The sequence below is a fragment of the Paenibacillus sp. CFBP13512 genome (genome assembly GCF_005233705.1).
Classification (GTDB): Bacteria; Bacillota; Bacilli; order Paenibacillales; family Paenibacillaceae; genus Saccharibacillus; species Saccharibacillus nuruki.
In genome coordinates, this window is sequence record NZ_QGAD01000001.1 from 288,358 (window position 1) to 519,043 (window position 230,686).

Annotated in this window: 183 protein-coding genes, 4 tRNA genes, 1 other RNA gene, 1 pseudogene, 1 riboswitch and 3 other annotated features (2 of these 193 running past the window's edge); of the genes and pseudogenes, 22 read left to right on the forward strand and 167 right to left on the reverse strand. The window is 39.6% G+C overall.

The annotated features are described in order from the left end of the window. Positions 1-783, reverse strand: partial view of a diaminopimelate epimerase gene (gene dapF, locus PaeCFBP13512_RS01330; protein ID WP_137220711.1) — the 5' portion only. 54 nt of this gene lie to the left of the window's left edge; 783 of the gene's 837 nt are visible here — the first part of the coding sequence; it begins with the start codon at positions 781-783; its stop codon lies off the left edge, out of view. Positions 784-907: 124 nt separating this feature from the next. Here dapF and PaeCFBP13512_RS01335 point away from each other — a divergent pair, with 124 nt between their 5' ends. Continuing rightward, positions 908-2,668: an Rqc2 family fibronectin-binding protein gene (locus PaeCFBP13512_RS01335; protein WP_137220712.1), complete on the forward strand. Its 1,761-nt coding sequence runs from the start codon at positions 908-910 to the stop codon at positions 2,666-2,668. A 167-nt stretch (positions 2,669-2,835) separates the two neighbouring features. Here the strand turns inward: PaeCFBP13512_RS01335 and PaeCFBP13512_RS01340 are convergent, their stop codons facing one another. From PaeCFBP13512_RS01340 to PaeCFBP13512_RS01365, 6 genes are all read right to left on the reverse strand, one after another. Then, complete coding sequence (locus tag PaeCFBP13512_RS01340; protein WP_137220713.1) at positions 2,836-3,723, reverse strand: PHP domain-containing protein; 888 nt, start codon at positions 3,721-3,723, stop codon at positions 2,836-2,838. Between the two features lie 51 nt (positions 3,724-3,774). Continuing rightward, positions 3,775-4,677, reverse strand: a complete 903-nt coding sequence (locus tag PaeCFBP13512_RS01345; RefSeq protein WP_069329030.1) for a selenium metabolism-associated LysR family transcriptional regulator — start codon at positions 4,675-4,677, stop codon at positions 3,775-3,777. Between the two features lie 207 nt (positions 4,678-4,884). Further along, positions 4,885-5,322 (reverse strand): hypothetical protein, encoded by a 438-nt coding sequence (locus tag PaeCFBP13512_RS01350; RefSeq protein WP_069329029.1) that lies wholly within the window; start codon positions 5,320-5,322, stop codon positions 4,885-4,887. A 393-nt stretch (positions 5,323-5,715) separates the two neighbouring features. Continuing rightward, a complete protein-coding gene (locus PaeCFBP13512_RS01355; RefSeq protein ID WP_069329121.1) occupies positions 5,716-5,964 on the reverse strand; it encodes a YlbG family protein in 249 nt (82 codons plus the stop codon). 82 nt (positions 5,965-6,046) lie between these two features. Beyond that, complete coding sequence (locus PaeCFBP13512_RS01360) at positions 6,047-6,487, reverse strand: YlbF family regulator (protein ID WP_069329028.1); 441 nt, start codon at positions 6,485-6,487, stop codon at positions 6,047-6,049. An 82-nt stretch (positions 6,488-6,569) separates the two neighbouring features. After that, complete coding sequence (locus tag PaeCFBP13512_RS01365) at positions 6,570-7,769, reverse strand: M20 metallopeptidase family protein (protein WP_137220714.1); 1,200 nt, start codon at positions 7,767-7,769, stop codon at positions 6,570-6,572. 503 nt (positions 7,770-8,272) lie between these two features. On the opposite strand from PaeCFBP13512_RS01365, the gene ftsW reads away from it, so the two are divergent. Continuing rightward, the gene (gene ftsW / locus PaeCFBP13512_RS01370; RefSeq protein WP_069329120.1) at positions 8,273-9,445 is read left to right on the forward strand and encodes a putative lipid II flippase FtsW; all 1,173 of its coding nucleotides are present in this window, start codon (positions 8,273-8,275) and stop codon (positions 9,443-9,445) included. A gap of 78 nt (positions 9,446-9,523) precedes the next feature. Here ftsW and PaeCFBP13512_RS01375 read toward each other — a convergent pair whose 3' ends face one another. After that, the gene (locus tag PaeCFBP13512_RS01375; protein WP_069329026.1) at positions 9,524-9,886 is read right to left on the reverse strand and encodes an Asp23/Gls24 family envelope stress response protein; all 363 of its coding nucleotides are present in this window, start codon (positions 9,884-9,886) and stop codon (positions 9,524-9,526) included. A gap of 192 nt (positions 9,887-10,078) precedes the next feature. Here PaeCFBP13512_RS01375 and cax point away from each other — a divergent pair, with 192 nt between their 5' ends. Next, the gene (gene cax / locus PaeCFBP13512_RS01380; RefSeq protein ID WP_137220716.1) at positions 10,079-11,143 is read left to right on the forward strand and encodes a calcium/proton exchanger; all 1,065 of its coding nucleotides are present in this window, start codon (positions 10,079-10,081) and stop codon (positions 11,141-11,143) included. A 72-nt stretch (positions 11,144-11,215) separates the two neighbouring features. Here cax and PaeCFBP13512_RS01385 read toward each other — a convergent pair whose 3' ends face one another. From PaeCFBP13512_RS01385 to PaeCFBP13512_RS01400, 4 genes are all read right to left on the reverse strand, one after another. Then, a complete protein-coding gene (locus PaeCFBP13512_RS01385) occupies positions 11,216-11,515 on the reverse strand; it encodes a YlaN family protein (RefSeq protein WP_069329024.1) in 300 nt (99 codons plus the stop codon). A gap of 195 nt (positions 11,516-11,710) precedes the next feature. Then, positions 11,711-11,968, reverse strand: a complete 258-nt coding sequence (locus PaeCFBP13512_RS01390) for an HPr family phosphocarrier protein (RefSeq protein ID WP_069329023.1) — start codon at positions 11,966-11,968, stop codon at positions 11,711-11,713. A gap of 213 nt (positions 11,969-12,181) precedes the next feature. Continuing rightward, positions 12,182-13,297, reverse strand: a complete 1,116-nt coding sequence (locus PaeCFBP13512_RS01395) for an aminopeptidase (protein WP_137220717.1) — start codon at positions 13,295-13,297, stop codon at positions 12,182-12,184. Positions 13,298-13,473: 176 nt separating this feature from the next. After that, positions 13,474-15,447 (reverse strand): sensor domain-containing diguanylate cyclase, encoded by a 1,974-nt coding sequence (locus tag PaeCFBP13512_RS01400; protein WP_069329021.1) that lies wholly within the window; start codon positions 15,445-15,447, stop codon positions 13,474-13,476. Between the two features lie 400 nt (positions 15,448-15,847). Between PaeCFBP13512_RS01400 and rpsD the strand changes: the two genes are divergently transcribed. Beyond that, complete coding sequence (rpsD, locus tag PaeCFBP13512_RS01405) at positions 15,848-16,447, forward strand: 30S ribosomal protein S4 (protein WP_069329019.1); 600 nt, start codon at positions 15,848-15,850, stop codon at positions 16,445-16,447. Positions 16,448-16,589: 142 nt separating this feature from the next. Here rpsD and PaeCFBP13512_RS01410 read toward each other — a convergent pair whose 3' ends face one another. Together PaeCFBP13512_RS01410 and tyrS are read right to left on the reverse strand one after the other, a co-directional pair. Beyond that, complete coding sequence (locus tag PaeCFBP13512_RS01410) at positions 16,590-18,647, reverse strand: methyl-accepting chemotaxis protein (protein ID WP_137220718.1); 2,058 nt, start codon at positions 18,645-18,647, stop codon at positions 16,590-16,592. Positions 18,648-18,863: 216 nt separating this feature from the next. Continuing rightward, positions 18,864-20,117, reverse strand: coding sequence for a tyrosine--tRNA ligase (gene tyrS, locus PaeCFBP13512_RS01415; protein ID WP_137220719.1), 1,254 nt, complete (start codon positions 20,115-20,117; stop codon positions 18,864-18,866). 93 nt (positions 20,118-20,210) lie between these two features. After that, positions 20,211-20,478, reverse strand: a binding site (T-box leader). A 173-nt stretch (positions 20,479-20,651) separates the two neighbouring features. On the opposite strand from tyrS, the gene PaeCFBP13512_RS01420 reads away from it, so the two are divergent. Next, entirely contained in the window at positions 20,652-23,801 is a 3,150-nt protein-coding gene (locus PaeCFBP13512_RS01420) for a transglycosylase domain-containing protein (RefSeq protein WP_137220720.1), read from the forward strand. Between the two features lie 200 nt (positions 23,802-24,001). Here the strand turns inward: PaeCFBP13512_RS01420 and ccpA are convergent, their stop codons facing one another. Both ccpA and ytxJ read right to left on the reverse strand, forming a co-directional pair. Next, entirely contained in the window at positions 24,002-25,009 is a 1,008-nt protein-coding gene (gene ccpA, locus PaeCFBP13512_RS01425) for a catabolite control protein A (RefSeq protein WP_069329015.1), read from the reverse strand. A gap of 114 nt (positions 25,010-25,123) precedes the next feature. Further along, positions 25,124-25,465 (reverse strand): bacillithiol system redox-active protein YtxJ, encoded by a 342-nt coding sequence (ytxJ, locus tag PaeCFBP13512_RS01430; protein ID WP_069329014.1) that lies wholly within the window; start codon positions 25,463-25,465, stop codon positions 25,124-25,126. A gap of 300 nt (positions 25,466-25,765) precedes the next feature. Between ytxJ and PaeCFBP13512_RS01435 the strand changes: the two genes are divergently transcribed. Further along, a complete protein-coding gene (locus PaeCFBP13512_RS01435) occupies positions 25,766-26,293 on the forward strand; it encodes a type 1 glutamine amidotransferase domain-containing protein (RefSeq protein WP_069329013.1) in 528 nt (175 codons plus the stop codon). Between the two features lie 131 nt (positions 26,294-26,424). Here the strand turns inward: PaeCFBP13512_RS01435 and ptsP are convergent, their stop codons facing one another. The 4 genes from ptsP to aroA form a co-directional block, all read right to left on the reverse strand. Then, entirely contained in the window at positions 26,425-28,182 is a 1,758-nt protein-coding gene (gene ptsP, locus PaeCFBP13512_RS01440) for a phosphoenolpyruvate--protein phosphotransferase (protein ID WP_069329012.1), read from the reverse strand. Between the two features lie 2 nt (positions 28,183-28,184). Beyond that, a complete protein-coding gene (locus PaeCFBP13512_RS01445) occupies positions 28,185-30,059 on the reverse strand; it encodes a glucose PTS transporter subunit IIA (protein ID WP_069329011.1) in 1,875 nt (624 codons plus the stop codon). A gap of 264 nt (positions 30,060-30,323) precedes the next feature. Next, positions 30,324-30,755 carry a CoA-binding protein gene (locus PaeCFBP13512_RS01450; RefSeq protein WP_137220721.1) on the reverse strand — a complete coding sequence of 144 codons (432 nt, stop codon included), beginning with the start codon at positions 30,753-30,755 and terminating at the stop codon, positions 30,324-30,326. A 75-nt stretch (positions 30,756-30,830) separates the two neighbouring features. Beyond that, positions 30,831-32,126, reverse strand: a complete 1,296-nt coding sequence (aroA, locus tag PaeCFBP13512_RS01455; RefSeq protein ID WP_137220722.1) for a 3-phosphoshikimate 1-carboxyvinyltransferase — start codon at positions 32,124-32,126, stop codon at positions 30,831-30,833. Positions 32,127-32,289: 163 nt separating this feature from the next. On the opposite strand from aroA, the gene PaeCFBP13512_RS01460 reads away from it, so the two are divergent. Continuing rightward, a complete protein-coding gene (locus PaeCFBP13512_RS01460) occupies positions 32,290-32,598 on the forward strand; it encodes a rhodanese-like domain-containing protein (protein WP_069329008.1) in 309 nt (102 codons plus the stop codon). A gap of 72 nt (positions 32,599-32,670) precedes the next feature. Here PaeCFBP13512_RS01460 and PaeCFBP13512_RS01465 read toward each other — a convergent pair whose 3' ends face one another. The 3 genes from PaeCFBP13512_RS01465 to PaeCFBP13512_RS01475 all read right to left on the reverse strand — a co-directional run bounded on the left by PaeCFBP13512_RS01465 (position 32,671) and on the right by PaeCFBP13512_RS01475 (position 35,612). Next, positions 32,671-33,204, reverse strand: a complete 534-nt coding sequence (locus tag PaeCFBP13512_RS01465; RefSeq protein ID WP_241669243.1) for a shikimate kinase — start codon at positions 33,202-33,204, stop codon at positions 32,671-32,673. A 196-nt stretch (positions 33,205-33,400) separates the two neighbouring features. After that, a complete protein-coding gene (gene gndA / locus PaeCFBP13512_RS01470) occupies positions 33,401-34,813 on the reverse strand; it encodes an NADP-dependent phosphogluconate dehydrogenase (RefSeq protein ID WP_069329007.1) in 1,413 nt (470 codons plus the stop codon). Positions 34,814-35,015: 202 nt separating this feature from the next. Then, positions 35,016-35,612, reverse strand: coding sequence for a hypothetical protein (locus tag PaeCFBP13512_RS01475; protein ID WP_137220723.1), 597 nt, complete (start codon positions 35,610-35,612; stop codon positions 35,016-35,018). 332 nt (positions 35,613-35,944) lie between these two features. On the opposite strand from PaeCFBP13512_RS01475, the gene PaeCFBP13512_RS01480 reads away from it, so the two are divergent. Further along, a complete protein-coding gene (locus PaeCFBP13512_RS01480; protein WP_137220724.1) occupies positions 35,945-36,577 on the forward strand; it encodes a YktB family protein in 633 nt (210 codons plus the stop codon). A gap of 72 nt (positions 36,578-36,649) precedes the next feature. On the opposite strand, the gene PaeCFBP13512_RS01485 is transcribed toward PaeCFBP13512_RS01480, so the two are convergent. Continuing rightward, entirely contained in the window at positions 36,650-37,933 is a 1,284-nt protein-coding gene (locus tag PaeCFBP13512_RS01485) for an MFS transporter (RefSeq protein ID WP_137220725.1), read from the reverse strand. A gap of 190 nt (positions 37,934-38,123) precedes the next feature. Between PaeCFBP13512_RS01485 and PaeCFBP13512_RS01490 the strand changes: the two genes are divergently transcribed. Then, positions 38,124-39,608: an aminotransferase class I/II-fold pyridoxal phosphate-dependent enzyme gene (locus tag PaeCFBP13512_RS01490; protein ID WP_069329003.1), complete on the forward strand. Its 1,485-nt coding sequence runs from the start codon at positions 38,124-38,126 to the stop codon at positions 39,606-39,608. Positions 39,609-39,708: 100 nt separating this feature from the next. Here the strand turns inward: PaeCFBP13512_RS01490 and PaeCFBP13512_RS01495 are convergent, their stop codons facing one another. Together PaeCFBP13512_RS01495 and PaeCFBP13512_RS01500 are read right to left on the reverse strand one after the other, a co-directional pair. Then, entirely contained in the window at positions 39,709-40,017 is a 309-nt protein-coding gene (locus PaeCFBP13512_RS01495; RefSeq protein WP_069329002.1) for a DUF1292 domain-containing protein, read from the reverse strand. A gap of 175 nt (positions 40,018-40,192) precedes the next feature. Next, positions 40,193-40,747, reverse strand: a complete 555-nt coding sequence (locus tag PaeCFBP13512_RS01500) for a copper amine oxidase (protein ID WP_069329001.1) — start codon at positions 40,745-40,747, stop codon at positions 40,193-40,195. Positions 40,748-41,101: 354 nt separating this feature from the next. Here PaeCFBP13512_RS01500 and PaeCFBP13512_RS01505 point away from each other — a divergent pair, with 354 nt between their 5' ends. Continuing rightward, entirely contained in the window at positions 41,102-41,842 is a 741-nt protein-coding gene (locus PaeCFBP13512_RS01505; RefSeq protein ID WP_069329000.1) for an MBL fold metallo-hydrolase, read from the forward strand. 96 nt (positions 41,843-41,938) lie between these two features. Here PaeCFBP13512_RS01505 and PaeCFBP13512_RS01510 read toward each other — a convergent pair whose 3' ends face one another. Continuing rightward, complete coding sequence (locus PaeCFBP13512_RS01510; RefSeq protein ID WP_069328999.1) at positions 41,939-42,400, reverse strand: GNAT family N-acetyltransferase; 462 nt, start codon at positions 42,398-42,400, stop codon at positions 41,939-41,941. A 56-nt stretch (positions 42,401-42,456) separates the two neighbouring features. Between PaeCFBP13512_RS01510 and PaeCFBP13512_RS23555 the strand changes: the two genes are divergently transcribed. Continuing rightward, on the forward strand, positions 42,457-42,588 hold the full coding sequence (locus tag PaeCFBP13512_RS23555; protein WP_275094473.1) for a hypothetical protein: 132 nt from the start codon (positions 42,457-42,459) through the stop codon (positions 42,586-42,588). Here the strand turns inward: PaeCFBP13512_RS23555 and PaeCFBP13512_RS01515 are convergent. Next, a complete protein-coding gene (locus PaeCFBP13512_RS01515) occupies positions 42,585-44,861 on the reverse strand; it encodes a glycoside hydrolase family 3 C-terminal domain-containing protein (RefSeq protein ID WP_137220726.1) in 2,277 nt (758 codons plus the stop codon). The genes PaeCFBP13512_RS23555 and PaeCFBP13512_RS01515 overlap by 4 nt on opposite strands. A 224-nt stretch (positions 44,862-45,085) precedes the next feature. Between PaeCFBP13512_RS01515 and PaeCFBP13512_RS01520 the strand changes: the two genes are divergently transcribed. Next, the gene (locus tag PaeCFBP13512_RS01520) at positions 45,086-45,517 is read left to right on the forward strand and encodes a WYL domain-containing protein (RefSeq protein ID WP_137220727.1); all 432 of its coding nucleotides are present in this window, start codon (positions 45,086-45,088) and stop codon (positions 45,515-45,517) included. Between the two features lie 158 nt (positions 45,518-45,675). Here PaeCFBP13512_RS01520 and murI read toward each other — a convergent pair whose 3' ends face one another. The 9 genes from murI to PaeCFBP13512_RS01560 all read right to left on the reverse strand — a co-directional run bounded on the left by murI (position 45,676) and on the right by PaeCFBP13512_RS01560 (position 53,028). Next, positions 45,676-46,470, reverse strand: a complete 795-nt coding sequence (gene murI / locus PaeCFBP13512_RS01525; protein ID WP_137220868.1) for a glutamate racemase — start codon at positions 46,468-46,470, stop codon at positions 45,676-45,678. 141 nt (positions 46,471-46,611) lie between these two features. Continuing rightward, positions 46,612-47,607, reverse strand: a complete 996-nt coding sequence (locus tag PaeCFBP13512_RS01530; RefSeq protein ID WP_161594181.1) for an alpha/beta hydrolase — start codon at positions 47,605-47,607, stop codon at positions 46,612-46,614. Between the two features lie 106 nt (positions 47,608-47,713). Next, positions 47,714-48,469, reverse strand: a complete 756-nt coding sequence (locus PaeCFBP13512_RS01535) for an SDR family NAD(P)-dependent oxidoreductase (protein WP_069328994.1) — start codon at positions 48,467-48,469, stop codon at positions 47,714-47,716. A 108-nt stretch (positions 48,470-48,577) separates the two neighbouring features. Further along, positions 48,578-49,324 (reverse strand): amino acid ABC transporter ATP-binding protein, encoded by a 747-nt coding sequence (locus PaeCFBP13512_RS01540; RefSeq protein WP_069328993.1) that lies wholly within the window; start codon positions 49,322-49,324, stop codon positions 48,578-48,580. A gap of 15 nt (positions 49,325-49,339) precedes the next feature. Continuing rightward, entirely contained in the window at positions 49,340-49,999 is a 660-nt protein-coding gene (locus PaeCFBP13512_RS01545; protein WP_137220729.1) for an amino acid ABC transporter permease, read from the reverse strand. Between the two features lie 151 nt (positions 50,000-50,150). Beyond that, on the reverse strand, positions 50,151-50,930 hold the full coding sequence (locus PaeCFBP13512_RS01550; RefSeq protein ID WP_069328991.1) for an amino acid ABC transporter substrate-binding protein: 780 nt from the start codon (positions 50,928-50,930) through the stop codon (positions 50,151-50,153). Between the two features lie 224 nt (positions 50,931-51,154). Then, complete coding sequence (locus PaeCFBP13512_RS01555; RefSeq protein WP_069328990.1) at positions 51,155-51,769, reverse strand: hypothetical protein; 615 nt, start codon at positions 51,767-51,769, stop codon at positions 51,155-51,157. A gap of 551 nt (positions 51,770-52,320) precedes the next feature. Next, positions 52,321-52,488 (reverse strand): hypothetical protein, encoded by a 168-nt coding sequence (locus PaeCFBP13512_RS23145; protein WP_161594182.1) that lies wholly within the window; start codon positions 52,486-52,488, stop codon positions 52,321-52,323. Between the two features lie 231 nt (positions 52,489-52,719). Then, positions 52,720-53,028, reverse strand: coding sequence for a hypothetical protein (locus PaeCFBP13512_RS01560; RefSeq protein ID WP_137220730.1), 309 nt, complete (start codon positions 53,026-53,028; stop codon positions 52,720-52,722). Positions 53,029-53,363: 335 nt separating this feature from the next. On the opposite strand from PaeCFBP13512_RS01560, the gene PaeCFBP13512_RS01565 reads away from it, so the two are divergent. Together PaeCFBP13512_RS01565 and PaeCFBP13512_RS01570 are read left to right on the forward strand one after the other, a co-directional pair. Continuing rightward, positions 53,364-53,777: a MerR family transcriptional regulator gene (locus PaeCFBP13512_RS01565; RefSeq protein ID WP_137220731.1), complete on the forward strand. Its 414-nt coding sequence runs from the start codon at positions 53,364-53,366 to the stop codon at positions 53,775-53,777. Beyond that, positions 53,749-54,732 (forward strand): aldo/keto reductase, encoded by a 984-nt coding sequence (locus PaeCFBP13512_RS01570; RefSeq protein ID WP_137220732.1) that lies wholly within the window; start codon positions 53,749-53,751, stop codon positions 54,730-54,732. The genes PaeCFBP13512_RS01565 and PaeCFBP13512_RS01570 overlap by 29 nt, the downstream gene beginning before the upstream one ends. 40 nt (positions 54,733-54,772) lie before the next feature. Here the strand turns inward: PaeCFBP13512_RS01570 and PaeCFBP13512_RS01575 are convergent. The 21 genes from PaeCFBP13512_RS01575 to PaeCFBP13512_RS01675 all read right to left on the reverse strand — a co-directional run bounded on the left by PaeCFBP13512_RS01575 (position 54,773) and on the right by PaeCFBP13512_RS01675 (position 83,527). Further along, a tRNA-Val gene (locus PaeCFBP13512_RS01575) sits at positions 54,773-54,844 on the reverse strand. Positions 54,845-54,937: 93 nt separating this feature from the next. Continuing rightward, positions 54,938-55,204, reverse strand: coding sequence for a hypothetical protein (locus tag PaeCFBP13512_RS01580; protein WP_069328986.1), 267 nt, complete (start codon positions 55,202-55,204; stop codon positions 54,938-54,940). A gap of 173 nt (positions 55,205-55,377) precedes the next feature. After that, positions 55,378-57,276 (reverse strand): Ig-like domain-containing protein, encoded by a 1,899-nt coding sequence (locus PaeCFBP13512_RS01585; RefSeq protein ID WP_161594183.1) that lies wholly within the window; start codon positions 57,274-57,276, stop codon positions 55,378-55,380. A 168-nt stretch (positions 57,277-57,444) separates the two neighbouring features. After that, a complete protein-coding gene (locus PaeCFBP13512_RS01590) occupies positions 57,445-57,861 on the reverse strand; it encodes a hypothetical protein (protein WP_069328984.1) in 417 nt (138 codons plus the stop codon). A gap of 27 nt (positions 57,862-57,888) precedes the next feature. After that, entirely contained in the window at positions 57,889-58,560 is a 672-nt protein-coding gene (locus PaeCFBP13512_RS01595; protein ID WP_137220734.1) for a uracil-DNA glycosylase, read from the reverse strand. Positions 58,561-58,834: 274 nt separating this feature from the next. Continuing rightward, the gene (locus tag PaeCFBP13512_RS01600) at positions 58,835-62,800 is read right to left on the reverse strand and encodes a GH32 C-terminal domain-containing protein (RefSeq protein ID WP_137220735.1); all 3,966 of its coding nucleotides are present in this window, start codon (positions 62,798-62,800) and stop codon (positions 58,835-58,837) included. 31 nt (positions 62,801-62,831) lie between these two features. Then, positions 62,832-65,108 carry a GH32 C-terminal domain-containing protein gene (locus PaeCFBP13512_RS01605; protein ID WP_137220736.1) on the reverse strand — a complete coding sequence of 759 codons (2,277 nt, stop codon included), beginning with the start codon at positions 65,106-65,108 and terminating at the stop codon, positions 62,832-62,834. Beyond that, positions 65,105-67,558 carry a PfkB family carbohydrate kinase gene (locus PaeCFBP13512_RS01610; protein ID WP_137220737.1) on the reverse strand — a complete coding sequence of 818 codons (2,454 nt, stop codon included), beginning with the start codon at positions 67,556-67,558 and terminating at the stop codon, positions 65,105-65,107. The genes PaeCFBP13512_RS01605 and PaeCFBP13512_RS01610 overlap by 4 nt, the downstream gene beginning before the upstream one ends. A 20-nt stretch (positions 67,559-67,578) precedes the next feature. Further along, positions 67,579-69,171, reverse strand: a complete 1,593-nt coding sequence (locus tag PaeCFBP13512_RS01615) for an ABC transporter substrate-binding protein (protein WP_137220872.1) — start codon at positions 69,169-69,171, stop codon at positions 67,579-67,581. 135 nt (positions 69,172-69,306) lie between these two features. Beyond that, positions 69,307-70,203: a carbohydrate ABC transporter permease gene (locus PaeCFBP13512_RS01620; RefSeq protein WP_137220738.1), complete on the reverse strand. Its 897-nt coding sequence runs from the start codon at positions 70,201-70,203 to the stop codon at positions 69,307-69,309. Positions 70,204-70,216: 13 nt separating this feature from the next. Beyond that, a complete protein-coding gene (locus PaeCFBP13512_RS01625; protein WP_193555929.1) occupies positions 70,217-71,170 on the reverse strand; it encodes an ABC transporter permease in 954 nt (317 codons plus the stop codon). A gap of 173 nt (positions 71,171-71,343) precedes the next feature. Continuing rightward, positions 71,344-72,312 carry a LacI family DNA-binding transcriptional regulator gene (locus PaeCFBP13512_RS01630; RefSeq protein ID WP_137220740.1) on the reverse strand — a complete coding sequence of 323 codons (969 nt, stop codon included), beginning with the start codon at positions 72,310-72,312 and terminating at the stop codon, positions 71,344-71,346. Positions 72,313-72,475: 163 nt separating this feature from the next. Next, positions 72,476-75,154, reverse strand: a complete 2,679-nt coding sequence (locus tag PaeCFBP13512_RS01635) for a glycoside hydrolase family 2 protein (protein WP_161594184.1) — start codon at positions 75,152-75,154, stop codon at positions 72,476-72,478. Between the two features lie 37 nt (positions 75,155-75,191). Next, positions 75,192-76,019 (reverse strand): carbohydrate ABC transporter permease, encoded by an 828-nt coding sequence (locus tag PaeCFBP13512_RS01640; RefSeq protein ID WP_137220742.1) that lies wholly within the window; start codon positions 76,017-76,019, stop codon positions 75,192-75,194. 6 nt (positions 76,020-76,025) lie between these two features. After that, positions 76,026-76,910: a carbohydrate ABC transporter permease gene (locus PaeCFBP13512_RS01645; protein WP_137220743.1), complete on the reverse strand. Its 885-nt coding sequence runs from the start codon at positions 76,908-76,910 to the stop codon at positions 76,026-76,028. A 104-nt stretch (positions 76,911-77,014) separates the two neighbouring features. Next, complete coding sequence (locus tag PaeCFBP13512_RS01650) at positions 77,015-78,265, reverse strand: ABC transporter substrate-binding protein (RefSeq protein ID WP_137220744.1); 1,251 nt, start codon at positions 78,263-78,265, stop codon at positions 77,015-77,017. A gap of 210 nt (positions 78,266-78,475) precedes the next feature. Further along, positions 78,476-79,531 (reverse strand): LacI family DNA-binding transcriptional regulator, encoded by a 1,056-nt coding sequence (locus PaeCFBP13512_RS01655; protein ID WP_069328972.1) that lies wholly within the window; start codon positions 79,529-79,531, stop codon positions 78,476-78,478. A 239-nt stretch (positions 79,532-79,770) separates the two neighbouring features. Next, complete coding sequence (locus PaeCFBP13512_RS01660; protein ID WP_206665590.1) at positions 79,771-81,165, reverse strand: glycosyl hydrolase; 1,395 nt, start codon at positions 81,163-81,165, stop codon at positions 79,771-79,773. Between the two features lie 687 nt (positions 81,166-81,852). Further along, positions 81,853-81,938 (reverse strand) — tRNA-Leu (locus PaeCFBP13512_RS01665). Positions 81,939-82,023: 85 nt separating this feature from the next. Continuing rightward, positions 82,024-82,109, reverse strand: a tRNA-Leu gene (locus tag PaeCFBP13512_RS01670). A 152-nt stretch (positions 82,110-82,261) separates the two neighbouring features. Continuing rightward, positions 82,262-83,527, reverse strand: coding sequence for a GAF domain-containing sensor histidine kinase (locus PaeCFBP13512_RS01675; RefSeq protein ID WP_161594185.1), 1,266 nt, complete (start codon positions 83,525-83,527; stop codon positions 82,262-82,264). Positions 83,528-83,818: 291 nt separating this feature from the next. Between PaeCFBP13512_RS01675 and PaeCFBP13512_RS01680 the strand changes: the two genes are divergently transcribed. Then, positions 83,819-84,019, forward strand: coding sequence for a hypothetical protein (locus tag PaeCFBP13512_RS01680; RefSeq protein ID WP_137220746.1), 201 nt, complete (start codon positions 83,819-83,821; stop codon positions 84,017-84,019). A 183-nt stretch (positions 84,020-84,202) separates the two neighbouring features. Here PaeCFBP13512_RS01680 and PaeCFBP13512_RS01685 read toward each other — a convergent pair. The 38 genes and pseudogenes from PaeCFBP13512_RS01685 to PaeCFBP13512_RS01870 form a co-directional block, all read right to left on the reverse strand. After that, a tRNA-Ile gene (locus tag PaeCFBP13512_RS01685) sits at positions 84,203-84,276 on the reverse strand. 267 nt (positions 84,277-84,543) lie between these two features. Next, positions 84,544-85,185, reverse strand: coding sequence for an orotate phosphoribosyltransferase (gene pyrE, locus PaeCFBP13512_RS01690; protein WP_137220747.1), 642 nt, complete (start codon positions 85,183-85,185; stop codon positions 84,544-84,546). Then, positions 85,172-85,921, reverse strand: coding sequence for an orotidine-5'-phosphate decarboxylase (pyrF, locus tag PaeCFBP13512_RS01695; RefSeq protein ID WP_275094474.1), 750 nt, complete (start codon positions 85,919-85,921; stop codon positions 85,172-85,174). The genes pyrE and pyrF overlap by 14 nt, the downstream gene beginning before the upstream one ends. Positions 85,922-86,053: 132 nt before the next feature. Beyond that, entirely contained in the window at positions 86,054-89,353 is a 3,300-nt protein-coding gene (carB, locus tag PaeCFBP13512_RS01700; protein WP_069328967.1) for a carbamoyl-phosphate synthase large subunit, read from the reverse strand. A gap of 1 nt (position 89,354) precedes the next feature. Next, on the reverse strand, positions 89,355-90,485 hold the full coding sequence (carA, locus tag PaeCFBP13512_RS01705) for a glutamine-hydrolyzing carbamoyl-phosphate synthase small subunit (protein WP_137220748.1): 1,131 nt from the start codon (positions 90,483-90,485) through the stop codon (positions 89,355-89,357). Between the two features lie 73 nt (positions 90,486-90,558). Next, positions 90,559-91,884, reverse strand: a complete 1,326-nt coding sequence (locus PaeCFBP13512_RS01710) for a dihydroorotase (RefSeq protein WP_137220749.1) — start codon at positions 91,882-91,884, stop codon at positions 90,559-90,561. A gap of 39 nt (positions 91,885-91,923) precedes the next feature. Beyond that, the gene (locus PaeCFBP13512_RS01715; RefSeq protein WP_137220750.1) at positions 91,924-92,835 is read right to left on the reverse strand and encodes an aspartate carbamoyltransferase catalytic subunit; all 912 of its coding nucleotides are present in this window, start codon (positions 92,833-92,835) and stop codon (positions 91,924-91,926) included. After that, positions 92,832-93,395 carry a bifunctional pyr operon transcriptional regulator/uracil phosphoribosyltransferase PyrR gene (gene pyrR / locus PaeCFBP13512_RS01720; RefSeq protein ID WP_069328963.1) on the reverse strand — a complete coding sequence of 188 codons (564 nt, stop codon included), beginning with the start codon at positions 93,393-93,395 and terminating at the stop codon, positions 92,832-92,834. Before pyrR ends, PaeCFBP13512_RS01715 begins: the two co-directional genes overlap by 4 nt. A gap of 591 nt (positions 93,396-93,986) precedes the next feature. Further along, positions 93,987-94,901: an RluA family pseudouridine synthase gene (locus PaeCFBP13512_RS01725; protein ID WP_371748222.1), complete on the reverse strand. Its 915-nt coding sequence runs from the start codon at positions 94,899-94,901 to the stop codon at positions 93,987-93,989. 125 nt (positions 94,902-95,026) lie between these two features. Then, entirely contained in the window at positions 95,027-95,518 is a 492-nt protein-coding gene (lspA, locus tag PaeCFBP13512_RS01730) for a signal peptidase II (RefSeq protein ID WP_137220751.1), read from the reverse strand. A 216-nt stretch (positions 95,519-95,734) separates the two neighbouring features. Continuing rightward, complete coding sequence (ileS, locus tag PaeCFBP13512_RS01735) at positions 95,735-98,830, reverse strand: isoleucine--tRNA ligase (RefSeq protein ID WP_137220752.1); 3,096 nt, start codon at positions 98,828-98,830, stop codon at positions 95,735-95,737. 81 nt (positions 98,831-98,911) lie between these two features. After that, positions 98,912-99,214 (reverse strand) — a binding site (T-box leader). A gap of 199 nt (positions 99,215-99,413) precedes the next feature. Next, a pseudogene (locus tag PaeCFBP13512_RS01740) lies at positions 99,414-99,917 on the reverse strand (DivIVA domain-containing protein); the annotation flags it as partial. A 159-nt stretch (positions 99,918-100,076) separates the two neighbouring features. Further along, on the reverse strand, positions 100,077-100,859 hold the full coding sequence (locus tag PaeCFBP13512_RS01745; protein WP_069328959.1) for a YlmH family RNA-binding protein: 783 nt from the start codon (positions 100,857-100,859) through the stop codon (positions 100,077-100,079). 62 nt (positions 100,860-100,921) lie between these two features. Then, positions 100,922-101,194, reverse strand: coding sequence for a YggT family protein (locus PaeCFBP13512_RS01750; RefSeq protein ID WP_371748221.1), 273 nt, complete (start codon positions 101,192-101,194; stop codon positions 100,922-100,924). Positions 101,195-101,198: 4 nt separating this feature from the next. Then, positions 101,199-101,648, reverse strand: coding sequence for a cell division protein SepF (locus PaeCFBP13512_RS01755; protein ID WP_069328958.1), 450 nt, complete (start codon positions 101,646-101,648; stop codon positions 101,199-101,201). A gap of 2 nt (positions 101,649-101,650) precedes the next feature. Then, complete coding sequence (locus PaeCFBP13512_RS01760) at positions 101,651-102,340, reverse strand: YggS family pyridoxal phosphate-dependent enzyme (RefSeq protein WP_137220880.1); 690 nt, start codon at positions 102,338-102,340, stop codon at positions 101,651-101,653. Positions 102,341-102,347: 7 nt separating this feature from the next. Then, complete coding sequence (gene pgeF / locus PaeCFBP13512_RS01765) at positions 102,348-103,193, reverse strand: peptidoglycan editing factor PgeF (RefSeq protein WP_137220753.1); 846 nt, start codon at positions 103,191-103,193, stop codon at positions 102,348-102,350. A gap of 164 nt (positions 103,194-103,357) precedes the next feature. Next, positions 103,358-104,512: a cell division protein FtsZ gene (gene ftsZ / locus PaeCFBP13512_RS01770; protein ID WP_069328956.1), complete on the reverse strand. Its 1,155-nt coding sequence runs from the start codon at positions 104,510-104,512 to the stop codon at positions 103,358-103,360. A 63-nt stretch (positions 104,513-104,575) separates the two neighbouring features. Continuing rightward, positions 104,576-105,832 (reverse strand): cell division protein FtsA, encoded by a 1,257-nt coding sequence (gene ftsA / locus PaeCFBP13512_RS01775; protein ID WP_137220754.1) that lies wholly within the window; start codon positions 105,830-105,832, stop codon positions 104,576-104,578. Positions 105,833-106,198: 366 nt separating this feature from the next. Continuing rightward, positions 106,199-106,984, reverse strand: a complete 786-nt coding sequence (locus PaeCFBP13512_RS01780; RefSeq protein ID WP_137220755.1) for a cell division protein FtsQ/DivIB — start codon at positions 106,982-106,984, stop codon at positions 106,199-106,201. Between the two features lie 112 nt (positions 106,985-107,096). Next, positions 107,097-108,002 carry a UDP-N-acetylmuramate dehydrogenase gene (murB, locus tag PaeCFBP13512_RS01785; protein ID WP_137220756.1) on the reverse strand — a complete coding sequence of 302 codons (906 nt, stop codon included), beginning with the start codon at positions 108,000-108,002 and terminating at the stop codon, positions 107,097-107,099. Between the two features lie 18 nt (positions 108,003-108,020). Next, on the reverse strand, positions 108,021-109,142 hold the full coding sequence (gene murG / locus PaeCFBP13512_RS01790) for an undecaprenyldiphospho-muramoylpentapeptide beta-N-acetylglucosaminyltransferase (RefSeq protein WP_137220757.1): 1,122 nt from the start codon (positions 109,140-109,142) through the stop codon (positions 108,021-108,023). A 110-nt stretch (positions 109,143-109,252) separates the two neighbouring features. Further along, entirely contained in the window at positions 109,253-110,728 is a 1,476-nt protein-coding gene (gene murD / locus PaeCFBP13512_RS01795; RefSeq protein ID WP_137220758.1) for a UDP-N-acetylmuramoyl-L-alanine--D-glutamate ligase, read from the reverse strand. Positions 110,729-110,731: 3 nt separating this feature from the next. Further along, positions 110,732-111,700 carry a phospho-N-acetylmuramoyl-pentapeptide-transferase gene (gene mraY, locus PaeCFBP13512_RS01800; RefSeq protein WP_137220759.1) on the reverse strand — a complete coding sequence of 323 codons (969 nt, stop codon included), beginning with the start codon at positions 111,698-111,700 and terminating at the stop codon, positions 110,732-110,734. A gap of 6 nt (positions 111,701-111,706) precedes the next feature. After that, a complete protein-coding gene (locus PaeCFBP13512_RS01805) occupies positions 111,707-113,113 on the reverse strand; it encodes a UDP-N-acetylmuramoyl-tripeptide--D-alanyl-D-alanine ligase (RefSeq protein WP_137220882.1) in 1,407 nt (468 codons plus the stop codon). Then, the gene (locus tag PaeCFBP13512_RS01810; RefSeq protein ID WP_137220760.1) at positions 113,113-114,600 is read right to left on the reverse strand and encodes a UDP-N-acetylmuramoyl-L-alanyl-D-glutamate--2,6-diaminopimelate ligase; all 1,488 of its coding nucleotides are present in this window, start codon (positions 114,598-114,600) and stop codon (positions 113,113-113,115) included. The genes PaeCFBP13512_RS01805 and PaeCFBP13512_RS01810 overlap by 1 nt, the downstream gene beginning before the upstream one ends. A gap of 111 nt (positions 114,601-114,711) precedes the next feature. Further along, positions 114,712-117,183: a penicillin-binding transpeptidase domain-containing protein gene (locus PaeCFBP13512_RS01815; protein WP_137220761.1), complete on the reverse strand. Its 2,472-nt coding sequence runs from the start codon at positions 117,181-117,183 to the stop codon at positions 114,712-114,714. Between the two features lie 15 nt (positions 117,184-117,198). Continuing rightward, positions 117,199-117,615 carry a hypothetical protein gene (locus PaeCFBP13512_RS01820; protein WP_069328947.1) on the reverse strand — a complete coding sequence of 139 codons (417 nt, stop codon included), beginning with the start codon at positions 117,613-117,615 and terminating at the stop codon, positions 117,199-117,201. 18 nt (positions 117,616-117,633) lie between these two features. After that, positions 117,634-118,599 (reverse strand): 16S rRNA (cytosine(1402)-N(4))-methyltransferase RsmH, encoded by a 966-nt coding sequence (rsmH, locus tag PaeCFBP13512_RS01825; protein WP_137220762.1) that lies wholly within the window; start codon positions 118,597-118,599, stop codon positions 117,634-117,636. 20 nt (positions 118,600-118,619) lie between these two features. Next, complete coding sequence (gene mraZ, locus PaeCFBP13512_RS01830; protein WP_137220763.1) at positions 118,620-119,057, reverse strand: division/cell wall cluster transcriptional repressor MraZ; 438 nt, start codon at positions 119,055-119,057, stop codon at positions 118,620-118,622. 278 nt (positions 119,058-119,335) lie between these two features. After that, positions 119,336-120,595 carry an adenosylhomocysteinase gene (locus PaeCFBP13512_RS01835; protein ID WP_069329344.1) on the reverse strand — a complete coding sequence of 420 codons (1,260 nt, stop codon included), beginning with the start codon at positions 120,593-120,595 and terminating at the stop codon, positions 119,336-119,338. 45 nt (positions 120,596-120,640) lie between these two features. Continuing rightward, positions 120,641-122,287, reverse strand: a complete 1,647-nt coding sequence (gene bshC, locus PaeCFBP13512_RS01840) for a bacillithiol biosynthesis cysteine-adding enzyme BshC (RefSeq protein ID WP_137220764.1) — start codon at positions 122,285-122,287, stop codon at positions 120,641-120,643. Between the two features lie 183 nt (positions 122,288-122,470). Continuing rightward, the gene (locus tag PaeCFBP13512_RS01845) at positions 122,471-124,243 is read right to left on the reverse strand and encodes an ABC transporter ATP-binding protein (RefSeq protein ID WP_069329342.1); all 1,773 of its coding nucleotides are present in this window, start codon (positions 124,241-124,243) and stop codon (positions 122,471-122,473) included. Between the two features lie 21 nt (positions 124,244-124,264). Further along, positions 124,265-125,140 (reverse strand): ABC transporter permease, encoded by an 876-nt coding sequence (locus PaeCFBP13512_RS01850; RefSeq protein WP_241669252.1) that lies wholly within the window; start codon positions 125,138-125,140, stop codon positions 124,265-124,267. A gap of 48 nt (positions 125,141-125,188) precedes the next feature. Beyond that, a complete protein-coding gene (locus PaeCFBP13512_RS01855; protein ID WP_137220766.1) occupies positions 125,189-126,121 on the reverse strand; it encodes an ABC transporter permease in 933 nt (310 codons plus the stop codon). 246 nt (positions 126,122-126,367) lie between these two features. Continuing rightward, positions 126,368-128,032, reverse strand: coding sequence for a peptide ABC transporter substrate-binding protein (locus tag PaeCFBP13512_RS01860; protein WP_137220767.1), 1,665 nt, complete (start codon positions 128,030-128,032; stop codon positions 126,368-126,370). 199 nt (positions 128,033-128,231) lie between these two features. After that, positions 128,232-128,624 (reverse strand): DUF3397 domain-containing protein, encoded by a 393-nt coding sequence (locus PaeCFBP13512_RS01865; protein ID WP_137220768.1) that lies wholly within the window; start codon positions 128,622-128,624, stop codon positions 128,232-128,234. Continuing rightward, on the reverse strand, positions 128,624-129,628 hold the full coding sequence (locus tag PaeCFBP13512_RS01870; RefSeq protein ID WP_161594186.1) for a ketopantoate reductase family protein: 1,005 nt from the start codon (positions 129,626-129,628) through the stop codon (positions 128,624-128,626). The genes PaeCFBP13512_RS01865 and PaeCFBP13512_RS01870 overlap by 1 nt, the downstream gene beginning before the upstream one ends. A gap of 206 nt (positions 129,629-129,834) precedes the next feature. On the opposite strand from PaeCFBP13512_RS01870, the gene PaeCFBP13512_RS01875 reads away from it, so the two are divergent. Together PaeCFBP13512_RS01875 and PaeCFBP13512_RS01880 are read left to right on the forward strand one after the other, a co-directional pair. Continuing rightward, a complete protein-coding gene (locus tag PaeCFBP13512_RS01875; protein WP_137220770.1) occupies positions 129,835-130,941 on the forward strand; it encodes a hypothetical protein in 1,107 nt (368 codons plus the stop codon). Positions 130,942-130,988: 47 nt separating this feature from the next. After that, positions 130,989-131,462, forward strand: a complete 474-nt coding sequence (locus PaeCFBP13512_RS01880; RefSeq protein WP_161594187.1) for a hypothetical protein — start codon at positions 130,989-130,991, stop codon at positions 131,460-131,462. Positions 131,463-131,554: 92 nt separating this feature from the next. Here PaeCFBP13512_RS01880 and PaeCFBP13512_RS01885 read toward each other — a convergent pair whose 3' ends face one another. From PaeCFBP13512_RS01885 to lepA, 46 genes are all read right to left on the reverse strand, one after another. Then, complete coding sequence (locus PaeCFBP13512_RS01885) at positions 131,555-132,898, reverse strand: PhoH family protein (RefSeq protein WP_137220772.1); 1,344 nt, start codon at positions 132,896-132,898, stop codon at positions 131,555-131,557. Positions 132,899-133,366: 468 nt separating this feature from the next. Further along, positions 133,367-134,497 (reverse strand): LCP family protein, encoded by a 1,131-nt coding sequence (locus tag PaeCFBP13512_RS01890; protein ID WP_069329335.1) that lies wholly within the window; start codon positions 134,495-134,497, stop codon positions 133,367-133,369. 212 nt (positions 134,498-134,709) lie between these two features. After that, on the reverse strand, positions 134,710-136,548 hold the full coding sequence (gene typA / locus PaeCFBP13512_RS01895) for a translational GTPase TypA (protein WP_069329334.1): 1,839 nt from the start codon (positions 136,546-136,548) through the stop codon (positions 134,710-134,712). 155 nt (positions 136,549-136,703) lie between these two features. Further along, complete coding sequence (locus tag PaeCFBP13512_RS01900) at positions 136,704-137,201, reverse strand: hypothetical protein (RefSeq protein WP_069329333.1); 498 nt, start codon at positions 137,199-137,201, stop codon at positions 136,704-136,706. An 89-nt stretch (positions 137,202-137,290) separates the two neighbouring features. Further along, positions 137,291-138,514: a tRNA uracil 4-sulfurtransferase ThiI gene (thiI, locus tag PaeCFBP13512_RS01905; protein WP_137220773.1), complete on the reverse strand. Its 1,224-nt coding sequence runs from the start codon at positions 138,512-138,514 to the stop codon at positions 137,291-137,293. 2 nt (positions 138,515-138,516) lie between these two features. Continuing rightward, positions 138,517-139,668: a cysteine desulfurase family protein gene (locus tag PaeCFBP13512_RS01910; RefSeq protein ID WP_137220774.1), complete on the reverse strand. Its 1,152-nt coding sequence runs from the start codon at positions 139,666-139,668 to the stop codon at positions 138,517-138,519. Between the two features lie 199 nt (positions 139,669-139,867). Continuing rightward, positions 139,868-140,725, reverse strand: a complete 858-nt coding sequence (locus PaeCFBP13512_RS01915; protein ID WP_137220775.1) for a lytic transglycosylase domain-containing protein — start codon at positions 140,723-140,725, stop codon at positions 139,868-139,870. Positions 140,726-140,878: 153 nt separating this feature from the next. Then, a complete protein-coding gene (locus PaeCFBP13512_RS01920) occupies positions 140,879-141,697 on the reverse strand; it encodes a GNAT family N-acetyltransferase (protein ID WP_161594188.1) in 819 nt (272 codons plus the stop codon). A gap of 118 nt (positions 141,698-141,815) precedes the next feature. Beyond that, positions 141,816-142,316, reverse strand: a complete 501-nt coding sequence (locus PaeCFBP13512_RS01925; protein ID WP_069329818.1) for a YpuI family protein — start codon at positions 142,314-142,316, stop codon at positions 141,816-141,818. Between the two features lie 448 nt (positions 142,317-142,764). Then, positions 142,765-143,178, reverse strand: an RNA gene (gene rnpB / locus PaeCFBP13512_RS01930) — RNase P RNA component class A. Between the two features lie 229 nt (positions 143,179-143,407). Next, the gene (locus tag PaeCFBP13512_RS01935) at positions 143,408-144,523 is read right to left on the reverse strand and encodes a Nif3-like dinuclear metal center hexameric protein (protein ID WP_137220777.1); all 1,116 of its coding nucleotides are present in this window, start codon (positions 144,521-144,523) and stop codon (positions 143,408-143,410) included. Further along, on the reverse strand, positions 144,499-145,281 hold the full coding sequence (locus PaeCFBP13512_RS01940; RefSeq protein ID WP_137220778.1) for a tRNA (adenine(22)-N(1))-methyltransferase: 783 nt from the start codon (positions 145,279-145,281) through the stop codon (positions 144,499-144,501). Before PaeCFBP13512_RS01940 ends, PaeCFBP13512_RS01935 begins: the two co-directional genes overlap by 25 nt. Then, the gene (locus tag PaeCFBP13512_RS01945) at positions 145,278-146,102 is read right to left on the reverse strand and encodes a hypothetical protein (protein ID WP_069329821.1); all 825 of its coding nucleotides are present in this window, start codon (positions 146,100-146,102) and stop codon (positions 145,278-145,280) included. Before PaeCFBP13512_RS01945 ends, PaeCFBP13512_RS01940 begins: the two co-directional genes overlap by 4 nt. 271 nt (positions 146,103-146,373) lie before the next feature. Then, positions 146,374-147,501, reverse strand: coding sequence for an RNA polymerase sigma factor RpoD (gene rpoD, locus PaeCFBP13512_RS01950; RefSeq protein WP_069329822.1), 1,128 nt, complete (start codon positions 147,499-147,501; stop codon positions 146,374-146,376). A gap of 41 nt (positions 147,502-147,542) precedes the next feature. After that, positions 147,543-149,363 (reverse strand): DNA primase, encoded by a 1,821-nt coding sequence (dnaG, locus tag PaeCFBP13512_RS01955; RefSeq protein WP_069329823.1) that lies wholly within the window; start codon positions 149,361-149,363, stop codon positions 147,543-147,545. Between the two features lie 46 nt (positions 149,364-149,409). Further along, the gene (locus PaeCFBP13512_RS01960) at positions 149,410-149,889 is read right to left on the reverse strand and encodes a YaiI/YqxD family protein (RefSeq protein ID WP_069329824.1); all 480 of its coding nucleotides are present in this window, start codon (positions 149,887-149,889) and stop codon (positions 149,410-149,412) included. A 153-nt stretch (positions 149,890-150,042) separates the two neighbouring features. Beyond that, positions 150,043-152,118, reverse strand: a complete 2,076-nt coding sequence (glyS, locus tag PaeCFBP13512_RS01965; RefSeq protein ID WP_069329825.1) for a glycine--tRNA ligase subunit beta — start codon at positions 152,116-152,118, stop codon at positions 150,043-150,045. Positions 152,119-152,120: 2 nt separating this feature from the next. Continuing rightward, positions 152,121-152,999 (reverse strand): glycine--tRNA ligase subunit alpha, encoded by an 879-nt coding sequence (gene glyQ, locus PaeCFBP13512_RS01970; RefSeq protein ID WP_069329826.1) that lies wholly within the window; start codon positions 152,997-152,999, stop codon positions 152,121-152,123. Between the two features lie 340 nt (positions 153,000-153,339). Next, entirely contained in the window at positions 153,340-154,113 is a 774-nt protein-coding gene (gene recO / locus PaeCFBP13512_RS01975; protein WP_069329827.1) for a DNA repair protein RecO, read from the reverse strand. A 138-nt stretch (positions 154,114-154,251) separates the two neighbouring features. Continuing rightward, complete coding sequence (gene era / locus PaeCFBP13512_RS01980; RefSeq protein ID WP_069329828.1) at positions 154,252-155,154, reverse strand: GTPase Era; 903 nt, start codon at positions 155,152-155,154, stop codon at positions 154,252-154,254. A 103-nt stretch (positions 155,155-155,257) separates the two neighbouring features. Beyond that, entirely contained in the window at positions 155,258-155,662 is a 405-nt protein-coding gene (cdd, locus tag PaeCFBP13512_RS01985) for a cytidine deaminase (protein ID WP_069329829.1), read from the reverse strand. A gap of 199 nt (positions 155,663-155,861) precedes the next feature. After that, on the reverse strand, positions 155,862-156,230 hold the full coding sequence (locus PaeCFBP13512_RS01990) for a diacylglycerol kinase family protein (RefSeq protein WP_069329830.1): 369 nt from the start codon (positions 156,228-156,230) through the stop codon (positions 155,862-155,864). Then, positions 156,230-156,730: an rRNA maturation RNase YbeY gene (gene ybeY, locus PaeCFBP13512_RS01995; protein ID WP_069329831.1), complete on the reverse strand. Its 501-nt coding sequence runs from the start codon at positions 156,728-156,730 to the stop codon at positions 156,230-156,232. The genes PaeCFBP13512_RS01990 and ybeY overlap by 1 nt, the downstream gene beginning before the upstream one ends. Beyond that, the gene (locus PaeCFBP13512_RS02000) at positions 156,727-158,973 is read right to left on the reverse strand and encodes an HD family phosphohydrolase (protein WP_069329832.1); all 2,247 of its coding nucleotides are present in this window, start codon (positions 158,971-158,973) and stop codon (positions 156,727-156,729) included. The genes ybeY and PaeCFBP13512_RS02000 overlap by 4 nt, the downstream gene beginning before the upstream one ends. A 66-nt stretch (positions 158,974-159,039) precedes the next feature. Then, positions 159,040-160,011 carry a PhoH family protein gene (locus tag PaeCFBP13512_RS02005; protein WP_069329833.1) on the reverse strand — a complete coding sequence of 324 codons (972 nt, stop codon included), beginning with the start codon at positions 160,009-160,011 and terminating at the stop codon, positions 159,040-159,042. A 225-nt stretch (positions 160,012-160,236) separates the two neighbouring features. Further along, positions 160,237-160,800, reverse strand: a complete 564-nt coding sequence (locus tag PaeCFBP13512_RS02010) for a hypothetical protein (protein ID WP_137220779.1) — start codon at positions 160,798-160,800, stop codon at positions 160,237-160,239. A gap of 31 nt (positions 160,801-160,831) precedes the next feature. Further along, on the reverse strand, positions 160,832-161,833 hold the full coding sequence (gene floA, locus PaeCFBP13512_RS02015) for a flotillin-like protein FloA (RefSeq protein ID WP_069329835.1): 1,002 nt from the start codon (positions 161,831-161,833) through the stop codon (positions 160,832-160,834). Between the two features lie 250 nt (positions 161,834-162,083). Further along, positions 162,084-163,508, reverse strand: a complete 1,425-nt coding sequence (locus tag PaeCFBP13512_RS02020) for an NfeD family protein (RefSeq protein WP_069329836.1) — start codon at positions 163,506-163,508, stop codon at positions 162,084-162,086. Positions 163,509-163,717: 209 nt separating this feature from the next. Next, positions 163,718-164,161: a GatB/YqeY domain-containing protein gene (locus PaeCFBP13512_RS02025; RefSeq protein ID WP_069329837.1), complete on the reverse strand. Its 444-nt coding sequence runs from the start codon at positions 164,159-164,161 to the stop codon at positions 163,718-163,720. A 15-nt stretch (positions 164,162-164,176) separates the two neighbouring features. Then, positions 164,177-164,350 (reverse strand): 30S ribosomal protein S21, encoded by a 174-nt coding sequence (gene rpsU / locus PaeCFBP13512_RS02030; RefSeq protein WP_005547957.1) that lies wholly within the window; start codon positions 164,348-164,350, stop codon positions 164,177-164,179. A gap of 195 nt (positions 164,351-164,545) precedes the next feature. Beyond that, entirely contained in the window at positions 164,546-164,914 is a 369-nt protein-coding gene (locus PaeCFBP13512_RS02035; RefSeq protein ID WP_137220780.1) for a histidine triad nucleotide-binding protein, read from the reverse strand. 63 nt (positions 164,915-164,977) lie between these two features. Then, positions 164,978-168,391 carry an AAA family ATPase gene (locus PaeCFBP13512_RS02040; protein ID WP_137220781.1) on the reverse strand — a complete coding sequence of 1,138 codons (3,414 nt, stop codon included), beginning with the start codon at positions 168,389-168,391 and terminating at the stop codon, positions 164,978-164,980. After that, positions 168,388-169,563, reverse strand: coding sequence for an exonuclease SbcCD subunit D (locus PaeCFBP13512_RS02045; protein ID WP_069329840.1), 1,176 nt, complete (start codon positions 169,561-169,563; stop codon positions 168,388-168,390). The genes PaeCFBP13512_RS02040 and PaeCFBP13512_RS02045 overlap by 4 nt, the downstream gene beginning before the upstream one ends. A gap of 180 nt (positions 169,564-169,743) precedes the next feature. Beyond that, entirely contained in the window at positions 169,744-173,913 is a 4,170-nt protein-coding gene (gene addA / locus PaeCFBP13512_RS02050) for a helicase-exonuclease AddAB subunit AddA (protein ID WP_137220782.1), read from the reverse strand. After that, positions 173,910-177,461 (reverse strand): helicase-exonuclease AddAB subunit AddB, encoded by a 3,552-nt coding sequence (gene addB, locus PaeCFBP13512_RS02055; protein WP_137220783.1) that lies wholly within the window; start codon positions 177,459-177,461, stop codon positions 173,910-173,912. The genes addA and addB overlap by 4 nt, the downstream gene beginning before the upstream one ends. 394 nt (positions 177,462-177,855) lie before the next feature. Continuing rightward, positions 177,856-179,226, reverse strand: coding sequence for a class I SAM-dependent rRNA methyltransferase (locus tag PaeCFBP13512_RS02060; protein WP_137220784.1), 1,371 nt, complete (start codon positions 179,224-179,226; stop codon positions 177,856-177,858). Positions 179,227-179,271: 45 nt separating this feature from the next. Then, positions 179,272-180,060, reverse strand: a complete 789-nt coding sequence (locus PaeCFBP13512_RS02065) for a 16S rRNA (uracil(1498)-N(3))-methyltransferase (protein ID WP_137220785.1) — start codon at positions 180,058-180,060, stop codon at positions 179,272-179,274. Between the two features lie 149 nt (positions 180,061-180,209). Then, positions 180,210-180,893 (reverse strand): site-2 protease family protein, encoded by a 684-nt coding sequence (locus tag PaeCFBP13512_RS02070; RefSeq protein ID WP_137220786.1) that lies wholly within the window; start codon positions 180,891-180,893, stop codon positions 180,210-180,212. Positions 180,894-180,896: 3 nt separating this feature from the next. After that, complete coding sequence (prmA, locus tag PaeCFBP13512_RS02075; protein WP_069329846.1) at positions 180,897-181,865, reverse strand: 50S ribosomal protein L11 methyltransferase; 969 nt, start codon at positions 181,863-181,865, stop codon at positions 180,897-180,899. Between the two features lie 152 nt (positions 181,866-182,017). After that, on the reverse strand, positions 182,018-183,139 hold the full coding sequence (gene dnaJ, locus PaeCFBP13512_RS02080; protein ID WP_069329847.1) for a molecular chaperone DnaJ: 1,122 nt from the start codon (positions 183,137-183,139) through the stop codon (positions 182,018-182,020). A gap of 214 nt (positions 183,140-183,353) precedes the next feature. After that, positions 183,354-185,198: a molecular chaperone DnaK gene (gene dnaK / locus PaeCFBP13512_RS02085; RefSeq protein ID WP_069329848.1), complete on the reverse strand. Its 1,845-nt coding sequence runs from the start codon at positions 185,196-185,198 to the stop codon at positions 183,354-183,356. A 93-nt stretch (positions 185,199-185,291) separates the two neighbouring features. After that, positions 185,292-185,897, reverse strand: coding sequence for a nucleotide exchange factor GrpE (gene grpE, locus PaeCFBP13512_RS02090; protein ID WP_137220787.1), 606 nt, complete (start codon positions 185,895-185,897; stop codon positions 185,292-185,294). A gap of 61 nt (positions 185,898-185,958) precedes the next feature. Continuing rightward, positions 185,959-186,990, reverse strand: a complete 1,032-nt coding sequence (gene hrcA, locus PaeCFBP13512_RS02095; protein ID WP_069329850.1) for a heat-inducible transcriptional repressor HrcA — start codon at positions 186,988-186,990, stop codon at positions 185,959-185,961. A gap of 187 nt (positions 186,991-187,177) precedes the next feature. Next, entirely contained in the window at positions 187,178-187,648 is a 471-nt protein-coding gene (locus tag PaeCFBP13512_RS02100) for an N-acetyltransferase (RefSeq protein ID WP_069329851.1), read from the reverse strand. Between the two features lie 586 nt (positions 187,649-188,234). After that, positions 188,235-189,425, reverse strand: coding sequence for a radical SAM family heme chaperone HemW (gene hemW, locus PaeCFBP13512_RS02105; RefSeq protein ID WP_069329852.1), 1,191 nt, complete (start codon positions 189,423-189,425; stop codon positions 188,235-188,237). Between the two features lie 210 nt (positions 189,426-189,635). Further along, positions 189,636-191,450 carry a translation elongation factor 4 gene (gene lepA, locus PaeCFBP13512_RS02115; protein WP_069329853.1) on the reverse strand — a complete coding sequence of 605 codons (1,815 nt, stop codon included), beginning with the start codon at positions 191,448-191,450 and terminating at the stop codon, positions 189,636-189,638. 221 nt (positions 191,451-191,671) lie between these two features. On the opposite strand from lepA, the gene rpsT reads away from it, so the two are divergent. Beyond that, the gene (gene rpsT / locus PaeCFBP13512_RS02120; protein ID WP_069329854.1) at positions 191,672-191,944 is read left to right on the forward strand and encodes a 30S ribosomal protein S20; all 273 of its coding nucleotides are present in this window, start codon (positions 191,672-191,674) and stop codon (positions 191,942-191,944) included. Positions 191,945-192,211: 267 nt separating this feature from the next. Here rpsT and holA read toward each other — a convergent pair whose 3' ends face one another. The 10 genes from holA to PaeCFBP13512_RS02170 form a co-directional block, all read right to left on the reverse strand. Continuing rightward, on the reverse strand, positions 192,212-193,231 hold the full coding sequence (gene holA, locus PaeCFBP13512_RS02125; RefSeq protein ID WP_137220789.1) for a DNA polymerase III subunit delta: 1,020 nt from the start codon (positions 193,229-193,231) through the stop codon (positions 192,212-192,214). Between the two features lie 118 nt (positions 193,232-193,349). After that, positions 193,350-194,753 (reverse strand): anti-sigma factor family protein, encoded by a 1,404-nt coding sequence (locus PaeCFBP13512_RS02130; protein WP_137220790.1) that lies wholly within the window; start codon positions 194,751-194,753, stop codon positions 193,350-193,352. Next, on the reverse strand, positions 194,750-195,298 hold the full coding sequence (locus tag PaeCFBP13512_RS02135; RefSeq protein ID WP_069329857.1) for an RNA polymerase sigma factor: 549 nt from the start codon (positions 195,296-195,298) through the stop codon (positions 194,750-194,752). The genes PaeCFBP13512_RS02130 and PaeCFBP13512_RS02135 overlap by 4 nt, the downstream gene beginning before the upstream one ends. Positions 195,299-195,606: 308 nt before the next feature. Then, positions 195,607-198,273: a DNA internalization-related competence protein ComEC/Rec2 gene (locus PaeCFBP13512_RS02140; protein ID WP_161594189.1), complete on the reverse strand. Its 2,667-nt coding sequence runs from the start codon at positions 198,271-198,273 to the stop codon at positions 195,607-195,609. Positions 198,274-198,471: 198 nt separating this feature from the next. Then, positions 198,472-198,975, reverse strand: coding sequence for a deoxycytidylate deaminase (locus PaeCFBP13512_RS02145; RefSeq protein ID WP_275094475.1), 504 nt, complete (start codon positions 198,973-198,975; stop codon positions 198,472-198,474). A 21-nt stretch (positions 198,976-198,996) separates the two neighbouring features. Continuing rightward, the gene (locus PaeCFBP13512_RS23445; protein WP_241669245.1) at positions 198,997-199,680 is read right to left on the reverse strand and encodes a ComEA family DNA-binding protein; all 684 of its coding nucleotides are present in this window, start codon (positions 199,678-199,680) and stop codon (positions 198,997-198,999) included. 69 nt (positions 199,681-199,749) lie between these two features. Then, a complete protein-coding gene (leuS, locus tag PaeCFBP13512_RS02155) occupies positions 199,750-202,191 on the reverse strand; it encodes a leucine--tRNA ligase (RefSeq protein WP_137220792.1) in 2,442 nt (813 codons plus the stop codon). Positions 202,192-202,306: 115 nt separating this feature from the next. Continuing rightward, positions 202,307-202,588: a binding site (T-box leader), on the reverse strand. A gap of 57 nt (positions 202,589-202,645) precedes the next feature. Further along, positions 202,646-203,899, reverse strand: a complete 1,254-nt coding sequence (locus tag PaeCFBP13512_RS02160; RefSeq protein WP_137220888.1) for an MFS transporter — start codon at positions 203,897-203,899, stop codon at positions 202,646-202,648. 70 nt (positions 203,900-203,969) lie between these two features. Continuing rightward, on the reverse strand, positions 203,970-205,442 hold the full coding sequence (locus PaeCFBP13512_RS02165; protein WP_137220793.1) for an FGGY-family carbohydrate kinase: 1,473 nt from the start codon (positions 205,440-205,442) through the stop codon (positions 203,970-203,972). After that, positions 205,414-206,442 (reverse strand): 2-hydroxyacid dehydrogenase, encoded by a 1,029-nt coding sequence (locus tag PaeCFBP13512_RS02170; protein WP_137220794.1) that lies wholly within the window; start codon positions 206,440-206,442, stop codon positions 205,414-205,416. The genes PaeCFBP13512_RS02165 and PaeCFBP13512_RS02170 overlap by 29 nt, the downstream gene beginning before the upstream one ends. A 245-nt stretch (positions 206,443-206,687) precedes the next feature. After that, positions 206,688-206,779, reverse strand: a riboswitch (SAM riboswitch). Between the two features lie 222 nt (positions 206,780-207,001). Between PaeCFBP13512_RS02170 and PaeCFBP13512_RS02175 the strand changes: the two genes are divergently transcribed. Beyond that, entirely contained in the window at positions 207,002-209,053 is a 2,052-nt protein-coding gene (locus PaeCFBP13512_RS02175) for a molybdopterin oxidoreductase family protein (RefSeq protein ID WP_137220795.1), read from the forward strand. Positions 209,054-209,087: 34 nt separating this feature from the next. Here the strand turns inward: PaeCFBP13512_RS02175 and PaeCFBP13512_RS02180 are convergent, their stop codons facing one another. From PaeCFBP13512_RS02180 to PaeCFBP13512_RS02250, 15 genes are all read right to left on the reverse strand, one after another. After that, entirely contained in the window at positions 209,088-210,065 is a 978-nt protein-coding gene (locus PaeCFBP13512_RS02180) for a LacI family DNA-binding transcriptional regulator (protein WP_069329863.1), read from the reverse strand. Between the two features lie 150 nt (positions 210,066-210,215). Further along, positions 210,216-211,652, reverse strand: a complete 1,437-nt coding sequence (locus tag PaeCFBP13512_RS02185; protein ID WP_069329864.1) for a glycoside hydrolase family 1 protein — start codon at positions 211,650-211,652, stop codon at positions 210,216-210,218. 71 nt (positions 211,653-211,723) lie between these two features. Next, positions 211,724-212,821, reverse strand: a complete 1,098-nt coding sequence (locus PaeCFBP13512_RS02190; RefSeq protein WP_161594190.1) for a GGDEF domain-containing protein — start codon at positions 212,819-212,821, stop codon at positions 211,724-211,726. A 106-nt stretch (positions 212,822-212,927) separates the two neighbouring features. Continuing rightward, positions 212,928-213,722, reverse strand: coding sequence for a class I SAM-dependent DNA methyltransferase (locus tag PaeCFBP13512_RS02195; protein ID WP_137220797.1), 795 nt, complete (start codon positions 213,720-213,722; stop codon positions 212,928-212,930). Positions 213,723-213,769: 47 nt separating this feature from the next. Continuing rightward, a complete protein-coding gene (locus PaeCFBP13512_RS02200) occupies positions 213,770-214,693 on the reverse strand; it encodes a CvfB family protein (RefSeq protein WP_069329866.1) in 924 nt (307 codons plus the stop codon). Continuing rightward, on the reverse strand, positions 214,690-215,037 hold the full coding sequence (gene rsfS / locus PaeCFBP13512_RS02205) for a ribosome silencing factor (RefSeq protein WP_069329867.1): 348 nt from the start codon (positions 215,035-215,037) through the stop codon (positions 214,690-214,692). The genes PaeCFBP13512_RS02200 and rsfS overlap by 4 nt, the downstream gene beginning before the upstream one ends. Then, a complete protein-coding gene (gene yqeK, locus PaeCFBP13512_RS02210; RefSeq protein ID WP_137220798.1) occupies positions 215,037-215,621 on the reverse strand; it encodes a bis(5'-nucleosyl)-tetraphosphatase (symmetrical) YqeK in 585 nt (194 codons plus the stop codon). The genes rsfS and yqeK overlap by 1 nt, the downstream gene beginning before the upstream one ends. Beyond that, complete coding sequence (gene nadD, locus PaeCFBP13512_RS02215) at positions 215,602-216,195, reverse strand: nicotinate-nucleotide adenylyltransferase (RefSeq protein ID WP_069329868.1); 594 nt, start codon at positions 216,193-216,195, stop codon at positions 215,602-215,604. The genes yqeK and nadD overlap by 20 nt, the downstream gene beginning before the upstream one ends. 43 nt (positions 216,196-216,238) lie before the next feature. After that, positions 216,239-216,535 (reverse strand): ribosome assembly RNA-binding protein YhbY, encoded by a 297-nt coding sequence (gene yhbY / locus PaeCFBP13512_RS02220; protein WP_069329869.1) that lies wholly within the window; start codon positions 216,533-216,535, stop codon positions 216,239-216,241. A gap of 18 nt (positions 216,536-216,553) precedes the next feature. Next, positions 216,554-217,429 (reverse strand): shikimate dehydrogenase, encoded by an 876-nt coding sequence (gene aroE / locus PaeCFBP13512_RS02225; RefSeq protein ID WP_137220799.1) that lies wholly within the window; start codon positions 217,427-217,429, stop codon positions 216,554-216,556. Positions 217,430-217,465: 36 nt separating this feature from the next. Next, positions 217,466-218,593 carry a ribosome biogenesis GTPase YqeH gene (gene yqeH / locus PaeCFBP13512_RS02230; protein ID WP_069329871.1) on the reverse strand — a complete coding sequence of 376 codons (1,128 nt, stop codon included), beginning with the start codon at positions 218,591-218,593 and terminating at the stop codon, positions 217,466-217,468. Continuing rightward, positions 218,590-219,117: a YqeG family HAD IIIA-type phosphatase gene (locus PaeCFBP13512_RS02235; protein ID WP_069329872.1), complete on the reverse strand. Its 528-nt coding sequence runs from the start codon at positions 219,115-219,117 to the stop codon at positions 218,590-218,592. Before PaeCFBP13512_RS02235 ends, yqeH begins: the two co-directional genes overlap by 4 nt. Positions 219,118-219,266: 149 nt before the next feature. Then, positions 219,267-221,483, reverse strand: coding sequence for a DUF4129 domain-containing transglutaminase family protein (locus PaeCFBP13512_RS02240; protein WP_069329873.1), 2,217 nt, complete (start codon positions 221,481-221,483; stop codon positions 219,267-219,269). Then, entirely contained in the window at positions 221,480-222,745 is a 1,266-nt protein-coding gene (locus PaeCFBP13512_RS02245) for a DUF58 domain-containing protein (RefSeq protein ID WP_137220800.1), read from the reverse strand. The genes PaeCFBP13512_RS02240 and PaeCFBP13512_RS02245 overlap by 4 nt, the downstream gene beginning before the upstream one ends. A gap of 2 nt (positions 222,746-222,747) precedes the next feature. After that, the gene (locus PaeCFBP13512_RS02250; RefSeq protein WP_069329875.1) at positions 222,748-223,704 is read right to left on the reverse strand and encodes an AAA family ATPase; all 957 of its coding nucleotides are present in this window, start codon (positions 223,702-223,704) and stop codon (positions 222,748-222,750) included. A gap of 221 nt (positions 223,705-223,925) precedes the next feature. Between PaeCFBP13512_RS02250 and PaeCFBP13512_RS02255 the strand changes: the two genes are divergently transcribed. From PaeCFBP13512_RS02255 to PaeCFBP13512_RS02265, 3 genes are all read left to right on the forward strand, one after another. Further along, complete coding sequence (locus tag PaeCFBP13512_RS02255; RefSeq protein ID WP_137220801.1) at positions 223,926-224,999, forward strand: M42 family metallopeptidase; 1,074 nt, start codon at positions 223,926-223,928, stop codon at positions 224,997-224,999. A 308-nt stretch (positions 225,000-225,307) separates the two neighbouring features. Further along, positions 225,308-227,758, forward strand: coding sequence for a right-handed parallel beta-helix repeat-containing protein (locus PaeCFBP13512_RS02260; protein WP_137220802.1), 2,451 nt, complete (start codon positions 225,308-225,310; stop codon positions 227,756-227,758). A 546-nt stretch (positions 227,759-228,304) separates the two neighbouring features. Next, positions 228,305-230,686: the 5' portion of a right-handed parallel beta-helix repeat-containing protein gene (locus PaeCFBP13512_RS02265; protein ID WP_137220804.1), read on the forward strand. The gene runs 72 nt beyond the window's last position; only the first 2,382 of its 2,454 coding nucleotides appear in the window; the start codon lies at positions 228,305-228,307; its stop codon lies beyond the right edge, outside the window.

The following is a 230,686-nucleotide window of genomic DNA, read 5'->3' on the forward strand; positions in this document are numbered from 1 at the left end:
TTTGTTACTGGACTCATCCCACTCGATATATAAGTCTCCACCTTTAAGAGATACATATCCACTACGATCTGAATATCCATTGAGCACCGAAGAAACCAATGTTGCACAAGCACCTGTTCCACAAGCCAGTGTTGGCCCTGCTCCACGTTCCCATACACGCATATCCATACGATCACGACTTTGTACAGTTGTAAATTCTACATTGACTTTGCGTGGAAATAACGGATGATTTTCAAGCAGTGGCCCCCATTTATTCAGATCAATATTGACTGCATCATCAACATAAATAACACAGTGAGGATTACCCATTGATACCGCTGTAAAATGGAAAATCTGTCCTGCTATTTCAATCTCTTGATTCATCACAGGATTACCTTCTACTGCCACTGGAATTAAAGTGCTATCCAGAATGGGTGCTCCCATATCGACACGAACGGTATGAGCAACGCCATCTTCGGCTTGTACGGTTACCGACTGAACACCTGCACCCATCGTTTCTATTGTAATTTCAGTATGCGGCGTTAGACCACGATCATATACATATTTGGCAACACAACGAATTGCATTTCCACATTGTTCTGCTTCTGATCCATCTGAATTAATAATACGCATCATAAAGTCTGCATTGGCGGACGGCAAAATATAGACTAAACCATCTGCACCGATACCAAAGTAACGATTGCAATGCTTAATCGCCAATTCTGCTACATTTGCTGGCAATGATGGCTCTCCATAAACAACGATAAAATCGTTGCCCAGACCATTCATTTTGGTAAATTCCATCTCAATCCTCTCCTCCGAAAAACACATTCTATTGGGTAAGCATACATGATGGCACTATAAATTGCTATGGGTTTGTGGCATGATAGAAGATGATTATGATAGTAAGAATAGGAGAATATTAGATATGGCATTAGATGGCATTGTTACCCGTGCGATTGTTCATGAGCTTCAGTCTCTACAAGGCGCACGTATTAATAAAATTCACCAACCGACAGGTAATGATATTGTTTTTCAGATTCGTGTACAACGTGGGAATCGCAAATTAATTCTAAGTGTGAACCCTACTTATCCACGTGTTCAATTTACCGAACAATCATTTATGAATCCGCAAGAAGCACCGATGTTCTGTATGTTACTCCGCAAACATTGTGAAGGCGCAATTATAGAATCCATTGAGCAAGTAGGTATGGAACGTGTCATTCATTTCAATGTGCGTCAACGTGATGAATTAGGCGATGTTTCATTCAAACGGTTAATTATCGAAATCATGGGTCGTCATAGTAATATGATTGTAATCGATCCGGCAACCAATACGATATTAGACGGAATTCATCATATTACACCCGCTATTAGTAGCTACCGTGTGATCATGCCTGGATTCAGCTATGTAGAACCGCCAGATCAGCACAAATTGAATCCGTTAGAAACAGGCAAACAACAGTTTATGGAACTGCATCGTGAAAATATTGATCCGCCTGCTCGTTTTATTTTGAATACGTTTAGTGGTCTGAGCCCTTTGATCGCTGAAGAAATTGTATATCGTGCTCAGCAAGCTGATGTGAGTGCTAATGGAGCAAATGAAAATCCGTATCCAGATGTACAGTATATCTGGCAAGCTTTTTCTACTTTAATGGAGCAAGTATCCAAAGGAGAATTCGCTCCTGTCAGTGGTCTGAATGCTCAAGGTAAAATCGTATTTTCAGCAGTGCCGTTGACTCTGATTCAAGAGGAAGAAAAGCATTACGATTCGATCAGTCAATGTATCGAAGCTTATTATGGTGACAAAGCAGAACGTGATACCGTAAAACAGAAAACAAGTGATCTATTACGTTTTCTTCAAAATGAGCGCAGTAAAAATATTAAAAAGTTAGACAATCTACAAAAAGATATTCAAGAAGCTGAAGGTGCTGAAAAATTCCGTATCCAAGGTGAATTGTTATTCGCTTCACTACATGAACTAAAACGTGGCGATAAACAGATCGAATTGATTAACTTCTATGATGAAGAACAGCGTCCAATTACAATCACTCTTGATCCGCAATTGACACCTTCTGATAATGCACAGCGTTATTTCAAACGGTATAACAAATACAAAAACAGTCTAGCGGTTATCGATCAACAATTAATCAAAACACATGCTGAAATTCAGTATTTGGATTCGTTGCTACAACAATTAGGCAGTGCTTCTTTGCAAGATATTGACGAGATTCGTGAAGAATTGGCGGAGCAAGGATATGTACGTAATCGTAATAAACGTGCCAAAAAGAAACGTAAAGACAATCGTCCGACTCTTCATGTCTATACGTCTAGTGAAGGTATCGAAATGTATGTAGGTAAAAACAATTTACAAAATGATTATATTACCAACAAATTAGCTCATTCCAATGACACATGGTTGCATACCAAAGATATTCCTGGTTCTCATGTGGTTATCCGTAGTCAACAATTTGGTGAAGCTACATTAGCAGAAGCTGCACAGCTTGCCGCTTATTTTAGTCAGGCTAAAGAATCCAGTAGTGTGCCTGTCGATTACACATTGATTCGTCATGTGCGTAAGCCCAGCGGAGCGAAGCCTGGATTTGTCATCTATGAGCAACAGACTACTTTGTTTATCACACCTGAAGAAGATGTCGTTAAAGGTTTGGAAAGTTCGATCAAATCTTAATCCGTATGTTTTAATGATATTTTAGAACTATCTAATATTGCTTTTGCGATGATGATTTACAAATAAAGAACGGCTTGAAACACCTTTGTTACAGGTGATCTTCAAGCCGTTCTTTTTCTTATCATTTTTCTTATGATGCAGAAATATTCCATTTGATTACGTTGTGATTATTCTGCTGTAATGCCTGTCTCGATCGCTGTCTGTAATTGACGCAATTGAACTAATGTAGACATCGGTACATTTTTACCGCCTAATGGGCCATGAAATACTTTGCCTTGGCGCTCCCCATGATAATCAGATCCACCTGTGACAATCAGATCACGACGTTGTGCGATTTCCAAATAGCGTTGTTCATCTTCAGGTGAATGATCGGAATGATATACTTCCAAGCCTGCTATCGAACTGTGATCCAGAATATGCTCCACTAATGTATCATCACCATAAATACCCGGATGAGCCATTACAGGAACTCCATTGGCTTCACGAATCCATACTGCCGCATCAGCAGCAGTAATACGTGGTGGTGAAACATAAGCGGCTGCACCTTCTGCTAAGTACTTGTTAAACGCATCTTTCATATCGGTTGCATATCCTTTGGCAACTAATACATCAGCCATGTGCGGACGACCGATACTTTCGTCAGGCATTAATTCTCTGCCTAACTGTTCAATCACTTCTTCCATTGTAATCTCTACGCCAAGATCACGTAAGTTTTGCAAAATCTGTACATTACGATGATCACGAACTTCACGCAATTGTTGCAGACGTTCTAATAATATAGGATCTTCTGTATTCAGATAATATCCTAGAATATGAATATCTTTGTTATCTTCTCTTGTACTAATTTCCACACCGGCAATCACTTCAATATCATATGGCTTGCCTGCTTCGATTGCTTCAGCTACACCTGCAACAGTATCATGATCTGTGACAGCAATCGCACCTAGTCCTGCTTCTACAGCCAATTTCACATTTTGCGATGGGGTATTCATCCCATCAGATGCCTGACTATGTGTATGCAAATCTGCATAACGTTCTTCTGAAGACATATCCATATCTTATTCACTCCTCTTCTATTCCTTTATATATTGATTACACTTTCTTATTCAGACCCACTCATACTCTTGCACAAATTGTAAAAAAGTCACTGCTGGAATGGTTAGCAATGTCGATTTGAGATGAATCGAGTAAAATTGCCGTTGAAAGGAGACCCCTTCAATCGTTAGTACTTTCAGTAACCCTAATGCTACTTCATGCTTTACGGATGATGGGGATAAAATTGTAATACCTAATCCTGCTTCTACAGCAGATTTAACAGCGCCTGTACTTCCAAGTTCCATGACAGTCTGAATTTGAGAGAGATCGACATGATGTCTAATCAATTCTTCTTCCATTACCTGTCGTGTACCTGATCCTTTTTCCCGTAATACAAAAGGATACGTTAGCATATCGGATAACTGTACTATCTCCTGCGTGGCTAAAGGATGATTACCTGGCACAATAAGCTTTAGTTCATCTTGCATCACAGGCTTAATCGTCATATCAGGATGTTCAACAGGAGCTTCGATTAGACCAAAATCCAATTGATTACGACTGATCTCATCTAAAATCTGAGTCGTATTCATCACTTTAAGCATCACTTTCATATGTGGATATCGTTGACCTAGTGGACCTAATAGACGTGGTAATACATATTCGCCAATCGTATTGCTTGCCCCCAATACCAATCGCCCTGCTAATGTATCTGTAAAGCGTGACATGACCGCATCTGTTTCTCGCATCAAATGGATACCTTGAGAAGCAAATGGCATCAAAGCATGTCCTGCTTCAGACAATTCAATTTTTTTAGTTGTACGGTGAAACAATTTCGTGCCAAAATGATCTTCCAACGACTGAACTTGCATCGTTACCGCAGGCTGAGTCATATGAAGCGCTTGGGCTGCTGCTGAAAAACTTCCTCGTTCAGCAACTGTATAAAAAATATGCAATTGATGAAAATTAAATGCCACTACCGTTTCCCCTCCTTGCTATGTATATAGTGTACCATTTTCAAATAAGCATACAAAAAAGAAGCTTGCTTGAATAGCAGCTTCTTCTCAAAGTATACAGACTCTATCTATAGTGGATTGGATATTCATTGCATGATTGTGCAAATGGCTATAATGGGTTCATAACATCCATTAAGGTAGGTTTATCATGAATGAAGCTTATCATCCTTATTTACGTTTACGACTGTTTTTGATCAATGTCATACGGCGAGAGTGTCTTAACCAGGAATAGTAAGATTTAAGATCGCGCAGTTCAATCGTTTCGGACATTTTACCCAAAAATGTAACGATAATCATTTTGTGCAGTGGATTACCTGTAAGATCGTATTCACCCGGCAGATCAGCAAATTCAGCGACAACAACAAGGTCTTCATCGATCAAATATACATCTTCTTCTTTACGGTAATAAGATATAATCCGATTTTGTTTAAGTGTTTCCCACATGAAGGAAGCGATCTCTTCTGGCTTGGTTTGAGCTTTGGCAATACGGTCATTATAACGACTGATCGCATGATTCGTGATTACGATATCAGCTACCTTTTTCTCGCCCAATTCTACGTGAAAAGGTTCGTACGTGCTCCAGCGTTCCATTACTTTATCTCTCATTAACTATTCACTCCCCATTCTGTATGGGTCTTTCCGTCTAAGTATTTATACCTATTAAGATATATATATCGTTCGCCCTACACAAGACGAAAAAGCTACCATTTTTAACGTTTTTTACTAAATATTTGACATTTTTAAAGTCATTTCATGTTATTAATTTATTTGTCTTTGTTATCTTACAGTTCTGTAGTCCCACTAAATATTATATCGACAGCTAGTCACGTTTCTTTAACCCATAAATGATAATTCTTCAAAATTATCGTAAATAATACTTATTAAATACCTTTAACCACTCATAAATGAAACCGTTTGCTGCAAATTAAATATAAAAAAGCGACCGTTTAAGGTCGCTTTTTGTTTATTGCTAAAGGTAATCATTCCCGAAGGGATTAATTAAATACCGTAAAATTGAGTCTGATCCGGTACTGCTTTGGTGTATTCGGTCTTAATTTCGTTACGATAAGAACGTTCAACTTTACGTACATAAGAAAGACGACGGATATTTTTGAGTGTTTCTTCGGCTTTTTCAGTGTACAGATACATAACCACATAATGCATGCGACGTGAAATATAATGAACACAGCCATATTTTTCAAGATTGCGCGCTGCTTTGACATCGTTGACCCAGATAATATAACCGATACGTTCAGGTAGAGCTAACCCTTGTTCCTCTTGTTCTGGAACTTGTTCTTGCTGGACTTGAACTTGTTCTTGTTGCTCATTCTCAACTGCATCCACATGATCCTCCACTACCACATCCGCCTCCTTTCGGTAAAGGGTTGTTACTTGGAACTTTAATACTTTCAGAAACGGAATGTGCAATCAGTTCTGACATTTCGTATAACATTTGATCCAAATTATTTTCAGCGTCTTTGAAGCGCCATACTGCTTCAATTTGTTCCATTTCCCGTTGAACCGCTTCCACCTGTTCTTTGGCTTCATGGAAGTTTGGATGGAAATGACCGAACCGCTGTGTTTCTTCAAATAATTCTTTTTTACTGTTGAGCTTGTGCATCAAGCTTATAACGTCCGGGTGAGCCAGCATACGCTCTTCCCAATATAGGTAATTCGCGACTTCGATAGAATTGTTGATCATATCGCCTAATTCATAGGCGTTTGTCAAGACTTCGGCCATATCGACCGTCCTAATCTCGGTTACGCTCATGAAATTCATCTCGTTTCTGTATATAAAGTGGACAACTATCTTCTTAGTTGTCTCTATTATCATAGCATAAGCCTAGAACAGATTAGAAGTGCTTTTCCAAAAATGGTATTTCATCCTGCTGTTCCAGATAATTTTCAGCCATAGAGACTAAGATTTGGGCTGCATTCAGCATCGCTGCTTCATCAATATCGAATCTAGGATGATGATGAGGATAAGTAATCCCTTTATCTTCATTACCAGCACCTACAAAAATAAAACAGCCCGGCACTTGTTGAACATAGTAAGAGAAATCTTCAGCAGGCATCATCGGTGGTGTCACCTGAACTTGTTCTTCTCCAAATACGGCTTTAGCTACTTGGAAAAAGCGTTCTGTCTCTCCGGCATGATTCACAAGCGGTGGATATCCCATCATATAATCAATTTCTACTGTTGCTCCATTCATAGCGCAAGTATGCTGAGTCACTTCTTCGAACCGTTTGCGAATAACAGCACGGGTTTCTTCATCAAACGTCCGCACTGTCCCTGTAATCCGGCACGTTTCGGCAATAATATTTTTGGCTGTTCCACTATTGATCGTTCCGATCGTTAACACAGCAGGTTGAAGAGGATTCACATTGCGACTGACAATCGATTGTAACTGTACTACCAATTGCGCGCCTGTTAATACACTATCCACGGTCACATGAGGAATACCGCCATGACCACCTTTACCTGTAATATCGATCACAAAGTCATCTACAGATGCCATGATCGGCCCTGCTGCACTTGCTAACGTGTGTACTGGCAAAGGAGACCATAAATGAACACCGTAGATGACATCGACTCCTTCAAGCGCACCTGCCGCAATCATTTTTAACGCTCCACCCGGACAGACTTCTTCTCCCGGTTGGAAAATAAGACGAATTTCGCCTTTCAAAGTATCTCTATTTTCACTGAAATAACGAGCTACTGCTAATAATCCTGCGGTATGACCATCATGTCCACAAGCATGCATGACACCTTCAACTTGTGAAGCATACTCACATTCTTTTTCGTCTTGAATCGGTAATGCATCAATATCAGCACGTAGCGCTACTGTTTTGCCGGGCAGACTTCCTTTAATTGTACCTATCACTCCGGTATCGCCAACACCGGACTGTGTGTCAATACCAAAGGCTATTAATTGGTCTGCTATAAATTTCATTGTATTGTGTTCTTGATAAGATAACTCAGGGTTACGATGAAGATGCCTGCGCCATTCTACCATATCTGGAAATAAAGCTTCCCAATTATAATTCCCCATCTGCTCTTCATCCTTTCAATGTGATTCTCGTTATTTCATTATACACATATTGGTAAGTTTCAATACCTGTGTGTTGGTTAAATAATAGTTTATATGACCAATTTCTGTTTAACCGTAACATATTTGCTTGATAAGTGCGTCAATACAGCTTTTCAAAGCTTGCGCCTACCTACAAAACGTACTATCATGAAAAGTGAACTTAACCATAATTTTATATGATAATACAACATATATACGTTTTTTATTACAAAAGGAGGATTTGTGCATGAAAATTAGCAGTTTGTTAACTGCCTCTATGAATGATGACCTGTACATATCCGTTCTATCCTTGGAGACTCGTTATGAATAAAATCAGACATACTTCGCAACGAACACTAAACAACCAGACTACAGCCAATCGCTATCGGAATACAAATACCCAATCAAGTTCCAATGTGCGTAATATACAGCAACCTGCGCAGACAATCACCAAAAAAGGGGCTCCTGATTTTCAATTGTTAATCATGACCGTCATTTTGGTCTGTTTCGGTATTATTATGGTCTTTAGTGCAAGTTCAAGCATCGCATGGACGAACAAAAACTATAACTTCGACTCCTTGTATTTTACGAAAAAACATATTTTATACGCCGTTATTGGTTTGGTCGGTATGTTTTTTGCTATGAAAGCTCACTATAGTAAATATAAAAAATGGTTTGCGCCCTTTTTTCTGATTACTTTAGCGCTATTGGTTATCGTTCTTATGGTAGGTAAAGAGTTGAACGGTGCTCGAAGCTGGTTGAATATTTTTGGATTTTCGCTTCAGCCTTCTGAATTTGCCAAATTAGCTGTTATTTTGTATTTAGCGGCTCTGATCTCCAAAAAAGGAGATAAACTTAGAGATTTACGCAGTGGTTATATTCCAGTTATGGTTGTTGTAGGCTTAATTGCTGGCTTAATCTTTTTACAAAATGACTTGGGTTCTTGTATGATTTTGGTCGCAACAGCAGGTTTAATTATTTTTGCTGGTGGCGCTAGTGTCAAACATATTATGGCTTCTGTTCTTTTACTGGTTCTGGGAGCATCACTTGTACTCGGTATAGGTGCCCTCTTTAATCATGATGATAACAGCAGTAATGAAAGTAGCTACAAAGCAGGACGGATTGAAGCGTTTCTTGATCCCATGGCTGATGAAAAAGGAAGTTCTTATAACCTTGTTCAATCGCTAACTGCTATTGGAGTGGGTGGATTTACAGGTTCAGGTTTTGGTCAAAGTATTCAGAAGCTTCACTATCTTCCTAACCCTTACAATGACTTTATTTTTGCAGTCATTGGTGAAGAATTCGGATTTATAGGCACCAGCTTATTCTTATTGTTATACGGGTACTTTATCTGGCGAGGCTTGTTTATCGCTTTGCGATGTCCCGATATCTTTGGAACACTCGTTGGAGTCGGTATTATGAGTCTGATCGCTATTCAAGCGTTTATTAATATCGGTGGTGTTACGAATACGATTCCTATTACAGGGGTTACATTACCATTTATCAGTTATGGAGGTACATCATTAATTATGATGATGACCAGTATGGGGATCATGTTAAGTATTTCTCGCGAAACCAATCGGGTAGCTAGTGAAAAAGCACAAACAACAAATTCACGCATAAGTAGTCGTTCTTCAGTCTCTATGCGCATGAAATAATAAAATAACTGCATACAAAGTAAAAAAAACGACGGAGATCATATCCGTCGTTTTTTTATATGGTTAGACTTGAGATTTCTACAAAATATCGTCTTTAAAAGCGACGCCTTCTACTTTTACATTCACTTCAACCACTTTAAGTCCGGTTAAATTTTCTACAGCTTCACGTACATTTTGTTGAAGCATGCGGCATACTTCATGAATCGGAGTTTCGTAGAGAACAATAATACGCAGATCAATCGCTGCTTCCAATTGTCCAACTTCTACAGTCACACCTCTTTGTACATTTTTACCACTTAGACGTTTGGCAAATCCATCGGATAATCCTCCAGACATAGCAGCAATACCTGGCGTTTCTAACGCGGCCATGCCCGCTACTTTTGCTACGACGTCATCGGCAATTTTGATACTACCCATTTCCAATTGTAATGATTCGGTCATGTCCCATCCTCCTCTAAAGCTTAAAACGTCATCTGTCTAAATAACTTCATATCGAGCTGATGTTTTCTTCTCTATTGTATCAGCATTCGAGCAAAATCTAAACTTTATCCGATACAATCGGTTTAAATACCCTACTGTTTTGGTTATAATGTTAAAGAATTTACATAAAATATATAGAAAAAGGGGTGCACAATGAAGAAACATTTATCTACTATTTTATTAGCCATCTTTTTTGTGTTTAGTGCTATTGCTCATTATGCACATTTGAATCCTATTCTACAATTTGTAGTATCGGCTATTGCAGTTATCTTAGTCGCAGGATTTCTAGGACGTGCTACGGAAAGTGTAGCTCATTATGCAGGACAACGTTTGGGTGGATTTCTGAATGCTACATTTGGTAATGCCGCTGAGCTTATTATCGCTATTATGTTGTTGCGTGAAGGATTATACGATATGGTCAAAGCCAGCTTAACTGGTTCGATTATCGGTAACCTATTGCTGGTATTGGGTCTTAGTATTTTTGCAGGTGGAGTCAAACATAAAGTACAGAACTTTAATGTGGCATTAGCTAATATGAATGGTTCATTGATGATCGTAGCTGTGATTGCATTATTTGTTCCTGCTTTATTTTTAAATACTCATTCTATTACGCCTCAAGAAGTTGATACACTTAGCTTAATTGTCGCAGGATTGTTGGTTGCTGCTTATATTGCATGGTTGATCTTCTCGATGGTGACACACAAAAAGTATCTGGAAGATGTCAAAGATCCCAAAGCACCTGAAGATCATGAGCAACCAAAATGGTCTAAAAACAAATCAATCTTGTTTTTAGTGGTGGCTACAGTAATGACTGCATTTGTCAGTGAATGGCTTGTCGGTACACTTGAGACATTTACGACAGACTTTGGATTCAGTGAACTATTTGTCGGTGCGTTCGTTGTTGCCATTATTGGTAATGCGGCTGAACATAGTGCAGCTATTATGTTAGCGATGAAAAACAAAATTGGTGCATCGGTTGAAATTGCAGTAGGTAGTAGTCTACAAATTGCTCTGTTTGTTGCTCCTGTACTGATTTTTGTTAGCTTTTTCTTAGGCAATACGATGGATATTGTATTTACGACACTTGAACTGGTCGCTATTATGGTGTCTGTATTTATCGCCAAATCCATTATTCAAGATGGTTCGACCAACTGGTATGAAGGATTACTATTATTAGTCACTTATATTATTCTGGGTGTATCGTTCTATCTCGTCTAAATAATATTCCAAACCAAAAAACGCCTGTACCCTCAGATGAAGGTACAGGCGTTTCTATGTAACGAAAGTCTGCTACTCAGCAGACTGTTGTTTATTATTCATAGCTTCGTACAACACAGATAAATTACGTTCCAAGTTGCTGATTAACTGTTTGCCTACAGGCTCAGAAACAAATCCGGCACGAATCGCAAAATCTACTTCTTTGGAAAAGCCGTATACTTGAGTATCCAGAACTTCCTCGTACAGAGGACAGTAACGAGTATCCAAATTCTCCATCTGTATTTCAATTAATTTTTCAATTTTATTTGCATCTTCTTGTAGAAGATTCAATGCTTTTATATTCAACTGTTCTTGTAAATCAGATGAAGTCATGCTCTTCCCCCCCATGTTCGAGAATCGTCAGTCACTACTACTCTTAATATTAGACGAAATTGGAGGCTAATACAAGAACCCCTAACGAAATTAAAGGAATTTACCTTAGATTTTAACAATTGATTCGTGAATCTATTTAAGATCGATTCCAACAAAAAATGCTGACAATCCACAAGGGATCATCAGCACTCTTAATCATTGACCTTCTGCAAGTTTTACAGCAAGTCCATGTTTTTCAAAAGCAGCAACGACTGCTTTTTTAGCTTCTTCTTCGTCTGGTCCATGTACATGAAGCTCATAATCTTGGTTTTTTACAAGTGTTGTAAATAGTCCCAAAATACTTTTAACATCAATAAATTTAGATTCATGTTGTAAAACAATAGAAGAAGTGAACTGACCTGCTGTCTGTGCGATTTCAACTACTGCGGCATTATTCGTATTACTTGTTGCCATTTGAGAACCCTCCTACTCCGACTAAAATTTTTCAACAATTCAGGTTTTCCATTTACATCATAATTGAATACGCTTTCTTATGCAACCCATTTCTTACTTCTGGTAAGAGTGATAAATAGAGGTTATCTTATCGGGTTAGCACATAAGATGCTCACACCAATATATAACCTCTTTTACCATTTTCAATCTTTTACTGTAGATTCAATCCAAATATTATTTTAAGTTCTCTGGATTAAGAGCTTCCAATTCTGGTAAAACAAAGATTCCATCTTTACGAATCAATACATCGTCAAAATAAATCTCACCGCCACCGTATTCTGGACGTTGAATAAATACAAGATCCCAGTGAATCGAAGAACGATTACCGTTATCTGTTTCTTCATACGCTTGTCCTGGTGTGAAGTGGAAGCTACCTGCGATTTTCTCGTCAAACAAAATATCGTTCATTGGATGCAAAATGTGTGGATGGAATCCAATCGCAAATTCTCCGATATGACGAGCACCATCATCTGAATCCAAAATGCTATTTAATTTCTCTGTATCATTACTTGTTGCTTCAACAATTTTACCATTTTCAAAACGGAATGTGATGCCTTCAAACGTCGTTCCGTTATATACAGTTGGGGTGTTGTAGCTAATAACGCCGTTAACTGAATCACGAACCGGCGCGCTGAATACTTCACCATCAGGAATATTACGTTGACCAGAACATTTTTTAGCGCCGATATTTTTGATAGAGAAGCTCAAATCTGTATTTTTACCGACTAGGCGTACTTTATCTGTACGAGTCATCAATTGTTCCAAAGCATCTTGAGCTTTATCCATTTTAGCGTAATCTAGATTACATACATCAAAATAGAAATCTTCAAATGCTTCTGTGCTCATACCTGCGAGTTGCGCCATACTTGCATTTGGATAACGAAGAACGACCCATTTAGTATGTTTAACACGTTGCTCACTATGAACCGCATGTTGGTAAATGCTGTTATATAGCTTTTGTTTGTCATCAGGAACATCGGATAGATCATTAATATTCTCACCTGCACGAATACCGATATACCCTTGCATCTGCTTCATACGTTCCAGATCAAGTGCAGCCCATGTATTCATACTTGCTTCTGTTGCATTCATCAACATAGCACGTTGTACTTTGCGATCTGTTAATTGAACAAAAACATTACCGCCTCTTTCGCCAATCGCATGAATCACTGCGTTCAGTAGATCACGCTCTGTACCGATCATTTCGACCAATACATTTTCGCCTGGTTGTACATCAATTGAATATTCAACCAAATTTTTGGCTAATACTTTTACTCTAGGATCTTGCATAGTATATCTTCCCCTCTTGATGTTTTTTTCAAAACATTTTTTTGAACAACGGTTAATTATTCAAAAAATATTGTATCATGATGTTAAGTTTCTTGTCTTCATCTGCCCTTATAAAATAAAAAAGTAGCTCTATGATCTATAGCTATTCGCCATATACCGTTAGAACTACCCTTTGGTTATTCTCTTGGACTCTCATCAATACATATACGATTACGCCCGCTTTTTTTCGCTTGATACAGTGCCATATCTGCACGATAGAACAAAGATTCTACACTGACTTTTTGATCTTCTCGATCCCACGCAGCAATTCCGCAAGAAACGGTTACGGTTGGATGAGTTTCATTTTCGATTTTTTCACGAATACGTTCAGCGATCACTTCTGTCTTCTCTGCATCAATCTGTGGGAAATACACGGCTAACTCTTCTCCGCCCCATCTTGCCGCAATATCACCTTCACGAATAGAAGACTGAATGATTAAGCTCACCTGTTTGAGAATCTCATCACCGATCTGGTGACCGTACGTATCATTTACCTGTTTAAATTTATCAATATCTACCATTAGCAAAGCACCGCTATCCTCTTTACTTTGATAGCTTTGAATCTTTTCATCCAGATAGCGACGTAGATACAACCCTGTAAGCGCGTCACGGCTTGCCATACGTCTTACTTCATCATGTAGGGTTGCATTATCAACCGCGAGCCCAATATGCGTTGTAATGACTTGTAGCAGCTTAAAATTGCCATATGAAAAATAATGACTTTTCCGGTGGCCCAAAAAGATCGATCCTTTGACTTCGCCACCACCGATTAAAGGAGAAGCAATCATTGAGCAAGAACCCGATGCATTCATAAATAAAGATTCCAGACTGGGATTGTTACAATAATCTGATAAAATCACCGGTTCTTTGGTACGGTAAAGTAAACCGGTATATCCATGATCTTTGCCTACTGACTTACCTTCCATACTTGGAACGTTGCCTGTTACGACTTCGAACTGTTCGGTTTCTGGATTCAGATGGAGTACAGCCACCGTTTCTGCTTTGAATACGTCTAATAACTCTTTGCCTGCGATATCAAAAATTTCATTCAATTGCAGACTTTGATTTAACCTTCTAGTGATTTCATTGATCAAACGTAGATCTTCATTGAGCAATTGCGATTGTTCGTATAATTTAGCATTTTCAAATGTACGTCCAGCCGCTTCTGCCATAATGCGCATCAGTTCAATATCTTCTTCTTCTAAAGGATAATCAGACAACAAATGAAAAACGCCATAGATCGCTTGCTTGCCACTTAAAGGAATCGCTACTTCCATTCGATCAGACAGCCCTGAAGATTCTGAATGCACTTCAATCAAGGGCTGACCTGCTGTAAAAGCACGTACACACATATCCTCTTTAGGATTTTGCAATAGTAAAGGTTTGACCTTGGGATTGTTACTCTTATTGTCCTGAGATACCAGCAATTCAAATTCGACTTGCGGATACATCTGACCCACAATAGCAAACAGTTCTGTAATCAACGCATCCACTTCAAATTTGTCGTGCATACGTTGGATGACTTGGAATAATACGGAACGGCGCTGAGCTTCACGTTCTGCCAGCGTTTTGGAATGAAGCATATCGGCTATAAATGTATATTCAAACCGCCGATAAAATAAACTTTTATAATGTAAAACAAGCATGTTAATTTCTTCTTTAGATAACAACTGGGATTGATTACATAATTGAATACAACCCATCATTGCAAATGGTTTTTGATGATGACGTGTATAAATAGGAACAATCGTAAACTGATACTGTTCCTGTTGATATTCAATAAGATGCTCATTAGAGATTGAACGATCTAAGACTGCTATATCTATCTGTGGTATCAAGTGATCACTTGTCTGATCTCCGCCTATATATTTATGCATATGGTTAAATAAAAACCAATGTGCATTACCTATCCGTGTTTGAGAACTATTCTGTTGTTGCCAATCACTAAGGCTTTCTTGCAACAACGGTTCGATATACGGAAAATCTTCAGGACTAATATCCAGATTTTGAAGCCAGAATGTGTTATCAGTAGTTGATACGACCGGATAGGAGGCATGTCCTTGTTCGGTACGCCAGGCTTGCACCGGATAATTCCATTGATTGTCTGACATATAAAATGCCTCCTCTCACAACGAATCTAAGTCACTAAATGTCTTAACATTAATACACCCATTCTACAATTTTATACTATAGTTTGCACTCAATATTTAAATTCAATACTACCTCCATAAAATTTTACATAAACAATATCAACAAACCTATTGACGACAGATGATTGTTTCCTATATAATTTATTATTGATGAAGACTGGATAGACTTTAATTTGGGGTAACGTTGTTTCACCCTCACGCTTTTTGTTGCTAGCAAGACTGCGGCTGAACATTTTTGCTAGTAGTACGCTTCCTATCCAAGCCTACGACAAACAAAACGCGGCAACATGAATCACAGACCCAAAGCCCCGGAATGTTTATTTTCAAAATAAAACTTTAATTACGAAGGAGCTTATTATAAATGTCACGTTACACTGGTCCTAAATTTAAATTAAGTCGTCGTCTTGGTATTTCCCTAAGCGGCAATGGTAAAGATTTGAAACGTCCTTTCCCTCCAGGTCAACACGGAGCGAACCAACGTCGTAAAATGAGTAACTATGGTATGCAATTACAAGAAAAACAAAAATTGCGTCACATGTATGGTTTGGGCGAAAAACAATTCCGTACTTTGTTCTCTAAAGCTCAAAAAATTCAAGGTATTGCTGGTGAAAACTTCATGTTCTTGCTAGAAAGCCGCTTGGATAACTTGGCTTACCGTATTGGTTTTGCTAACAGCCGCGCTGGAGCACGTCAATTGGTATCCCATGGTCATATCACTGTTAACGGTAAAAAAGTAGATATCGCTTCTTACTCCGTAAAACCAGGTGATGTTATTGGTCTTCGTGAAAGAAGTCGTAGCTTGTCTTCTGTTAAAGAAGCTATCGAAAACCGTTCACACTTGCCTGCTTATGTTGAGTACAACGAAAACGCTGTTGAAGGTAAATATATCCGTTTGCCAGAGCGTTCTGAATTGTCTCAAGAAATCGACGAAAAACAAATCGTTGAGTTCTACAACCGTTAAGATTTAAATCCAAAGCTATCAGAGTTCGCTCTGATAGCTTTTTTATTTGTCTATATACGTGAACATAGCAAAACCCCCATCAGTAATCACCGATGGGGGTTTGTATTTCTTTTATTATATGATCTCAACCTATTAAATGTTATTAAGTGCGGAACTTAGAAATCAGTTCGTTTAAAGAATCCGAGACTGCATCTAATGATTGCGCAGAAGCTTCAAGTTTCTGTAACGATTGCGATTGTTGTGTAGAACGTTCTGTTGCACTGGCTGCTCGTACTGCTGAAGATTTAGCAATATCAGCTAGATTATTGAGAGAAGCAGTAACTTCTTCTGCTCCAGCTGACATCTGCTCGGATGCAGAAGATACTTCTTGAATCTCACCCGCTACACTTTCGATATCCTCACTGATCGAAGCAAACATCTGCTTCGTATCTTCGAGCATCGTAATTCCTTCTGTGACTTGTAAAGATCCGTCTTTCATCCCACTGACTACCGCAGACGTCTCTGCTTGCATAGAAACGATCTGCTCTGTAATCAACTTGGCAGAGTCTCCAACATTATTAGCTAAATTACTGATCTCTGAGGCTACTACAGCGAACCCTCGACCTGCTTCTCCTGCTCGCGCCGCTTCAATAGAAGCATTTAACGCCAGCAATGTAGTCTGCTTGTTAATCGATTGAATCATATCAATAATACTGCTGATTTGTTGAGAGCGTTCATTAAGCGAAGCTGCCATACGTCCTGCTTCATCCATTACTTCTTTGGCTCTATCAATCTGCTCTACTGCTTTGTTCAGACGATTATTCCCTTGTTCAGCTTTCTGTTCAATCACAACTGTAGCTTCCGATACTTCTTGTACCGATTCAGCGATCCGTTGTACGCCAATAGCCATTTCTTCCATTGCGACTGTACTTTCATCTGCTGCTTTCAACTGCAAGTCGGCTCCATTTTCCATCTCATGCAATTCTTTTACATTATGCCCTGCATCGGTTGCCGCCATAGCTGAATCTTGAGCAATCTGAGCTGCGGCATTTTGAACCATAGTGGATTGTTGATTAAGATGCGCCATGATCCCACTTGTCGATTCCAATACTTTATTAAATTCGGTAGCCATTTGTCCAAATTCATCGGCTCGTTGATTAGACAAGCGTTCAGAATAATCGCCTACAGCCATTTTACGACTTACGTCTACTACTTTACGTGTTTCACGAATCAGTCCTATATTATTCCACAAAATAGCAGCACTAATTACAATAATACCTATGGCTCCTACAATCAGTAGAATATGTAACAATTCTTGAGTTGGCTGTTTAATTTCAGAATCCGGTAAAATAACAGCGATTTTCCAACCTGTCTCTGCAACAGTTGCATAGAAAATCGTATTCAACTCTCCTTGAATATTTAATACGGTATTGCCTGTTTGATTTTTGTTCATCAAATTAGCTACGGTTTGAATACCATCTATTTTTTCATCTTGTAACGGGGTATCTTCTACAATCTCTTTTCTTCCACTTGCAAGTACTTCACCTTTACTACTGATTAAGAACGCACGACCTGCTGTGCCTATTTTGAGATTGTTAATATAATCTTTAATATTATTCATACTCACATCGGCGGCTACTATTCCTAATACTTGCCCATCATTATTACGAATCGTTTTCCCTGCTGTGATCATCTTCATTTTGCTCACAGAATCGGTAAAAGGTTCTGTATAATAAATCTTATCAAAATTGTTCAGTGTACCTGTATAGTAAGGCTGTGTTAAATAATCATAAGCTGGATCATCATATTCTGTAGTGGTATTAATTTTGTCTCCATCTCGTACCGCATATATCGAACGATACTTTACGCCTTGTTCATACGCATTCTCAGCAAAGAAAATACCAGTTCCATACGTAAATGAACTTAACATTTGCCAGCGTTCTGCTAGCTTGAAATAATCGGGAACGCTAATTGTATTCCCTAACTCTCCAGTAGCGGCGGCGAGTGATGATACAATCATCGAATTCTGTTTTAACTGACTGTTTAAATTTTCGTTCAAGCCTGTTAATGTTGTTGCAGCATTAGTGTTGATTTCGGTATTGAGTTTTTGTTTGGCAAATTGATACGATAGCGCACTAATGAGCACAAGAGCAATAATAACAATCGGGAGTAGCGTTAACAGTGTGCGAGCTTGGATGCTTTTAAACTTAAATCTACGCAATGTAATTACCTATCCTCTCTATATCTATAATAAAATCCACATTCTACTTATATCGACAAATTGATACATAAAGTTAACAGTTTCATTTTGAGATATTGAACGAACAATAGATAAAATAAGGAGTATATGCTCAAAAATCTATAAACAAGTACAACAAAAAAACCTTTATCATCACCGAAGCGATCATAAAGGTTTTTGTTTTTGAATTAAGCTGGATTAAGCTTTTTTGATTTTAGCAAATTTACGTTTACCTACTTGAACAATATCACCATCAGCTAGTTCAATACTTGCATTTACATCATCATGCTTTTGTTCGTTGATTTTGAGTGCACCTTGTTGAATACTGCGTCTAGCCTCACTCGTAGATGTTGCAAATCCAAGCGTCATTACCAGTTTGATCAGCCCGATTTGTCCATTTTCTAGTACACTCTCGTCCAATACTACTTCTTGAATATCATCAGGTAATGCACGTTGCTGGAATACAGTTACAAAGTGATTTTTTGCAGCTACTCCTGCTTCTTCATTATGGAACATACGTACATAATTTTGTGCCAGATTCATTTTGGCATCACGTGGATGTACAGAACCATCTGCAAGCCCTGCTTTGAGTGTAGCCAAATCTTCATTCGAAATATCTGTTGTTAACTCATAGTACTTAAGCATCAATTCATCCGGTACACTCATTGATTTACCAAAGATTTCGTTCGGCTCTTCATCAATGCCAATGTAGTTCCCCAGACTTTTACTCATTTTTTGAACACCATCTAGACCTTCGATAATAGGTAAAGTAATCGCAACTTGAGTAGCTTTACCATATTCTTTTTGCAGTGTACGTCCCATCAATAAGTTAAACTTCTGATCGGTACCCCCAATTTCAATATCACTTTCAAGAGCTACCGAATCCATCCCTTGCATTAGTGGGTAGAAAAATTCGTGAATACTGATCGGCTGACCGCCCTGGTAACGCTTCGTAAAATCATCACGCTCTAGCATACGGGCTACTGTAACTTTGGCTGCCAAATTTACCACATCGGCAAAATTCATCGGACTTAGCCATTCCGAGTTAAAGTATACTTTCATTTTACTTGGATCAAGGATTTTGGTGATCTGTTCTTTGTATGTCTCTGCATTGTGTTTAACCTGTTCTTCTGTTAATTGCTTACGTGTCTCTGACTTCCCTGTAGGATCACCAATACGTCCTGTAAAGTCACCGATAATTAATTGAACATGATGTCCCAATTCTTGAAATTGACGTAATTTCTGCAAAACAACAGTATGACCGATATGAATATCCGGTGCAGATGGATCTAGACCTAATTTGACTGTTAATGGCTTGCCTGTTGCTACAGACTTGATCACTTTCTGACGTAATGCATCTTCAGGAATAATCTCTGCTGTTCCTCGCTGAATCACACTTAATTGCTTTTCGACTTCTGCTTGTTGCGCTGACGTTAATTCTTCCCATTTCATTATTCATTTGCTCCCTTATTCGATAGTATACGGATCACTTCCGCTAGAGTGCCTGCTTGAAAATGCGCATCAAAAAAGACCTACCCATCCCCATAAAGGGACGAGCAGGCCTCGCGTTACCACCCTAATTAGAAGACTGATCCTATACCTATATTGATAAAATCATAAGATATATTCAGCTTCTCACTTCATTGTATATAACGGAATCTTCATTCCGGCTTGATATTATCAATAGAACTACTAATATCAAACGACTCCAGACCTGTAATTCAAAGGAAGTCCGCTTGCCGATTTGCACCAACCATCGGTTCTCTGAGAACGGTAATCTCCACTTCTACTGGGTGTCTTTCTTCGTCTTTGTGTTATGTAATTGTAGATTTCTTCAACGTATCACTTTTATAACATACCTTTTACAAACAAGTCAATGCTTGTTCACATCCGACTTTGTGCCCATCCTGCTTTTATCGGTCATAAGAAACTGATTATAGCGTAATTTTTATGATATAATAGTGGCTGGTAAAAGGGGGAAGTTACATGGCTGAAAAGAAGGACAAGCGTCCAACAAATAAGTCCACTAGCAAGCATGCTAGATTCCGCAAATTACTCACTATTTTGAAATGGGTAGTTATTGCTGGGTTTGCCATTTGCCTGTTTGGTGGAGGTATTTTGATGGGCTACGTTTCTTCGATTGTAAAAGACGAACCGGTGCGTTCGCGTGAAGAAATAGTCAAAAAAATCAACGAAAATGCAGTGACCGGTTTTGCTTATTTTAATGACGGTTCCCCGATCGGACAACTTCGTACAGAAGAAGATCGTCGATTGGTGACTTATGAACAGATTCCTCAACCTGTCATCGACGCCATTATTTCCATAGAAGATAATCATTTTTATGAACATAAAGGTGTTGACATGAATGGTACGCTGCGTGCTGTCAAACAGCGTGTACTGAATGAATCCGTCCAAACCGGAGGTAGTACACTTACACAGCAATTGTCGAGACGGGTCTTTTTGAACTTGGACAAAACAGATGATCGCAAAATTAAAGAAATGTTGCTTTCTCTTCGGATCGAGCGCTTTATGACCAAAAATGAAATTTTGACTGCTTATTTGAACAAAATGCCTTTTGGTAAAGGTTCAAGCGGATACAATATTTTTGGGATCAAAGCAGCAGCTAAAGGTATTTTTGCTGTAAACGATCTCAGTAAAATCAATATCGCGGAAGCCGCTTATATTGCAGGTCTACCTCAATTGCCAACCGCTTACTCTGCTTTTGATAGTAGCGGTAAATTCAATGAAAAAGGATTTAAACGTGCAGTCGGCAGACAACAACTGGTTCTTGAACGGATGAAAGAACTAGGTAAAATTACAGCCAGTGAATATAATGAAGCGATTAACTTCGATCTCAAAAGTTCACTTGCCAAACCAACAGCCAAAGCGTATTCTCAATATCCTTACTTAATGATGGAAATTGAACGACAAGGCGCGCAAACGATTGTAAAAATGGAAAATCCAGATTTGGATATGTCCACTCTATCTTCTGAAGAACGAAATCAACTGTTTGAAGATGCACGTCAGAAATTGTTAACTGGTGGTTATCGTGTCTATACAACGATTAACAAAACAGTCTATAACACGATGCATGAAGTCGCTGAAGATAGTAGTAATTTCTCACCAGATAGTAATACCAAAGGCAAAGAGCAAACTGCGGCTATGATGATTAATCATAAGACAGGTGCTATTCTTGGTATGATTGAAGGTCGTAGCTTCCAGGAAGAACAGATGAACTATGCTACTCAGATGACACGGCAACCGGGTTCTACAATGAAACCGATCGCTGCTTATCTGCCTGCTCTAGACGCAGGTCTGGTGCAACCGGCAAGTATTCTGGATGATGCACCAATTATTTTGAAAGACGGCGGTAAAGGCTATCATATCCCTGCAAATGCGAACGGACGCTATCAAGGTCTAGTCACTGCTCGGACTGCATTAGATGAATCGCTCAATATACCTGCCCTTAAATTATTTAATCAAAAAGTAGGTATTGATAAAGCTTGGGCATTTTCCAAAAAGTTAGGTATCACTACGATTCAAGATACCGATTACTCTGCTCAAACCGGAGTACTGGGCGGTCTTAAATATGGAGTGACTGTAGAAGAATTAACCAATGCCTATGGCTCCATTCCGAATCAAGGGATATTTAATGATGCTTATATGATCGATAAAATTGTTGATCCGTATAACAAAATCGTTTACAAACACAAAGCTGATCCACAACGAGTCTTTTCGAAGCAAACCGCTTATCTTATGACCGATATGCTTCGCAGTGTTATCACAGATTCTCGTGGTACAGGGAGAACGATGCAGACCTTATTTAATAAATACGGAAAAATACCGATTGTCGGTAAAACCGGTTCTACTCAGAACTATGCTGATGTCTGGTTTATGGGCTTCACACCGGATATTACACTTGGTGTATGGGCAGGTTATCGTGAGCCTGTAAATACCTTGTCCGAGGATGGTAAAAAGCGTGCTCGTACCTTATGGGCAACGATTATGAACAAAGTTACTGATAGTGATCCCGAGTTGTTCAAAACCGATGCTTTTAAAAAGCCAGATGGTATTGTCACACAGACAGTGTCTGGATTTAGTGGTAAATTACCAACATCGGCTACACGACAATCCGGTAATCTAGTGACCGATATTTTCAATGCTAAATATGTACCTAAAGACTTTGATGATGGTGTAGCTTATGCGAAATATATTACGTACAATGGCGTAAATTATATTCCTCAAGATAGCACACCAGATGATATGGTCAATCAACGTACAGTTGTTAAACGGGAAATGCCTATTTCAGAATTAATCAAAGATCTGCAACATGCTCTAGCTAATATGTCAGGTCCTAAATATGCGCTATGGCGTTATCTTCCTGAAGATGCAGGTGCAGATGCTCCAACACGGATCGATCCAAGGCAAGATGATGGTGGGTCACCAAATCCACCAACTAATGTGCGCTTATCGACCAGTGGTAGCGATGCACGAATTACCTTTAACTCAGGTGGTTCAGGAGATGTGGTAGGTTACCGTCTGTACCGTTCATCCGGTGATGGTTCTTATCAATATCAGAAGTCTGCACAGCTAGGTAGTAGTCAATTTAATTCATTTGTATCTGCAAATGGTAACTTCTCTTTCTATGTAACAGCCGTTGATGTCGGCGGACATGAATCGAGTCCAAGTAATACGGCAGATTACAGTGCAGCACCAGTACCGGTAGAAGAGCCAGATGAAGGCACCTTATTACCAGATGGAACGACTGAAGAACCTGCAACGGATGGCACAACGCCACCAGCAGAAGGCGAATCGACTGAGCCTGCTACAACTACCGAAGAAGCGGCTCCTGCTAAAGCAAAAGCAGCGCCTTCGGCTCCGTCTTCACTTAGCGCTAAAGGCGCAGGTAAAAGTGCAGTCGTGATCTCTTGGGGCGCTCCATCGCAGACTGCCACTAATTACAAAGTATACTTTAGCAAAACAAGTGGGGGTCCGTATAATCTAGCTGGATCAACACCGGATACCAAGTTCCAATATAATTCCAGTCGCAAAATTGATGGTTGGTTTTATGTAGTAGCTGTTAATGAAAGTGGTTCTTCTTCTCCATCATCACCTGTTCAGTATAAAGGGAAATAAACTAAAAATAGATTGATTGAACAGCGAGTACCGATTTAATATTTATCGGTACTCGCTGTTTTTCTTTTATTAAAAATTGTAATCAACCATTAATATCTATCAAGTTAGTTCCGTTGGGTAGGTATAGTCTAAAGATATAACAAAAAAAGCATCTTCTCCTTAAAGGAAAAGATGCTTTTGATTATTGCGGATATTCAATATTAGTTTAATTGATTGACAGACAAGCGTAGGATGGTTTCGTGTGGCAAAATAACACGAGTGTTCTCTACGTTTTCTTTTTTCATCAACTTCGTTAACAAACGCATAGCTACAGCACCTAGATCATACATCGGTTGAGCTACAGTCGTTAACTGTGGACGTACCATCGAAGCTAGACGAATATTATCTACAGAAATAATAGAGAAATCGTCTGGTACTTTCAAGCCTTCATCTTGAATGCTGTGAATCGCACCAATCGCCATTTCATCTGTTGCTGCAAAAATAGCCGTTGGGCGCTTTTTCAGACCGATAAAATATTTCATAGCTTCTACGCCAGATTCGTAACGATAATTACCGATACGTACCCAGTCTTCTTTGTATTCAATATTTGCTGCTTCTAATGCTTTTTTGTATCCTTGGAAACGAGAATATCCATTTGCAGGATCTTGCAATGTACCACTGATCATTGCAATTTCACGATGTCCATGACGAATCAATGTATTCACAGCATCAAAAGCAGCTGCTTCATGATCGATATCTACAGATGGAATCAATCCATTCTCATCACGAGTGGCACACAAAACGATAGGTACAGCTGAAGATTGGAATGCTTGCAAATGATCTTCTGTAACGGTTCCGCCCATAAATAACAGACCATCTACTTGCTTCTCTAGCAATGTGTTCACTACACGAATTTCTTTTTCTTTTTTCTTATCTGCATTACAAAGAATAATATTGTAATGATACATATTTGCGATATCTTCTATCCCGCGTGCAATTTCTGCAAATATAGAATTTGAGATATCCGGGATAACAACGCCTACTGTTGTTGTTTTCTTACTAGCAAGTCCACGTGCTACTGCGTTAGGGCGATAACCCAGACGCTCGATCGCTTCATAAACTTTTTTGCGCGTTTGCGGCTTCACGTTGGGATTATTATTCACTACACGAGATACTGTAGCCATAGATACTCCAGCTTCACGTGCCACATCGTAAATGGTTACTGTCACGGTCCTTCTCTCCATTACCAATAAATTTTCTTCATGTTTTCAAGAATTTGCTTCATTTTTCATTTAGATTCATGATACGCTAAAATACTATGACTTGCAATCATTGGTTATCGCTTAAGATAGCGCTTCACGTAGCGAACTGACTGTAATCTTAGAATGAGAGGTGTTCCAGATCGGCTCGCCATTTTTAACCAAAATCACTTGAGGTGATTCGTGCTTCAATTGCAGACTTTCTGCTACAGCGTTAGATACATCGCGATTCTCCACTACATAGACCAAACCATAATCAACATCTTCGCTTGGATTACTTTCCAAATACGATTTAAATTCATTATAAGCGCCAGCGCTAATCGGACAACGAGTACTATGTTTAAAAACAAGCAGTGGTTTTTGTGTTGTATGATTCAATGCTTCTTGTAACTGATCGGTTGTAGTCATCTGAGTTACACTTGCCATTATGCACACATCCCCTTTTGCTATTAATTAATGTAAGAACGTTTTCATGAATAACTATCATAAGTATCTTAACAAATAACAGTGTAAAAATCCATTTTTTTGTCATTGTTAACGTTTTTTTAGCTGAATTTAATGAAATGTAATTTTCATAATCACTTTCTTTTCATAGTTATACCATTGCTTTTCATTTGACCTCTTTTGATCCATGTTCATTATTTTGATACAATGAACCCGAATAAACGCAGTTGAGCTATCGGTATGATGATCATTAATCAATATAATTCTGAAAGGAATGAGAATATGAGATTAGCAGGTAAAAAAGTGATTGCTTTGGTCGATGAGGAATTTGAAGATTTGGAACTATGGGTTCCTGTATACCGTGTACGTGAAGAAGGTGCTGAAGTTCATCTAGCAGGTGCAGATCGTGGTAAAAAGTATATGGGTAAATATGGAGTTCCTGCTGAAGCAGAATATAGCTTTGACGAATTAGACAGTGCAGATTATGATGGCATTCTTGTTCCCGGAGGATGGGCGCCAGATAAATTACGCCGTTATCCTAAAGTATTAGAATTGGTACGAGAAATGCATGAAGCTCGCAAGCCAATCGGTCAAATCTGTCATGCAGGTTGGGTACTAATCTCCGCAGGTATTCTGCAAGGAGTGACAGTTACTTCTACACCAGGTATTCGTGATGATATGGAAAATGCCGGTGCTACTTGGAAAGATGAAGCTGTTGTTGTCGATGGTCATATTATCTCAGCTCGTCGTCCGCCAGATCTTCCTCCGTACGGTAAAGCATTTTGTGATGCTCTAGCAGCAAAAGTGTAACTACAAATTCTCTTTTGGAACAAGCATATTAAATTGGAATAAACCATACACTCTAAAGTGATATACAAAAAAGAAGCAGACCTTAAACTACATGGTCTGCTTCTTTTTGTATCATTTGATATGGTACTTATTTAGGAAGTTGAAGAAGCAAATGAAGCATCCGAATCTGTTAATGTATTCATATAGTGTTGAATGCCTTCTTCGATCGCTTGCGATGTTTTTAATTTCATCCATGACAATGCTTGATGAGAAGCTTGCTTGGAATCGGTATTCAATATGCTCTGTTTGACCCGCAATAACGATTGAGGTGACATGCTTAGATGATCGACACCCATCTGTAACCAAAATGGAATCGAACGTTCATCTCCAGCCATTTCTCCGCATACACTTACAGGTATACCTTCTGCATGAGCAGCTTGAATCGTACTCCGAAGCATTCGTAGCACAGCAGGATGATACGGATTATACATATGGGCAATATGTTCATTCATACGGTCAACAGCCAGTACATACTGAACTAGATCATTGGTACCGATACTGAAAAAGTCACATTCTTCAGCCAGCAGATCAGCAATAGCAACAGCCGCAGGAATTTCGATCATAATACCGACTTGAATATCACGGTTATATGGCATTCCACGTTGATCCAATTCATCCATTGCTTCACGAAGAATTACATTCGCTTGTTGTACTTCTTCTACCGAAGAAATCATCGGATACATAATTTTGACTGCACCATAAGCACTTGCACGTAATATCGCCAGTAATTGCGTTTTGAACAAGTCCGTATGTTCCAGACAGATTCGAATCGCTCGATAACCGAGGAAAGGATTTTCTTCTTCAGGTAATGGGAAATAATCCAGTTCTTTATCTCCACCAATATCGAGTGTGCGAATAACGACTGCTTGCCCTTTGGCTTTTTCAGCAACTAACCGATACACTTCGAATTGCTCACGTTCACTTGGAAAAGAAGTGCGATCCATATACATAAATTCAGTGCGGAATAATCCCACACCTTTGGCTCCGTTTTTCAAAGCAATATCCAGTTCTTTAATCGAGCTGATATTCGCTGAGAGACGCATAGGAACGCCATCTCTAGTAACTGAATCTACCGTAGACAACATCTCTAACTGCCGTTTACGACGATCCTGAGCGGTTCTAATTAGCTTATAGTGTTCGATTGTTTTTGGATCAGGATGAACAATGATTTTACCATTATCTCCATCGACAATAATCATTTCACCGGTCTGAATTGGTGGATCTAATTGACTTTCCAATCCAGAGACAAGCGGAATCCCGATCGCTCTTGCCATAATAGCCGAATGAGATGTTTTTCCACCTAGAATGGTAGCAATACCGAGTACATTATGTGGATTCAAATGCACCAATTGCGAAGGTGACAATTCTTTAGCTACCAGAATATAAGGTTGTGTATCTGTAGGTAACGTCACTTCAGGCGCACCTAGTAGATGTTTGAGTAGGCGGTTACCTACATCTTTGATATCAGCAGCACGTTCTTTCATATATTCATCATCCAGTAAATCAAACATCGTTACAAAATGGTTAATCGCTTCTTGTACAGCCACTTCTGCCGCTTTGTATTGACGTTCAATAATACCGCGAATCTCATTCATAAATTCAGGATCTTCCAAAATAGCTAAATGAGCATCGAAAATGCTTGATTCTTCGGGGCCTGCGATTTCCTCGAATTCATTTTTCATCAGCTCTATTTCCGTTTTGGATGTACGAATCCCTTCATATAAACGCTCAAATTCTTGCGCAAGGTCTGTTGGATCTAGACACTGATCCGGCACATCCCATTCCCAAGTTGGTAATACAAATGCTTTTCCTATCGCTACTCCACCAGCAGCTGCAATTCCTTTGATCATGTTTAGTCCCCCCCACCGCTCTTATCATGCAATACTACCGACATTACAGCCCCTTGTCCTTTTTTCACATTTTTAAATGGAGCATAACTCCATGATCTGACACGATCAGGGTTAGTAATAACCATCGGAGTCGCAAGTGACGGTGCGTTTTTTTGCAATGTTTCCAAATCAAATTTGATCAATAACTGTCCGGCTTCGACAACATCTCCAGCAGCAACAACCGCTTCAAAACAGCCTTTTTGCTGAGAGGTATCAATACCGATATGAAGCAATATTTCAACACCTTCGGTTGTGCCAATACCTATCGCATGCATTGTAGGATACAAATGCATAATCGTTCCGGCTACTGGTGATACCAATTCACCACTTTCAGGTAAAAAGGCTACACCTTCACCGACTAATTTCCCTGCGAAAATCTGATCAGGCACTTCAGATAAAGCAATCATTTTACCTTGTACAGGTGCGCAAAATTGAACATGTGTCAGATCGCGATCCATCAACTTCCGAATCTCTTCACGAATCAATTCAGAATACGTGCCGAATACGATTTGTACATTACCGCCACCTAATTTGATCAGTCCGGCTGAACCTAACGACTTCAGCGCACGACTATCTATCGCACGGTCATTGACTACCGTTAATCGCAATCTTGTAATACAAGCTTCCACTCTGACAATATTTTCTTTGCCACCTAATGCTTGCAAGATAAGCGGGGTCTGATAAGGTATATTACCCACCCAATCGCCTAATGTAGAAGCTTCTTCACGACCAGGTGTTGGAATCCTGAATCGCCGAATCGCAAAGCGGAAAATAAAGTAATATGCCAGTCCATAGGCTATTCCAATCGGAATCAACATCCATGCATTGCTAGACAAATGATAATTCAGCACATAGTCGATCGCTCCTGCTGAATAGGAGAAACCATGATGAATGTCTAATGCATAGGTGATCCACATCGCTAGTCCAGATAACACAATGTGAATACCGAATAACCATGGCGAAGCAAATAAAAAAGCAAACTCAATCTGCTCGGATACCCCTGTCAAAAAACAAACGAGCGCCGCCCGCATAAATGTTTTACGCACTTTGGGCTTCAAATCTTCACGTGCTTCTTGAATAATAGCAAGAGCTGTCGCTGGTAATGCAAACATCATCACAGGATATAAGCCTGCCATATAGATACCTGCTGTCGGATCCCCACTGAAAAACCGTGGCAAATCACCCTGAACAATATCTCCATGCGTCTCATAAGACCCAATTTGGAACCAGACAATATTATTTAATAAGTGATGTAATCCAAAAGCGGAAAGAATACGGTATAACGCTCCATATAAAAATAACCCGAACCCGCCCATCGTAGACAATCCCCAGGTAAGTCCATTTAAAAGATGTTGTAATATCGGGGCGAACCATAACATGCCATAAGCAAATACAGAAGAAAATAACCCCATAAACAGCAAAACAAAACGCGATCCGCCAAAAAACTGGATCGCTTCGGGAAGACGTACATTTTTGAATCGCCTGTACACTGCCCCGGCTATGATACCCATCATGATTCCAATCAATGTGGAAGGCTGTATCAAATCACTGCTAAAATGCTTGGTCACCTGATCATATAATGCCATTCCGGCAAAAGCGGCAAGTCCTGCGGTTCCGGCTTGATTAGCCAGTCCTAAGGCAACACCTATCGCAAAAATAAACGGTAAATAATGAAAAATACTTTGACCTGCTATCGTAGCTACCTCAGAAACGACAGGTAAGCCCCATGCTCCCCATGGAAGGCCTCCTACACTGAGCAAAATAGCCGCTGCCGGAAGTACCATGGTAGGAAGCATAATTGCTCTTCCGAACTGTTGCAGGGAACCTAGCCAATTCAACGCGCCCTCCCCCTTCCTATACCTGATGGTACGCTGTAGGCCATGTTTTGTCAAAGCGTCTCCATATGATAGGAATGCCATGATTTCCTCATTTTTATATATAACATACACCTAATTGTTCATCTATTCTATATCTATTATGCAAAAGATATCGAAAAGACAAAAAAATATAGAAAAGCCTGAGATTGGATCAACCGGCTTTTCTATATTTTGATGGAGTGCTTCATTTTTATCGTATATTTCAAGACACTTATCTATAATTGATTAAGCTCGTATAGGACGTACAATCGCTTCTTCTACTTTGATACAGCGATCCATAATCATCTGGATACCCTGTTCTTCTGCTATTTGTGCGGCTTCGTTATTCACTACACCTAATTGTAACCAGATCGTCTGAGCATTGACCTCTACCGCTTCTCTAGCGATGTCTGCGCAATACTCACTACGGCGGAATACATTGACCATATCAATCGGTTCAGGCACATCTTTAAGGCTCGCATAGCAGGTTTCGCCTAGAATCTTCTGCCCTGCTGCTTGTGGATTAACAGGAATAATACGATAGCCTCGATTTTGCATCGCTGCGGATACCATATACGATGTACGATCCATTTTGTCAGATAATCCAACCACTGCGATATTGCCTACGTTTTCCAAAATCGTTTTAATTTCTTCTCGTGAAGGATTAGTAAAAGCCATCTTCATCTTCCTCCTTGATCTGTATTTAATAGAGAACAGTACGCTGATTAATTCAAGCTATACCTATTGCTTATATTAACCTTGTACCCATTCTATATTAGCGCCAAGCGCTTGGATGTGATCAAAGTACTGCGGATACGACTTCGCTACATGATGAGCATCACGAATAACGATCGGTTGTTTGGCACGTAAGCCTACAATAGACAGTGCCATAATAACACGATGATCATAATGAGCATCAATCGTAACGCCACCTTCTACTCCTTCAGGACGACCATGCACGATGATCTCTGCTTGACGCTCTTCTACATTAGCACCTGCTTTGCGAAGTTCTGTTAAATAGTCTGTGATCCGGTCGCACTCTTTATAACGCAAATTTTCTACATTATAGAAGCGTGAAGTGCCTTCTGCAAATACAGCCGCTGCTACCATCGCAAGTACAGCATCTGTAGCCGCATCACCATCAAATTCAACTGCTTTAAGTATGCCTGTTCCTTTGACATGTACAACATCATTTTCATGGGTTAATGGAACTTGCATCATTTGTAATACATCTACGACTGCTTTTTCCCCTTGCTTACTTTCTACAGGTAAGCGATGAATAATCACATCAGACTTGGTGACTGCCGCTGCTGCAAGTACAGCTGCTGATCCCGGATAATCGCCTTGCACGGTGTAGGATTGAGCTACATATTTTTGACGACCTGGTACTTTGTAAGTCATCAAGTCTTCACTTGCTTCAATCGTAATACCAGCTTGCGCTAATACTTCAAGTGTCTGCCCTACAACGACTTTGGACTTGAGATCATGTAGTACTGTAATTTCACTATCTTCTTCTAATAAAGGAGTCAAAAATAACAATGCACTCAAATACTGTGAGCTGACACTACCCGATACAGTAATCTTGCCCCCACGCGGCTGACCTCCACGTATCGTAATCGGTAGTCTTCCGTTCTGGTGTTCTACTTCGACACCTAATTGACCCAAAGATGTAATCAGATCATCATGTGGACGTTTCCCTAGTGAATCTGGATATGTATTCACAAACGTCACTTCAGGGCATAATGCAGCAATCGCCATCAAAAAGCGTAATACCGCTCCAGCATTGCCTACATTTAACTCTTTCACATCTACAGGCTTGCTCCCGAATCCAGTAATCACTATTTTCTCATCATCTTCTTCTAAAATAGCTCCCAAATCACGAATACAACGACGCATTGCATCACTATCTTCACTATGTGCAGGGAAATGAATCGTACTTGTTCCTTCTGCTAAAGCAGCCACTAGCAAATAACGTGTAGTATAATTTTTAGAAGATAACGCTCCAATTTCTCCTTTGAGTTCAGGGGTAGCGGTAACAATAACATCCATAGTTTTCTGCTCCTTTAAATAAAATAATATTGGTCATTATAGTTATACTTCTTTTGTTTAACTCATTTTCTGTGCTATGCTGTCACTTCAATTGACAGTAAAGATCACGCTTCGGTATGATAAAGATGTTAAAAACACATTCAGAAATGAGGGTATAACCTATATGTCTAATCCTACTCAGATCGACACGGATGAACTGCGCGAACGCTTGGCGGCAGGAGAGAAATTGCAATTAATTGATGTACGTGAAGATGAAGAAGTGAACCAGGGTATGATCGATGGTGCCAAACATATTCCTTTGGGTCAAATTCCTGATCGTCTGAATGAAATCGATAAAACAATACCGACTGTTTTAATTTGTCGTAGCGGATACCGTAGCGAACGTGCGCGTGAATATCTACAACAATTAGGTTACGATCATTGCTTAAATATGTCTGGTGGTATGATTGATTGGGTTGAAAATCAATCTTAATTGAATATTCTTTATCTGTATCAAAGACTTGTTGACTTCATGTAACAGGTCTTTTGCTTTCGCACCTAAACATTAAAAAGCTTGAACGCGGTAACGTGTTAAAACATGTGTAGCCACTTCATCTGGATTCAAAAGCGATGTATCTACAGTGACATGGGCAAATTCATAAGCGTGTTTACGCTGCTCCATAATACTACTGACTCGCTCATATGTGTCTCCTGCTAGTAATGGACGGTTATCGTCTCCACCTACACGTTGTACAATATGATCAATATCAGCGGTCAAACATACCACAAGCCCTTTATTGGTCATGAGCTGGCAATTGGTATCCCGCAACACTGAACCTCCGCCTGTCGACACGATTTGCCCTTTTTGCTCCAACACTTTGGCAAGCATTTGGCTTTCAAGTTCACGGAAGTACAATTCTCCTTTGGAAGCGAAAATATCCTGTACACTCATACCTTCTGATTCTGCAATCACTGCATCAATATCAACTAATGGATATTGCAGTAAGTCAGCTAATAATGTACCTACGGTTGTTTTGCCTGTACCCATCATTCCAACCAGAATAATATTGGAATGCAACAAATCTTTTGGTTGATGCACTATGTCTACACCTCTTTCAACAACTATGCTATTCCACCCATCATATCATAGAGGTAAAACATAAGACAATCATTCGTTTCTTCGATGTAATCCCTTTAGAAGCAGACAAAGTAGACATCAAAAAAGCGCACTGGCTTTTCCTATCTGTATAGGAGTTCCAGTGCGCTTTAAAATAATGATTATCAGATATTGTAGACTATTCTTGCATCCATTCGTGATGGAATGTACCTTCTTTATCCAAACGTTTGAACGTATGTGCACCGAAGTAGTCACGTTGAGCTTGTAACAAGTTTGCTGGCAATCTTTCTGTACGGTAGCTATCGAAGTAAGCCAATGCACTAGAGAATCCAGGAACCGGAATACCGTATTTCACAGCGATAGATACAACTTCACGCCATGCATCTTGATATTCTTCAACTACACCTTTGAAGTAATCATCAAGCAATAGGTTTTTTAGACCGGAGTCTTTGTCATAAGCATCTTTGATGTTTTGCAAGAAACGAGAACGGATAATACAACCGCCACGGAAAATCATAGCGATATTACCGTATTTCAAATCCCAACCGTATTCGTCAGAAGCTGCACGCATTTGTGCGAAACCTTGAGCGTAAGATACGATTTTGGAAGCAAACAATGCTCTGCGAACTGCTTCAATAAATTCAGCTTTGTCGCCTGTGAAAGCATCTGTTTTAGGTCCGTTTAGAATTTTACTTGCTGCTACACGTTCTTCTTTCATTGCAGACAAGAAGCGTGCAAATACAGATTCAGTGATCATAGACAATGGAACGCCTAGATCCAATGAACTTTGACTTGTCCATTTACCTGTACCTTTTTGTCCAGCAGAGTCAAGAATAACGTCAACCATAGGTTTGCCAGTTTCTTTATCATATTTAGAGAAGATATCAGCTGTAATTTCGATCAAGTAGCTATCTAGTTCGCCTTTGTTCCACTCGCTGAAAATAGATTGTAATTCTTCAGCAGAAGTTCCTAGAACAGAAGTTAACAAGTTATATGCTTCACCAATCAACTGCATATCGCCATACTCGATACCGTTATGCACCATTTTTACATAGTGTCCAGCACCGTCTGGTCCGATATATGTACAGCAAGGATCGCCATCAACTTTAGCAGAAATTGCTGTAAGAATAGGTTCTACCAATTTATAAGCACTTTCTTGTCCACCTGGCATAATAGCAGGTCCTTTAAGTGCGCCTTCTTCACCACCGGATACACCTGTACCGATAAAGCGGAATCCTTGAGCTTCCAAGTCTTTGCTACGACGTTGCGTATCTGGGAAGTAAGCATTACCACCATCAATAATGATGTCACCTTCAGCTAAGAAAGGAATCAATTGTTCAATCGTAGAATCTGTTGCAGATCCTGCTTGAACCATAATTAGAATTTTGCGTGGAACTTCCAAAGAATTAACAAACTCTTCGATAGAAAATGTTCCTGTTAGGTTTTTGCCTTTTGCTTCTTCAAGCAAATCGTTCGTTTTTTGCGGAGAACGATTGAATACAGATACTGTAAAGCCTCTGCTTTCAATATTTAAAGCTAAGTTCTTACCCATAACGGCAAGACCGATTACACCAATTTGTTGTTTAGACATTTCTGGTTCTCCATCCTTTGCTTCAATATTTTGTATTCATGATTTTGCATAAAATAAGTAGGTTCAATTCATCATTTTACAGGTTTTAATGTCATAAGGAAAGTCTCAAAACGTGATCTGACCAAAATTCATAGAATTGTTGAAAGAATTGTGAATATTTTGGCTATCTCAACAAATTATTTTGGAGATCACGTTTTAAGGTTTACTTTTCCAAACGAATAAGTTCAAAACGAAGATTTTCCAACACTTTTTTACATTCATCAATTTTTTCAGTATCGCCTGTTTTGATTGCTTCATTCAATAGATCTAGCGACTCATCAATTTGCGTCTCTATATTTTCCAATCTCTGTTCACCTTCCGTCGATAAAAAAAGTGTGTGTAATGCTTCATGCGTTAACGTCGATTCTTTTTGATACAATACACGCTGTTCGAAACCCGATATTTCGACCATACGAATCACTTCACCAAACAATATGTTTTCAACAAGAATCTGTTGATCTTTAAATCGTTTGACGATTGCATGTCCACGTGTATCGCCGATTAACTTCTCCATCCATTCAGACAAACGCGAATCATGGATACGATAATCTCCGATCAATTTGTATCCTTCTTGTGTTTGTTGAAAACGTAATTTGGTCATATGATCATCTGTACGGATCGATACGATAAATGAATCCTCGGTTTCTCTCCAATACAGTGAATATCCTTCTTTGATCAAATCACGAATCAAATTTTGAATATCACGCCGCTCAAAACGCAATTCCAAGTTACAATATTCCACTTCATAACTTTTATTCATCATAATCCCTCCTTTTCAAACAATTGGTTGATCTGTATGTCATTCTATATATCTTTCTAGCTGTTCTGTGATTAATTGATAAAATATACAAAAAAAAGTATAAATAACGAATGCTATTTTGGAAATAAGCACTATAAAGAGTATTGTTGTATATGCAAACTTTAGTACAATGTATACTTATTATAATTTTACCCCTTTACAAGGTTGTCTAAGCACTAAAGCATACAGATACATGTAATCTTCATGAAATAATCGTATGCTCTTATGCTATAATAAACGCGGCTTATCGGTACACTTATATGGATGGATTTGGAAAGAGGGGCATTTTAAATATGAATAATGTTGAATTTAAAGGATTTGATTCGAAAGACTTTGATGTATTTACTATCGATGGTTTGGAGCCACGTATGGATGCGTTGATTCAGACGATTCGACCTAAACTCACAACAATCGGTGAACAGATACAGCCTTATCTGGCTACACTATGTGGTGAAGAAATGTATGTACATGTTGCCAAACACGCTCGTCGTACGGTGAATCCACCTAAAGATACATGGGTAGCATGGGCATCGAATAAACGTGGATACAAAGCATTACCTCACTTTGAAGTAGGTATGTTTGGCAGTCATGTCTTTATTGTATTTGCAATTATCTATGAAAGTCCACGTAAAGTAGATTTTGGTAAAGCATTACAAACCAATTGGAGAAAAGTAAAACAAATGATCCCTGATGAATTCTACTGGTCTACAGATCATATGTCACCACAAGCCAATATTCAGGGTGAATTAGATGACCAGTACTGGTTGGATACCGCAGAACGATTACAGCATGTCAAAAAATCCGAGATCGTATGTGGATTACGTATCGAAAAAGATGATCCATTGCTTCAAGATGGCAAAGCTTTTATCGAAAAAGTAGAACAAACTTTCGAACAATTACTTCCGTTGTACCGAATGGCATTTTAATATCGACCTTCATATGAATCTATAAAAAAACACCTTATCTGCGATGTAAGCACATAAGGTGTTTTGGTATGTTTATCTAAGATTAGGTCGATGACGTATCATGATCCAATGAATACAAAACAAAATAAACATTGAACTAGCACTGACAAAAAAAGGAGCTTGTGGACTAATACTATCCCATAACTTTCCAGAGACTAGAGGTCCAATCACAAGCCCTGATCCTTGTAACGTCAAAAACAACCCCCAGATCATACCTCGTTCTTTCGTAGGCACAAGCTTGGCGAGTAACGAATTCCAAGCGGGTAAAATCATCGCATAACTCAAACCTATACCCACTACAAATATCCATATCCAAAATAAAATTCTAGTAGAAGCCATTCCGACTAATGCCGTACCTGCAAGTAAAAACCCAATATGCAGAAAAAAGCGACTGCCAAAACGATCGATCAGGCGACCTGCTGGAATCAGACCCAGTGCTGTCACACCGCCACCTACAATTAATAAGCCGTTAAAATACGCAGGCGTTAATTCGAGTTGGCTGACCACATACAACGTGATAATAGGTGTAAGAATACCTAATGCAAAAGATTGTAGAAATAATGCCGGATATAATAAAGGATGGATATGTAGCGAACGAATCAACGATACATATTGCTTTATCCGTTGCTTACCTGTAATTCGAGAAGTTGATCGGTGCTGTAGCTGTTCATCCGATTCAGGATCAGCTTCTAGAGCATAGACTTCTTTTTTACGACCCGGTAAGCATAAAGCAATTCCTAGCACTACAGTCATACAGACTAACATCATCCAAAGTGTTGATTGATACGATGTGCCACTAATCCAATTGACAGTTACGGGTCCAAGCCCGGCGCCTCCAAGAGAAGCTATTTCTATAATGCTCATCGATGTTCCATATTTGCCATCAGCCTGTGAAAGACTGGTAATCTGCGACATCACACAAGGCCATAGAGGAGCACTTCCTATCCCCATCACTGCACAAGCAAAGATTAGCCAGCCTGTACTTTTTTCGGTTGCCATAATAAAAACAGCACCCAGTACAAGAATCATACCGATCGACATAATCATTCGGAAGCCCAATCGTTCTGCTAACCAGCCAGCAGGACCTCGAAGTGCATTGTCCCCTACATATTGCAATGCAAAAGCAATACCGATTGCAAACGCAGGTAATCCAAGTACATGGCCCATATATACAGGCAGTAAAGTGACTAATAATCCACCTTTAACAAATTCCACTAAAAAAATAAGGAGCCATAGGCATACAAATACAAAAATATGACGTTGACGCTTTTTTGCTTGATTCTGCTGGTCTGTGATAGAATTCGAAATCGATACCATTAATGAAGATGACTCCCTTCAAGTCTAACCCTGAATGTATACCTCTTTATAGATCATGCATTTTATCTTATCATAATAACTATTGCATTCCCTCCACGTTTTGCTATACTCATTTTGTTTGGCAAAATGTTGTATAAGCATTTTAGCCTATGAATCATTATTTGACATCAGAAAGGTTGTGACAGCTTTAATGGATCATCAGCAAACGCCGCTTTTTACCGCTCTTCGAGAACATGCGGCAAGCAATCCCGTCCAATTCCATATTCCAGGGCACAAAAAAGGAATCGGAAGTGATCAGGAATTTCGAGAGTTCGTGGGTGACAATACCCTTTCTATAGATCTGATCAATATCGCACCACTGGATGATTTACACCAACCTATGGGTGTGATCGAGCAAGCACAAAAATTAGCTGCTGATGCTTTTGGCGCTGATTATACGTATTTCTCAGTTCAAGGAACAAGTGGTGCTATTATGACTATGATTTTGTCGGTCTGCTCACCCGGTGACAAAATTATTGTTCCTCGTAATGTACACAAATCAATCATGTCTGCGATTATTTTTGCAGGAGCGAAACCTGTATTCGTGTCTCCAGCACGTGATGAGAACTTGGGGATTGATCATGGCATTACGACTTCATCGGTACGTCGTGCTCTAGATCGTCACCCTGATGCCAAAGCTGTTCTTGTGATTAACCCGACTTACTTTGGTGTGTGTGCAGATTTGAAAGAAATCGTGGATCTTTCGCATAGCCGCGGTGTTCCCGTATTGGTTGATGAAGCGCATGGTGTATTGATTCATTTCCACAAGGACTTACCGGTCTCTGCGATGGAAGCCGGTGCAGATATGGCTGCTACCAGTGTACATAAGCTAGGTGGCTCGATGACTCAAAGTTCTGTCTTGAATCTAAATGTAAAAAATGGTCATGTGAATCCTCACCGCGTACAGACCATTATTAGCATGCTGACTACAACATCTACTTCATACATCCTACTCGCTTCTTTAGACACGTCACGTCGTAATCTAGCGCTACACGGACATGATATGGCAGAGCGCACGATCAATCTGGCACAAGAAACACGTCAGAAGATCAATGATATTCCTGGATTATACTGCTTTGGTAAAGAATTGCTTGGTGGTGAAGCTACCTTCAATTACGATCCGACGAAGCTGACGATTCATATCCGTCATTTAGGAATAACAGGCTATGATGCAGAGAACTGGTTGCGTGAGCATTACAATCTAGAGATTGAACTTAGTGATATGTATAACATTTTGTGTCTGGTGACTCCAGGGGATACACAGGATAGTGTAGATATTCTGGTACGTTCGTTAACGGATATGGCTTCTCAATATTACAGCACAGACGGTTCCAAAGAAATTCATGAACTGGTGGTCAAAATTCCAGAGATTCCGCAATTGTCACTGATTCCGCGTGATGCTTTTTACGGGGATACAGAAGTGGTTCCTTTCAAAGAATCGGCAGGACGCATTATTGCTGAATTTATTTATGTATATCCGCCGGGTATTCCGATTTTGCTACCAGGTGAAGTCATTTCACAAGAAAATATCGATTATATTACCGATCATGTAGAAGTCGGTCTGCCTGTTAAAGGCCCTGAAGATCGTACGGTTCATCATGTCAAAGTGATTGTCGAGACAGACGCTATTTTCTAAACATTCAATTACCTTTCTATAACATACAAAAAAAGCCGGAGCGAATACTGTATAGAAATATACAATATCCATTCCGGCTTTTTTTATAAGGTGATGAATCTTATTCTGATTCTTCAATAAGCTCGCCGTATGCTTTCTCTACAGCTGCCCATTCTTTTTCGTCTTCGATATTTTGCAATTCGAATCCGTCTTCTTCTTCCTCAAGACGCATGATATAACCATCCGCTTCAGGGTTGCCACGCTCTAGTAGAAGTGCATACAATTTCTCGCCCACATCAAATGTTTCAACAAGAACCATTTCTACATCATTACCTTCATCGTCAGTCAATGTTAATACATATTCTTCCGCTTCGTGGTCATGGTCGTGATCATGATTGCAATTTTCATCATGTACATGTTTATCGCTCATTAGGATAACCTACTTTCAGTATAAAATTGAATGTCATTTAGGTTCATAAATAGGTACAATACCTTGGATTCATGAAATAATACTTGTGTATCTTACCACTTTCCCCTAGACAGGTCAATTGAGAGTCATACCTTGAACAGATCCTAATCGATGAGAGACTAATCAGATATCATGATTATTGATTGAGCGCCGTAATTACCTTTTGGGATACCAGTACATAATCGCTAGCTTTGGACTTTTTCATATAAAATCCGACTGTATACTTGCCTGCGCTATTAAAGTCGTATGTGAAATCATATGTGCGGAACCAGAAGTTATCTTTTTGTTGTGTAATATCCTGACTTTGGATATCTTTTTGATTCCCTGAAGGATCGATAATCGCTACTTTCACAGCTACAATATCCGTTTGTAAATTGTCGACTTGACTAAATACGTTGAATTTGAGCTTTCCTTTACTGACGTTGCCAAACGCCGTATCATTTTTGAATAAAAAGATATGTACGTTAGGTTTGGTAAGTTTGACCGTTTTGGCATCATTATCATAATCGACAATGCCTTGAATTTCACGCAAAGGCACATAAGTTTTGCCATCGATCATGTACGCTCCATCACTAACCTCACTTCCATTGATCCAGACTTTAATCTTTTGACTTACAGCATCTGCAAATAGCACTGAACTGCTCATTAAGAAAAAGGCTAATGCACAGACTGCAACTCTTTTCCATATCACGTAAGAACCCCTCCTTTTATATTTAGAAAAAGCTTATCGACTCCAATTCTTTCTGTATTATAAAAGCATTGTATCTCTATGCTGATCTTCTTATACATATATACTCCATTAGTCCCGTTCAGTTGCGGTGAAAAAATTGTAACCTTTTGACATATGGTCACTCTTCTGCATTTTCACTTTTAACTCTTATTAAACCAATGAATTAAAGTTGTATCTCCGTGGGTTGGCTATAACAGGATTATATTCATCATTTCCCTTCTTGGTTCTATTCATGGTACATTGAGAAGGAAGAATGTCTAATGATCATACAAGACATATCTAGATCATACGTACAATACAGACAGGAGGAATACTGTGTCTATTGAACTACAAATGCTAGGAACAGGTAATGCTTTTGCCAAAAATTATCATAATAACAACGCCCTTCTTCATGTAGGCGACTATACGTTGATGGTGGATTGCGGTATTACAGCTCCACTGGCTTTACATCAATTGGGTAAAACGGTCAATGAAATAGATGCGATTCTAGTGACTCATATTCATGGAGATCATGTTGGAGGACTGGAAGAGCTAGGCTTTCAAATGAAATTTATCTATAATCGTAAACCGGTTCTATATATTGCAAGTACATTGGTTCGTCCACTATGGGAGCACACGTTATCTGGTGGAATGACACAAGAAGGAATAGAACGAATCGAAGATGTGTTTGATGTGAGACCGATTGTGGCTGAACAACCAATTACTTTAACCGAAGGACTGGATATTGAATTGATTCAGACTCCGCATATCGATGGTAAGAATAGCTATTCCTTTTTACTGAATGAGACTATTTTTTATAGCGGAGATATGAAATTCCAACCTCATCTGCTGGAACATTTGGTATATGAGCGAGGGGTGCAGACCATTCTGCATGATTGCCAATTACATCCTCCGGGTATTGTTCATGCCACGTTAGATGAATTGCTGTCTTTACCAGAACAAGTACGTTCGACTATTCTGTTGATGCATTATAACGACGATAAAGATGATTTTGTAGGCAAAACAAAAGAAATGACATTTTTAGAACAACACAAAATTTACACGTTAGGATCATAACCCTCCTATCGACAGATCAACAAAACAAAAAACCGTGCCCTATGCAACTGGCGCGGTTTTACTACGTTCATTCATATCTATACATAGGTGAAAAGATTAGATCGTGACAACAAGTTGCTTTTTCATACTGACATGAGCAATACCTGCATCATCAAAAGGCTCTTCAGAAATCGTGATATATCCCATTTTATTGTAAAATCCTTCAGCTTGACATTGAGAATCAAGTAAAGCTTTTTCAAATCCATTTTGACGCGCATAATTTTCCATACCCAAAAGAATAGATTTGCCATATCCACCTCTACGATAACCAGGCAACACAGCAATACGTTGCATTTTAGCTGCTCCATTTTCATAACGAATCATACGGCCTGCGGCAATACTTTCACCATCTTTTTGCAATAAAAAGTGGTAAGCTACACCATCATTAGGCAAATGATCGTACTGATCTATTTCTCGACTCTCAGGAACTTTCTGCTCTACAACAAATACTTGTTTCCGGATTTTTAAACATTCTTCCAGTTGTTGTTGAGTTTGAACGCGTATCACTTCTATCGCCATTTTGTTTTGCTCCTTCGATCTTTCCATTGTGGACTCTTTATAATTGTATCATATAAATGGAAGATATAGACGGCTATTGTTGGGATATGGTGGATAAATTCTATTTCTATGCTGATCCAAAACAGCTTGATGACAGCAAAAAACAGCCCTTTTCCATAGCGAAAAAGGCTGTTTTATCTACAAATTAACGTTGATTATTTACAAATGCTTGATTCAATATTTCGATATCTTTAGCTAACATTTCTTCTGTATATTTACCCTGTCCAAAGTTCACCATAGCACGTAAAGGCATTCCTTTGACCATAGCAGACATCATATCATCACTAGGATCAAATAATTCGCCCATTCCTGAACGTTCTAACAATTCTTTAGCCAGTTGTTGAGTCGTTGGGTGTGTTGTAATATCACCCATCGTTGTATTACGGTCAATCGTAATAGGAAGTTCTACTGTCGATTGTATCTCTACTGATTGTTGCACACGAATATCACGAGAAGAAGAACCGATTAGAATCTCAAATGTTCCTGATTCTACATGCCAGTCCGCAATATCTACATTGTAATAAGCGAAAGCACGTTTATCGAGGGTAAACTGTACTGTCTGACTTTCCCCTGCTTGTAGATGAACTTTAGCGAATCCTTTCAATTCTTTTTGCGGACGTATCACTGTACTCTCATGATCGCTTACATACAATTGTACAATTTCTTTACCTGCTGTTTTGCCTGTATTGGTAATCGTCACACTCACTTTTACTTTATCTTGGTCGCTGTATTGCTGACGATCTAACTGTAGATCACTATATTCAAATGACGTATAACTGAGTCCGTAACCAAATGGGAACAAAGGCTCTACCTGCTTGGTATCATAATAACGATAACCTACAAAAATACCTTCACGATATTCGACCCGATCTTTTTCCCCCGGGAAATATAAAAATGATGGATTATCACTTAAATGCATAGGGAACGTTTCTGCTAATTTACCGCTTGGACTTACTTCACCAAAGAGTAGATCCGCAACTGCACCTCCAAATGCTTGTCCACCCAGATATCCTTCTAATACAGCTTTGGCGTGGTTGATCCACGGCATTTCTACAGGTGAGCCGTTACTAAGAACAATAATAAGATTAGGCTGTACTTTAGCAATTTCTTCGATTAATTGTTGATGATTTTGCGGAATATTGAGATGAGTTCGATCATATCCTTCAGATTCATACCGATCAGGTAAGCCAGTAAACAAAATAGCCACATCTGCTTCTGCTGCTTGTTGTACCGCTTCTTGGACTAATGTGGTTTGGACATCATCGCTATCGAGATCATATCCAGCTGTATACGATACCTGACCTTGATCACCTACTAATTGAGTAATTTCGTCAAATGCTTTATCCAGTTGAGTTGGATTCACATGGGAACTGCCGCCGCCTTGATAACGAGGATTTTGTGCAAATTCACCGATCACCGCAATTTTTCCTTTTTTAGCAAGAGGTAAAAGGTGATCTTCATTTTTGAGTAAAACCATACTTTCTTGTCCTATTTTACGCGCTAGTGCATGATGTTCATCTGCATTATACGTAGCATCTGCTTGACGTTGCTCGACCGCTTTGAAAATAAATTCCAAAATCTTGGTAACGGCTTGATCTAATACCTCTGCATCCAATTGTCCTTCTCGAACAGCTTTGACAATTTTGGCATCACCAATACCATTATTAGCAGGCATTTCAAGTTCTAATCCTGCACGAAGTCCGTCTACACGTTCGTTCACAGCGCCCCAATCGGAGACTACAAACCCTTCAAATCCCCATTCTTCACGTAATACTTTGGTTAACAGAAATTTATTTTCTCCTGTATATGTTCCATTTAATTTATTGTAAGAACACATAACGCTCCAAGGTTGAGATTTCTTAACCGCTCCTTCAAAGCTAGCTAGATAAATCTCACGCAATGTACGCTCATCGACAATCGCATCTACACTCATACGACGTTCTTCTTGATTGTTAGCAGCAAAATGCTTGAGTGATGTACCGACACCCTGACTTTGTACCCCTTGAATATGATGAGCAGCTAATTCCGCAGAAAGATAGGGATCTTCAGAAAAGTATTCAAAGTTGCGTCCACATAACGGCGAACGTTTGATGTTGGTTCCAGGTCCAAGCAATACAGCTACATCTTCTGCTTGTGATTCTTGACCTAGTGCTTCCCCTACTTGACGGATAAGATCACGGTTCCATGAAGAAGCCATGCCTGCCGCTGAAGGGAAACAAGTCGCAGGTACACTATCGTTTAACCCTAGATGATCAGCTTCTTTCCCTTGCTTACGTAATCCATGCGGCCCATCGGTCATCATGACAGACGGAATATTTAAACGTTCGATCGGTTGTGTTTTCCAGAAATCAAGACCTGAGCAAAGACTCGCCTTTTCTTCAAGCGTCATTTGAGATAATAATTGTGGAATATTAGTTTTCATTATGTCCTCCTTGAATAACTGTACTTATCCATAAATCGTTATCACTTCACTTACCCAATATAAGCATAGACTGAAATCAATAGTTCGTATGGTACGATCCATATGTAATTGGTACTTATCTGAATGATTATAAATAAGGTTTAAATAACACTTGAAAAAGAAACGTATGTTCGTATATAATAAGAATATAAATAAGAACAAATGTTCGGATAGGAGAATACGATATGTTATCTAAATATAGAGGCGAAATTGTAGAAATTGTGTATATGGATCGTTCGAATCAATTGACTCAACGACGTATAGAGATTAAGCATATTCGTAAAGGTCTGGTATATGCAGACTGTCTACGTACAGGAAGTCCACGTACATTTCGTGAAGATCAGATTTTGGCATGGCAACCTGCGAAGTCCAAGCTGAAGCCTACGATTAAGCCTGTTCAACCGCTTCATCCTCGTCTAACAGGATACACTGCTTCTCCGACGAGAGCAGAAGTTATTCCTCAGACGTTCACTAACTCATCCTCTCATGCTGTCAATACATCTGTGGTTAGACCTCCTGCAACCAAACGTAAATCTATGTCGATCAAAGCTACCCGTTCCCTTCGTCATTCTACACCGTCTGCTCTTGCTTCTACTTCTCCTACTCAGGTTTCTTAACCAAAGCTGTGGAAAGTGTACTCCATTTTTAGAATACTGCTTATCCAAAAAATATTTGCTGATGTACACTACATCTTTTGCTGATTTGTATAGCAAAAAGCGCAGCTTATCATGATAGGCTGCGCTTTACTTGGTATATATGAGGATAGAATCATTTTTTAGGATGAGCGAAATGGGGATGGGGACGATAATCTGACTAACAATTGATGATAAGCTTCTAACTGCTCTGCCTCATGAATAACTTTGCCAGATTCTACATACATTATCTTACCTGTTCCTTCACCAATTGAAGAATGTTGTTGTAATATACGATATAAATTTCGTGCTGTGCCTTCTCCACCATCAATAATATCTACTTCTTCTGGAAAGAAATGATGCAAGTGTTCTCTAAAATAAGGAAAATGAGTGCATCCTAAGACGATAGTTCCGTATTGATTGGGATCAAGTCCAGATAGCGCTTGTTCCAAATAAGACTGCACTTCTTCCTCTGCGAATTGACGCTTTTCAGCTAATTGTACCAACCCTGGCAAAGCCAAACTTTCTACAATATCAGCAGTATCAATAGAACGGACTAAATTTTGAAATTTTTCTTCTTGTAATGTTAATGTGGTTGCGAAGACCAATACCTTTTTGCGCTTAATCATACTGTTCTGAACCGCAGGCTTCACCGCTGGTTCTATACCTAGAATAGGAAAGTCATAAGCTTGACGTAGATCATTGACTGCTATACTGGTAGCTGTATTACAAGCAATCACCAGCGCTTTAATATCTTGCGCAGCTAAATAATCTACCGCTTCAAAAATATACTGACGCACTTCGTCTTTAGGCTTTTCACCATAAGGCACATGCTGAGTATCTGCATAAAAAATATAGTCTTCCTCTGGCAATACCTTTAACATCTCATGTAAAACAGTTAATCCACCAATCCCCGAGTCCAACACACCAATTTTCAATTTATTCACTCTTCTTTCAAGACGGCAACTTGTTGTCTTTGTAATAAAGTCGTTCTTTCATTATAACTTTTCTTGTTTGTTTTTTAAAATCAAACCTTATTTAATAGATAATGCTCACTGTTCGACTTTATTCCTTAATATTCATTCTTCTTGGTTTTGGTCTTGGTCTTGTTCTGTCGATTGAATATAAGTTACCGATTCGTGTAATAACTGAGCGAAAGATTCAGGATAATCATGATCCAGTTCAGGAAGCTCAATATATTGGTAATCTACATGCGCTTCTTGTAGAGCTTCGATCAATTCCATCGTACCCGGCAGACAATCATCGTCCCATTCTCCACACATAATCGAAAGTTTAACACCAGCTTCCTGTAATCCCGCTAGCCCTTTCTCCCATTCTGAAGCTTCTGGTAACCACGGTGCGACCAGAATCAAGCCACTGAACGCTGTAGGGTCTTGAATCGCAGTATATAGAGACACTCTTGCTCCTGCTGAGAATCCACCTACAATCGGCTTCAAGGATGTAGTTGAAGGGCTTAGAGCATCTTCGGTCATAATATCACTAAGATGCCATTTCAATTCTTCTATACCTTGCTCTACATCTTCCCACTCATACGCATCGGTGAACAGAATTTGTGAAGATTGAGGTAAAGCTAGACGATAATGATGATCTAACAGACTGATCCAATAAGGTTCTGCAATTTCGATATTTTCCTGATCACCATGTAGAGCAATAATCGTCTGTTGTATTGTATGATCTTCTTGATCATTCGGGTACAGAATTTTCAATTCAGGTGTAGACTCTTCGCGTGCTAATGTTTCTCGTTCTACACATAATTCGACTAATTTTTGAAATTCATCTTGATCACGTAAAGACTTCAAATCCTCTTCTTCCAGTAAGTATGTAGAAGAATACCAGTATCCTTTTTCCAAAATAGCTTCTTGTAGTAGTTGTAATGCTTCTGTATTCATACCTGAAGCAGCCGCTAAAGAATAACGGAAATTATACACTTGTGCATCGTTACCTTTTACTTCATTCGCATGTTCAGTTATATAAGTATAAGCTTCTTGACTGCTCTGCTCTGCCAAAATTTCAAGTGTTCGGTTAATAAGACGTGTGTATGTTAGTGTAGTCATGTCTTCAGCTCCTATAATGTCAAAATAAGAAAAACCCTTGAAATGATGATTCAAGGGTTCTTGCATACGTATTGTACCAAATTCTGATACGATAACCTATTCTATCTTATTGCGCGGTTACAGCTCCATCAATGGCATAGACAGCACCATTGATATAAGGTGCTTCATCTCCTAATAAGAAAGATACTAGATTCGCAATTTCTTCGGGTTTGCCTAATCGTCCCGAAGGAATACTATCAACGGTTGCTTTCATTGTCTCTGGATTCTGTCTTCCGAATTCAGCTACCATCGGTGTCTCGATTGTACCGGGTGCAATTGCATTCACACGAATATTGTTTTGACCGTATTCAATCGCAGCGGTACGTGTCAAACCGATAATTCCATGCTTGGTAGCGGCGTAAGGAGCTACTGTCTGTACACCGACTACACCTGCGGTAGAAGCTGTATTGACGATAGACCCGCCACCTATTTTAAGCATTTCAGGAATAACATATTTCATCCCGTAAAATGCTCCACGTAAATTAATATTAATAATCTGATCAAATTGCTCAATACTATGATCAGCTAATTTGAGTCCAGGACCGGAAATCCCTGCATTATTAAAAAACATATCGATTCGTCCAAATGTAGCTACTGTTTGCTGAACAAAATGCTCTACTTGTGGTGCTTGGCTAACATCAGCAGCAATAAAAAGCGCTGTGCCTCCTTTGGCTTCGATCATCGATACCGTTTCTTGCCCAGCTGTTTCCGAGATATCTACCACGACGACCGTAATGCCGTTACCGCTTAATTTGAGAGCGGTAGCTTGACCCAGTCCACTTCCTGCACCTGTAATAATAGCTACTTTTGATTGTGTATTCATCGTACGCCTCCATCAGATCAGTCTTTATGATTACGATATGATCTTAGATGAACCTACTCTGTTCCGCAATCCTCAATTAGCCTGCTATCTATTACTGGCTCATTAGACTTACTTTTCTACTCGACTTAAAAAAGCTTTGGTACGATCTAACTGTGGGTTGCCAAAGATTTGAGCAGGTGTACCTGATTCTGCAATTTCACCTTTGTCCATAAATATAACTCGATCAGCTACATCTCTAGCAAAATTCATCTCATGTGTGACCACAACCATAGTAATCTTTTCTTGCGCCAATTGCTGCATCACTCGTAACACTTCACCTGTCAATTCTGGATCAAGTGCTGAAGTCGGTTCATCAAAAAGCAAAATATCTGGATTTAGCATCAATGCTCTTGCGATCGCTACCCGTTGTTTTTGCCCGCCAGATAGATTAGCTGGTAGTACATTCGCTTTATCCAACAATCCTACTTTATTCAAAATCACTTCACTGCGCTTACGGATATCTGCGACACTTTCTTTTTTCACCGCTTTGGGCGCTAATTCCAAGTTCTGTTGTACCGTTAGATGAGGGAATAGATTAAAGTGCTGGAATACCATCCCCATACGTGATGTTATTTTTTTGATCGTGTTTGCATTGGCATATTTGCCGTTCTCGACTAAAGCTTGACCTTGAAATAAAATACTACCGCTGTTCACTTCTTCCAGATGGATCAGACTCCGTAACATCGTACTTTTACCTGAACCAGAAGGTCCGATAATCGCAACGACTTCACCCGGTTCCACTGTAAAATTCACACCTTTTAATACTTCGAGATCGCCAAAACTTTTTTTGAGTTGTTGTACTTCAATCATTGTCATAGATAGACATTCCTTTTATTCAAATTTAAATCGACGTTCTAATCCTTTGAATAGCAACGTCAATACTAAAGTCATTAATAGATAAATAATACCTGCTAGTACAAATGGAGTGATCGTAAAATCACGATTGACTGCTGTTTGTGCAAAGTGAAGCAGTTCTGGTACCGCTACAGCATAGAGTAAGGCAGTATCTTTGACCAGTGTAATCGACTCATTAGCAAGTGAAGGTAACGCCACCCGAATCATCTGTGGAACAATCACTTTGGTCATCGTTTGCCATTTGCTGAGTCCCAGTACTTGCGCTGCTTCATGTTGCCCTTTATCAATCGACAATAATCCGCCTCTGAAGATCTCTGCGAAATAAGCTGCATAATTCAGTACAAATGCAAGCCCTGCCGCTACAAAACGATCAAACACCAGATAATCACCTATAATCGGCAACATTGGTAATCCAAAGCAGAAAAAGAGTAATTGTAACAGTAATGGGGTTCCACGAGTAATATAAATAAACGTATGCGCTAACCATGATAACAATTTGATACTGCTATTGGCTAACAATGTAATTCCAAATCCTAAAGGAATAGATAACACAATTGCAATCAAAAACAGAAGAATTGTGTTTTTAGCTCCCTCTAGCATGGGTCCTATAATTTGTAATAAGTAATCTACACTCATCGTATTCGACTCCTACATCTCAACATTTTTAATTTACATCTAATTATTTACAAAAGAAAACCGGGTTGTATCACTCAACCGGTTTTCTAATGACTTTTATATGGGTGTACTCTTGTATGCTTTGCAAAACATGTATACATCATCTTGATGATTATTTAAGAACTTTGTCTTCACCAAACCATGTAGTTGAAATTTTGCTAGCTGTACCATCGCTATTTAATTCATCTAATGCTTTTTGCAGACTATTAAGCAATTCTTCATTACCTTGCTTCACACCAATACCATATTCTTCAGGCGATAATGATTCATCCAATAATTTAAACGTATTCGGTTCTTTGGACATATAGTAACGAGCAACCACTTCATCAATAACGACAGCATCCAAGCGACCATTTTTCAAATCACTTAACGCCAGTACGTTATCCGGGAACTCACTTACTTCTTTCAGCTGTGCTTTGATCGGATTAGCTGCTAAAGCATCTGAAGCAGAAGATAGCGACTGTAGACCGACCGTTTTACCAGCTAGATCATTGAATGTAGTGATTGGCGAGTTAGCAAGCACAGCAACTACTTGACTATTCGCTAGATAAGGTTTGGTGAATAGTACTTTTTGCTTGCGTTCATCTGTGATTGTATATCCGTTCCAGATCAGATCAATTCGACCACTATTTAATTCAGATTCTTTGGCAGACCAATCAATCGGTTGAAATTCGACTTGCTTACCCATTTTAGCTGCGGCAGCTTTGGCATAATCAATATCAAATCCAACAATATTATTTTGTTCATCACGGAATCCCATCGGTGCAAATTTATCATCAATTCCGATGACTAGCTTGTTATCATCTTTGTTAGCTCCACTAGAACATCCTGCTAATACCAATAAAACCACACTAAATATCAATAATAATCCTGCTATTTTTCTCTGTTTCATATGATCGCTCCCCTTACAATTTACCGAACGCTTTAGTTCGTTACCACGTTATCAGAACCACTATAATAACATAGCATGGAATTGAAGTCGAGCGCTAGAGTAGAGAACAAAAAGATATTTGGTGATTTTACGATTTATAGTATGTATTCAAAAGTTAGTAGAAGGTCTAAAGATTAAAATGGCATATAAAAAGCACCCATTTCAGGGTGCTCATCACATCAATATTATACAGCTTCCAATGCGTTCATAAAACGTTGGATATAATAAGTAGGAATATTTTGTTCCATCCAGTCTGTAATATCTTGATACACCAAGCTATATTTTGTATTTAAATATTGAGGATGTGGTAACACTTCAACTTCCTCAAAATAATTTTTAACTTTGCGACGCAAATTACGCAGAACTTGCTGTTTGGATTCTACATCTTCGCGATCTTCGATTAACAAATGATCTTCTAATTGATTACCATCATTCATCATAATTTCGCGACTATACATATAACGTTCGCCTACACTTAACTCGCTTTCATAAAAGTTAGCATATACTTTATTGTCTACAATAATACGTCTACTATAGATACGTTTCAATTCGCCCATGACACGATCGAATTTTCTATATTTTTCGACTCCGATGGTATCAATCAATTCACAGATTGTTTTTACCGCTTGTTGGTGATTTTCTTCTTTACTATCAAATAACTCAAAGATATCTACTTTTTTATAACGAAAACGGATATACGATTTGGATAACTTACCATACATATAAAAAACAATACTAACATCAAGAATCTGGTCATTGTACTGCACATCCATATTGACATATCGGTGCTGTTGACGCATAAGATTCTACCCCTTTTCTTGTTGAATTGATTGGGCTAGTAAATCGTTTATTCGACAAGGTGGATACCTTTAAAATAAATGTACTAAGCTACCATCGTATCCAAATAAATGTAATCTATACAAAGATTTAACCTTTAAATTACAATTCAAATCAAATGAAGCACAGTTATTAACAAATATATTTACAACAAGCCAAAATTTAAAACCTTTTTTTCTTCGATTATGTGGATATTATCTGTTATTTTGTTGGAGTATCTAGGGATATCAAGGTTTTTTTCATCTTTTTCTAGATAAGACATTGTCGTATTTGAAAAGATCATTCTTATCATGTAAACACCTAATGTAAAAGAGTGTCATGATCTATTGTCTGCTTGTGATCAAATCCATCTGGTATGAGATGAAGAAATAAGGTATGTAATTTACTACTATACACAAGTGAATCATTGTGTAATATATCTGTACACATGAAAAAACAGGCGAACAGTGAAGTTCAGCCTGTCTTTATATAGGGTACGATTTTATAGTTATAATTAAGTCGTATAATATGAAGTTTAGTTAGTAGTGGATGTATATCTGCTTACCAATTCACTAATTTTACCTCTAACGGCTAAGTCGGAATTCTGACGGTTTTTCAAAATAGCATGTACTTGATCGACAAAACTATTTTCTGTATCTTTTGTTTCCATTAAAGGTGTTGTTGCCATAGATTCTAAGTTCATCATTATTCCTCCACATCAATTAATACGTTCTCGAATGATACGCTTATTTAATATGACCCCGATTACAGACGTTTAAAACACATTTTGATTAAATTATTGGAAATACTTAGCAACTCTTTCGATACATAAATTGATTGTAATCGTTATCAATTTTGTTCAATCGCTTGTTTAACGAATATTTTGGTAACAAAAAAAGTCCCAAAATAATATTGGGACTTTCTGTTGAATACATTAACCTTCTGCTATATCTGCTCGTAATGCACTAGCCACTTCGATCATTTTCGGGATCACAGCTTCATTCGTGCCTGAGACGTACAGATCGCCTTCATAATGACGGAAAGGAATCAAAGCTGTACCAATATCCCACAAAAAGAAGTCTCCGTCTATCGACATCGTCGCTTCTCCTTTGACTGTGAACACAGGAGTATACGTAAAATCCGGTTGTAGTGCAAAATAAGTCTTGCACTCTTCCAAAGTAATCGGATCTATTTCACCTTCGGGTTGTTGCATCTCTCTTGTAATACGGTAACGCTGAATCATATGATGTCGCTCCTTTTATTAAAAACTACTTTTAATGCATGATCACTATTTTCAATCATTACGATTTTTAGTTATTTATTTAGTAATTAATTAATAAGGTTTTAAAATAACAAAAAAAGCCTTAAATATCAAGATTTTTGCTAACAATTATTTTAAAATATGTCTATTGTAATATATAGAAATGATATTGTTCTAGAAAATAAGTAAAATGTTATCACGTAAATAGCTTAAATATTCTTTGTTGACTTGATGTGCACTTCAAGTAGTAGAATGAGGACATCCTAAGCGCGGGATTCATTAACTTTCACCCTTTCTAGAAAGTAGGGAATCAAAATATGAGTACAGAAATAGTTTATTGTATAGGTGAATTAGGCGAGAAAACAGGGCTTAAAACCGAGACTATTCGATTTTACGAGAAGTTAGAATTGATGCCTGTACCTAATAAAAAAATGAATGGACATCGCATATACAAACAAAGAGATTTAGATCGTCTTCTATTTATTGTGAAATTAAAAAAAACAAGTATGACTCTTCAAGACATCAAACAATATCTCAGTTATTCTGATGCCGGACAATATGAAGAATGTTATAACATTCTTCAATATCAACAAAAAGAAGTAGAAAATGAATTAAAAAGCATACAATCTACCTATGATTTATTAAGTTATAAAATAGGTAATTTCAAAACATTAATTGAAACTACTCGAGGAGTGAAATTGAATGAACACCAAAATATTAGGACAGAGTAATATTGAAATATCTTTATTAGGACTAGGTTGTATGGGAATGTCAGAATATTATAGTGGACGAGATGATGCAGAATCGATTCGTACTTTACATCGAGCTATTGAATTAGGTATTAATTTTTTAGATACAGCAGATACCTATGGAGTCGGAGCTAATGAAGAACTGATTGGACAAGCATTCAAGGGAAGACGTTCTGAAATTGTATTAGCCACTAAGTTCGGCTCAATGCGCGGAGAACATGGCTCATTTTTAGGGGTTAACGGACATCCAGACTATGTAAAATCTTCTTGTGAATCGAGCCTTAGACGTCTAGGAACAGATCATATTGACCTTTATTACCAACATCGTGTTGACCCTAACATTCCAATAGAAGAAACTGTTGGAGCTATGGCAAAGTTAGTAGAAGAAGGTAAAGTACGTTGTTTGGGTCTATCTGAAGCTTCTGCCAATCAAATTAAACGTGCTCATAACGTTCATCCTATTACTGCTTTACAGACTGAGTATTCACTATGGAGTCGTGAAGCCGAAGATGATTTATTTCCACTATGTAAAGAATTAGGAATCGAGTTTGTTGCTTACAGCCCTTTAGGACGTGGTTTTCTTACTGGTCAGATTAAACGTTATGAAGATCTAGCAGAGGATGATGCTCGTCGCAACCTTCCCCGTTTCATTGGAGATAATTTTCAACGAAATGTTGATCTAGTAAAACATATTGAAGCACTCGCTCAACAAAAAAATGTATCTACTTCACAACTAGCATTAGCTTGGATGATCGCACAAGGTGTTACGCCTATACCTGGTACAAAAAGAGTAAAATATTTAGAAGAAAATGTTGGTTCTGTTCATATCGAATTAAGCAAAAATGAACTTGAAAGTATTAATGAAATTTCACCTAAAGGTATAGCATCTGGTGGTCGTAACGTAGAAAGCCAAATTCCAGATTGGTCTGCTGAATAAAAAACAAAAAAAGCCCTTGATAGACAAGGACTTTCGGTTATGACCTGTAGTGGGATCGAACCACTGACCCCTACCCTGTCAAGATAGTGCTCTCCCGCTGAGCTAACAGGTCAAAATAAGTATGACAACTTCCATATAATATCAAGAATTTATAACGTTGTCAATCACTTGCTTGGGTTCGTGTATGCGCTCGATATGTAATCTTCTAATACTGTGTCCAATACGATTCTGGAAGAGGAAGTACGGTCTTTTCTTTGCGCTCCCAACCCTGAATCATGACGACACTATTCACTTCAAGTTTGTTATCCCAGTATATGTATTGTTTATGTTCGAGTGATAATAAAATCTGACTCAACTCTTGAGTCGTCTTGCCTGTTTTGAAAGATAATTCTCTCCATTCTGGCATACGACGGTACAACGAAAAAAAGTTATACAAAATACGCAACAACTTACGTTCATTATCTTCTAACATGATGTATCTCTCCTTCTGATCACAAATCCAATAGGCATGTAATTATATACGAACTTTTGTTCTTATTTTAAATGAAGTACTGCCTTTTGGCAAGTTTAGTTAACAAAAAGACTCTACCTCATGAGGTAGAGTCTTCCTATTAGCTAGATCACATCAAGTGAATACATTGATTATTATTGTTTAGCAGCAACAACTTCTTTTACGTTCACAGTAGTCGACAATTTTTTATCGCCGTATTCTACTTTAATTGTTGTTGTCCCTTTAGCAAGTGCTGTAATTTTACCTTCAGTAACTGTAGCGATATTGGCTTTGGTACTTGTCCATGATGCTTCTTTCGTTACATCCACTTTCAGACCTGTATCATATTCAGCTACGACCTGAACCGATTTAGCATCGCCAACAGTCAATTTCAAAGCTTTCTCAGAAAACGTTAATTTTTTCAACTTCGCTGTTACATTGACTTTAACTGTCGATGTTAAGCCCTGGTATGATCCTGTTAACGTTGCTGTTCCTAGATTTACTGCTTTGATGCTTGATCCTTTAACTGTCGCTACAGAAGGATTAGAAGACACCCAATTCATTTTGGTAGATAGGTTTACAGATTTACCTGTTGCCGCATATGTTCCTACCGCTTTAATAGATTTGCTCTTTTTGATATTCAATTCAACCACTTCTGGCGTAACTGTGATTGATTTAATTTTTGGTTCCATCGTTACTGAAACTTTAACGATTTTGTTAAGGTAAGTTCCTTTAAGCGTAGCTTTACCATTTAGCAATGCTTTTGCTGTAGAACCTGTTAACAATAAGCTTTCAGAAGAAGAAGTCCAGTCGATATCTTTACTTACATCAATCGTAGAACCTTCTACTGTCATTGCTTCTACTTTAGGCAAGCTTGAAGATTCACCAACAACAATACTTAAAGTCGTTACATCTGGTGTTAATACAAGCAATTTCGTCTGAACGGATACCGGTACAGTTACTTTAAGGTCACCAATCGTACCCACTAGATTGACCTTACCTTCGCTTTCAGCTTCTACTTTAGTACTTGTAACTGAAGCAATACTTCCGTCACCTGCACTCCATTCTACAAGCTTAGATAAGTCTACTGTTGTTCCATCTACTGCTGTACCTGTTACTTTAGGAAGTGTAGCACTATCTCCTGTAACCAAGTCGATTGAATCTACACTAGCTTCTACTTTTTTCATAGTTTTGTAGACTGTAACTTTGAAGCTCTTTGTATAATCTTCATACTCTGCTTTGATCGTAGAAGTACCTTCTACCCATGGAATAAGCAAACCTTTATCTGCTGTTACGTTGATTGCATTAGATGAAGTCCATTTCACATCACTCGTTACATCTGTATTTACGCGAGTGGCGTCAGCTACTTCTGCTTTGATTTGTTTAGGCGTATCACCGATAAACATCACTTGATCTTCTTCAGGTGTTAGCAACAATCCTTGGAAAGAAGAACGTACATAGATCGTTTGTGTATCTGCCAATCCTGCATATCTAGCAGTTACTGTTGTTGTTCCTTGTTTGATTCCTTTTACCGTACCCAGAGATACAGTGGCTACTGCTGCACTGTATGTAGACCATGTTACTGAAGAAGTGACATTTTCTGAACTACCATCTGTTTTGGTAGCTGTTGCTGTAAATGTGTAAGGCTGTCCGATCGTTACATTTGCTGCTGCATCTGGTGAAATTTTTAATGCTGTATAGGGTGAGTTCACTGTTACTTTTTTAGTAGCAGATAGATCGCCATACTTAGCAGTGATTGTCGTTGTTCCTGTGCCAACCGGCGTAATACTTCCTGCTTTAACTGTTGCTACTGTAGATGCTGAAGAAGTCCATTTCGCTTCGTCAGATACATCTTCCGTATTGCCTGCTCCGTCTACTGTGGATACTGTCAAGTCAGTAGCATCATCATCTAAAGATAAAGTTAATGCATTATCGTCGGCGAATTTGAGTGATACGGCAGTCGTATTTGCTGCGAAAACTCCGGCTGGAAATAGTGTGCTTGCCACGATTACAATTGCAAGCATCCATTTTGCCATTTTTGCAGTATGTGTCATTAATTTCTCCCCTTGTGTACAATATTTGTGTTCAGCTCTGTCCATTCCTGTATTAATATCGGTTGGAATACTATATTTTTGAAGATAAATGATCCAAAATAAGGCTATAGTCCTGTAAATTCTCTTCTTTTTCTGGAAAATCAAGGGGTATTTTCATCACTATGTAGTTCAGCATCCACGTAGAGAACGTACAATAAATCGATAATCGGATTTACGCAAAATACGTCCATTTCCCAAAACAACTTGTTGATGATCGTGTCTGACGATCTGCGCTTGAAGTTCAACCAGTCGATCCCCTTGCCAGATCATAACTTGGGAGCCGAAAAGAATAGCATTATCGAATTGCACAGGTAATTTCATAATATACCCGATATGATTCAGTTCTGCTGCGGAAGACTCTAGCTCTTGTGGTAACTGTTCTAGTTCTTTAATGTACAAAATATCATTGAGCAGAACATTGATCGCACCCGGTTGCAGAATCAATCTATTTTTACTTTCATCCCAGTACTGGATCGTACCGTACAAGCGAGAAGAATATTCATCATCTCGGGTGACTACTACTTTTTTACCTTCCCAATGCTTCATCTTTTCACCTCCCTGAATGATTAGTCTTTATGTGATATTAGGAATACGCCAGTCGATTGGACGTTCACCGTGCTCCTCAAGAAATTGATTGGTACGTGAAAAAGGTTTGCTTCCAAAAAATCCTTTGCGAGCAGCAAAAGGACTTGGATGTGCTGAACGAATCACTAGATGACGCTCTTGATCGATAAAAGCTTCTTTTTCACCAGCATGATTGCCCCACAGTAAAAATACCATTGGCTCTTTTCTGTTATTAAGCGCATGAATAACAGCATCTGTGAATTGTTCCCATCCTTTGCCTCGATGAGAAGCAGGCTTCGATTCTTTGACTGTTAATGCAGTGTTGAGCAAAAGAACACCTTCTTTGCCCCATTGTACAAGGGAACCGTGATTGGGTGTCGGTACATCGATATCTTCTTTTAACTCTATGTAGATATTACGTAAAGAAGGTGGTACTCTTACCCCTGGCATCACTGAAAAGCTTAATCCTTCCGCTTGTCCTGCACCATGATAAGGATCTTGTCCCAAAATTACAGCTTTGACTTCTGCATAGGGGGTCAGACGAAAAGCTTGAAAAAGCAAGTCACGTGGAGGATAGACGACCTCTTCTGCATACTCTTGATCTAGCCATGTCATCAACTGTTGAAAGTAAGGCTTTTCGATTTCTTCTTTTAATACTTCATCCCAATCATTACCGAACATATTCAACACCCTTTCTTCATTATTGATCTGTGATCTGACAAAAAAAGGACCGACCCATTATTCATGAGTCAGTCCTTTGTACAATAGGTGTACTTATGATAACCACGTATACCTACTTGAATGCTAAGGATCTCACCGTTCACCTATGAGCAACATTTATAATAGAAAGTAAACTATGCTATGCGTCTGTATTATAGCGTATTCTAGGTTCTAAAGGCAAGAATCTAGAGGATCTATTATCGTGAATGAATGGATGCTATTCTTTATATTTTTTCTATTTGCGAGCAGGTACATTAAAGTCATCGACATTAATATGTCCGAACCCTCCAGTTGATTGATCCACTACTTTAATGTAGAGTTCTTCGCCTAAATACGCAGATGCATCCCAAATTTTTCTTTGATACTCTTCATAGTTAGTCGCTGTTTCTTTAAATAACTCTTTGCCGTCTGATGCTCGAACCAGTGCTACATATAATTTATCGATATCACGACCACCACTGAGTAAGAAATTGATACGTCCATTTCCTCCCAGAATAAAACGTTGTGATTGTAGTGTACCGGTTAAGCTATCTCCTCCAGCTTGTTCATTGAATCCCCATAAATGGTACCCACCCGGGATTTTTTGAGAAGGATTGAAATAAATCGTATCCCAGAAAAACTTTTGATTGGTGACATGTACATTTTGGAAAGCATTCCCTTCGCTAATCCATCCTGTAAGATCCCCTGTAGCAAAATCATGATTAGGCAAGTCTTTAATATTGGTGTATTTGGTATTATCCCAATCCTCTGGTACATCTACAGGTGGAGCAGGTTCACCTGTCAAAGCATTCATATTCCATACTTCCATCGACTTCACTTGGATATCCTGATCTGCCCAGACTTGTAAACCAAGCGAATCGTATCTACCCACATAGACGCGAGTGGTCAATTTTTTCTTATCGTTGGCAAAAGCTTCAACAACCGAACGATCCAAGAAAATATGCAATTTCAGATTTTCTCCATCAAGGTCTACATATCCGCCTTGGATGCCATCGACACGTACATCAGGATCTACACTGCTTTTATTACGATCGACGTTAAAGGTTTTATTGGTTTTATCATAATAGATTAATGTTTCCTCTTCACCCTTGTCAGAGCGTCTGACTTTCAGTCCAAACTTCTGGGATTGTTTAGGATCGATTTCCATTACAATTTCTAACGTATCGCCTTTGACCGATTGAATAGCTTGATTAGCAGCTTGTAGATTTTTATCTTTGAAATTGACTACTTTCGCACCCCGTAGACTCTGTAATTCTTCTATCGGTTTAATCTGTAATTGATCCTTACTATCCAGACTCAGCGAAATCGGCAATGCCAAATTATGAGCCCAGCCTGCCTGATATTCAGCTTGCGGTGTTCTTACATTTTGCACCATCGAATAAATGACTGTTCTACCGTCAGGTGTGACCATTCCACTTTCAGCGGTTAAATAGCCGTCGCCTACATCTAACTTAGAAGGCGCTTCTTGATCCGGAATAAATTTGAAATGTTCTCGATCCCATGTGCCTATCCAGTAAAAGACTTCAACATCTCTTTGCACATCGTTAGCTGGAGCAACATGCTCTGGTTTTTCATGCGGATTGATAATAAAAATATGTTTTTCTTTGCCTGCACTATTTTTACCTAATGGTAACAATACAGGCAATTCCCATACTGTACCGAGTTCAGGATAGCGAGTTCGATCACTTTCATATAGTGGACCTTTGTACTCCCAGTTATCCATATCATCCGATACATAGACCAGAGCTGTACCACTGCTAAAATCTTTGATACCGGACGTGACTAACTGATACCACTTGTCAGTTTCTTTGTCATACCATACAAAAGGATCGCGGAATTCATTCGGAATTCCTTTACCGTTCTGTTCAGTCACTGGTGTAGGATGTTTCACCCATTTCTCCAAATTAGGATCAGCCAAATTCGCAGGTTTGGCTAGAGCTGTACGTTGATTAGGAGATAATGCATCATTTCCAGCTGTATAAAATAACACAGGATTGCCTTCGCGATCATAGGCTGCACTGCCTGACCATGCACCATCAGGATCCAGACTGCCTGCTTCTGGAGCAAGTGCAGGTCGTACATTTTCCCAATGTACCATATCATCACTCACCCAATGACCCCAATGAATCTGATGCCAGAAAGGTCCTTGCGGATTATGTTGATAAAACAAATGATATTTTCCGTTAAAATAAATCGGTGCATGTGCTTCATTCATCCAATTTTGTGGAGGCATTGCATGATATTGTGGACGATGTTGATCCCCATCAAAAACAGCAGGATCTTCATCAATATCACCATTTGGAATAGTTGGAATGTTGCCACCATGCAGAGTCTTCACACTCTCATATTCAGCTAAAATCTCTTGAGAAGTTAGTGCTTTGTTGTATAGTTTTAATTCATCAATCAGTCCGCTAAACATATTAAATGAAAATAAACCTGCTAGCTCGACTGGATTGTTATTTTTCCCAATCACTAAATCTGCTGAAGAAGGAGTAATCGGAACGTTCGCAGGTGTTGCCTGAGAGGCTACTTGCTTACCGTTCAAGTATAACTTGATAATACCTTCTGTTTTGTCAAAAGTGGCAGTGACATAATTCCATTTGTATTTCTCAAGCGGGTGATCTTTAACCCATACTTGAACCCACTGACCGCCGATTCCTAACTGCATCGACCATGTGCCGTGTCGATACATTCCAAGTGCAAAACCTTCTGCTTTATCGGGGTTAGACTGATTGACAATCGTAGATAACTTATTGCCATCTCCCCATTCATAGCTACGTGGAGCTACCCAAGCTTCGATTGTTAATGCATCATTGACAGCAACAGTATCTTTGGCTTGAATCTGAATATCATTCGAATAGCCATCAAATAGTAAGGCTCCACCTTTCACTCCACGTGAAGTCCATCTAGGATCTTTGGAATCCATATATCTAGCGTTGTTAAATACATAATTCACATCGTGTTCGATATTGGTAACTTTTTCTAATGCTTTCTTTCCTGTACCTTCGTCAAAATTCATATCAAAAATAGTACCTACATTGTTAGCTCGAAAAGCATCAACAGCAATACTAGCTTGATCAGATGAATCGACAATCTTCAGATACAGTTGCTTATTGTAATATTTCTGGAGTTGCCATGAGATCTTCTGATTGGCACTGACAGTCTCTGTCTTTTTCAGTAGCACGTCTGTCTGTGCATCATATAGGGCAACATAAGCATCCTCTGGATGAACAATATCCAAAATAGTAAAGTTTATCATGCCTGTTCCTTGAAGTTTGAAAGTACTGGAAGTTAATGAACCGATTCCTTCCAGAGAAGACTTGGCATAATACTGTCCTTCTTTGCCCGCTTTAGATTCATCGGTTACTTGAAAAGGAGTCCCTTCTACTGTCCAACCTTCAACATTCCCTGTCTCAAAGCTAGGATTTTTTATTTCACCGGGAATAGTAGCCACTGGAACCCTATTTTCTGCTAATACGCCTTCTTGAGGAGCCGTTTTATACAATGTTTGGAAATCATCTGCGAAGATCAGTCCCCAATCGGAGGTTGCATGATCCACAATCTCAATATACAGTTTTTTACCTACATACTTAGACAAATCTGCTTTATACTTTTCCATATTTGCAAGTCTTAATCCTTGATTGGGATTGGGGAATCCAGATTCATTAAAAGCAGAATTTCCGTATTTGGCTACAGAATTTCCTGTATCTGCATCAATAATGTTCACATAGGCTTCATTATTATGCTTACCTCCGCCCAATCTAAACGTAATCCAACCTGTCCCACCAAGCTTGAACGTACTCGAACGAAGTGTACCTGTAGCCGATTCATCATATTTCCAACCGTTTAGATGATAAGATCCTTCTTGATTGTATGGAATTTTTTCAGCCCACCATGTCGTTTCATTGGATACACTGTTCGGGCCGAATGCATTACCTTCAACCACCGTCCAGCCCGTAAGATCTCCTGTCTCAAAACCTGGATTGGTAATCCCATAGACTGCTTGTGTAGCTGATAATGCAGGATTTTGATAAACTGCATCTGTCACTGATGATTGGATGTCTTTCTGTGAAATCGAAATATCGCTTATCGTAGATTCAGGTGCTGCTGCCGCTGATATTTCAGGAGCGATACATTGAAGAATCATAATCGGAATAATCAATTTGGAAATCCAAGATTGTCTACTCTTGATATTTTTCATTAAATAGCCTCCTTCATCGTATAAAGCGCTTCTACCAAATCGATTGCATATCCCATACTTCCATCGAGATCACTTCTAACTCTCCATCACTCCAAAGTTCCATTTCCAAAGCATCCGCTCGACTAGGATAGACTCGAGTCGTTAAGCTTTTCAATCCATTTGCATAGACTTCGATCATAGAACCATCCAGATAGATATGAAGCTTCAACGAATCATCATGAATGTCTAACGTACCCCCCTGAATGCCTGTAGAGACCTCTTGAGGATTCAGTGTTGATTTGGTACGATCAACCAACAATTGAGCAGCCTTTCTATCGTAATATAGCAACGTTTCTTCTGCTCGATCCGGTGTACACCGAACTTTAATCCCTATGTTTTGAGCTGTACTGGATTGCAGTTCGACCTGAATCTCTAATCGGTCACCTCGAACATGCTTCAGAAGGTCATTAGCTTCTTGTAACGACTTTTCTTGAAACGATACATGCTTCTTCCCACGCAGGGATTGAAGCTCTTGAATAGGTTCTATGCCTAATCGTCCATCTTCCCTCAAATAGATGCTTAGCGGCAACCCAGCATTGTGAGCCCAACCTGCCTGATATTCAAGTTCCGAAGTACGATTACCCTGTGCAATGGTGAAAATAATTTTTCGATTGGTTTTGGGATCTATCATTCCGCTCGGGCCTGTAAAATGAAAATCTCCTACATCAATTAATTGAGGTTCTTCTTGATCTGGTATAAATGACATTTGTTGTTCATCCCATTGCCCGATCCAATAGAACACTTCAACATCTGCGCCCTCTCCTACAGGGCTAACTAACAAAATATGCTTATGCTGACCCTGCTGATCGATTCCTAATGGAAGAAAGACAGGCAACTCCCAAATCGGCCCAAGATAAGGATATTTCTGTAGATCCGCTTGATAAAAGATACCTTTGTACGTCCAATTCAGCATATCTTCTGAAGAGAAGGCAAGTGCTACTCCGCCTACATCTTCAATACCTGATCCTACTAAAGCTAACCAGCGATCACCTTCTTTCCATACAAAAGGGTCTCTAAAATCTCCAAACGCACCTATTCCATGGGGTTGCACCATCAGAGAATCTGAATATTTAGTCCATTGCACAAGATCTGGATTGTGATCTTGCAAATAAGTGCTTTGTGCAAGGGCTACACTTTGATTGGGAGAAAGATTATCATTGGCTGCTGTAAAGAACAAAACAGGTAGCCCGTTGGCATCATAAGTAGCGCTTCCAGACCAAATGCCATCAGGTGAAAGGTCATCATGTTCAGGAGCTAGCGCTACCGGGAGATCACGCCAGTGTACAAGATCTTTACTCACCCAGTGCCCCCAATGAATATGATAAAAGAACGGGCCCAAAGGGTTGTGTTGATAAAATAAATGATATTGCCCGTCAAAATAAATCGGTGCATGGGGTTCATTCATCCAATGAGCAGGCGGACTCGCATGATACTGTGGTCGATGCCGATCTTGTAATAATGGTGTTCGATCTAGCTTGATCTCGTCATATTCTAGCTGTGGATGCGTACCTTCAGACGTACTGTCTAAAACATGTTGATACGCAGAAGCAATCTGCTCTGTATTCAGTGCTTGATTGTATATTTTGAGTTCATCGAGGATGCCACTGAACATTTGAAGATGGAATACATCAGCCAGTACACTGCTATGATTGTTTCTACCAATAAGCAGATCGGTATCGTCAGCTTGAACAAGTCGAGCGCCCATAGGTACATCAGTACAAGCTATTTCGCTACCATTCAAATACAATTTAAGTTCTCCACGATCACTGTCAAATACAGCATGGATACAAGACCATGTATTTTTGGGAAGTTCATATCCAGCAGGTGCCCATACTTCTTTCCATTGCCCGGTATCCAGCCCTACTTGAAAAGACCATGATCCATGTCGTGACATTCCTAGTAGATAGCCTTGTTTTTGCTCTATATCATGACGATTCACAATAGCTGTTAGCTTGCCTTCGTTGCCCCAATCATAAGAACGTGGTGCTATCCAGACTCCTATCGTAAGTGCAGAGAAAGAGACAGCTTCATGCTCTATACCTGTCTTATCCAATGAATGAGCAATATACGTTGAATATCCATCGAAGCACAGCCCACTTCCGACAACGCCTTTTCTCCACTGTGGATCATGCTGATGCAACTCTGATGAATGAAAAACATAATGGATCGAATCTTGGACTTGAGAGATATTCTCTACCGTGCTTGATCCTTTACCTTCATCAAAGTCCCAATACATTATCAATCCACGATCTTCTGCCAGGTGACTCATGCATCTGCCCCCCATGCAATAGCATCTTGCATTGCCACCGATTTCAGGGTATGCAATTGAAGAGAAGTTAGCGTCGTTTGACCTGATTTTGTACTGATCTCGATAGATTCAAGTGGATCAGGGAAAATCTGATCGGTGATAGCGACAATACCCTGATTGGCATACACTTCTATCGAATTGCGATCTACCCAAATATGCAGATGTAATCGCCCTTCTTTTATCGCTAGAGGAGCGCCATGTTTGACAGCAAATGAAGGATGAAAATCCGTTATTCCTGAACGAGAACGATCAATAAATAACCACTGTTGCACAGGATCGTAACCGACAATCACTTCACTTTGTTGCAAAGATTGAAGACGGATATGAACTTCATCTTGTGAGCGGACATCTAGCTCTACTTCTATTTCGATGAGATCGTTACGGGTATGCTCTACAAAAGGAGTTGCAGGTGTAATCAAAATATTTTCCCAATGTCGAGATTCTTCACGTAACTGTTGTACTTCTTGTACAGGCATTTGCTTGAGTATTGTATGTCCGTTGTTAGAAGTTAGAGATAAGACACGTGGTAGCGTCATAGCACCACGCCACAAATCAGTAGGGGTGTCATTAGCATATTTCCAATTACTCATCCAACCGATAATCACCCGGCGTCCATCTTGTTCAGGTATATCTGACCAAGTCACACCTGCATAATTATCTCTACCATAATCCAACCACATGACATGATCTTTAGGGTTATCATTGCTGAAGGTATGACCGTCAAAATCTCCAACAAAATATTGTGTTCGAGACCCTTCAGGGTATTCAGGATGATCTCCTATACTTATTATCAGCACCCATTTGGAATACCCTGTATCATCTATAGGTAATTCAAATAGATCAGGACATTCCCATACCCCATCATGTGAGCCTTGACCTTCGCCAAATGTGCTGGTTAACGACCATTCCAATAAGTTTTTGGATGTATAGAATCGTGCATGATCGCCTGCAACAATCACCATAATCCAGTGAGCACTTTGCGAATGCCAGAACACTTTAGGATCTCTGAAATCGATCAAGTCTTTTTCCGTAATCACAGGATTTCCAGCGTATTTGTGCCAGGTATGCCCTTGATCACTACTATAAGCTAGACTCTGACGTTGACGGGGTTGATCGGTGTCTGGATGGGTATCTGCATGGGTAAATATAGCGATTAATCCATGAGTATCTTCAAATAATCCGCTACTATTATTCCAATCTACAACACAGCAACCCGAAAAAATCGCTCCATGTTCATCCGGAAATAAAGCAACCGGCATATGTTGCCACTGAATAAGATCTTCACTGACAGCATGCCCCCAGTGCATCGGTCCCCATTTCGTACTGTACGGATGATATTGATAAAAAAGGTGATACATGCCTTCGTAATACACTAATCCATTCGGATCGTTCGCCCAGTTAGCGGCAGGTGCAAAATGAAAACCGGGTCTGAATACATCTGTAGTATGCTGTTGATTTAACTTCATAAATTGCTCAATCTCATCTATTGTTGGCATCGCTTCAAGAGCCCCTTTTCGTGTAGTCACTAATGCTCCTCCAGCGTTCGCAAAAGTAAGCATACTTATCATTTGTTGCGTTGTTACATGTTCCAAAGCACTATCACTCTTCAGAATGTGATATAACAAGCAACCTAGAAAAGCATCACCAGCGCCTGTAGTATCAATAGTGTCAACTTGGAAACCCTTTACATATCCCTCCAGATGAGATAAACGGTAATAACAACCTTTTTCAGCTAAAGTTACTACGATCAAGGGAATGTTGAATTGACGTTGTAACTCTAACGAACCTTTTTCAATATCAGTGGTGTTGCAAATAAAACAAAGCTCTTCTTCCGATATTTTCAAAACACTGGCATGGTTCATTCCCCACCATATCTGTTGCTTAGCTTCTTCTTCACTTTCCCATAAAGACATACGCAGATTCGGATCAAAGGAAAGAAGTACGCCTGCTTCTTTGGCTTGCATCACCGCAGTCTGAGTCGCACTACGTGCAGGTTCATGACTCAACGATACCGAACCAAAATGCAGCACTTTACAATGTTGAATCCGCTCGAGTGAAATGTCTTCTGATTTCAGAAAAGTGTCAGCCCCTGGCTTGCGAAAAAAACTAAACGATCGATCGCCTTGATCATCTAAATGAACAAAAGCCAAGGTTGTACTCGCTTCGTCTGTAAAAGACACTTCAGATACATCCACTCCAGCATTTAACAATCGTTGATGTAGTAACGAACCAAATGGATCACCTCCTACCTTACTGATTAATGCCGTACTCGCTCCTAGACGAGACAATGCAGTCACTACATTAGCAGGTGCCCCTCCAGGATTGCACTCAAACAATTGATGATGTTCAGCTGTATGTCCAGCCGGGGTAAAATCCACTAGCAATTCTCCAATAGCAATAACATCAAGCACAGTTGTTCTCCACCTATTCTCTATTTATTTGTAAGATTAGCGTTGTAACGATCAAGTCCGGTCTGATAGATGCCCATCAATTCATTCAGACCCATTTTCTCCAATGTTTTTAAATAATCCTTCCACTCTTCATCGGTCACACCGTCCACAATAAATTGTCCTCTTTTGGTGTTGACATATCTCATTAATTCAGGCTCAATTCTGTTGATCTTATCCAATTCTTCTGCTGCAAAAAAGATATTTGGGTACTTCTCTTTTTCCATATAAGGAACATAGTATTTGGCTAAATCTTTAGCACGATTCTGAGCACGAGGCTCCATATCTACAACTTTCCCAAAATCAGCAGCCGTAATGACGCCCGGTCCACCTGATCCTGGTGTTACTTTTTGGCGATACTCTCCTGCGGATGCTCCTTCTGGAAGTGGCAGATTGACTAATTTACCATTTTTGTCTTTTTTAAATATGATATCTAACGGACCCCAGTGAATTTGGGCAGCCATATACGGTTCATATTGTTGATCAATCCAACGCATCGTCAATTCGGGATTACTGTTGACGCTAGTAATAGCAAAAGCTCCGCGCCCTGGGCCTCCACCGTTAGCACGTCCAATCAATTGATCTCCTTGCGGTCCTTTTAGTGGAGATAGAAGAACATAATCTTTAGCACGCTCTGTTCCAACCACTTCTTCAGCTTCCCACCAGATATACGATCCAAGCGTCTCATCAATCGTTTTACCTTTAGATAAATACTGCGCGGCATCTTGAGTAAATGATTCTGGATCAATCAGACCTTGCTTGTACCATTTCTCATGGAAATACGTTAATGCTTCCTTGTATTGAGGCTGGGTAGCGGTAAAGATCACTTGTCCATTGCGAACCACTCTGTGCTCCAAATTGTCAGGAAGCCCAAAAGCTCCAAAAAGTCCTGCAATATCCATACACCATTGCATATGCATAAAGCTTAATGGGATTTCATCAGGCTTGCCGTTTCCATTAGGATCTTGTGTTTTGAAAGCAAGTAAAGCTGCTGTATATTCATCTAACGTTTGCGGAACAGGAAGCCCTAATTGATCCAGCCATGATTTATTAATCACATGAAAGAACGGGTTGATTTCAAGATTGTTTTCTTCCCAAGAAGGTAATCCATAGATATGCCCATCTGTTGCTGTAATGGCTAACTTGATATCAGGACGACGTTTAAGCAGTGCTTTCAAGTTAGGCGCATATTGATCAATCAAATCTTCCAACGGAATAATCGTGCCATCTTTTCCATAATTGATTAACTCGTAATCGGTAAATCCTGCTGCATAAAAAGCATCTGGTAAATCTCCACTAGCAATCAGCAAATTTTTCTTTTCTGTATAATCAGTATCGGGGATATTCTCCCAATTGATTTTGACATGTGTCTTCTTTTCCAGACGTTTGAAGATTTCCATTTCTGAAAATTCTGGAGCTAAAGCAGACTTTGGAGATACCATTCTTAACGTTATTGATTCATCTACAATAGGAAGACCTGTTTGATGAAAAGCTACTTTTTTACTGGGATCACTACTTTGATTGTTTGAACCATTATTGTTTGAACATCCGCCCAGTATTAACGCTCCACTCACCATCAAAATGACGGTACTTTTGAATACAGATTTCACAATTTCTAACCTCCTTATACTTTCCACAAGCTACAATCTGGTATCACATGTTATGAAAATAGATCTCTTTGCGATCATCATTTCTGTGTAACTTTATTTCACTTATCCTTTGATCGATCCGATCATGACTCCTTTAACAAAGTACTTCTGCAAAAATGGATACAACATCAGTAAAGGTAGACTGGATACCATAATCACGCCGTATTTAATCAATTCAGTCACACGCATTTTCGCTGCATACGATTCGACATCAATCATCATGCCCGAGTTAACCTGATTCTGAATTAGAATATTGCGAAGGACTAATTGTAGTGGATACTTCTTATCGTCACTCAAATAAATCAAAGCATCGAAGAATCCATTCCAAAAGCCGACTACATGATAAAGCACCATAACCGCTAAAATAGATTTGGATAAAGGTAGAACGATACTCCAGAAAAATCGAGTATTGGAACAACCATCGATAGAAGCGGCTTCCCACATTTCATCTGGAATCGATGATTGAAAAAACGTTCTGACGATAATAACGTTAAATACGCCACCTGCTCCAGGAAGAATAAGCGCCCAAATGGTATTTAATAAATGCAGATCCTTTATTAGCAAATAGGTAGGAATCAACCCTCCACTAAAAAACATAGTGATTAGCAAAAACCACATAATAAAAGACTTTCCAGCTAGATTTTTACGAGCTAAAGGATAAGCTGCAAATACCGTAACTGCAACTCCGATCAGTGTTCCGAGTGTGGCATACAAAATCGAATTCGCATATCCAATCCATATCGAAGAATCATTAAAAATCCGTTCATACCCGTCTAAAGTAAACCCTTTAGGAAATAACCAAATCTCACCCGAATAGATATAATTAGGATCACTGAATGAGGCAACCAATACAAAATACAATGGATATAATACAAGCAACATAATAAAGGTCAATAGAGCATAATTAATAATGTCAAACCACATATCTCCTCGACTTTTACGCTTCAGCAATGAATTCAAAGTAAACTCCTCCCTACCAGAGACTGGTTTCTGTCATTTTTTTGGCAATTCGGTTGACTGTAACAATCAGAACAATATTGATCAGTGAGTTGAACAAACCTACTGCTGTCGAAAAGCTATATTGTGCTTTCTGAATTCCCATCTCATACACATAAGTTGGAATAATATTAGAGGTCGCATAATTCAGATCACTTTGCATTAAGAATGCTTTTTCAAAACCTATGCTCATGATATTACCGAGAGCGAGAATCAGTAAGATCACAATCGTTGGCAAAATACTTGGAATATCGACGTACAATACACGTTTCCATTTGCTTGCACCATCCATTGTTGCCGCTTCATGAAGTTCAGGGTTAACTCCCGCCAGTGCAGCCAGATAAATGATCGTGGCAAACCCTGTTTCTTGCCAGATCCCTGATAAGATATACAGTGGTCGGAACCATCCTTCATCCGCCATAAAGAGAATCGGTTCTCCGCCAAACATCGTAATGATATGATTGATCATTCCACTATTCGGAGATAGAAAAACGTTCAGCATACCGATCAGTACTACTGTAGATATAAAATGTGGTGCATAAATCACAGTCTGTACAAATTTTTTGTATGTTTTCCCTAGCATTTGATTGAGCATAATGGCAATAATAATCGGAGCAGGGAATCCAAATAATAAAGACAAAAAGCTAAGTGAGAGCGTATTCATAATAACTGTCCAGAAATTATAGGAATTAAAAAAATCGATAAAGTGTTGAAATCCTACCCATTCACTTCCCCATATTCCTCGACTTGGTGAGAAATCTTTAAAAGCAATCTGTACGCCATACATAGGATAGTACTTAAATAGAAGATAAATAATAATGATCGGTAGTAAAAATAAATACAATTCATAGTCTCGTTTGAAGCGACTCCATCTTTTTTGTTTGGTTTTGGTCGGTTGTTTGACCTGACTGGTTATCGAATCCACTCTCATTCTCCCTTTCATTTCTATCCTTTTTGAAACGTTTCCAACTTGGTCTAAATAAAATATTCACGTTTCATTTTATGGGATTGATTATTTTTGAAACGTTTCCAATTTTAAATAAAAAACAGCAAGTACTCCTTATTACGCAGTATGTACTGAAGTTTTTTTGATCTAAACAAAGATCATGTCGTTTCACCTTGTTTGAACATTACTGGAATACGGTATACTTGCTGCTCCAAAGAGACACCTTCCATTTTGCTATACAGGAGTCTAATACTCGTGCGCGCCATTTCTTCTACTGGTTGTCTGATTGTGGATAATATAGGATGAAAATAAGGACTATCTTGAATCCCATCGTATCCAATCACTTTTACATCTTCTGGAACTGAGATCCCCTGTTTAGTTGCTCTGTCGATATAATTCGCTGCCAACATATCTGTAATTGCAAATACACCATCAATATCAGGATATGTACCAAAAAACTCATCAAAATACGCTTGATCATCTACGATCGGATCTGCCTTTTCGTAAATAACATAATCGATTCCTAGTGCTTCTGCTTCATCAATAAATCCTTTTCTTCGATTCATCGTTTCGCTAAATACAGAAGTGATACTCCCCATAAAAGCTGGCTTTTGAGATCCGGCTTTAACCAGTTCTCTTAGAGCTAAGCGCCCTCCTTCATAATTGTCTGAAGTGACACAGGTGATCTTCTTATTAAAGTGTCGATCAATACTTACAATCGGAATATCATTACTGACACTACTTTCGATATCGTTATACGTTATGCCTACAATACCAGCGACTTTGTTTTGTCGTAGCATATCCAGATAGTACAGTTCTTTTTCAGGTTTCCCTCCACTATTGCATAACATTAACTTAAATCCTTCTTGATCCAATTCATCTTCAATATAATAAGCTAATTCAGAAAAGAAAGGATTCCAAATACTCGGAAGCAATAAGGCTACCATTTTAGATTTTTGCATTTTGAAATTACGAGCGACTTCATTCGGGAAATAATTAAGCTCTTGGATAGCTTCTTCTACTTTTCGACGTGTGATTGGTTTGACAGCTCCAGAGTTGTTAATAACTCTAGAAACGGTTCCTACAGCAACGCCAGCTAGCATAGCTACATCTTTAATGCTGGTCATTTAACACCTCCGACCTTTCTTATGGAATTTATAATAGCACCAAATTGGAAACGTTTCAATACTTTTTTGGAAACGTTTCATTTTAAATAAAAATCGAACAAAAAGGACTTACTCTTCCTTCTCGAGTCAGCCCTCTTCTACTACAAATATAACGGTTATCTAGCTAGCTATTTAATTCAGTTTGTCGTTCGTTAATACCAGCATGTTGTTGAAATGCGCTAAATACGATCTCAGGGAATCTCTCTCCATCTATTAGAGAGTGATCCGTATTCTCTACCGATAATGGCTCTGTTGAAAATAATTCAGCTTCTTGACGACAGCAAGTCACGGTAATGCGTTTGGATTCACCCGGGAAAAGAGTAAAATAAGCTTCACTTGCTGTGATCCAATAACGGTCACTGGATTCATAAGGATAGATATGCAAAGCTACACTTTCCCCTTGATTGATTACTTTATAATCTCTTGTCCATAATGTATAAGCGATACTATCAGATACAGAAGTACTCCACTCTTGATCGGCTTCTACCTGTAAATAAGAATTGCCTTTTTGAAGCGCAGGTGCATAGATAGACTGCTGCTTCGTTGAAAAAGTATACATATTATCTGCAATCGATTTCTCTCCACATGTAGACTGCAAGCGAATATAGAATAACTGATCTTCAGTCTGTGGAATCGTACAGCGGAACAAAGCAGGCGTTACCGCATGATTGGAATTAGTTGTTCCGACAATATGACGTTCTTGCAATATCTGACCTTTGCTGTTCAGCAATTGGATATTCACTTTAAACGGTTGGTCGTGATCATGACTAACAATACGCATAGGAAATGCGACAATCTGTCCTGCTTGATAATGTAGACTACGATAATCGATACTTGCTCGAAAAGGAGCAAACGCTTCTTTCACCCAATAATAAGCCATCTTCGTTTCATAATAATAATCTACTAGATTTGTACAGCTCACATTAGGCCACGGTTCATTCAATTGCCAGACCAGACTACCACTATTGTTAAACTGCCGGCTTCGATTGGAATCCAAAATAAAGCGTAACCCTTCAGCTTGAATCCATTGGCTACAATCAACAAACGTTTCTAATGTCTCTAAAGAGCCAAATAAGTCAAGATCCCGACTATACGTATCCCACCATTCTCCATGATGCCGCCAGACCAGACTCTTTTCCATCGAAGTCGGTTGCCGATAAGACTCACTTAGAAATTTATGTAGACTGCGAACAGGACTCATCCCGTCTACGCCAAACTCACTATGAAATAAATGATCTGCTTCTCCATACAATACATAATGTTGCGGATTACCTTCATATTTCCAGTGACCGTGTACATCATGGCTGACACCTTTTTCATGGGTAATATATTGCACAGGTCCTGAAGCAGATGTTGGTAAAAACAACCGCTGTGCATCATATTGCTGAACAAGTTGCTTGAGCATCGCTAGATTAAGATCATCATATGTCGAAGGAATATTAGGTGCACTCATTAATTCATTACCACCACTCCAGATCGTAAGGCTGGTATGATTGCGACGACGCTTTAGTGCAGAGATCGCATTGGTTTGTAATAAAGTCAAGAACTCTGGCTGTTGAGAAGGCCTATTATCTATTCCAGAACTAGACTGGATAAATTCTTGCCAGATCATAATACCGTGCATATCACATAGCTCATATAAAATACTTTTTTCTATAATACCGCCACCCCAGATGCGAAGCATATTCATATTCGCTTCTTTAGCAAAGTGAATAAGCCATTCATAACGACCATCCGTAATATTGCCGTACAGATGATCCAGTGGAGTGATATTTGCCCCGCGAATATAGATTTTACGCCCGTTAATTTTGACAGTGTAAGGTAAAGCATCGGCTGGGCTTTCTTCATTCGCTACATATTCCAAGCGCCGAATCCCTGTACGACATGTATACAGATCACATTTCATATCCTGCTGAAGCAATATAACCTCTACAGTATACAAAGGCTGATCTCCATATCCATTGGGATACCATAACTGCGGAGAATCAATAACACTTTGAATGTTAAATGCAGACTCATGCTCTGTAAGTGACTGTTGTAATTGAACAACCGAATTTCCTGCTGAATCCAAAATAGACACTTGCACTAGCGTAGACTTTTTACTCTCCCCATGTTGCTTGATCTCTCCAGCAATCTGAATAAGCCCTTGATGTTGCTCGTTTAGATCTGTCTGTACTTGAATATCCTGTAATGAACAATTTTGATAGGACTTAAGCACAAGATCATCCCAGATCCCAATATTGATCAGACGGGTTGAAAAGTCCCATTTGTAATTGAATCGACTTTTCTGAGTAAAGGTTGTAGAAGTTTTGCCGATTTGCCCCATTTCATCAGGAGGATGTTTGAGTACAATTAGTAATTCAACAGTCTGACTTTGCTTCAGACAGGCGGTGATATCCAATACAGCCGGTTCATACATCCCGATATGTTCTCCTAGAAATTGCCCATTCCAATAAATAAGGGCTTCGTAATCAAGCCCTTTGCAGATCAGTTCAGTTCCAATAGATTCTGGGTTTACACCCCATACATCTGTCCAGTCAAAACATGTCCGATACACCCACCAGCGATTCTCCACCCATTCACATTGAAGACTGTTCATATCACGATATGGATTCTCTATCCAACCTGCACGATAAAGATCATAATGAACACCACCAGGTACAGTTGCTGGCATCCATTCAGTCACACCCATTAATTCATTCCCAATCTCCATACTTGTTCCTTTGATCGGAACCCAGGGCCAGAATCCTTTCAGTTCCCATGTCAACTGACGTAATGAATATTCTTGAGCTGATGTATACATACTTGCCAATAGAATCATGTCCTCTCTTACCGTATGATTATCCTTTTACTGCACCACTGGTCACACCTGAAAAGATATATTTTTGCAGAAATAAATATAATAAAACCGTTGGAATCATAATAATCAGAATCGCCGCGCAGATATTGGTCCATTGAGCTTGATTGTTTCCTGCAAACCGCATAATAGCTGTAGAGACCACCACTAAGTCTTGCTTGGGCATATACAGAAATGGAATATACAATTCATTGTAAATATTGATTGTTTTTAAAATAATTAACGTAGCTGTTGCAGGCCCTAGTAACGGTAAAATAATACTGCGATAAATCCGCAATAGACTGGCTCCATCCATCATGGCACTTTCATCTAATTCATACGGAATATTTTTGATAAATTGCAAATAGATATAGATCTGGATCACATCGGCTCCTACAAAAAGCAAAATAGGTGCATACAGCGTATTATAGATCCCCATCGCTTGAATAATAGAAAAGGTAACCACCTGAGTCGTAATCGTCGGGATAATCGTAGCAATCAAAAACGCCCCAATTACGAGTTTCTTCCCTCTAAATTCGATTCGTCCTACAGCATAAGCCACCATCGTACCGAGTATAATATTGCCGATTAACGCGACCATAATAATCAAAAATGTATTGAAGAAAGCATGCATAATATCTGCACGATCGATTACATTTGCAAAATTGTCAAAGTTCAAAAAACTAGCAGGTAACGAAAAAGGGTTACTGCCTTCATCTTCATTTTTAAATGCATTTACAAATACAACATACAGTGGAAACAGTACGGTACATGTACCCACAATCAAAATGACATATTTGAGCATATGCACAAGATCAAATTTTCGACTCATTAATGATCAGTCCCCTTTCCGATTAATGACTAGATTTTGAACTAACAAAATAATCGCTGTAAATAGAAGTAATACCACACTCATCGCTGAAGCTAACCCATAATTGTTAAATTGGAAAGCAGTCTCGATCGTTTTGAATAAGAACGTTTCACTCGCTCCAGCAGGGCCGCCTTTGGTTAAAACAAACGGTAAATCGAACACAGCCAACGCACCACTAAGCGTTAGGAACATATTTAACGAGATGATAGGGGTTAGATTAGGAATAGTTAGTGACCATAACATCTGAAAACGACTGGCTCCATCAATTTTAGCGGCTTCATACATATCACCCGGAATCGATTGTAAAGCTCCTAGATAAATGACCATATTGTAGCCCATAAAGCGCCAGAAGCCGATCGAAGCCAGTGCATAGTTAACTAGCGAAGCATTACCGAGCCAACTTTGTTGCCATGACTTTAATCCAACAAGCCCTAGCAATCCATTCAACGATCCATTAGTGGTATCGAAGACATACTGGAACATAAATGCAACTGCAACGGCATTCATAATAAAAGGAAGAAACAACATCACTCTAAAAAAATTACGTCCCCGCAATTTGGAATTCAAAATAACAGCAAATACAATCGCTACGATATTTTGAATAATACCAATCAGTACATATGGAATCTGATGTAGAAAAACACCAAACAAATCTGGATTGGTAAAAATCTCAATATAGTTCCCTAGCCCAAGCCACTCTTTAACCGGACTAATACCATCCCAACTGGTAAAGCTCAAGTACACTAATCGCATCGCTGGATAATACGTAAATAGCGCTAACAATGCCAAAGGGATCAACAAAAACGATATTAAAATGAATTTGCGTTGTAACGGATATGAAATATGACTCATCGTTCCACTTCATTCCCTTTCTATAACAGCTTCATAGAGCAAAGTAGACTCGTTTACAGATCGATGCTACTTTGCTTCTATTTAGTTCAACTTTTAATTTGGATTTAGTTACCTAGTGATTTTTTGGCATTTGCCCAGGCTGCGTTGTATTTATCAATAATCGTTTGTGGGTCTGAAGCTAGCACAAATTCTTGTACAAAAGCTTCTTTGGTGATCTGCGCTTTATTCACAATTGCTGTCACTTTAGGATCATCAGATACAGCTTCAAGATACTTCGGTTTGAAGCTATTAAATTCTGTTAATTGAGTAACCGCCGGCTTTTTATCTTTGAGAACTGGAATAAATCCTGCAAAATCATCAAATCCTGAATCTTCCAACATCCATTTTACAAAAGCTTTAGCTGTTGCCGGATGCTCACTGTTTTTGTTTACTCCATAAGCCCAGTCTGGTGCTAATGTCACATTGTGTTTACCAGAATTATCATAAGGGAATGGGAAGTATCCGATGTTAGCTGAATCGGTTCCACTTTCAATGACTTGCGGAATCGCCCAGTTGCCGATTACATACATCGCAAATTTACCACTGGCAATATCTTTTTTGGATTGCTCCCAATTGGTCGAATTAATATCCGGTTCAAGATAGCCTTTCTCATACATATTGCGAATAATGCCCATCGATTGACCATAAGGATTATCCAATTGATAAGGTGCATCACTTTGAAGACGATTGTTATTGAGGTTAGCATCTCCTGCGATAGCAGTCGGAATCTCTGAAGACCACGGATATAATGTCCATTGATCTTTAAAATTAGAAGCAAGTGCTACTTTACCAGCTGCTTTCAGCTTATCTGCTGCTGCATAAAATTCATCTAACGTTTGTGGCACTGTAGTAATCCCTGCATCGGCAAAAGCATTTTTGTTGTACAAAATACCTGTTGTCGTAGCACCAACTGAAATGCCATAGACTTTGTTTTCAAATGACTTGTAATCTTTAAAATAGATACGATCATTCAATCCTAGATCATCTAACGGTGCGAAATATTTAGGAAGATCAGAATTAGGGATGGTCGGAATTAACACTACATCTGGAAATTCACCTGAACCTACACGAATCTTAGTCGTTTTATCCAAATCGGTAACCGCTTCAAATTCGACATGAGCATCTGGATACTTTTCATTAAAGCGTTTAGCATAATCATCGTATTTCTCACCGATCATATCTGTACGATTCGTTAAAAAAGTGATCGTGCCACTAATCTCATTTTTGTCGGCGGATTGACTTTCTGTTTTACCACAAGCGGTGATGAATACAGATAATATGACAAGGAGTACAACAGGTAAGTATACTTTTTTCACTTTGAATCCCCCTAATATTGATATCGCTTACATCCAAACATTAACATATTTAAATTTTTATTTCAACAAAATAATTATATTTAATTCAAATTTATAAAAATTGTTGAAATAATTCAATTGTAAACATAGCAAAAAGACACCTTCTACACATCATGTGCTGGATAGGTGTCTTTAACAGGTAGCTATTCAATGGGTGATAATGATATCCAATTATTCTTTTGATTGCTTTGGTGCTGTAATTGATGCTCGTTCAATCAATTGAGTAGACATTAGTATATGTTCAGGAGTCACATCAGGATTCTCAATACGTCGCATCAACATTTGTACCGCTCGCATTCCAATATCATTTTTAGGTACACGAATTGTAGTTAGCTTAGGATTCATCAGCTCGGTTAATGTCAAATCATCAAACCCGATAATAGATACATCTTCCGGGCAACGAATATCCCATTTTGATAACAAACTAAGTGTCTCTAACGCTACCACATCATTTCCACAAAATAGTGCTGTTAATGCCTGATCAGATGTTGTGTGCGTTTTCAAATGTTCTGAGAATTCACCAGTGATATACATCCCTGTACCACTTACACCGATCCCAGCAATAAACGTTGCTTGTATATCGTCAGTATTCTTTTCGTTAAAATCACGAATGGCTTCACGAAATCCCCGGCTACGTTCACGAAAGCTCCATGAAGCATCAGGATCACCAACAAACCCTATGTTACGATGACCTTGTGCAAATAAATGATTGGTCGCTTGATAGGCACCCAAAAAATTATTCGCCAGAATATGATCAATCGAAGGATCTAACAAATTCGCATCTAACATCACAAAAGGAAAATGGATCGAACGTAACATTTCAATATAATTATCCGGTAAATGCCCCATTACGATAGCACCATCCGCTTTGCGATCATAGATGCTTGACGGCAATCCTTCTTTGGGAAACAAACTAATATCTATCGTCGATAAAATCATACTAAACTGATGATTGGTCAACTCAGCTTCGACGCCTTGCATCACTTTACCCCAGTATTCAATATCATCAAGATACGCTCTAGGCATTAACACTACAATATTACCTGTTTGAGCATCTCCAACTTTTTTGCGAACAGGCTTGATCCGATAACCCATTTCTTCTGCGGTCTGCCATATCTTTTCCCGTGTGCCTTCATTAACAGCCGGATCATTAGATAACGCTTTGGAGACAAGCGCTTTAGATACTTTTAATTCATCTGCAATCACTTGCAGTGTAATTTTTTTCATGGAGCTTATAATCCCCCTTTATGTATCGTTTATCTGTGTTATGGATTCACTTGCTTTAACAATAAAGCTTTATTCAACAAATTTCAACTCTATTCCTATACGATGTAAGAACAAAAAATCCAAACAATAGCTAAGAAATCTCTCTTAGTCTACAGTTTGGATTTTTCTTCTTGAGTGTGTTAGTTACGCCTTACCGGATCATAATCCTGAATCTTACTTAGCAAGCCTAGTACCTTATGTTACTTTAACTTCGGTAATTCATCACGTGTGATCACATTAGAAGCATTATAGACGGTTTGAATTTGTGCATTTGTATTTTTTTCAAAGGTGAGTTCTGCCCAGCTCATCGCAAATGCCCACTTAGGCTGAGCCGCTAACTGGCTCGGAGTCGGTAATACATCACATTCACCAATAGCAATAGGTTTGCCATTGGCTACACTCAAAGCGGTATTGTATTTCTGCGTTGTAAATCCATCTGGATTGTATACATCTAACGCAAAGATATCCCAATAAGCACTACCCGGGTTATATACATTCCAATTCAGATCCAAATCTTGCATATCCCATACCCAGACCAGATTAGTCAATCCTTTAGTTTTAACTAGATAATCATGTGTTAAGCGATACAATTCAGCTGTACCTGTACTTCCCGGACGACCTGCCCACCAGAATACTCCTTGATTCATTTCGTGAAATGGACGGAATAAGACAGTCACGTTATTATCTTCTAAATATTGAAGGTATTGAGCATAGTTATCTAAGCGAGCTTTCCACGCTTTGTTTAACGTACCTCCATTAGTCGTTAAGTCTTTCCACTGTGTATCACTAAGATGACTGACTACGCCACCTTCCCAATTGCCTGCATCTGCTTGTGTAGGAGGTGTAACATGCATCATCACCTGAACGATTGCTCCGTTATCCCATTGCTTTTTGGCTTCATAGATCATATTCCAACGGTTATTGACATCATTTGCTGAAAATAATAAATCACCACTCCACAGCCCTGGATATTTACCTGTAATGCTTTTTATTTTCTCAGTTTGTACAGCAGGCGTAGCATTCGGTTCACGATTGTGCATGCCGATCACTGTCTGCTTGCCACTGATACTTTTAATATAATCAAGGACTCCGGTAGAAGCTTGTGTACCACTACCGTATATTTCAAATTCATATAAAGAGTATCCATACGTTGTAGCTCGTTGAAAAGCATACATTTTCACATATCTAGCTGTAGTCGATGGAAAAGTAATCGTGTTGGTTCCACCAGTGTTACTATAATTCGAATAGACCGTATTCCAGTTTATATTATCGGTAGATGTCTGAATTTGGAATTGCTTCGCATACGCAGCTTCCCACCGTAAAATAACACTTGATACCGATTGAGCCGATCCCAGATCAACAATATAATATTGTTGGTCTGCGTTGGTAGATGCCCAGCGTGTAGAAGTATTACCATCTACAGCATTAGAGGCTATATTGCCACTGGCTTCAGTCGAAGAAACCGTCACTTGTTTTCCTCGTGCCAGATTCACACCTGCCGCTTCCACCTTAGATGACGAAGAAAACGATACACTTCCAAACACCAAACTGAACATCACTAGAACGATTAACAAAGTACGACTCTTTTTCACCATCATATTGCCTCCTCTATCAAGTTCAGTGTTTTCTATCTACTCCTACCCTGTAATTCATCTTGTATAGCATACATTTACAATTGTGTACGGTGCTAAAAAGCATTTTATAGAGTAGTCTATCACCTCCTTCAATATTTCAAATAATATAATTATACTTTTATTTAAATTTTAAATTTTGTTTAGTATACATATATTACATAATTTGAAAATAAAAATATATAGCTTTTCACAAATTAAAAAAAAGAATTATAAACAAAACAGACTATCCTTGATCATGGATAGTCTTCTTCGCACATATATTCAGCTATTTTAAATGCTGTATAAGCAACAACAAGGCATTGATCACTTTGATAAAAGTAACTTGAGGTAGAAGGTTCAATCTTTCTGTATTTCTGTATTTCTGTATTTCTGTATTTCTGTATTTCTATTTTTATATACTTCTCATTTTTAATCTTCACCATCTTTTTTAAACAGCTCAAGAAGCGCTAGGAATGCTTTTATAGACGATTCAATTATAAATACGATTACTTATACAAAACGTGTACAAACATAACTAAAAACCGATTCTAGAAGCTCTAACGAAGACTGCGGTATGACTGGATTGAACCTGATTATGTCTATAAAACAAAAAGAGCACTTCTACCGTTATATAACGGTGAAGCGCTCTTTTATCTGTACATCTCATAATGCCGAGAACCGGAATCGAACCGGTACGGTAGTCACCTACCGCAGGATTTTAAGTCCTGTGCGTCTGCCAGTTCCGCCACCCCGGCACATTAACCCTTGACGGGTTATACATGTGCTGCTCTTCTTTATGTACTACGTGTATGGCTTTTACTTATATCAAAAATATAAGTATGCCGAGGACCGGAATCGAACCGGTACGGTAGTCACCTACCGCAGGATTTTAAGTCCTGTGCGTCTGCCAGTTCCGCCACCCCGGCAAATGATGAGATGAATAAATTCACCTTCATACTCATTGCCTCAATCACTAGCAGTGATTGTTTCGCCAACATTTAAGATCATACCATGCTAAATATATAACTGTCAACACTTTAGATTGGATTTTATTTTCAGCTGATCAAATCGTCGATTTTCAAGAGACAATATCTATATTTTCCAAAGAAATAAATTGAGATAATCGTAAGTTAAAGCGGATCGAAGTGCCTTGCTCTCCACTATTGATTTCAAATTCACCTTTGAGTAAATGGATCAATTTTCTACTTATTGCAAGGTTAAGCCCTATACTACCGTACTGCTGATACCATGACATATCGTTAACTTCATTCAGCGAATCAAATAATTGCTCTAATGTTTTGTTATCCATAATCATGCGCGAATTATGAATAGAAACATCCAAAAATACACTGTTATCTAAATCATGAATCACAGTAGAGATAGATAATGTTAATTGTCCTACAGAGTTGTAACGTAAAGCATTAAGTGTATTAATCAAAGTTTGTCTTAATCGTAAAGCATCGCCATAGATTAACGGCAATATATTCTCAGCCGTATCGACTTTTACAATAATAGGATTCTTTTCTAAAGGGGTCTCTAGTGACGTAACCACTTCATGAATGGTATGCATCAGATCAAAAGGTTCTTGATCAATCTCTGTTGCTCCTTCTTCCATATGACTAAAGCTTAAAATGTCTTCTACTAATGTCAGCATCGATTGATTACTGGATTCAATAATATCCATATATACCTGTTGTTGTGGATCGATTTCCGAGTCCATCATCAGATCCGCTACGCCTACAATATTTGTCATTGGTGTACGAATTTCATGCCCCATGATCGCTAGAAGATTACGATTAACTTGTGCAGACTTTTCCGCTTTGAGGCGTGCTTGCTCAAGTTCTATTTCTTTGTGCTTTAGATCTGTAACTGTTCGTTCCAACTCTACGACGTATGCCAAGAAAATAGTCATCGTTTCTAACGTTTGGATATCTGCTTCACTAAATTTATACGTATCACGGTCTAGCGCACAGATCGTTCCATAAATACTACCATCTCGCAAACGTACCGGTAATCCTATAAAAGAACCTCCACCAATAGAACTTGTTACTTCCATATTGCGTGTCAATTCGTCTTCATTGGTATTTTCGATAATTAAAGGCATTGTCTTATTCTCATTATTGATCACAAGACTGCAATAACTTAATTCTAAAGGAAGTACACTACCCTGTTCTACTAATTGTTCATCACGATTATAAGCTCTCATAATGACATTGTTTAAGCCATCATTACTGGCAATAAAAATAGTATTGATATGGATAAGTCCACCGATTATTTTAATAATGTGGTCTGCTGCATCGCCCACATTTTGATATAAAATGGTATTGATTGAAGAGGTATTCATTGTGAAATTCACCATCTTTCATTAAGAAAATTGCAAGTATAGTTCTATATACCCAATTTATACTTAAGTTTATTATATATTAAATTTTAAATAAAGTATTGTGAATTTTTGTACTTTTTTAGCATAAGACATATGTTTTAATAAACATATAAAGATAGAGAGAATCTAAAGATGTGATTCATCTTGCTCTACAATGGTTTATTTCGATAACATAGCCTTTATATTGATGTGAAAATATATTGCATATCTGTTATGTCGAAAATAGCAAGATAGACGAAAGGGTGACTTCTAATGAGTAAACCAGATGAGTATAAAAACCATGAGGAACGCGGCGCAGGTGTAGATCCTATACCAGATCCAGATTCTAATAAAAATCATTCTGCAGAAAATTTGCTTGAGGAAGCAGTGAGTGAATCTGTAGATAAAGTGAAAGAAGATTTCAGTAAAGATTCCAAAAAAGATTCTTCTACTGATCATTCTGATCATAAATAAAAATAATTCTGATTCTTTTGAACTACTTGGTCAGGGATACAGCTTGGAGGTTATACGCTATGAAATTTATTCTAATTGTTGTTATTGTTGTACTTTTAGTGATGCTGTTTATGCGACGTAGAAAACGGTAAATATAGCTACTTATACAAAAAGACCCTTACATCTGTAAGGGTCTTTTTCTAATGGGCCCAGAGGGACTCGAACCCCCGACCAACCGGTTATGAGCCGGTAGCTCTAACCAACTGAGCTATAGGCCCGCATCTCCAAAAGAACGATTTCTATTGGAAAGTAATATAAACAGCGACTCAATTAATATACCGTATTTCACCATTTCACGTCAAGTGAATTTTCTGGATACTGTATACATCCATGTCATATACCTTATCATTATCACGTTCTTATTTTACAAAATATGTAGCATGTGTATTAAAGATCAGGGCATACATCATGATGTATACCCTGATACTCACCAATTCATTAATGAATTATATTTAGCATTAAGTTACCTATCGATTAAGACTAACTTATTTGCCAAAAGCAGATGGATCTTCACGCCATGAACGTAGCAATTCCAAATCTTCTGCTGGAATTTTGCCTAATTCTACTGCTTTGTCGATCAAGGCTGTATAGTTGGAAAGCGTTTGTAATGGAAGATTCGCTTCTGCAAAAGCATGTGTAGCTTTATCCAACTGGTAACTAAAGATAGCCAGTACTGCTAATGGATCTGCCCCTGCTTCGCGTACTGCTTCAGCAGCTTTAATTGAACTACCTCCTGTTGAAATCAAATCTTCGATAACAATCACTTTCTGACCTGATTGAATTAATCCTTCGATCTGATTGTGTTTGCCATGTCCTTTGGCTTTGTCCCGAATATAAGCCATCGGCAAATCTAACTTCTGTGCTACCCATGCTGCATGAGGAATACCTGCTGTAGCTGTTCCTGCAATCACTTCAGTATCTGGATATTGTTCACGAATGATCATAGCAAACGCATCTGCAATCTGATCGCGTATGTATGGATATGACATCGTCAGACGATTATCACAATAGATAGGTGATTGGATGCCTGATGTCCATGTAAAAGGCTCCTGTGGACTTAAAGCGACCGCTTCAATCTGTAATAATGCAGATGCAATGTGTGCTGGAATCTCTTCAATGGTTAACATGTACACTCATCTCCTCTATAATCTGTTGTGTAGCTTCTCTAGGATCATTTGCTCCTGTAATCGGACGACCGACTACCAAGTAATGACTACCGCCTGCTATCGCTTCTCCTGGCGTCAATATACGCTTCTGATCACCTAGATCACTGCCTGCTGGACGCACACCTGGCGTGACTGTAGCAAATGATGTCCCACATGCTTGTTGAATCATAGACACTTCTAATGGAGAGCATACTACCCCGCCTAATCCACTTTGCTGTGCTAAGCGTGCATAATGAACTACAGCTTCTTCTACCGTTCCTTGAATACCTATTTCTTGATTCATCACTTGCTGGGATGTACTGGTTAACTGGGTCACAGCGATCAGTAAAGGGCGTACTAAGTTAGAATCTGTAGCTAACGCAGATTCCATGCCTTCTACTGCTGCTTTCATCATCTGTACACCACCTGCTGCATGCACATTAAATATATCTACACCCAGTCTGGTGATGCTGTTTGCTCCACCTTTAACAGTATTCGGAATATCATGCATTTTCAAATCCAGAAATACAGAATATCCTTTTGTTTTGAGTTCACGTACAAAATCAGGACCTGCACTATAAAATAATTGCATCCCTACTTTGATCGTACATGGAATGCCTTGAAGATGTTCGATCAATACTCGTGCTTCTTCTACATTAGGATAATCGAGCGCTACAATCAAGCGCTTCGCAATTGCTTGAGATATGGAATGTGTCAACTGGCTATACCTCCTTGATGATCGAATTCTTTATTTCATATCCGTACCTAAAGTTCAATTATACGCACACAAATGACGGCGGACACGAGAATGCTCCGCCGTACTTTAATTGTGTGATCGGGGTCGCTGGTATTAGCTTAAAATCGTTTCTTGATCTTCTAATTGACCAACAACAACATTGTTAATGACTTCATCTTTTTTGCCTGCATGTACAGTGTTAGTCAATGACGGCATCGCGTACGAAGAGAAGTTGATCGTATCTAGCATCGTGAGTAGTGCTTCAACAGTATCCAGTGAGGTCATACATACCACACCATTTTCAACCGCTTCACGGCGGATACGGAATCCGTCACGAGCAGGTGTTTTCCCTTTAGTAAAGGTATTTACAACGAAGTGTGCTTGTCCACTGCGGATAAGATCCAGAATGTTCGGCACGCCTTCTGTTAGCTTATGAATAACAGTAACTTTGATCCCTGCTTCTTCTAGTGCTTTTGCTGTACCACTTGTCGCAATAATTTTATAGCCTAGACGATAGAATCCTTTAAGCAAACGAACCGCTTCTGGCTTGTCTTTGTCTGCTACTGTAGCAATCAAAGCACCAGTGGCTGGTATTTTCATACCTGCTCCGATCAATCCTTTATACAGAGCTTTCGCATAAAGTAGATCGCGTCCCATAACTTCACCTGTTGATTTCATTTCAGGGCCTAATGTAGGTTCTACACGACGTAATTTGGCAAAAGAGAACACCGGTACTTTTACCGAGATATATTCGCTTTCTTTCCACAATCCTTCGCTATATCCCAAGTCTTTAAGCTTAATGCCTAGAATTGCTTGTGTCGCAATTTTCGCCATCGGAATATCAGTTACTTTACTCAAGAATGGCACTGTGCGTGAAGAACGTGGATTCACTTCAATCACGTAGACTTCATTTTTGAAAATAACGAATTGGATATTCACCAAGCCGACTGTTTTAAGCTCTTTGGCTGTACGAATAGTGATATCGACCACTTTCTGCTTTAGTTCTTCAGACAGATGTTGCGGAGGATAAACAGCGATTGAGTCACCGGAGTGAACTCCTGCACGCTCGATATGTTCCATGATTCCCGGTACAACAACGGTTTCTCCATCACAGATCGCATCGACTTCAACTTCTTTACCTAGCATGTAACGGTCAATCAATACCGGATGTTCTGGATTCACTTTGACTGCTTCTGCCATATACAGTAATAGCTCTTCATCAGAGTAGACAATTTCCATTGCACGTCCACCCAGTACATAAGAAGGACGAACCAAGACTGGATAGCCTAATTTCTGTGCTGTTTCTACTGCTTCATCTATCGATAACACGGTGCTACCTTCAGGTTGAGCAATATTCAAGCGAGAAAGTAAAGCTTCGAACTTTTTACGATCTTCTGCTTCATCAATACTTTCTAAGCTTGTTCCTAGAATTTTAACGCCTGCTTTGCTTAATGGTGCTGCAAGGTTAATCGCTGTTTGTCCACCGAACTGTACGATAACCCCGATTGGATTTTCCTGTTCGATAACATTCATGACATCTTCAAAGAATAATGGCTCAAAGTACAGTCGATCTGAAGTGTTGAAATCTGTTGAAACGGTCTCTGGATTATTGTTGATAATAACCGCTTCATAACCAGATTCTTGAATTGCCCAGACAGCATGTACAGTTGAATAATCGAACTCTATCCCTTGACCGATACGGATCGGACCGGAACCTAGAACAACGATTTTTTCTTTCGCACTTGGAATCACTTCATTTTCAGTCTCAAATGTTGAGTAGTAGTATGGTGTAGTCGCTTCAAATTCTGCTGCACAAGTATCTACCATTTTGAACACTGGCATCATGTTATTTTCTTTACGATATGCACGAATACTATGCTCGTTATTCATAGGATCTTCTGGATGATTGATATTGCGTAGTTCAGCAATCGAGCGATCTGTAAATCCAAGACGTTTCGCCATATATAATGTATCATCGCTTAGTGTATCTTCTGAAGAAATTACAGATTCATAAGCGACAATACGTTCGATTTTATCTAAGAACCACCAGTCAATATTGGTGAGTTGTTGAATTTGTTCTAAGCTATAACCACGACGGAATGCTTCTGCGACTAAGAAAAGACGCTCATCATCTGCTTTGGCTAGACGTTCATCTAATACGCTATCTTCGATATGTTCTGCATCTTTTAAGTGAATACGATGAACACCGATTTCAAGTGAACGGACTGCTTTGTGAATCGCTTCTTCAAATGTACGTCCAATTGCCATCACTTCGCCTGTTGCTTTCATCTGTGTACCTAGCTTACGGTTAGCACTGATAAATTTATCGAAAGGCCAGCGTGGAATTTTAGCTACAATATAATCTAATGTTGGTTCGAAGCAAGCATACGTTTGTCCTGTTACAGGATTCACGATTTCATCTAATGTGTATCCCATTGCGATCTTCGCTGCCATTTTCGCAATCGGATAGCCTGTTGCTTTGGAAGCAAGTGCAGATGAACGACTTACCCGTGGATTTACTTCGATGACATAGTATTGATAACTTTGTGGATCAAGAGCGAACTGTACGTTACATCCACCTTCAATATTCAGTGCACGGATAATTTTGAGAGAAGCAGAGCGTAGCATCTGATATTCACGATCAGAAAGCGTCTGGCTCGGTGCAACAACGATACTATCGCCTGTATGCACACCTACTGGATCAAAGTTCTCCATGTTGCAGACAACGATACAGTTATCATTAGCATCACGCATAACTTCATACTCGACTTCTTTCATACCTGCAATACTTTTCTCTACCAGACATTGTCCGATCGGGCTATAACGAATACCAGCTTGTACCGTTTCGCGTAATTCTTCTTCATCAACACAGATACCACCACCTGTACCGCCCAATGTATAAGCAGGACGTACAATGATTGGATATCCGATCTCATTTGCAAATACTAGCGACTCTTCAAGGGTGGTTACAATAACACTTTCAGGAACCGGTTGATCTAATTCGCGCATCAAGTCGCGGAACAGATCACGATCTTCCGCTTTTTCGATCGATTCTAATTGCGTACCTAGTAATTTAACATTTTCGCTTTCTAGTACACCTGCACGTGCTAATTCTACAGCCATATTCAAGCCTGTTTGTCCACCCAGTGTAGGGAGTAGGCCATCAGGACGTTCTTGACGGATAATTTGAGTGACAAATTCAAGCGTGATTGGCTCGATGTATACTTTATCTGCCATATTTGTATCTGTCATGATCGTTGCAGGATTACTGTTGATGAGTACAACCTCTACCCCTTCTTCTTTCAGTGCCTGACAAGCTTGTGTACCTGCATAGTCAAATTCAGCAGCTTGACCGATAACAATAGGTCCGGAACCAATCACAAGTATTTTTTTGAGTTCATTATTTTTGGGCATATCAGTTAGCTCCTTTCACAGCAGCCATCATTTCGGCTTGACGCGTTTTTTGAGGGTGTTGTTCTTTATATTCACGAATCATCGTTAGAAATTGATCGAATAGATAGCCGTTATCAAAAGGCCCTGGTGCTGCTTCTGGATGATACTGTACTGAAAATGCTGGATACGTCTTATGCTTTAATCCTTCAATCGTTTTATCATTGTTATTGATATGAGTCACTTCAAGTTCTGTTCCTTCAATAGAAGTTTCTTTCACCGTATAACCATGATTTTGCGATGTAATGTAGCAACGACCTGTTTGCAAATCTTTGACAGGATGGTTACCACCACGATGTCCAAATTTCAATTTGTCTGTGTCTGCTCCGCAAGCCAAAGCAAACAATTGATGCCCTAAGCAAATACCGAAGATTGGATATTCGCCAAGTAATTCTTCAATCACTTTAACCGCAGCCGGTACATCTTTCGGATCTCCTGGACCGTTAGATAATTGAATACCATCTGGATGCAGACGGCGAATCTGTTCTGCTGTTGTATCTTGCGGTACAACCACAACATCACAACCACGCTGAGACAGTTCACGTACAATCCCTGTTTTTGCGCCGTAATCGATCAGTACAATACGTTCTTTCGGTCCTGGACTTGTATAAATATGAGAAGTTGAAGTGTGACTTACTTGGTTCGTAGCCGATACACTACTGTTCAGACGCTCCATCAATTCTTCTGTTGATAATGATCCGCTTGTCAAAATGCCTCGCATTGTTCCTTGATGGCGGATACGACGTGTTAACATGCGTGTATCAATATCACTTATTCCGATAATGCCATGTTCGCGTAGCAACTCATCAATCGTGTATTGAGCACGCCAGTTACTAGGTACAGGCTCATGTCTACGAACAACGAATCCATTAATGTACGGACGAACCGATTCAAAGTCATCACGGTTAATACCATAGTTGCCGATCAGTGGATACGTCATCGTGACGATCTGTCCACAATATGAAGGGTCAGATAGCACCTCTTGGTAACCGGTAATTCCGGTATTGAATACAACTTCTCCAGTTGTTTCGCCTTCTGCTCCGAAACTACGGCCTGTAAATAATGTTCCATCTTCTAATAACAATTTTGCCTGCATCCCGTTTCACTCCTCTATCTATCTTAAAAGTTTGTTATGTTCAAATGAATATTTATATCATTTTTTAGTATATTTATGCTTTAAAAGCCGTAGCTTCCTGCGACCACACGACTTGACCGTCTACGATCGTTGTCTGTGGCCAACCTTGTAATGTCCAGTTGGTAAATGGTGTATTTTTTCCTTTTGTAGCAAATGTAGTTGGATCAACCACTTGCTCTGTTTCCAGATCAATCACGGTTAGATCAGCAGGAGCCCCTTGCTCTAAGCGTCCTGTTGGTAAGCGGAATACTTTAGCTGGATCAGATGTCATGCGATCTACAAGCATTTGTAATGACCAGCGTCCTGTTTTTACAAATTTGGTATATAACAATGGAAATGCGGTCTCGAATCCGACGATACCGAAAGGTGCTAATTCCATTCCTTTTGCTTTTTCTTCTTCACTATGAGGAGCATGGTCTGTCACGATAATATCAATCGTGCCATCTTCTAACGCTTGAATACAAGCTTCTACATCGCGTGGTGTACGTAGAGGCGGATTCATTTTCCAGTTCGCATCCATACCCGGAATATCTTCATCCGATAAGATCAAATGATGCGGACATACCTCAGCAGTCACTTTGATACCGATCGATTTGGCTAAGCGGATCAAGCGAATTGATTGCTCTGTACTGACATGACACACATGATAATGAACACCTGTAGCTTCAGCCAGTAAAATGTCGCGTCCTACATGGATAGCTTCAGACTCATTTGGAATCCCTTTAAGACCATGTTTACGAGCAAATTCTCCTTCACTGACTGATGCTCCAACGACCAGTGAATCATCTTCACAGTGAGCAATGACTGGCATATCCATCGAAGCGGCAAGTGCCATCGCATTTTTCATCATTTGTGCATTTTGTACACCTACACCATCATCGGTGAATCCGATAGCCCCTGCTGCTTTGAGTGCGGCAAAGTCTGTTAATTCTTTGCCTAGCTCATTTAAAGTAATCGCTGCATAAGGAAGTACTTTGACACTGCCTGCTTCTGCTGCTTTGTCCAGTACAAGCTTCACCGTATCCGCATTGTCTGTCACCGGGCGTGTATTAGGCATACAAGCAATCGTTGTAAATCCACCTTTTGCCGCTGATGCTGTACCTGTTGCAATTGTTTCTTTGTGTTCAAAACCAGGTTCACGTAAATGAACATGCATATCAATTAATCCTGGTGTAACTAGCTTACCGGATGCATCAATTTCTGTTACTTCTTTGCCTGCTCCATATTGGACAAGCAATTCTGCTGCTTTTTGATCGCCTGTAAATAAGTGTTCAATACTATTATTTTCGATCCATATATGTTTGATTTCCAGTTCGTTATTTCCGTTCAATACATTTGCGTTTTTGATAAAAAGTGTCATTGTTAACCTCCGAAGTTGTATTGTTGATCATCGTAGTGCTTAGTTACGTAAGGCTCTTTCAATCACAGCCATCCGAATTGGTACACCATTTTGCATTTGTGGGAAAATTTTTGATTTAGGACTTTCCACCAGTGCATCATCGATCTCAACATTACGATTGACTGGAGCCGGGTGCATAATAATCGCATGCTTTTTCATCCGGGCAGCTCTTTCTTCGGTCAATCCATATTGTAGGCGATATTCTTCTGCTGACTTGAGCATGCCTACTGCATGGCGTTCAAGTTGCACTCTCAACATCATCACTACATCTGCTTGCAATGCTTCTTCCATACTGATATAAGAAACATCTCCCATATCATCGGCACGCATATTGTTCGGTGCGCAGAAGCTTACTTTGGCACCCATTGTCTGCAATGCCCATAGATTCGAGCGAGCGACACGGCTGTGTAAAATATCTCCAACAATTGCTACATGCAGACCCTTTAATTCGCCAAACTCTTGTCGCATAGTATACAGATCAAGCAATCCTTGTGTTGGATGCTCATTGTTACCATCGCCTGCATTAATAAGCGGTACATTTACTTTCTCTGCTAATTCTTGCAACACTCCTGAAGGTTTCAATCGAATAATTCCTGCATCGATACCCATACTCTCAAGTGTGCGAACTGTATCGTAGATAGATTCACCTTTTTCAACACTGGAGACTGCCGAAGTAAAGTTAAGTACTTCTGCACCAAGCCTTTTCTCAGCCATTTCGAAAGAGAATCGTGTACGTGTACTATTTTCAAAAAACATATTTGCGACAAAGCGTGATTGCAAAACAGATACTTGTTTCTCTGTATGTGCATCCCAATACGCAGCACGATCAAGTATAGACACTAACTCCGGTTGACTCATACCTTTGAGACCGAGTAGACTGCGTTGTTTCACTGTAGTGTTAGTCATAATCATGCAGTCACCTCACGGTGTTGCATAATATTCACTTGATCACTACCATCGATTTCGCTAAGTCGTACTTCAATCTCTTCTAATTTAGAAGTCGGTACATTTTTGCCAATGTAATCCGGGCGAATCGGAAGTTCACGATGTCCACGATCTGCCAGTACAGCCAGTTGAATCATTTCAGGTCGTCCACAATCCATTAGTGCATCCATTGCCGCTCTAATTGTTCTACCTGTGTAAAGTACATCATCGAACAAAATAATTTTTTTGTTGCGAATGCTTAGATTCGCTGGTGTAAGCATCGTGCTACTATTGATATCTGTAGGACGTCCATTGTCTTGGTCATCACGATATCCTGTAATATCTAGCTCTCCACAAGGAACAGGTTTGCCTTCAATTTCTTGAATACGCTCTGCAATCCGTTGTGCCAGATAAATACCACGTGTACGAATACCGACCAGAATACAATCTTCAATCCCTTTATTTTTCTCCAAAATCTCATGCGCAATACGTGTAAGTGCGCGGCGGATTGCTGTCTCATCCATGATAATGCGAGTCTCTGTATTCATTATCGTTAGCCTCCTCAGGTTTTGTACACCCTGGGCCCCGTGGTCAACATCATAACGCGTGTCTGGTCATACTTGATTTCCTGACTAGATTGCACGTTCTAAGACAGGGTATAAAAAAGACTCCCTGCCCTAAAACGGCAAGGAGTCTTTAGTCATAGACACACGTCATGACAGTCATACTCAGACGCACTGTAGTATGCACCACTCCACACAGAGGGTGTCCTACAGTGAACATCGTTCACGTTACCTTGCCAGTCTCACGGGACTGAATTAAAGGTGCTTATTCATCTGAAATGAATTATGACAGAAACTTGAGTCACTGTCAACCGCACAACTTACCGTGGGATGATGAAGAAATCATTATATAGTTGTAAAAGGATTCTCACACTTCGTTTTAATAATCATAATTATACAATATATACGAATAAATATCCACAATTATAAGTAAAAATATCATTTTAATCGATTTTTATTCATTATTTATTCATGATGATCCATTACAATGTTCTATTGAATTAGTTGTCGATAGGATATAGACATAAAAAAGAAGCCATTCTAGTGATAGAATGACTTCTTTGACTTATTCATGGCTTAACGATTACGTAGTGAAAACAACACTTGTTCAAGATCATCAGGGATCGGTGCTTGGAATTCTAAATATTCACCTGTTGTAGGATGAACAAACCCAAGTACTGCTGCATGTAATGCTTGCCCATCCAGTGTGGATGTCTTGGCTCTTACACGTCCATACATCGGATCTGCCACTAGCGGATGATCGATAAATTTCATATGCACGCGAATTTGATGTGTACGTCCTGTCTCAAGGCGAAGTTCGACTAATGTAAAATCACCAAAACGCTCTGTCACTACAAAATGGGTCACTGCATGCTTGCTGTTCTTCTCCGTAACCGTAAACATTTTACGATTCTGTGGAGAACGACCGATCGGTGCATCTATTGTTCCTTGATCATGATCTACATTACCATGAACAAGCGCTATATATTTGCGGGTAACCGTATGATTTTTGAGCTGTTCTGATAATGAAGCATGAGCTTTATCATTTTTGGCAGCCATCAATAATCCTGTTGTATCTTTATCAATACGATGTACGATACCCGGACGCACTTCGCCATTGATCCCTGATAAGTCTTTGCAATGATACATCAAAGCATTAACCAGTGTATCGGAAGAATGACCGACAGCAGGATGGACAACCATACCACGAGGCTTATTAATCACGATTACATCTGAATCTTCATAGACGATCTCAAGCGGAATATCTTGTGCTTCGATTTCTACAGTAGATAGACTTGGAAGTTGAACGATAACCTGTTCATTTTCTATCAATTTATGATTCGCTTTAATAACTTTGCCATCTACAGTCACTAAGCCATCTGTGATCCACTGTTGTACTTGAGAACGTGAGAAACCTTCTGGCAATAAGTCTGTAATGTATTTATCAATACGAGTTTTGGCATCTTCAGCATCGATTGTCCATTCCATCATTTGTCCAGTGTTTACTTCTGCCTCATCATCACCAATTTCTTCAACATGTTCCAGATCAGGCATATCCTGCTCTACCGACTGTGTATCTTGAACCTCATTTAACTCTGATTTGTCTTGCTTACTCACTAAACATTCTCCTCTTCATGACCGGCAGCTTGTTTCTTCTGACGGCTCATATCCAGCAGTGCGTCTATAATAATCAATGCCACCCCAACCACAATACAAGAATCGGCTACATTGAAAATCGGAAACGTATAACTACCGAAGTTAAATTGTAAAAAGTCTACGACTTCTCCCATACGTGCACGATCAATAAAGTTACCAATTGCTCCACCTAAAACAAGTGACAAAGCAACAGGCAATAATTTATCCGGTTGTGATTTTACTTTTTGGATATACCATATAATCGCAACAACGACTATTAAAGTAACAACGACAAAAAACCAGCGTTGATTTTGCAAAATACCAAAAGCAGCACCTTGATTACGGTGGGAAGTAATCAAAAAGAAATTGCCGATCACTGAAATCTGATCTCCTCGTTCCATCCCAGTAGCGATCCAGTATTTGGTTAACTGATCTACAATAATCGCTATAATTGCAATCACATAATATATCACAATAATCCTCCACCCTATTGATATCTTATCCATGTGCTTCGTCCAATACTACCACTAAACACAGCTTTGTTTATTGTAGCACAGCCTAGAATCAGTCGTCTATTGAGAAGCCTGATAATAAAAAGCATGAGTATCATTTCACTACTTTAAAAGTAGATTAATGATGCTCATGCGTATTGAATATATAACCTAGCATGTGATTCGTATAGCCGTTATTTAAGAAATACGGATACCTACATTTTGACCCATTAATTCAACTTGTTCCATGCCTTCTTCTCTAGCAAACGATACATCATTAACCAATACATTTTCACGAAGGACATGATCAAATGTTTGGATCGCTTGACGAAGATCATCATTCACAGACAATGTTAAATTGACATATTTCTCTATAGGTAAATCTAATTTTTTACGATAGTCTTGGACAGCACGTACAATCTCACGTACCCATCCTTCTTGCTCTAGTTCAGGTGTTACATCTGTATTGAGTGCCACTGTTAGACCATAACCAGATGCAGAAGCAAAACCAGACTTCGCTTTTTTCTCAACTAATAGTTCTTCGTTCGTCACTTGTAATTCTTCGCCTTCTGGAGAAAGAATATGCAAGAAGCCATCTTCAACTACTTTACGCGTTTCTTCTACAGCCATGCCTTTGAAGAAGTTTTGCAAGAAACCTACGTTTTTACCGTATTTCTTACCAGCAACTTTAAGATTTAATTTAAGAGTGAAGTCAACAAATCCAGAATCATCGGTCTCCGTATGAATACCTTTGACATTGATCTCATCTTTGATGATCTCTTCATAACTATTCAAATCAAAATCTTTGTCCAATGAAACGATCAGCTCAGATAGCGGTTGACGTGTTTTAAGCCCTGTTTCGTTACGTACATTACGTGCTAATTCAACAATACGACGAGCTGTTTCCATATCACGTTCTAGCTCAAGGTCGATCAGATCTTCATTGGCAACAGGATAATCATCCATATGCACACTTTCACCACTGCTTAGGTTTAGATAGATATCTTCAGCTAGCATAGGTGTAAATGGTGCAATCAATTTGGCTGTTGTTAATAATACTTCTGTTAATGTGCGATAAGCATCTAATTTATCTTCAGTTAGACCACTACCCCAGAAACGATCACGCGAACGACGGATATACCAATTACTGAGTTCATCAACAAAAGCTTCGATCGCTTTGGAAGCATTTAAGAAGTCGTTAACAGCTAATCCTTTTTCTACTTGTTTGATTAAACTGTTCAGACGAGATAGAATCCAACGATCCAATTTATGTGCTGATGGTTGGAAAGGATGTTCTGCTGGATCGAATCCATCAATCGTTGCATACAATGTCATAAAGGCATGTGTATTCACAAGAGTATCGACCATTTTAGATTTGGCTTCGCCGACAATACCTTTAGAGAAACGTTTGCTATTCCATGGTGCACTATCGGATAACAATGCCCAACGGAACGCATCTGTTCCATACTCATCAATAACTTCCCACGGATCAATAACATTACCTTTAGACTTGGACATTTTTTGTCCTTGTTCATCCAAGACATGACCTGTCGCCATAACAGCTTTGTAAGGTGCTTTGCCTGTGATTAACGTAGACACTGCTAATAGACTGTAGAACCAACCACGAGTTTGATCGATACCTTCACAGATCATATCTGCCGGGAACTGTTCTTGGAACGTATCTTGATTTTCAAAAGGATAATGTTGTTGAGCAAAAGGCATGGAACCACTATCGAACCATACGTCGATCACTTCAGGTGTACGAATCATTTCATATTGACCACATGAACTGCGTACTTTGATATCATCTACATACGGTTTGTGTAGTTCAATATTTTCAGGCACATCACCAATCGCACGCGCGCGAAGTTCAGCGATACTATGTGGCGCAAATTGTTCACCTGTCTCTGCACAGACCCATACGTTAAGCGGTGTACCCCAGTAACGATCACGACTGATATTCCAGTCTACTAAGTCTTCCAAAAATTTACCAAAGCGTCCATCACGTATATGCCCTGGATACCAATCCACTTCTTTATTGTTAGCGATCAGTTGTTCTTTGACTGCTGTCGTTTGGATAAACCAGCTGTCCATTGCATAGTATAGAAGTGGTGTATCACAACGCCAGCAGAATGGATACGTATGCTCATATTTTTCTTTGCTGAACAAACGATCTTTTTCAGACAACAAACGCACGATATCAATATCACAATCTTTAACAAAACGACCTGCAAAATCAGTTACTTCTGCTACAAATTTACCTTCTAAATCCACCATATTCACAAAGCTGATTCCATTTTCACGGCAGACACGATAATCATCTTCACCATGAGCAGGCGCCATATGAACAATACCTGTACCACTTGCATCGGTAACAAAATCTGCACCTAAAATGATATTAGCTTTTTCTGCTGTAAAATAGTTAAAAGGCGGCGCATAGGTTTTGCCTACTAATTCTGCACCTTTTAATGTACTAAGCACTTTATATTCGCCTTTACCATCTTTCATCACATCGTCTACCAGATTTTTGGCAACGATATAGACGCTTCCATCTTGACTCACACGTACATAATCCATATCTGGATTAACAGCTAATGCTACGTGAGAAGGTAATGTCCAAGGTGTAGTTGTCCAAGCTAGAACATATTCACCACTATCATCTAATTTGAATTTTGCGGTTGCGCTCAAATCTTTGACATCTTTATATCCTTGAGCCACTTCATGAGAACTTAGTGTCGTCTGACAATCAGGACAATATGGACTTACACGGTGCCCACGATACAATAGACCTTTGTCATGAATCGTCGCTAGATTGTTCCATACACTTTCGATATAGTTATTTTCAAGCGTTACGTATGGATGATCTAGATCTGTCCAGTACCCAATAGCAGATGTAAGATCACGCCATTGTTGCTCATATTCAAATACACTTGCTTTACACTCTTGGATAAATTTCTCTACACCATACTCTTCGATCTCCGGTTTGTGAGAGATACCTAATTTTTTCTGTACACCAAGTTCTACAGGAAGACCATGTGTATCCCAACCTGCTTTACGAACAACACGGTATCCTTTCATCGTCTGGTAACGACCTACAAAATCTTTGATGACACGTCCAAGAACGTGACCGATATGAGGCTTACCGTTAGCTGTTGGTGGACCTTCATAAAAAACAAAGTTAGGTTTGCCTTCGCGATTCTGAATAGAACGTTGGAATGTATTTTCCTCATTCCATTTATTTAAAATCCGTAAATCACGTGTACGTGCTTTTTCTTTGACATCTACTCTTTGCATGATTTTATCATCCTTCCCCATATACAGATATTCATTACGTTATAACTATTCATTGTGAAAACATCAAAAAACCCCATCCCAGAAAGGGACGAGGTTGCTCGCGTTACCACCCTTGTTTCACTTCAATCCTTCATCGTACCTACTCAAACGAAAACCAGTTATAGATACTGTTTTCCTTTAGGTACAAGGCGAAGTGACACCTTAGATCCGCACAAATGATGCGGTGCCTCTGTAACGGTTGGCAATCCGGCTCGGCTTACTGCATTATGGTTCAGCCTCGCTTCTCCAGGGGGATATTCTATCATACGATGTTCATTGGCTTGCACCAACCGCCAACTCTCTGTGAACACATGTATGATGTACTGACCCTATCAACGAATGGTGATGTTCATATTTATATTCGTCTACACGAACAAATCGAAATAAGTTATAAAATATTTATAGCGCTTTAGGCTTTAAATGTCAACTTACAACATTAATCTTAATACAAATCGCCTGAACTGTGCTGTTCTTCATTATCGCGATCTCGTTCACGATCTCTGTCTCTATCGCGGTCACGGTCGCGATCTTCTAGACGATCTCTTTCACGATCACGTTCATTGCTTGTACGTTGCAGTTCACGCGTTTGATTTTCCAAAGCATCCCATCCATCTTGACTAAGTAGCTCTAATTGAGCTTCTACCAATGTACGGAAACGTGTGCGGTAAATAGAAGCTTGTTTTTTGAGCTCTTCTACTTCCATCGACACTTTGCGTGATTTGGATAATGACTCATTGATAATACGATCCGCATTTTTCTCGGATTCTTTAATAATCAATTGAGCTTCTTTTTTCGCATTATTACGAACTTCATCGGCAGCTTCTTGAGCAACGATAATCGTTTTACTCAATGTATCTTCCAGATTCGCAAAATGATCAAGACGTTCCTGAATAGACATTAACTGACTTTGCAGTTCTTTGTTTTCACGGATCGCTCCCTCATAATCCTTGATCACCTGATCTAGGAATTCATTTACTTCGTCTTCATCATAACCACGCAAACGACGCGAGAATTCCTTATTATGTATATCAAGCGGGGTTAATGGCATGTTGGACACCTCCTGTAATGTTTAGGCCGTTGAATTGCCTCGTTATTGCTATGATACTTCATTTCGACGCATAAGGATATATCCCTGCCAAAGACACTACAAAATAAATAAATTTGCTGTATAAAGAATACATTTAATCCCGGTGTGTTCTATTCTTTATCAAACAAATTTACCTACTTTGACTCGGTATCTTCCTTTTTTTGTAATTCCATCCATCTCTAATACTTTAAAACGACCTAATCCTTGAATAGAAATCATATCGCCTTGTTGCAAAGCATACGAAGGATTTTCTTCCACTTTCCAATTGACACGACAACGTCCTGCTTTGATCGGGACTAGAATTTTACTACGACTCATCCGATAGACATCGCTTGCTATCCCATCCAAACGTAGAGAAGCTACGGTTAGCTCCATCGACTGCAATTCTGGAGTAGCCACTTGCAAATCGGTAATCGGTAAAATCTCAGTCATCACATGAAGACGATGCACTTGGGTTAAATTTAGATGCAAATAAGAAGCAATCTCAGACGACACCACTGTATGACAACCATCCGCCAATGCGTGGATATCTCCAATCTTACCTCGTTTCATACCCAGTCCTAAAATAGAACCCATATAATCGCCATGCTCCAGATCAGCGAACTTGCGTCCTTCTGGTGTGATCGATAATACTGATAAATTCATATCTTCGTTGTCTAAATCCATATAATCCGGTCCAATAAGAGCACGCTTCCGTTCAGAATGTTCTGATCCTCCATCCAATCGGATATGCACATCTAGATTACGAGCAGCAAGAATATGGAGAATATAAGCCTGACGTGGATCCAAAAAATCGGTCAGCTTTAGCTCATGATAACGGGCTGCGTTATCGATCCACTCCGCAGCCCGTTCCACAAACTCTCGCTCATCTGGATGAAAATGATGATAAATATTGCTTTGCATGATGTTGTTCATACCTTTCATATTTAGAGCAAGTGTAATTTTTTTGTTACATCATTATTAAATTAGTAGATAAGACTTCTTAATAAAAATATTAATCCACTAAATGCTAATTGTAGTACGAATAATGCTACAATCGGAGATATATCAATGGCTCCCATAATTGGTGGTATAAAGCGACGGAAAGGAGCAAGATAAGGTTCTACTAATCGTGCTAGAATTTGCCCGAAAGAACTTTCACGCGCGCTAGGCAACCAAGAAAGTAAAATATAAATAATGATCATATACGTATAAATTCGATATAAAGCATTTAACACTGCAAAAGCTGTTTCCAAAATTGCGTCACCTCGTCTTGTTATATTCGTAATCTTCGCCTAAGATTTCAGCGATAGTGCCTTCAATTTCGACGGTATCCGGTGTACACAGAAAAATGTTGCCCCCGATTTTTGAAATACTGCCTCCAAGTGCATAAACGGTTCCGCTCATAAAATCAATAATACGTGTCGCTTGATCGATACGAACACGTTGTAAATTGACAATAACTGAACGATGAGAACGTAAATGGTCTGCAATATCTTGAGCTTCATCATAACTACGAGGCTCATTCAAAATCACTTTCACATTTTTCTGAGAATGAATACTAACGACATTACTGGCTCTATTGTTCTTACGTAATTCTGTGCCAGAGGTTTCACGAGGTTCTTCATCATCATCCATAATCTGTTCGCGCTCAACAATTTCCTCTTCTTCTTGAAGTCCTAAGAAGTTCATAAAGCGATTCATTACACCCATCGTTAATCCTCCTCTTTACCTACTAATATGGAGCCAAGTCGCACAAATGTGGCGCCTTCTTCAATCGCAATTTCAAAATCACCCGACATGCCCATAGATAAATGTGTAAGTGGATTTTTCGTTAATCCACGATTATTAATATCATCTCTTAATTCACGAAGTCCTCGGAATACAGGACGTGTCATTTCGGCATGATCTACTTCTGGAGCCATCGTCATCAAACCTACTACTTCTAGATTAGAGAAGGCAGATATTTGTTCAAAAAAGGAATCTACTTGTTCTGGTGGCAATCCGTATTTGGATTCTTCACCAGAGATATTTACTTGTACCAATACTTTAACACGAATATCCATTGAACTCGCTTTTTTTTGTATTTCTTTTGCTAACGACAAGCGATCCAGTGAATGAATATATTCAAATTTGCCAATCACATCTTTGACTTTATTCGTTTGCAAATGACCGATAAAATGCCATACGCCACGTTCGTGTAATTGATTCCATTTATCTTCAGCATTTTGCCAGCGATTTTCGCCTAGATGCAAAAGCCCTGCATCTAACACTTGAGCCGTTTTGGCAACAGAGACATATTTAGTGACTGCTACAAGTTGAATCTCTTCACGCTTGCGTCCACTTCGTTTACATACTTCTTCAATACGCTGTTCTACATGCTCTATTCGATCTTGTAATCCCAACTGCATTTCACTCCGTTTCTATACCTATCCAACTCGCCATTCTGCCGGTTATTCCTCCGTCAGCACGATACGAGAAAAATAGATCGTGGTTACGGTAAGTACACCAATTACTCATTTCGATATGTTCAGCAGGTATTCCTGCAAAAATCATGAATTGTCGATTTAATTGTTTGAGGTCTAGCCAAGTTTTACCATTATCGCCCGGACGGGCATAAAGAGGTTGTTCACCATTACCCATTAACTTGCTTTCCCAAACGTTTACGGCATCCATGACTTTATGATCGACTTCATAACTTTCTCCACCGATTGAAGGACCAATAGCGGTATGGATATCGGATATAACACTTCCATACTGCGTTCTCATCGTTTCAATCATTTCGCCTGCAATGTTAGCTACTGTTCCTTTCCAACCTGCATGAGCAAGCCCTACAACTTGTCGAACAGGATCTATAAAATACAGCGGTACACAATCTGCATAAAAGGAAGTTAACAAGATACCTGGTACGTTAGTGATTAATCCATCTGTATTTTGAAAAGCACTCTCACGATCAAGCCAGCCTTTACCTGCATGTTCTGCTGTAACGATCTCTATATGATTACTATGTACCTGTTCTCCCGATACCCAGTGAGTATACTCAAACTTTAATTCATCGCATAACAACTTCCGATTTTGCAACACATCTTCTGGTTGATCATTCACATGATAAGCCAGATTAAATGAATCATAAGGCGCTTGACTGACTCCACCTTTACGTCCTGTAAATCCTGCTGTAATTCCATGACTATATGCAGAAGTATCTAACTCAAATAATTCAGGTCCGCTACTTATCGTACGGCTTACAAACTTCTCCATGTATACACCTCATATTAAACAAAATATTTTAAAGGTATTTGACTATACCTATACCTTTATCTTACTTAGATCATACCATTATTCAACTCAATATATAATCAAATGAAAAAGACCTGTTTTCCGTAGAAAACAAGCCCCTCGCATAATCATTATATTGCTAGCACCTAATCGTTTTTGTGACGAGAACGATTACGTAGGAATGTTGGAATATCCAACTGATCTCCACTAGGTTGTGTAGTATTTGTGTTGTTGTACGGACGCGATGTCGGCGCTTTGTCTTTGTCTTCTACATTGTTGGTTGGTGCTGGTGTAGATTCATCGACAGGCTGAGACGGACGACGTACTGGTGGCAATGGTTGTGCCGGTTTGTGTTCAAATCCTGTTGCGATAACAGTGACTTTGATCTCTTCTTTCAGATCTTCATCAATAATCGCACCAAAGATCATATTCACTTCTGGATCTGATGCTGAAATTACGATTTCTGCTGCTTCGTTAACTTCATACAATGAAAGGTTATTACCGCCTGTAATGTTCATAATCACACCACGTGCACCTTCAATGGAAGTTTCAAGTAACGGACTCATAATCGCTTTACGTGCTGCTTCTGCTGCACGGTTCTCCCCTGTTGCTTCACCAATACCCATCAATGCTGAACCACGCTCAGTCATGATTGTTTTTACATCGGCAAAGTCAAGGTTGATGAGTCCTGGTACTGCGATCAGATCAGAAATACCTTGTACAGCTTGACGCAATACATTATCAGCTTCACGGAACGCTTCTAACATAGGTGTCTTTTTGTCAACAATTTCAAGCAAGCGATCATTAGGGATAACGATCAATGTATCTACTTTTTCTTTCAATCCTTCAATACCTAGCTCTGCTTGTGAAAAACGCTTGCGTCCTTCAAAAGTAAATGGACGAGTGACTACACCGACTGTCAATGCGCCACATTCTCTAGCGATCTCAGCAATAACAGGTGCAGCACCTGTTCCTGTTCCGCCACCCATACCTGCGGTAACGAATACCATATCAGCACCTTTAAGAGTGCTCATGATCAGGTCACGAGATTCTTCAGCTGCTTTTTTACCTACATCTGGATTAGCTCCTGCACCCAAACCGCGCGTCAATTTATCACCGATTTGCAATTTGTGTTCAGATTTAGCTAAATGCAATGCTTGAGCATCTGTATTAACCGTTATAAATTCCACGCCTTGAACACCATTCTCAATCATACGGTTAACAGCATTGCTTCCGCCGCCACCTACACCGATGACTTTGATCTGGGCTAGGCTTTCCATTTCGAAATCAAATTCTAACATACTTTCCCATCTCCCCCTCGTTGTCCATGAATAGCTTGTTCCCATTTAAAATAGAACGTTAGCTTATATAAACTCACTGAACATATTTTTTAACCGTTCAATCAAGCCCGGCTTGGCACTGCTTTCCGGGGTCGAGGTTGTTTTGTTACGTGCTGGTGCTTTTTTGTTAGTCCCAGCCGTGCTTCCACCACCACGGATATTGCGGATGACATTATACAAAATGCCTACCCCGCTTGTATAAGCAGGATCACGTACACCAATATAATCAGGAACTGCTATTCTTACAGAAGCTGCCAGTTCTTCGCGAGCGACTTCTAAAACGCCCGGCATTGAAACTGTACCTCCTGTGAGTATATAACCACCAGCAAGCTCTTGATAACCGAGTCTTGTGACTTCTTGACGAATCAGTTGAAAAATTTCTTCAACACGAGGCTCAATAATAGCTGCTAAATCTTGTTGTGTGAATTCTTTGTCTACGTTACTGCCAATACGCATCACTTTGAATACCACATCAGAAGCAGCATCATCTATCAAAGCACAGCCATACTTCAGCTTCACTTTCTCAGCATGTTCTGTTAGGGTACGTAGTCCATAAGCAATATCATTAGTGACAAACTCTCCCCCGATTGGCAAAGTCGATGTCGCTTTAAGCGAACCTTCTTCAAAAATCGCAATCGTGGATGAACCTGCACCGATATCCACTAGAATCGAACCCATTGATTTTTCATCTTTAGACAAAGCCAATTGACCTGCACCTAAAGAGATTAATACAAGATCCTTAATACGAAGATCTGCTTTTTCTACACAACGAAGAAGATTATGAATAGAAGTTTTGGCTCCTGTAATGATCGTAGCTTCTACTTCTAGACGAACACCAATCATTCCGCGCGGGTCCTGAATTCCTTCTAACCCATCAACCACGTACTGTTTAGCGACAACGTCAATAATTTCCCGTTCTGGTGGCAGAGCGATTACTTCTGCCGCTTTTAATACACGTTCGATATCTTCTTCACCAATCTCACGATCTTCATTGGATACGGCAACTACTCCGTGGCTCGTTTGAAGTCCGATATGATTGCCTGAAATACCAACGATAACTTCAGATATCTGAATGCCGACCATACGCTCGGCATGATCAACAGCACTACGGATGGATTGTACAGTTTGATCAATATCTACGATCGCACCTTTACGAATTCCTTCCGAGTCGGCAGATCCAACTCCAATAATATTAAAGGTTCCATTGTTGATTTCCCCGATAATAGCACGAACTTTGGATGTACCGATGTCCAAACTAACAATGATGTCATTGTTGCTCAAGCCCTAGGCACCTCCCGCTATCCTGTAATAAAAATGATGTATCTAAATCCTTAAGAATAACACCATTATGTGTTGGAAATTGAATTTCCGAAATAAATTGGTTCCCAAAATTGCTCTCTACATTAATATTCAACATTACCTATGCTTTCCCTCTTTTTTCTCCAAACTTTTTGAACACTGGTTTGCATTATAAAAAGGTTGAAGAAAAAAGGATCAGGTCAGCTATTTTCGTCATAAATTTTTAAAAGTTTACAAAACTTTAATATCTACAACTTTCATTCTAGCATCTTTCGGTCATTGCAGAAAGTATTGTATCGATATGATTTTACAAAACGTTCGTATTTATGAGTTACAAACGGTCAAATCCTAAGGTGCAACTTCCTGCTCTGCTACGTCTTCTGGATTAAAAGGAGTATATGCATCGGCTTCAAGCATCGTAATCACACCTGGTGGTTGAGTCTCGATAACCTGATTTAAATACTCTACTTTATCAGCCAAAAGTGACACACTTGTGATCACTTCAAAGCGAGAACGTGTATAGATTTTGATTCGGTCTGGAAAAGAAGGCGTTGGTGATGGACTAATCTCAGAAATATCAGAAGACAACTCGTTAGGAATCGTCCCTAATACTTTGCACAATTGTACTTTCTGCGCTTCGAAATCATTCCAACCTGTAAGCACTGGCTTCTCCACAGCAACTCCGCGTGTATCGGCTCGTACTAAAGCTCCACTTTGCAAGATAGCTGTTAGTTCTCCGGAATCTTGTAGTTCATATGCCACTACAGGATACTCTTTGATTGTAATATCAATTTGACCTGGAAAATGCTTAATGACTTCTGCATCTTCAATCGAACGAATCGTTAACAGCTTTTTCTCGATTGTTATTGCCGATGTGCCAAAAAAGGCATTTCCTTTCGCCAATCCACTTACATTCAATAAATCTGTTTTGGCTGTGAATGTATTTCCTTTAAACGTGATTTGCGATATTTTACCAATAGGCGAAAACCAGAATACAATTCCGATGACGATTATCAGTATAAGCGATAATAGAATAATCAATCGCGTTTTGCGAGTCATTTTTGGGTTAAAGGAAGGTCTGCGATTGCCAGTCGATTTGTTATTCGGAATAACAGTTAATTTTTGCTTTACCATAGCGATCTCCACAAATCTTTTTTAGGTTCTATTCATTAAAGTCATTGTCATTATATCATGCAGAATGCTGAATACCTAAATGTGCTTTAGCTATCGCTGTATACGGCTCTATTTACTTTTCACCCATCAGATAAACTTCCGGTTGAAGCTCTATACCGAACTGCTTCACAACTTCTTGTTGCACATGCGAGATTAACTCTAATACATCAGCCGCAGTACTTTGTCCCACATTGACAATAAAGTTAGCATGTTGAGTCGATATTTCTGCTCCACCGATTCGATATCCTTTAAGACCTGCTGCTTCGATCAAGCGAGCCGAGTGATCTCCAGGTGGATTACGGAAAACACTCCCTGCTGAAGGTTGCTGCAATGGTTGTGTAAGACGTCTGCGATCTTTATGTGTATTCATTTCAGCCATAATCGTAGTACGGTCGCCTAATTTCATTTGAAAAGAAGCTTCCACTACGATTCCAGGTTGCTCTTGCAGGATAGAATGACGATACGCATATTGCATGTCTTCTACACTGTATGTCACGATTTGACCATCATGAAGAACAATACGAGCAGACTGCAAAATTTTAGAGGTATCTGATCCATGAGCTCCTGCATTCATATAGACAGCACCGCCTACAGAACCTGGAATACCGCCGGCAAATTCAAGACCAGACAATCCTTTTTTCGCTGCTAAAATACAAAGCTTAACTACGGAATGAGCAGCACCTGCGATAATACGATCTTCTTCAAACGTAGCATAATCAAAACCTTCGCCTAATTTGATGACGACTCCACGAATGCCTTTATCAGCGACTAACAGATTGGAGCCACGTCCTAGCTGTGTCCATGAGATCTGATGTTCTTTGAGAACAGTCATCAGTGTACTTAGCTCTTCTTGATTGCTAGGTATAACCAGTACATCAGCAGGTCCACCAATTCTCCATGTTGTATATTTTGCTAACGGTTCATTGACAAGTACTTGACCGACAGCATGCTGGGATAACAGATTCATCCACTGCTGCATTTCGTTAACTTCCCCCTTCTAGCGGGACAGAACACCTGACAAACGCTTCATTTCTTCAACAATCAAAAATGCAGATTGAGGTGTACCCAAGCTGGTTGCTGCTTTGGACATGTTCTGTCTAACCTCTTCATCACTCATAACTTTGTCTATTCGAGCTAACAACGATTCTCCTGTTAACTCACGTTCTAGTAATACTTCAGCCGCACCTGCTTTTTGTAGTGCCCAAGCATTGGCTTCTTGATGATTATTGGTAACATTAGGTGACGGTATCAATATAGATGGTGTACCTAGTGATGTAACCTCAGCCAGCGAAGAAGCTCCTGCACGTCCTACTAATAGCGAAGTAGCCGCTAGCACTTCTGGCATATTCGGAATATAAGGAAGTACGTGAAGATAATAAGGAAATGATCCTACCGCATCCCGAATCCGTTCGCGAATTTCTTCATAATAGATCTCACCGGTTACAAATACGTAGTGCATCGATGAATTGTTTTGCTTGAGTAAAGGAGCAATCTGAACCATGGCTTCAACCAATGCTCTAGCACCTCGACTACCTCCAACGACTAATACAATCTGTGCATCAGCAGGTAGACCCAATGAAGCAAGTCCACGTTCACGATTGGCATTTTGCACCATCGTAGCTCTTGGATTCCCTGTAAACATCACATGTTTTGAACGTGGAAATCGATTTACTGAATCTTGAAAACTGACAGCTACTGTACTTGCATATCCACTCAAAAATTGATTCGTTAATCCTGGAATCGCATTTTGTTCATGTACAATCGTTGGGATTTTAAGCTTAGCTGCTGCATAAACTACTGGCCCACATACATAACCACCTGTTCCAATAACAACATCAGGCTTAAATTTTTTAAGCAGCTGTTTTGAAGTTTTCACACCCTGAATGAAGCGATTTATCGTTTTAATATTTTCTAATGAAAATAACTTACGTCTAAAACCGGTAATATCAATACTTTCAAAAGGGATTTTTTCTTCAGGCACAATCTTATTTTCCAATCCTCTTTTGCCACCGATATACAAAAATTCCGCATCTAATCCTTCGGTCTCACATTGCTGAGCAATCGCAAGTGCTGGATAGATATGACCACCTGTACCTCCGCCGGTCAATACGACCCGCATGATAAATCACCTCCTTGATTCAAATTTCATTATTTAAGTTCGTAAGTTAATTTACTGAATGACCTATTGTAAAGGAGAAGCCTTATTTAAGCTAGTCTATACAATCCATTCTATAATTGATGTACTGCTTTTTTAAACGCATTTCCACGTTCTTCATACGAAGAGAACATATCCCAACTTGCACAGGCAGGAGACAATAAGACAATATCCTCTGCTTCAGCAAGCGCTGCTGCTTGTTCTACAGCTTGCTTGATAGCTAAGTTAGCTTGCTCTGATTCTTCGATAATCTTCACTTGGCTAATACCTGCCAGTTCTGCAACTTTAGCTAATTTGTGGCGAGTCTGTCCTAACACCACTAATGCTTTAACTTGTTGCTGAAATACAGGTAGCAAATCCATATAATCAGAACCACGATCCAGTCCACCCGCAATTAAGACAATACCTTTATCTTGAAACGCAGATAATGCCATCATGGTCGCTTTTGCATTGGTTGCTTTGGAATTATTATAATACTGTACCTGATTGTGATCCTGTACATATTCTAAGCGATGTTCCACGCCACGAAAATCACGTAGTGAATCTGCAAGATTTTGCGGTAGACAACCCGCAGCAATTGCTATTGCACAAGCAGCTAACGCATTTTCGATATTATAACGACCTTTGATACCCAGTTCACTAACAGGCAAGATAGCTACTTCTCCATCTTGATCACAATACATCATCGTACGTGGTAAATCATCTTCCATTTCTGGAATATAAGCAGGAGATACATACAATCCTGCTGTTAATGCTGAATCCGTTGATGATTTCTGTTTTGCTGCTGTTATATAATTCCCCAGATTCTCTGTAATGGAAAATGGAATCAAAGTACCTGCTTGAATATAAGGCACAAGACTACGACAGTAACTGTCATCCCAGTTAATGATGGCTGTATCGTCTTTGCCTTGATTTGCAAAAATCTTACGTTTAGAAGACACATAATCATCCATTGAACCATGATAATCCAAATGCGTCTCAGCTACATTCAACAAACAAGCAATTTTGGGATTGAAATCAGTCGTTCCTTTTAATTGAAAGCTACTTAATTCGGCTACGATCCAGTTCTCTGGCTGAGCTTCACTTACAGCTTCACATAAAGGAATTCCAATATTCCCACCTACAATAGGATGTAATTGATTATCTTCAAGCATTTTACCGACCCATGTTGTTGTCGTTGTTTTGCCGTTTGAGCCTGTAATCCCAATCATAGGCACATCCGAAATACGATAAGCTAATTCCACTTCGGTAATCACTTCTATGCCTAGATCTAGCGCTTGCTTGATCGGAGGAGCTGTATACGGAATCCCTGGATTTTTGACCATTAAAGTGATACCCGAATGAATCAATCCTTCTGGATGTCCTCCACAAATCACTTGAATATTCAACGCTTCTAATTCTGCTGCTTCTGGTGATTGTTCTCTTGGTTTCAAATCATTAACAGTTACGATCGCTCCTAAACGATGCAAAGCTTTGGCTGCTTCTACACCGCTTCTCGCTAATCCGATAACGATGACTTCTTGTCCACGATATGTCTCAGGATCATTCATATATTACAACCCCTTGCTCAAGTAGATGCCGATTACAGCTAATACTAGACTAACCGCCCAGAATGTAGTCACGACGCGCCATTCTGACCAACCTGACAATTCAAAATGATGATGAATAGGCGCCATTTTAAAGACTCGCTTACCGTTTCTTGTTTTGTAGGATACCACTTGTATCACAACAGATAGCAGTTCAATAACAAAAACAGCTCCGATAATTAAAAATAGCAATTCGCTTTTAGTTACAATCGCTATACCACCAATAGCTCCACCGATTCCTAAAGAACCCATATCACCCATAAATACTTTAGCCGGATGCATATTAAAAATTAGGAATCCAATTACAGCACCGATCATGGCTGCTGCACATACAGCCGCCGCAGGTGAAGTTGCTTGAACAGCTACCACTGCATATGCAGCAAATGCGATTGCACTTACACCTGATAACAATCCGTCCAATCCATCCGTAAAGTTAACTGCATTACTAATTGCCAGCAACATAATAACGATAAATGGATAGTAGAACCAAGGACCCCAATCAAATGAGAACGATGTCGCTGGAATACCTAATGCTGTACTGTGTCCGCTTTGGATCAAAATATAACAAACAATTGCAGAAAATAACAACTGTCCAAACAACTTCTGCTTCGCTGTTAATCCAAGTGAACGCTCCAAGCCGATTTTGATAAAATCATCCAAAAATCCAACTAATCCGAATCCGAGTGTGGCTACCAATAACACCCAAAAGTTCGTATCCACTACAGAAAATTTCACGTACGCTAATGTAAAAGCAATCATAATAATAATACCGCCCATAGTCGGCGTGCCTGCTTTTTTCAAATGACTCTGTGGCCCGTCATCACGTACTTGCTGTCCAAACTTCATACGGCGTAATACCGGAATCAGAAGCGGTGCAGCAATAACTGCTAATACAAATGAAACTCCTGCTGTTAAAAATAATATTCGAAAATCCATGTCGTTTTACTCCTCCAGCGCCTTTGCGTTACTTGTTGAATCAGGCATCAGCGCCTGTACGACCTCTTCTAACTTCATGCCACGAGATGCTTTGAACAAAATAGCATCTTTGTCCTGTGCTATTTGTAATAAATCGTTGATCAGTTCTTGCTTGGACAGATAAGAATGAATCTGAGAAGCTTCTAATACTTTAGCTGCTCCTTCGGCAATCTGTTGTCCAAGCTCACCATACGTAAACAAAATATCTGCTTGTCCATCAATATATTGACCTACTTCTTGATGATAGATCGCTTCGTCTTCGCCTAACTCTAACATATCTCCAAGTACTGCAATTTTACGCTGATACCCTTTAAGATTGCCCAGTACATCGATTGCAGCTTTCATTGAAGTCGGGCTAGCGTTATAAGCATCGTTTAACAATGTTATACCATTACGTCCCTGAATGATTTCAATTCTCATCCCTGTCAGTTGTAGCTTGGATAAGCCTTGACGAATCTGTTCAGGAGTGACTTGATAATGTTGAGCTACAGTGATTGCAGCTAAAGCATTGATCACATTATGCATGCCTAGTAAAGGTAATGTCCATGCTTCATCAGATTCACTATTTGTTGTGAAAACAGTACTTTTCCCCTGAAACATGACACCTGTTGGATATACATTATTAGTATGATCCAGTCCAAATGTTATTTTGTTCATTTCTTTTTGCTCAAATGCTGATTCTGACAGAATTTGTTTGAGTAAAGGTTCATCACCCAAATACACAAGCAGTCCGTCTGCACGTAGTCCACTGACAATCTCTAATTTAGCACGAGCGATTTCTTCTCGACTTCCTAACTGTTGAAGATGCGATTCACCGATATTGGTAATAATCGTTGTCTCTGGATGAGCGATATTCGATAGCAACTCAATCTCGCCACGTCCACTCATACCCATTTCCAAAATTAAGATTTCGGTATCTTTAGGCATAGCTAGTATAGTTAAAGGGAGTCCAATATGATTATTGAAATTTCCTTCTGTTTTATGAACACGGTATGCTTCTGCAAGCAAAGCATAAACGATATCTTTAGTGGTTGTTTTGCCATTAGATCCAGTAATACCTACTACTTTAACACCTGTTTGTTGTACGTAAGCTTCTGCAAGCTGTTGTAGTGCTTGTAGCGTGTCTTTCACGATCACAATATTTCCAGACGGTGGAGTGCCATGATCTTCTTGCCATAATGAACCTAATGCTCCTTCTGTCAACGCAGATGTCACAAATTCATGTCCATCAAATTTTTCACCGACAATAGGAACAAATAATCCGCCTTGAACCAACTGACGGGAGTTAATACTAACGCCTTCTAAACAGGTATCTGATGAACCTTGAAGTTGTCCACCACATATATCGGCTATTTGACCGAGTGTTGTATTTATCACTTGTTAAGACCCCTTATCGCTTCTTTGGCTACCAGGCGATCATCAAAATCTAATGTTTGTTGACCGATAATCTGGTATGTCTCATGACCTTTGCCCGCAATCAATACTACATCTCCTGGCATCGCCATTTCAACCGCTTTTTCTATCGCTTGCTTGCGATCAATCATACATTCATATTTTTCTGTAGCCACATGATGTTCTTGTAGTCCTTTTTGAATATCTTCAAGAATTGCTGCTGGATCTTCTGTACGAGGATTGTCTGAAGTGATCCATACATAATCACTATATTTAGCGGCAATCTGTCCCATCAAAGGACGTTTGGTACGATCACGATCACCACCACAACCAAAGACAGTAATAATCTTACCTTCTGCAAATTCATTGATAGTACGCAACACATTTTCTAATCCATCCGGTGTATGAGCGTAATCTACGATCACTGCGAAAGGCTGACCTTCATCTACAGACTCTACACGTCCATCTACACCGGCAATCTGTTCTAGACTCAGCTTAATCTGTTCTAACGATATATCTTCGATCAGAGCGGCTGTGATCGCAGCTAGAGCATTATAGACATTGAATTTACCGACCATTTTCAGAGTCATCTCTGTATTGCCTTTAAATGTATCCAATTGGAACGTCGTACCTTGAGAGGTAATTCGGATCTCTGACGCATGTACATCTGCAGGATGATCGACCCCATATGTAATCACATCTGCTGCTGTAATTTTACGGAAATACTCAGCGGCAGGATCATCGTTATTCAACACCGCATATTTACGCTTTGCAGGATCTATTTCATAACGGTTCCCCAAACGTGCAAAAAACAGCCCTTTGGCTGCAATGTACTCTTCCATCGTCTCATGATAATCCAGATGGTCTTGACTTATATTGGTAAAAATAGCTGTACGGTAATCTGTACCTTTGACTCTACCTTGCTCTAGAGCGTGAGAAGATACTTCCATTACACAACTTTTCACATCTGATTGCACCATTTCATGTAACAAACGTTGCAATTCTAATGCTTCTGGCGTTGTACGAGGCATAGGTGTAGCTTTGCCGTTATAACGCATTTCTATCGTTCCAATTAACCCTGTATTGATATGAGCATCATTCATAATACGCTCAATCAGATAAGAAGTTGTGGTTTTGCCATTAGTCCCTGTAATTCCTATCATCGTTAGTGCTCTACTTGGATGATTATAAAAATGGTCGGATAATACAACCATAGCATGACGACAACTACTGACTAGCAATTGAGGAATGTCCAGTTCCAGTCGACGTTCTACGACTAGAGCAATAGCCCCTTTTTGAATCGCTTGAGCTGCATAATCATGTCCATCGACTGTAAAACCAGGCAGACAGATAAACAGATCACCTGACTTCACTTTGCGAGAATCAATCTCCATACCGGATATTTTTGTGTGAACATCACCTAGCACCTGAGACGTGATCAGCAGATGTGCTGCTTCTGACAAAAGCATAGTTTTACCTCTTTTCTAAATATTAATAACGATACCCGACAAATAGCAGACAAAAGATAGAGCCACTTGCACTCTATCTTTTCTGATTATGCCGGGTGATCGTAGATTACATTAATTCGTAGGCGCACCTGTAGGCTCTGGAATTTCTAGACTGCTTGCAGGATTTTGATTAGCACTACTTTCAGATGTACTACTTCCGGTTTTACCCTCTGTAGTACTTGAATCTGTTTGAGTATCCGAAGTTGTTGGATCTTTGGAGTCAGTAGCCTTCGGATCAGTAGAAGTTTCTTTATCTGTTGACGATCCTTCTGAAGTTGCTTTGCCATCGGTTTCTCCGTCTTTCGGCGTTGTTGCTTCTTCCGAAGTTGCTGGATCTTCTTCTGTATCATCTACACCTGTTACTGTTGCTCGCGCAGATTTAAGAGTAAGCGTCACAGATCGTCTCCCCCCACTAGAAGCCTCTACTTGTTCAGATACATACCCTTCGCCTGTCGCTGTGACTTCTACTTTCATCAGCGATAGAATTTGTAATGCATCACGCAGTGATTCTCCTTTTAGATCAGGAATACTCATTTTGGTGGGATCTTCTGTCATCAAATAAATAGTTTGTCCACCTGTCATTGCTACTCCACTGGCAGGATATTGTTTGACTACTTTCGTTCCTGAACCGACAGTTGTATATGAAATACCATCAGCAAGCAATTTTTTCTTCGCATCTGTAAGCATTTTACCTGTTAGTGTAGGAGCCGTATATGAAGCCATGAGTTTTTTAGAAGCAACTTCTGCTTTAGGTTTGGTTTCACCATCATCAAACACTTTGGAAATACCCATATAAGGTAATACTTGGCTCACTATTTTTTTAAATACAGGAGCCGCTGCTGTACCTCCGCCTAGCTTCGAATCTGACGGTTGGTCAATCACCACGATCATAGCGATCTTAGGATCATTAGCAGGTGCAAACCCTACAAAAGATACCACTTGCTTCGTATAATCATATTTACCATTGATAACTTTAACAGCTGTACCTGTTTTACCTGCAACACGATAACCGTCAATATAAGCATGACGACCTGTTCCGATGTCTTGATCCGAAACCACTTGTTCCAAATAACCACGTACTTTTTCAGAAGTTGCCGAGTCAATCACTTGACGAACGACTTTAGTCTGTGTATTTTCAGTAACACCTGTATTGGGATCTGTAATCGATTTGACTAAATGCGGTGTTAATAATTTCCCGCCATTCGCTACTGCTGAGATCGCTGCTAACTGTTGAATAGGTGTAACTTGCACCAACCCATGACCGTAAGCTGCTGTTGCTACTTCTGTCGGGATATTAGGATGGAAATTGATAGCCCCTTTAGCTTCACCAGGCGTTTCTATTCCTGTCTGTTCTCCGAATCCAAAAGCATCAATATATTTACGCAAACGTTCTGCACCAAGCATCTTATAACCAAGATTAACAAAAGCTACATTACTTGAACGTTTTAGACCTTCTAAGTAACTAATCGTTCCCCAGCCACTATGATTCAAGTCATGCAGTGTGGTGCGTCCTACTTGAATAGAACCGGATTGATACGTAGCATTAGGATTAAACAGATTTTCTTGTACTGCTCCTGAGAGCGTAACAATTTTAAATGTTGAACCTGGTTCATAGATCGCTTTGACAGCCAAATTACGGAAATCTTTAGGATCAGTCACTTCATTAAACTTATTAGGATTAAAAGTTGGCATATTTGCCATACCTAGAATTTCCATCGTATTAGGATCTGCTGCAATCACAGTGATACTTTCAGGTTTCAATTGTTCATAAGCATCTTTCATAGCTTGTTCAATATAATACTGAATCGTCTCATCAATCGTTAACGTTAGATTATCTCCATTTTTAGCAGGAGTATAGACATCTTTGGAATCAGGTAATTTATCTCCTTGTTTATCACGAAGATATTGAATATGACCGTCTGTACCTTTAAGCTTTTCATCGTAATAAGCTTCAATTCCTGCAACTGCATTACCATCTTTATTCGTATAACCAATAACATGAGCTGCTAATTCATTTTTAGGATAATACCGTTTGGAATCAGCACTTAAATAAACGCCTACATCCCATTTTTGTCCCGTTTTTTCTTTCAACTGCTTAATAAAAGCGTTAATTTGATCTGCTTTTTCTTGATCGATTAGACGACCACCTGAATTAAGTTCACGCCACGTACGAAGTTGACCTATTTCATCTCCACTGGTTAATACAGAAGTGGCTTGCTTTTCAATTTCTGTTTCATCTGTGCCAAGTATAGCGTGAAGTTGACTTACAACATCGCCTTTAATCCCATACTTATCAATAACTCTAGGATTAAGGGCAACATTATAAGCTGGAGCATCCATTGCCAGATCATTACCATTACGGTCTGTAATCGTACCACGCTTAGCCGAAATATTACTGTTGGCTGTCCACTGGTTAATTGCTTTATCCGTCCAATCACCTGATTGAACAACTTGTAGCCAAAATACTTTAGTAATCAGTACAGCAAAAAAGAGGGTAATACATCCCCCTATAAATAAAGTACGAAGTTTTATTCTCTTATTCACTGTTGGTTCCCCCGTTTACTTGCCTTGTGTCTCATCCGTCGTCGAGGTTGTTGCTTCTGTTCCCTTTACCCGGGATACTTGAATTGGAGCTGTATCCGTAGGCTCTATGTAACCTAGAGCAGTGGCACGTTCAACAATTTGATCTTGTAACGAATATTTGCGAATTTCATTTTGTGTTGTTTGCTTTTCAATACTTGCCGTTTCACTATCCATACTTTGAATATTTTTGTTCACTTCATAGATATGTGCATATTGAAAAACAATTACACTTGCTACTGTCGCACAAAAAATAATAGTCATCAAATAAAGCAGCTTTTCTTTCGTTGGAAGCGCGCTACGACGTACAACTACTTTGGTCGTTTCACGATATCGTCGAGCCGCTTTTTCAGCCGATTGTTCTTTGACAGCTAGATTGCCGCGCGTATAAGCCATTGATCCGTCTCCTCTAAATTAAGTTTTCGTTGGTTTTTCCACCTTTTCGGCAACACGCAGTTTGGCCGACTTTGCACGCGAATTCTCTTCCAATTCTTCTTCCGAAGGAAGGATTGGTTTGCGATTGATCAATTTTAGTTCTCCACCAGTACTGACATAGACCGGAAAACCAGGTGGTGAGACGTTTTTCTCCACGTATTCTGCAAAAATTTGTTTGCAAATACGATCTTCTAAAGAATGGAACGTGATAACCGCCGCTCTTCCTCCTGGCGTTAGACAACGTATTGCTTGATGAAGAGCTTCTTCAAAAGCGCCCAATTCATCATTGACAGCAATACGAAGTGCTTGAAAACTCCGTTTCGCAGGATGTCCCCCTGTTCGTCTTGTTGCCGCTGGAATGCCTTCTTTGACAAGCTCAGCCAGTTCCCCCGTTGTTTCAATCGGCTGGATACTTCGCTTGGCAACGATCACTTTAGCAATCCGTCTTGAAAATTTTTCTTCCCCATATCGATATAAAATGCGGGCGATTTCTTCTTCCGGCCAGGTATTCACTATAGTTTTGGCTGTGAGTTCGGCAGATTGATCCATTCTCATATCCAAAGTTGCATCATGGTTATAGCTGAATCCTCTGTCACCGTCGTCAAATTGAGGTGAAGAAACACCAAGATCGAATAAAATGCCATCTACTTGCGGAACTCCATCTTTGACCGGTACTCCTGCTGCCAATAGCGACTCTTCCAATTGACGGAAATTGCTTTTGATCAACGTTACACGATCTTCATAAGGTGCAAGTACTATTTTCGCATTGGCAAGTGCCGTATCGTCTTGATCAAAAGCGATCAGTCTTCCGCCTGCTCCTAATTCAGCAGCAATGACTGAACTATGACCAGCTCCCCCGAGTGTGCAGTCAACGTAAATACCATCAGGCTTAACCTGAAGTGCTTTTGTGGCTTCTTCTTTTAATACTGTGATGTGATGAAACAAGATGTAAACCTCCCGGACGATTACAGGTCGAAATCAAAATCAACCAGCTTTTCTGCAATTTCATTAAAAGATTGTTCAGAATGATCACAATATTCTGACCATGTTTCTTTACTCCAAATCTCTACCCGATTCGAGACGCCAATAATAACACACTCTTTTTCGAGCTTGGCGTACTGCCGTAAATTTCCTGGCAGATTGATTCTGCCCTGCTTGTCCCATTCGACTTCGGTTGCACCGGAGAAGAAAAAACGACTAAATGCACGGGCATCCGCTTTCATCAGCGGTAGAGATTTGAGCTTTTGCTCAAGGAGGGACCACTCCTCCATAGGATAGACGAATAGACAATGATCCAATCCGCGGGTGACTACAAATGAAGTTCCGAGTAATTCGCGAAATTTGGCTGGAATAATAATCCGACCTTTTTCATCAATGCTATGTTGAAATTCTCCCATAAACATTGACGTTTCACTCCTCTAAACCATAGTCTCCCACTTTGTCCCACTATCCACCACTACCATAAGCATAATAGATTCGACGCAGAAAATCAAAATCCTTTTTTTATATCATTATTTTTTAGAAAAATACTGAAAAAATTTGTTTTATGTAAATCAGCCATTTCATTTGCAAAAATAGGCGCAAAAAAGGACTGATTTCTCTTTATCGGAAAAATCAGCCCTTTTTATTATGCATGAGTAACTTTTATTTTAATTTTAAAGCACTAAGCTAAATCGAATTATTATGACCAGCTATCTAGATACAATTTTTGTTCTTCAGTTAATGTATCGATATGAATACCTAGACTTTCTAATTTGAAACGCGCTACTTGCTCATCCAGTTCATAAGGAACACTAATAACGCCTGCTTCCAGTTGTTCATAGTTTTCACTTACATAACGAAGACCTACTGCTTGTAGAGCAAAAGTCATATCCATAATTTCAACAGGATGACCATCTGCTGCTCCCAAGTTAACTAAACGACCTTCTGCTAATAAATAAATGCGGCGTCCATCTGTTAATTTGTATTCTTCGATATTTTTACGAACTGTACGAATCGATTGGGAACGAGCTGCCAAATCAGGTTTGTTAGCTTCAACGTCAAAATGCCCAGCGTTCGCAATGACTGCGCCATCTTTCATTACATCGTAATGTTCGCCAGCAATAACGCTTTTATTTCCGGTTACTGTGATAAAGAAGTCACCATGCTTAGCCGCTTCATTCATCGGCATCACACCAAAGCCGTCCATATGTGCTTCTACTGCCTTGATTGGGTCAACCTCGGTAACGATAACATTTGCACCCAAACCCTTAGCACGCATCGCTATACCTTTACCACACCAGCCATAACCTACTACCACGACTGTTTTACCTGCAATAATCAAATTGGTTGTACGAATAATGCCGTCAAATGCTGATTGACCTGTTCCATAACGGTTATCGAATAGATGTTTACAGTACGCATCATTAACAGCAACCATCGGAATTTTCAATGTTCCTTCTTTTTGTAATGCTTTTAGACGAATAATCCCTGTTGTTGTTTCTTCTGCGCCACCACGGATCGTCGATAACAAATCAGGACGTTCTCCATATAAGAAAGTAATCAGGTCGCCACCATCATCGATAATCAGATCTGGCTTCGCTTCTAATGCTTTTAAGTTCAAACTTTTATATTCTTCTACACCTGGATTATATTTCGCAAATACGGTAATACCGTCTTCCACCAAAGCTGCACATACATCATCTTGTGTAGACAAGGGATTGCTACCTGTAATGGTTACATTAGCTCCACCGGCCTGAATAACTTTAGCTAAGTATGCTGTTTTAGCCTCTAAGTGTAAACAGATCGTTACATTCAATCCTTTGAAAGGCAAATCTCTTTCAAATTCTGCTCGAATACGATTCAATACCGGCATATGGGAAGATGCCCAATCAATTTTAAGATGTCCCTCAGGAGCAAGTGCCATATCGGCAACAATACTTGCTTGAATAGATGATGTCATTGTACAGTTCTCCTTTGTTGGTTGAAATAGATATCCAGCGTTATTTTATAAATAAACAAGGCGATGTGAACCATTAAAATCAGGTTCAAGTGTTAACAATTGATCAATCCAGCGCTCTCCGTAACGTCCTAGATAGTAATAGCTGTTGATCGTACGTTCTTGTGGCTTACCAAACGGATATAAAGCATAAGCAATACGATCTAGACGCTGTAATCCAGTCTGATGTTGACGTGCTATTGCATTCTGACTTTTGCGATACAAATAATCAATTTGCAAATCAATTTTATGTTGAGTAGTTTCTCCTAGATGCGGTAATGAAGGATCGATCTCACGTAAAGAATCTACAAAAGGTGCATACAATTGTTGAAATTGCTCACGGAATGTAGTGAATCGTTTTTCCAAATGATAATCTTCTTGCTCACTTAACCACGTCTGACGAATATCATCAAACCGTTGTCTTACATCATCAAAAGTTAACTGATACTGTTGCATCAAAATTTTAACCTTTTCTTCCACCATTGTAAATAACATCCTAGGAACGATCGGAGGCATTTGCATATTTAATACAGGAAATGCTTGTTTGGTTAAAGCCCAGTATGCAATCTCGCCTGTTCCCAAAATGGTACTAAGTACAGGGAATAATGAATCTTGCATCAAAGGACGTGTTAACACATTATTACTGAATCGTTCAGGGTGTTGTTCCAATAATGTTAACAACTCTTGTTTGGTAAATACAACTAATCCTTTGCGATCAGTAAATAAACCATTTCGCTTAAATAATAATAATCGTTCATTGGTATACACTTCATCACTATGGATATAGAACAAATTAGCACTTTCTTCATCGACAGTAGCTTGTTCTTCATAGCCATACTGCCTTACTTGCTCAGCAGCAGCGACATATGCTTGAGTCAATGCATCATTATGTTCTATCAATTGACGAAATACAGGGATTTCTAGACGACGAATAGCTGCATCATCGGAATCCATTAACACTAATCCGAAACGTCCAAATAATTGACCCAATTGCTGAGCAAAAGCACTACTCAGATCAGTCGCTTGTTCCATAATATTTCGTAATGTCTGTGTCCACTGATTTTTATTTGCAGTATCTGGCAACAGACTCTCAAATTGATTCAAAATATGTTCGGTATTGAGCTCATTGATAAATGTACGGCTTACTGGTGAATGTCCACCACGTTCATGATCCAAACGAATTTTGACAGCTGCTCCGTCTTGATCAGGTAGATACGTATGATTGACTTCATCCCAGTCATGATCTTCACCTGCAATCCAAAATACAGGAACAATTGGACGTTGTAGGCGATTTGAAGCTTCACGCGCAGACGTTAACAATGTGATCACTTTGTAAATGACCAATAAAGGTCCTGTAAATAGACCACTTTGTTGTCCACCTACCATCACAAGTGCTTCTTCTGTCCGTAAGGCTTCTAAAGACTGCTGTACCGCTTCATGATTATTATACTGACGGTTATATATGGTTAGGCAGTCAACTAAGGCTCCACGTTCGATCCGGGAGTGCTTACTCTGATCTAGCCATTCTGCGCGTTTGATCCATGTTTGTGGATCAGAGACATTCATATTATACAAACTGCTTACCGATGCAAAATCATTGATGTACCGCTCAGCGAGCGGCTGATTCGCGGGTAGGCTCTCCGGAATCACATTCATGGGGTGAAGTCCTCCTCATCGCTATTGCTTTTGATTGTTACTAATCGTAACTTATTAAATCTTATTTGATTGTAACGAAGTTAGTACTGTTTAGTCAAAAGCTATTCTTAAAATATTTAAATATTTTTAGTAACAACCAAAAAACCGCCAATAAATGGCGGTTTACAGGTTCGAACACATGGATTAAGCAGAAGGTTGAGATACCCAGTGACCTTCAGACACTTCGATCAACTGAGAATTTTCCAAATTAAACGGATCTTTAGCTGCCAAAGTGGCTGCTGCTTCTTGAGAAGCTGCAAGATGTTCTTCAGGCAATAAGATTCTACGTTTATTTGCTTCCACTTCAGGATCAGGAATTGGAATCGCAGATAGCAATGTTTTGGTGTAAGGATGTAGAGGATTTGCATAAAGTTCTTCACTTTCAGCCAATTCTACAATTTTACCCATATACATAACAGCTACACGGTCACTGATATGTTTTACCATTGATAAATCATGCGCAATAAACAAATACGTCAAACCAAGACGTTGTTGCAATTCTTCCAACAATTTAACAATCTGTGCTTGAATCGATACGTCCAAAGCAGACAATGGCTCATCACAAATAATAAATTTAGGATCTACAGCCAATGCACGTGCAATCCCGATACGTTGTCTTTGACCACCAGAGAATTCATGCGGATAACGAAGCGCATGACTTGGATTCAAGCCTACCATATCGAGCAATTCTTCTACACGTTTTTTACGTTCAGCACGGCTATTCACCAGACCATGAATGTCTAGAGACTCACCGATGATGTCCATAATATTAAAACGCGGGTTCAATGAAGCATACGGATCTTGGAAAATCATTTGCATATCTTTACGCATGTTTTTCATTTTGCGTGGAGACAGATCATAAATGTCTGTTCCGTTAAACTTCACACTACCACCTGTTGGTTCATACAGACGAAGAATCGTACGTCCTGTTGTTGACTTACCACAACCGGATTCTCCTACTACGCCTAATGTCTCACCTTCGTAGATGTTGAAGCTAATATCGTTAACCGCTTTAAGAATATTACCTTTACCTAAATTGAAATGCTGTTTCAATCCTTTCACTTCAACCAACGGTTTACGTGGATCAAGATTAAGTTTAGCAGAAGCTAATTTAGGTTTTTTAGGCTCATCCAAGCGTGGCAAAGCATTTAGCAAACGTTGTGTATATGGATGTTGAGGGTTTTTGAAAATTTCAGCTGTTGTTCCTGTTTCAACAACATCGCCTTCTTTCATAACAACCACGCGATCACACATACCTGCTACTACACCAAGGTCATGGGTAATCAAAATGATCGAAGTACCCAATTTTTGTTGCATATCTTTCATCAGATCAAGGATCTGAGCTTGAATCGTTACGTCTAGTGCTGTTGTAGGCTCATCCGCAATTAGCAAAGATGGACGACAAGCTAGAGCGATTGCAATCATCGCACGTTGGCGCATACCACCAGAGAATTGGTGAGGATATTGATTAAAACGAACATCAGAATTTTTGATACCTACCAGTCGTAACATTTCAAGCGCACTTTCTTTTGCTTGAGAAGAAGACATGTTTTGATGTTTACGCAATACTTCAGTAATTTGTTTACCCACTTTAATGGTTGGATTCAAGGAAGTCATCGGATCCTGGAAAATCATTCCGATATCTTTACCACGAATAGCTTCCATTTGCTTATCGGTTTTAGCAAGTAGACTTTGACCTAGGAATTCAATCTCTCCACTTTTGATCTTAGAAGGCGGAGAAGGAATCAGACGCATAATGGTTTGAGCTGTTACACTCTTACCACTACCGGATTCCCCAACAATACCTAGCGTTTCGCCTTTGCCAATTTCAAAATTGACATCTTTTACCGCATCAAATTCACCAGCACGCGTTTGAAAGGATACGCTTAAATTCTTTACTGTTAAGATTTTCTCCACTTGTTCCACCTCCTATAGATTTTATTTTCTCAATTTTGGATCCAAAGCGTCTCTAAGACCGTCGCCTAGCAAGTTAAATGCAAGCATTGTCAAACAGATTAGAGAAGCTGGGAACCACATACGCCAAGGATACAAGTTCCATCCTGTTAATGCATCATTGATCATTGAACCCAATGAAGCGACAGGAGCCTGTACACCTAGACCCAAGAAACTCAAAAATGCTTCAGAGAAGATAGCACTTGGTACAGAAAGAGTTACAGTAACGATAATAGGACCCAAAGCATTAGGCAAAAGATGTTTGAACAATTGACGTCCAGCACTTGCACCCATAGAACGTGCTGCTAGTACAAAGTCTCTACTTTTCAGCTGCATAATTTCACCACGGACGATCCAGGACATTGTAATCCAACCTGTTACCGTCAAAGCAACGATAATTGTTCCCAAACCTGGCTCAAATACAACCAATAATAGAATAACAACTAGCAAGTAAGGAATAGAATAAAGAATCTCTGAGAATTTATTCATGATAGTATCTACACGGCCACCAAAGTAACCCATGATCCCACCATAAATAATACCGATGATTAAGTCAATTGCTGCTGCTGCCAAACCTACAATAAGAGAGATTCGTGCACCCATCCAGGTACGAACCCACATATCACGTCCAAGGTTATCTGTACCGAACCAGTGAACACTAGAAGGCGCTTTATTCGTATTCATCAAATCATTAGAGTAATAGTTAAAAGCAGAGATCATTGGTCCAACGATTGAAGCCAAAATGATAACGATCAATGTTCCTAAGCTAAACATAGCTACTTTGTTACCTTTTAAACGAATCCAAGCATCCTGCCATAAAGAGATACTTTCCTGTTGCAGTGCGATTGGTTCGCCGACCACATCTGTAGTCGCATTTTTATTGTTATTGTTTCCGCTAGCTGACAACGTTTAGCTCCCCTTCCGACCTGATAATTTGATCCGTGGATCTACCAGTACATATAAGATATCTGTAACAAAACGAGCAAGCATCAACAACACACCATAGAAAATAGTTACTCCCATAATCATTGTATAGTCACGGTTAGTGATACTGTCTACGAATACTCTACCAATACCACCGATACCGAATATTTGCTCGATAACAACGGAACCCGTTACGATGTTTGCAGTCATAGGACCTACATACGTAACTACCGGAAGAATACCATTACGTACAACGTGTCTAATCATAATGGTAAATCCATTTAGACCTTTAGCTTTAGCTGTTTTGATATAATCTGCATTTAACACTTCTAGCATACTAGAACGAGTTAACCTCGCTATAAATGCAATCGGTTGAACAGCAAGTGCTATAACCGGAAGTACAAAGTCACTTGGCTCATTAAAGCCCATAACATCAAACCAACCTAATTTTAAAGCAAAAATATACTGGATCAATGTTGCCAATACAAAGCTGGGAACAGCTATACCTAATACAGCAATAATCATAGCTACATTATCAATCAATTTACGATGGTAAAGTGCAGCGATTAGACCTAATACAATACCGACAACAATCGAAATAACAATAGCGAAAATACCAATTTGTAAAGATGGAGAGAATGTATCAGCAATACGCTGAGAAACCTCTTGATTTTGGTATTTCATAGAAATTCCCAAATCACCTTTAACTAAATTTCCTAGGTACTGCAAATACTGTTCAGCAATTGGTTTATTTAATCCATACTGCTCCATTAGACGTTCTTTAATTTGAGGCTGCACATTTTTTTCTGACATAAACGGATTACCCGGTATAGCTTTCATCAGGAAAAATGTAGCTGAAGCCAAAATGAACAAGGATAACAGCATATACAAAAATTTACTGGCGATATAACGAACCATTTCCCCAAGAACCTCCTTTATCACATTTTGTAGTTTATTGAACATGGTCAAAAACAGCTCGTCATTATTCAACAACTTTTTCATTTTAAAACTTCATCTAATAGATAACAAGTAGAACTTGAAATTATCATGTTTAGAATAGCAATATATGGAAAAACGATAAACACGCAAAAACGGGATATATATGGATGGAGAATCCACACATACATATCCCGCTGCAATCATTAAACCGAAATCTATACTTAATTATTGGAAATAAGCACGAGTAAAGTCAATTGCACCACTAAAGTCTACAACGATACCTTTAAGATTTGGTTTAACCAGTGAAACGCTAGTGTAGTAATAAATTGGCATCATAGCCATATCATCTTGCACTAAGATTTTTTCTGCTTTAGACATATCTTCCATGCGTTTAGCGTTGTCTTGAGTTGCTTGCGCATCTTTCAACAATGCATCGTATTCAGCATTATCATATTTAGCGTCGTTGTTGCCATTACCTTTCATCCACATATCCAAGAAAGTCATAGGATCATTATAATCCGCTGTCCAACCTGCACGTGCGATTTGGTAGTTACCACTTTGACGATTATCTAAGAACACGCTCCACTCTTGGTTTTGTGTTTTAACACTTACACCAAGATTGTTTTTCCACATATCAGCAATTGCCAAAGCAATTTTTTGATGAGCTTCACTAGAGTTGTAGATCAAAGTAATTTCAGGAAGAGTTGTGTAACCTTCTTCTTTCATACCTTCAGCTAACAATTCTTTAGCTTTAGCTGCATCTTCTTTGAAGTAGCTATCTTTGTATTCTGTACGGAATTCTTCAGTGTTACCTTTGATTCCTGGTGGTACATAACCGTAAGCTGGAATTTGTCCACCCAATGTTACGTTGTCAACAATCGCTTGACGGTTGATCGCCATAGAGAATGCTTGACGAATTTTCAAGTTGTTAAATGGTTTTTCTTTAAGGTTGAACAAGTAGTAATAAGTACTTGCAATCCCTTTAGCTTGGAACTGGTCTGGATATTGTTGTTTTGCAGCTGGAATTTGGTCTGTTGGAATTTCACCAGTTGGTGCTCCAGCATAATCCAATTGTCCACTTTGGTAACTTGAGAACTCAGTAGCTCCAGAGTTAACCAATGAAGAAGTAATTGTATTTAATTTAACACTAGCAGCATCCCAATACTTAGCATTTTTCGTCCAAGCCAATTCTTGACCTGTTGTCCAAGTTGTTAAGTTGAATGCACCGTTAGTAATCATTGTATCTGCTTTAGAAGCCCATTGTGCATTAGCTTCTACATTCTTTTTGTTAACAGGGTAGTACGTGTAGAAAGAAGTCAATCCCAACCAATAAGAAGTTGGATTAGCCAAAGTCACTTCTAGTGTTTTTTCGTCTACGACTTTAACACCAACATCAGCGAAATCTTTAACTTTTCCTTCATTGAATTCTTGTCCATTTTTGATGTAATAAAGTTGGTAAGCGTACTCAGATGCTGGAGTTGTTTTTGGACTTAGAACGCGTTCCCAAGCATAAGCGAAATCTTCTGCTGTTACCGGTTCACCGTTACTCCATTGTGCGTTATCACGAAGATGGAAAGTGTATTTCAATCCGTCTTCAGAAACATCCCATTTTTCAGCAACGCCTGGAACAGGATTACCATCTGTACCTGGACGTGTAAGACCTTCATACATTAGTCTCAAGGCAGTATTTGTTTGACTATCTTTTGCCTGAGCTGGATCAAACGTTGGAGGCTCAGCACTCATGTTAATGTGTAAGTCTTGAGCTGCTGTAGCGCCATCTCCTGATTCTCCACTTGTTCCTGTGTTGCTAGAACCGCTGCCGCAAGCTGCAAGCAAAGTTCCGAACGCCATGACAAGCGCCATAAGTACTAACCAACTTTTTCTCTTCATCTAGCAGTTTCCCCCTAAAAAATGTGGTATATGCTTTTAAATTATACAACCAGTGGTCAAAAAAATCTATAACTTATATTTAAAAAATCATGTTTTTTTCGTTATTTTATATAAAACTGTCACATTTAAGCGTATATTATGCTTCACGCTACGGTCGAATACCTAACATCAAGCAAATATATTCCAATTTTCGACAAAGTTACTGTGTTATGTATTGCAAAATTCCAGTAATCAGTAAAGCAATGTAACCTATACTCAGTAATAAAAAAGAAACTCTCCATACTGCACGAAATAATCGTTTATAGTCCACTTTTCCTTTTAAACGGTTTTGTGCACCTCCGATGAGTCCAATACCAAGCAATAAAATAAGTAAAAAGATATAAAATCCTGTTTTGGTATTAAACGTATTATTGAATAGTGCAGCTACAGCAATATACAAAAATGGTGTTGTGACATCCATCGCCATACTGATCGCCGGCTTTTTTTCTTTTCCTTTTAGCCTATTAATAGTATACGTTAATACAAATGGAATAAACGGAACTAGGCTTAAGAAAATAAATCCATTCAATAATAATCCCAAAAATACCCCCATTAATGATCCTCCTGTCTATTCATAGCTTCAATCAAATGATATACACAGTCATTTGTTGGTGTAGATATGTGATGATCTTGACCCATTTTAATAATACTACCATTGATCCACTGAATCTCGGTTGTTTTACTTTGCAAAACGTCTGCAAGCATAGATGATGTATTATTAGAAGTTGCTTGGCATACAGCTAATATGTCTTCCCACCACAACGAAGAAACTTCGATACCATTAGCTTCGTATACTTCAATCACTTCATCATATAATTGTCGCATGACAGCTAAGCGCTGCTTAGATACAAGCAATTCACCATTCATTATACGCCAGATCGCTGTTAATGGATTGATTACAGCATTGATAACAAGCTTCCGATAGATATCTTTATCGATATTATTCGACAAGACGATATCAAGTCCTGCTTTTTGTAGTTCATTTAGCAAGAGTTGTATAGATAGTTGCTCTTCTTTATCTATTGCTTTAGATTGATCAACGACTCTAGTACTAGAAATATTGGTTACGCGACCTACAACTGTTTTTCCTATTCCTGTATGACTGACTTCATTTGGAGATATTCTTTTAGCACCTTCTGTTGTAATTGCGGCATAAACCTGCCATGGTGAATCCCACCATACATCCGTTCTTACCCCATTTTGCAAACAGATAATGCGAGTATGATGATCTGCTCTTTGTTTCAAATAAGAAACAAAATCAGCAGTGATATCTTTTTGTTTGACGGTAACCAGTATATAGTCTGCTTTTGGTTTATTTTCGTTATCAGTCATATCATAGATAGCACAGACTTGATGTAGCTTACTAGGAATATAAGTTTGCGCTTCTACATTGTAATCTGTAGTGGACGTTTGGGCAGTAATCCCTTGTTGATTGATTAAAGTTGCTTGTTCTGATGTTCGAGTCCATAGATGAATCGTAGCTACCGAGCTATGACTCACTAATTTGCTGTAAAAAAGTAATCCTATAGCTCCTGCTCCAAAAATATCAATGATCAATTTTGTAACCTCCATACGTTTTTAAATAGGTATAATTAGAGTATATTCAACACTAATGAGTACGATGTTATACTGATAGTAAGTAATGAGTAATAGTTAACATGTATAGCAACAAGTGCTAATACTCTGATGTTTTACTTTGTAAAATCACTTTGATTTAATAATAATTGCGCTTGTACTGCCAGGCGCTATAGGAGGGGCGATCAGTGAAATACATATATCCGGTCAAAATCGTCTGCTTCTGTTTGACTTTAGCTCTAACTTCTCAGCTTTGGTCTTCTTCTGTGAGAGCACAATCTGTACCTGCACCTCCGCAATTAGACGAAGCGACACGACAGTTATTAGAAAACAGTCTATCTGTGAATGAATTAGATCAAGAAATCAAACGGATTGCAGATCAACAACATGTAGCTCAAACAAAATACACGACATTGCAAAAAAGTTTGGTACAACAAGAAAAGTTACTATCACAAGCAAGACATCAAGCAGATTCAGTGCTTGTTTCTTATTATACAGGAGAACGGGATGATTTTTGGGCTCTTTTTTTCTCGACAGGTAGTCTTTCAGGTATGATTGCTTTTTACGATTATTATAGAATGATTATTGATCATGATCAGTTGCTTCTTAATGATTATCAAGAACAATACACATACCTTACTCAGCAAAGAAATGAATTATACACGACAGCGACTGAATTAGGAGAAATCACTACCAATTTATCGAACCAACGTACACGAGTAGCTAGTCTGCAACAATCGATTCATCAAAATCTTGCTACCAGCTCTGATCCTGAGATTGCCCGTCAACTTATGAATGAGATGAATGAATATTGGAACAATATTGGACTCTATGAAGTCAAAAGATATTTTAAAGCGATTGCTCTATCTATGCAGCAATTCCCGGATTATCTTAAATCTCAACCTGGAGCTATTCAGATTAGAGGTACACATTACACGATTTCTATAGATGAACAACAACTCAATCAATTTTTGCATGTACAAGGTCAGTTACCTGAATCTTTTCAATTTAAATTTGCGCAGGATCAATTAAGTGTACATGGCAAAGAAGGCAATTTAGACTTGGATATTACAGGACATTATGAAATTGTCGATCAACCTCAAAATGCGATTCAATTTTATGTGGATAAACTTGTATTCAACGGACTTCAATTACCTGATACAACATGCCGAATGTTAGAAAACGAGTTTGATCTTGGCTTTTATCCACAGCAAATTGTATCTTATTTGAAAGCAACTTCAGTCACTACAGAACCACAATTGATGAAAATTGAACTTGAACTATCGTTAAACTAATTTCATCATACGCAATAGATACAATGATGATGAAAGGATTTTGGATGATGAATGAAGTTGAAGTTCTACATTTATTCAAATTGTATACAACAATGGCTAGAGAATTATGTCATTCTATGTATCAAGTGCTTCCAGATGATCAAAAGCCTATAGTGTCACACCAGCAGGCTTCTACTCATTTTGAATGGTTATTCGATTTGATTTATGATGTAGAGTTATGTAAACCATTTGTGATATACTGCAATACCCATTGGACTTGGGATCTACATGGGGAACACTGTTTATTTGAAAGTGATCAAGGTATTCAGGTTGAAGCCAATATCTATAATACAGACTTTGTTGATATCGCCTTTTTTAATGTTTTTATCAAAAGTTATACCGATGCTCATTCCTTGTTCGAATCTATAGAGGATATTGATTTTAAATTCACAGCTACTTTATTTGATCAATGGGCTAACAAGAATATGTTACAGCAACAAAGTGGTACTGAATTTAGTCTAGTGCATCCTATAGATCATTAAAATACAAATATATTCACCATTTATATGTAAAAAAAGACTCTACTGTGCTAACCATGCACGGTAGAGTCTTTTGCATTGTATTTAAAACTACGTTATAGCAAATCAGCAGCCAATTGAGCCAGTTTGGAACGTTCACCTTTTTCAAGGGTTATATGACCACTGATGCCCTCTTGCTTGAAATGCTCAACTACATGCGTTAATCCGTTACTGATTGAATCCAGATACGGATGATCGATTTGATCAGGATCACCGACCAGCACAATTTTACTGCCTTCACCTACACGAGATACAATCGTTTTGACTTCATGGCGGGATAAATTTTGCGCTTCATCAATAATAATAAATTGACCTGGAATCGAACGTCCACGTATATAGGTTAAAGCTTCAACCTGAATACTACCAAGCCCCATTAAAATTTTATCAATATCGCCAGCTTTTTTCGTATCAAACAAAAATTCTAAATTATCATAAATCGGTTGCATCCAAGGGCGCAATTTCTCATCCTTCTCGCCCGGAAGATAACCGATATCTTTACCCATAGGTACAACAGGTCTTGCAATAAGCAGTTTTTTGTATTTTTGTTCATCTTCGACTTTGGATAAAGCAGCAGCCAATGCAAGCAGTGTTTTACCTGTTCCTGCTTTACCTGTAATCGTTACTAAAGGAATATCATCATTTAATAATAGTTCCAATGCCATCCGTTGTTGTGCATTTCGAGCAGCAATCCCCCATATCGGATCATTACTTAAAAATAACGGTTCTAACTTCGTAGAATCGGCATTTACTTTAAGTAATGCTGATTTAGCACTTCCTAATTCATCTTTTAATATCACAAATCCATTTGCATAAAAAGAATGTTTGATATTTAAGGATTGGATAGGTAAATAACGATTGCTGTAAAATTCATCAATCACAGCTGGATGGACCGTTAATGTGGTATATCCTGTATACATTTCATTAGGATCGGCTGTGCGATCAGATAGATAGTCTTCTGTATTTACACCTAGCACGTCTGCTTTGACTCTAACCAATACATCTTTACTAACAAGTACAACTTGAGAACGCGCCTCTTGATTTTGTTCTTTTTCTTGCTCCTCTAACTCATAATTCAATGCTACAGCCAGAATACGATTATCATTCGAAATCTCTCCGAACATATCTTGTACTTTGGCAAAACTACGATGATTCAATTCAACACGTAATGTCCCACCATTTTCTAAGTGGACACCATCATGTAGATAACCTGATTCTCTTAAAGCATCGAGTGAGCGTGAAATACTTCGTGCATTACGTCCAATCTCGTCTGCATTCCGTTTTTTAGAATCAATTTCTTCGAGTACAACCGCAGGTATAATGACATCATTTTCTTCGAAAGCAAAAATGGCATTTGGATCATGAAGAAGCACATTGGTATCCAGTACAAAAATCTTTTTCATCGAGAGTTCCCCCTTGAGTAGAAAGTCTTATGATCTCTGATGCCATTTACTTAGTGGATAACTATGCTTATCCCTTCTTGATCGGCCAAGCCTCACCCTCCTCTTAAATACACAAAAAACCAGACGCTATATCATAGCTAACTGGTTTTTTTTATACAATGATTCATATATGCACTTTGTCCACGATACACCAATGTACATAACAGTATAGAGCCTCTCCGGCACGTATGTGTGAAATATAGCATACGATCAAGCATCATCATGGATTCCGGCATCATAGAGACCTCCAATTACTGGCATGAATATACTGGTGTTTCTTCATTATAGCATAGGTTAATTTCATTTCAAATCCATAATCTGGAGAACCCCGTACAGCAGATATACATAAAAAAAGAAGCCTTTGCTTAAGCAAAGACTTCATGATTATTGACAAACTACGATTAGCTTTATCTAGCTACAAGAGTGATATTACTGACTTACTTTGCTTGTACCTGCTGGTTGATCAAATTGATCGGTATGCGTAGCTGTACCTGCTAATTCATCTTGTAGTGCCTGTTTAGCATTTGCTAATTCAGTTTCATTGATATAGACGTAAGGGCTTTTCCAATCACCAGTTACTGGCATGTATTTAATATTCTGCTTAGGAATATCCCAATACGTAGTCAATAAATTTTTAAATTGTTCACCTTCAATATCAGTCTCCATATTTTTATCTACAGATTCGATAATCGATCCCAATTTAGTTACACCGCTAAAAGATTGAATTTTGTCTACGACAGCATTCAGTACTTGGTTTTGGCGCTGGTTACGACTGAAGTCATCAGACCCTTGTGTACGAGGACTACAATTTGATTTACGGTAACGTACATAATCTAGAGAGTTCGCACCATTTAGATGTTGTTGACCGGTAGACAAATTAATATTCGTACCATCTGCTTTATCCACATAACACATTTTCATATCTACATTGATATCAATACCACCTACTGAATCGACAACATCCCGGAAACCCTGGAAGTTCAACACAGTTGTATACTCTACATCTACACCCAAGTATTTACCGAGTAAAGTTTTCATTTCACTCATCGCTAAATCTGTACCCTCTTTTTTATCTTTAGCATAAAACTTCGGATAATAAGAGTTCAGTTTATTAGGAATGTACCCTTCGAGTTGTAGATACGTATCACGCGGCAAAGAAACAATTGTGGCTGACTTGGTATCCGGATTAAGTGTAGCTACCATAACAACGTCTGTTAAACGTGTTCCTGTTTCTTGGCGATAATCAGTTCCCAAAAGTGCCATCGTAATCGGTTTTACTTTTGCTGATTTCTCAGGCGCAACAGGTTGACTTATAACAGTACCACCATTGTCTTTAGGACCTACTCCATCAAACATACCTTGAACCTGATAATATAAATATCCGGCATAAGCCATCACGCCAACAACAGCTAAAAGAATAACAATAAGCAATATTTGCATAAAGCGCTTAAAGCCACTTGCTTTTTTCTTTTGCTTTTTTTTGGGATTGGGATTACCGGATTTTTGTGTTTTGGCTTTTGTTCCTGCACGCGGCGGAAGTCCACCTGTTGTCGTACTCATTGCTCTCAACACCTGTTCCATCATTTTAGATAATGAAGTTATAGTCTTCAATTATGTTGCCTTCATCATACGTTCCGCTTCTGCATAGAGTATGTAATGGCATGTACTGTAGCAGAGATTCGATCTATTTCTTAGCGACCGAATCTCAGAACAGTATTTAACCTGTTGAAACAGGTACTTAAGCGCAGTGGTCTATCCAACAATATATGATATTAAGATTGCATTGCAGATTTACGTTGTTTTTCAGCACGTTCGCGCTCACTCTTATTCAAAATCTTTTTACGCATACGAATTGATTTTGGAGTGATTTCACAATACTCATCTTCATTCAAATATTCCAATGCTTGCTCAAGAGAGAAGCCACGAGGAGTTTTCATTTTGACTGTATCGTCTTTAGTCGCAGAACGAACGTTAGTTAATTGTTTTTCTTTACAAATGTTAACAACAATATCGTTATCACGTGTATGTTCACCAACGATCATACCTTCGTAGATTTCAGCACCTGGCTCAAGGAACAATGTACCGCGATCTTCAACAGACAAGATACCGTACAAAGTAGAAGAACCACTTTCGCTGGAAACCAATACGCCTTCATGACGTCCGCCAACTTGACCAGCAGCAACTGGACCATAGCTATCGAAGGAATGGTTCATAATTCCGTAACCTTTAGTCAATGTTAGGAAGTATGTTCCGTATCCGATCAAACCACGAGCAGGAATCAAGAATTCTAAACGAACTTGACCACTACCGTTGTTAATCATGTTTACCATCTCAGCTTTACGTGAACCCAAGCTCTCCATAACTGCGCCCATGCTTTCTTCAGGCAAGTCAATCAATAGATGCTCGATAGGCTCCATACGTTTACCATCGATTTCGCGCACGATAACTTCTGGTTTGGATACTTGCAATTCATAACCTTCACGACGCATGTTCTCGATCAAGATCCCAAGGTGAAGCTCACCACGACCAGATACGATATAAGCATCAGGGCTATCTGTTTCGTCTACACGTAGACTTACATCTGTTTCTAATTCTTTGAACAAACGGTCACGAAGACGACGGGAAGTTACCCATTTTCCTTCGCGTCCAGCAAATGGACTGTTGTTTACAAGGAATGTCATTTGCAATGTAGGCTCATCAATTTTAAGAACCGGCAATGCTTCTGGGTGTTGTGGATCAGCAATCGTTTCACCGATGTTGATGTCTTTAATACCAGCGATAGCAATAATATCACCAGCACCCGCTTCTTCAATCTCAATACGTTTTAGACCTTGGAAACCAAATAACTTCTCGATACGAGCTGTTTTCTTTTGGCCTTCACGGTTAATAACGGTTACGGATTGACCTTGACGGATAACACCACGGTTAACACGACCTACCGCAATACGACCCAAATATTCGTTATAGTCCATCAATGTAACCAAGAATTGCAATGGCTCATCAATTTTCTCTTTTGGTGAAGGGATATGTTCGATAATCGTTTCATACATTGCTTGCATAGTTTCGTCTTGTTTTTCTGGATCAAGACTAGACGTACCATTCAACGCTGAAGCATAAACAACCGGGAATTCCAATTGCTCATCATTTGCACCAAGTTCAATAAATAGATCCAATACTTCATCAATAACTTCTGTAGGACGAGCAGCCGGACGGTCAATTTTGTTTACGACAACAGTAGGAGTCAAATTTTGCTCCAATGCTTTACGCAAAACGAATTTAGTCTGAGGCATACAACCTTCATAAGCATCAACAATAAGAAGTACTCCGTCTACCATTTTCATGATACGTTCTACTTCACCACCAAAGTCGGCGTGACCTGGTGTATCCACGATATTGATTAAATAGTCTTTATACGTAATAGCTGTATTTTTTGCAAGAATCGTAATACCGCGTTCACGCTCCAGATCATTGGAATCCATCGCACGCTCCTGTAAAGTCTCGTGATCCCGGAAAATACCTGACTGTTGCAACAATTTGTCCACTAACGTTGTTTTACCATGGTCAACGTGGGCAATGATTGCGATATTGCGAATTTGTTCTCTTGATTGCATAAATTTCTCCAAATCCTCTCCATAAAAGGAGCGTCGGTCAACTAAGCCGACGCTCTACTATTTGTTAACACGGTGGTCAAAAAATCGGCATCCATAATCTTGCTTATTATAATTATACGTCATTGTTTCTATAAATCAAGCAAATTCGCATTTTATTACCAACCTGTTTTTGAATTACTACGGCTAGCAAGTAACCACAATCCAGATAGAATCAGGATCATAGCGATAAAATAAAAACCTAAAGTACCTAATAAACTGAAAATAAGCAGAATAACTGATAAACAAGTAAGCACAATAGAAACAAAACCAACATTTCGTGAAGCCGGTGAAGCTGCACAGACATAATACTCATACAGTCCTATCGCAATTCCCAAAATAAGAACAGGCCATAAATGAGCCATTATCTCCCATCCCCATGTATTACAGAGGAAAAATAATACTCCATATACTGTAAGTATTCCAGCCGGAATCAATACAATAGCAGGTGCACTACGGCTAAAATACAGCAATTGCAATACAATGCCAGGCAAAAGAATAGCAAGTGGCCAAAAAACGTGACCAATAAAACTGAATACGCCCAATTTGCCAAGTAGGATAATCAAACCTGCAAATAAAACAAAAAGTCCGATTAACCCTTGATTACGATTGGTCATTCCAGCTTCCTCCTTCATCAATCTGTCCCTATTTATATCGGTTGACTTTTGGCTATTCTGAAGATGTAAGTCATTTAACCTGTTTCCGCTTAGAACCAATCCTCATTGATTGTAGCGGATGCAAGTTGTAATGCACTTCCCGCTTCAATAATCATTAATTCTGTCTGCTCTACTGCACGTTCAATCATAGGCTCTAACTCCAAAAATGATTCTACTTTTTCAATAATTCGTAAATTAGGATTTGTTGTTGGTGATTTTGGTATAAATAACGTACAGCAATCTTCATAAGGCAAAATAGATAAATCGTACGTGCCTATTTCTTTGGCTATCTGAATAATCTCATCTTTTCCAGTCATCACTAAAGGGCGCAAAATTGGTAATTCTGTCGCACGCTCAATAGCATTCATACTCGATAATGTCTGACTGGCTACTTGACCTAAGCTTTCGCCTGTAATCAAAGCCAACCCTTTTTGCTGTTCAGCGATCTTCGTAGCGATTCGCAACATTGCCCGGCGCATCAATGTAATCATTAAATTATCTTGCCCTGTTGTGGTAAAAGCGGTCTGTATCTCTGTAAAAGGGACTACATGCAATTTGACCACTCCAGCATATCCAGCCAGTACACGAGTCAGATCGACTACTTTTTCTTTGGCACGTTCACTGGTAAATGGATAACTATGAAAATGAATACATTCAACTTCCAGTCCACGACGCATTGATTGCCACCCTGCTACAGGGCTATCTATACCTCCGGAAAGAAGCAACATCGCTTTACCATTGCTACCCCGAGGAAATCCTCCTACTGCCGGAATCAGTTCACTATAGATATAAGCGGCTCCATCACGAATTTCTACCCGTAATTCAATCTCTGGTTGTCTTACATCTACTTTGAGTAAAGGATAAGCACGCAATACAGGTGAACCGACTAAATGATTCATGTCTTGTGACGAATGAGGGAATTCTTTCCAAACTCTTTTGACAGACACTTTAAATGTAGTCAATTGCTCAATCTGTTGTTCACCGATCAATTCTACAGCGGCTGCAATAATATCATCCAATTGAGGCAACGTCTGCTTCACTGGAATAATATCCATAATGCCAAAAACATTTTTTAATACTTGAATTAATGCTTCTACAGATTCTCCACCTGTTTCAACATACATTCTACCGTATTCACGGCGAACATGTGCTTTAGGATAAGGGCGTAATACTGCACGTACATGTTCTGAAATTGTTTTTTCAAATCGGGATCTATTTTTTCCTTTGAGTGTCATTTCACCTAATCTTAAAATCAAACGATCTATATTTTGCATACTTAACGGGTTCTCCTCTCCAATGGGCGAAGCTGTGTAACAGTCTGACGAAGTGCTGTAATCAAATGTTCAATATCTTGCTTCGTATGTTGATCTCCTAAGCTGATCCGTATACCGCTTGCAGCATGTTCTCGCTCAACGCCCATCGCTAACAATACACGACTAGGTTCAGCTTTACGGGAAGAACAAGCAGACTGTGTAGATACAATACAACCCTGTTGTTCTAGACTATGCAATATCACTTCAGACTTCATCCCCGGGTAGCTGAAATGAACAATATGAGGTGCAGACACTGAAGGATTCGTTAACACTAACCCTTCAATCGATTGAATCGCTATTTTTAACTGTTCACTCCATACTAGCAAGCGTTCTGACAATGCTGATTGTTCTGTGGATGCTAAACGTAACGCTTTGGTCATCCCTACAATGCCAGCGACATTTTCAGTTCCTGAGCGATATCCATTTTCTTGTCCACCACCTGCAAGCAATGGGAACAATTCAGTCCCTTGTTTAACATATAATAAGCCAGTTCCTTTAGGCCCTCTTAATTTATGAGCAGATAAGCTATATAGATCAATATTCCATTGTGCGATATTTACAGGCAATTTACCAAATCCTTGGACTCCATCGACATGAATCAATGTACGCGATTGTACTTTTTTGAGCCAATCGGCTAGTTGTTGAATCGGCTGGACAGCACCTGTCTCGTTATTCACATGCATTATACTGACAATAATAGTATCTGGTCGTAAAGCATTCTGAATATCTTCTACACGCACAATACCATCTGACGCAGGATCAATATAACTAACATCAAATCCGATCTGCTCTAATTGACGACAACATTCATACACAGAAGGATGTTCGATCCGCGTGGTAATAATATGTCCTTGTGTACGTCCGCCTCGCATAGCGGCTCCTTTAAGCGCAAAGTTATTACTTTCTGTAGCTCCTGATGTCCAAATGATTTCGCTTGGCTTGACTCCAAGAATCTGAGCTGTCACTTCTTTGGCATGTCGAACCAATCGATCAGCTTCTTCTCCATATTGATGTAAAGAAGATGGATTACCAAAATGCTTTTGCATAATTTCAGCCATCGATTGTATCACTTCAGGATAAGGAGGAGTGGTTGCTGCATAATCAAAATATTTCATCGTTTCTGTATCCTCCTTTTCCTGTACATTTATATTTTCTATCCATTAAAAAAAGATCAAAAAACGGAACCTACGCTCCGCTTTTTGATCTATCTCATATGGAACAATCTGACTCTATATGATGATCAAATCTCTGTATCGCTAAAACGTTCGTGTACTATTATACCATGTACTTAGGTACTATGAACGTTAATTATGATTATAATTCGTATTTGGCTTGTGCATTTTCAATCTTGCCAATATAGCGTTGTGTTTCTTTTGGCAATTGGCTTAATTTCGCCATCAATTCTTCATCATTGGAGATACCTAAACGTTGTAATCGACCGGGTCCTGCATTATAAGCAGCTAACGCTGTTTTCACATTACCATCATAACGCTTGATCTGATAAGACAAGTATTTAGTACCACCATCTATATTTTGCGCCGGGTCAAAAGAGTTACTCACTCCCAAGCCAGCTGCTGTACCATCCATCAATTGCATTAATCCTTTTGCACCCGCAGAAGAACCAGCATTAGGATTAAACGAAGATTCTGTATCAATCACAGCTTTGATCAATGATTCTGAAATTCCGTATTTGCTACTGGCTGAACTGATCAAATCATTATACGCTGTTGGCTTACTAGCACCCGTGCCTGTAGCATCAATTGCAGAAGCAGCATCTGCTCCGCCAATTCCTGCTGTACCTGTGGCTGGAAGAGGTGTATTCACTTTAGCCGTTGTTGTTGAAGTCGATGGATCGACAGGAGCCAATTGATCAAATTGATACCACGGATCACTTTGACCTGCACCACTCGCTGCATACGTATTACCTGTAACTGAGCTTGCATCCACATCGCCAATACTTGCTGCAGAAGGTAAAACACTTGCAAGGCTTACCGCACTCAAGTTCGAACCTTTGGATTCAGTCGAACTCCCAATATTTTGTTGTAACATCATATCAAATAATTTATTGCTGTCACTGGTATTAGCGGTCACTTGGTCTGCACTACCCACACCAGACGAATTCAAATATTTTAATTCAATTAATTGTTTTGCCACTTTTGCATCAATTTGCATTCTGCTTGTGACTCCCATCTATATAATGTACATAATGTCCGTCATCTATATTTATCTTTGTCTTTATTATAATTGTACAAAGTGTTCTATTCTATAAGAAACAATACTCATAACTGTACCTTCTTCACAAAATAGGAACAATCTCCTTTTTACTTAGGAACGACTCCATAATGTATATGTGTGAATGTGTTCAAAACCTAATTGAATAGCCAATTGATAGGAAATGATATTTATACTATTACAATCCCAAACTACTGTCTTTCCTGTGCTTAATCCATATTCAATAAATGCTTTCGCTGCAATTGAAGCTAATCCAAGACCGCGATGATTAATATCAGTCTGAATATCTATTTCTGCTGACCAGTCATTAGCGAAGATTGAAGTACATTCACAGACAACTTGATTTTTGTATAATATTGCATAGCCAAATCCATGCTTCAAATAATTAGAAACAGAGTTCCAGTAGTCTATATAATACTTTTCGTCAAATAAGCTACTTTTATGAATAACAGATTCGTTAATTTTTTGTATTGAATATCCTTGAGGTAATTTTTTTGTTATTTGTGGATAATCATTTTTTTTATAAATTAAAGAATATCTAGTCATTTTTTTGATAATACCTTTGAAATCTGTACTCAATAATTGATCCCAATCATTAGAATCTGAAAATACTACAAATCTTCCACTTTGCTCTAAATGTTGCCGACATTTTATTTTAACGAAATTATAAAATCCATTTGACGTTGTGTGCACATTACCACGTAAATAACAAAATCCTTTTTCTGATTCTACCCATAAAGGTAAAGATTGTATTTGTATATTTGGGTTTATATCTTTTAATCCATTATATTGCTGCTCATCAATATCATGAGTATAGATTTCTCCTGAAAGCACTTGTGTAGCAATAGAGTGTACAAAAGTAGGAACATTGTTAATTTGTTTAATAGATAACGGATCTTTACATAGTTTCATCATTACTCACCTTTTATATGTAATATTTTATATCATTTATCGTTATATTATATCTATAAAAAATAAAAAGATGCCCCGAAGGACATCTTGGTTTACTGATTTCATAGTGAGATCAAAATTAAGCGTGGCGTTGATTCATACGACGTTGTGTCAAATAATCACTTTCGTAGTAAGCTAAATCATCGCGTAATTCTTCATAAATTTTGGTGATTTCTAAAATAATGTCTCTAACTGGTTTGACAGGAGTCTGACGGAAACGAATCGCTTCCTGACCTGTATAAGCATAACGTCCATCTTCAGAGTAGCACTCATTTTTGGGATAAAAAAAGCTATTGATACAATGGTGATACGCATTATAAAGTGCTTTTTCTGCAAAATCCATATCGAAGTTTGCACGACGGATCACTACACCTAATTTTTCGTAAGAAACTTCGGAAAACACAAGCAAATGACGTAAATCGGACAAAAATCCTTTGTAGAAAGCAACACTGTCGACCCCACTTTCAGCGGTCAATGCTTGTAAAGAGTATTCGTTTAGGAACTCTTCCATCTTCTCCATTGCTGGTTTCAATTTTTCCCTAGTGCTTTCACTTAACTTTTGGACATTCGCTGCTAACATGTCTGTAGCTCCCCCTTAAAATTGGTTCCTTAGAGACTGGGATGCCCCTCGAGAAAGGAAACATTACCCTGATTTTTAATTACAATCCTACCACAAAAATAATACTTATGGTATCTCTGATGTGTACAAAATCTTCTTAACTTCATTTTAACCATATTTTAAATATTAAAAACGTCTCCTTGTGAAAAGGAATCTCATCAATATCCCCATTGATGAATGGTTTATTATCATATAGATTACTTTGGTTTTTACAAAGAAGCAAGTTTGTTATTAGAATATCAATTTTAACCGCATCAAAAAGCGGCGTGCTCTCCAGAGATGGAAAGACACACCGCCTTCTTCCAGCGGATATACAACCGGTACAGAGTGTCTACAACTCTATATCGGATCATGATCAATACTTATAAATGATATCTGTATACTGCATCAAATAAATAGTAGCGTTAGTGGGGAAAGCTTCTCGTAAGCCGGGTTCTGTGCCTTTTGTGGTTCAGACGGGAACTACCCTCCCACTTTAGGCGACAATCATCTATCTAGGCCAAACATTACTGTTTGGCTCCAGCGACCAACCTCGATACACCTCGGGCAAAGGCTGCTTTTCCGAAAAAAAGCCGTATCTCTTTAGGTCTTGCTCCAGATGGGGTTTACCAGGAACGAAGTCACCAGCGTTCCTCGGGGTCTCTTACACCCCGGTTCCATCCTTACCTGTGCATAATTTCCGAAGAAATCAGCCATCGGCGGTCCATTTCTGTGGCACTATCCTTCAACTCGCGCTGACTGGATGTTATCCAGCACCCTGCCCTGTGGAGCCCGGACTTTCCTCCCGTGACGATAAGTCACCGGCGATTGTCTGTTTAGCTTTCCGCGAACGCAACACTTCACATTATATAATCATTCTATAAGAGTGTAAAGCATACATTACACTTTTTAAGAGTTCACATTACAAAAATGCAGATTTGATTGTATTCTCTAGCTATTTCGATACATTTCGCACAGTACATTTTGTAAAGCACACGATAATTAACACAAAGATATATGGCTTCAAATCTTTAAATACAAAGATTAACATAACTTTTGTACCCGATTAACTTTTATACAAATTGAAAAGGTTCCGTATTGATTGTAGAAGCATGCACTTGAGTATCGTACTTATCTGCTTGTAGTCGCTTACGAATAACCTCAGCCAGTCCTGACTTCATAATCTTCTCTGTATTATGCCCGGGATCAATAATCGCTATTCCAGCCATCAGTGCATCCTGAGCAGTATGATAATCAATATCTCCTGTAACAATTACATCTGCACCTTTAAATAAAGCCTGATTCACATAGCGACTACCTGATCCACCAAGCACTGCTGCTTTTTTGATCGTACGCTGAAGATCACCAGTTACTCGTACAATCGATACATCTAATCCTTGTTTAACGGTATCGACAAATTGAGCAAGACTCACCGGAGCATCTAATTTACCTACACGACCTAGACCATATACTTTACCGCTATCTGCTAACGGATACAGATCATAAGCTACTTCTTCATAAGGATGAGACTTGATTAATGCTTGAATCACTTTATTGCGCAGACTGGAAGGAACGACTGTTTCCAGACGAATCTCAGATACCGATTCTAATTTACCTGTAGTCCCTATGTAAGGCTCACTGCCTTCTTCCGGCTGAAATGTACCTGTGCCTTCCAAAGTAAACGTACAATGGCTGTAATCACCGATATGACCGCCACCAGCCGCAGTAATCGCATTACGTACACCTTCTACATGAGTATCAGGTACAAAAGTGACTAATTTGAATAAAGAATCTGTAGATGTCTGTTCGATCGGTACTGTCTGACGAATCCCTAACGCATCCGCCATCCAATCATTGACTCCACCTTCAGCGATATCTAGATTCGTATGACTGATATAGACTGCAATATCATGCTTAATAAGCTTTTCATACAATTTACCCATTGGCGTACTGGTATTGATACTTTTAAGAGCACGGAAAATAATCGCATGATGAGCAATAATCAAATCAACATTAAGAGCGATCGCTTCATCGACCACCTCATCTGTTACATCAAGAGCAACCAGAATGTTACGAATATCCTTTTGTAGTGTTCCTAATTGCAGACCAATTCGATCATCAGGTACAGCGATACTTTTAGGTGCAAATTGCTCCATATATTGAATTACAGTTTGTCCTTTTGCAAGCATACTAGAACCTCCTTCACGGTTTGAAGCTGTTGGCGAAAAGCAGCCGATTTGGCTTGTGCTTCTTCATTTTCAGACTTGCCTGTTGAAGCAGCTACTTTTTCAAGTTTATTGATTTCTTGAGACCATTTGTGTTGAAAAATGGTAGACCCTTCTTGAATTAAATAAGGTCCAAAACGTAGCAAGCTATCTTGATCAACATGATAATCATTCACTTGGTGATCTGTACTGCGAGCAGTTAACGTTATTCCTGCATATAATTGTTGATTTTGCACACTCGCATCAGGCAGACGATCTGCTGTTAAAATTTCATAAATACGTCCGTCTTCTTCTAAAATTTGTTCATGACTTAAAAACCAATCATGTTCTAGTAACCAGCGACGTACGTTTTCTTCGCCGACATTAGGTTGAAGTACAAGACGTTGTACACCTGCTAATTTATCAATGCCTTCCGATAAGATGGAGACGATCAATACGCCGCCCATTCCTGCGATTGTTACCACATCCACCTCGCCAGGCTCGATCACAGCAAGTCCATTACCTAATCTTACATTGATCTTTTCTTTGAGCCCTGCTTCATTCACCTGACGCTGAGCCGCATCACGAGGACCTACATTGACTTCCCCTGCAATTGCTTCTGTAATTATACCTTTACGCATAGCAAAAACCGGCAAAAGGGCATGGTCGGAACCAATATCCGCCAACCGGCTTCCTGTCGGAATTTGCTCTGCAATTTTTGTTAATCGTGTTGATAATTTCATGCAGCCACCCACGCTATCCATTTTTTTCGAAGTACAAATAAAATAATACATATCAATGCCACTTTTACCATACAAAATAGTGCGAATGCTTCTGGCATTTGTCCCCGTAGAAAGACTTCATCAATCTCCGGCATAAACCAGACTCCAAGACTACTTGTAAAATAAACAGCCGCCATTTTTTTGCCACGATGATGTACAAGCCAGCAAAACCACATTAATAACAAACTAATAGGTAACCATAGCCCTTGTAACATCAACCATGAAGCTTTAGGTTGAACCTGAGCAAAGAACCCTGCATATAATAATACAAAAGCACCAAACCCTATATACAATAACACAGGACTCGAAATAATATAACCGAGTATACACCATATTATCGCGCAAACCAAAATTAACAGCGTTGTAAAAACACGTTCATCCATGCCCTGTTCACGAATCAAAAATATACCTAATCCCAACATGAGCAAACTACCTATCGCTAATAAAAATGACGATGCCAGCGCATTACGTGTACGCAGACGAATTCCGCCAGTATAACATAAAGCCGTAAATAACGGTATACATACCAGCTGTACTAAAAATGGGAATGTAGCAAAATACAAAATAGTCAAACAAATAAAACATACCACGATAAAAGTAAACAACCATGTGCGAATATTGCCCTGTTGTAATGAATTCATCGACAGTACTTTTTTGTCACTCCGCTCTTGATCCACATCGTACAAATTCATCAAAAAATCGCAATAATGCCCTGGAAGCAAGCGATTTTCCCGCCAGTATTCAATTTCATCCAAAATAACTTCCCGTTTCCCCCGATCCACGACTTTCCCACTCCCTATTCATCACTAGGCCATTGCTCGATCTATGCGCTGCCAGCCGATTGTAACCGATTATTAGATACTGATAACAGCTATACTTGCATTATAGCCTGTTATGTTCTTCTATAGTTATATATCGCTTAATTGGGAGCAAAAGTAAACCCCTTACATAATGAATCTGTAAAAAACGAATTTTGACTGATATGTAAACCAAAAAACATCGTGATACAAAAAGAGACCTTACCGCTATAAGCAGAAGGTCTCTTTGTATACTCTATTCTAAGAAATCTTTCAGACGTTTGCTACGGCTTGGGTGACGAAGCTTACGAAGTGCTTTTGCTTCAATCTGACGAATCCGTTCACGCGTAACACCAAATACTTTACCAACTTCTTCAAGCGTTCTCGTACGTCCATCATCTAAACCAAAGCGTAGACGAAGTACATTTTCTTCACGCTCTGTCAAAGTATCCAGAACATCTTCCAATTGCTCTTTTAACAATTCATAAGCCGCAGCATCTGCTGGAGCCAAAGCATCTTGATCTTCAATAAAATCGCCCAAGTGAGAATCATCTTCTTCACCGATCGGCGTTTCTAACGAAACAGGTTCTTGAGCAATTTTCATAATCTCACGAACTTTTTCGACACTTAGTTCCATTTCAGCAGCGATTTCTTCTGGTGTAGGTTCGCGTCCTAATTCTTGTAGCAATTGACGGGAAACCCGAATCAATTTATTGATGGTTTCTACCATATGCACAGGAATACGAATCGTTCTTGCCTGATCGGCAATTGCGCGCGTAATCGCCTGGCGAATCCACCAAGTAGCATACGTACTAAATTTGTATCCTTTTGTATGGTCAAACTTCTCAACCGCTTTGATTAGACCCATATTACCTTCTTGGATTAAATCAAGGAACAACATTCCGCGTCCCACATAACGTTTAGCAATACTAACCACGAGACGTAAGTTAGCTTCAGCCAATCTACGTTTTGCTTCTTCATCGCCATTTTCAATCCGTTTAGCCAATTCGACTTCATTATCTGCTGATAATAGAGGAACACGACCGATTTCTTTCAAATACATACGAACCGGGTCATTAATCTTGATACCTGGTGGAAGCGCAAGGTCATCGTCGAAATTAAATTCGCTATCTGAACTCTCACGATCGGTACTAGGGCGCATTGTAATTTCTTCGTCGCCTTCATTGACCACTTCGATACCTATATCACCCAATTGCTCGTAAAACTCATCAATTTGCTCGGAATCCTGGTCAAATGGAGCCAGTCTTTCCATAATATCTTTGTAATTCAGAGAGGATCTTTTTTTGCCGACCTCTATTAATTGTTCTTTCACCTGATCTAATGTTAATTCGGTTTCTAATTCAGTATGCTGATCGTTCGCCATCTTTCGACTCCCTCCTCCCTAGAACTATCCGTACAAGACAATTACTGTCTTTCTAGGGCGATAATCTCACTTGCAATTTGTGCAGCACGTAAAAAATCACCTGACTTTTCAACGCGTAGCATTTCTTCTCTTTTTTGCTCTACTTGTTTCTGTTGTGGAAACTTTTTGATCTGTTGAATACAATCTTGCAAAACTTGCGTACTGTCACCATGAGGGGTATCCATCATAAGGATCGAAGTCGCTGTCTTTTCTAGCCGATCATCCTGAAGCGACGAAATAAATCGGCTTACATCGGGTGGCTTACCTTGCGCATAATAAGCATAAATATAGGAAGCAATCGCAGCATGATCAGCAATATTAAAAGCATCTCCTAGATGTTCTGATACATAAGTTGCCGCTTCAGCATCTTGTAGCATCATTGCAATTAGGCGACGCTCTGCCGCATGATAAGCCGGTAACAGAGTAGGTGTACCCTGAGCTTTTCTAGAATTACCATTTCCAGAACTGCGATTCCCATTCTGTCCTTGCGGACGAGTCCTATTCAAAGTCTGACGCATCAAATTACAATCTTGTTTGAGACTTTCAAGCGATACACCTACCTCGGTTGATAACTCTCTAAGGTATACTTCTCGCTCTGTCGGTGAAGATAGCTGGGCAATCACTTTTAATGCTTCTTGAGCATAAGACGCTTTGCCATCTTCTTCTAACAAGTTGTAATTTCGTTTCACATAAATAAGCCTGAATTTGGTTGTTGACACCGCACCATCAATCACTTGACTTGCAAAACGTTCGGCTCCGTATGTTTTAATATACTCATCCGGATCGAGCCCGTTTTGCAATAAAGCGATCTTAACGCGCATGCCTGCTTCTTCCAAAATCGGAATACTTTTGAGCGCTGCTGCTTGTCCGGCATTATCACCGTCATAACAAATCACAACTTCTTCTGTGAGTGTTCTCATTAAAGAAGCATGATTCTCAGTAAGCGCTGTGCCCATCGTCGCTACACTATGTTGTACCCCCGCATCCCATGATGCAATCACATCACCGAAACCTTCCATCAATACCAGCTGCCCTTGTTTACGAATAGCAGACTTAGCAAGATTCAGATTATAGAGAGTACGACTTTTGTTAAATAAACGACTCTCAGGTGAATTGAGATACTTGGGCTGCCCTTCTCCCAAGATTCTACCTGCAAATGCAATAATCCTGCCGCTTCGGTTCATGATTGGAAACATAACTCGTCCGCGGAATCGATCAACATATCCAGAACCATCTTGTTTGGAAGAAAGTAAGCCGCCTTTTTCCATTTCTTTGAGATCAAAAGAGCGTTTTTCAAAAAATTGAACTAGCGTATCCCAACGATCAGGCGCATAGCCAATTTGAAATTGATCAATCAGCTTATCCCCGAATCCACGGGCACGTAAATATTCCATTGCTGGTTTGCCATGTTCCGTATTTTTCAAAAGGTAATGAAACAACTTGGCTGTCCATTCATGAGCTTGTAATAAACGCTCAAGCTCTTGATCACGAGGAGCCACTCCTCCACCTTTACCATCCTGAAAAGGAATATGTGACTCTTCTGCCATCAACTTTACAGCCTCTGGAAAAGAAAGCCCGTCAATCTCCATTCTAAACTTGATTGCATTGCCACCTGCTCCGCAACCATAACAATAAAAAATTTGACGATCAGGCGTCACTGTAAAAGAAGGCGTCTTCTCCGAATGAAATGGACAGAGGCCTTTCATATATTTCCCCTGTTTGGTCAAATGAACATATTTGCCTACCGTATCAACAATGTCATTGTGCTGAAGTACAGCTTCAATCACTTCGTCAGGAATACCACCATTATGTCCGGTGCTCATTGTTACCACCTTCATCTCTTTTCACACGATACATAATATTCGATAGCTAGGAGTCGATCTCCTGCAAATTTGTTAAAAGTTTTGTTAATTGGGACTGAAAATTTTTCTTATCTTCTGTTGTTAAAGGCTTAGGGCCTTTACCATACTTGCCACTACGACGTGCTTTAGCTTGTGCATGTCGGCGTGCCAACAGGAATTCTATATTCTCACTATCAAATTCCATTCCTCGAAAAGAAAGAATTCGACATTGCTTGGCTAGAGCAATCGTTGCCAAACCATAATCTTGTGTAATCACAATATCTCCTGGACGCACATGATTCACAATATACAGATCAGCACTCTGATCACTGCGATCCACTTGAACCACAGATACACCTTCTTCTGCATAAATCTTGTGATCAAAAGAAGACACCATTAAAACAGGTGTCTGAAATGCTCGTGCCGTCTCTGCAATTTCTGCTTTGACCGGACAAGCATCTCCATCCACCACAATCGTACGCGGGTGGAATGGCTTGTTACTTTCCAATTTCCATCCCCCCTCTCATCGGGACTTCCTATGGAGCATACGTTCGTTTATAAAAGTAGAAAATACGGAACGACAAGACATAAATGCCGTCGTTCCGTATAGCTGTATTTAGTCGTTCATTTAAAGTTATATCTGTAAATCTGTTATTATCTTTTATTTAACCAACTTCGAGAAGTCTGCATAGCTACGAATATCTTGATCGACCGCTGCTAGTAAAGCAAGGCGATTTTCCCGTACAGCTTCATCTTCTGCCATAACCATCACTTGATCAAAAAAGGCAGTGATTGCTGGACGTAAAGAAGACAATAATGCTAAAGCTTCTGCTGTGCGATTAGCTGCAAGCAGTGTGCGATATTCTGTAGTAGCGGCTTGCCATGAAGCGTATAATTCACGCTCTGCTGGTTCGATAAACAATGCTGGTTGTACAGCTACACCAGAAGACTTCGCTGCAAGATTAGATACGCGTCCAAAAGACTCGATCGTCAACTTGAAGTCTGGTGTTTCTTGAACCACTTTCATCAAATCATGACCACGAGCAACCACAGAACCAATATGATTGAATCCTGATGCGATAACTGCATCTACAACATCATAACGAAGATGCTCAGACAACAATTTTTTCACACGAAGTCCAAAGAAGTCATATAGTTCTATACGTATTATATCGTAAGAACGTTTCATATTCCTTAAATTTTGATGAATATTTAGGGCAATATCAAATAATTGTTCTAAAGTCAGTGATAATTGATGCTCAAGCAAGATTTGTACAATCCCTGCTGCTTGACGACGAAGAGCATATGGATCTTGCGAACCTGTAGGAATAATCCCGATTGAGAAACAACCTACAATGGTATCCAGCTTATCGGCAATACTGACAAGTGCTCCTGTTAATGATGCTGGAGAAGCTTCGCCTGCAAAGCGTGGTTGATAATGTTCAAAGATCGCACGCGATACTTCTTCACTTTCGCCTGCTTTGCGTGCATAGTCTTCACCCATAACCCCTTGTAATTCAGGGAATTCGTAGACCATTTGAGTGACCAAATCGAATTTACAAATATCTGCTGCACGACTAACTGCTGTTGCTTGCTCAGGCGTCACATGAAGTTGTACGGCTAATTGATCTGCGATTTGACGAATACGACGTACTTTATCGCCTACTGTTCCAATCTCTTCATGGAACACAATATTTTCTAACTTGGCAAGTGCTGTATCAATCTGTACTTTCTGATCTTCTTCATAAAAGAATTTGGCATCAGACAGACGTGCACGCAACACTTTTTCATTTCCTTTAGCAATAATATCTAAAGAACGATTATCTCCACTACGTACGGTTACAAAGTAAGGCAATAATTGACCCGCTTCATCCAGTACAGGGAAATAACGTTGATGTTCACGCATCGAAGTAATCAATACTTCTTGCGGAATATTCAAAAATGCAGGATCAAATGCTCCGTACAATACAGTCGGCGTTTCGACTAGGAATAATACTTCTTCTAGCAAGTCTTCTTTGACATCAATATGCCAATTCTTTTCACTCGCTAAATGAGCGATCTGTGCACTGATCATCGCTTCACGTTCTTCAATATCAGCAATAACATGTTGATTGCGAAGAGCTTCTAAATACAATGTAGGCTCAGCAATCTCAGTCTCACTACCTAAGAAGCGGTGACCGCGTGTTGTGCGTCCTGTGTGTACGCCTGTAATTTCAAAGTCGATCACATCATGTCCCCATAATGCAACGATCCATTTAATAGGACGTACAAATTTGAAATCATGTGTACCCCAACGCATATTTTTAGGGAATGTCATTGTCGTAATAATGTTACGCAATGCTTCAGCAACAATACTTTCTGTACTGATACCTACACTGCTCTTTTGAGCATAGATATATTCAACTCCGCTCAGTTCACGGAAAGTGAATGTTTCGGGATCAACACCTTGACTACGTGCAAATCCAAGTGCTGCTTTACTCCAAGCACCTGTCTCATCTTGAGCAATTTTGCGAGAAGGGCCTTTCACTTCTTCATTGATATCTTCTTGCTTTTCAGCGACATCTTTGATCCATACCGCAAGGCGACGTGGGGTTGCAAAAGCTTTTGCTTCTCCATGAGTCAATCTAGAATCGTCTAACCATTTGACTGTTTTATCAAGCAATTGGTTCATCGCTGCACGTAAAAAGCGTGCAGGTACTTCTTCCAGTCCAATTTCAAGTAATATGTCTTTTGCCATGATTAAGCATCTCCTTTCTTCAACATCGGGAAGCCTAACTTCTCACGCTCTTCCAGATACGTAGCTGCCACTTGACGTGCTAAGTTACGAACACGAGTCAGATAGCCTGTACGTTCGGTGACACTGATCGCTCCACGTGCATCCAGTAAGTTAAATGTATGTGAACATTTCAAAACATAATCATAAGCAGGGAATACCAAGTTCTGATCCATAGCACGCTTCGCTTCTTGCTCATACGTGCTAAATAGATTAAGCAACATCGCTACATCGGAGACTTCAAATGTATACGTAGAATGCTCTACTTCAGGTTGATGGAATACATCGCCATACGTAATGCCATTCACCCATTCTAGATCAAACACATTTTCTTTATCTTGAATATAAGAAGCTAGACGCTCCATACCATACGTAATTTCAACAGCTACCGGATTTGTCTCAATACCACCGACTTGTTGGAAATAAGTGAATTGAGTAATTTCCATACCATCTAGCCATACTTCCCAACCTAGACCTGCACAGCCGAGTGATGGATTTTCCCAGTTGTCTTCTACAAAACGAATATCATGATCTAACGGATTAATCCCTAATTCTTTGAGGCTATCCAAGTATAATTCTTGAATATTATCTGGTGAAGGCTTGATGATTACTTGGAATTGATGATGCTGATACAAACGGTTAGGGTTCTCACCATAGCGACCATCTGAAGGACGGCGGGAAGGTTCTACATAAGCCACATTCCACGGTTCAGGTCCAATCGAACGTAGGAACGTCATTGGATTCATTGTTCCTGCACCTTTTTCAGTATCATAAGGCTGTACGATAATACAGTTCTGAGCTGCCCAAAAATTTTGCAGTGTCAAAATCATTTGCTGGAAATTCATTGACATTACTCCTTTATCTTCATAGTTGATAGGTGATTTCGCTGAATATGTATCATCTGCATCGCACGCAAAAAACTCCCGTTCCTACGCCTGATGTACAGACATAGGGACGAGAGTTGTATTCCCGCGGTTCCACCCTATTTGAAGACATTTGCATGTCATCCACTTTTCTATTCAGCTCATATGCTCACGGATGCCATTGGGCACATGGTCGTCATCAGGCTTACACTATCCCTGACTCGCTATCCAAAGACGATGATCATCTGCTTACTAATCCGGTCAACGCATCATGTGTGTATATAATACACAAGTTATAACCTAGATCATATCTGACTTTAGACTATTCGTCAACATGGTTTTGAAGTGAAGTTTCATACTTATCCAATTGATCTAGGAAGCGGCGGGATTTCAATTTAAGCCCTAACTGAACTTCCATAAAAGCATCCATAATTTTTTTTAGCTCTGCTTTGGTTGAATCTTTGACATCAATATTACCAAGGCGACGAATATCCAATCTAGAAAATAATCGTAACAACTTGAGCGTTCCCGGAGAAACTGCAAAAGCTGCTGGATCTTGACGACGTTCACGTTCTGATAAAATACCACCAAGTCCTGGACTGAGGAAAAACTTCCCTTCGGTTTCGCCTGAAAAAATACAAGCATCCACTTGCGGAGAGTATCCAGTCGCTTGCAGAATTTTCATTTCGAACAACGTAGTAAGTACAACAGGATCTCTGCCTTCGCCTAGAAAAGAAAGAAAAGCTTTGAGTTGATCGAACCAGAAGCGTCCTGTTTCATTTTCTTGGAGTGCTTTATCGACCATTTCACAGCCATAAGCCGCATAAGCTGCTAAAAATACATCTTCACGTAACTTATGATTCGATTCGATGATCTCACCTTGATTAAGAGTACCTAGACCTGTTCCATTACGAATAAAGGAATATTCACCATACGTAAACGGCTGTACCATAGCACCGTGGCGGCTTTTGGGCTTTTTGGCTCCGCGTACAAAAATACCTATCTTACCGTGTGTTTCTGTACACAACGTAACAATTTTATTCCCTTCGCCATAATCCATGCTGCGGATGATAATCCCTTCCACCCTGTATAGCATGTCTCATCTCCCTATCTGATTATGAATATAGTCCATTTTGAATTTAAAAGAAGCAGAGCATACAATTCTATGCTCTGCTTTTTGATCCTGAATCTGTATTGAAGTGATATGAAATAATTAACCCGATTTAACTATAGATTAAGCATTACGATGGAAACCAAGATCTTTCAACACACTATCTTGATTACGCCAATCTTTTTTCACTTTTACCCATAGCTCTAAGAAAATCTTAGAACCTAGCAAATTCTGAATATCCATACGTGCTTGTCTACCTACTTCTTTCAATAATGCTCCTTGTTTACCGATAACGATTCCTTTTTGAGAATCACGTTCTACAAAGATCACCGCTGAAATATTAACTACACCGTTAGGCTCTACACTCATTGCTTCGATAGTTACTGCAATGGAGTGAGGAATCTCTTCGCGTGTCTGATTCAAAATTTTCTCACGAATCAACTCAGCACATACAAATTGTTCTGGATGGTCTGTAATTTGATCGTCTGGATAATACTGAGGGCCCTCTGGTAAATACTTACCAATTTGCTCCATCAGTGTATCTACATTGTTACCGAGTTTGGCAGAGATCGGAATAATCTCAGCAAATTCATGCAATTTACGATATTGATCAATAATAGGCAACAACTGCTCAGGTACCACTTGATCAATTTTGTTGATCACTAGAAAAACAGGTGTTTTTACTTTTTTCAGATGTTCAATAATAAAGCGGTCTCCGCCACCTAGTCCTTCAGCTGCATCAACTAAAAATAGAACAGCTTCTACTTCGCTAAGTGTGTTTAGTGCAGTCTGATTCATATAATCGCCCAATTTGGATTGGCGCTTATGCACACCCGGTGTATCCAAGAAAACGATTTGTTTATCATCTCTTGTAAATACGCCATGAATCTTGTTACGTGTAGTCTGTGGTTTGTCAGACATAATCGCAATCTTCTGTCCGATCACCTGATTCATTAGTGTGGATTTCCCTACATTTGGTCTGCCGACAATAGCCACAAACCCTGATTTAAAATGTTTTTTCGACATATCATTCTCCGTTCCAAGAGTTATTCTTTAGAATAGCTCCTGTCATATTAAATTGCTTTTTGGTAGTACAAGTCTGTGTATATAAAGTTCTCAACGATTCCGCTTATTTATTTAAATTCCACGGTCCAAACGCATGTGGCAACAATTCTGAAATTGTCGTCAACCGCGTATCGCCTTTCATATTTCCGAGCAATATAGGCATATCCGGTTGACATAGTTCAACCATCACCTGACGGCATACTCCACAAGGAGCAATCGGTTCATCTGTATCTCCAACAACAGCCATCATTTGAAAAGAGCCGGGTTGTTGCCCTTGCGCAATCGCACTAAACAACGCTGTACGTTCTGCACAATTACAAGGAGTATAGCCTGCATTTTCAATATTACAGCCGTGATGCACTTGTCCATTACGATCAAGCAATGCTGCACCGACAGCAAAGTTGGAATAAGGTACATAGGCTTTGGCACGAGCAAGAATAGCTTCTTGTAATAATTGTGATGATTCCATGGTAATCCTCCTGAACATGTATCGTATTGATCGTTTCCATACACTGCCTATTCTTATATATTACACGATTTAGACGTTTACGCCCACTAATCTATATGATGTTCTAGAACTTTTTGCACAAAAAAAGATAAAATCCCCTCCTGACTCTATACCTCAAGTCATTAGAGGGGAACGTATACGTTATAGTCATACACACTATTTATCGGGTGAACCATGATAAAAAAGGTTCTACAAACACAATAAGACCAATCACAATCGCAACGATAGAAGAAATAAGAACAGCTCCTGCTGCGGCATCTTTTGCTTTTTTGGCAAAGGGATGCCAATCGGGAGAGCATAGGTCTACAGCAGCTTCAACACCGGTATTCATTAATTCCGCTCCGAGCACCATACCTATCGCTAATGTTAGCAGCATCCAATCTACAGCAGATACATGACAAAGGATTCCGGCGATAATGATAATACATGTAATCAATACATGAATACGAAAATTACGTTCTGTCCGAAAAGTGTCTGCAATTCCTTCTGCCGCAGAAAAAAATACGGCTCTCCACGTTCTTTTTTTCATCAGCGTGTCAATCCTGCTTGTTGTAATACCGCTTCTTGCTTGCCCATCATTTCGGCTTCGGTCTCATCATCTTGATGATCATACCCTAACAAATGCAGAAAACCATGAACAAACAAAAAACCAAGTTCCCGTTCTACCGAATGCCCATAATCTTCGCTCTGAGCAATAGCACGTGGCACCGAAATAATAATATCGCCTAACATATCGCCTGGAAGTGGTGTATCCTGTCCAGTTAATGCAGGATCATAGATAATATCTAATTCATCATCAAGCGATTCATGCATGGCAAAAGACAACACATCTGTTGGACGATCAATCCCACGATACTCTTTATTTAGCTCATGAATTGCTTCATCGTCAACAAAAGTAAGAGCAACTTCACCATCATTCACTTTTTCTTGTTCTCCTGCTTTTTGCAGAATCAGTTCAAGTGTAGTGATCAGCTCATCTGTAATCTCATATTTATTTTGTTCATTTTCCCATGCAAGCTGTAAACTCATGCTTTATTCTCCTTCTGATCCGGTTTCTTGATGTCTTCCGGATATTCAATACGAGAGTGGAATATCCCCATTACGGCTTCTTTGAGCGTTCTGGCGACCACATCTAGTTCTTTCATCGTTAGATCACATTCATTAAATTGATTATCATCGACGCGACCTTTAATAATTTTCTCGATCATCGTCTCTACTTGTTCTACAGTAGGTTTGCTAAGTGAACGTACTGCCGCTTCTACACTATCTGCAATTCCTACGACAGCCGCTTCTTTGGTCTGGGCTTTGGGCCCCGGATAACGGAAATCATTTTCAGTGAAATCCGGTTCGATCTCTTGTTCTTCTGCTAGCTTCAATGCTTTGTGATAAAAGTAATGCAAAAAGGTTGTTCCATGATGCTGTTCAGCAATATCACGGATCGGTTTTGGTAATTTGTACTCTTTCTGCATTTCTACGCCATCACGAGCATGAGCAATAATAATTGATTTGCTGAGCTTAGGATCAATACTATCGTGTGGATTACCAATATTGTTCTGATTTTCGATAAAATAACCTGGACGTTTGGTTTTGCCAATATCATGATAATATGAACCGACCCGACATAACAATCCATCGGCACCAATCGCTTCTGCGGCGGCTTCGGACAGATTCCCTACCATCACGCTATGATGATAAGTACCCGGTGTCTCAATTAACAATTTACGCAATAATGGATGATTTGGGTTCGACAATTCTACTAATTTAAGCGCAGATAAAATACCAAAAGTCGTCTCAAAAAACGGCATTAATCCAAGCACCAATACAGTAGTGATCAGCCCTCCAATACAAGCAAATCCAACAGCATACATCATCGATATACGTGTCCATTCTCCATCATTCAGTAATACTAATGTCAGAACAGCTATCGCTCCAAAGAAGCAACTCATAATACCTGCTTTGAGAATAGTGGAACGTTGACTAGCACGATGAATACATTGAATCGCTGTAAATGAAACCACTAATGTGAAAAATCCAAATTGATAATCGAATAATTCATGCTGACTCATATTCAAAATAATACTTGCTAAAATACTCATAATAATCGACGAAATATACGCCAATTGAATATCAAGCAACAATGTAATTAACATCACCACGATAGCCGCTGGTACAAGGAATCCAAAGTAAGGTGAATTACCCATTTGCAAAATACGTACCAGATGCAAGCAAATCACACCAATCGCAAAAATAACGATCAACATGAACAACTGCGCATTATTGTAAGTTCGACCTTGATGAATAGACTGACGTAGATACATATACAGCCCTAAAGTAATCAAAAAGGCAAACAGTACTAGACCCAGTTGAGGCCAATAATTCACATCGTTTTTGAGCAGATCATTTTCATCCAGCAATGTATACATTTCCTGTGTGATCTTCTCGCCTTTAGGAACAAGTACTTCTCCTTGCTGAATATAGACGGTTGGTGTATTCTCACGAGCTTCTACTTTCGCCGCTCGGGTCGCTTCTTCATCATAGAACTTGTTAGCTGTGAGTGTGGCACGGACAAGCTCTTGCACCACTTCACGAGCTGTACGGCTACTTAGAGAACTGGTACTGACCAATTCAGCGACTTTAGCACGTGCAGATTGTGCATCTGTTATCTGATCGCTCATTAAACGAGACATAATCGATGTAGCGACCTGACGCATATCTTGTATTTCAGATGTGGATAGACGTGGAATTTTGAGAAACGTTTCTTCAGGAATACTGTACGTTTGCTCGCCTATCGTTTTTTGCATTTCATCTAACATCTTATCTGAATATTTACCTGCTTCACGGTTATTCCGAATAAAGTTAGCGATAGAATTTTGGGCACGTTGTGGAATCTCTTCGCTATAAATCTGTGCTTTATCCGCATTGGTAATCTGATCATCTTGATTCAGAGATTCAATTCGATCTAACATTTGTGAAATAACCGTTTCTCTACGCATCGATACAATCGCGTATACAGATTCTACTTGTTCAGCAGCAGCCTCCTGCGCTTGAAGCGTAGTTTTGTTATTCGGAATCTGCATCGGAGCAATAATATCGCTATCACTCACGGTACCGACTTGAATATCAAAGCGCTGTGGAAGCAGATTGGGTGCCAGACTGACATAAAGCACTACAAATAGCAGAGCAAACATTCCGTAACGGGTCATTCTGCTATTTTTCCAACCTGCGATCATAGAATCAAGTAAATTGCGTGTGGACGGTTCTTTGGAAGTCATACATACAGCCCTCTCACTTCTGAATATTCAAAATGTGCGGTTTCTGTTTTCTCCGCTGACCGCCGACTACTCCAGATTTTCCGAAGCTTTATCATAAGCGACAATAATTTTTTGTACCAAGGAATGACGAACCACATCTTGCTCGCCGAAAATAACAAATCCGATTTCTTTGATACCATCCAGAATCATTCGAGCTTCCACCAGACCGGACTTTTTACCACGAGGTAAATCAATCTGTGTGACATCACCTGTAATGACCATTTTGGAACCAAATCCTAAACGGGTTAAAAACATTTTCATCTGTTCGGCTGTACTATTCTGTGCTTCATCCAAAATAATAAAAGCATCATCTAATGTACGTCCACGCATATAAGCAAGCGGAGCAATCTCGATCAGACCACGCTCTAGCGCTTTGGCTGTCTGCTCAGGTCCCATAACATCATATAGGGCATCATATAACGGACGCAGATAAGGATCTACCTTTTCCTGTAGATCGCCGGGTAGAAACCCTAGGCTTTCCCCTGCTTCAACCGCAGGACGAGTCAGAATGATTCGTTTGGCTTTGCCTTCTTTAAGCGCTGCAACTGCTAAGACTACAGCTAGATATGTTTTACCTGTACCTGCTGGTCCAATGCCGAATACAATATCTAGCTTTTTAATTGTCGATACATAGTGTTTCTGACCAATCGTTTTGACACGAATTGGTTTCCCACGATACGTCTGTGTAATTTCACCTTTATATAAGTCAAGCAGTTGGTCTGCTCGAAGCTCTTTGGCAAGTTCTATTGCATATAAAATATCACGTTCTGTAAGTACATAGCCATTGCGAACTAATTGTAATAATACTTCGAAAAGCTGAGTCATCTGTTCTACTGCTTGTGCAGGACCATGAATCGAAATCTCTGCTTCACGACTACCAATTTTGGCTTCCGTTTCGCGTTCAATTAATTTTAGAAAACTGTCCTGTGGTCCAAACAGTGACAATCCTTCTTCTGCATTAAGCAGTGGAATTCTGGTGCTTTGCGTTTGCTCTAACAAATAGCCTCAATCTCCTCATTAATAAAATAATATAAAACTGCTGTGTGCATTTATACTATAAAACTTGAGTGCAATATCTTTACCCTAAACTTTACCATTGTATGGTTTGTCATGCAAAATTTTTTGCACATTATTTATCATTACCATACATCGGTCAAGATAGAAACAAAACGAAGATAGATTAGAAAGAAACCGATCTCCATATAGAGATCGGCTGATACCTTCCTATTTCTTGTCTACTGCATATTTATGATGGTTATAAGGACGTTTAGCACGTGGTTCACCTAAGATTTCTGCCCAAATCACGCCTTTACGAAGTTCATCCGACCCGATTGCATTTTTAGAAGTCGATGCGGAATCTAATTCTTCGATAACTACTCGACTTCCTGCGTTCAAATGCATTGAGCGTGCTTGAATATCTTTATGCATAGCATCTAAACGTTTCTCCACTTCACTACGATTAGAAGTGACCGGCTTCGGTATTTGAGGCTCTTGCATAGATGAAGCTGATCTAGTCGCAGAATCTTCATATCCTGGAGCATTTTCAGACGTATCTGACTCATCGTAACGTTGCTGAGCCTCATGATACCGTCGCTGTGCATCATCTAATGGACCGGGTTCAGCAGATGTGCGTTCAGGTTCATTGAACCATCTTTTTTTGTGATCACCATTTCCACCAAACGTCGGCATCCCAGAAGGTTGCCCGCCTGATTTCTTTTTTGCTGAACGCGTTTTGACAAAAGAAAAGATAGCAAAAGCAATAATGGCGACAAAATATAAATTACCCATAAGGAAATCAAACATCAATTATCGCACACCTTTATTTATTTGACTTGTTATCTGAACTACCATCGAAATCTTCTGATTTACCAAGTGAGCCTCTCATTTGAGTATCTGCTTCGATATTTTTGAGGTTCATGTAATCCATTACACCCATTTGTCCTTTACGAAGAGCTTCTGCCATCGCAAGCGGTACATCGGACTCGGATTGAACAACACGCGCTCTCATCTCAACAACACGTGCTTTCATTTCTTGTTCTTGAGCTACAGCCATTGCACGTCTTTCTTCTGCTTTAGCTTGAGCAATACGTTTGTCTGCTTCTGCTTGTTCTGTCTGTAGCATTGCACCAATATTTTTACCAACATCTACATCCGCAATATCGATCGATAGAATTTCAAAAGCAGTTCCTGCATCTAGCCCTTTTTGCAATACTGTACGAGAAATCATATCTGGATTTTCTAAGACTTGTTTGTGAGAATCACTAGAACCTACAGTTGTAACGATACCTTCACCAACACGAGCAATAATCGTTTCTTCCCCTGCACCACCGACCAAGCGTTCGATATTCGCACGTACGGTTACACGAGCTTTAACTTTTACTTCGATACCGTTACGAGCCATAGCAGCGACAACAGGCGTCTCGATTACTTTAGGGTTAACACTCATCTGTACAGCTTGTAGTACATCACGACCTGCAAGGTCAATGGCTGCTGCACGTTCAAATTCCAACGGAATCTCTGCACGTTGTGCTGCAATTAGTGCATTCACGACACGGTCTACATTACCACCTGCTAGATAATGACTTTCCAATTGGTTCATATCAAGTCCCAGACCTGCTTTGTGCGCTTTGATCTGTGGATTCACAATACGTGAAGGTGTTACACGACGAAGACGCATCGCTACAAGTGTAATAATACTTACACGTACGCCAGAAGCAACAGCCGAGATCCAAAGCATAACCGGGAAGAAACTGAAAAATACACTTAAAATAATAATAGCGACAACAACGATAAAGAGAATACTCAATACACTTGTACTCATTATTCACATCACACTCCAATTTTTATAGTTCAATCTGTGTTACCTGACTTGCCCATTGCCTGTATTCTTGGATTCAATGAATCGGTTATACGGCTAAATATGTAAACGTACATGACCCCTTTTGTCTACATATGTGTATATGAATCCATAATGAAGACGAAGCAATATCATTTTAAAATGATCAAGGTATGAATAGAAAATGAAACGGTTTATCCATACCTTACCTATGGAATAACTTCTATATTTGAAATTATTCTTTCAATAATTGTGCGTGCAGAGCAGATTCTTCTGTTATTTCTTCGACAATAATACGACTGCCATCCACTTGCTTGACTCGAATCGGACGATCACTCGCAATAAAGTTACCCTGTGTAACGACATCGATTCGTTCATCGCCGATCAGTACTGTACCTGACGGACGAAGAGGCGTTACACTTATTCCTTCTTTGCCCAAAAATTGTTCTCTCGTTAAACGAGACATAAAGCTTTGCTCTGAAGAAAGTTGTTCTTTGAGAATAAATCGATTCCAGACGCCACGTTCTTTGAGCAAAATAGCAATCAGTGTGACGACTACAGCAGCGGCAGCAAATGCGATACCTAAAGATAACAAAGCATCGCTTGTATCATATGCGGCTTTCACTACCCCTGTAATCAGACTGGCTGATCCTAAAATACCCAATATACCAAAGCTTGGAATAAACAACTCCAGCACCAGTAAAATAAGTCCTCCTAAAAACAGTAACCATGTAGTAGATCCTGAGAAACCAGCTGCATAACTACCGAAGAAGTACAATGCAAAAGCAACAATACCTACGATACCTGGTATACCAAATCCCGGTATAATAATCTCCATAGCTATTCCGACCATTCCAATAAATAGGAGCAATGTGGTTACAATCGGATTAGTTAGCACCCGCGCGATATTTTCGCCAGCACTTGGTTGTACTTTCACTATATCTTCAGGTGAATGCCCTAATTCAGTTACAACCGCATTGGTAGAAGAAAGAATCTGGTCTGCAAATCCTACTTTCAATGCTTCATTACTAGAAAGAGAAATAATCTGTCCTTTTGTTTTGGTCTGATTAATCTCTGGCATAGATACTACCATGTTCACATCTGTCATACCGTCAGCGATATCTGCGTTACGATTATGAAGCTGTGCGGCAGCTCTCATTTCACTTTTCCAATAAGCGACCTGTTTGGGATTATCAATCGGATTGCCTTTACCATCTACAATAGCAGCAGCACCAATTGTACTTCCAGGTTGCATAAAAATCTTATCTGCATTCAAAGCAATGTAACTTCCTGCTGATGCAGCTTTGTCTTGTACAAAAACAGCTACAGGTACACTGCTATTACGTACCATCGCTCCAATATCACCAGCCGCTTGAAGTTCTCCGCCCGGCGTATTCATTTCCAGTACAATCCACGATGCTTTCGCTTGCTTCGCTTCTTCAAATCCTCTTACCAAAAACTTTTGTAATCCGCTTTCAATTTGACGGTCAATAGGAATCACGTAGACGGCACCATCATTATTGCTAGTAGCGGGTGCAGATGCAGCACTAGCAGATTGTGGATAAATCCCTGCCACGATAAGCATCGCCATCAGTGAACCTAACAATAATAAACTTAGCTGACGCTTGATACGGCCAATCTGGTCAAGCGATGAGTTCATTCGATCTTAGCCCCTTTCAGTTCAGATGTGTTTTGTTTAATACAGCAATAATACTGATATTAAACAATATACATATAAGCATGGTAAAAGGTAGTCTATATATAATACGTAAACATCATGGTTACGTTTCAATTATATTCCTTTTTAATAAAATAAACATAGAAAAAAGCACCCCACTTTATAAAAAAATGAGGTGCTTTCACATATGTTTATTGCAGAAATTGTTGAACCGTTTGATTCACAACTTTTCCGTCTGCGCGACCTTTTACTTTAGGCATCAGGGCGCTCATCAGTTTTCCCATATCGGCTTTTGAAGAAGCACCGGTTTCCTGGATGGTCTGCTTTACAAGAACTTTAATTTCTTCTTCAGACAGCTGTGTGGGAAGATACTCGGAAATAATCTCAATCTCCGCTTTAAGGTTGCTTGTCAGGTCATCACGACCTGCTTTTTCAAATTCTTGGAGGGCATCTTTGCGCTGTTTGATCTCACGACTAAGAATATCAAGCACTTCAGTGTCGTCCAAGTCTCTTTTCAAATCTATTTCGAGATTTTTAATCGTTGAACGAACCATGCGAATAGTCGACAATTTGAATTTCGCCTTGTCTCTCATTGCTTGCTTCATATCTTCGTTTAATCGTTCGCTAAGATTCATAACGGGTAAATCCTCCTAAAACTTTCTTTTACGAGCAGCCTCAGATTTTTTCTTACGCTTAACGCTCGGCTTTTCATAATGTTTGCGTTTTTTCACCTCAGCCAGAACGCCATCTTTAGCGATGGAGCGTTTGAAGCGACGAAGTGCTGCATCAATTGTTTCGTTTTTGCGAACTTTCGTTTCAGACACTAGTTTTCCCTCCCTCCGACCAGACCGTCCAAGAACAATAACACGGTTTATCAACTTTCATTATAGGTGAAAGTTGAATGAAGTGTCAATATGATTGGCTAGTTTTGCCTGCAATTTTTTAATGTTCTATTATATACCCGTTTTAGACTGTATTGGAACATCTTTTTTTATTATTCTTTTACACGTTATTTTGACTTATGCGTGAGAGCTCGAAATGCCTGTCAGGGCGCCAAGATTGGCTCCACCTAACAAATGATAATGAAGATGTTGTACCGCTTGTCCGCTATCCGGTCCACAGTTATTGATCAGACGATATCCACTTTGATCCACGCCCAATTCTTTGGCTAATTGTATCGCTACGCCATGAATATGACCGATAACTGGCAAATCTTCTTGAGATACTTCATTCATCGAGTCGATATGTTTTTTGGGAATAAGCAATACATGAACAGGGGCAGCAGGTGTAATATCGTGAAAAGCTAGTATCTGATCATCTTCGTATACTTTTTGTGAAGGAATCGTTCCTGCAACAATTTTACAAAATAAACAATCGTCTTTAAGCATAATCTTCAAACACTCCTTCAATTCTTTTTGTGTATTTTGTTTCCTATGGGCATAGATTCAAATCTACATGCGTTCAAGGACTACTTTGGAGCCACTTCCTGCTTGCTCCGCAGGTACAATCACTAATTTACGAGGCAATCGCATCCGTAATTCAGGAACATGGCTAATAATACCCACCGATAGTTGATCGTTATGAAGCTTCTCCAGTGAAGTCACCACTGTATCCAAAAGTTCGGGATCAAGCGTACCAAATCCTTCATCCAGGAAAAAGAACTGAAGTGGATACTGACCGCGCAACTGAATCTGAGCCGATAAAGCTAATGCTAATGATAACGAAGTTAAAAACGTTTCTCCACCAGACAAAGAAGATACCGGGCGGCGAATCCCACCATTGCCATTATCACAGATTACAAATCCTCCACCAGAATCCACTTCCAATGAATAACGTTGTTTGGTCAAAAAGCGTAATCGCTCAGAAGCGGCTAGACTGACCTGCATTAATTGTTCTTCTGCAATATATTCGACAAAAGCATTACCACGCATACTGGCTTGTAATTTGGATAAATGCTTAGCCTCTTGCGCTAAAGTGACTCGTTTGTCTTCTAGCTCACGCCAACGTACATGACGCTCTTGAAGGTCTTCACGATCGCGAGTGGCTTTGGCTCGTTGTTCTAATGCCATCTCATCTGCTTGACGGGCTTCTGTATATTGCTGTTGTATCTGTGCCCATTCTTCTTCACTGAGACTCTGTCCGTTTAACTTGTTCTGTACTTCTCGCAAATGAACAGATAATTCATGTTGTTGATCACGATGCTGTTGAATTTGCTGACGATACAACTGAATCTGATCTTCTCCCATCCGTGATTGACTGACACTTTGTTCATTATCAAAAGGAGAGGCTTGTAATGCTTGTTGCCACTTCTCTGCATGCTGATCGACCTGTTGTTGTAACGATTGTGCTGATTGCACAGCCAATTCAACTTGATGTTTTGCTGTCTGCTGATGTTGTAGCGCCTTACGCCACAAGTCTGCGGTCTGCTCTGCTTGCTGTCGTAATTGTTGTTGTTGCTGTTGCGTCTCGGTAAGTAACTGCTCCGCAGATTGATCGCCGATCCACTGTGTAAGACGATTTTTCTTTTCTTGTAAAAGTCGTTGATTTCCTTCTTGGCGGGTCTGATCTTGAATACGTTGCTTATCCAATGTATTGATCTGTTCTGTACCGTGCTTGATGGCTTGTTCACGCTCTTCGATATACGGAACACTTTTATCCAATCCTTCACGGATCTTCTCTGCTTGTTCATCCATCTGTGCTAGAGCTTCAAATCGCTCACGTGCCGACTGTTCCGTTAGATGTGGTAAAGTCTGTTGCCACTGTTGTAAAAGTTGCTCTAACGTCTGTGTAGCGGCTTGGAGACGAGTATTGGATTGTTCTGACAGGCGAGCAGATGATTGTTGTTCAGATTGAGCTGTAACTTTACGCCCTGACCATTCTCGTTCATTTTGACGCCATTGTCTTAATTGTTGTTGTAATTCTCTAGTCTGTTGCTCTAAATTCTGATTATGAGCTTGTACATCTAACCATTGTGCTTGCAGTTCTTGCTCTGATAATAGAGTCGCTTGATCAGAAGAAGCAAGTAATGAAGCTGAATCTTTTATCTGCCAATCCCATTCTTGCATATGACTGTCTAGCTCTATTTGACGGCCACGAACATGTTGCTGTAGAACTTGAAGATTTTGTTTCATTTGTTTGAGCGCTTGAGTCTGCTCAGTTGTTGTATCCGCTACCGATTGATGATCTGTTAGTCCTTTATGTTCGATGTCATGAGCAGGTTGAGGATGATGAGTAGATCCACATACTGCACAAGGTTGACCTTCTTGTAGTTCTACTGCTAACAGACTTGCCAGACGATTCGATTCTGCTTCTCTGGATTGTTGTGCATACTGTTCTTCCAGTTGTTCAACAGATTGGTGTGCTTGCTGTAGTACATGTTCAAGTTGTTGATGCTCTTGATACAACGAAAAAACATGTTGTTGTAATTGCTGTTCTTGCTCAGATCGAGCGGCTTCTTGCTCAACGAATTGTTGCCATACTTGATTCGCCTGTTGTGCTGACTGAGTATAACTATCATATTCGGTTTGTTGTTCTTGTAGACGGGTTCTAGCTGTATTCAGAGCAGACAATTGTTGCTGGGCTTCTTGTAATTCACGCCGATCCTGACTGCGAACTTCACAAGCTTTGAGTTGCTTATTCAGTTCTTCTTGACGCTGTCTTGCCTTATCCAAAAGCATCTGTTCACGTTGTACTTGATGAGATGCTTCTTCCCATTGTTTTTGTATATTTTCCAATTGCTGATGAATCTGCTGTTGATCTTGTTCTAATGCTACACATTCCTTTTGCAATTGTAGTGCTTGTTGTAGTTGTTCGATGCGTTTCATTAATTGCGGTTCTTGCTCGGTTAATTGTTGTTTGGCTTTTTGTTCACGCTCTACAGCTGTCGCTACTGCAATCTCTGCTTGTTGTAAATCTTGCTGTAATGTAGTTACACGTTGTTGTTCTTGTATGGCTTTGGCTTCATGAGTACGCCATGCATCTAATAATGGTAATAAGTTCTGCGCAGATAACGCTTGTTCAATCTGCTGTTCTTTGTGGGCAATCTCAGCTTCGTGTTGTTGTAATTGAGTTAGACGTTGCTGTAACTCAGCTTGTTCTCGTTGATATTCTCTAATCTTGCTCCATTGTTCGGTACGAGCAGTAATATCAACCAGTTCTTGACGACGTTGTTCCGCTTCTTGAATCGCTGTTTCTAAGCGCTCTATTGCTGTTTTTAGCGCTTCTGCTGAGGCTTCGCCCAGACCTGTCTGTTCGGCGTACAGTTTGCCTAGTACGTTGTCTGTTTCTTTCACACGCTGGCTAAGCTTCTGCATTAAGCGGTCACCGTATCGTTCCAGATGGAAAAGACGTTGCAACATCTGTCTACGGTCACTACCTTTAAGAGATAAAAATTCAGCAAATTTACCTTGTGGTAATACGACTGCGCGTGTAAAATCATCCATTTTCAGCCCGATATAATCTTCTACACAACGTGTGACTTCTGCTAATTTGTCAGCAACCACAACATCGCCATCTGCACGCATTTCGATAAAACGGCTCATCGCATTACTTACTGTATGATCTCCTGTACGTTTAAACCGACGTTCGACTCGATACCGTTGCGCCCCTTCAGCAGATAACAATTCAAAAGAGAACGATACAAATAACGAATCTTCCGAATGATTCATGATCCCTTGTGTACCGTTGTAAGCTCGTTCCACCTTGCCATACAAAGCAAGTGTAATAGCATCAAGAACAGTTGATTTCCCACTCCCTGTAGGTCCAAAAATACCAAATAGCCCTGTTTCACACAATGCTTCAAAATCGATTTCTTGTTGTTCACGATAACTTTGTAAACCGGATAATTTAAGTGTGATTGGCTTCATGATGATTGTTCCTCCCCGGTTTCTTCTTCATCGATCAGTTCCAAAAACAGCTCAACTAATCGATCTTCGGGCACGGCTCCACCTGTCTGGCGTGCATAAAACGTACGGAACAATTCATGGACAGGCAATTGAGCACGTTCTGCAAAAGATTGCTGTGCTTCTGTTTCTGGATATACAGGACGAATATTGACAATGCCACTATAAGCTTTGCGAATCGATTGAATATCAGACATCGACAAAGCTTCTAACAATGAAATTTCCAGATCGATAAAAGCATTGCGATCTCTGCCTTCCTCTAACCATTGATGGACTTCAGTCAGACCGCCTTTCGCTTTCCAGCGCACTAAAGGACGACCACAAGTTAAAAAGATTTCTTCTATCTGTGGAATACCACCGGGTACAACATCGAGCATCGTGACAGATTTGGCTTGCCCTGCTTCAGAAAAACTATAAGCTAGCGGAGAACCACTATAACGAATCATTCCTTCTCCTTTGACTGCTTGAGCACGGTGTAAATGACCCAATGCTGTATATTGAGCTCCTGTATATAATGCAGAAGGATCAACTGTATACGCACCACCCACTTGAATAGGGCGCTCTGAATCCGATTCGACTCCTCCAAGAGCATAGATATGGCTCATAGCTAGATTGATCGTATCCGAACGGAAGTCAGTCGCTAATTGTCGCATTAACATGCCTACACGTTCACTATAGGCACGACGTATTAAATCTTCATCATGTTCCTCGGTTAATAATTCATTCAGTCTAGCTTCGGATGGATAAGGTAATGCTGCCACTATAGCTGTCTCTGAAGTACGAGGTACAGAAATAGTTAAAGCCTGTGCAGCAGGTGTACCTAATAAATAAATACCTCGCCCTTGAACCAATGGTGTCGCTGATGCAATACGATCAGGTTGATCATGATTCCCTGCGATAACAGCAAGTGGACGACCATTAGCTGTTAATCTAGCGGCGGCTTCATAAAATAATTGTTCTGCTACAGCAGGTGGATTCACAGAATCATAGACATCGCCTGCCATCAGAATAAGATCGGCTTGTTGATCATCTGCAATCTGAACCAATTCATCGACAAAAGCGATTTGTTCATCGAGACGACTTCTGCCTTCTAATGTTCGACCAAAATGCCAGTCAGCTGTATGTAAAATACGCATAGCTTTCTCCTTTTTAAGTGATGCTAGAATTGGGGTGTATATCGAATCAAAGGAAGTTTGTCATCTCATAGACTAGCTTCAAAATGCCATTAGTCTTATGGACAACAAACCACCTTTTTGGTTTACCATTTTAGATTGATGAATGAAAAAAAGTTAGGTTATTTAATATGTTAATCCTGTTTAGATTTCTATCGCTTCGTTAATGTCGAAGAAATACAACCATAATTGATCGACTTTCCAATGCAAAGAATCTTGAATCGCTTGCGCATACAGCTGAAGTTGAATACGATAACGATCTTTCAGCGCTTCTATACCTCCATGGGTATCTACTACACGATCGGTTTTGTAATCGACAATGATCCATCGATTATCAATCTGGAAAATGCAATCGACTATTCCCTGTGACAATATCTTATCACCGGCATCATTGATCGGAATACCATAACTAAAGGCTAATTCTCGTCTGATCTCTGTAGCTTGCAACATTTGTTGACCGAGCGGTGTTGCGAAAAAAGCAACGATCTCATTCGCATGTACGCTATCTGCTTGATCCTGACGTAGAATTTGGCGCTGAACCAGATCTGCTTTGGTCTGTTCAACTATCTTGACATCTACATATCCCTGATCTAAAGGCACTCGCTGCATGACAGTATGATATGCGGTTCCACGTTCTGCTCCGCTTAGACCACGTTGTTCCATAAATTTAGGACGTTGCAATTTGAGTGTACTTCCATCTGCTTGGTGATCGATAGCACCAGACAAAGTAGCTGATTGCTGAGAAGATACATCTGTTTGCAATCTATTCGATACAGGCTCAGCTGAAGAGGTCTGATCATCTGTCTGATTTTCCAGTAGTATACCTGCCCGCTGTAAAATAGTGCTCATCAAAAATGGATTAGCCCCTTTGACTTGTGGGACATCTATTATGGACTGATCTTGATGCTGATCGGTATAACGTCCAATCGTAACCCGTTGATCCAGAGATTCATTCATGCTATCTACAGCTGGAGATTCTTCTGAAACCAATTGTCGCTTGATTTCACTAATCGTTGTTTTGGCAGCAATATGAGTCGATAATTCATATGGATACTGCCATGACAGTCTTTGTTCGACTTCTTTCGCGTTCACAGACGTATCAATATCTTCAACAGCGAGATCATGATTATTTTCAAAATCAGTCACAGGCTGTACCTGTTCCCCATCTGCAATCTGTTGCAAAGCAATCCACTTGGGATCATGTTCGCGCAAAGCTGTTATCGATTGCTCGGTATCTTCTGTTTTCGATTGTAATTGACGACTATCCAGAATGGTAATGCTCCACGGTGTTGGATCATCCGCCAAGCAAGCTGAATAAGGCCCTGCCGCAATTTCGTTACGCTCACGGAATACAGAAGCCGCACGATGACGCATTAATGCTGGACCCACCCAATCAAGATACGTCCGACTTTTGGCTAATACATAATCAGGCAGTTGCAAATGATCAGAGTTCTGAACCTGACTCCATGCCGAGATTTTTTTGTCGATATCTTTGACTGTTCCGATCATAATCAGTTTGTCCCGAGGACGAGTTAATGCTACATAAAGGACACGCATTTCTTCTGCTAATAACTCTGTGGCTGTACGACGACGAATCGCCAAATTCGGTAATGTTGGATAACTCACACGTGTATCTTCATCTACAAATTTAGGGCCGAATCCTAATTCTTTGTGCATCAAAAAAGAAGTATTTAAATCTTGCATATTGAACATTTTGGACATGCCTGCTAGAAACACAACTGGAAACTCTAGACCTTTACTTTTATGAATAGTCATAATTCGAATCGCATTTTCTTGACCATCGACCGAAGCGGTAGCTCCTAGATCACCATCTGTATCTTGCAGACGGCGAATAAAACGCATAAACCGAAATAGTCCTCGTGAAGATGTAGACACTTCAAATCGGCGAGCACGATCATATAGTATTCGTAAATGATGTTGACGTTGCAATCCTCCAGGTAATCCAGCTAACCAATCGAGATAACCTGTGTCCCGGTAAATACGCCAGATCAGATCACCTAGCTCACCTTCTCGTGCTGCTAATCGCCATTGATTCAATTGCTTAAGAAAATGAAGTAACTTGTAACTCCATTCTTCCGGTTGTTCTTGCATATGTTCAGCCGCTAACATCATGGCTTGATAATACGAAGTATCTTTGCCAAATAAACGAATGGTCGCCAATTGATCTTCATTCAAACCAACAATCGGTGAACGCAGTACAGAAGCCAGTGGGATATCTTGTTGCGGATTATCAATTACAGCTAACAAAGATAGAATAATCTTTACTTCCACTGCTTCAAAAAATCCTTGATTCAATTCGCTATATGCAGGGATACCTTCACGTTGCAATTCCTCTAATATGAGTGGTGCCCATGCTGCGGTTGATCGTAGCAAAATAACCATATCGCGATATTCAGCCGGACGTAAACCATCGACCGATTTATCATAAATCATCAATGGTGTGCCATCAGGCTCTACCATTTCACGTACTCGTACAGCAATCGCTTGTGCTTCTAAGCGAGCAGATTCCATTTCCGAGACTTCGCTATTGCCATATCCCTCACTATCATTACTGTCATCTGTATTGTTGTAGTCAGCACTTGCTCCACTTCCTGCACGATCAATAATCCAACATTCCGGTGCATAGGCAGTTTCGTCACCCGGTGGATAAGTTGCACCGACTACTAATTCTGCTCGCTCATCGTATTCGATTTCTGCTACTGTTTTATTCATAATCTGTCTAAAAATCATATTAACAGCATCGACAACTTGATGACGGCTACGGAAGTTACGAGAAAGATCGATTCGTCGTCCTTCTCCTTCCCAATCGTCTTGATACTTCTCATATTTATCTAAAAACAGCCCCGGTTCTGCCAGACGAAAACGATAAATACTTTGCTTCACATCACCAACCATAAAGCGATTCCCTACCGTATCTCGTGAAATGAGCTGTACTAATTCTTCCTGTACAGAGTTAGTATCTTGATATTCATCGAGCATCACTTGATCAAATCGTTCACGATATTCCAAAGCAACTTGTGAAGGAATCACATGCTCAGGTGTAGAATCGGCATGACGTAATATATGAAGAGCGTAATGTTCTAGATCGGCAAAATCGACCCATCCTTTACGCTGTTTCTCCTGTTGATACTTTTGACTAAAACGAATTACTAATTCTGTTAATTCTTTCATCAATGGAAATGTTTCACGTAATTCTTGAGCAAACTCATCAGGAGTTCTACCGAAAAATAAATTTTTGATCTCAGCTAACGATTTTTTCGCATTTTCACGCAATTGTTTAACGGTTTCTTGTAATTGAGGATCGATTCCCTCTTTGCGTACTGCTTTTAATTTACCGAAAGCCGCGCTTTGGAAAACGGTATACAATTGCTCCCACGGCTGCACAGTCATTGCAGATTGAAGAGTATGAATCACTTCCAGATCATCTCGTAGACTATCTGCATAAGCTACAGGTCCACCCGGTAATAATGCTGTATCTATCGCTTGATGTAGCACCGCTTGAATACCTTCTAATGTCAAAGCAATATCAGTCATAATATTCTGTACCCATGACGTATTTTGCAATGAAGACCCATCGGTTACATCGAATTCAGCCGCTGTTCGCTCTAACCAGTATTCAGGCCATGGATGACTACGTGCAAAATGATAAAGGCGCTCTACCAACACCAAAGCGGCATCATCACTTCGCTCTCCACCGAACCAGTTCATTAAACGGTAAAATTGCTTATTATCACGCTCTTCTTCTTCGGTATACTTTTCTTCAAATAGTTCAGTTAACAATTCTTCCCGCAAAATATCACATTCATTAGCAGTCGCTATCCGAAACCCCGGATCTAGCGGAATCATCGAATAATAACGTTGAATAATTTCTAAACAAAAAGAATGTAGCGTCGTGATCGATGCTTGGCTTAACAAAGCCAATTGTTGACGCAAATGATCATCTTCCGGGCGACGCAATACTTCTTTGTCCAGAGCAGCACGTATACGTTGTCTCATTTCAGTTGCGGCTGCTTTGGTAAAGGTAGCTACTAACATCCGATCTACATCCATTGGATGAATAGGGTCGGTTACTTGACGAATAATACGCTCCACAAGAACAGCTGTTTTACCCGAACCTGCCGCTGCTGCAACCAGCATATTACCACCATCCAGAGAGATCGCTTTCCACTGATCATCGGTCCATGTACTCTGTTCAGGCTTAGGCATTTCATTTCTAACAGGCAAAGGTTGATCATGGTCTGCGAATAAATGATCTAGTGATTCATTATTGTCGTTATCGTTGTTATGGATCATGAAGGTGAATCTCCTTTCTGGTAGTCATGACGGTTTTGTAAAAGTTCCCATGTCTCGTTTTTGCCCGGTTTTTGCAGTAATTTATATTGATTATCTTTTAACGTTTCATCGAATTGGCAGACCGATTTGTAATCACAGTAATCACATGCTTTTTCTTGTTCTATACGATAAGGTGTAATCTGTGTTGTACCATCTGTGATCTGCGTCCCAATTTCTTGAGCCGTCTGACGCACATTACGAAGCAATTCTTGCCATTGCTCTCCTGTGGCTACTGCTGAACTGCTGTAAAATCCTCCATCTGCTTTGACAGCTACAGGAAGAATCGCAGAATATCCTTTATCCAGTTCTGTATCCATTTTGCCAATCACATCACGGTCTGCAAGAAGTAATCCTTTCATTTTGAAACGCTTGAGCATTTCTTGTTCGGATTGTTGCATACTTAGCCCGTTCCCTGCTTGTAGCATCGGATTATGCACATGGAAATAAAGAGCACCTGCCGGTTGTGCCGATTGACCTAATTGTTGTTCTGCATGAGTTAGCAATACATCCAGATACGTCAGCATTTGCAAAGCAAGTCCGTAATAGACTTCATGCAATTTGAGATCGGTTTGACTGGATTTGTAATCGATAATCCGTAGCAATAATGTATCATCACCTTCAGCGACATCTACCCGATCAATTCGTCCTACAATCTCCATCGTACATCCATTTTCAAGGGTAAAACGAAGCGGTGGCCATTGTCCATTCGGTCCAAATGCCAGCTCTAAATAAAGCGGCTCAAAATCTCCACGGCGTGCTTGCTCTCCTAACATAATCGAAGCACGACTCACAATCTCACGCAATTTACGTGAAATATAATTGTATCGTTTGGAACTGGAAAGAATCTGTCCTTGCAGACGTGGGATATGCTTATCTACAGCTTCATAAGCAATCTCTACACACTCTTCACGAGTCAATTCTCCCCATGCCCGTCCTTGCTCTTTCAGTGTAGTGGCAAGATCGGTTAATGAAGCATGGAATAACTGTCCAATATCAGGTGCTTTCAACCGATACTCTTGGCGTTCTCGCAATCGTAATCCACGGGAAGCAAAGTGAGCGAAAGGACAAGAAACAAACTGCTCCATGCCTGATACACTGGTACGTAACGTCTGCCCGTATAAATGCCGACTGGTTTCCGTTTCTAATAATTCGCCTGTATTTCTATAAAATAAAGATTGAACTAACATACTGATCTGCGGTCGCCATGCTTCACGTGCTGTATACCAATTCAATACATGCCACCATGAATCTGCAATCGTTGTTCCACGACTCCATTCCCGTAACTGTGCTATTACATGCGGTAACGTTGTAGTTGGTGTAGTCACATATCGCAAAGATTCTATATCATTAGATTGAGCAGATAATGGAGTAGTAGCAACTTGTTCTTGTAAAAAAGGAAATAATTTATGCACATTCGTAATCACTTCAGAAGGCAAAAGTCCTTTATCTTCATCATCTGTTAACGCATAACTAAGCCATAATTTGGAACTGGCTACCGTTAACGCATGATAGATCAAAAATTGCTCATTTAACAAAAGACGCTTATTCCCTGGAGACAGCTCTAAGCCACCTTCCAACATATTCGTTCGTTCTGGTTCACTCAAAATACCACTGTCTGGAAATAGTGAAGGCACAATCCCTTCATTCATGCCCAAAACGAATGCATATTTGATATCCATCGGACGAGTACGATCCATAGAACCGATCAATACCTGATCAATCGCTGGAGGCACAATCCCTAGGCGGATGCCGCTTAATCCTGTTTCCAGTAAGCCTGCAAAAGTTCCCAGATCTATAGCATCTTCTGCCATAATATCCACCATCTGATCCAGTAAATCGATAATTTCTCCATAGATCTGTATATGTTCACGCGCACGTAATGGATTGCCTTGCGCCGTGGCTGTTATACTCATATGTTCCAAATGCATCGCAATCTGACAATCTTCCAGTAGATGATACAGAGCGATACACATTTCTTTGGCATGTTTTGCTTTTTTGATTCGTTTTTCAAATCGGTACAATGGTTCCACTACTAACTGACGTGCTTGTTGCATGCGTTGTCCTTCAGCTAATTCACGTTCGCTAATTTCTTTAACTTCATCCCCCGCTTCGAGTGAAAGGCTAGGAATACCTTTCCACGGATGTCCATCTGTCCAACGTGATCCATGAATCCCAGAAGCCAACACCACATTTTCCAAACGATCAATATCTTCTGTAGTGACACGTCCATCATCTGGAAGTAATAGTCCTGTCTTGATACAGCGGAATACATCTTCATACCGCCAAAAATATTGCACAATATCCAGTGCTGAACGTATAAATTCTGCTAAAGGATGTTGTAAAATGCTACGTTTCTGATCGAGAAAATAGGGAATTTCATAGTCTTGTAGTAGTGGTGCAATAATATGTTCATAATCTGCTAATTGACGTACAAAAACCCCCATCTCTTGCCAGCGTGCACCTTCTTCGCGAGCCAAACGAATCATTTCGCGAAGCGCACTCTCCACTTCTGAACGACGATCAGAAGCAGCATACGTATGAATATCTTGACGTTCATTTACCTGCTTCACATACGGAGCTTGTTGCCAACGATGAGATGAACGATACGCATTTTCCAAATGAGCAAGCTGTGGACTGGATTGAAAACGAACAGGAACATCTATAGGATTCTCCGAAAGATTTTCAACATCTATAGTAAACGATTCATCAATCGCTGTAGCATACTGCTTTAACTTGATATACGTTGTAGCAGTCTGATGGAAAAGCTCTAGCTCATGAGGAGGCTCACCATCATAAGGACGATCCAATGTTAACGCAATCGTGACAGAATTGGCTTTTTGCAATAAAGCTGTAATAACAGCATATTCTTGTGGAGTAAAGCTATGAAACCCATCTATCCAGATATCGATATTATGCAGCACCTGTGATTCTGGAATCGCCAAAGCCAGATCTGTTAACGTATTTTCCCCATCTACATATAACCCTTGCAGATTCTGTTCAAAATCTTCATAAATACGTTGTAGATCATGTAATTTATCAATTAACAACGGTGAGCGCGCCGAAGTGGATAAACGGTCACTATATTCCGTTAACTGTTCTAATGTAATCGTATGACGCTTAAATTCATTATATAATTCGCTTAATTTGCCGATAAAACCAAACTGATCGCTAGATGTACCAAACATCCGTAGTTGCGATTGATGTCGCTGAATTAATCGATAAAGAAGCATTTTTTTACCTTCTTCACCGATCGGTGTTTTGGCACTGCCACCTACATCTTGAAGCACCCAATTAGCTAAACGTCGAAAACCGTACGTTTGTACACCTACATTTCCTTTCGATTGATTGGAACGAACAAGGGCATATTGAGCTTGAAAAGAACCCTGTTCAGGAACTAATAACAAGATAGGTGGGCCATCAGGTTGTTGTGTGATTTGATCAATAATTCGATTAGTAATAGTGGTCGTTTTGCCACTTCCAGAGCGACCTAATAAAAAATGCAATGGCATGTGAGTTCACCCTTATTTATTGTAGTATAGTCTTCACGATGCATAAAAATTGTTCCACAAGACAAGAACAAATGTTCTCTTTATTATAAAGGAATAGATGTAGATATGTAAATCCCCTCCGGTTCAACCGTACAGTGTGTACATGTTTCACAGAAGGGGATATTGTAGATCATTGCAAATGCAGTTATATATTCATCATTTGATACCGAAAAACATGAATTACAGAGCCTCAATATATCTACAATCTATAGTTTATTACACTCCAAAGCTTATATATTAACAACCGATATATAATATACAATTTCAGATAACATATAACTTTAGATTCAAAAACAAGAAATAGATTATTCAGCTCATGATATGACTTTTATAATAACGAACTTAACCTTATGATTTAAAATGTTTTGCTACGCACTTCAAAAATAGCGAATTTCAAATAATGCCCTTCTTCTACACCCAAAATTTGCGGATGATCTTTACCTGCTGCACGCCATTCAATGAGACGTAATACTTTACCCGCATCTTTAGCTGCATCTTGAATCGTCTCCAAAAATAGATCAGGACGCATATGATACGAACAACTAGCAGTGACTAGATAACCACCTTCATTTACAAGCTTCATTCCGTGTAAATTGATATCTTTATATCCACGAACAGCACCAGCTACAGCACTTTTCGTTTTGGCAAAAGCAGGCGGGTCCAAAATAACAACATCCCATGAACGTCCACCAGAAGCAGTCATCGGTTTGGACGTATCTTGTTTGCTATCTGTGCTACTACGTAATTGACGCTCATCTAATCCTTTAGCATTACGGCGCAAATAATCAAAAGCATCATCCACTACAAATTCAACACGATCTTCAAATCCATTTAAACGTACATTTTCTTTGGCACTTTCGATTGCGTGTGCTGAGATATCAAGGCAAGTTACTTTTTTGGCTCCATAATGACAAGCATGTAGCGTAAAGCTTCCTGTATGTGAAAAGCACTCTAACACATTAGCTCCATCCCAATAAGGGAAATCGACAATTTTACCATTGCGATTCATAGGCTTATGCGTCATATGCCCATCTACTTCAACTTCAGTCAGCTCAATTCCACTACGATCTCCCCAACCTAACATCAGTGGAGCAATTGAAGCACGATTTTCACGCTGATCGAAGAAATAACCTGTTTTTTGACCTTCTACAATATCCACTTCAATCAATAGACCATTTTCTGTAACCGTTACATGGCGAGGACATTCTCCATATAACACACCGGTGACTTCTTCTAGCCCTTCTAATTTGCGTACAGATACATCGCTACGCTCATAGATACCTAATGGCTGCATAACTTGTACCAATGCATCAATAATCGATTGACGACAAGCATCCATACCTAACGTCAATAACTGGACAACCAATACTTCTCCAAAGCGATCTACGATTAAGCCAGGTAAAAAGTCTGCTTCACCGTAGACTAGACGATATGCATTTTCTGTAGGCAAAAAACGATGACGATGCTTAAGACAACGAGTGAATCGCTCTACAAAAAAAGCAGTATCCATTTCTTCTAAAGGCTGATACGACACTACCCGCACTGTGATCTGAGAAGCTGGATTATAATATCCAGTTGCCAAAAAGCGCTTCTGATGCGTCAATACACTCACTAATTGCCCGGGAATAGGATCTCCTTCAACCGAAGCAATCTCATTTTGAAAAACCCACGGGTGAGCTTGTTCTAATCTTTTTTTACGCTTGGGTTGCAATATAACACTTGCCAATAGTATTCCACTCCTTCTTCTATACCTGTTTATTGTTTAAGCTCTTTATACGTTGTTAGCGCTCATTTCGCCTGTTTCATACATGATACAGGCTAGTGCTGTCATGGCAGCGGTCTCTGTACGTAAGATACGTCTTCCTAGACCTGTAGCTACTGCACCATTTGCTTCGGCTGCTGCTACTTCTTGCTCGCTGAATCCACCTTCAGGTCCGACAACAATCATGACACGAGTCACTTGATTAGAAGCATGATGATGATCTGCTGTTAACGATTGTACAAAAGGTTGAACCACATCACGAAGTTGATGCCCGTTCTCTTTCTCATAACAAAAACAGATCAAATCGTAATCTGCAAATTGCTTCAATAATTGTTTCCACGATACAGGTGATTCGACCAGTGGAACACGACTACGATGACTTTGTTCTGCTGCTTCTTTAGCTATTTTGCTCCAACGCTGAATCCGTTTTACTTCTTTACGTTCATCATATTGAACAACTGTACGTTCAGACAAAAAGGGTAGAAAAGAAGATGCACCGATCTCTGTACATTTCTGAATCACACTTTCCATTTTGTCTGCTTTGGGCAAACTCTGAGCAATCGTCACAAATAGATTAGGCTCTCCATGCTGTTCTAATGTTTCTACGATCGACGCAGTAACTACGCCTTCGGCAAGTTCTGTAATTTCAACCAATACATCTAGAGATTGACCGTTACAAGCAATCACTTGATCGCCTACACGGGATCGCATCACTCGACTAATATGACGCGCATCTTCACCAGTAATACGCACTTCTTGTTCGTCAAACTGGTCTGCGGGTACAAAATATCGCTGCATACTTCATCTACTTTCTATGTGCATTTGATAACGTGCTAACTCAAGTTAATATCATACAACTTTTAAAGGGACAGGGCTAGGTGTAATGTATCGTTCACCTGCTTCTGTCCCTTATATTAACGAATGTATACTTGTGTAACTGTCTTGATCTATCCTCCGAAAATAGTAGCCGCAAATGTATAAAAATTGCTAGCCATTCTTGCAGCAAGTTCATAAATAGGAGAAATTGTAACTGCTCGTAAAGGTTGTACAAACACTAACAATAAGAATAATAACATTGACCATTGTTCAATACGTTGTAATTTTGCACTAGCACGTGGTGGTAACCAATCACTTAAAATTCGATAGCCATCTAAAGGTGGTAAAGGAATTAAATTAAATAGAAATAGAACACAATTCATTAATACCATGTAATATACAAAATTGTCTATTGCATCGTCTATTCTAGTATTAGCAAATGACCCAATCACTCCAAAATAATTCAACATATAGTAAATAATAATCGTAATCAACGCTAATACTAAATTACTGATTGGCCCTGCCGCAGAGACAATAATCCCCATCAGACGTGGATTTTTGAAATTTTCACGAGTGACAGGTACAGGTTTCGCCCAACCAAAACCAGCAATCAATAACAAAATAATACCCAACAGATCAATATGCACCGCAGGATTAAGACTAACCCGTCCTAACAAGCGAGCAGTTGGATCGCCGAACTTATTGGCAAAATAAGCATGCGAAAATTCATGTACTGTAAATCCGATCACTAATGCCAATACGTAAAAAGGTAATACATCTAACCGTACAAATAATAAGTTGTTCAAAAAATCCATTACTTACCTCTTTCTCGCAACAAAGGCAATCCAATCTTCATCCCGATGTGCGCCTTCGATAATAAATCCGGCAGCTTCTAAAGCTTCACGAACAACATCTTCTTTATTTTTATAAATACCTGATGCGATATATACACCATCTGGTGTTAGTGCTTCATACACATCTTCAATAAATAACAAAATAATTTCAGCTAAAATATTAGCCACTACCACTTGCACAGGTAAAGTTACATTCAGCTTGGTTGTTGCATCTGCTTTGAGCACAGATAACAGATCACTTTCAAATACAGTGATCTCTTGCTCTAATCCATTCAAATGTGTATTTTCTTTGGCACTGGATACAGCTACCGGATCAAGATCAAGGGCAAGCACGCTTTTTGCTCCTAATTTGATCGCTCCAATTGCCAGAATACCTGATCCTGTACCGACATCAATAACTTCTTCTCCGCCTTTGATGACAGTCTCAAGTGTACGTAAGCAAAGTGATGTTGTAGGATGAGTCCCTGTACCAAAAGCCATACCGGGATCTAATTCAATAATCTTTTCGATATCACTTTCAGGAGTATAATCTTCCCATGTTGGCTTAATCGTTAGACGCTCAGACACACGAATAGGCTTGAAATACTGTTTCCATGCATTTGCCCAATCTTCTTCGTCTACTGTTTTGAAAGACATCTCTGCTGTACCGACTTCAATATCAAATTCATGAAGTTGTGCAATACGTACACGCACTTCTTCCATCAATGTATTCATATCCGTTTCTTCTGCAAAATAACCTTGCACCACTGCTAATCCTTCTGGAATATCATTAAGCGGAAGTTCATACCATTGTCCATATGAAGTATCACGTGGCTTATTCAGTGTACCTGATTCTTCAATCGCTACACCACCAGCTCCAGCTTCATGCAGAAAGTTGGAAATCATTTCTACTGCTTGCTCTGTTGTATGTATAGTTAATTCATGCCATAACATTATTCATTTCCCCCTAATAGTGAAACATACGTACGATTTATTGTACTACATCTGGACTGAACAATTCAAAATTCTCTTTCATACCTTGTAAATGCCTGAATGAAAAGCCCGGCTCATAAAGAACCGGGCTTTCTATTTAGACATGTTAGCACTTAATCACCGCGGAAAGCACGTTTTACACGATCAAAGAAAGATTGCTCATTTTCATGAGTATGCTCACCATTAAGCGCTCCAAATTGACGAAGTAAATCTTTTTGCTCTTCGCTTAGATTGCTTGGTGTAACCACAACTACCTTAATATGTTGATCCCCTTGACCTACACCACGTAGACGAGGAACACCTTTTCCTTTAAGACGGAAATACGTTCCTGTTTGCGTACCCGCAGGGACTTTGATTTTCACTTTTTCATTCAATGTAGGAACTTCGATCTCATCACCCAAAGCAGCTTGAGCAAATGTAATCGGAATTTCACAGTAAATATCATCATCTTCACGTTCGAAGAAATCATGCGGTTTAACGCGGAATACGATATATAGATCACCTGGAGGACCTCCACGTGAGCCACCTTCGCCTTCACCGTTAACTCGCATTTGTGCGCCATCATCTATACCCGCTGGAATGCGAACATTAATTTTGCGTTGTTTTTGTACACGACCTGTACCGCTACAAGTATTACATTTCTCTTCAATGATTGTACCTGTACCTCCACAGTTAGAACAACTGCGACGGTTGACCATACGACCGAATGGTGTATTTTGTACTACTTCTTCTTGGCCACTACCATGACATACAGAACATGTTTTAGGTTGAGTTCCTTTTTTGGCACCTGTTCCATTACATGTATCACAATTTTCACTACGGTTAATTGTAATATCTGTTTCTTTACCGAATACCGCTTCTTTAAATTCAATGGTCATCGTATATTGTAGGTCATTACCACGTTGTGGAGCGTTCGGATCACGCTGTCTTCCACCGCCACCAAAGAACATATCGAAGATATCGCCGAATCCTCCGCCACCTGCTGAGAATCCGCCTCCGCCCATACCTTGGTTCGGATCGACATGACCAAATTGATCATATTGAGAACGTTTAGAAGAATCGCTTAATACATCATAAGCTTCTTTAACTTCTTTAAACTTCGTTTCTGCATCTGCTTCTTTGTTTACGTCTGGATGATATTTACGGGCTAGCCCACGATATGCTTTTTTAATTTCATCATCGGAAGCACTTTTGCCTATACCCAGTACTTCATAATAATCGCGCTTATCTGCCATCGTTCCACCTCGACTCCTTGTCATATAATCGTATCAATCTCACACAGTATTCAAGTGTATCCTTATAAACAAACGAAAGTCAAAGCACGGGATGCCCCGGCTTTGACCTTCCCACTTCATAAATGTTATTTATTCCGTGCTGTGGTATAGATATTTTGCTTTGCAAAAATCTTTCTCTTATTACACTTTGTTGCACTTATAATGCCAAGTGCTATTACTCTTTATCTTTTTTCTCGTCTTCGTCAACCACTTCGTACTCAGCGTCAACAACGTTATCTTTTTGAGTTGTTGTGCCTTCAGCACCTTCAGCTGCTTGACCTTCTTGTGCAGCTTGCTCATACAATTTAACAGCAAGAGCTTGAGCCACTTCGCTTAGCGCTTCTGTAGCAGATTTGATTGCTTCTACATCGTCGCCTTCCAAAGCAGTTTTCAATGTTTCTTTCGCTGCATTTGCTTTTTCAACTTCAGCCGCATCTGCTTTTTCGCCAAGATCTTTGATTGTTTTTTCAACAGAGTAGATCAATTGGTCACCACTGTTTTTAACTTCAACCAATTCTTTACGTTGACGATCTTCGTCAGCATGAAGTTCAGCATCTTTCATCATGCGTTCAACTTCATCATCGCTCAAACCGCTAGAAGAAGTGATCGTGATTTTTTGGCTCTTACCTGTGCCTTTATCTGTAGCAGACACGTTAACAATACCATTCGCATCGATATCGAAAGTAACTTCGATTTGCGGTACGCCACGAGGAGCAACAGGAATATCACCCAACATGAAACGACCCAATGTTTTGTTACCTGCTGCCATTTCGCGTTCACCTTGAAGGACATGGATTTCTACGCTTGTTTGGTTATCAGCATATGTGGAATATACTTGTGATTTACTTGTAGGGATCGTTGTATTACGCTCGATCATTTTGGTAAATACGCCACCTGCTGTCTCAATACCAAGAGACAATGGAGTTACATCCAACAAGACAACGTCTTTAACGTCACCAGTCAAGACACCTGCTTGTACAGCAGCACCCAATGCTACAACTTCATCCGGGTTAACGCCTTTATGAGGATCTTTACCTGTTAATTTTTTAATTGCTTCTTGTACAGCTGGAATACGTGTAGATCCACCAACCAATACAATTTTATCGATTTCGCTAGCGCTTAGACCAGAGTCTTTGATCGCTTGACGAGTAGGTCCAAGTGTACGCTCAACCAATGGAGCAGCTAATTCTTCGAATTTAGCACGAGTTAAGTTTACTTCTAAATGCTGAGGTACGCCATCTACAACAGTGATAAACGGAAGAGAAATGGTTGTTGTTAATACACCAGACAATTCTTTTTTCGCTTTTTCAGCTGCATCTTTTAGACGTTGTACTGCTGCTTTATCTTTGCTCAAGTCCAAGCCTTGATCTTTTTTGAATTCACTTACCAAATAGTCGATAACCACTTGGTCAAAGTCATCACCACCAAGGTGATTGTCACCACTGGTTGCTTTTACTTCAAAGAATCCGTCGCCTAGTTCAAGGATCGATACGTCAAACGTACCGCCACCAAGGTCATAAACAAGGATCGTTTGATCTTCTGATTTCTCCAAACCGTAAGCTAAAGCTGCTGCTGTAGGCTCGTTGACAATACGTAGTACTTCAAGACCTGCAATTTTACCAGCATCTTTAGTAGCTTGACGTTGGCTATCGTTAAAGTAAGCAGGAACAGTGATAACGGCTTGAGTTACTGTTTGACCCAAGTATGCTTCTGCATCTGATTTTAATTTTTGCAAAATCATTGCTGAAATTTCTTGTGGGCTGTAGCTTTTCTCATCGATCGATTCTTTGTGATCTGTACCCATATGACGTTTGATAGAGCTGATAGTACGGTCAGGGTTAGTGATGGATTGACGTTTTGCTGTTTCACCAACAATACGCTCACCGTCTTTTTTGAAACCTACAACAGAAGGAGTTGTACGTGCACCCTCTGGATTTGGGATAACGACAGCTTCGCCGCCTTCCATTACTGCTACACATGAATTTGTTGTACCTAAGTCAATACCAATTACTTTACTCATCGTAAAACTTCCTCCTAGCATCTATTTAATATATTTTTAAAATGTTGGTAATTATCAATGTACAAAAAGAATATAGCCAATTAAAAGTTTGTATTAGCTACTTACTTTAACCATTGCCGGGCGAAGTACTTTATCTTTCAGTACATAACCTTTTTGTAATTCTTCAACAACGATACCTTCTTCATGCTCGTCAGACTCAACTTGCATTACGGCTTGGTGAAGTTCAGGGTTGAATGGTTGCCCTACAGCGTCCATTTGTGTCAAGCCTGCTCCTTTAAGCACTTCGTCTAATTGACGGAAGATCATATCAATACCTTTGTTAAATGATTCCAACTCAGGGCTTTCTGGCTTAGTTGCCATTGCGCGTCCAAAGTTATCAACAACCGGAATCAACTCGGTAATCAATTGCTCGGAAGCATATTTCGCCAAGTTTTCTTTTTCTTTCTGTGTACGACGACGGAAGTTATCAAAATCCGCTTGAGCACGTAGAACACGTTGTGTCTGCTCGTCTAGTTGCGCCTGTACACGTTCTAATTCAGCTTTGGATACCATTTCATCAGAACCCATATCGGCTGTTGTAGAACCTTCTGTTGCCTCAGGAGCAGGTACTTCCCTCTCTACCGCTTCAGTTTCTGTATGATTAACCGGGATTTCTTGCTCCGATTGATTATTTTCTTGAAAGGATTGCTCTTTATTCAAGATTGTTCACCTCCTTAAAATACTTAAATACAGATCATTATTTATATTGAAATAGTATCTACTAACGATACCAGTGATTCAAAATTTTAGTCATATCACGAGATAACACATTTAAAATACCGATTACTTTGGCATATTCCATTCGTGTAGGTCCCAGTATACCAATCGTTCCTAACGATTCGCCATTCACTTCATACGTAGCTGTAATCAGACTACAATTTTCAAACGCTTCATGTCGATTCTCTGTACCTATACGTACTTGAATACCATTTGGTGCCGAAGCTTCTGTAATTATTTTGGAAAGTGTCGGTGTTTCTTCTAACAAATCAAGAATACTTTTCACTTTATCCATATCTTTGAATTCCGGTTGGATCAGCATATTGGTTGCACCGCTCAAGAAAATCTTCTGTTCTTGATCTTGATCAAATGCAGCATTCAGTGTGCTCATTACTTCTTCATAATGATTCATATGGCGCTGCATCTCTTCACCAATTTCGGAAAAGATACGTGATTTTAATTTATACAGAGGCACACCAATCAATTTGCTATTTAGTAAGTTGACGACTTGTTCCAAATCGGAAACAGCTACACCTTCTGGAATACTGATTTTACGATTTTCAACTTGTCCGGTATTCGTAACTATAATCGCAAGTGCCGTCTGGTCATCCAGTGAGATTAACTGAAAATGACGTAATGATGTATTAAACACTTCAGGCCCTAATAGAATCGAAGTATAGTTTGTCATATGGGACAAAACCATCGCAGCATGTTGTATAACCTGCTCTGCTGCTGTTAATTTCTCTGTAAAAAATTGTTTGAGTTCTTTAACATCTGAAGCGCCTACCGGTTGAAAAGGAGTCAGATGATCCACATAATAACGATATCCTTTATGAGAAGGAATACGTCCAGCTGAAGTATGCGGCTGTTCTAGAAAACCTAACTCTTCTAGATCCGCCATTTCATTCCGAATCGTAGCCGGGCTGTATTGCACATCGCCACGCTTGGATATACTACGGGACCCGACAGGCTCTGCCGAACGAATATAATCATCCACTATCGCATTTAGAATCATCTTTTGACGCTCGGTTAACATGTAGTTCCCTCCTTCTAAACATATCCAGTTTGATATCAATCCAAGTTCATTCTGCTCTATCATCGTTAGCACTCAATCAACATGAGTGCTAACGACTAATACAAAAATACCAAACTGACTCGATTATTGTCAAGTTAGTTTGGCTGATTTTTAATATATATTTGATGAATATGCTTACTTTTTTTGATTATACGGCAATAACTTTCAACACAGCAATTTCATCGCAGCAATGTTGTTTGGGACAATGCACACAATCCGTCCATACCTTTTCAGGGAAAATGCTGGTATCTACGACTTCAAATCCATTCTTTTTGAAAAAAGAAACTTCATACGTTAATGCCATCACTTTAGGCAATTTTCTAGCTGCTGCATGTTCAAGCAGAGTATCGACTAACTTTGAACCTATTCCTTGACCTTTATGTCCATCTGAAATACCCAACGAACGAATCTCAACCAAATCTTTGCCTAATTGACAAAGTGATCCACAACCGACTAATTCATTATCGATTTCAGCGACAACAAAATGTCTCAATTGACGTTGCAATGCCTCACGAGAACGGGGAAGCATAATCCCTTGCTCGGCATAACCTGCAATCATCTGATACAGTGGCTCTACATCTTCAAGTACTGCTGCTCTACAAGTAACTACGGCAGGCATATAGCTTTCCTCCTCATGAGGTAATGCGGATCAATCGGTATAATTTAGCGATTTTCTTATCATCCGTATAACCGTTTCATTTTTTAGTTTAGATTTTCATTCATTTATTTTTAAAATAGCTTTGATTTGAAATAGAAATATTTATTTGAATTTGGTTTGTAAACTGTAGCTATTATGCTACAAATTTGAATCTTATAAGAGAATACGTATAAATATACATTAAGATGAATGATATTTCAATAGATTTTTAGAAGAAAAAGATATAAATATTATCGGACAAACACTCTATTTTTCTTTATAGCTAAATTCTTTATATTCTACCTATTTCGAGATGATGTTCATATTTTCTATATTAAAGCGTAGATATACAAGTATTTTCTTTGTATCCTTGCTTATGCTTTTGCTATACTTGTACAACAGACTTCAAATGAATGTAATAGGTTATATACCATTTAACCAAATGAGTACTAATTATTCATGTCACTGCATAATTTTTATGTTATTTTCGATTTTATGATCTACTTTTATGTAAAATACAAACAAAAAACCTGAAGAATTTCTCTTCAGGTTCTTAATTTAATGAATATTATTTTGCAGTTTCTGCTTCTTGTACTAGACTGCCTACAAATTCACCGAACACATCATTACCAAACAGCAGACCTTTTTCGCTTAATTTATACCCTTCTGCTGTAGGTTCTATCAATGCTAGACGTAACAATTTCTCAATTTGTGGGCGGAAAATATCATCTAGCTGTGCTCCGTTAAATTGACGAACAAAGCGTTCTTTGGAGACACCTTGTAATAACCGCAGACCCACCATCATAAAGTCTTCCATTGCTTCTTCACGATCCACTTCAAAATGTTCTAATCGTGGTAAGCCTTTCATAGCCGCTTCATTGTAAGGATTCACGCCTTTAATATTCATATGACGCTTACCTCCTACATAACCATGTGCTCCTGCTCCAAGACCGTAATAATCTTCATTATGCCAGTACGTAGTATTATGCCGACTACTATAACCCGGTTTGGCAAAGTTACTGATTTCATACTGCTCGTAACCGGCTTTTTTCATCCGCTCCATCAGAAGCAAATACATATTCAACTCATCATCTTCATCAGGTAAAGGAAGTTGGTTTTTTTGGAACATGGTATGGAACAATGTGTTTTCTTCCACTTTTAAGCTATAAATTGAATAATGAGGCAAATCCAATTCTAGCGCACGATCAATACTGTACGACAGCATCTCAAGTGTCTGATTCGGCAAACCAAACATCAAATCAATCGATAGATTATTTAGCCCCACTTTACGTGCATTTTCCAGACTGCGATACACATCATCAATATTATGAATACGTCCGATACCCGTTAACAGCTCATTTTGAAAAGCCTGTACGCCAAAGCTTACTCGATTGACGCCGCCTGCTTTCATGATTGCCATTTTTTCCAAATCCGTTGTACCTGGATTGGCTTCCATCGTAAATTCTATATTTTCTGACCAATTTGGAAAATGCTTACGGATCGATTGTAAAAAGTATTCCATTTCATCGTTTTTGAGAACGGTTGGTGTTCCGCCGCCGACGAAAATCGTATCAATGACTCCGGGTGGAGTCTGTTGTACTGTATATTCCATCTCACGTTCTAACGCCCGTAAATAATCCATTACCGGCTGATCTTTAAGAACATAAGAATTAAAGTCGCAGTAAAAACACTTATTGGTGCAAAAAGGAATGTGCATATAGATCGCACGGGGCGCGTCGTTTTGTACATTACTATTCATGACTCTTTTCCTCCCCGTTTGTGGATAGTTGGTAGTGCCCAGCACTTATGGTGCCAATTGCTAGGACAAAAGGGAAAGCCTTGCGGCTCTCCCCGAATGATCCTAGTATTGCAGTTGTGGTAAAAAAACTAAACGAACGTAAGATATTTTGCTTTGCAAAAATCACTTTTGATTCAAATAGAGAAAGTCACGCTTATATTGCCAAGCGCTTTAATCATCAATTTTCAGTACTGCCATAAATGCTTCTTGAGGCACTTCGACATTACCGACTTGTTTCATCCGTTTTTTACCTTCTTTTTGCTTGTCTAGCAATTTACGCTTACGTGAAATGTCACCGCCATAACATTTAGCCAATACGTTTTTACGCATCGCTTTAACGGTTTCGCGGGCAACAACTTTGGTTCCTACTGATGCTTGGATCGGAATCTCAAACATTTGGCGAGGAATCAATTCACGTAATTTTTCACAAATAATCCGTCCACGATGATAAGCACGCTCACGGTGAACGATAAAGGACAAGGCATCAACTTGCTCGCCGTTTAGCAAAATATCCATTTTTGCCAAGTTCGACTTACGATATCCAGACACTTCATAATCAAATGAAGCATATCCTTTAGTACTTGATTTCAATTGGTCAAAAAAGTCATATACGATCTCTGACAAAGGTACTTGGTACGTAATCGTTACACGTGTAGTATCCAAGTATTCCATGTTGATAAATTCGCCACGCTTGTTCTGACACAATTCCATGACTGTACCTACATAATCATTCGGTACAATAATAGATGCTTTCACATAAGGCTCTTCTACATATTCGATTTTACCCACTTCTGGATAGTTCGAAGGGTTATCAATCGTCATGACATCGCCATTGGTCAATGTTACTTTGTAAATAACACTTGGAGCCGTTGTAATCAATGGAATATTGAACTCACGCTCAATACGCTCTTGAATAACATCCATATGCAGAAGTCCTAAGAATCCACAACGGAATCCAAAACCTAATGCACTTGAAGATTCAGGCTCAAAACTTAGCGATGCATCATTTAATTGCAATTTTTCCAACGCTTCACGTAGATCGATATAATCGGATGATTCGATTGGATACAATCCGCAATATACCATCGGATTGATTTTACGGTAACCTGGTAAAGGTTCTAGCGTAGGATTTTTAGCATCGGTTACCGTATCACCGACACTGGTATCGCCAACTGTTTTGATCCCGGCAACGATAAATCCTACATCTCCAACATTCAATTCATCGACTATCGCCATACGTGGCATAAATGCCCCTACTTCGATAACTTCGAATTCTTTTCCTGTTGCCATCATTTTAATTTTGGAACCTGATTTGATTTTGCCATTAATGACACGAATATAGACAATAACGCCTTTATACGGATCATAATGAGAATCGAAAATCAATGCTTTAAGCGGCTCATTCGGATCACCTGTAGGTGCAGGAACTTTTTGTACAATCTGCTCTAAGATGTCTTTAATCCCGATTCCTGCTTTGGCAGAAGCCAGTACAGCATCGCTTGTGTCCAGTCCAATAACATCTTCTACTTCTTTCTTCACCCGTTCAGGATCAGCACTAGGAAGATCGATTTTGTTGATGACTGGCAAAATTTCTAAATTGTTATCTAACGCTAAATACACATTAGCTAACGTCTGAGCTTCGATACCTTGCGCCGCATCGACGACAAGCAAAGCGCCTTCACAGGCTGCCAGACTACGAGATACTTCATACGTGAAATCGACGTGTCCCGGTGTATCAATCAGATTCAGCAGATACTCCACACCATCATCTGCTTTGTACACAAGACGAACGGCTTGTAATTTGATCGTGATTCCACGTTCACGTTCCAAGTCCATTTGATCAAGTACTTGTGCTTGCATCTCACGCGAAGTGAGCGCGCCTGTATATTCCAAAATACGGTCAGCCAAAGTGGATTTACCGTGGTCTATATGCGCAATGATTGAGAAATTACGAATTTTTTGTTGTCTTACTGACATATCAGTCATGCCTTACCCCCAACACAAGCCTGAAATATACTGCTGATTATTGAAAAAAATCAACAATCCCATTAATCCATTTATTATAGCAGTTGAGCGATTTTACAGCAATCCCACATCTCAAATATCATTGACTATAGTCAATAATGGTATTGCATTTGATTAGGGTACATGATAGAATATTTAAAGTTGTGAAGAATACGTATATGCTCTACAGGAGGTGAATGTAATTGCCTAACATTAAATCCGCGGTGAAACGTGTAAAAACTAATGAAAAACGTCGTATGTTGAATGCTTCTCACAAGTCTGCTCTTCGTACAACAGTTAAAGCTGCTGATACTGCACTTGTGAATACTGATGTAGAAGCTGCAAAAGCTGCTGTAATGGCCGCTTCTAAGAAGCTTGATAAAGCTGCTACTAAAGGTCTTGTCCACAAAAATGCGGCTGCTCGCAAAAAATCTCGTTTGGCTAAAAAACTAAACGCGATTTCTAGCCAAGGCTAAATTTCGTGCAACAGATTGTTGAATGTATTCACAATCTGCATATAATAAACCCCTGCATCGGCCATTCCGAGCAGGGGTTTATTTTGTTAGTTTGCTAGGGTGAGCTTGGGATACTGATACTATCCATGCACATCTACTTTTTATATTTACCAAAATATGATTGTAACAAAAAAAGGCTGCACCACAGATAATATACATTCTGGGTAAGCCTTTTTTGTGTGAAATAAGATAAATTTATGATAAACAGTAGTGCCTACCTCAAAAGGATCAAGCTCCTAAACGCAACAAAAACATTTCTAACCCTAATACTTTGTCAATCGCGCCTGTTTTCATCTGATAATCCAATCTACCCAAATGTGCTAAAATCGAGCGTAATTTCTGACTATCAAATTTACGAGCTTGTTCACCGGCTAACTTAACGACATAAGGATGTAGGCTCAGTTGAGAAGCCATCTGTTGTTGCGAATAATTCTGCACCGCTAGCTCTTTCACCTGCAACATAATCCGAAATTGACGAGCAATCAGAGCCGCAATCTTGATCGGTTCTTCACGCTGTTTCAGTAGATCATAAAAAATAGTCAATGCTTGTTCTAAACGAACAGCTGCAATCTGTTCTACTAAAGCAAACACATTTTGCTCTGTACTGCGCGCAACAAGGTGCTGTACATCTTCTACCGTGATGACACCGCCTTTGCCAGCGTGTAAGCATAACTTGTCCATCTCGGCAGCTAGAATACCCAATCCAGTACCCGCAGACTGTACAAGTGCTTCTGCGGCTGTTGTAGAACATTCGCATTCTAACTTTTTGGCATGACGAATCAACCATTGTAACAATTCATCTGCACCCATTGGTTGAAAAGGCAATATACATGCTGATGATGATTTAAGCGCTTTGACAATTTTTTTGCGCTCATCTAACTTTTCGCCCTGTACCCAAAAAATAATAATGCTATATTCAGCGGGGTGTTCCATGTAGCGAAGTAAAGAATCGATGCGATGCTCGATTTTGGTATCTTTGCCTGCTGTTAGTACAGAAGAATCTCTGACAATCATTACTTTACGAGGCACCATAAAGGGAATCTCTTCTGCTTCTTCGATAACGGTCTCTAGCGGTGTTTCTGCAAGATCATATTGAGCTAGAGCAAAATCTTTATGCTCGGGTTCAATTAATTGCGAAGTTGCAAAATCAATAAACTCACGAATACGATATTTTTCATTGCCATAACATACATAAATAGCGGCTGGATTATTATTTTTAATTTCTTTACTTGCTGTTTTTAAGTCCATCTTCCGTCCCCCCCAAGTTCGTCCTTTTTATTTTAACGGAAAAAGGAGCGTACGACAAAGAACTTTCCTAAATACTCGGAAAGTTCTTAATTTACACTTGTTATCATGTACATTGATGTTATTGAAGTCCAGCTGTAGAAAGTTTATACCATTTGGTTTTGCCTTCTTTAGCTACTTGATAATTAAATGCTTTGCCGTCTTTAGTCCATTGACCATTTAACCAGGTACCATCAATTGTAGCTGTAGCAACAACTGTGCGACCATTAATATTGTTTTTGGATAGGCTATCCAATCTCAACGTATTAGATGTAGTTAATACAACTGCAAATTGCGAAGTGGGAGATACCCATTCTTGCTCTTGCTGTATGGTATTGGTACTAAATGAACGAAGCTTATCGTCTTTAGGTTTAGCATCTGTTTCTGGTGCTATACTATACGTTTTTGGTGCAACATCACTATCGGATGTATCCGGTGTAGTACTAGAAGCATTATCTTTAGACGATGAACTATCTTTGGACGAACTATCATCTGCACTTGATTTGGGTGCTACTGTAGATGAAGATTCATCGTTATTTGCTGTACTTGGGGTAGTGCTGTCTGACGATTTGGAACTGTTCGAAGAACTACTATCTGTTGTTCCTGAATCGGTTCCTGTTGCAGATGATGATTCGCTTGTGCCACTACTATCGGTATTCGGCGCAATTTCTTGCTGTTTCATCAACTGATCTTGATTACTGCTTGGGTCACTGCTCGAACTCGGCGGACTTGCTTCTGGTCCAGTCTGGGAACTTGCTGGAGGATTGCCTCCCTTGTTGCCTGAAGAAGGAGTGCTTTCCTGGCTAGTGCCTGTACCTGTATCAGGAGTCGCTTTATCTGGCGGTGTCGCTTGTGAATCTAGTGTTCCACTGTCAGGCACCGTAGTTTCTGGTGATTGATCCGACTGTGATTGTGTATTACTTTCAGGTGAAGTTGTTGATTCAGGCGTATTTGTTACAGGTGCTTGTAAGGTAGCATCTTGTTCAGCATTGGATTTCGCTGCGCCTTTTTCTTGCTCTGCTGCTTGTTGTTCCATACTGATACTGGTTGGTGCTTGTCCTGCATCTGAAAGTGTTTTGGGTTCGTATGTTGCAATCGACACTCCAAGAATAACACCAGCAGCGACTAGCCCACCGATCGTACGTACAGGCAGACGATCTCTCCAAGAACTTCGCTGTCTACGACGTTCAGTGAATTCATCTTTACTTTCATGTTGCGGTTCCATAATGCCGATATCAGAAGCAATCTCAGCACGACGTTCTGCATCGATATCATCTAAAGTAGGCAATATAGAATCGACTAGACTAAACCGGGGCTTAACATCTGGTAATTTCTCAAGCTGTAAAGATAAAGCGCTCATTATTCGAAATGTATCCGCATCATCAGGATTATTATCGATATGGCGGAACAGGATATCAGCATCTTCCTCGCTTAGATCACCGTCCAAATAGCGGTTCATCCATTCTTCCGCTACTTCACGTTTCATCCAGTCACTCCTCCTTTCTCATAATCTGCAAGCAGACTCTGTAATTGTTGACGGGCACGAAACAAATACGATTTCACAGTATTCAATGGCAAATCAAGACAATCTGCTATTTCGTTATAGGATAAATCTTGAATATAACGGAGTACAATCACGGTTCGGTGATGCTCTGGTAGTTGATTAATCGCTTCGCGTACATCTTCTGATGTATAAGCACGCATAACATCATGCTCTACATTATCGCGACCTTCAAAAATCATTTCATGTTCATCGATCGAGACCGTTGGTTTGTTACGTCTAAATTTATCAATACATACATTTGTCACGATTCGTTGTACCCATGTTTTAAATTGTGCTTTTTCTTCATAGGAACCGATTTTGGTATAAATACGGATCAAAGCTTCCTGAGCCGCGTCTAGAGCATCTTGTTCATTATTTAAAATGTAATATGCCGTTTTGTAGACATGATGTTCTATCTCTCTTAATAGGGTGATTAGAGCATCCCGGTCTCCCGCTTGGGCGGCCTTGATGAGTCCCTGCTCCACCACGGAGGATCCCCCTCTCCTTACAACTATTCAGACGTAAAGAGTTGCCTAATAGTTGCAGTTATTTTCAAATTAATTTTAATTAATTGATTCATTTGAATAATTAGTGGTCTACGCGCTTTATCTTGCATTACGGAAAGATGTGAACTCTGGTGTTATAAAGATTTACCCTATGTAGGATTCATCCGAATCGAATGTCAAGATGTAAACGGTTCAAGACTGTATTTAGAATAACAGAAACACTTGTATTCGTCATCCCGACAGTTAGTATGGATTAGAATACACGTCTAAAGAAAGGCTGTAATGGAGGATTAAGGTAAAGGAAACATCACTCGCTCTAACATGTCTCCATCGGGTGTCACTTGAATCTGTATTTCTCCTTGCAGATCTGTACGAGCAACTTCCGAGTCTACTTGCTCTATCCGTTGCAATACTTCTTCTGTAGGATGACCGTAGGTATTTGTAGCTCCTACTGAAATGACAGACAAATGGGGTTGCCAGTAGTGTAACCATTCACTAGAAGACGATGTTTTGCTACCATGATGACCAATTTTGAGCACATCAATAGGAAATGTCGATTCGGTTCGTGATGCTGCAAACGCTGAGTTAGATTCAAACGTAGACGACTGCTGAAGATGATATAATATGCCTTGCTCTTCTGCTTGATCAGCGTCTCCTGTAAATACAAAGTTACGCTTATTCATGGTCAGCAAAAATACAACCGAATAATGATTTTGATTTTCTTCACGTGGTAATCCTTTGAGCTGATTATTCTTTCCTTGATGTAATGATTCAGGAGCTAAAAAGGTCAATGTAGTCTGATCGTCGATCTGTAATTCACTACCCGGTGTAGGTGTAATTAAAGGAATCTGTTGATCTAATAGCGTCTTCATCAATGGATTCAAGCTATCTCCATCTGGCAATGTGCCATTAAAAATAAAATGATTAACCGGAATCTGCTTCACTACAGCAGGTAATCCTCCTGCATGGTCATGATCGCCATGTGTTAAAAGAACCGCATCTAATTGATGTATCCCTCGCTTTTTGAGCAATGGAACCAGTAGCTTATTACCAATCTCATACGGATTTTTGCGTTTTCTCCATTCTTGTCCCGGACGTTCAAATGTCATTGTACCGCCACCATCCACCAAGATCTGCTTTCCTTGTGGAGTCGTAATCAAAATACTATCGCCTTGCCCTACATCTAAATATTGAACGATTCCGTTACCTGAAGTGGTCGGCTGAATATAACCATAGATGATCAAAATAGTGACTAAACATCCACTGATCCAACAAGCGATATATCTTCGCTTGATCCATGGAGATTGATAAGATACGGCATGCCATTTAGAATGTATAGTCTTTAAAGGCTGTGTGATTGCAGATTGTAGATCCGTTGAATGATCCGAAGAATCAGCATGTGCTGACTGTTCTCGAAATTTCCACTGTATAATACTTTGATTACAGCGCAATCCTATATAAAGCAGTACGTAATATAATAAGATCCATAACATAGAAGGCGAATACCAGATCGTTAACATGCCGGGTATAACATCGATCCAATCTACCAGATGAAATGTCCATGTGTTGATCCATGAGACTCCATTTCCAAGACTATTCGCTATAGGCAACCATACATAACTAAGAGCAAGTACGATAGATCCGATCGGCAATACAATCAAGCTTACAATCGGAACCAAGATGAAGTTAGCCACCGAGGATAATATAGAAAACTGATTAAAATAATAAATGGTTAAAGGAAACGAGATCAGCTGTGCTACCCATGTTACAGCTATCGCTCCTGCCCATTTGGACGGTATCTTTTGAAGTAAAGGTTGAACTAAAGGCACAAAAATAATTAATCCCGCTGTTACGATAAAAGATAATTGAAAGCTCACATTCAGCAAATAATAAGGTTCATAGATTAACATTCCTATACAAGCAGCACATAGTATATGCAGTCCATCTTTGAGGATGCCACGGCTAAGTGCATATAGACCAATCATGCCCATAATACCTGCACGGACAGCAGATGGAGAAGCTCCTGTTAATAAGACATAGATAGGAAGAAGCACAATCACAATCAAACAAGCCCGTTCTCTGGTCACTCTCATCTGGCGTAACAGCCATAATAAAATAGCTGTATAAATGGCTACATGCAATCCAGATATTGCCAGAATATGCGTTAATCCTTGTCTGGAAAAAGAAGCAAATGTTTCAGGATCCAGATCACCCGAGTCTCCGATCAACAATCCTTTCATATATCCGCGATCATGATCATCAAATAATGCATCAATGCGTGCTCCAAGATCCGCTCGAACCTGATCGTTATAACGCAGCAGTTCCCATTTCCATTGTGTTATTTTGGATAATGGCAATGTCGTCTTTTCCAGTGAATGGGCACCTTTTGTGCTAATGATCCAATGGACGTATTGTGTACGTAGATAATCTCTGTAGTTAAACGTATTAAAATTACGAGCTTCTCCGGGTACTTTCCATACACCTTGAATCTGTATCTGATCTCCTCGTTGCCACAAAGCCGCTGTTTGCAATTCGGATTCTTTTGCTAATTTGAGTTGAATTCTTACTTTTTCTGGTGTAGCCAGTGATTGATCTTTTTGAAAATGATATGTATTCATCAAAAAAGTAACTAGATCACCATCTATTTTGATAGGGCTAATAATGATACCACTACTTTGAACCGGTTGATCGATCATCTGTGATGCTTGAACTTGAAGGGTAGAAGGGATTCTGCTGATATTATTCACTTCATTCCAGTGCCAGTAAAGTAGCGCAATCAACATAACAGAACCTAGAATAATGATCGAACGTCGATTTTCCGGTAATAACAGATAACTTGAGCATAAAATCAGACTTAACCCTGCAAGTACCCACCCTATATATTCACTGGTTAGACAAGCGATCATACTGCCTCCAACCCATACTGCACATAATGCGACAAGTGGACGTGTTTGCAATCCTGTTCTCTCCGTTCTTGATTTATTGTGTTCAAAAGAACTATTTTTCAAGACCATCTCGCCCTCTACGCACAAAAAAAGAACCATTACCTGTATAAGTTCACACGCATCTTCAACAGATGTGGTGTACTTACAAGATAATGGTTCTTCCATATATCGTTCCCTAATTTGCGATGAGGGCAGATGAATCTTATGAAATTAGCTGATCACTGTGGTGTCAGGTGGTGGATTATAATGATCCAACTGACGGAAAATAATGCCTTTTTGCTTCATCATAGCTGTCACTTTACGTGTATCTTTGGGATAAGGACGATAATAGACGATCTCGATAATCCCACTATTGGCTAACATATTCGCACATGTCCAGCACGGTTCGTCTGTAACATACACTACTGAACCTTCACGGTCAGCACGATCGGTAAAAAGGAGTAAATTCTGTTCGGCATGAATGGTGCGAATACAACGTTGCTTTTTGACCATTGTTTCTACACCATCCACTTTGACCAGTTCTACTTCTTCTGAGATCATACAACCATCTTCAGAACAATCCGGTACACCCATCGGTGCTCCATTATATGCGGTACCAAGTAACTTTTTCCCTTGTACTAAGACTGAACCGACATGACGACGCGGGCATCGTGAACGTGTCGAGACCATATGAGCAATATCCATAAAATACGTATCCCAATCTTTACGTACCAATCTTACTCCCCCTTATATCCCCTAAAGCTGTACATAAGGCAACATCTTCGCTAACATTTTGCTACCGATTCCTTTGACATTATCCAATTCATTGACACTGCCAAAAGCTCCATGTGTATTCCGATAATCGATAATCGCCTGTGCTTTCTTTTCCCCGATGCCAGGTAATTCAGTCAGTTCCGACAAACTGGCACGATTAATGCTAATCCGACCATCTTGCACACTAGCAGATGACTCAACCGTCGTTGATACAGGTTCAGTCTGCGGTGAGCTTGAACCTGTAGACGCTGCTGAGTTCATTGAAGTTGTGGTGGATCGTTTCTCACGGGTAGAAGCAGGTTCAGTTGTGATACCCTCAGCAGCTACCTCAACCGCACTCTCTTTGAGAGAAGCTGTTGCAGAAGTCGGTTCATCTCTGGAACGATCTCCTAAGTTGATTGGTGTAGCTATTGATTCTTGTGAAGCAGAATCTTTCGTTTTGGGAGCAACTGTCTGATCTTCTGTAAGTGAAGCTTGTGCTTGTTCATTTAAAGCTGTCCATTTCGTTTCTTGATCACTGGATTGTAAAGTGCCGAACCCAATCAATCCTACACCAAGTACAGCGGACACTACCGCTGTCCATATGATATCCCGTCTCATAATTACACCTCTGCCGTCGGGACTCCAGTACATTACCGGAATCCCGGTAATAGACTCCCATCGCATAGGAGATTAAACGATTTTACTGTTAAATCAATTCATCCTATCGTAGTTAATCTATTCACTGGTTCGTGATTAGTTAGCTACAATATTTACTAATTTCCCAGGTACAGCAATGACTTTACGAACGGTTTTACCTTCGATAGCTTGTTGCACGGTTTCTAAAGACAATGCCGATTCTTCCATGGCTTTGGCATCCAAGTCTTTTGCAATTTTGTTACGTTGTACAATTTTGCCGTTCACTTGAATCACAATTTCCACTTCAGATTCTGTTGTCCATTGCTCATCAAATGTAGGCCATTCCACATACGTAATACTGCCTTCATGACCCAAACGAGTCCACAATTCTTCAGCGATATGCGGAGCAAGTGGAGATAACAATTGTACAAACTTCTCCATCAAATCGCGTGGCAATACTTCGGTTTTGTAAGCATCATTTACAAAGATCATCAACTGACTAATCGCTGTATTGAAACGAAGTCCGTCTAAGTCTTCGGTTACTTTTTTGATCGTTTTGTGAGCGGTACGTTTGAAAGCTTCATCACCTTCACCGTTAGTGATCTTCGGATTCAATTGTCCTTCATCATTGATAAATAGACGCCATACACGAGATAAGAAGCGGTACATGCCTTCTACACCATTTTCATTCCAAGGCTTCGTTGCTTCCAGTGGTCCCATAAACATTTCATATAGACGTAATGTATCTGCGCCATATTCATTGACGATATCATCTGGATTAATCACGTTACCACGAGATTTACTCATTTTCTCGTTATTATTACCTAAAATCATGCCCTGATTCACAAGTTTTTGGAAAGGCTCTTTCGTATCGACTACACCGATATCGTATAGTACTTTATGCCAGAAACGAGCGTACAACAAGTGAAGAACAGCGTGCTCTACACCGCCGATATATAGATCAACAGGTAACCATTCTTTTTGCTTCTCTGGTGAACACAAAGCATCATCATTGTGTGGATCGATATAACGCAAGTAATACCAGCAACTACCTGCCCACTGTGGCATTGTATTTGTTTCACGGCGTGCTTTCATTCCTGTTTCAGAATCAATCGTTTCTACCCAGTCCGTGATATTAGCGAGTGGTGATTCGCCTGTACCTGAAGGTTTGATTTGATCAATATCAGGAAGCAATAAAGGCAATTCAGATTCAGGAACAGTTTTCATTGTCCCATCTTCTAAATGCAAAATAGGAATAGGCTCTCCCCAGTACCGTTGACGGCTGAACAACCAATCACGTAGACGATAAGTGACTTTGCCTTGTCCTTTGCCACTTTCTTCAAGCCATGCAATCATTTTAGCAATCGCATCGGTTGTATTTAATCCATTTAAGAAATCAGAATTTACATGTTCGCCTTCGCCTGTGTACACTTCTTCTTGTACACTACCACCAGCTACCACTTCTTTAATTTCCAAATTGAATTTCTTCGCAAATTCCCAGTCACGAGCATCATGGGCAGGAACAGCCATAATAGCGCCTGTACCATAACCTGCAAGAACATAATCAGCGATCCAGATTGGTAATTTTTCTCCGCCTGCTGGATTAATCGCATAAGCACCTGTAAATACGCCTGTTTTATCTTTTGCCAAATCAGTACGCTCCAGATCACTCTTATGCGTTGCTTGGTCTTGATAAGCTTTGACAGCCGCTTTTTGTTCAGGTGTTGTAATCAGATCTACTAATTCGTGTTCAGGAGCTAATACGCAGTATGTTGCACCGAATAATGTATCTGCACGAGTTGTAAATACCGTTAGATTCTTATCTGTACCTTCGATATCAAAATGAACTTCTGCACCGACAGATTTGCCGATCCAGTTACGCTGCATATCTTTGATACTTTCTGTCCAATCCAATTCTTCCAAATCATCTAACAGACGCTCTGCGTATTCAGTGATGCGTAACACCCATTGACGCATCGGTTTGCGGACAACCGGATGTCCTCCACGTTCACTTTTGCCATCAATAACTTCTTCATTCGCAAGTACTGTTCCTAATGCTTCACACCAGTTCACAGCTACTTCGTCTACATAAGCAAGCCCTTTATTATACAGTTGGATAAAGATCCATTGTGTCCATTTGTAATACTGTGGATCGGTTGTACTGATCTCACGATCCCAATCATAAGAGAAACCTAGTGATTTAATTTGACGACGGAAATTATCAATATTTTTGAATGTAATATCACGAGGATGTTCACCTGTATCCATCGCGTATTGTTCTGCCGGTAGACCAAAAGCATCCCAGCCCATTGGGTGAAGAACATTAAAACCACGCATCCGTTTGTAACGAGAAACGATATCTGTTGCTGTATACCCTTCAGGATGCCCTACATGTAGTCCTGCTCCAGATGGGTAAGGGAACATATCCAAAGCATAAAATTTTGGCTTACCTGGTTCTTCTTGTGTTTTAAATGTTTTGTGCTGATCCCAATATCCTTGCCACTTTGGTTCGATCTGCTGTGGATGATAACCGGGTTGAGCTGTTTTTGAATCTGTCATCAATGTGTCCTCCTTCGGTCTTAAAGACCGTTTGTGTCTGTGGTGTAGATTAATTTCGTTCTGTTTTACTGCGCATATGCGACAAAAAAACCTCTCATCCATAGCGCATAATATCGCTAGGGACGAGAGGTTGTGTCTCGCGGTACCACCCTAGTTAGTGAACAAGCATACTTTGCTATCCACTCACTTAGTTGCCTGATAACGGTAGGAAGCCGATGTCGTTCAGAACTATCATAACAACGCTGACTATGTATCGCTAACGATCACAGCGTGCCATATATTCTTGCAACATATCTCCAAGGTGAGTTCATACCAGCATCATATCGACTTGCACCACCCGTCGACTCTCTATCATTACATGCTTACTGATATTACTATTCCTTTTCACTGAGCATTGTATTATAAAATATAACAATAGTTCTATTTTAAAAAATTCACCTGTGAAAGTCAATGATTACGCAATATTCTCTTGCACTTTGCGTTTGCCTGCTAATTTGGCGGCATCTTCTTCGGGTGTTGTAATAAATTTGGTAATAATTGCGCTGATAAAATAAAGGATAGCAAATATCCATACGACCCCTTCTGCACCGATCGTACCAATAAAAGCAAAAGCAATTGCAGGCGCAATAAATGCAGATAACCCCGCACCTAGATTGACGATCGACATGGCAGGCCCTTTGTTTCCACCTGCAACCGATGGAGCGAGTGCAGCGATTGGAACATAACCGGCTAACAATCCACCCCAGATAAATCCAACAATCGTTGTAATCCACAAATTACCGTTCGTCCATTCAGGGACATAGAATAGTAATAATGTGAAAATTCCACATCCCACTCCACCAAACCACATCACCGTCTGTCTCCAACCAAACTTATCACCGATAATCCCGAATAGTAGATTGAATACGATATTACCTAAGAAAATCGTTCCCCAAATATTGAGCCATGTACCGGTTTGTATACCGTACTGTGCCATATGTAATGGTAAAAATACAGGGAATCCGTAAGAACCTACACTATTGATAACCCGTACGATCCCACTCAATCCGACTTTGGGATGCGTTTTGACAATGGTTAAGCCTTTGCCGAGTTCACGTAATGTTTCACGGGCATTGCCTGCTTTTTTTGGTAAGCGATCACGATTGATTAACAAAGCAAAAATAGCTCCGATTCCTGCAAGCACTACAGCACTCCATAATGTCTGCATATACCCTAGATGTTTGATTGCATAACTGGAATAATAAGCTCCCAAAACAAACATACCTCCGGAATAAGCGACCCAGAACCAACCAATCGCAGTACTTAATTTATTTTCAGGACTACGATAAGTGACCCATGTTAAAAAGGAATACGCAAATAATGGATATCCGAATCCTTTGACAGCATACGTTAACAACATTATTGGATAGTTCAAATCAGTGATGCCAAAAGTGATAAAAGCAGACGTACCGATTACATAAGCGATAAATCCAATCAACATCGACTTCTTCGCTCCAAATGCTTCTAAAAATACGCCTGAGAACCATGAAGCTATTGCAAGAGTGACTCCGTATACAGTAAATAGTAGACTGGCTTGTTGTACACTAAGTCCTCGTTCAACCAAATAAGGGCTTAACCAACCTGCTTCTAACCCATCTCCCATCATAAAAATCAATACTCCGAGATAGCCCCAGACTAGTGTTTTGGGGATACCGACTCGATCCAATATATTCATACTCCACACTCCTTTTCTTTTTTGACTATGGATATTGATGTGTAACATCAAAAGTAATTATTTTTTATCCAGAAGGCGTTGTTGCTGATTCTACTAATTGTAATTGTGCAAAAAAGAGCTGTGCCGCATGCCACTGTTGATAATCTTTTTGCAATTGATCTGAAGATTGAGGATAAAAAGATTCTATCTGTTCTTCTTGCGTTGAATCTATACTCAAAGCTTGATTACAGCTATAAGCGGCACCGACAATAGATGCATGTTCGAACCCAGCACGAATCCGAATTTCTTTGCCCAACAGATCCGCAATACTTTGGATCAGAGTACGGCTTTGTAATCCTCCGCCACATGCCCAGATATACGAACGATCTAGTGCTACCACTTGTGCCAGTTGATCGAAGTTCACTTTGATTGAAAATGCAATCTCATGTAAGGCGGATCTGACAAAATGAGCACGACTTAATTGATCGGATAATGGAGCATCAAATACAAATCCTCCACGTACACGTGCATTTTTGGCAGAAGATAGATAAGAACCTAAGGCTGCAATACATTGACTTTCGCCAAGCGCATCCATCTCTTGCTCCATCACGTCATATCCTTCATTAGGATAGAAAATAGATTGCAATTTCTGATAATTCAAGCCTGTAATGCCTGGATTGGTTTCGATCAAAAATTGATGAGGTGCCGTATACGCATTAATCCATGCTTGCGCTGAATCATCAGTAGTAAATATACTTGTAATCTTAGCGATAGGTGTTGTAGTGCCTGATACGATAACAATATCTTCAGCCTCTGCGCCTGTACTATGAATAGCCAGTTGTGTATCTCCACCACCTACGATCACAGGTGTATCTATAGGTAGATTTAACTCTGCTGCTATAGGGGGTATGACTGTCCCAAGTACACTGCCTGAAGACACCAACTCTGGCAATACAGTAGGTGAGATTCCAAGTACACTACACATCTCGTCTGACCAATTTCCTTGCTCTACATCGTATAAAAGAGTCTCACATGCTTGAGAAGGTTCATAACTTAACGATCCACTGAGCGTATATGTCACCCAATCACTAATACTTGTCAAACGATGTAACCGTTGATACTGCTCTGAACGGCGTTCGCGTAACCCGACTAATTTCATCGCTGAAAATAAAGCAGATGGTGTTCTTCCTGTTCTATGATAAATAGACGATAGATCTGTATACTGTTCTTCCCACTCTCGTCCACGGTTATCAATATTCGGTAATCCTAAATACGATTCTCCTGCTTCGTCGATCAATACAATCCCTTGACGTTGACTAGTCGAAGTAATCGCTGTGATATGAATATCAGGTACTCTAGATAATGCTACCTTCGTCAACCCGGCAATCTGTTCCCACAATACTTCAGGTACAAAGTGACGTGCATCTGGATACTGTTCATCATTATGATAGACAATATCAGCGCGTTCGATCGATAATACGTTCCCATGGATATCAACAACGGCTACACGGGCATTACCTGTACCAATATCAAAGACTAGATAAGCTTGTTGTGTCATTGTTCATATCCTCCAAGATTGCTTTATTGTAGAGCACTTTCACATCGGTCTGCTGATGTTCGAACCAATCAATTAACGCGGTATTCATAATCTCTACATGATGATCTTCTACTTCATAAGTAGCACCTGCTAGATGCGGAATGGCTAATACATTCGGCAATGAAATCAATTCATAATCTTTGGGAAGTGGTGGTTCTTGATCAAATACATCAATAATCGCTCCACGAATCTGATTCTGTTGTAACCGTTCAACCAGTGCATCATGATCTACCACAATCGAACGAGCCGTATTTACAAAAATAGCGTCGCTTTTCATCGATTGTAATAATGTTTTATCGATCAATCCTTTGGTATCTTCAGTGACCGGTAAATGAATTGATATGATATCGCTGGTTGAAAATAACTCCTCTAACGATACTTTCTGATCACGTGGATCTGGGCTTGTCACATAAGGATCGTAATAACGAATATCACAAGGAAAGCTACGTAGAATACCTGCGGTACGCTGAGCTACAGCTCCAAAACCGACCATACCTACGGTTTTCCCTGCTAGTTCATTACCTTTGAATTTGAGATAAGCGGTTAAACTGCCGCTTTGCCATTGTTTGTCTTCCAACCATTGGCTGGATGGAATAATACGACGTAGAAAAGTAATCAGACTGCCTACAACCATTTCTGCTACAGCCTGTGCATTACGGGCAGGCGTATAAAAGACTGGAATACAGTGTTTGGTGGCAACAGGAACATCTACATTGGAAGGTGTTCCCCGGCAGACACCGATAAATTGTAGATTGGGCACCGATTGAATAACTTTTTCAGTCACCAGATCAAGTTCTGCAATCAGTCCATCTGCTTGTGTTTCTTGTAATAAAGAAATTAATTCGTCTTCTTGATAGGCTTGTCCATGATCTTTCCAACAACGATAGATAACTTCTCCAAAAGTATCCGCGAGTTGCTGACGACCTTGCTCGTTATAAGGGGCAGTAATTAATATTTTCATTATTGAATCTCCTTTGGTACACTTAGGTGCAGTGTTATTTAAGTGAAGCTTTAAAGTAAGAAAGTATAAACTTATAGCATGTTCTCCTTTTGATCCAAATGGAAGGATCATTTGAGATATAGATATGATGAGTAAAAGGATAAAATATAAAAAAACCTCTTTCCCAAATCAAGGAAAGAGGTTATCTAAATATTCACTATACTGTTGTATATCTACAAACAGCTAATGCAATAATTCATCCTGCTTTCCTATCTCCCAAGCGATTCAAGCTTGCTGGAATTGGCACGTTTTTGCCGAGGTTTCGTAGGGCCAGTCCCTCCACCTCTCTGGATAGAAAATCTAATGTATGCAGTTGTCGAAAAAACTTGCAAATCAGGATCAGACACGATAAGGTATAAAACATCTAATTTTGTCGAATTCGAAATAATTTTCTTAATTCTAATTAAACCTAGTAAAAAAGTCAACATTAAATCTAAAATTTGATTTATGATAAATACAACATGTACACATCGTATGTATAATTTAAATTGTTTGATGTATTTTGAAAGGAGCTTGGTATATGTCTACTTATATTGATCAACAAGATGGGGTATTTCCTTCTGTCTGCTCACTCGATTGTCCCGATCAATGCGGACTGCTTGTTCATAAAGAAAAGGGTAAAATCGTCAAAATTGCAGGCGATCCTAATCATCCTGTTACTAAAGGCAATATCTGCAATAAAGTTCGCAATATGGCTGAACGTATCTATGATACAAAGCGTCTGACGACTCCGCTTAAACGTGTTGGCGCTAAAGGAGAAGGATCATTTGAGCCTATTTCGTGGGAAGACGCTATCTCTACCATTACATCGAATTGGAAACAAATGATTGCTACATCAGGTCCTGAAAGTATTCTTCCTTACAGTTTCTACGGAAATATGGGTAATCTGTCAGCAGAAGGTATGGATCGTCGCTTTTTCCATCATATGGGTGCAAGTCTATTAGAACGTACGATTTGTACAGCTGCCGGTTCAGCAGGATATAAATATACAATGGGTGGCAGTATCGGTACCGATCCTGAAGATACTGTAGATACACAGCTTTTTATTTTCTGGGGAATCAATGCAGTAAGTACTAATATGCATCAAGTCACTTTAGCTCAACAAGCTCGCAAAAAAGGCGCTAAAGTGATTGTTATCGATGTTCACAAAAATCAAACCGGTCGATCAGCAGATTGGTTTATCCCTATTTTGCCGGGGACGGATAGTGCACTTGCTCTAGGCATGATGCATATTTTATTTGCCGAACATAAAGTAGACCAAGCTTTTATGGAGCAATATACTGTAGGGCATGAACAACTTCGTGAGCATGTGAAACAATACGATCCAGCCACAGTATCTGCGATTACAGGCGTACCTGTCGATGATCTGTATCGTTTAACACGTATGTATGGAGATGCCAGCCCTGCTCTAATTCGCATCGGAAATGGATTACAACATCATGACAATGGTGGTATGAATGTACGTACCATTACGTGTCTGCCTGCGATTACAGGGCAATGGTTAGTACGTGGCGGTGGTGCAATCAAATCCAATACATTCCAGCTTAGCTTTAACGAAGAAGCATTACAGCGTCCAGACTTGCTCATCAATCGCAATACGCGCTCTTTCAATATGAACCAATTAGGTCGTGTATTATTAGAAGAATCTGAACCTGTACAGTCTCTGTATGTGTATAATTCGAATCCTGCTGTTGTCACTCCTGAATCTAGTAAAGTGCGCCAAGGATTAGCGCGTGAAGATTTATTTACAGTGGTTCATGATCTCTTTTTAACCGAAACCGCTAAGTATGCAGATATCGTTTTACCAGCTACATCTGCTTTTGAAAATACAGATTTCTATGCGTCTTACTGGCATCATTATATGCAGATTCAACAACCTGTTATTGCTCGCTATGGTGAAAGTAAATCGAATACTGAAGTCTTTCGCTTACTTGCTACAGCTATGGGGTATGAAGAACAAGCATTACAAGACAGCGATGAACAGTTAATTCGTCAAGCGCTCGATCACCCTGCGAATCCTGCACTTAAGCCGATTACGTATGATTCGTTAGTCCAGCATCAATATGTCAAAGCAGATCGGCAATATATTTTCCCGGATCGCTTACCTACACCTAGCGGTAAGATCGAATTGTATTCTAAAGATATGGAACGTGATGGATTACCTCCATTGCCAACCTATACACCACTTCAAGAACAAGGTACTCATCCTTATATTTTTGTGCCGGGTCCTAATCATAACTTTTTAAATTCAACATTCTCTAATAATGACAAGCATATCGGTCTTGAAAAAACACCGAAGCTATTTATGAATACTACTGATGCACAGAATGCAGGTATCGAAGATGGAGACTGGGTCACCGTCTGGAACGAGCGTGGTTCTTGTGAATTGCTTGCTACGGTAGGTGAACATGTATTACCGGGCGTTGTCGTCAGTCAAGGACTGTGGGCAGATACAGATAACAATCAAGCGACACATCTAGTCAATGCTCTAACACCTGATCGCTTAGCGGATATGGGTGGCGGTGCGACATTCTTTTCCGGTCGAGTCGATGTGATGAAGAAGTCCAGTTAATATTCAAATATTTATCCATCAACGTCCATAGATGTTAGACACTACTGCGTTCGATTAATGTATAGGGAATAAGCCGTTTGGCTGAAGTTAATGTAGGATCAAGGCTACGTTCATAAAATAAAGAAAAAGCTTGTCTGCCGATTTCTTGCAAATTCTGATCAATCGTCGTGAGTTGCAAGCCTGCGGAGATCGGCTGATTATCATAACCGATAATCGCTAATTGATCTGGAATACGTAGACCATATTGCCGAGCGCCTAACATCACACCTGCGGCAGCTTCATCCCCTGTAACGATTAATGCAGAAGGTGGTTTATCCATTTCAGCAATCTGTTTCGCAATTTGTTCGCCATCACTCATATGAATACAATCTGGAAAAATCCACTCTGAATACACTTCAAGCCCTGCGGCATGGAGTGTATTTTGATATGCACGGAATCGCGCTTGACTGCTAGCACTTGTTTTGCGACCGACACAATAACCGATTCGGGTATAACCACGATCTAATAAATACTGAATTCCACTACAAAAAGCATCATAATGATCGGTATAGACTGCTGATAGATTAGACTCTTCTGTATACTCACAGACGACTATAGGCCCTGATTCACTGTAGGACTGAAATTCTGCCCACGGCAATACACGTGAACATGAAATAACGCCATCCACTTGTCTTGTACTGAGCATATGTAGATATTCCCGTTCTTGATCTGGATTATATGAAGTCTGACATAACAATACATGATATCCATATTGATAAGCTTCTTCCATCACTCCTGCAATAATGGCATGATAATACGGATGATGACTAAAAGGCAAAATCAAGCCCACTGTACGGGTTTTGCCACGAATGAGGCTGATTGCTTGTGAATTAGGCGTATAGCTATTTTGTTCGATCACTTGCTGAACACGCAATCGCTTATCTTCACTGACATAAGGATGATGGTTGAGCACTCTGGAGACTGTAGTGACGGATACGCCTGCTTGTTTGGCAATTTGTTTGATATTGACCATGAGGTAACTCCTTTCTGTTTATACCATTTCAATAAACTTTGTGTATTATTTCTATCATAGCTTATAAATGATAAAAACGATAAAAACCGTTTATTCTTCTTAGTCATCTAACGAAGAATAAACGGTTTATTTAGATATAAAGGGATCTTATTACAATTGTTCGCCGTTGCTTTCAATCACTTGTTGATACCAATAATAGCTCTTTTTCGGAATACGACGCATATCTTTTTCACTGTCTTCATCACGGTTAATATAGACAAATCCATACCGTTTCTGATAGCCATTCAACCAGCTTAACAAATCTGTAAATGACCAGCTACAATAACCAATCAGATCAACACCATCAGCTATAGCTTCACGGCATTGTTCGAGATGTGAACGTAAATAATCAATACGATAATCATCTTGAATACTTCCATCGGCTTCTAACTTATCGAATTCACCTAATCCATTTTCAGTAATAAAGACAGGCAATCCATAACGACTTGTAATACGGCGTAATCCTATACGAAGCCCGATCGGATCAATCGCCCAATCCCAGTTCGACGTTTCTAAATGTCCATTAGGTGTTGTTTTGTATAGCCCTGGTCGCCCTGTATCTTCATTGCTTCCTTTTTGACCAGTCGTATTCATTTTACCTTCAGCGACACCATCAATTGGATTGAATTCATAAGTGATCGTCTGATAATAATTAACACCAACAAAGTCAGGAATACCTTTGGTCAGTAGTTCAATATCACCTTCTTCAAACGTTGGTGCTAGATCATGTTCTTGCAGATAACGAAGTGCTACCTGTGGATAATGACCGAGACAATACGTATCCAGCCACCAATTATTTTGAAACTCTTCTGCATTCTCATACGCTAACATATCACGAGGTTGGCTACTCGCTGGATACGAAGGAGAATACGCAAAGCTAGGTCCTATTTTACCGTTTGGTACATATTGACGGAATGATTCGATCGCTTTGGCATTCGCAAGAAAAGCAATATGGTTCGCTTCGTAAAATCGTTTGCGATCATGTACACCCGGTGGATGCATCGCTGTAATAAAAGCATGATTCGAGTTATAATTTTGCTCATTTAAAGATACCCAATACTTCACACGATCTCCATAACGCTTATACAATGTGATGCAATACTGGTTGAAATCTTCAATCATTTCTCTGGATTCCCATGCTCCATACTCATCGGCAAGCGCTTGAGGCGCATCCCAGTGATATAGCGTTAATACAGGTTCGATCTGATTCGCAATCAATTCATCAATCAATTGATCATAGAATACTAAACCTGCTTCATTGACTTCCCCTTTACCTTGCGGATAAATACGAGGCCAACTAATCGAAAAGCGATATGCTTTAAGCCCTTGCTTTGCCATCAAAGCAATATCTTCTTTATAACGATGATAATGATCTACCGCTACATCTCCGTTGGTTCCTTTAAACGTTTTCCCTGGAATTTTGGTAAAAGAATCCCACATCGAAGGCCCTTTACCATCTTCATCCCAAGCTCCTTCTACCTGATAGGCTGCTGAAGCAGAACCCCATAGAAAATCTGTCGGAAACGCTTTTTTCTGTTCATGATGCATATTATACTCCTCCTTCAAGCTGATCATGCTTTTATGATAAAGTATGAAATGCATTTCAGATCAAGCACTGTTTATTTCAGTGGTTCAGCTAACTTCACCTGATTACGTCCCGAAGACTTCGCCACATACAATGCTCGATCTGCTTGTTCAAACATATTTTCAGGCTGATCTTGCGGATAACAACTAATTCCTATTGAGATGGTGACCTGAATAATCTGTCCATCTTCTAATTCAAATGGATGAACTTCGACCTTTTTACGAATAGACTCTGCTATCTTTAGCGTCTTTTCTATAGTGCAATCATTCAAAATAGCAGCGAATTCTTCTCCGCCTTTACGAGCACAATAATCATTCGATCGCATAGTCATCTTTAATAACTGAGCCACTTGGATCAAAATAACATCACCATTCAGATGCCCGTACGTATCATTAACTTGTTTAAAATGATCAAGATCAAACATAAGCAAACTAAAAGGCTGTGCTTGATACGCTATATTCATTGTTTTTTGCTCAAACATTTTCTCAAACGCCCTTGGATTATGAAGCCCTGTTAAGAAATCGAGATTGACCGCTTCACGCATCAGTAGTAATGCATCATCCGTACGTTTCATATAACGAAGCAAATAGTAGACGAATAAGACCGCAGGAATATAAAAAAGGGAAAAGATAATAATCGTAAAAAAGGCTTTCTCACCCAATACAGAAAAAACAGATAAACCATATACAAGTAAAATACCAAACATCATACGAACCCATTGCGATAAGACTAACTCTTTGCCTTTTTTGATAAAAAATCCAGTCACAATAAAGGTAAAAATCGCATTAAAAAAGCCAATAAATGAACTAAAATTGATCGGATCAATCAAAAAGAGTCGATATACGCCAATAATAACAGCAGTCACCAAGCTACTTAATGCCCCGCCAAAATAAAAGGAAAGGATAATAGCCACTTGGCGAAGATCCAGCACGATCATATCTGATAAACGAAATGAAAAGTATTTGGTAAGCATAATACCAATCACACCAGCAAATACACCGGATACTAATTTGACATACAATGAATGGATATCAATTCGTTTACTAAGCCATTTTAATATTAAATTACCAAAGAAAAGAGTTGTGGTTAGAAACGTAAGATTGTTCAGCAGGGATTGAATAATAGTTATCATCTCAAAATCCTCATCTATGAATTTGAAAAGCATTACGTGTAGATCAATCAAATAGATAGATCAAAAAAGCTCCCTATACTGGGAGCTTCTTATAAAGCATATCATATTATTTAATCGCTACAAAGAACAATCTAGACGCATCATTACCAGCTTCAACCCATTCAAAGTCAGCATAACAATGTACATCTCGAAAACCTGCTTTGATTAATTCTGTTTTCAGCCATTCTGGATCATATGAACGCTGAATATGCGTTTCTTCAAATCGTTCATATAAAGCATTACGCTCTTCACCTGCACGGGCAAAAATCGTCAAATGATGCTCGATCTCAGTACGAACTTGATCATATTCACATGTCCATAAATATGAAACAGAACGCTCATCTAACATAAAAGGTTGCTCTTCATCGTAACGGCGTAGGGTCTGCGGATGATGAACATCAAACACAAACGTGCCACCTGATTTGAGCCCTTTATACGTAGATTGGAATGTATCTACGATATATTCAGGTTCTGTTAAATAATTAAGACAATCGCAAAATGAAATCACACTATCCACAGGCTCTGGCAACATCCAATGCGTCATATTTTGACACACCCAATTGACACTCCCGTTTTGGAAAAGACGGTGTCCTTGCGGAGTCGATTCTAGCTTGTCTTTAGCAACAGATAACATATCCGAAGATAAATCGATTCCTGTCACTTGAAAGCCTGCATTGACCAGTGGAATGGTAATACTCCCTGTTCCACAGCCAAGCTCAGCGACGGTACGAGGCATACCATATTTATCCCAGACTTCACGTACAAAGCGTAACCAATCTGGATAGGGCATGTCTGCCATTAATTCATCATATACATAAGCAAACTTCCGGTACGACAATACGCTAACCGTCCTTCCGTACATCTGCAACATTGATTACAGAATGATCAATTCATACTACAAGTTATCTATTAAGACTGTTGTTCTTCGTCAGGCGCAGAAGCTTCAGCAGCATCGGCTGGCTTGACTAACATCGTCCAGTTTTCTTTCTGCTCGACAATGCCTTCACGCATCAATTTACCAAGTGCACGTTTGAACGCAGATTTACTGATGCCAAAACGTTGCTTGATAATATCAGGTGTCGTTGTATCCGAGTAAGGCATCGCTCCGTCAGGACGCTCATTTAAGAATGCAAGTAAACGCTCTGCATCTAGATCGCGACCGACTTCTTTACGCTGAATCATGGATAGATTGACACGTCCATCTTCACGAACTTGAGTCACACGTACATTGACTTTTTCACCTAGACGAAGCATACGACTGCGTTCGCTTTGGTGAATCATACCCAGTGCACCGAATCCAAGTACGCCACCTTCTACAATCACAAATGTTCCCATTTGTAACGGACGATAGACTTGTGCATCTAACCAGAGGTTGACCCAAGATTCAGGAGCGTGAAAAGTATGCTCCATAAATTCAAGTTCACCTGCTAATTTGGCACGAAGACGACCTTGACGATCATGCTCCATCATCACATAGACTTCATCGCCTATTTGCGGACGAAGTTCTTTAAGTTCAGGCATTTCGCTTAGAGGTAATAACAACTGGCGACCCAGTCCCATTTCAAGAAATGCACCCAGACGAGGATGAAGATCAGCCACTGTTAATTTCGCCATTCCACCTAACGTTAAAAATGGCTTTTTCATCGTTGCTGCTAGACGATCTTCGGTATCATGGAAAATAAACACTTCCAGATGATCGCCTATCTTGATTTTTTTAGTGATTTCACTGTAATGAAGCAACACATCGTTTTCTCCATCAGACAGAAAAAAACCATACGGCGACACTTCACGCACTAATTCAAGCGTTAATACTGTACCTGATTCAAAACTCATACGTTCTCCATCACTTTAGCATCTGACCACAGACGCTCGATATTATAGTATTCACGCTCATCACGATGGAAAATATGCACGACAACATCGCCCAAATCCATCAATACCCAACGAGCTGCATTTACACCTTCCATACCACGAATCTCAGCTTTAGCATCATGCATTACTTTACGAATTTCGCTAGCAATCGCTTGTACTTGTGTATCCGAGTTACCGTGACAAATCACAAAATAATCAGCAATCATAGAGACACCACGTAGATCTAGTGCTACCAGATTGCTTGCTTTTTTACTTTCAGCTGCTTCTACAGCAAGTTGCAATAATTGTTCAGGATTCAATTTCATTAAAGTTCCCCCTCGAGTTGTAGCTGTTTGACTAAATCGTTGCGAGATAATACGGTCAAAGGAAAAATGATCTGGCGTTTGGCAACCAATAACTGAATCGTTGAGTCAAATCCAGCGACTAACCCCGCTTCAAGACTGTGCTCAGCTAGACTACGAATATGATCAACTCCTGGAAAATCACGTCCAGGCTCTATATAATCAGCCAAACAAATCACTTTTTCCAAAACAGTCATACCGACACGTCCAGAAGTATGATAACGAATCGCATTCAATATCTCTTCATCGTCTACACCATATTCTACCTGTGCCGTATATGCTCCCACTTCAGCATGCCATAACGGCTTATCATACAATAATAATTCATCATTCAAAGCATGTTCACGTAACACTTGCTCCTGGCGATCACTTGTCCAATATTTAGCGACATCATGCAAGATTGCAGCGATCTCGGCTTTGACGGGATCAGCACTATAACGTTTGGCAAGTACAATCGCTGATTGCATCACACCTTCGGTATGCTTCCAGCGCTTTTGTGGCATTTGAGCGGATACTGATTCCATCAACTCATCTCGTGTCAGGTTCATAGATTCCGCTCCTTTTTATATATTCATTCACTTGATCATGTACCATATAACGAACAGATTGCCCTGTTGCTAGACGTTCACGGATATCAGTCGACGAAATGTCTACTTGTGGCATCTTAACCAGAACAACTTTTTCCTGCAAATAATGAGGTAAATCTTCTTTGCGAATCACAGAACCTGGACGACCGACACCGATAAAAGTAAGCACCTGTGCTAGCTCTTCAATTCCATGCCATTGTGTTAACGAATTTACCATATCTGCACCGATAATAAAAAAGAAATCATGTTCTGTATAGCGTGCTTTTAATTCACGGATCGTATCAATTGTATAAGATACACCTCCGCGTACAAGCTCTATATCCAATGTACGAAAAGCAGGATTCGTTCCTACTGCAAGCTCCACCATCTGAAGACGTTCATCCCCTCCGGCTCCTGCTTCGTGCTTATGCGGTGGAATATGTGACGGCATAAACCAGACTTCATCTAAATGACAACCTTGAAGTGCTGCTTCTGCTGCTAACATATGACCGATATGCACAGGATCGAATGTTCCACCCATAATACCGACTTTCATGAATACACCACCGAATACGATTTTATAATAGAAATAAGATCAATTAAGCTTTTGGTAATTCAATTTGTTTGTGGTCTTTGGATTCTTTGTACAAAATAATCGTACGTCCAATCACTTGTACCAACTCGGATTTTGTACTTTTTGCTAATTCTTCAGCCAAATCTTTTGGCTCTTCTAGACAGTTGTTCAATACTGAGATTTTCATCAATTCGCGCGTTTCAATCGCATCCAGTACATGACGAACAATCCCGTCATTCATACCGCCTTTACCGATTTGAAAAATCGCATCTAAATGATGTGCTTGTGAACGCAAAAAGCGTTTTTGTTTTCCTGTTAACATATATTTCTCCTTCAATACCTATTCTTTTTGATGATTCATCGCTTCAAGTAAAGCACTACGCATGACAGATACCGGTGCAGGTTGCCCTGTCCAATATTCATAGGCATATGCTCCTTGATATACAAACATACCGAGTCCGCCAACTACCGTACAACCACGACTTTTAGCTTCGCGTAGAAAACGTGTTTCTAACGGATTGTAGATCAGATCACTGACAATAATTCCTTCTGGAATGCGTGACTGCTCTAGTGGAGTCTCGTCACTATTCGGTGACATGCCGATCGAAGTGGTATTAATAAGTATATCGGTCTGTGCAAGAACTTTATCGAGTGTATCATAACTGCCACTTTGTACTTGTAAAGTGTCATGACTGAACTCTGTTGCTAGCTGTTCAGCCTTGTCTACTGTACGATTAATAACCGTTACACTTGCAGGTTGTTCTCGCAACAAAGCATAGACCACTCCACGTGCAGCACCACCTGCACCTAGAATCGTAATGTGCTTACCGGATAACTCACTATTCAATTCTTCTTTTAATGAACGGACATAACCGATACCATCGGTATTATATCCTTTTAATTTACCATCTTGAATAACCACTGTATTCACAGCACCACAACATACCGCAGATTCATCAAGCTCATCCATCAACTTCAGCATTTCTACTTTATGAGGAATCGTTACATTGAATCCGCTGAAGCCTAGCGCTTTGGTGCCTGCTACAGCTTCTACAAGTTGTTCTGGTTTCACATGTAAAGGAACATACATCCCCGGAATTCCTGATGCTTCTAACGCAATATTATGCATAGCTGGTGACTTCGAGTGTCCGATTGGATCTCCCATAACCCCTAATAAAAGCGTATGATGTGATAGATCATTTTTCCGGTCTGTCATGATGTACATCCTCCTGTGAATAAGATGGGTCTTCGATTAGATCAATGATGGACGCATCATTACTTTGACACCTTTAGGCAAATGAATAGCAGCTAATGCGCCTGTGTCACCGTTAACTTTGATCCAACCTAAGCCTGAAATAAATAGATCATATTGTGAACCGCGTGGAACACGGAATTCATGACGTGTCCATTCTGGCAAATCAGCTAAATGTTCTTTGGTTGGTGGCGCAAGCATAACTCCTGCATGGTCTGCAAATAAGTCATCTGCACGTTCCAACTTGGTACGATGGATTTTGAGACCATTATTAATGAAGCAAGTAAATGATTGACGACCACCTTCAAGGTAATCAAATCGTGCCATCGCTCCGAAAAATAGCGTCTGACCTTCATTTAATTGGTATACCATCGGTTTGAGTGGTTTGTCCGGCATAATCGCAGCCAAATCTTGCTTGGTCACCAATTCTGTATAACGAGATTCGTATACAATTCCTGGTGTATCAATAATAAAATGTCCATCATCTAATGGAATATTGACGGTATCCAGTGTTGTTCCCGGATAGCGCGAAGTGGTTAATTCTTCTTCCAGATCACTATAATCTGAGATCAGACGATTGATCAATGTAGATTTACCTACATTCGTTGCACCGACCACGTACACATCACGGTTACCACGCATCTCGCCAACCACTTCCAAAATACGTTCAAACCCTGTATTTTGTTTGGCACTACAAAGAATAATTTCCTCGGTTTTGAGTCCGATTTCTTTCGCTTCTTTTTGTACCCAATTACGCAATTTGTTCCAGTTGGTTACTTTAGGCAACAAATCGATTTTGTTTACAGCTAGAATCACAGGATTATTTCCTACAAAACGTTGCAATCCTGAGATCACGCTACCCTGAAAATCGAACAAGTCGACAATATGGATAACCAGTGCATCCTTTGTGCCCACTTCACTGAGCAATCGCAAGAATTCGCTCTGATCTACCGTTACTGTCGACGATTCATTATAATTGCGGATACGGAAACAGCGCTGGCAGACTAGAGGTGTTCTTTCTAGTGCTTGTGCTGGCAAATATCCTGGTAATTCAGGCGCGTCCATCTGTAGAGCAATACCGCATCCACTACATTTCGCACCCGCGGTAAGACCGCTTTGTTCTGTCATTTATTCTTTTCCTCCTCGGACCATAGTCCTTTTCTACGCAGTCGTTTTCTTGCAAACCGTTCGACCTGACGGTTAACTTTGGTTCTCCAACCTTCATCAGCAGCAGCGATAGGTAAGACTAGAATTGTAAATAAACCCAGTCTGTTCCCACCATATACATCTGTTAACAATTGGTCACCGATAACAATAGTCTGTTCTTCGCTCCATTTCATCAGCGTCATTGCTTTGCGAAATGGTGCATTGGACGGCTTGCGTGCCGCATGCACAAATTTGATATCCAGTGGTGTAGCAAATAAGGATACCCTGCTCATATTGTTATTCGAGACAATAATCAGCTCGAAGCCGTATTTTTTTACTTTAGCAAACCATTCGATCAATTCCGGTGTCGCATTTGGCGCTTTAGCACCAACGAGTGTGTTGTCTAAATCTGTAATGATTCCACGATAACCTTTGGCATACATTGCTTCTAGATCAATATCAAATACAGTATTCACGCGCAACTTGGGTACGAGCATCTCAAACAAGCTTTATTCACCTCGGTTTCATACGACAAACTATATCATAAGTGTAACCTATCTGACAAAAAGAAACGCCGCATAAGCGGCGTTTTTTGTAGGATTTATAAATAGTTTGTCCAACGTTTTGAACAATCGTTCAGCCATCCATTATTATACTACTTTGTGGACGTTTTGCGCCATCTTTTTCGCAAGTTTTGTAGATGATGTTGCATTGTTGTCCACTCTTCCTCTGTAATCTGATTCGGACTGTATTTGGCTTTTTCAAACAATTCAAGTAATGGGGTTAAATGTATCGCTAAATCTGGACGTACCTCTTCCCATCGGGTCACCGATTCACGCAATGTTTCATGAGGACGACGATCCATTCCATGGCGTTTCATCCAGGCGAACCAGCGTTTGGATTCAGCCATCATTTTTTGTTGCGGTGTCAAAGCTTCACCTTGACGCATACGCATAATCATAAAGCTCAATTCACGACGGTAGCGAATCAACATCACGATTGCCCAAGCAGCAATCACACCACTTGCTATCCAGATCACAGCAGCAGGTACAGCAGGCTCATTGTTTTGTACCGGTGCTTGCGTTTCTTCTTCCTCTGGTGTCTGTTCTTCTTCCTCTGGCTCAGGTGTTGGTGTATCATCTGCTGGTGTCTGAACAGCCTCTGTAATCATCGGCATATCAAATCCTGGTGTGGCTTCAATCGGAACCCATCCATAATCAGCAAAATAAATCTCTGCCCATGAATGTGCATCTGCATTAGTTACCGTATATTCTGTAGCACCATCCGGGAAATAATCACTGGTTACATAACCGGACGCTTGCCCGGGTGCATACCCTTTAACCCAGCGTGCAGGAATATCTAATGAACGTGCCATCATCACCATCGCTGTAGAATAATAATCACAATACCCTTCTTTGACTTCAAATAAAAAGCTATCTACAAAATCACGACTTTTTTTCTTCGACAAATCAGGATTGTTAGTATACGCAAAATTGTTTTGCAAATATTGTTGTAATAACTCTACTTTCTCGTACGGCGTGTCTCCTGATGCGGTTACTTCTTTGGCTAGATTACGCACACGATCAGGCAATTCCGAAGGAACTTGTAGATACCGATCTAACGATTTATCGGCATAGAGTTGATTAAATGTTTTCTTTTCCAATTCTTTGACAGGTACGATCGGCACTCTGGAAACCAGTGAATACGATTCTGGGAATTTACGATTCTGACGTGTAGGGCTCCAGTGCACTTCGCCCGGGTTACTACGCCAATCCAGTTGTGACGTATCCGACCCACCATCGACATCGGTTACTCTCCCTATCGTATAAGCACCAAATAATACAGGATATGTCACATTATCTTCAGACAGCATTTTTACTTGTTGCTTAACGGTTTTCTTTTCTACATCTGACGATTCATCCAGTGGAAGCTCGGTACCTGCTTCGACCGATTGCAGTTCACTCCAACCATTACTAGAGCGATCGATCCAACCTTCGCCTGAATAGACTAATCGTGTCTCGCCCCGCCAGTAACTACGACTGGTAGTGCTGACTGTCATCACCGGTGTATAGTCAAAATTAAAACCGCCACCTAGATTGGAATCTTCACGACTATATCCAGAAGAAGCACCTTGTCCATTTAAAGGATTAGAACCATTGATCGTAATAACAGCTTCACCACGCCAATTTTTCCATGCTGTATATGGATCTTTAAGTGTAGGTTGAACTTCCGGTACATTGACACCTACCAGTAAAATGATGGAGAAAATAACAGCAATATTAAAAATGATTTTGAGCGGATATCTACGTAAATGTTTCCATCCTTTGGGGAATCGTTGCTGAAAATAACGAAAATGATTACTTACCAGCCAACCCATTCCTGCAAAAACAACCCATGCGACTTCTTCCCACATCATCGAGGTTGTAAAAGAATCCAAAATCGACAACGCCGCAATATTCGTACCGACAAACATAATAATGGCTCTACGTGAAGAACCGATTCGAGCAGAGACTTCGATCAACACCCATGCCGATAACACAAACCACAAGTAAGGCGAGACAGTCTGAGTAAATGTTTCTACATTATCGGTGAGTGAGCCTTCTTGCCAGCTATAAAATCCATAATGACTGAGTACATAATAGACTGCACCCAGTACAGCAAATAATTTGATCACTAGACGATAGATCATTTTGAGTGGTATCAAAATATCAATAATAGCCACTACAGCCATCGTCGCTAGAACAAGCGGTGTCGTTTCTTGATACCAGACTCCATTGGCATAATTAATCCATTGCAGCGCAATAATAAAAACCCATATTAAAGATAACGAATAATACCAAGAGCGACTTATTCCATCCCACCATTTTTTCAAATCGCTCCACCTCCTAACACAGCTGGCAATTGCTCTAATGAAGAGATTGGATAACACGATACTCCGCGTGCATGAGCAGATTGTGACCAGTTGATTACAGCTTCTTTATTTTTTTGCATCGTAGGGTTAATTAAAAATTGAAGAGGAGTCATTTGACGAATACGAGCAAATTGAAAAATCTCCCATACTTTTTCATTCATTAAAGGCGTAATCAAAATAAATAAAGTACCTGCTGGAAACATACGCGCATGATCTTCAAGTTTATCTAATAAACGTCCTTTACCATCTGCCATCACATCGACAAGGTGTAGACGCATTCTTTGACGTTCCCCTACATGATCGGATGGCAAGAATACTCCGCTATTCTGACCGGTTGTAAATAAACCCATTCCCATCCGTTCCCGTACCCCATAATCAAGCATTGATGCCGTCGTGGATACCGCTAATTCAAAAGCTTCATCTGATTCATAATGATCAGCGATCGCATCAAGTACCAGTACAGTTTTGGGTAATGATTCATGTTCAAATTCTTTTGACTTCCAATTGCCTGTACGAGCGGTAGCAGACCAGTGAATTCTTGAAATTCGGTCACCATATACATAATCACGTACACCATTAATCTGATTCGTTTCCGGACGGGACATCAATTGCGAGGTCTGTTGACCTCCAAGTCTAGAATACCGTGATCCCATTTGCCAGTTCGGAATAAAAGCAATTCGTGGTAATACCAAAAATTCACCGGACGCTGTAAATCGCCCTTTATTTTCGATTAATCCAAAAATATCTTCACTGATACATTCGGTACCATAAAAGCGGTAACGTCCTCGTTCTAATGGAGGGGTCTGAAATAGTAGTTCACCTTTGCCCCGCATACTTGGAATCAGACTTTCTTCAAAAGACCACGATTCACCATTGTGACGCTTAAGCGTTTCACGAATAATCACATATGGTAATGGCAGAAATCCAGGAATCGTCACATCCAGACGTACCTGTACTTGATCACCTGCCAGAATCATTTCTCCTTGTTCCCCTGCTGTCGATAAATGGCGCTGACCATGAGCGCGTCCAACACCACGAAAGCCACCGCCAATTAAATATAGCGACAGCAAAGAAACCATCACAAATAGCATGACCGATGTTTTACCACCTTGAAAAAGCACATAAAATAAACATCCAATCCATACCATAAACACCAACCATAATTTAGACGGTTGGCGTTTCCACTGCAAATTCAGACGCAAGTATGAAAATAAGGCTCTCATACTTATTGTCCCATAGATACAGGAGCATGAATTTGCTCCAAAATCTGCGCTACAATTCGTTCAGAACTCATGCGCTCCATCCGTGCTTCTGGACGTGGAAGTATACGATGTGGAATAACATAAGGAGCTAACTTCTTCACATCATCAGGGAGTACATAATCACGATTCTGTATAAATGCATAGGCTTTGACAGCCATCATAAAGGATAATGTTGCACGTGGACTGGCTCCAAGTAATACCGATCCATGTTCACGTGTATGGCGAACCACACTTACTAAATAATCACTTACCGATTCATCCAAATGAATCTTACGAATCTCTTGTTGAATATCAGCGATATGCTGCATATCCGTAACAGGTTCTAAGCGATCCACCGGTTGTCCAGCAGCACCATGACGAAGCAAATTGCGTTCAGTCTGCTCATCTGGATACCCTAGTGTAATTTTCATCATAAAACGATCCAATTGAGCTTCAGGCAACATGTATGTTCCTTCGAAATCAATCGGATTCTGTGTAGCACATAACATAAAAGGATGAGGCAATGGATGAGTCTCTCCATCTACAGTAACACTACGCTCTTCCATAACTTCTAATAAAGCGGATTGTGTCTTGGTCGTTGCACGATTAATTTCATCCGCAAGTAGAATGTTCGTCATTACTGGACCTGGACGGAAATAAAACTGCTCATCCCGAGGATGAAAAATAGAAACACCTGTGATATCACTTGGCAAAATATCGGGATTACATTGAATACGACGATATTGACCACTCATTGATTTAGCAAGCGCTTTGATCATTTGCGTTTTACCTGTTCCCGGGACATCTTCTATGAGTACATGCCCTCCAGCAAGCAAAGCGGTAAGCAACAATTCGATTTCAAATGATTTGCCTAATATACAGGATTCTAGATTGGATCTTACAGCTGCAATGACTTCCATAGATTCTTTGCGTGCCGACATATATATAAAACCTCCTACTTCTGGTTCATATTCTTATATAATGATGTAATGACTCTAACTTTGTTGAAAATGTGTATATAGTTATATTGTACATGAACGATAAGTCAGAGTCACTTCAATAGCTGATTACAATTTGAAGTCAGCGCGAATGATTGGACATTTTTCGACATGAAGTTCATACTGTATCAAAGAATAACACTGTTAAGGAGTGACCTACGTCAATGGATAAGCAGACGCTTCAGATGTTTAAACAATTAACCGAATTCCCCGCAGTATCAGGGTTTGAAAGAGAACTTCGTCAATTCGTTAAAGAAAAAATGGAACCGTATACCGACGAATTTGTACAAGATCGATTAGGTAGTCTATTTGGTGTTATGCGTGGTGATGAAAGTGGCCCTAAAATGATGGTTGCTGGTCATTTTGATGAAGTTGGATTTATGACAACAGGCATCACTGATCAAGGTCTTATCCGTTTTCAACCGTTAGGCGGATGGTTCAGTCAAGTCGTGCTTGCTCAACGTCTACATATTATTACCGATCAAGGCCCTATCGTGGGAGTTGTTGGTTCTACCCCTACTCACTTACTTAGCCCGGAACAACGTAACAAACCTGTAGATATCAAATCCATGTATATTGATATTGGTGCTGATGATCGTGCAGAAGCAGAACAAATGGGGTTACGTCCAGGACTGCAAATTGTACCGATCTGTGAATTTACACCAATGGCTAATCCCAAAAAAATTATGGCAAAAGCTTGGGATAATCGCTATGGAGTCGGTCTAGCGATTGAATTATTACAAGCTCTTCATGGAGAAAAGCTTGGTGGGACTTTGTATTCTGGCGCAACTGTGCAAGAAGAATTGGGATTACGTGGTGCACGTACTGCTGCACAATTGATTCAACCAGATCTATTTTTCGGACTTGACTGTAGTGCGGCTAACGATATGACAGGCGATCGCAATGCATTCGGTCATTTGGGTAAAGGTGCATTATTACGTATTTATGATCCAACTATGTTTACCCACCGGGGTATAGTTGAATATATTCAAGATACTGCAAGTACACACCAGATTCCAGTACAGTATTTCATTTCTGCTGGTGGTACAGATGCAGGTCAAGTTCATGTCAGCGGAACAGGTGTACCTTCAGCTATTATCGGTATTTGCGGACGGTATATCCATACTTCATCTTCGATTATTCATACCGATGATTATGATGCTGCCAAAGAATTGCTCATTAAATTGGTAAAAGGGATGAATCATTCTACCTATCGTACCATTTTGGATCGAGCTTAATCTATCGAATGATCATGATTATTCCTATGTTTTCACTTTAATGATACGTAAATTTCCGGTTGCCAGATCTCTTAATAGGAGAAAAGTAACCGGATTTTTTTATACATTTCCTTCTTTTCAAAGTGATTTATATACTAAATAACTACAAATTCTTCCCGACTTTTTCTTCGCTTAATCTACATCACTCGCCATTTTCAGTGCATAAATGAGACTTTGCAAACGAACGGTTTAACCCTATCGGCACATGTAATCTAGTGATATACCATTTATAATAAGCAACAAAATAGATAGATAAAAGGAGAGAACTAATGAATTTAAAGACTGTACTGTACCAAAAATGGTCTAAAAATCTGATGTTATTGACTGTATTTTTGATGCCTCTAAGTTCGTTTATCTACTCGGTACCTGTCACTGCGGAAGAAAGTTCTGCATCTAACAGCGAATCGACTCTGTCCAATCTGTCTACAGTAACTCAAAATGTATATGTGTCTCCTAAAGGTAGTGACTTCTTAGGATCAGGGACTCTACAGGCTCCTTATCGTACCCTTCCCAAAGTTCGCTCTGTTTTGCGGGATACGTATGCTGAACGACCGGCTGGCGGAACAACAATCTGGTTGCGAGAAGGCGAATATGAATTGTCTTCTACCTTAGAATTAAATGAACTGGATTCAGGTTCAGCCGACAGACCAGTGACATATCGCAACTATCCTAATGAACAAGCAGTGATTACGACTGCCAAAACAATTGATCCCACACGTTGGAAACCGCTTAATTCTGAAGCGGCAGCTCGTGTTCATCCGGCGGTCTATGCTGATCAATTAGTCGAATTGGATGTACAATCGTTAGGACTCAAAAATACGTCTGGGTTCCCGGGAGGGACTTCGTTTACAAAAGAATGGGGTATTGTCGATCTGATTGTAGATGGCGTACGAGAACCGATCTCTCAATGGCCTAATCCTCAGCAAAAAATAGGCAAAAATCGGGTGGGCTGGGTAACGATGAATGGTTCGGCTGATCCTCAATCTTTTTATTACGGTGAAGGTGGACAACCAAAAGATGGAATAACCACAGATGAAGTGAATGCCGATCAGACCGATCGTACTGCACGCTGGCAACGATCTATCGAACAAGGTCATGATCTGTATCTCAAAGGATTCTGGCGTACTGATTTTGACCCTGTTACTAGCAAAGTAGAAAGTATTGATAACACACGCCATACGATTCGTCTAGTCGATATTCCAGAAGGCGGAATGGGTTCTAAATGGAGTAAAGATGCTCCTGTAGCTGATTCTACAGGGACAGGGACAACTACATCTACAACTATCTCTACTCCCCTGCCAGCTCAGTCTCCTGTGACTATTCACGGGGATACGTATGTTACGCAAGATGTCTATGTAACCGATGACGTTTATCATGCGCCCCTGTTTCCTGAGCCGTTGCTAACTGCTACTTCTGTTACATATCAAGTGTATCGGGTGGGAACAGGAACCGAAGAATGGCAAGCACTGAACCTGTTGGATGAGATTGATACGCCGGGAGAATGGGCTTTGGATTTTAAAGATCAGAAAATCTATTATTATCCTGACGGCGATATCAACAAACAGAATATTATTATTGCCGATCGTACAGGCCCTATTATCAAATTAAATAATGCTTCGTATCTAAACTTTGTCGGTCTGACGATTGAAGGTGGTTTAAATAACGGTATCGAGATGCAAAGTTCTCATCATATTTCACTGGATAACAATACGATTCGTAATATCGGTGGTGGTGGAATTCTCGATTATTATGGTCATGACAATCGGATACAAAATAATACCATCTATGAAACAGGAAGTTTTGGGATCAGTATTGGATATGCAGGGAATCGAGATACATTGACCCCTGCTGATTCATGGATCACCAACAATCATATTCATAACACAGGTACACTGATTGCTTTGGAAGGATTAATTATTACGCAGTCGATCGGAATGACGATCAATCATAATCTAATCCATGATGTGCCTAAGCATGGTATACGCTATGTGTATAATAATGATCTGCTTTTCGAATATAATGAGCTTCATCATATCTCGCTTGAAGATGGAGATGCAGGAGCTTTCTATACCGCTCAAGACTGGACTTCATACGGTAATGTATTACGTTATAACTATGTACATGATAGCCCGCGGGCAAATGGATTCTATGCAGATGACGGGGATAGCGGAGATACATTTACCAACAATATTGTCTCAGGAGTATCCAAAGCATTTCTGTTTGGCGGAGGTCATCATAATCGAGCTACAGGAAATCTGATTATTAATGCCACATCTGGTATTCAGATTGATGATCGCGGTATTGCACGCAAATATACAGCAGACAGTACCCATGCGGAACAATTAATTGCTAAGAACCCTTCTACCGGGCCTTGGAAAGAGTATGGTCGTGTGTTGGCAGATACGTATGGATATGATACGAATCTATGGAAAAACATGTTGAATCCAAAATGGCATCCTGAATACCCAAATGGGACTCATTTCAAAGATAATGCTATTGTTCAATCGGGTACACTGGTTATTCCTAAAAAAGGGGCTGTTATTATCCAAAACAACCCAAGAATCACAAATACTCAATCGGCTGGACTGAATCCGAATACAACAAATGGATTCTACACTCAAAATCCTACGATTTTGGCTATCTTTCCAAATATCAATACCATTTATCCACAGATTGGATTGCAAAAAGGAGAGGTTATCTCTACCTCCTCTTCTGATTGATAGATCCTATTTAGGTTAAAAGAATACCTTCTCAATCCAAATAGCCAAATGCTTCAGACATTGATCTGAGACTTTTGGCTATTTTCTTATGTCCTATATAGCTATCGGGGCTATTGCTTGCTGACTGAATAGGAAGGACATACTAATATAATTTGATTTTCTATCGCAATAGATACCTTCAAGAATGAGACATTAAGGCGGTTATCAGTTGTTGGAACATATACTATACTGAGGGTGGCTAAAGAAACACCAACACTTTCAATTTATTCTTCTATCTATCTCTTCTACTTCTTCCCACTCTTTATTCTACTACTTAACCTACTTGTTTACGTTATCCCTACTTCATTACATTTTGCTTTCCTTGATCTTCTTTCTAATACGAGTATATCGAAAGTTGAGATCACGGATTAATCCAATACTATATCTGACCTAATAACCCTACTCAATTATAAGAAAACAGCTACAGTTAGCCATCTTAGAGTACATCTATTCGTTCATCATTTATTTGATAACAATAGCATTCAGGATATTTAGGAGGAAAATATAATGGTAACAACTACGAAATGGGTAGCATGGATACTTTCACTGAGTCTTATGATTACTCTTCTACCAACAGGGCAAACCAGTTATGCTGCAACAAATCAAATGCTTAGTAGTGGTAACACGGTTGCAACTAACGTTAATCTATACGTCGATCCAACAGGAAATGATACAACAGGGACAGGCACTAAATTAGCACCTTTCAAATCATTATTCAAAGCTAGATCAACGATTCGTGCTTACAAAGGCAATTTACCAGCAGGTGGTGTTACCGTCTGGGTCAAAGGCGGAACATATAATCTAGCTACAACATTCGATCTCAATGCTCAAGATTCAGGAACACCCGATAAACCTGTTATTTATCGCACGTACCCGGGAGAGACGGTTACCTTAACAACAGGTAAAGGCATTGATCCTACATCATGGCAACCTTTAAGTGCAGATGCAGCGGCACGTGTTAATCCTTCTATTCAACCAAGTAAACTACGCGAGCTAGATGTAGCTTCGCTCAATATACAGAATATTGCTGGCTTTGCAGGAGGTACAACATTTACAGAACAATGGGGTATTGTTGATCTGATTGTAGATGGTATTAGACAACCGATCTCTCAATGGCCGAATGAAAATCAAAATATCGCATCAAATCGTGCAGGTTGGGTCACTATGAATGGATCCGCAGATTCCAAATCCTTTTATTATGGTGAAGGCGGTATTCCAGAGAACGGAATTACAGACGATGAAGTCAATCAAGACGGTACCAATCGTATTCAGCGCTGGAAAGCTTCCATGGCTAAAGGGCATGACCTGTATCTCAAAGGATTCTGGAGAACAGCTTGGAGCCCTGTAACGAGTAAAGTAGGCGCTATCTACCCTAACGATCATATTATTTCTCTATACGATATTCCAAGTGGCGGTATGGGCGATAAATTTAGCAAAACGGTTGTTACAACCAACACACTCAAAAGTTCAACGGTCAGTATGAATGTTTATCGTCCTAATCTAATGTCTTCTGCTTCAGTACAAAAAGATGTGTATACTCCAGCATTTTCTGTTCCAAGTGCTAATGTGAACCTCTTCAATGTGACTGCTAGTGTCTATGGATTGGCTAACGATGAACCTTTTATTCCAGATACAAGTGTGAGCTATAGAGTTGGCACAGGAAAAGAAGAATGGAAAGCTATTAATTATTTAGATGAAATCGATGTTCCTGGGGAATGGGCACTTGATTTTAAAGACGGCAAAATTTATTACTATCCTACAGGTGATCTTACTAAACAGATGATTACCTTATCGGATAACAAAGCATCTATTATCAAAATGAGTGACGCTTCTTATATTCAATGGCTTGGATTTACGGTTGAAGGTGGTATGGGTAACGGCATCGAGATGCAACGTTCTCATCATATGAAGCTTGCTGGAAATACAGTCTGTTATGTAACAGGCACAGGTATTGTTGATTACTACGGCAATAACAATCTGATCCAAAGTAATGATATATTTGAAATTGGAGCTGCTGGCATCTCTATGGGGTACTCAGGAGATCGTACTACTTTGACAGCATCCAATTCTAGAATCAATAACAATCATATTTCAAATATCGGCACATTGATTAGTCTTGAAGGTATCGTGATACGCGAATCTGTAGGGATTAAAGTCGATCATAATCTTATTCATGATACACCCAAAGCGGCAGTTAAGTATACTTCAGATAACAACTTGTTGTTTGAGTATAACGAAATTCATAATACGTCTTTAGTTGAAAGTGATTCCGGTGCTTTTTACACACCACAAGACTGGACTTCTTATGGAAATGTACTCCGTTATAACTTTATTCATCATAACAAACGGTCTCATGGATTCTATTTTGATGATGGAGATAGCGGTGATATTGTCAGCAAAAATATTATTCAACAATCTCAAATCGCTTTTATCATGGGCGGTGGACACGATAATCTAGCGCAAAATAACCTGATTATCGCTTCTAGAGCAGCAGGACAAATTGATGATCGTGGTATTACACGTGGATATACCGCTACAAGCACGTATGCTCAGAATTTGATTAGCAAAAATCCAACTTCTGGCGCATGGCTACAGTACGGTAAAGATTTGAAAGCAACTTATGGCTACACTACCAATCTATGGGCAGATATTCTTAACCCTGAATGGCATCCAGAATATCCAAACGGTTCTTCGATTTCCAATAATGTATTTGTACAAACAGGCGCAGTCACTACACCTAAAAAAGGATCTTTTACTGTAGCGAACAATGTGATTCTAAATACGATCGCGGACGCTCAATTTTATAATGCTAACACAATGGATTATCGTACCAATAATGCAAGTATTCTGAGCAAATTTACAGATTTAAATACGATTTTCCCACAGATC

Excerpts from the sequence above, each read along its gene's own strand:
- PaeCFBP13512_RS01335 (WP_137220712.1), top strand. The coding sequence starts at position 908 with ATGGCATTAGATGGCATTGTTACCCGTGCGATTGTTCATGAGCTTCAG.
- PaeCFBP13512_RS01340 (WP_137220713.1), bottom strand. The coding sequence starts at position 3,723 with ATGGATATGTCTTCAGAAGAACGTTATGCAGATTTGCATACACATAGT.
- PaeCFBP13512_RS01350 (WP_069329029.1), bottom strand. The coding sequence starts at position 5,322 with ATGAGAGATAAAGTAATGGAACGCTGGAGCACGTACGAACCTTTTCAC.
- PaeCFBP13512_RS01360 (WP_069329028.1), bottom strand. The coding sequence starts at position 6,487 with ATGAGCGTAACCGAGATTAGGACGGTCGATATGGCCGAAGTCTTGACA.
- PaeCFBP13512_RS01365 (WP_137220714.1), bottom strand. The coding sequence starts at position 7,769 with ATGGGGAATTATAATTGGGAAGCTTTATTTCCAGATATGGTAGAATGG.
- ftsW (WP_069329120.1), top strand. The coding sequence starts at position 8,273 with ATGACCGTCATTTTGGTCTGTTTCGGTATTATTATGGTCTTTAGTGCA.
- PaeCFBP13512_RS01375 (WP_069329026.1), bottom strand. The coding sequence starts at position 9,886 with ATGACCGAATCATTACAATTGGAAATGGGTAGTATCAAAATTGCCGAT.
- cax (WP_137220716.1), top strand. The coding sequence starts at position 10,079 with ATGAAGAAACATTTATCTACTATTTTATTAGCCATCTTTTTTGTGTTT.
- PaeCFBP13512_RS01385 (WP_069329024.1), bottom strand. The coding sequence starts at position 11,515 with ATGACTTCATCTGATTTACAAGAACAGTTGAATATAAAAGCATTGAAT.
- PaeCFBP13512_RS01390 (WP_069329023.1), bottom strand. The coding sequence starts at position 11,968 with ATGGCAACAAGTAATACGAATAATGCCGCAGTAGTTGAAATCGCACAG.
- PaeCFBP13512_RS01395 (WP_137220717.1), bottom strand. The coding sequence starts at position 13,297 with ATGCAAGATCCTAGAGTAAAAGTATTAGCCAAAAATTTGGTTGAATAT.
- PaeCFBP13512_RS01400 (WP_069329021.1), bottom strand. The coding sequence starts at position 15,447 with ATGTCAGACAATCAATGGAATTATCCGGTGCAAGCCTGGCGTACCGAA.
- rpsD (WP_069329019.1), top strand. The coding sequence starts at position 15,848 with ATGTCACGTTACACTGGTCCTAAATTTAAATTAAGTCGTCGTCTTGGT.
- tyrS (WP_137220719.1), bottom strand. The coding sequence starts at position 20,117 with ATGAAATGGGAAGAATTAACGTCAGCGCAACAAGCAGAAGTCGAAAAG.
- PaeCFBP13512_RS01420 (WP_137220720.1), top strand. The coding sequence starts at position 20,652 with ATGGCTGAAAAGAAGGACAAGCGTCCAACAAATAAGTCCACTAGCAAG.
- ytxJ (WP_069329014.1), bottom strand. The coding sequence starts at position 25,465 with ATGGCAAGTGTAACTCAGATGACTACAACCGATCAGTTACAAGAAGCA.
- PaeCFBP13512_RS01435 (WP_069329013.1), top strand. The coding sequence starts at position 25,766 with ATGAGATTAGCAGGTAAAAAAGTGATTGCTTTGGTCGATGAGGAATTT.
- ptsP (WP_069329012.1), bottom strand. The coding sequence starts at position 28,182 with ATGATCAAAGGAATTGCAGCTGCTGGTGGAGTAGCGATAGGAAAAGCA.
- PaeCFBP13512_RS01450 (WP_137220721.1), bottom strand. The coding sequence starts at position 30,755 with ATGGCTTTTACTAATCCTTCACGAGAAGAAATTAAAACGATTTTGGAA.
- aroA (WP_137220722.1), bottom strand. The coding sequence starts at position 32,126 with ATGGATGTTATTGTTACCGCTACCCCTGAACTCAAAGGAGAAATTGGA.
- PaeCFBP13512_RS01460 (WP_069329008.1), top strand. The coding sequence starts at position 32,290 with ATGTCTAATCCTACTCAGATCGACACGGATGAACTGCGCGAACGCTTG.
- gndA (WP_069329007.1), bottom strand. The coding sequence starts at position 34,813 with ATGTCTAAACAACAAATTGGTGTAATCGGTCTTGCCGTTATGGGTAAG.
- PaeCFBP13512_RS01475 (WP_137220723.1), bottom strand. The coding sequence starts at position 35,612 with ATGAATAAAAGTTATGAAGTGGAATATTGTAACTTGGAATTGCGTTTT.
- PaeCFBP13512_RS01480 (WP_137220724.1), top strand. The coding sequence starts at position 35,945 with ATGAATAATGTTGAATTTAAAGGATTTGATTCGAAAGACTTTGATGTA.
- PaeCFBP13512_RS01485 (WP_137220725.1), bottom strand. The coding sequence starts at position 37,933 with ATGGTATCGATTTCGAATTCTATCACAGACCAGCAGAATCAAGCAAAA.
- PaeCFBP13512_RS01490 (WP_069329003.1), top strand. The coding sequence starts at position 38,124 with ATGGATCATCAGCAAACGCCGCTTTTTACCGCTCTTCGAGAACATGCG.
- PaeCFBP13512_RS01495 (WP_069329002.1), bottom strand. The coding sequence starts at position 40,017 with ATGAGCGATAAACATGTACATGATGAAAATTGCAATCATGATCACGAC.
- PaeCFBP13512_RS01510 (WP_069328999.1), bottom strand. The coding sequence starts at position 42,400 with ATGGCGATAGAAGTGATACGCGTTCAAACTCAACAACAACTGGAAGAA.
- PaeCFBP13512_RS23555 (WP_275094473.1), top strand. The coding sequence starts at position 42,457 with ATGGAAGATATAGACGGCTATTGTTGGGATATGGTGGATAAATTCTAT.
- PaeCFBP13512_RS01515 (WP_137220726.1), bottom strand. The coding sequence starts at position 44,861 with ATGAAAACTAATATTCCACAATTATTATCTCAAATGACGCTTGAAGAA.
- PaeCFBP13512_RS01520 (WP_137220727.1), top strand. The coding sequence starts at position 45,086 with ATGTTATCTAAATATAGAGGCGAAATTGTAGAAATTGTGTATATGGAT.
- PaeCFBP13512_RS01530 (WP_161594181.1), bottom strand. The coding sequence starts at position 47,607 with ATGACTACACTAACATACACACGTCTTATTAACCGAACACTTGAAATT.
- PaeCFBP13512_RS01535 (WP_069328994.1), bottom strand. The coding sequence starts at position 48,469 with ATGAATACACAATCAAAAGTAGCTATTATTACAGGTGCAGGAAGTGGA.
- PaeCFBP13512_RS01540 (WP_069328993.1), bottom strand. The coding sequence starts at position 49,324 with ATGACAATGATTGAAGTACAACAACTCAAAAAAAGTTTTGGCGATCTC.
- PaeCFBP13512_RS01545 (WP_137220729.1), bottom strand. The coding sequence starts at position 49,999 with ATGAGTGTAGATTACTTATTACAAATTATAGGACCCATGCTAGAGGGA.
- PaeCFBP13512_RS01550 (WP_069328991.1), bottom strand. The coding sequence starts at position 50,930 with ATGAAACAGAGAAAAATAGCAGGATTATTATTGATATTTAGTGTGGTT.
- PaeCFBP13512_RS01555 (WP_069328990.1), bottom strand. The coding sequence starts at position 51,769 with ATGCGTCAACAGCACCGATATGTCAATATGGATGTGCAGTACAATGAC.
- PaeCFBP13512_RS23145 (WP_161594182.1), bottom strand. The coding sequence starts at position 52,488 with ATGAACTTAGAATCTATGGCAACAACACCTTTAATGGAAACAAAAGAT.
- PaeCFBP13512_RS01560 (WP_137220730.1), bottom strand. The coding sequence starts at position 53,028 with ATGATTCAGCGTTACCGTATTACAAGAGAGATGCAACAACCCGAAGGT.
- PaeCFBP13512_RS01565 (WP_137220731.1), top strand. The coding sequence starts at position 53,364 with ATGAGTACAGAAATAGTTTATTGTATAGGTGAATTAGGCGAGAAAACA.
- PaeCFBP13512_RS01570 (WP_137220732.1), top strand. The coding sequence starts at position 53,749 with ATGAACACCAAAATATTAGGACAGAGTAATATTGAAATATCTTTATTA.
- PaeCFBP13512_RS01580 (WP_069328986.1), bottom strand. The coding sequence starts at position 55,204 with ATGTTAGAAGATAATGAACGTAAGTTGTTGCGTATTTTGTATAACTTT.
- PaeCFBP13512_RS01585 (WP_161594183.1), bottom strand. The coding sequence starts at position 57,276 with ATGACACATACTGCAAAAATGGCAAAATGGATGCTTGCAATTGTAATC.
- PaeCFBP13512_RS01590 (WP_069328984.1), bottom strand. The coding sequence starts at position 57,861 with ATGAAGCATTGGGAAGGTAAAAAAGTAGTAGTCACCCGAGATGATGAA.
- PaeCFBP13512_RS01595 (WP_137220734.1), bottom strand. The coding sequence starts at position 58,560 with ATGTTCGGTAATGATTGGGATGAAGTATTAAAAGAAGAAATCGAAAAG.
- PaeCFBP13512_RS01600 (WP_137220735.1), bottom strand. The coding sequence starts at position 62,800 with ATGAAAAATATCAAGAGTAGACAATCTTGGATTTCCAAATTGATTATT.
- PaeCFBP13512_RS01605 (WP_137220736.1), bottom strand. The coding sequence starts at position 65,108 with ATGAGTCACCTGGCAGAAGATCGTGGATTGATAATGTATTGGGACTTT.
- PaeCFBP13512_RS01615 (WP_137220872.1), bottom strand. The coding sequence starts at position 69,171 with ATGGTGAGTGGAGCGTTAATACTGGGCGGATGTTCAAACAATAATGGT.
- PaeCFBP13512_RS01625 (WP_193555929.1), bottom strand. The coding sequence starts at position 71,170 with ATGAGAGTGGATTCGATAACCAGTCAGGTCAAACAACCGACCAAAACC.
- PaeCFBP13512_RS01630 (WP_137220740.1), bottom strand. The coding sequence starts at position 72,312 with ATGACCAGCATTAAAGATGTAGCTATGCTAGCTGGCGTTGCTGTAGGA.
- PaeCFBP13512_RS01635 (WP_161594184.1), bottom strand. The coding sequence starts at position 75,154 with ATGTATACATCAGCTCAAGAATATTCATTACGTCAGTTGACATGGGAA.
- PaeCFBP13512_RS01640 (WP_137220742.1), bottom strand. The coding sequence starts at position 76,019 with ATGAGTCGAAAATTTGATCTTGTGCATATGCTCAAATATGTCATTTTG.
- PaeCFBP13512_RS01645 (WP_137220743.1), bottom strand. The coding sequence starts at position 76,910 with ATGAGTCATATTTCATATCCGTTACAACGCAAATTCATTTTAATATCG.
- PaeCFBP13512_RS01655 (WP_069328972.1), bottom strand. The coding sequence starts at position 79,531 with ATGAAAAAAATTACACTGCAAGTGATTGCAGATGAATTAAAAGTATCT.
- PaeCFBP13512_RS01660 (WP_206665590.1), bottom strand. The coding sequence starts at position 81,165 with ATGGTGAAAAAGAGTCGTACTTTGTTAATCGTTCTAGTGATGTTCAGT.
- PaeCFBP13512_RS01675 (WP_161594185.1), bottom strand. The coding sequence starts at position 83,527 with ATGAATACCTCTTCAATCAATACCATTTTATATCAAAATGTGGGCGAT.
- PaeCFBP13512_RS01680 (WP_137220746.1), top strand. The coding sequence starts at position 83,819 with ATGAGTAAACCAGATGAGTATAAAAACCATGAGGAACGCGGCGCAGGT.
- pyrE (WP_137220747.1), bottom strand. The coding sequence starts at position 85,185 with ATGTTAACCATTGAAGAGATTCCAGCACACATTGCATCTGCATTATTA.
- carB (WP_069328967.1), bottom strand. The coding sequence starts at position 89,353 with ATGCCCAAAAATAATGAACTCAAAAAAATACTTGTGATTGGTTCCGGA.
- carA (WP_137220748.1), bottom strand. The coding sequence starts at position 90,485 with ATGCAGGCAAAATTGTTATTAGAAGATGGAACATTATTTACAGGCCGT.
- PaeCFBP13512_RS01710 (WP_137220749.1), bottom strand. The coding sequence starts at position 91,884 with ATGACACTTTTTATCAAAAACGCAAATGTATTGAACGGAAATAACGAA.
- PaeCFBP13512_RS01715 (WP_137220750.1), bottom strand. The coding sequence starts at position 92,835 with ATGATTATGACTAACACTACAGTGAAACAACGCAGTCTACTCGGTCTC.
- pyrR (WP_069328963.1), bottom strand. The coding sequence starts at position 93,395 with ATGAATACAGAGACTCGCATTATCATGGATGAGACAGCAATCCGCCGC.
- PaeCFBP13512_RS01725 (WP_371748222.1), bottom strand. The coding sequence starts at position 94,901 with ATGATGGAATGGACAATCGATGCTGAAGATGCCAAAACTCGTATTGAT.
- ileS (WP_137220752.1), bottom strand. The coding sequence starts at position 98,830 with ATGCAAAGAGTAGATGTCAAAGAAAAAGCACGTACACGTGATTTACGG.
- PaeCFBP13512_RS01745 (WP_069328959.1), bottom strand. The coding sequence starts at position 100,859 with ATGCAAAGCAATATTTATCATCATTTTCATCCAGATGAGCGAGAGTTT.
- PaeCFBP13512_RS01755 (WP_069328958.1), bottom strand. The coding sequence starts at position 101,648 with ATGGGTGTAATGAATCGCTTTATGAACTTCTTAGGACTTCAAGAAGAA.
- pgeF (WP_137220753.1), bottom strand. The coding sequence starts at position 103,193 with ATGGAGAAGTTTGTAAGCCGTACGATAAGTAGCGGACCTGAATTATTT.
- ftsZ (WP_069328956.1), bottom strand. The coding sequence starts at position 104,512 with ATGTTAGAATTTGATTTCGAAATGGAAAGCCTAGCCCAGATCAAAGTC.
- PaeCFBP13512_RS01780 (WP_137220755.1), bottom strand. The coding sequence starts at position 106,984 with ATGGTAAAGCAAAAATTAACTGTTATTCCGAATAACAAATCGACTGGC.
- murB (WP_137220756.1), bottom strand. The coding sequence starts at position 108,002 with ATGCAGCAGTGGATGAATCTGTTATCCCAGCATGCTGTCGGTCAAGTA.
- murG (WP_137220757.1), bottom strand. The coding sequence starts at position 109,142 with ATGCGGGTCGTATTGACCGGCGGAGGTACAGGTGGTCATATCTATCCA.
- murD (WP_137220758.1), bottom strand. The coding sequence starts at position 110,728 with ATGAATGATCCTGAGACATATCGTGGACAAGAAGTCATCGTTATCGGA.
- mraY (WP_137220759.1), bottom strand. The coding sequence starts at position 111,700 with ATGGATTTTCGAATATTATTTTTAACAGCAGGAGTTTCATTTGTATTA.
- PaeCFBP13512_RS01810 (WP_137220760.1), bottom strand. The coding sequence starts at position 114,600 with ATGCTTTTGTCAGAAGCAGCACATCTGCTGATCACGTCTCAGGTGCTA.
- PaeCFBP13512_RS01820 (WP_069328947.1), bottom strand. The coding sequence starts at position 117,615 with ATGGCTTATACGCGCGGCAATCTAGCTGTCAAAGAACAATCGGCTGAA.
- mraZ (WP_137220763.1), bottom strand. The coding sequence starts at position 119,057 with ATGTTTATGGGAGAATTTCAACATAGCATTGATGAAAAAGGTCGGATT.
- PaeCFBP13512_RS01835 (WP_069329344.1), bottom strand. The coding sequence starts at position 120,595 with ATGACATCATCTATTCAAGCAAGTATTGTTGCCGATATGGCACTTGCT.
- bshC (WP_137220764.1), bottom strand. The coding sequence starts at position 122,287 with ATGAATGTGATTCCGGAGAGCCTACCCGCGAATCAGCCGCTCGCTGAG.
- PaeCFBP13512_RS01855 (WP_137220766.1), bottom strand. The coding sequence starts at position 126,121 with ATGGTTCGTTATATCGCCAGTAAATTTTTGTATATGCTGTTATCCTTG.
- PaeCFBP13512_RS01860 (WP_137220767.1), bottom strand. The coding sequence starts at position 128,032 with ATGAAGAGAAAAAGTTGGTTAGTACTTATGGCGCTTGTCATGGCGTTC.
- PaeCFBP13512_RS01865 (WP_137220768.1), bottom strand. The coding sequence starts at position 128,624 with ATGGGGGTATTTTTGGGATTATTATTGAATGGATTTATTTTCTTAAGC.
- PaeCFBP13512_RS01880 (WP_161594187.1), top strand. The coding sequence starts at position 130,989 with ATGAATGAAGTTGAAGTTCTACATTTATTCAAATTGTATACAACAATG.
- PaeCFBP13512_RS01885 (WP_137220772.1), bottom strand. The coding sequence starts at position 132,898 with ATGAAAAAGATTTTTGTACTGGATACCAATGTGCTTCTTCATGATCCA.
- PaeCFBP13512_RS01890 (WP_069329335.1), bottom strand. The coding sequence starts at position 134,497 with ATGAGTACGACAACAGGTGGACTTCCGCCGCGTGCAGGAACAAAAGCC.
- typA (WP_069329334.1), bottom strand. The coding sequence starts at position 136,548 with ATGCAATCAAGAGAACAAATTCGCAATATCGCAATCATTGCCCACGTT.
- PaeCFBP13512_RS01900 (WP_069329333.1), bottom strand. The coding sequence starts at position 137,201 with ATGACCAATCGTAATCAAGGGTTAATCGGACTTTTTGTTTTATTTGCA.
- thiI (WP_137220773.1), bottom strand. The coding sequence starts at position 138,514 with ATGCAAAATATAGATCGTTTGATTTTAAGATTAGGTGAAATGACACTC.
- PaeCFBP13512_RS01910 (WP_137220774.1), bottom strand. The coding sequence starts at position 139,668 with ATGAAATATTTTGATTATGCAGCAACCACTCCTCCTTATCCTGAAGTG.
- PaeCFBP13512_RS01915 (WP_137220775.1), bottom strand. The coding sequence starts at position 140,725 with ATGCAAATTGATGCAAAAGTGGCAAAACAATTAATTGAATTAAAATAT.
- PaeCFBP13512_RS01920 (WP_161594188.1), bottom strand. The coding sequence starts at position 141,697 with ATGAAACTATGTAAAGATCCGTTATCTATTAAACAAATTAACAATGTT.
- PaeCFBP13512_RS01925 (WP_069329818.1), bottom strand. The coding sequence starts at position 142,316 with ATGTTAGCAGCGAATGTCCAAAAGTTAAGTGAAAGCACTAGGGAAAAA.
- PaeCFBP13512_RS01935 (WP_137220777.1), bottom strand. The coding sequence starts at position 144,523 with ATGCTTGCAAAAGGACAAACTGTAATTCAATATATGGAGCAATTTGCA.
- PaeCFBP13512_RS01940 (WP_137220778.1), bottom strand. The coding sequence starts at position 145,281 with ATGAAATTATCAACACGATTAACAAAAATTGCAGAGCAAATTCCGACA.
- rpoD (WP_069329822.1), bottom strand. The coding sequence starts at position 147,501 with ATGGCGAACGATCAGCATACTGAATTAGAAACCGAATTAACATTAGAT.
- dnaG (WP_069329823.1), bottom strand. The coding sequence starts at position 149,363 with ATGAGCACCGGACATAATGGTGGTATTCCTGACGAAGTGATTGAAGCT.
- glyS (WP_069329825.1), bottom strand. The coding sequence starts at position 152,118 with ATGGCAAAAGACATATTACTTGAAATTGGACTGGAAGAAGTACCTGCA.
- glyQ (WP_069329826.1), bottom strand. The coding sequence starts at position 152,999 with ATGAATTTCCAGCAAATGATTTTGACACTGCAAAATTTTTGGGCAGCT.
- recO (WP_069329827.1), bottom strand. The coding sequence starts at position 154,113 with ATGCTATACAGGGTGGAAGGGATTATCATCCGCAGCATGGATTATGGC.
- era (WP_069329828.1), bottom strand. The coding sequence starts at position 155,154 with ATGTCGAAAAAACATTTTAAATCAGGGTTTGTGGCTATTGTCGGCAGA.
- cdd (WP_069329829.1), bottom strand. The coding sequence starts at position 155,662 with ATGGAATCATCACAATTATTACAAGAAGCTATTCTTGCTCGTGCCAAA.
- PaeCFBP13512_RS01990 (WP_069329830.1), bottom strand. The coding sequence starts at position 156,230 with ATGAAAAAAAGAACGTGGAGAGCCGTATTTTTTTCTGCGGCAGAAGGA.
- ybeY (WP_069329831.1), bottom strand. The coding sequence starts at position 156,730 with ATGAGTTTACAGCTTGCATGGGAAAATGAACAAAATAAATATGAGATT.
- PaeCFBP13512_RS02000 (WP_069329832.1), bottom strand. The coding sequence starts at position 158,973 with ATGACTTCCAAAGAACCGTCCACACGCAATTTACTTGATTCTATGATC.
- PaeCFBP13512_RS02010 (WP_137220779.1), bottom strand. The coding sequence starts at position 160,800 with ATGGGTAATTTATATTTTGTCGCCATTATTGCTTTTGCTATCTTTTCT.
- floA (WP_069329835.1), bottom strand. The coding sequence starts at position 161,833 with ATGAGTACAAGTGTATTGAGTATTCTCTTTATCGTTGTTGTCGCTATT.
- PaeCFBP13512_RS02020 (WP_069329836.1), bottom strand. The coding sequence starts at position 163,508 with ATGAACTCATCGCTTGACCAGATTGGCCGTATCAAGCGTCAGCTAAGT.
- PaeCFBP13512_RS02025 (WP_069329837.1), bottom strand. The coding sequence starts at position 164,161 with ATGAATCTTAGCGAACGATTAAACGAAGATATGAAGCAAGCAATGAGA.
- PaeCFBP13512_RS02035 (WP_137220780.1), bottom strand. The coding sequence starts at position 164,914 with ATGCTTAAAGACGATTGTTTATTTTGTAAAATTGTTGCAGGAACGATT.
- PaeCFBP13512_RS02040 (WP_137220781.1), bottom strand. The coding sequence starts at position 168,391 with ATGAAGCCAATCACACTTAAATTATCCGGTTTACAAAGTTATCGTGAA.
- PaeCFBP13512_RS02045 (WP_069329840.1), bottom strand. The coding sequence starts at position 169,563 with ATGCGTATTTTACATACAGCTGACTGGCATTTTGGTCGAACATTAGAA.
- addA (WP_137220782.1), bottom strand. The coding sequence starts at position 173,913 with ATGATCCATAACAACGATAACGACAATAATGAATCACTAGATCATTTA.
- addB (WP_137220783.1), bottom strand. The coding sequence starts at position 177,461 with ATGCCATTGCATTTTTTATTAGGTCGCTCTGGAAGTGGCAAAACGACC.
- PaeCFBP13512_RS02065 (WP_137220785.1), bottom strand. The coding sequence starts at position 180,060 with ATGCAGCGATATTTTGTACCCGCAGACCAGTTTGACGAACAAGAAGTG.
- PaeCFBP13512_RS02070 (WP_137220786.1), bottom strand. The coding sequence starts at position 180,893 with ATGGATTTTTTGAACAACTTATTATTTGTACGGTTAGATGTATTACCT.
- prmA (WP_069329846.1), bottom strand. The coding sequence starts at position 181,865 with ATGTTATGGCATGAATTAACTATACATACAACAGAGCAAGCAGTAGAA.
- dnaJ (WP_069329847.1), bottom strand. The coding sequence starts at position 183,139 with ATGGCAGATAAGCGCGATTATTATGAAGTACTGGGTATAGGCAAAAGT.
- dnaK (WP_069329848.1), bottom strand. The coding sequence starts at position 185,198 with ATGAGTAAAGTAATTGGTATTGACTTAGGTACAACAAATTCATGTGTA.
- hrcA (WP_069329850.1), bottom strand. The coding sequence starts at position 186,990 with ATGTTAACCGAGCGTCAAAAGATGATTCTAAATGCGATAGTGGATGAT.
- PaeCFBP13512_RS02100 (WP_069329851.1), bottom strand. The coding sequence starts at position 187,648 with ATGCCTGCCGTAGTTACTTGTAGAGCAGCAGTACTTGAAGATGTAGAG.
- hemW (WP_069329852.1), bottom strand. The coding sequence starts at position 189,425 with ATGAATAGTAATGTACAAAACGACGCGCCCCGTGCGATCTATATGCAC.
- lepA (WP_069329853.1), bottom strand. The coding sequence starts at position 191,450 with ATGACTGATATGTCAGTAAGACAACAAAAAATTCGTAATTTCTCAATC.
- holA (WP_137220789.1), bottom strand. The coding sequence starts at position 193,231 with ATGGACTTAAAAACAGCAAGTAAAGAAATTAAAAATAATAATCCAGCC.
- PaeCFBP13512_RS02130 (WP_137220790.1), bottom strand. The coding sequence starts at position 194,753 with ATGAAACGTGAAGTAGCGGAAGAATGGATGAACCGCTATTTGGACGGT.
- PaeCFBP13512_RS23445 (WP_241669245.1), bottom strand. The coding sequence starts at position 199,680 with ATGCGATGGGAGTCTATTACCGGGATTCCGGTAATGTACTGGAGTCCC.
- leuS (WP_137220792.1), bottom strand. The coding sequence starts at position 202,191 with ATGACAGATTCAAAAACAGCTCAACCCGGTTATCATCCACAGCAGATC.
- PaeCFBP13512_RS02165 (WP_137220793.1), bottom strand. The coding sequence starts at position 205,442 with ATGACACAACAAGCTTATCTAGTCTTTGATATTGGTACAGGTAATGCC.
- PaeCFBP13512_RS02170 (WP_137220794.1), bottom strand. The coding sequence starts at position 206,442 with ATGAAAATATTAATTACTGCCCCTTATAACGAGCAAGGTCGTCAGCAA.
- PaeCFBP13512_RS02175 (WP_137220795.1), top strand. The coding sequence starts at position 207,002 with ATGTCTACTTATATTGATCAACAAGATGGGGTATTTCCTTCTGTCTGC.
- PaeCFBP13512_RS02180 (WP_069329863.1), bottom strand. The coding sequence starts at position 210,065 with ATGGTCAATATCAAACAAATTGCCAAACAAGCAGGCGTATCCGTCACT.
- PaeCFBP13512_RS02185 (WP_069329864.1), bottom strand. The coding sequence starts at position 211,652 with ATGCATCATGAACAGAAAAAAGCGTTTCCGACAGATTTTCTATGGGGT.
- PaeCFBP13512_RS02190 (WP_161594190.1), bottom strand. The coding sequence starts at position 212,821 with ATGATAACTATTATTCAATCCCTGCTGAACAATCTTACGTTTCTAACC.
- PaeCFBP13512_RS02195 (WP_137220797.1), bottom strand. The coding sequence starts at position 213,722 with ATGTACGGAAGGACGGTTAGCGTATTGTCGTACCGGAAGTTTGCTTAT.
- PaeCFBP13512_RS02200 (WP_069329866.1), bottom strand. The coding sequence starts at position 214,693 with ATGAGTTTTGAATCAGGTACAGTATTAACGCTTGAATTAGTGCGTGAA.
- rsfS (WP_069329867.1), bottom strand. The coding sequence starts at position 215,037 with ATGAAATTGAATCCTGAACAATTATTGCAACTTGCTGTAGAAGCAGCT.
- yqeK (WP_137220798.1), bottom strand. The coding sequence starts at position 215,621 with ATGAACCTGACACGAGATGAGTTGATGGAATCAGTATCCGCTCAAATG.
- nadD (WP_069329868.1), bottom strand. The coding sequence starts at position 216,195 with ATGAAAGTCGGTATTATGGGTGGAACATTCGATCCTGTGCATATCGGT.
- yhbY (WP_069329869.1), bottom strand. The coding sequence starts at position 216,535 with ATGTTAACAGGAAAACAAAAACGCTTTTTGCGTTCACAAGCACATCAT.
- aroE (WP_137220799.1), bottom strand. The coding sequence starts at position 217,429 with ATGACAGACCGGAAAAATGATCTATCACATCATACGCTTTTATTAGGG.
- yqeH (WP_069329871.1), bottom strand. The coding sequence starts at position 218,593 with ATGACAGAACAAAGCGGTCTTACCGCGGGTGCGAAATGTAGTGGATGC.
- PaeCFBP13512_RS02245 (WP_137220800.1), bottom strand. The coding sequence starts at position 222,745 with ATGAGAGCCTTATTTTCATACTTGCGTCTGAATTTGCAGTGGAAACGC.
- PaeCFBP13512_RS02250 (WP_069329875.1), bottom strand. The coding sequence starts at position 223,704 with ATGTCGGCACGCAAAGAATCTATGGAAGTCATTGCAGCTGTAAGATCC.
- PaeCFBP13512_RS02255 (WP_137220801.1), top strand. The coding sequence starts at position 223,926 with ATGGATAAGCAGACGCTTCAGATGTTTAAACAATTAACCGAATTCCCC.
- PaeCFBP13512_RS02260 (WP_137220802.1), top strand. The coding sequence starts at position 225,308 with ATGAATTTAAAGACTGTACTGTACCAAAAATGGTCTAAAAATCTGATG.